The organism is Rhizobium sp. KDH_Rht_773_N, assembly GCF_052946295.1.
Window position 1 is genome coordinate 2,260,001 of sequence record NZ_CM129525.1, and the last position, 224,959, is coordinate 2,484,959.

The following is a 224,959-nucleotide window of genomic DNA, read 5'->3' on the forward strand; positions in this document are numbered from 1 at the left end:
GCAATGAGAACGATTAAGTGTCGTAAGGGCATTTGGTGGATGCCTTGGCATGCACAGGCGATGAAGGACGTGTTACGCTGCGATAAGCCGTGGGGAGCTGCGAATGAGCTTTGATCCATGGATCTCCGAATGGGGCAACCCACCTTAAATGCTTGGAAAATCCAAACTGACTGCAAGGTCGGCTTGGGTTTCCAAGCATTGAGATAAGGTATCTTACCTTCGAATAGATAGGGGTAAGAAGCGAACGCAGGGAACTGAAACATCTAAGTACCTGCAGGAAAGGACATCAACCGAGACTCCGCAAGTAGTGGCGAGCGAACGCGGACCAGGCCAGTGGCATTGGTGGTTAAAGCGGAACACTCTGGAAAGTGTGGCCGTAGCGGGTGACAGCCCCGTACGCGTAGATACCATTAATGTCCTAGAGTAGGGCGGGACACGAGAAATCCTGTCTGAACATGGGGAGACCACTCTCCAAGCCTAAGTACTCGTGCATGACCGATAGCGAACAAGTACCGTGAGGGAAAGGTGAAAAGCACCCCGACAAGGGGAGTGAAAGAGTACCTGAAACCGGATGCCTACAAACAGTCGGAGGGGGCAACCCTGACGGCGTACCTTTTGTATAATGGGTCAACGACTTAGTGTAACGAGCAAGCTTAAGCCGGTAGGTGTAGGCGAAGCGAAAGCGAGTCTGAATAGGGCGATATAGTTCGTTGCATTAGACCCGAAACCGAGTGATCTAGCCATGAGCAGGTTGAAGGTTGGGTAACACCAACTGGAGGACCGAACCCGCATCTGTTGCAATAGATTGGGATGACTTGTGGCTAGGGGTGAAAGGCCAATCAAACTCGGAAATAGCTGGTTCTCCGCGAAATCTATTTAGGTAGAGCGTCTGGCGAATACTCCCGGGGGTAGAGCACTGGATGGGCTATGGGGACTCACCGTCTTACTGATCCTAACCAAACTCCGAATACCGGGAAGTACTACCAGGCAGACACACGGCGGGTGCTAACGTCCGTCGTGAAAAGGGCAACAACCCTAACCTCCAGCTAAGGTCCCCAAGTCATGGCTAAGTGGGAAAGGATGTGAGGATCCCAAAACAACCAGGATGTTGGCTTAGAAGCAGCCATCATTTAAAGAAAGCGTAACAGCTCACTGGTCTAAATAAGGGTCTTTGCGCCGAAAATGTAACGGGGCTAAAGCCATGCACCGAAGCTGAGGATTCCTCGCAAGAGGAGTGGTAGCGGAGCGTTCCGTAAGCTGATGAAGGGATACCCGTGAGGGGTCCTGGAGGTATCGGAAGTGCGAATGTTGACATGAGTAACGATAAAGAGGGTGAGAGACCCTCTCGCCGAAAGACCAAGGGTTCCTGCTTAAAGTTAATCTGAGCAGGGTTAGCCGGCCCCTAAGACGAGGCGGACACGCGTAGTCGATGGGAACCACGTTAATATTCGTGGGCCTGGTGGAAGTGACGGATCGCACAAGTTGTTCTGGTTTATTGGATTATCAGGGCAGCGGAGCGGTTCCAGGAAATAGCTCCACCGTATAGACCGTACCCGAAACCGACACTGGTGGTCAGGTAGAGTATACCAAGGCGCTTGAGAGAACTGCGTTGAAGGAACTCGGCAAATTGCACGCGTAACTTCGGAAGAAGCGTGACCCCATTTTACGCAAGTAAGATGGGGTGGCACAGACCAGGGGGTAGCGACTGTTTATCAAAAACACAGGGCTCTGCGAAGTCGCAAGACGACGTATAGGGTCTGACGCCTGCCCGGTGCTGGAAGGTTAAGAGGAGAGGTGCAAGCTTTGAATCGAAGCCCCAGTAAACGGCGGCCGTAACTATAACGGTCCTAAGGTAGCGAAATTCCTTGTCGGGTAAGTTCCGACCTGCACGAATGGCGTAACGACTTCCCCGCTGTCTCCAACGCAGACTCAGTGAAATTGAATTCCCCGTGAAGATGCGGGGTTCCTGCGGTCAGACGGAAAGACCCCGTGCACCTTTACTATAGCTTTACACTGGCATTCGTGTCGGCATGTGTAGGATAGGTGGTAGGCTTTGAAGCAGGGACGCCAGTTTCTGTGGAGCCATCCTTGAAATACCACCCTTATCGTCATGGATGTCTAACCGCGGCCCGTCATCCGGGTCCGGGACAGTGTATGGTGGGTAGTTTGACTGGGGCGGTCGCCTCCGAAAGAGTAACGGAGGCGCGCGATGGTGGGCTCAGAGCGGTCGGAAATCGCTCGTCGAGTGCAATGGCATAAGCCCGCCTGACTGCGAGACTGACAAGTCGAGCAGAGACGAAAGTCGGTCATAGTGATCCGGTGGTCCCGCGTGGAAGGGCCATCGCTCAACGGATAAAAGGTACGCCGGGGATAACAGGCTGATGACCCCCAAGAGTCCATATCGACGGGGTTGTTTGGCACCTCGATGTCGGCTCATCGCATCCTGGGGCTGGAGCAGGTCCCAAGGGTTTGGCTGTTCGCCAATTAAAGCGGTACGTGAGCTGGGTTCAGAACGTCGTGAGACAGTTCGGTCCCTATCTGCCGTGGGTGTAGGAATATTGACAGGATCTGTCCCTAGTACGAGAGGACCGGGATGGACATATCTCTGGTGGACCTGTTGTCCTGCCAAGGGCATAGCAGGGTAGCTATATATGGACGGGATAACCGCTGAAGGCATCTAAGCGGGAAACCCACCTGGAAACGAGTGTTCCCTATCAGAGCCGTGGAAGACGACCACGTTGATAGGCCGGGTGTGGAAGTGCGGCAACGCATGAAGCTTACCGGTACTAATAGCTCGATTGGCTTGATCGTTCTCATTGACTATGCTCATCGAATGAAATTCGATGAGCCAGACCTTCTGTCCTGACGCTGTCGCGGCTCTGCCGCTTCGCTCCGGACGGGCCGCGCCACTAGGCGCGACGGCCGCTTGGCCTTGCGGAGCTCTGCTCCGACGCCCTCATGAAGGTAAAGACGTGTTCAAAAAAGATGTGAAAACATCACCAGCTTCTCACACAAGTTGCGCTTCGCTGACCTGGTGGTTATGGCGGGGTGGCTGCACCCGTTCCCTTTCCGAACACGGCCGTGAAACGCCCCAGCGCCTATGGTACTTCGTCTTAAGACGCGGGAGAGTCGGTCGCTGCCAGGTCTGCTAAACGCAACTCAACGCATGTGCCCGAAGCTGAACAAGCTTCGCAACCCTACATGCGGAAATAATGATAAAATCTTCTCTTCATAAACTCTACGGCCCAAAGCCGATCAAAGGGCCGCTCACATAGCGGCCTTTTGCTTTATAATGCCTCATGAACGCGAGACAAATTGCGTCGCAATTTGCTCGGATGAGATCCGCAAAGCGCACACGCTTTGCGTAGCCGCGACAAATCCCCTTGGGATTTGCGCAATCGGTATTTTGCCAGTCGGCAAAAACCTGGTAACGCGGGGTGGAGCAGCCCGGTAGCTCGTCAGGCTCATAACCTGAAGGCCGCAGGTTCAAATCCTGCCCCCGCAACCACGCTACAGCACGCCTCGCTGCTAGAAACTGCGATCAATCGCTAAATCCCCATCAAGAAAGATAATCCAAATTCGCCGGGTGCAAAACAGGTGTCGGCGGAAGATTTTGAGAGCGTTCCGGCCTGACGATGTTAAATTGCTGCGAGCCCAAAGTCCGGATGAATCCTTGAAATCATCAGGATGCCGTGACGAAAGGCATTGCTCGATGCTGAGAAGATCGAGATTGATCGCCGCTGCGATATCGTGGAGGAGGGCCCCCTCCATTCGCTGCTCTACAAATCTTTCGAACTTGCCTTCCTCGAATCCGGAACTGTTGTTCCCGGTCAATTGGAAGTTGAAGCCCCGCTGATTGGAACTTGCGAATTCGCAATCTGGAAAGGGGAACGTCCTCCTTCCCCCACAGGCGACTGCGGCGCGGCTTCCTTCAAGCCGGGCCGGGTTGTCCCACCACTTCATAGCGTGCCCGGCTCAGGCTGACCAGGCTGGCGATTGCCGTGCAGCCGGCGGAGATGACCACCGCAAATTCGAGCGCGGCGGAGAGCGGCAGCGTGGCGAAGATGATTGACATCGTGATTCCACCCAAAGTCTGGCCGAGAAGCCGTGCGGTGCCCTGCATCGCACCTGCCGCGCCGTTTCTCGCTTTCGGTGCGGAGAGAAGTAGAATTCGGTTGTTCGGTGTCTGGAACAGTCCGAATCCGAGGCCGGCGATCACCGTGCCGACCAGAAATGCGATGCCTCTCGGATCGGGCGGGCTGAGAGCGGCAACAAGGAGGCCGGCACTCAGCAGCATCCCGCCTGTGGCGCAAAGCCATGCGGTCTTGACGCGGTTTGCCAAACGTCCCGAAACCGGTGCGATGATCGCGGTCGCAATGGGCCAGGGCATCATGTAGAGCCCGGCCAGAACCGGTGTCATGTGCAATGTGTGCTGAAGATAGAAGGGTAACGCGATGTAGCTCAGCATCTGGCCTGAAAAGCAGGATACCGAGGCCATGACCGCCACGCGGAATGCCGGTGCCGCCAGGAGATCCGTTGGAATGATCGGGGCGTCGCTGTGGCGTTCCAGGCGCAGCAGGATGAAAAGGCAAGCGACCGAGGCGGCGACGAGGATCGCGCCGCTGACCGGCGCGGTGGCTATCTGGTCCGTGCCGCAGAAGAACAGGATGAACATCAGCGTGTTGGCCAGCAAGGCCTTCGCGTTCAACTTTCGCTTTTTGCCCTCGACTTGTCCCAGTATGCCGCCGCCGATGAGAACGACGGCGCCGAGCGGTATATTGACCGCGAACAGCGAGGGCCAGGTCGTGACGGAAAGGATGGCGCCGGCAATGCCGGGGCCTGTCGCGGAAGAAATGGCGATGACCATGGCGTTGACGCCGATGATCGGACCGAGCATGTGCTGCGGCAAGGCCGAGCGCAGGTTCAGCATGGCGAGCGCCATGATCGCGCCCGCGCCGAGGCCCTGCACGAAACGGGCCAGGATCAGGACGTGAAGATTGCCCGCGAAGGCGCAGGCCGCGGAAGCCGCGGTGAACAGCGCGACGCCGATCAGGAAGACCCGCCGCGCGCCGTAGATTTCACCCAGCGCGCCACAGGGAAGAAGGGCGACCAGCACGGCCAGCTGATAGGCAGAGACGACCCATACGGTGCTGTCCGCCTGCGCGTGCAGCGAGAGCGCGATCGACGGCAGGGCGACGTTGGCAATGGCTCCGTCCAGGACGACGAGAACGGCTGCTGAAAGTATGAATGCGATGGCCAGGTACCGTCGAGGCGATGCCAGGCCGTCTTTTGAAATCGGTGCGGTGGAGGTGAGGGACATTGAGGAACTCCCAAATCATTTGCCGTATGTCCGACTAGTTAGTCCCTGCCGAATGCCCGCGCCAGACGCAAGAGAATCAACTGACTGTTGCGTGTGACGCCATGCTTGAGTAAAGGAGAATGATGTCCGATCTCGACCTCAACCTCCTGGTGGCGCTGGATGCGTTGCTGCAGGAAAAAAGCGTGTCTGCTGCCGCGCGCCGGCTTGGCCTCAGCACGTCCGCCATGAGCCGGACGCTATCGCGGTTGAGGGCGAGGCTAGGCGATCCGATCCTTGTGCCGGCCGGGCGCGGCATGGTCGCGACGCCGCATGCCCTGGCGATTGCCGCCGACGTGCATTCGTTGAGGGAAGCCGTGCAAACCGTGCTCAGCCCACCGTCGGCCGGCGATATCCGGGACGTGCGGCGCCATTTCACCATCCGTGCCAATGAGGCATTCGTGCTTATCTTCGCCGCGGACCTGAGCGCCGCCGTGGCGAACGCGGCACCGGGGATAAGGCTTCGGTTTGCGCCGAGATCGGACAAGGACGTTCAATCCCTGAGAGACGCGGCAGTGGATCTGGACATTGGCGTCCTGCCGTCGGAGAGCGGGGAACTGCGTTGCCAGACCCTTTTCGAAGACCGATACGTCGGTCTCGCAAGGACAGGTCACCCGATTTTCGATGCCAAACAGATCACGGTCGAAAACTATGCAGCCTGGGGGCACGTGGTCTTTTCACCGCAGGCGGATTTTGCCGGTCCGGTTGACAGGGCGCTCTCGGAACTCGGCGTTTACCGCGATGTCAGACTGATCGTGCCAAGCTTTCCAGGGGTGATCGCGGTTACGGCGGCATCCGATTTGATCGGCGCGATTCCGAAGTCGTATCGCAAATCCGCCGCGACAAGCCAGATCAGGACATTCGACCTGCCGGTCGCCGTGCCGGGTTTCGACATCGTACAGGCGTGGCACCCGCGGATGGATGCGGATCCTGTTCATCGTTGGCTGAGGGCGCTGATCTTTGAGACGTTCAAGTCCATGAACTGAGTGCGTGGCGGGCCAAAGCAAATACTTCGCCCGTGTTCCGCGGGAGTGAATCAGCGATCTCGTTCAAGGCAGCAAGGAGTTTTTCAACGCAACCGGCGCATAAGGCCATTGGGCGGTAACGACAACCGCCGTGTCCAGCGTTTGTTTCTCTTCAAGACCTTCAGATGCCACGCTTGTCTCGGCGGAACAATCGAGTTCCGCTTGCAGCCTACAGGCAGTGAAATTTTCCGAACCGTTTGGGTCCGCATCGCTTCCCGGAAGACATTTACTCCAAACGAAGCTCGCGGGACGGACCTGTTGCGCAATCTCTCGATGCGCTAATCTTGGCCGATGAAACTCAGCCAGACCATACGGTTCTGCACCTCTGCCGACGGCACCCGGATCGCCGTTGCGTCGTGCGGGAAGGGACAGGTGATCCTGCGGGCGGCTCACTGGCTCAGCCATGTCGATCATGATGTCGAAAGCCCGATCTGGCGGCCTTGGCTGCAGATGCTTTCGGCAGGCAACCGGTTTGTCCGCTACGATCCGCGCGGCTGCGGCCTTTCGGACCGGCATGTCGCGGATCTTTCCATTGACGCGTGGCACGCGGACCTGAATGCCGTGGCGGCCTCGATCGAGGAACCGCGTTTCGTTCTCCTCGGTCTTTCGCAGGGCGGCGCCCTCGCTATTGCATACGCGCTGAAGCATCCCGAACGGGTATCGCATCTGGTGCTCCTGAATGCCTATGGCCAGGGTGCGCGGACACGCGCGCAGACCGAGGCCGAGCGCCTGGAGGCCGAGACGCTCGTCAACCTCATCCGCATCGGCTGGGGCCGCGACAACCCGGCGTTCTGCCGGTTCTTCACCAACCTCTTCATTCCGGACGGAACACCGGAACAGCATCGCTGGTGGGGCGATCTGGAGCGCGTGACGGCAGCACCCGACGTTGCCGCGCAACTGCTCTGGCAGATGCAGGGGCTCGATGTGCTGGAACTTGCGACGAAACTCCAGATCCCGACGCTGGTTGCGCACAGCCGCGGCGATATGCGCGTACCGTTCGACCAAGGCTGCAAGCTCGCGGCTGCGATCCCCGGAGCACGCTTCATCCCGCTCGAGAGCAAGAACCATGTGCTCTTGCCGGACGAACCGGCCTGGGCCGTCTTCCATGCCGAACTCGCAACCTTTCTTGGACGGGATCGACCCGTACGATCGCGCTCAGTTCGCGATGCCGGCCTGACACCGGCCGAGGCTGAACTTCTCGACCTCGTGGCGGAGGGGCTCGACAATCGCGCGATCGCCGAACGCCTTGGCAAGAGCGTGAAGACCGTGCGCAACCAACTGTCGATGATTTTCAGCAAGCTCGGCGTTCACAACCGTTCGCAAGCGATCGTCATGGCGCTTTCCGGGTAGCGAGCTGCGTCGACGCCGCCTTCGGGACAATTGCCCCTTCTGCTGGACCTGATTCCCTACCTGCGCGGGACAACCGCCTCATGCCCACCGGCGCGACGGGTTTCATCCTGGAACCGATGGGGGCAGGAAGCCACCCGCGAATCAGGAGGAATTCGACATGACCCAACTCAACGAAACGGTGCTTAATGAACTCGTGGGCCGCATTCTCGGCGATCTCGGCGGTGCGGTCAGCGTGCCGCTGGTGCGGATCGGAGACGCGCTTGACCTTTACAAGACCCTCAGGGAGATCGGGCCGGCGAGTGCCGACGAGCTTGCCGAGGCCGCGGGATGCGCGAAGCGCTATGTGCGCGAGTGGCTGGCGGCGCAGGCGGCTTCGGGCTACGTGCATTACGAGGATGGCCGGTTCTCGCTCACGCCCGAGCAGGCCTGCGTGTTTGCCGAACCCGATAGCCCGGTCAACCTAGTCGGCGCGTTCGATACGGCGGCCGCGATGGTCGAAAACCAGCCGAAGGTGCAGTCCGCCTTCAAGACCGGTCGGGGCGTGGCCTGGGGGGATCAGGCCGGCTGCATGTTCTGCGCCGTGGCGCGACTGTTCCGGCCCGGCTACGTGAATGCCCTCGTGCAGGACTGGCTGCCTGCGCTCGATGGGGTCGTCGACAGGTTAAAGGCGGGTGCGGCCGTGGCCGACGTGGGGTGCGGACATGGACTGTCGACGATCCTGATGGCGCAGGCGTTCCCGAATTCCCGGTTCACCGGCTACGACTTCCATGCGGATTCGATCGCCGCCACGACCGCCCACGCCCGGGCACACAGCCTGACGAACGTGCATTTCGAAGTGGGCCGGGCGCAGGACTTCGACGGACGCGACTTCGATCTGATCACCTGCTTCGACTGCCTGCACGACATGGGCGATCCCAAGGCCGCGGCGGCGCACATCAGAAAGGCGTTGAAAAAAGGCGGCACGTGGATGGTGGTCGAGCCGATGGCCGGGGACACGCTCGAGGAAAACATCAACCCGGTCGGGCGGCTCTACTACTCCGCCTCGACAATGATCTGCGTTCCGACCTCCCTGGCGCAGGAGACGGGGCTCGCGCTTGGCGCTCAGGCAGGAGAGAAGCGATTGACGGAGGTGATCCGGTCAGGCGGGTTCACACGCGTCCGGCGAGCGGCTCAGACCCCGCTTAACATGGTGCTGGAAGCAACCTGACGACAGGTGAAGGCGCACCCTGTCCAGCAATGGGAGGGCGCTCCTTCATCTGATGATCGCTGTTGGGATAAAGGGTGTCGCTGGGCCGAGATCAAAGCACGTTGACGTTTTCGGCTTTTGACTTTCCGGTCTTGCGGTCCTGGCCGAGTTCGTAGCTTACCTTTTGTCCTTCTCGCAAAGAACCGCCTCGCTGCAGAGCAGAGACATGCACGAAGACATCCGCCCCTCCGTTCTCGGGAGTAATGAATCCAAAGCCTTTGTCCTCGTTGAAAAACTTTACAGTTCCGGTCGGCATAAAAGCTCCTGATCGCTTGCGCGGCGCCGGTGCCGCGCTGGGAGCCTATAGCGCATTGGGTGAGCTATCAATGGCTTGCACAATGCGCTGAGGCAGGGCGCCTCCAGGAAACCATCGGCGTTAAGACCCCCCTGTTGGCGATTCCTGCCCGAGCCGCCCGATCTCCTCGTCTTGGCGGGTCTTGTCGAGACGATCGAAATACGCGCCGATCGGGCCGATCCGCTGATTGCGTGTGAACAGGAGATGAGAAGCTTGAGACGCGCGGGTTGCCCAAGCAGCGAGGTCGCGGCACATACCGCATCTCTTCCCGATGCCACGCCCGCGGATAAGAAATGTCGCCTACCGGCAAATGTCAGGAAAAATCTTCGCCAGAGAGCAGCGCCAGCAATTGACGTGGATGGCGAACGCCGTGCTGAAACAGGCTGATCAACTCAGCGGCCAACCACTCCGCGCGCACAGTGTTCTTGCCGATATCTCGGCTTTGGCAGATTTGGTCAAAAACCTGCTGAAGCATCTGTAGCTCGGCTTTGTCGACGGCTTTCGCCGAAGGGAGGCGGTTTTCAAGCATCCGAATTCGGTACCCGATGGCTAGTGATGTCCGGACACGATTATGTCAGGATCGCCACCAGCGCTGCACTCCGCCGATGTTGCGGTCGCTGATGCGTTGCCAGAGGAACGGATGTCCTCGATCTCCGCGAGCATGCCGTTCTTTTTGAGGAACCGTTCGAAATTGTCGCGGACGGCATCCGGTGGGAACCGACCGGCCACGGCATCCCGGCATGCCTCCAGGATTGCCTCACAGGTGATATCCCGCTTTTCCTCCGGCCAGTCCTCCAGGAAATCGAAGATGTCATCCAGGCATTCAATTTCTTGAATAAAGCACTTTCTTTTCACGAAAAGAGGGCGGTCAAACAGATTACTCGCCATTGCGGCCTCCTACGCGATCCGATTTGACGGCCATGATCTAGGAGGACGATGTTGCATCTTCAAGACGGTGATAATTCCACACGGCAACAAAAAAGGCCGGGGCGAAACCGCACCGACCTTCCTCATCATCGCTAACCCACCAGTGCCAGTACATCCGTGGTCAAAAGTCTGAAGCGACGGCGGTAATTCCCTTGGGGGGTGGAGTCGCTGATCAAATCAGGGGGGTATAACATGCAACCGTTGTGAAGAACGCAAAGGACTCGCGATGTCCTGCATGGTAGATTTCCGAAGATCGATGAACGCAAAGACCGCTTCGGCCGTTGCCATCCTTCAGGAGGATCGCATGGCGGATATGACAGCGCGGTACGCCGTTCGCGAGGAAATAGATCGTAGCTGGACCGTCTATGACGTCTTCACGGGCCTGCCCGCCAAACCATCGACATGGTTTCTTGTGGACCTGTCCGAAAAACAGGCTGAAATGTACTGCACCATTGTTAATGCAAAAGATGCGGCTCGCCGCAGCGAGCATGACTGATTGGCCCCCTCGTTCATCGGGGCGAGGTTTTCGATAGTCATGAGATGCCGAGGGGTCTGCTTTTCGTCGGCAGGCCGGCTTACCGCCAAATGCCGCATTCCTGATTGGAAAGCCGATGGCGCAGATGCCATCGGCGACGCGGTTCACTTCGACTTCATGCGAAGTTCGCCACAGGCGGCGAAAAAGTAAGCTCGGGATTTATCCGGATCCTGCTTATGCGTGAGAGCCGCACGGCAGGATTCGACAGCCAATCGGTAAAGCCCACCCGACCGGTGCTCGAATTTTTCTTGAAGGAATTTAAGAGCCTCGGCGGGACCGTAGATGGCTTTGTCCTCCAGTCCGTCACGCTCTACGAAGACAGGAAGCTGCCACTCCATCGAGAAGCTGACCTTGATCACGGAACCCACAACTCATCCTTTTCGGTTGCGTCACGATAATTTCGCGGCCCTATCACCGGGAAGTTGATTGGGCATCCGCACTTGGCAGGGCCTGCACCTGCGGACGAACTGTGACCCATGGATTAGCCATTCCGATGAAGGTCGAGATTCTCGCGGCACCGGTCCAGAGTAGCCTGGAGCATATCAACTCCAAGCTTGAGGCCTTCGGCTTCGGCTTCGATCGAGATACCTTCGGAAATGGTATTTTTTGCTCCCAGGAGAAGTTCGTTCTCAAGCTCATCGAACCAGGAAGGGCTTTCGTCCGCCTGGGCAGCACCGAGCTTTTCGATAACCGTCTGCAATGCAGGCTCGAGCATTGCCACTACGGCACCCAGGTTCAGAACGGTGAACTCTCCTGAGAGAGGAGCAACCACTCGATCTGCCATTCTTTTCTCCTTTTGAATGAGGAAATATGTCGTGCGCGAGGAGGGGACACTAGCTCAGCCAACTGGCCGAGGATGTAGGTGCGGGGAGCCCGCAATCGGTACACGGGTGTAGATCAGTCAATGAAATCGAAAGATCGTGGTTCCAAACCAGCAGGCACGACTTCGCTCACCATGGCAGCTATCCGGCCAGTCGGAGAACTGGGCTCGACGGAATGCCCGAGAAGCTTTGACGCTGCATGAAACGGATCGTCTGCCTCTACTTCGAGAATGGTCCCAGCAGGGATGCCGGGGCGATCGGTATCATCGAGATATGTCTGGACCAGATATGTCGCCACAGTCGTGCCTCGAGTAAAGTTACCCATCGCCAGGGTTTTGGGCGGCAATCCTTGCCAGCACAGCCGCGGCCAAAGACGGAAGTGGCCCCGGTTTAGGCCATCTGCAGGTTTTCCGCGGTTACCTTGCCGGAACGCTTGTCCTCGACAAGGTCGTAGCTGACTTTCTGGCCTTCGACGAGATTGGTCATGCCAGATCGCTCGACAGCGGAAATGTGAACGAACACATCTCTGGAGCCGTCAGAGGGCTGAATGAAGCCGAAGCCTCTCGCGGTATTGAAGAATTTTACGATGCCATTGTTCATGACGATTGTCCTTTCAATATTGTCTGCCAGCCGCCGGCGGCATGCCGGCTTCGAAAGGATCGATTTTGAAAGGAAAGATCAGCTCGTGCGCGATGCGCAAAAACGAAGCTCGACAAGCAATCTCGATACTTTGATTGGTAGGTTTGAACTGTGTCCCTAGGAAGGCGGGCCGATCGCTTGGCGTTACCTTCGTCAGAGGGACGATGAAGTGTAGCTATCCTGGGTCTCTGCGTCCCGATCACCAGCGCCCAATACTGCGATAAGGGCGTCACGTTCCGGGCCGAACGGCTTCATGTTCAGAAACGCCCGCGCGGCCGTCCGTGTTTCATGACCTCCGGACGGCTCATTTCCCCGGTGAAGAACGAACGCCTCATGGGTCTCGTTATCTCGGCCGAGGAACCACCTGTCCCCATTGGAGCTCGCAGCAAATTCGTGAAGCTTGCTCATTGGCATATCCTCTCTGTCATGACGATATGGCGTCGGCTTTAGAAATTGCGAATTTTTATTCGATTACTGGCGGGACGCCTTTTGACGCTGGAGCCTGCGCTTGGAGTTCCAGGCCCGCGCTTATCCGTTGCTTTTGCCCGGACATGAGCGCATGCTGCAAACTTCAGCAGCCATTTTGAGGGCGCTGCTGCTTCAGGGCTTCCATACCCTGGCCCCAATGAAAGGAGGACGTCATGTCTTCCATCCTCCACCCAAAAAGCACTGCTCGTAATCTGGTCCGGATTAGCGGATCGGGATACCGGGAGAATATCGAACTTGGAAAAGCCGATGAACGCACGCGGCGGGCGGACGCTGCCATCAGCCGCTTTCAAGCTGGTGTCACCGGAGCGGGTATCACGCTGTCCTGTCTAGCCGGGCGTTCTGGATTGGGCGAGCGCAGGGACACAGCACCGCCTCTGCAAAATTGATGCATCTTGTTACCGGAAAGCAAACCCTACAAACCATCGCACGGGAGAGGCAGGAATGGCCAAGGGCCAAATGCGCAGCAATCGGGAAGCTCGAAAACCGAAGAAGGACAAGAGTGCGATCCCGGTGACTACAGCCCTGGGGGCACAGGTCAAGCTTGCCGGTAACGGCGTTGGCCTGAGGAAGAAACAGAAATGAATTTGCCGAGGAGGCGCCGGTACAGCGCCTCCGCTGTTTTCAATCCATCATGCAGACATCACCGCGGAGCTGGTACGGACGATTACAGTCCCAGCCGTTGCCCGTCGAGTTGAGATGCGCGTTTTCGGGAAGCTTGATCTGTAGGCATTCATCGGTCTTCATTTCGAAGCCTCGGTCGCATTTCCATTTCTGCCCGTAGGGCGCGTCGACGAAGATAGCGTTCTCCGGAACCTGCACGGCGATACACGCCTGATCCTTCTTCTCAAAGCCTCTATCGCACCTCCACTCGTCTCCGCTGGTTGTCAGATAGGCATGAGCAGGGACTTCGAGCTTGAGGCATGCCTGTTGCGTTGCGCGATAACCTCTTTCGCATTCCCAACCGGATCCTTGGGTGTTATCCGACAGGAACGCGTTCTCCGGGACTTTAATAAGGTCGCAGCCCACATTGCTTTGGCGGTATCCACGCGGGCATCTCCAGCGGTCGCCGGAATACGGGTCGAGATATGCGTTGGCCGGAATTTGGACGGTGAGGCATTGATCGCCCTTTTCAAGAAAGCCGTAATGGCAATCCCAGCCCTTGCCATAGGAAGAGTGCGTCAGAAACGCGTTGTCCGGAAGTTTCACCTCGAAGCAGGCGTCATCCTGCCTTCGAAAGCCACGATTGCATTCCCAGCCGGAGCCGTAACGGCTTGCCTGGGCATTTTCGGGCACCGGCCTTGCGGTCTGGCCGAACGCCCCCGATGCAAAATGCAGGAGAACGGTTATCGTCAGGGCCAGCGCCCTGTAAGATGATTGACGCATGAGTTTGCCTCCAATAGGCCTGCGGCTGTGATCTCGAGGTCCGAAGGCCGAGACACAACGCTGATAGGCAGGAAAGAGCGAAAGAACGAAAGAACGATACAGTTGCGAAACTACCAGAGCCTTGGCTTTTTCTCGGGAGCTTTCACGGGGATAGTGGGCGCCGGTGATATCTCGGGACCGACAAGTGATGGGCCATGAAGCCGCCGTCTCTTGCGAACCATGGGAAAGGCTTTCTGGCCCTTCCGATTTCCTGGATTTTGCTTGCTTTCGCAGTTCGCCTTCAGGAGCATTTTCTGGAAATAAAGCAGGAAGCTGGCATGTGAGGATCGGGACGACATCGCGTCCTCCTCTTGTCGGGGCTAGGGCGCGCATATGTCCCTCAGGCGGCAGCGCCCTGACCAGTTGCAGCCGACATAATACCCTGGACTTCATTTCTGCCTTTGGCAAGCAAGGCTTTGACTATTCATGCAGCGCCTTGAAAGAGGCGCATTACAACGTTATATAAACTGCACGTTTTCAGCCTTTCGGCTACCTGATCCTCCCGGCTGCGCCGGTTGCTTGGCAAACCCTGATTTTGCGAACGTTGCGAACTCCGCCGTACTGGCTGGAGCGGTTCGTGCCGGATGTTTTCGTCCGGCAGCCACACTGAGGATGCCATCATGATCAACATCACCCGCCATGCCGCCGAAGGCCTGTTCAAACGTTCAGGCCCCGAAAACGGATCCGATGCCGCGAAGCTGCGAGATTTTCGCAGCAGGCAAGCTCTCCGGAAGCGGGAGATGAAACTTGCTGAGATGCAGCAGCGTCTCGAAAGACGGGTGGCGGGCACGGTCGCCCCGGCTTCGTTCTTCCGCTGATACGCAGGATGGGACGGTGAAGATCGACTGTCCTCGACAATCCCTCCAATCACAAGGAACAGGTTTATGGCGTTTTTCGACTACAGTGCCGGCGCGGGGCTTTACCCATGCAAGACGATCAAGAGGAAAAGCCGCCTCCGCTACAAAAGGTTCGATTCCGCCGCCGAAGCTCTTCGCTTCGCGATCGAGGACATGCCGGTCGCTCTCCTTCGAGGGTCCGTTCTCGAAGTCGAGGAAGCGCGTTTCGATGGCGTGCAGATGCGCAAACTCTACGAAGCCGAGGCATATCCGCTGATGCGCCGGAAGTCGTGAGGCGGCGGTGCCGACGCGATCTGCCTGGCCGCTATGTTTGCATGATCCTTCGAGCGCAGCGGTAGGACCATAGGCGACAATTTTCCATATCTTCTACCCATGCAAGGACTGAACATTGAATACGATCACGCTTACACCCGCCCAGATCAGGGGCCTGAAGCTCGCCAAGGAAGGCGACCTGTTTCCGCGGGAGGCAAATAAATGGACACATCGCGATGCCTCCGTCACCTACGCAAAGAACGACCGGTTTCGGGAACGGCCGCAAAAGGTCAGGTTTCTGACGTCGGCGACGTTGGACACGTTGCTGGGGTTCGAGCTGCTGCGCAGTCTCGATTCCGACGGGGGGACGCAAGAGGCCGCCCACGGTATCACCATGGCCGGCAAGATGTGGCTTCTGAAAAACAAGTAACCTATCGAGAGCGCCGGTCCGGCGTTCCGAGTTTTTAAAGCGGAGGAGCGTCATGACCCTTCTATTTCCGAACAGGAGCCGCAGCTTCGACGACGTGCGCCAGGTGGTGCGGTTTCTCGGCTATGACGGCATGTTTGAGGTTCGATTCTTCGTGGAGGTGGCGGCGCTTGCAAAGACGCCGGCCGGCATGTCGGAGACGGATTATCTCAGGGCCTTCGATGCGGCTCGCCCCGATATTCAGGAAGCCGCGACGAGACTTTATCACCCAAGCGCGGAACGACCTATACGCTTACGGCTGCGGATCTGAGCTAGCCTGTGACCTCCGAAGCCGCGCTCGAGGAGGCACTTGCCAGCGATCGGCAGGAGCAGGAATAGCTCGATCGGGATGGGAGGTCTCCGGTCCGTAAGTATTGGTTTACGGCTATCTCAGGCGAAAGTCCGCCTGCGCGCATGCGGCGATGAAGTCATCGCGCATTTCCTCAGACGTGATCAAGCCTTTCAACGCATCGTAGCAACGATGACGTGCTCTCCAGTAAGGAAATCCTGTCTGGATAGCCCGATTATCGCTCAGATATTGAAGAGCATCTTGAGGGCCGCTTATCTTTCGGGTCGGCTCATCTCCAACGGCGACATAAACCGGCACTTTCCAGCGTATCCTGAATTCAATCCGTATGATGTCCGAATCCACGGTCACTCCATAGTTATCGCCAGTATGGCGCCGTCGGCTCTGGGACGGATTGTGGAACTGCTCATCTTTGAATGCCGCGTCGTTAGGGGCGTCCCTAATTCAGGCACGCCTCCTTGACCGCTCTATCGAAAGAGGCGCGGGCTTCCTGGGGCGTCTGGCGCCCGTCCAGGGCCGCCAATATCGCCATATGTGCCAGCGCAAATTTCGCCCCTTTCACATGCGGCCAGTGATTCATCATGAAGCGATGCGCCTCCAAAGGACCGATGATCGAAGCATTCCCGATCTTGACCGGCGGCATCCATCGTACGGTCGACAGCATGTTCTGACCCTCGGCCGGCTGAATTGAACCACCCTCGTTCTCTGAAGATGCGAGCGCGGCAGGCTCAGCACGCTTACGAGACAGCGAAGGAGAATCCTCCGGTGAGATCGTGGCGGATCGAATGCGATCGATAAGAGTGATTTCTCGCAGGTGATTTGCGCCTGCGACAGCTTTCAGGTCAGTCGTGGCATAACGGGCACGCTTCAGGACGCCACGTAAAATATGGCTGTCGTTGGAAGGGCGACTGGCATCATGGGCTCTCACCATAGCCATCCCTCCGCCAACATGGACATGACGAGGGCAAAGCTCAGGCCTGCCATTATCTTGGGGGCGACGATATCGTAGAAATTGTACAGAAAATGCCGGGGCATGGAAGACATGTCGTCCTCCTCGATTGGGGCTAGGGCACTTTGGCCGCCCTTACGGCAACGCCCGTATCAGTTGCTGCCGATAGTGGATGATGAAGGGTAATTAAGTCTTAACAAAGACCCACCTGGCCGTTTCTCTGGCGAATATTGAGCCAATGTTAGATTTCCACGGATTATCGTCGCGATGGTACTCGGGAAATAGGTTTCAACGGATCAAGCGGTCCACCGACAAAGAAAACCCGCCATTTCTGGCGGGTCCATGTTCCGACCGGAAGGCAGAGCCGGTCAGCTCTTGCCGCCATTTCTGCGGCTCTTGTCCAGCTTGCCTTTCGCCGATGATGTCTTGGCATCGTAGCCCTGGCCGAAATTCGTGCCGCCGAGATGCCCGCCACCGCTGGTATTGGCGATCTGGCGTTCCGCCCTCTTCAACTGCTGCTGTGCGTCGGTCTTTTTCATGAAAATCGCTTTCGTGAGAGAAAAATAAAAGGCCGGGTGAGAACCCGACCTTCTCCGAAGCTTCTACGATCTGTGCCAGTACATCCGTGGTCAAGGACCGGAAGCCTGATGGATTAGGCAGCCTGAAGGTTTTCGGCCGCGCTTTTGCCCGAACGCTTGTCCGCCACGAGGTCGTATGTGACCTTCTGACCTTCGCTAAGGTAGGTCATGCCCGCGCGCTCGACGGCGGAGATGTGAACGAATACGTCCTTGGAGCCGTCGGACGGCTGAATGAAGCCGAAGCCTTTTGCCGTGTTGAAGAATTTGACGATACCACTGTTCATGCCGATTTCCTTTCAATCGTAAGCGTTCGCAACCGGCCGATTGCCGGATGCGGTCATCATCGAGTTTGAGAGGGAACAGCTCGGGCACCCGTGGTGCGAAAACATAGCTCAACAAGCAAAGTCGATGGGATACCTATAGGCTTCAACTGTGGTGAGAACAAGGTGTATGGGCAATTAATTAAGGTTGTATCCGGAGATTGATGTCGCAACCTGACAGCACGGCCGCCTTGGCGGCACCCCGGAACGAGACCAGCTTGTTGCTCCGTTCGTCCCAGAGCACGAGCCTGACGCATTGCAGGCTCTGCCAAAGAGTTATGCGGCCGATATCCCCGAGCTCGGGATGGTCACGCAGTACCTCCGGTAGCCTGTAATAGGGAATCCTGCTCGACAGGTGATGGACGTGGTGAACGCCGATGTTGCCGGTGATCCACCGGAGCACCGGCGGCAGGTCGTAATGGGAGGCGCCATGAAGTGCGGCCTCGGGAAACTGCCATTCCCCGGTCTTCGACCAATGCGTCCCCTCGAACTGGTGCTGAACGTAGAACAACCATACCCCGGCCGCCCCCGCGATGAGCACGACCGGCAGATGAATCAAAAGGAATGGAACGAGGCCGACGGTCCAGATCATCAGGGCGGTCAAAATTGTGATCGCCAGGTTCGTAGCCATGGTGGATATCCATGGCATGGCCCCGAAGCCCATCATGCCAAAAGGCAGGCGCTGCTTGAGGAGAAAAAGCCATGCGGGTCCGATGCCGAACATCACGAGCGGGTGCCGGTAGAGCCGATAGGCAAGCCGTCTCGCCCAGGAAAGGGAATAATATTCGGCGATGGTCAGTGTGGTGATGTCGCCGACGCCCCGCTCGTCGAGGTTTCCTGCAGTGGCATGGTGACCGGCATGCGCCCGCCGCCAGTAATCATAGGGCGTCAGGGTCAGCACGCCGATGATACGCCCGGTCCAGTTGTCGAAACGCCGGCGGCCGAAGAACGAGCCATGCCCGCAGTCATGCTGGATCATGAAGAGGCGCAGCAGAAAGGCGGCGGCCGGCAAGACGAGGATCAGCCCCAGCCAAAAACCCTGGATAACGGAGATATAGGCTCCGGCCCAGAAGGCTGCGAAAGGCAAAATCGTCACGAGAAGCTCAAAAACGCTCCGCCCGGAATGCGGCTGCCGATATTTCGAGAGGATCTTCAGCCAGGCCCCGGCATCGTCTCCGGTAGGTTCGATAGTCGAATAGGCGTGGGCGGTCATCGAGTTCCACTCGTTTTAGGCCCTCGACGTGAGCGCCACCGAAGCGGGTTGTCCTGCCGCTCCCAGGCACGTATTTCGGCCGTCAGCCCTGACGGGCCTTTCGGGCCGCGTAGCGGCGGTCGCGTTCGGCCTTGCGCGCGGCTTCGTCGGCCACGACGCGGGAAATGCGATCGTTGATCTCCAGTTGCCGCGCTTCCGCAGCAGCTCTCTCATCCGCTTCCGCAGCCGCCGTCAGCGCAGCCGCTTCGATCAGGATGCGCTCGTTTTCCGCGGCCTTCAGGGCGTCGCGTTCGGCACGGCGAGCCTCCCTCGCTGCTGCGATGGTCTCGCGTGCGGCACGCCGTTCCTGCATAGCGGGGTCGCCCAGTTTCGGCGCGGACGCAAATTTCGCCAAAAGCTCGCGTTTGGCATCTGCCGAGGTTTTGCGGCGTTCCGCAAAGCTGTTGTCACCTGGGTGTCTCAATCGTGTCTTCCTCGTCAACAGGCCGTCAAAGGCCGGTATACAGGCCCGCCGGAGTTCGCGCGGATATCCGCGCCGGCCATGCCGTTAACGGAAAAGGCCAGACAATCGCCTGGCCTTTGCAAACTTTTGCCGTCATGCCGGTACATCCGCGGTCACGACGAGCCAAAGCTTTAGGCGGCCTGCAACTGGCCGGCGGACATCTTGCCCGACTTGTGGTCGCGTTCCAGCTCGAAACCGAGCTTCTGGCCCTCGACGATGGAGCGCATGCCCGCACGTTCGACGGCAGAGATGTGAACGAAGACGTCGGCGCTGCCGTCGTCAGGCTGGATGAAGCCGAAGCCCTTGGTTGCGTTGAACCATTTAACTGTGCCAGTGGTCATAACGAACCCTTTCATAGCAACATTGATCTGTCCACCGGGCGACGCACGGCGGATGTTTCGACTTTTGAGAGGGAAAATTCGTCAAGAGGCGCGAGGCGCAGCCAAAACAAAATATCGGCAAACAAAGTATCGATAGTTTTCAGATACACCATGCCAGCATGACAGTCAACTTGTTGTTTCGGGATTGGCCATTTTGCTACTGTAGGTATACATAGGCGGAGCGCATCTATCTGGCAGCCCTGGTAATTAGCATCAGGCGTGTTCACGGCTGACAGGGGTATGCACTATCTCCACGGAAGCATTGAAAGTTGGAGCGATCGTGTTTTGTCCTGTCTTGAGGCATTGCGAGCATGGCAATGGCACGCGACAGCCGGATTCTGAACGGAACATCGAAGGATGCTATCTCTTCGGGTTGCGATATCCGCTCATCCAGATGTAGATGCGCTCCGGTGTCTCGTCGCCGAGATACGGGCAAGCGCGCATGTTTCTTCCGAGCGCGGCCGCATCCTGCCCCTCCTCGAATATCGTCTTTCGCTGGTCTGTGGTCAGGATCATGGACTAGAACCAACGACGGATGCGGGTGTTCCCAGCTTTTCCCGAAAGCAAAGAAGGGAGGCCGGACCTATTGCGACGTTACCCCGGCCTCGTCTCCGTCCGTGCCGCTGTGTCAGCTTGCGGACCCTTCGCCTTGCGGCATGGATACAGATAGCGCAGGTGGGGACAATGGTTAGTAGTCGTCCCAATACCGAAGGATGCTGACCAAGGCCTGGATCAGAAGCGTGCCTTGGATTCATGGAACCGCTCAAATCCGGCGACACTTGGCTTACAACATTGCGTGCGGCTTTTTTTGCTTCTTCGTCTTCCGGATCGTTGGACATCAACTTGCTCCGAGTGATGATCCCTTCAACTTCTTTTCGGATCTTTTGCCGGAAACTGGCCTCTCTATCGTCACTGAGGTAATTCGTGTGAATTTCGATTGAATTGAGCGTGGAACTGCAGATGCGGGCCGACGACCGTGAAAGAGCCACATTACCTCCGTATGGAAGATGTGTTGAGCGTTTCTTTGACAGCAATGGTAGAGAGCCGCCGGATTCTTTCCTCACTGAAATTCACTGAACGCTGCCACCCCCCACCGCTCGACGCGTGGGTCGGCGTGATTTCCTGCCCGCATATAGCTACCATTGCAGGTCCGTGCTGCAGCGTCCCGCCTCTCTAGCGTGGACCACACAGCCTGCCGCCGACTGACCTGATCCGCGGGAAATAGCGAGCAAATCGAGAGGTGACGGCGCCTCCCCCTTTTGAACCTTACAGGAGCAGGCCGCGATGGCCTCGAAATCTTTCCATGAACAACAAGCGCCTCCACCCAAGCTATTCCGATAGGGTAGTCGAGAAGCTGCCTGCACGCCCGGCCCCCCGCAATGACAGGGATTTTTACGAACATTACCTCGCACTCGCTCTAGAGAAAGCGTCAGCCGGTGATCGGATCGAGGCTGAAAACTATTATCAGCACGCCGAACACTATTTTCGAAGCGCGGCAGTCCATGGTCCCGCTAAGTCGGCCGATACATAAGCCCAGTATGTGAGGGAGAAACGAACGCGCGAGGCAGACAATGGAACCTCTACTATTTTGTCCTGTTTTTCATAGCGATGATGCGGTTGATTCTTGGCGCGTGGGTATTCCGCATCATGTGGAGGAAAGCTCAAGATCACCGCACCTTCCGGCGCGGGTAAAAAGTAAGAGAGGCGTGCGAGCAAAAGAGGTCCCGCATCGGCATCGGGGTGCCGGACAATCCGATACAAATGGAGAAAGCCAATGAGCCACACCAGCACCCGTACGGTCACGTTTCAGAAACCTTTCCTGCTTCCGGGAATGGAGGCTCCACATGCTGCCGGTAGTTTCGAGCTTCAGACTGAGGAGGAGCCAATCGACGTGATGTGGGAGGCCTATCACCGAAGGCTCACGATCATGCTCACGTCGGCGGGACGTGTAGAGGCGTGGCCGGTCAGCGAGATCGATCTGAAAAACGCACTTGCGGCGGACCAGGGGCCAGACACCCACGGTGGTCAGCTGTGAGTCGCATGTTGCAGCGGGAAATCTCGTAGTGATTGACCCCATATGACAAAGCTTACGGTTCGACATCGCACGACCTACAGCTATCGCCGGGAAGTGGAGCTTGCGCCGCATCGCCTGATGCTTCGGCCTCGAGAGGGTAGGGATTTACGTCTGCTAATCCACGAGATATCGACGGCGCCGAGCTCGGAGGTAAGCTGGTCGACGGATGTCTTCGGCAATGCCGTCGCCGCAGCTGCCTTTCGAACACCCGCCGACATGTTGGTCATCGACAGCTTCGCCGAGGTAGATTTGACCGCACCGGCGTGGCCGATCTTCAATATTGCCGCCTCCGGCGCAACTTATCCGTTTCGTTATTCCGAAGACGAGTGGACGGATCTCGGCGCCCTCGCAGTCAGACAATATCCGGACCCGTTCGACAGGCTTGAAATATGGGCGCGGGGTTTTGTTGCGGGCAGTTCGACCGATACACTTTCGCTTCTCCTGGACTTGAATGCCGGCATCTCGCTGTGGATCTCCTATCAGAGCCGCGATGACGAAGGCACGCAGTCGCCGGGGGAGACGCTCGACCGGGGGTGGGGCTCGTGCCGGGATCTTGCGGTTCTTTTCGCTGAAGCTTCGCGATGCCTGGGTTTTGGCGCCCGCATCGTTTCCGGCTATCTATTCAATCCCGTCGGGGGCCTTGAAGGCTCGCCGGATAGGGGCTCGACGCATGCCTGGGCAGAGGTCTTCGTCCCGGGCGCTGGCTGGATTCCCTTCGACCCCACCAACCGAAAAATGGGCGGCGAGAACCTTATTCCTGTCGCGATCAGCCGGGATATCAGCCAGGTAGTGCCGGTGGCAGGAAGTTTTGTCGGTCCGTCGGATGCCTTCGCATCCATGCAGGTGGACGTCGAAGTGCTTTCCGGCAACGTCTCAGACATGAGCCAAGCGAAGAATGGCAACCACCAGACCATCGCGGGCGAATGATTCTTCAATCCCAACACGAGGAGAATGCCTATGGCACAAGAACCCACTGAATTTGCGGTAAGCGCCAACGGCGACCGATGGTTCCTCGAGCGTGCCTGGTCAGCGGGCGAGGATATCGTTATCCACCGCGCCAACCCTGCCTCCGGCGGTACGGAAACCAGGATGGCTGTCTCAAGCTTTCTTCACGTCACCGGTGATCGTCCCGAGGGTAGGGCTCTTCGCGAAGCTCTGCATGAAATGAATTCTCTTGATGAGCAGTCGGAAAGCGAAACCCCCGTCGAAGCTAAGTCTCGAAACCGCTCCCCCTGGTCGAAGCCGGGCGATGGTACCGTGTGAGCAGAGCGTCGCGCTGCATCGGCTCAGGCTCCGTAACCATCAGGGATGTCGCAATGCAGCCTGAAATATGCTGACGGGATCGCCTGAACCGGCTTCTTCGTTCGCGGCACAGACAGTCCGGCGCAGCTATCTCGGTCGCATCTCAGATTCGGCGCAAGCGGCGAGGAAATCTTCGCGCATGTCCTCCGCCGTGATCTCGTTCCGGAGGGCTGCGTGACAGCGCCTTCTCGCTCGGCTGTAGCAAGGGCCATATTGATGGGTGATGTTCTCAGTCAAATAGCGCAGAGCGTCGCGAGGGCCGCGAACTTCCACCTTCGGACGGCCCGCCAGCTCTATGACCACTGGCAGATGCCAAAATGTGGAAAAGGCGATCGGAATCACCGGGGTCGTCATCATCTGAATCTGCCGGCGTTTCTGAGCAAGTCGATCTCTTTGGCGATCGGTCCCAGCAGTTTCCTCAGGCGATTTTCTTCCATCTTATCAAGGCGAAATCGCTGCGCAAACTCGCTGACGTACCAGATCTTTTCTTTTCCAGGTCGGCCGATTTTGCCTGGAGGAATGGGATATTGCATAACGAGATCCTTTTGGCACGAAATGCATTCACCGGAAATGTTCCAGATCAAGGGTGATTGTGCTGTTACGGGTTGCTGCATAGGCCGCCTTTGCGACCTTCAGAATTCGGGGCCGGAGCGCATCGAAGGAAGCGAGATAATCGTCTTCGCTCGCGGTTCGCTGCGACAACGCGCCAGCGAGCACTTCCGCGGGCACATAAAAGTGAACCTCGAACATGCCATCATGCCCGAGGAAGCGGACCCGCCTATGTGCTTCATCATAACTGCGTGCCGAGTTCGGAAAGGAGAGTGGCACTAACGACCTCCCTCATTCTGCCATCGATCGATGGCTGCGCTTTTCGGTGAACTTTCAGGTCGTGGATCGGAAGCAAGCCCAATATCTCGATGTTCCAGGGCGAAGAGCAAGGTTTCCCTCGTTCGGTTTCCATTCCGGAATTCCGAATTCAAGAAGACTAAGGCTTCACGTTTGGCGTCTGAGCTGGCTTCGACCGCAACACCTCTGAAGCCCGCAGTTCTCAAGACATCCCTGAGCATCGCTACGTTGACGGGGTCGATGTATTCCGGCGACGGGTTGGAAGACATGTCGTCCTCCTTTGTTGGGGCGGGGGGAACACCCTCGATGGCAGCGCCCGTGAAACGAGCTGCCATTACTAATACATCTCGTGCATCGATCGCCCGATTACAAGTCGAATAGAAAAAAATCCGCAGGATGTGACCCGTTGAGTACAGTGAAACTTGTCAGGGGAATTAATTTTAAACCTGCCTAAATGTGCTAATTAAAAGAATGCGCCTTGCAGTTTTCTGGCACAGACACATATCTATTAAATGAATGGTGAGCTTCATTCGTGTAATTAAGCGTTGTCGTATCCATATTTATGATTCTTTTTCTTAAAGAATCTGGCGGCGTTTGCCTGATCGAAGCCCAGAACCTGGCCCGATTACGTGAACCTTCGGGCGATCCGATGCCCAAAGGAAGGCTACTCCGATCTCAGATCGTTCCGATCTTAGCGGTAGATCAAGGAGGCCTCATCATGACATTCGAGCACACGAGCATGCGGGTCGTCCGCAAACCGTGGGGCGGCCACGACCTGACACCTTGGGACCTCAGCGGCAACCACGAAGCTGTAGTCGGCGAACTCAGGTTTGATCGAAGCGAGGCCCAAGCGCCCGATCCCGCCTTGCTTCTCAAACTGCTCTTTACGAAGCAGATGCTGTCGATCCAGGTTCACCCGGACGATGCCTTCGCGCAATCGACAGGCATGGCCAACGGGAAGACGGAGGCATGGTACGTGCTGTCGGCGGAATCCGGTGCCAAAGTTGCTGTGGGGTTGACGCGGACGGTGACTCAGGCGGAGTTGCGGACTGCGATCGCCGACGGTTCGATTTCTGATCTTGTGCAATGGCGAGACGCTGCGGCCGGCGATGTATTTTTCGTTCCGGCCGGAACCATCCACGCCATCGGCGCCGGTCTCGTCATCGCCGAAATCCAGCAGAGAAGCGACGCTACATTTCGTCTTTTTGACCCCGGGCGTGCGCGCGAGCTGCATGTGGACCAAGCCGTCGCAGTGGCCGATCTGGGGCCGGCGGAAACGGAGGCAGCCCCCATACGTCTTACGCATGCAAGGACGCAACTTGTATCTTGTGCCTTCTTCACCCTTGAGCGGATCGACCTTTCTCCAAATGCGAACTGGGAGCTGCTGGCCAACCGTGAGACCTGGGCTCTGGTCATCGCCGGTGATGCAAATGTCGGACCGATGCATGCCGGTGTCGGCGATGCGTTTTTTGCCGACGCAGATCGAGTTGCCATAAAAGTCGGGACAAATGGCCTGACGGCTTTGCTCGCTTACGCCGGCAGTGCGCCCGAGCCGGGCCTGCTCCGCGATCTCGATGCTTGGGACAGAGATCGTCCGGCCCCCCAGGATATTGTCGAGGCACTCATTCATCATGAAAAGCCGGCAAACTTGCCGTACCGCTCGACGGAGGGGCAATCATGACCAGGTTCAAGAATATCGCGTTCATCGGCAACTCGCTCCCCCGACGCTGCGGCATAGCGACGTTTACCACCGATCTGCAGCATGCCGTTTCAAATTCACCCGCAAGGATGGGGACGGCGATCGTGGCAATGACCGACCATGGCCGCGCCTATGATTATCCCCCCAGCGTCTGGCTTGAGATCCCAGATGAAAGGCTCGACGATTATATCCGCGCAGCGGAAGCCCTGAATGCCGGTCGGTTCGACGTCGTCTGCCTCCAGCACGAGTTTGGAATTTTTGGAGGCGAAGCGGGAAGCCATATCCTCACACTTCTCTCGCGGCTCGATATGCCGGTCGTGACGACGCTTCACACGGTTCTTGCCGAGCCCAACCCGGCGCAACGCAAAGTCCTGGCACGAATTGTCGAGAGTTCAGCGAAGATCGTCGTCATGGCAGAGAAGGGGCGTGCGCTCCTGCGTGAGGTATACAGGGTTCCGGCTGAGAAGATCGAGGTGATCCCCCATGGGATTCCGGATATTGCCTTCAGTGAGCCGGCTGTCGCAAAGGCAAAGCTCGGGTTCGAGGGCCGGTCCGTCATCCTGACCTTCGGCCTGCTCTCACCCAACAAGGGCGTCGAAGTCATGATCGATGCGATGCCCCGGATATTGGAAAGCCGGCCCGACGCCGTCTATGTCGTGCTTGGTGCGACCCATCCCAATCTCGTCCTTCGTGAGGGTGAAGCATATCGCGAAAGCCTGATCGCGCACGTGCGGGATCTCGGGATCGAAAAACATGTAGTGTTCCTCGATCAATTCGTCGACCAGGCAACGCTCCTGGACTTCATTTCCATGTGCGACGTCTACACCACGCCCTATTTGAATGAGGCGCAGATGACGTCGGGCACGCTGGCCTATAGTTTTGGCCTCGGAAAAGCGGTCGTTTCGACCCCTTATTGGCACGCTCGCGAACTTTTGGCCGGCGGACGCGGCATTCTCGTACCTTTCGGTGATGCGAAAGCCATCGGTAACGAGATCGCCGGATTGCTGACCGACGATGCAAGGCGGGACGCCATGCGTATGCGCGCTTACGCCAGCAGTCGGTCGATGACGTGGCAAAGGACGGCGGAGCGTTATCTCGCTGTCTTCGAGGAAGCGGCGCAACGCAGGCCTCTCCCCAATGCGCTGTTGCCGGGAAGTCGGAACGCACCCACGCGTAAACCTGCCGGCCCGCCGGAGCCGCAGTTCACCTATTTTCTCTCCATGTGCGACGACACCGGACTGTTCCAGCATGCCGTCCACTCGGTGCCGGATCGCTCACATGGTTATTGCGTCGATGACAATGCGCGCGCCCTGATCCTGGCGAGCGCTCTCAACGCAGCAGGCGAAACGCCCCTGCCGGAGCCATTGACAACGCGCTTCGCCTCCTTCGTGCAGCACGCCTGGAATCCCGACGAGAAACACTTTCGCAACTTCATGGGCTTCGACCGGCGTTGGCTCGAAGACAAGGGCTCCGAGGATAGCCATGGCCGGACGCTTTGGGCGCTTGGAGAATGCGCCCGAAGCGATAGCGATCCGTCCCGGCGGACCTGGGCTGCCACCTTGTTTTCCGAAGCCGTGCCAACCACCGAAGGCTTTCGCTCGCCGCGCGCCTGGGCCTTCACGTTGCTCGGACTGGACGGATATTGCGAGGCTTCTGAGGAGGACGTCTTTGCCCAACGCATGCGGCGGCTTTTCGCGGATCGTTTGATGGATCTCCTTGTTCGTGTGGAGACGGAGGATTGGATCTGGTTCGAGGAGGGTCTTTCTTATGACAATGCACGTCTGCCTCAGGCGCTCATCCTCGCCGGGCTTGCCACTGAAACTCCTGCCTATACCGCCGCGGGGCTGAAAACTCTACGTTGGCTCATGACCTTACAAACCGCTCCCCGCGGTCATTTCAGAGCCATCGGCACGGACAGTTTCAGCGATAGACGAATGCCGCCGCAAGGATTCGACCAACAGCCTCTGGAGGCGGCAGCAACCATCTCCGCCTGTCTTGCTGCGTGGCGTGCCGATCATAGTGCCGAATGGAGGGCCGACGCAGCAAGCGCATTTGCCTGGTTCCTGGGCGCCAACGATCTGTCGTTGCCGCTCGTCGATCTCGATACGGGAAGCTGCCGGGACGGGCTGCACCGCGCGCGTGTCAATGAGAACAGAGGCGGTGAATCCGTTGTGTCCTATCTTTTGGGCCTCATCGAGCTTCGCCAACTTTCACGCTTAAGCGACAAGCCGGCAGCGCTCACTCCGCTTCGCGCCCTGGGTGCCTGAAGCTTCTTTAAATCCCGCGGGATAAACCGAGGTTACTTTGTCACAAGCCACTTTTCTGAACCGCCAAGCCCTTTTCCTGCGGCCTGACTCCACGCGCGTCGTGGTACGGCCGTTCAAGCCTGCGGTTGAACCGCGGGATTTCAATCCGACGGACAAGACCCGGGCGAATCATATTGTCGACCGGGTCCTGGCGCTGGATTCAGAGACGGCGGAAAGCCTGCTCGCGGAGGTGCTGGAAAATTTTGAGGGGCGCCACCGAAACCTGCTCGCGACGTTTGAAAATCGGGCACGCGAGATGGAGGAGGCATTCGCGGCTCATGTCGAGTTTTCGAAGGTGCAACGTCAACTCATAGGCGCTTATTTCCTCCACGAATATTCCTTTGAGGCGTCGGCACTCTTCAACCCCAGTATCGTCATGCATCCGGATCAATCAGGCGCGCCGCAGGGAAGCCGGCGTTTTATCCTCAGCCTGCGCGCGGTGGGGGAGGGACATGTATCCTCCTTAACGTTCCGCACCGGGTTGATTGCCGCGGATGGAAGCGTGGAGATCGAGCCGACCGCGCGGTTGGCGTCCACTCCAACCTTGCACACACGGATATCGGACCCGCTTGGGGAGCCTATCGAAATAAGCTTCAGCTCGCAGCAGCACATCAGCGAGCGGGTGATTTTTCCCATCACACCAGCGCAATCGAACGGTATCGAGGATGCCCGCTTCGTGGAATTCCAGGACAATGGACAGAGCACTTTCTACGCGACCTACACCGCCTATAGTGGCAAGGCGATCCGCTCCGAATTGCTCGAAACCAGCGATTTCATATCTTTTCGCATGACCCCGCTGAAGGGTACCGCGTCGAGAAACAAGGGAATGGCGCTCTTTCCGCACAAAATCGATGACCGCTACGCCATGATCGGGCGACAGGACAACGAGAACCTCTATCTCATTTATTCCGATGATCTTTACACCTGGGACGGAGGAGAATTGATCCTGCGGCCTAAATTTCCATGGGAGTTCGTTCAGATGGGAAATTGTGGATCGCCGATCGAGCTCGACCAGGGATGGCTGTTGCTGACCCACGGGGTCGGCCCGGTCCGCCGATATGCGATCGGTGCGGCTCTTCTCGATAAAAAAGATCCATCCAAGGTTCTCGCTCGCTCGAAGGAGCCGCTGGTCCGACCGGAGCCCTCCGAGCGGGAAGGATACGTGCCGAACGTCGTCTATACCTGCGGCGCGATGCGCCACAACGACCAGATCGTCCTGCCCTATGCGGTCTGCGACACGTTTTCGAATTTCTCGACGATCAAGATTTCGGACCTTCTCAAGACGCTCGATAGCTGAGGTTTGGAAGTTGGCCCGCCGGGGCGCCACGAGTGGGTTCGACAGTCGATGTCGAGCGGGGGGATGGAAGGATCTCAATGCGCCGTCACATCACATAGTCGGACAAATTGAACGGAAATCTCCTGGTCTCGGCTTTTGCCTGACGTTTTGACTGATGACGGCTCAGCTGAATTTCATGCGTATTCACCATAGGCGGCGAAAAGCACGCGTGATTTTTCCGGATCATCGCGATGGCGGAGTGCCTTGTTACAGGCCTCGACCGCCATCCAATAGAGATCACCCGATCGACATTCAAAGTTCTCATGAAGGTATCGAAGAGCCTCGGCCGGGCCATATATGGCTATCTTCGAAACCATCATGATTCACGAAGACAGGAAGTTGCCATTCAATCGAGAAGCCAATTTTGATGACTGAACCCACGGCCCGTCCCATAGATAGCCGCGAAACTCTGCGACTACCTGTACCACGTGGACATTTGATCCCGCCTCGAGCTTGGAGGTGCAATTAAGTAAGCTCGTTTATTGGTGGAGCCCTTCCACTGCCAACTGAACCGCGGATCTGGCTTGGTTCGCCGGTAATCTTCCTTCATGTACCGCACGGCAAGTGTGCCAAGCATGGCGCCAACTGCCCCTATGTTGATTTGGCTCGTGCAGTAGCCAGTTCATTGCCTCTTCAGCCGAGGTAAGGGTAATCCGAAGGCCAGCCTTCTCCAGGATGAGCGGCTTTTTCCAGCGTGTTGCTAGCATAATCCATCTCCTTGGCGGATGGTTGTCGACGCGGCCTATTTTTCTTCCAATCACTAAACATCAAGGCGTAATGACGGGGAAGTGGAAATAAGACCGGGGTAATTGAGTAGCTCTTGTATTGGTCAATTCTGCGGCCATGCGTTCCCATAATGGTGAGAGGATCGTGCGATCTGGCCCGATCCTCTCGTGCCGCCAGCTCCCTGGCAAGCCAGCAACATGAAGTGCCGCCCGCGCAGCGTGTGCATCACTGCCTTATTCTGGGTTTGGTAGCGATCTCGACCACTCGCAAGAGCCATCTCTTCGGAAGCTCAACGACCTGCATATGGCCCAGCCTCACAAAATCCGCTCCGCGAACATTCAAGAATTCTTAGTTCACGATGCGGACTACAGAACGAGATTGCGCGTCGATGATCAGGCGATGTTGATTGACCACAACATATTGATAACGCGTGTTGCCGGGCACGGGCTTAAGGATAATTTCACTGGGAACGACCTGCCCAACGCTGATTTCTCCCTGAATCATCACCGGATTTGAGGGCAGAGCTTGGCGGCTTACAAAATCAATAACTTCTTCCGGCGGGCGTTCGGTGGCGGAATGGTTGCTAGTAGAATGGGTTTGTTGGGCCAGGGACGTGCTGGCGAGCAGTAGGATTGCGGCCGACACTGGCGCAAACTTGGTCATAATTCTTTTCTCTCGTTTCTGATCATCATAACGACATACCCCGGCCTCAGAGGCATTTTCTTTCTGGACCGGCGCCGCATTATGAAGATGCTCACACTAACCATGTAGATATTACCAAATATCAGTCACACTATTCGCTAGCTTACAACCATGTTTTAATAGAGGCGCAATGGATTCTAAATTTTAATTTTATTCTCAGGTGAAAGGGCGTACAGTTTTATTTATTGAATAACCCAGATTGTGATGCTTCCTCGCTTCCGCGAATACTTCCACCGAGATAAGGGGAGGGGCTTCGGGCCTCATCATCATAAAAATTCCTAAAACCCTCTAGGCAAAGGGAGAGGCATGAAATTTCGCGTCCAAATCCACTACAACTTCAAAGGTCGCTGTCTTAGCGAGCCGATGGAGGTCCATGCCGACAGCCACGAAGACGCCGCCAGGCAGGTTACGATCGGCCCTGTGCGCAAGTTCGGTAGCAGAGAGGATGTTGCCGCCAAAGTCTGGTCTCAAGGAGATCCGCTTACCCAGACCTTCTACCATTTCCCTGGTGGCCAACTCATGGACTTGAAGTAGAAACCCGCAGAGGATTGTTTCAGAATCGTCATGACGTGCATCAAGCTGAGTAAGCCAGTTTAAACGCCGAAACATATGCGCCAACAGCCAAAGCGTAGGCAAGCTTCATAACTGGCCGGGTTACGTCATTTGAATCGCAGCGGCCGGCATCTCGGAAAGCGCTGAAGACCGATTTTGTGGCGGATGGTGGAAGCGTCCCGAATGACGGGACGCAATGAAGGGCAGCGTCAGGCGGAGAGGGCGGTGCTGCAGCCTGCGGCGATACGACTGTCCGGTGACGTCTGCCCCGGCATTGTCGCCCAGCCGCCGGCTTCGATAAACTGGCGCTTCTTGTAGCTATCGGAAAGTGCCTTGAACTCGATGAGTTTTGAAGCTGCATCCGGTGCAGTGTTGAAACGCTCGACGCATACGGCGGACGCGAGCTCTCCCCGCGCAATCTCGCCCGCGGCCTCAGCCGCTGTGCGGGAGGTGCCGCCAGTCACCCAGCCGCCCCAAGTGAAGCCGACGATCATCGTTGCGGCTGCGGTCATGATGCAGGCCCAAACAAGGAGCGTCTTAGACGGCTGGTAGTTATCGAAACGCTGGAAGATCGATGCCTTGCTACTGCTTTGCATAGCCATTGGAATTCTCCTGTCGATTGTTGTTGGGTTCCGCCGCCCGGGAACTTCCGGCCGTACGGCTCAGGCACTGTCCTCAGTATCCCGTGCTGCCGTTGCCGGCCGCCAAGATGGAATCTTTTGCTGGGATGTCGGCAATCATCGCCTCGGCGGTGATCAGAAGCGCTGCGATCGAGCCGGCGTCCTGCAAAGCAGTCCGGACCACCTTGGCGGGGTCGACGATGCCGGCCTTGATCATATCGACGTAGGTTTCTGTCTGTGCGTCGAAGCCCTGGTTGTGATCCTCGCCGTCAGTGAGTTTTCCGATGACGATCGAACCCTCTACACCGGCATTGTCGGCGATCTGCCGGATTGGGGCTTCGAGCGCTCTGAGCACGATCGAAATCCCCGCCGTCACATCGGCGTTCTCGCCGGCCAGCCCGGTCAGGACCGCCTTCGCCCGTAGCAGGGCCACGCCGCCGCCCGGGACAATACCTTCTTCCACGGCCGCACGAGTGGCGTTCAGGGCATCGTCGATACGATCCTTCTTTTCCTTGACCTCGATCTCGGTCGAGCCGCCGACGCGGATCACTGCAACGCCGCCCGCGAGCTTCGCCAGCCGTTCCTGCAGCTTTTCCTTGTCGTAGTCGGAGGTTGTCTCTTCGATCTGAGCCTTGATCTGGCCGATGCGCGCGGCGATGTCGTGTTTTTCACCCGCGCCGTCGATGATCGTCGTGGTTTCTTTGTCTATCAGCACACGCTTGGCGCGACCGAGCATATCGATCGTGACATTCTCCAGCCTGATGCCGAGATCCTCGGAGATCGTCTGACCGGCCGTCAGAGCGGCGATGTCTTCCAGCATGGCCTTGCGGCGGTCGCCGAAGCCGGGAGCCTTGACTGCGGCGACCTTCAGGCCACCCCGCAGCTTGTTGACGACCAATGTGGCCAGAGCCTCGCCTTCGACGTCCTCGGAGACGATCAGCAGCGGATAGCCGCTCTGCACCACGGCCTCGAGGATCGGCAGCATCGCCTGCAGGTTGCCGAGCTTCTTCTCATGGATGAGGATATAGGGGTCCTCCAGTTCCACGCGCATCTTCTCGGCATTGGTCACGAAATAGGGCGAAAGATAACCGCGGTCGAATTGCATGCCCTCGACAACATCGAGTTCGGTCTCGGCCGTCCTGGCCTCTTCGACCGTGATGACACCTTCGTTGCCGACCTTGTCCATAGCCTTGGCGATCATCTCGCCTACGGTCGCGTCGCCATTGGCGGCGATCGTGCCGACCTGTGCGATCTCGCTCGATGAACTGACCTTCGTGGCGCGTGCCTTGATTTCCGTGAGCGCGGCCGCAACGCCGAGGTCGATGCCGCGCTTCAAGTCCATCGGGTTCATCCCGGCCGCAACCAGCTTGGCGCCTTCGCGGAAGATGGAGGCTGCAAGCACTGTCGCGGTCGTGGTGCCGTCTCCGGCAAGGTCGTTGGTCTTGGAGGCGACTTCGCGCACCATCTGCGCGCCCATGTTCTCGAACTTGTCGGTAAGCTCGATCTCCTTGGCGACCGAGACGCCGTCCTTGGTGATGCGCGGCGCGCCATAGGACTTGTCGATGACGACATTGCGGCCCTTTGGGCCGAGCGTCACCTTGACGGCATTGTTGAGCAACTCGACGCCGCGAAGCAGGCGGTCGCGGGCGTCGGTAGAGAAGATGATTTCCTTGGCAGACATGATGTCGGGTCCAGTTCGGTCTTGAGATTACGGGATCGGGATTCGACCTGTCAGGCCGCCTTTTCGGCGGCCGCTCCGGTCTTCTCGACGATGCCCATGATGTCGGCCTCCTTCATGATCAGAAGGTCTTCGCCGTCGATCCTGACCTCTGTCCCCGACCATTTGCCGAACAGAATGAAATCGCCGGCCTTGACGTCGAGCGCGATGGGCTTGCCACTTTCGTCACGCAGGCTAGGCCCGACGGCGATCACTTCGCCTTCCTGCGGTTTTTCCTTGGCGGTATCGGGAATGATGATCCCGCCCTTGGATGTGAAATCGCCTTCCGCGCGTCTGATGACGACGCGGTCGTGGAGGGGACGGAATGTCATGGGAAATCTTTCTGCGGCCGGCGCATAGGGCGGCTGCACCCATTACATAACACCTCTGGCAATCGATTGATAGGATTGCCAGGAAATATTGTGCGAAGAATGATTTTGGTAAAATGGAAAATATTTATGCCGAGTTCTCATGATAATATAATTGTGAATTATAATCTTGAAGAACGTGGAATTTTATTTCACGATGCTTCATCAGACCTACGTGAATACCAATGGTACTTTATGCCGCCAGCTGCGGTATTTTGTGCTCAATCAATCGCAGGAATCGGGTGTTGCGAGCCCCCGCAACCAATCTCCCCCCTGACCTTGCCCCGTTGAAATAATCCATTTTGAAGTAAGCTCTGGCCCATTGAGAGGACCAGGGAATGAAGCGCAACCGTTTCACAGACGAACAGATCATCGGGATTCTGAAGGAGCACGAGGCTGGCACGCCGGTCTCGGAGCTTTGCCGCAAGCACGGTGTCAGCGATGCCAGCATCTATAAGTGGAAAGCCAAATACGGCGGCATGGACGTGTCCGAGGCCAAGCGGCTGAAGACGCTGGAAGACGAGAACACGAAGCTGAAGCGGCTTTTGGCGGATGCGATGCTCGACAATGTTGCTTTGAAAGACCTTTTGGGAAAGAAGTGGTGACGCCCGCAGCAAAGCGGAAAGCTGTCGCGCATATGATGGGTTACCACGAGATGAGCGAACGGCGGGCGTGTAAAGCCATCGGCTTTTGCCGGATGACGATCCGTTACGAAACCAGGCGCAGCGATGACTATGACCTTCGCGAGCGGATGAAGGCGCTGGCGCATGAACGCCGCCGCTTTGGATATCGACGCCTTCATGTGCTGCTCAGGCGCGAGGGTCACCTTGTGAACCACAAGCGGCTCTTCCGGCTCTATCGGGAGGAGAAGCTGACGGTGCGCAAGCGCGGTGGCCGCAAGCGAGCGATCGGCACACGCGCACCGATGCTGATCCCGCTTGCCCTCAATGATCGTTGGTCGCTGGACTTCGTCTCGGATCAACTCACTGACGGACGCAGGTTCCGAGTGCTTACGGTCGTGGACGATTGCACCAGGGAGTGCCTGGCACTCATCGCCGATACCTCACTTTCCGGTCTGCGGGTTGCCCGTGAGCTTGGCCGGATCATCGAGGCGCGTGGCAAGCCAAAGATGATCGTCAGCGACAATGGCAGCGAGTTCACCAGCGACGCGATCCTGCAATGGACGGACCGGACCAAGGTGGAATGGTACTACATCGCGCCCGGCAAGCCGATCCAGAACGCCTTCATCGAAAGCTTCAATGGGCGGCTGCGAGATGAGCTCTTGAATGAGACCCTCTTCTCGTCACTGACGTACGCTCGATCAGCGCTTTCAAACTGGCGCAGCGATTACAACGATCATCGACCGCATTCCGGCCTCGGCTGGCTGACACCTGCCGAGTTCGCTCAGACCATCAACCCGCGACGTGATGCGGTGCTGCGCAGCCGCAATGGCTCCGCACCGCAACCCGCCGCTACCGCCCCGAACACAGCAACCCAGAACCGCCGGAGCGAACTCAAAACCGGATAAAACTTGGGGGCAAGGTCACCCCCAACCCACTCAAAACCCCGCCACAGCGCCTTTTGGCCTTCTCAGACCCGGAACCCCCAGCCCGCGCCACAAAACGACAGTTCTGCCACAAATCAACCCGCCTTCAGTTCCCGGGTTCCTTTTGGCCGTGAACCACACACCCGTTCCCACGCAATCACCAAGCCGTCAGCGACCGCCGGCCGTCACAATCGCAAAGCTCGCAAAGTGAAGCAGTGCCATGCTCCCCAGTACAAGGATCGCAAGGCCATAGCCTCCCGTCACGTCGTGCAGGTAGCCAGCCAGGACAGGGCCTGCCGCCATGCCGGCGCCGGAGGCAAATCGGCAGAGGCCAAGCAGGCCGGCGAGCGAGGACAGGCTCACGATCAATCGCGCGCCATTGGCAAGAAGCACCTGTTGCCCGCCGAAGCCGATCCCGAGCATCAGCGGGTAGATCAGGAGCATGGTGTTGCTGTCGGCCGCGACGACGAGGATGAGAGTGGCGAAAGTGACAGCGGCGGCTATGGCTGCCAACAGCATCACCCGGTTCGGACCCCAGAGGTCGCAGAACCAGCCGGAGAGCAGGCGCCAGAGGAAGACGACGAGGCCGGCGACGGCGGCCAGCCACACGGCGGATTCCTCGCCGATATCCCGTTCGTCGAAAAGGGCAATCTGCTGTGTCAGCAGGCCATGGTAGACGGCCGAGCCGCAGAAATAGCTGATGATCAGAGCAGCGAGAACATAGAAGGGCAGGGCCGGCAAACCCGAACGGCCGGCCTGCGGCTTCGGGGCGGCCTTTACGCGGTCGAGGACGAACAGGTGCAGCGGCACGCTGACAAGGACGATGACGACACCGAGAGCAAGATAGGCGCCGCGCCAGCCGAAGGCCTGGATGATCCAGTGGATGACGGGTATGCCGAGGAAGGCGGCGAGGCCCGAGCCGGCATCGGCGAAAGACATTGCGGTTGCGGGGCGTTGCCTGAAACGGCCGGCCAATACGGCGAAGATGGCGTAGGAACTGGTGCAATGCGTGCCGAGCCCGGCAAGCACGCCGAAGATCAGCCAGAACTGCGCCAGGCTGCCGACGGTCGCAGTCAGCGCGTAGGCGATACCGAGAAGAAGGGCGGCACCCGCCAGGAGGATGCGGCTGTCGTGCCGGCCGAGCAGGCGGCCGAAGAAGGGAGCGGTAACGGCGTTGACCAGGGCGAAGACGCCGTAAGCTCCCGAGATTGCGCCTCGCGACCAGTGGAATTCAGCCTCCAGCGCCACGAGAAAAAGGCCGAAGGAATTCCAGACCAATCCCGAAACGATCATGAGCAGGAATGCGGCGGCGAGGCGTATTCGCTTCGCCAGCCGCACCTGCGTCCTGCGCGCGGAGACCTCCATCCGGCGCGTTGTCCAGGCCGCATCCATCCGTTCAGTTGACCCGGTAGCGGGAGACCATGTCCCAGTTCAGTTCAACGCCGAAGCCGGGGCCTTGAGGAACCTGGATGATGCCGTTCTTCGGGTTTGGCCGGTTGGCAATGAGGCCGGCCCAGATCGGATCGCGCACCGGTTCGAAGCATTCGACGCAGACGCCGTTCGGGATCGCGGCGATCATGTGCATGGCGATCTGCGATTCCTCGTGGTGGCCGACCCGTAGGTCGTAAAGCGCACACATGGCGGCGGCGCGGCGCCATTCGGTGATGCCGCCAGCCTCGGAGGCGTCGAAATTGACGATATCGACAGCATCGGCGGCGATCAGCCGGCGAACGCCGGCCGCGCTCACCTCGCTCTGGCCGGCATCGACCGGAATGGAGGTGGCGCGGCGAACCTGCGCCATCATGCGGGCATCGTCATACCAGTGGCAGGGCTCCTCGAACCAGGCGATGTTGTATTTCTCGATAAGGCGGGCGAACTTGACGGCCTCGTCGACCGGCCAGCCTCTGTTGGCGTCGACGGCAATCCAGAAATCGTCGCCTGCACCTTTTCGCGCGGCTTCGACACGCTTTGCGTCTTCCTCGGCGGAGAGGCCGCCGACCTTGACCTTGCAGCCGGCTAGGCCGGCCTCGCGCAGGCGCTCCATCTCCTTGCCGAGATCGGAAAGCGTCTTGCCTTCCTCGTAATAGCCGCCGATGCAGATGATCGGGATTTCCTGGCGATAGCCGCCAAGCAGCCGGCAGACATTGACGCCGGTCGCCTTGCCGATCAGATCCCAGATGGCGCTGTCCATACAGGCGATCGCTTCCATAACCAGTTTGCGGTCGCGGTTCCACTCGGCAGCCTTGAACATCTTCTTCCACAGCCGTTCGACGGCGAAGATCTCCTCGCCGATCAGCATGGGCACGAGTTCTTTCTCGATGATTTCGACGACGTCGCGCATATGGTCGCGATTGTCGCCGTTGTAGATCTCGCTGATGAGGCCGCTATCGGTCTCCATGCGGGTGATGATGGTGCAACGTTTGGTGACGTTGTATTTGCTGCCGCCGAAATTGCGGGCGAGCGGGATCTCGACGGCGATGACCGTCACGTTCTTGATCTTCATAATGTCCTCCGGGTGTCTGAAGAGGTTATTCGCCCTTGGTGCCGCCTTCCGAGAGGCCGACCACCAGTTTGCGCTGGACGAGAAGGTAGAAAAGGATGACCGGTATGGTGACGAGCACAGCGCCCGCGAGCAGCATGCCCCAGGAATAGATGTTGTCCTGACCGATCCAGGTGGCGAGCCCCAACGGCAGGGTCTTGTTCGTTTCCGAGGAAACGAAGACCAGCGCGAAGAGAAACTCGTTCCAGGCGTGGTTGAAGCTGAAGACGCCGACCGAGACGATGCCCGGCAGGGCAAGCGGCACTGTCACGCGCATCATGGCGCCAAGCCGCGTGCAGCCGTCGATCATGGCGCTTTCTTCCAGGCTCACGGGAATAGCGTTGAAGTAGGAGCGCATGAACCACAGAGCGAGCGGCAGGGTGAAGGCCGTGTTGGCGATGATCAGCGAGATCAGTGTATCGGCCATGCCAAGCTTGACCACATAGATGTAAAGCGGCAGCACGATTAGTACTTCCGGCAGCATGTAGCAGACGAGCGTCGCGTTCGAAAAAGCCGCAATGCCGAAGAAGCGGAAACGGCTGAGGCTATAGGCGCCCAATCCGCCGACGATGAGCGACAGGAAGGTTGAGCCGAAGGCGACGATGAGGCTGTTGGCGAAATAGGTCAGGAAATTCGTCTGGATGAAGAGGTCCCGATAATTCTGCAGCGTCCATTGGTTCGGCAGGAAGGTCGGCGGGGTCGCGTAGAGTTCGCTGCCCGGCTTGAAGGAGCAGATCAGCATCCAGAAAAGCGGGAAGCCGACGACGCTGACGGCGGCAAAGACCAGCAGGTAGAGCATGATCTTCGACGCCAGATAGTGGACGTCGGCGATCTCGCGATTGCGCGGCAGGGACGACGGGATAGTCGGCGCGATGGCGGTCATTGGCGTGCCTCCGCTCTCTTGATGAAGACGAAATAGACGGCAAGCAGGACGCAGAGGATGGCGAGCGTGACGATCGCGATTGCTGCTGCGCGGCCGAATTCGAAATCCGAAAAAGCCTTGAGATAGACGAGGATGGGCAGGGTCGTAGTGGCATCCAGCGGACCGCCGCCCGTCATCAGGTAGATGATCTCGAACTTGTTGAAGGACCAGATGGTGCGCAACAACGCGGTCAGCAGGAAGACCGGCATGACATAGGGCAGGGTGATGCGCCAGAACTGCTGGAAATCCGAGGCGCCATCGATCTTGGCCGCCTCGTATTGTTCCTGCGGGATGGATTGCAGGATGCCGAGAAGGGCAATGACGGCAAAGGGGAAGAACTTCCAGACGCCGACCATGATGACGGAGACCATTGCCAGCCCCTGGCTGTTCAGCCAGAGCAGCGGCTGGCTGATGAGGCCGATATCGATCAGGCCGGCATTGATGATGCCGACGATGTCATGCAGCATGTAGCGCCAGGTCAGAACCGCCACGACCGTCGGCACCAGATAGGGCGCGAGAATGACGGCGCGGGCGGCACCGCGAAACCTGAAGCTCTTGTTGAGCAGCAGCGCCAGGCCAAGGCCGAGCAGCATTTCCAGCGCCACGCTGCCGAACACCCAGACAAACGTGTTCCAGAGCGCCGTGTAAAAGGCGGGTTCGGCAAAGACCCAGACGAAGTTTTCCAGGCCGATGAAAGGGCCGCTGGTATCGCCCATGCCGACATCCTGCGCCGCCGTCACGAACACGGTGATGGTCGGCACCCCGGCGAGCAGCAGGAGAAGGAAGGCGCTCGGAGCGAGCGTTGCATAGGCCAGCAGCCGGTCGCCGGCGAGAGCTGTGTTGCGCTCAGCCATTGGCCGTCCTCCTCGTTCCCATCGGCTCGGCCACGATCGCCTTGCCGCTTGCCGTATCGAAGCGGCGCAGCTCGCTGTTGGCGACGGCGAAAGGCACTTCGGTGTTGAGGATCGGGCTGTAGTGAACGCTGGACGGGATGCGGGCGATGACGGCGGTCTCGGGAAGATTGCCCGAGACCATGCCGTAAAGCAGCCGGTCGCCGCCGAGATATTCCACCCGGTGGATGTTGAAGGCAATGTTCGTGACCGGGATGTTTTCGGCAAAGCTTGCCTTCGGCAGGAAGTTTTCCGGGCGGAAGCCGAGCGTCACCTCGCCGGTGACGACGAGGTTCATCGGCGGAGAGCCCATGAAGGTGGCGACGAACGTGTCGGCAGGATTGAGGTAGATTTCCTCCGGCGTGCCGATCTGGCGCACGGAGCCCGCCTGCATGACGACGATACGGTCGCCGAGGCCCATAGCCTCCACCTGGTCATGCGTCACGTAGATGGACGTGACGCCGACGCGATCCTGGAACTGGCGCAATTCCTCTCGCGCCGAGTGGCGCAGCTTGGCGTCGAGGTTCGAGAGCGGCTCGTCGAGCAGGAAGACGTCGGGATCGCGTACCAGCGAGCGGGCCAAGGCGGTGCGCTGGCGCTCGCCTCCGGACATTTGCCGCGGCTTGCGCTTCAGCATGCGGGTGAGGCCGACGAGCTCGGCTGCCCATCTGACCTTCTCGTCGGTCGCCTTCTTGTCGGCGCCGCGCACGCGCAGCGGGAAGGCGATGTTTTCATAGACCGTCAGATGCGGGTAGAGGGCGTAGTTCTGGAAGACCATGGCAATGTTGCGGTCCTTCGGCTGCAGCCGCGTCGCCTTGCGATCGCCGATGAAGATGTCTCCATAGGTCGGCAGTTCCAGGCCGGCGATCATCCGCAGAAGCGTGCTTTTGCCACAGCCGGAGGGGCCGAGAAGTATCAGGAATTCGCCGTCGTTCACGGTCAGGCTGACATCGGAAACAGCCGTGTGATCTGTGAAGATCTTGCTGACTTGATTGATTTCAACTCGTGCCATGACTTTCTCTCGCGGTGGGGGAAGGGCTCTGCAAACCGGTGTCGCCAATGATCCGGCGAGCCTGTTCCATAAGGGTTTTATCGGCAGCGGCGATGCGGGATCTGATCGCCGCAATGCCTGCCAGGTCGCCTTCGAGGGTCGTATTCCTTCTGGCGATCATCTCGGTCATGCGCACCGGAGCGGGACCGCCCGTGACTATGCGGCTCTTCAGGTTCTCGGAAGGATTGAGCGCCCGTCTCACGACGTCCTCGGCAATACCGAGCGGGTGGCCAAAAAGGGCCTGCGACGCTTCGTCGAGATCGGCCGAGGTGATGTCCATCGCGGTATGATGCGCCTCGATGGTCTGGCGGACAACACGGCCGACGATATTGTGAGCCATGCGGAAGGACATTCCGGCTTCGCGAACGATGATATCGGCAAGCTCGGTCGCCGTGCCGAAACCGATTTCGGCAAGATGCAGCATCATCTCCGGCTTGACGGTGAGCGTGCGGATTGCGCCTTCGAAGACGACCACCGCGCGCGTGGCGCGTTCGAGCATGTCCATGGCCGGCGCATTGCCGGCGGAAACGCCGTCGTTGACGTCGGCCAGGGCCGTGTTTTTCGAGGCGGCGAGAACCATGTTCAGGTTGCCGACCGCCATGGCGGCGACGGCCTTGACGTGCTCCATCGCCTGCGGGTTCTTCTTCTGCGGCATGATGCTGGAGACGCTGGAATAGGCATCATCGAGTTCCAGCATGCCGAATTCCATCGTATTCCAGCTCTGGATATCGGTGGCGAGACGGGAGACGCCGGTCATCAGCACCGCAAGCGCGGCCGAGGCTTCCTGCAGGTCGTCACGGATGGAGACGCCGTCATAGCCGACTTCCACCAGTCGGGCGAAACCAAGCAGACGGGCCGTCATCTCGCGGTCGATCGGGAAGCCGGTGGTGGACAGGGCGCCGGAGCCGAGCGGACTACGGTCGCAGCAGCCAAGAGCATGGATCAGCCGGCCATAGTCGCGTTCCACCAGATCGGCGGCGGCGAGCAGGTAATAACCGAAGGAGATCGGCTGAGCATGCTGGGTATGGGTATAGCCCGGCATGACCGTCTCGACATGTTTTTCCGCGAGATCAAGCAGGGTGCGGCGTAGCCTGCCGACGACATCGAGCAGATTGAGCAATTGAGAGCGCAGGACCAGTCGCCAGGATGTGGTGTGCAGGTCGTTGCGGCTGCGGCCGGTGTGAAGGCGGCCGCCCGTCTCGGGGCCGAGCTTTTCGACGATATAGCGCTCGATATAGGAGTAGAGGTCTTCCTGCTGGTAGTCGATGGTAAGCGCCTTGACGCCGCTTTGCTGGAGTTCGGCCAGCACGACCAGGATGCGGGCAATATCTTCCCGGCTGACGATGCCGCATTCGGCAAGCATGACGGCATGGGCGAGATGGATGCGCATTTCCGGCTCGAACTGGAACCGGATCCCGGCTGCAACGGCGGGGCCGAAGTAGGAATCCACCATTGCCTGCGCTGGAGGCGACTTGACGCGTTCGCGTAGCGATACGACCGGTGCCGCCGGTTGTTCCTCTGACATATGACTCTCCTGAAAAAAGGAGTCCGCGTGTCCGGCACGCGGACTTTCTACGCTGGGCTATTTCTTCTTCTTCAGATCGTCGACGATGGCCTGCATACGCTCCTGGCCCCAGGCGGCAGCCTTTGCCGGGTCCTCACCCTGAAGGACGACACGCTGGACGACCTGGGCCGGGATGTCGCGGGCGACGATCGAGCCGATGTAAGGATTGACCACGCCGGAGCGGATGACCTTGCCGTCCTTGAACTGGGCGCCGGCCTCGGATTCGAAATCGAGCGAGTTCGACGTGTCGAAGGCGATGCGGGAAATATCCTCGCGGCCGCTCAGGCTTGCGGCCGCGCCCGCCTTGATGACCTCTTCCTGCACGTCCTTGAGCGGCGGGATGAGGTGCGGGTGAACGGTGAGCGAGAAATCCCTGAGCCGGTCGCCGGTGACGATGAACTTCAGGAACTTGCGGGCCGCATCGACATTCTTGGCGCCAACCGCTTCGGAAGACAGAGCGAAGCTGTTGGAGTTGACGAATTTCACCGGAACGCCGCTCGGGCCTAACGGAATATCACCGGCGCTGGTGTTCTTGAAGAGATCGGGCGTGTTCAGGGCCGCATTGGCGATGAGGCGCGGCGCATAGATATCGATGCCGATCTTGCCCGTCAGATAGACGTTGATCATGTCACCATAGGAATAGGAACCGACGCCCTGCGGCGAGAATTTGGCGATCTGCTGCAGGAAGGTCAGCGCCTTGACGGTGCCCGGATTGTTGAAGGTGACGTTCAGATCTTTGTCGAAATAGGTGCCGCCGGCACCCCAGATCATCTGCGACAGAAAGATGCCGGTCATGCGGTTCTTGCCGGCGGGGAACATGAAGCCGAAATTGCCGTCGCCGGTCAGCGCCTTGGCGTCGGCAAGCAGGTCGTCCCAGGTCTTGGGGGTGGAAATGCCCTTCGCCTTCAGAAGGTCGTCGCGCTGCCAGAGCACGCCGTAATTGCCGAGCGTGTAGGGAATGTCGAAGATCTTGCCTTCGACCGGTACGAGGGAGCCGGGCACGTAGTCGTCACGGCCGATTTCGCTGACCATGTCGTCAAGCGGTACGAGATACCCCTTGCGGGCAAATTCGAAGCGCTCTTCCGGAAGGATCTTGAAGATTTCCGGCATGGTCTTGGTGTTGATGGAGGCCAGGACTTTCTGCAGCCGCCCGTCGGTGCTGACGGCTTCCATCTCGATCTTGATATCGGGGTTCTGAGCCTCGAATTCCTTGATCGCCTTGTTGAAGAATTCGATGCTCGGCGGATCGGTTTCATTATGAAGAAAGCGGACGACCTGCGTTTCCGCCCATGCAGCGCTTGATATCAACAGCGCTGTCAACCCGCTTCCGACAGACAAATACATGCGTGTTCTGGCAAACATTGCCACTATCCTCCCGTGAAATACTTCCGAATGCACAACCTGCTCTTTGCGCAGGCCTCCTCCGTGCATGAACAGAAGGTTAAACTGCTGCTTTGCCATTCGTCCACTACATGTTACCTATATCGGATATTCATTTTCCGTATGGGAGGACGGGCGATGGAGCTTGCCGATCTCAGGATATTCGTGCGCGCGGCGGAACTCGGCAGCTTCAGCAAGGCGGCCGTCACGACAGGGGTGGCGCAGCCGACCGTCAGCCGGGTGATCAGCGATCTGGAGGCGGAATGGGACGGGCCGCTATTTTATCGGACAGGCCGCGGCGTTACGCTATCCGAGCTTGGCGAGGAGGCGCTGACAAAGGCCCGCTTCCTGCTGCGCGAGGCGGACCAGGCTGCCGAAGATCTCAAGGCTTTCAGCCGCTTGCCGAGCGGAATCGTCTCCATCGGGCTGCCGACATCGATCGTGGAGCCGGCCATTCCCCGCCTCGTCAACGAATTGCGCGCCGAGCTTCCGGGCATCCGCCTGCAGGTCTACGAGGGCTTCAGCGACCAGATCGAGCGCTGGTTGGCGGAAGGCACGATCGACATCGGCGCCTACAGCAAATATCGCGAGGGGCCGTGGAGCCGGAACGCACTGCTGCTGGAATCCCAGCTTGTGCTTGCCGGCCCGCGGGAGGGGTGGAACCTGCCGCCGGAAATCGATTTCGCGCGGCTTTCAGAATTCGATCTCGTTCTGCCGGCCCGCACCAACGGCTTGCGCATCATGGTGGATTCCGTCGCACGGCGGATGAAAGTGCCGCTGAACATCATCGCCGACGTCGATTCCACCATTGGCCAGAAGGCGATGGCCGCCCATTGCGGCTGCTACATGGTGAAGGCGCCGCATACGATTGCCGACGAGACGCGGCACGGGATGTTTGCAAGCAGCGTCATCCGCAATCCCTTCATCACCCGGCACGTCACGCTCGTCACCGGCCATCAGCGGCCGCTCAGCCGCGCCAGCCGTGAAGTGGTTTTCCGGCTGACCGAAATTCTGCGCAGGCTTTCGGTCCCGACATAGCACGGGCGTGGCGGCGAGAGCGCCGCGTGGCCATTGCTTTCCGAATGCCACCGGTTGCGGCAAGCAGAACGAGCCGGCGCGAAGCGCAGACGGTTCCGGCTGCGTTGCTGATGCGCAGAAGAACATAGTACTTATGGGTTATTGCTACAGTAACGGCAACTAACACTTCTTCGAATATTCAGGTCTACTATCGAATATTCGAACGTGGTAAAGTAATCTTGCGTGGAACTTTAACGTCTGCACGTTCTGGTTTTTCGACCTCTTGAGACCTGCCGTCTCATTCAGCCGGAACAATTGTTTTCATGCCGTAGATCGATGAACTTTCGAGGGAGGGGACAATGCGAAAATATGCATCTTCTCGATCGGCAACACGCAAGGGGCGCTGGTTTTCGTTCGGCCTGTCGCAGCTGGGCGTCTTCTGCGCGGCTGGTCTTTTCTGCGGATTGGCTTTCGCACAGGCGCCGACCGAAGAGCAGAAGAGCGCGGTCAGATCGGCCTGCCGGTCCGATTTCATGGCGCAATGCTCCGGCGTGCAGCCGGGAGGCATGGAGGCGCTGAATTGCCTGCAGCAACACGACGCCACCCTCTCCCCTGCCTGCCGCAAGGCCGTATCGGCGATTACCGCCAAGCCGAAATCGACATCCGTGGAGCCGTCTCAGACAGCGCCCGCCACGACAGGGACGGCGACGCCGGCCCCGTCGGCCGGCACTCAGGCGGCGGCCCAGCCGACCGAGGCGCAGCGCGATGCCGTCAAGTCGGCCTGCCGCTCCGACTTCATGGCGCAATGTTCCGGCGTGACCCCGGGAGGCGCTGCAGCGCTTTCCTGCCTGCAACAGCATAGCGCCCGCCTGTCGGCGCCTTGCCAGCAGGCCGTCGCAGCCATCGGCACGGCGGGCGCGCCCGCGGCCGGCGCGGGTGCTGCGGCAGCCGCCGCGCCGCCGGCAACCCGGCCGGCTGCCATGCCCGACTTTTCTCCGCGCGAGGAGGTGATGATCGTGCGGGAAAGCTGCGGGCCTGACTTCCGCGCTTTCTGCCGGATGGTGCCAATCGGCGGCGGACGGGTGATCGCATGCCTGCGGGACAATCTGCAGCGCGTTTCGCCGGCCTGCCATAAAGTTCTGACCTCAGGCCTGTAGCGCGCTTCCAATTCTTATCCGGTTTTGCCGGGAATGCCTGAGCCGTCAGGCATTCTCCTGATGGTTCTGCAGAGCCGCGCCGTAGACGACCCCGACTGTCCGCATGCGATGAATTCAATGACGACACAAATGAAAGGCAGTTGCCATGTCATCGACTTCTCATTTATCGCGATTGAAACGAATACTGCGCTATTGCGCCGTTGCCGCCGGCCTTGTGCTGCCGACGCATGCATGGGCGGATGACGCAAAAGAGCTTCTCAAGGCCATGTCCGATTTTCTGGTGGCGCAGAAGACGATATCCTTCAGCTACCAATCCTCGCTCGAGGCGGTGACGCCGGACTTCGAGAAGCTGCAATTCGTCAGTTCGGGCACGGCCAATATCACCCGGCCCGACAAGCTGCGCGTCACCAGAACCGGAGGCTTTGCGGATATCGACGTCAGCTTCGACGGTTCGACGCTGACCGTACATGGCAAGAACCTCGATGCCTATGCGAAGATCGCCGGCAAGGGCTCGCTCGACGAGCTGATCGACAGGCTCGCCGACGCCGGCGTGGAAGCGCCGGGCGCCGATCTTCTGTCCGATCATGTCTACGATATCCTGATGACCGACGTGACCGAGGCAAAGCACATTTCCAGCGCCTTTGTGGATGGCGTGGAATGCGCCTACCTGGCTTTCCGCACACCGGAACTCGACTGGCAGATCTGGATTCAGACGGGTCCGCAGCCGATACCGCGACGCTATGTGATCACCAGCAAACACGTCGTCCAGGCACCGCAATACACACTCGAGATCCGCGACTTCAAAAGTGGCGCGGAGGTTGCCGCCACATCCTACGACATCGAGATCCCGGCCAATGCCAAGACCGTGGACCTGAGCGAACTGCAATCGATCGATGAGCTTCCGGCACCGACCGTTACAGGAGGTATGCAATGACCCGCAGCAAGCTCTTTTTCGCCCTCTGCCTTGCCGGTGCGATGGCCTTTGCCGATTTTCGCCTGGAGGCGAACGGCCCGCTGCCGGTGTCGATCGGCTTTGCCACACCGGCGGGCGCCGTGATCGGCCGGCCGTTGACGCCACTCTCCTATGCCGGTGTCGCCCGGCGCACGACGCGCCGGGTCGTCCGGCGAACGGCGACGACGATTGCCGTTCTGCCTCCCGGCTGCATCTACGGCCCCTATTACGGCGGCTATTATTACCGCTGCGGCGGCCTCTACTACGCCAAGAGCGGCGGCGTCTACGTGCAGGTGATCGTAGAGTAGGCCCTGTCGGAGGCTCGGGCATTTCCGCTTCACCCGGATTGCGGAAATGCCGCCGGGACGGCCCTATTGCACGTTCATCTCCGCCTCTGCGACAGCCGGGGCCTTGCTGCGGCGCTTTCTGAATTCTTCAAGGCGCTGCAGCACCACGTAGAAGGACGGGACGAACAGCACGGCAAGGCAGGTCGAAGCGATCATGCCGCTGAAGACCGATATGCCGATCGATTTGCGGGCGGAGGCGCCGGCGCCGGTTGCCAGAACGAGCGGCAGGACACCCAGAATGAAGGCGAAGGATGTCATGAGGATCGGACGGAAACGCAGGCGGGCAGCCTCGACCGCTGCAGCCAGGATCTCCATGCCTTCCTCGCGTTTTTCACGCGCATATTCGACGATCAGGATGGCGTTTTTCGATGCCAGCGCGATCAGCAGGATCAAACCGATCTGGGTATAGAGATTGTTGGCGACACCCGCCGCCATCAGCGCGCCGACCGTGCCGAGCAGGGCAAGCGGAACGGCCAGCAGCACGGCAAGCGGCAGGATCCAGCTTTCATATTGACCCGCAAGCACGAAGTAGACGAGCAGCATGCCGAGCGCGAATATATAGTAGATCTGTCCGCCGACCGCCTTTTCCTGATAGGAGAGCGCCGTCCATTCATAGCCGGTCCCGATCGGCAAGGTCTGGTCGGCGATCTGTTCCATGACGTCGAGCGCCTGGCCGGAGCTGAAGCCGGCGGCAGGTCCGCCAACGATGGTTGCGGACGGGTAGAGATTATAGAGGCTGATCAGCGAGGGGCCTTGCATCGGCCTGATATCGACGACGGTTCCGAGCGGCACCATCGTGCCGTCGCCCGCCTTGACCTCCAGATTGCGGATGTCGTCGGGGCTGACGCGGAATTGCGGGGATGCCTGGGCATAGACCTGGAACGTACGGCCAAACTTGTTGAACTGTGTCACGTAGCTCGATCCGACATAGCCCGACAGCGCGGAGAAAACCTGGCCGACGGTGACACCCAGCGTCTCGGCCTTGATGCGGTCGACCACGACCTCTAGTTGCGGCACGTTCGAACGGAACGACGTGCTCAGCCTTTGCAGCGATGATTGGGCTTCGCCGTTCTTGACGATCGTGTCGGTCAGGGACTGCAACAGCGCATAGTCGGAAACGCCGTTCTTGAGTTCCACCTGCATCGTAAAGCCGCTGGCATTGCCGACGCCCTGGATAGGGGGCGGCACGATGACCAGGGTTTTTGCGACCAGTATGCTTTCCAGCGCGCCGTTCAGATGCTGGTAGATGGACAGGAGATCCTGACCCTTTTCCTTCAGCCTTTCGTCCCAGTCCTTCAGCACGACATAGGCAACACCGGCATTCTGCAGGCTGGCATTGTTATCAAGAACGGATATGCCGCTGATCGTCAGGACCTGATCGACGCCGGGTGTGGCCTGGGCGATCTTGCCGACGTCCGCCATCACGGCATCGGTGCGCTCCTTGGATGCGCCGTCGGGCAATTGTGCGCCGATCAGCACGTAGCCCTGATCCTCGATCGGCAGGAAGGCGGTCGGTACGCGCGTGAGGCCCCAGACGGCGACGCCCATCAATGCCAGCGCCAATGCGACCATGATGGTGGCGTGGCGCGTCATCGCGCCGATCAGCCGGACATATCCGCGTTCGCCCCAGTCGTAGATCCTGTTGAAACCGCGGTAGACGAAATTGCGTTTTTCGGGCGGCACCGGCGTGCGCAGCCAGAGCGCGCATTGCGTCGGTTTCAGCGTCACGGCGTTGATGGCGCTGATCAGCGCCGTGGCGGCGATGACGAGAGCGAATTGCCGGTAGAGCTGGCCCGTCAGCCCCGGCAGGAAGGCCGCCGGAATGAAGACGGCCATCAGCACCAGCGTAATGCCGATGACCGGGCCGAGCAGTTCGTCCATCGCCTTTTCGGCGGCCTGGCGGCCGGACATGCCCGCCTCGATGTGCCTTGCGACCCCTTCGACGATGACGATGGCGTCATCGACGACGATGCCGATGGCAAGCACGATCGCAAACAGGGTGGACAGATTGACCGTAAAGCCCATGGCGGCCATTGCCGCAAAGGCGCCGATAATGGTGACGGGCACCGTCGTCGCCGGCACGAGCATGGCCCGCCAGTCCTGCAGGAACAGCAGGATGACGATGAGAACGAGAATGCCCGCCTCTATCAGCGTAACATAGACCTCGTTGATGGAGGCCTTGACGAATTTCGTCGTGTCGAAGGGCAGATGATATTCGAGGCCGGGCGGGAAGGCCTTGGCGAGTTCCGCCATCTTCGCATCGACCGCCTGGGCCACCGCAATGGCATTTGCCTCCGGCAGCTGCGAAATACCGATGCCGGCAGCCGGGCGGCCATTCTGCATGAAGGTCTGGCTATAGGTCTGCGCACCCAGTTCGACCCGGCCGATATCGCGTATCCGCGTCACCCGGCCGCCATCGGCGCCATCGACCTTGACGATGATGTTCTCGTAGTCGACGGCGTCGTTCAGCCGGCCGTTGATGTTGAGCGTATATTGGAAGGTCTGGCCCGCCGGAACCGGCGGAATGCCGATCTGGCCGGCCGTCACTTCCTGGCTCTGCTGCTGCACGACATTGACGACATCCTGCGGCGTCAGCCCGCGGGCCTGAAGCAGGTTCGGATCCATCCAGATGCGCATCGCATACTGGCCGGCGCCGAAGACGGTGATGTTGCCGACGCCCGGCAGACGGGCCAGTTCGTTCTGCAGGTTGATGACCGCATAGTTGGAGAGGAACAGGCTGTCATAGCGGCTGTCGGGAGACGTCAGGCTGACGAAGCCGAGGATCGCGGTCGATTTCTTCTGGGTGGAAACGCCCTGGACCTGCACCGATTGCGGAAGCGACGACATGGCGATGGCGACACGGTTCTGCACCAGCACCTGCGCCTGATCGGGATCGGTTCCGATGGCAAAGGTCACGGTCAGCGAATAGGTGCCGTCGCTTGCGCTCGTCGACTGCATGTAAAGCATGTCCTGCACGCCGTTGACCTGCTGCTCGATCGGCAAGGCCACCGTATCGACAAGCGTTTTGGCGCTGGCACCGGGGAAGCGGGTCGTCACCTGCACGGTCGGCGGAACGACATTGGGATATTGGGCGACCGGCAGTTGGAAGAGAGCCACCGCGCCGATGAGGACGAAGACCAACGCCAGAACGTTGGCGAGTACCGGCCGTTCGATGAAGAAGCGCGAGATCATGCTGTTGTCCCTGGACCTTCAGATGAAGCGTGGTGGCGGATCTTATTGTGTCGTCGTTGCGGCCTTTGCATCGGCGCCGGCTTCTGCCGGCTGCGTCTTCATATCGATTTTCTCCGGCGCGACCTTGCCGCCGGGTATGGCTTGCTGGATGCCCTGAACGATAACCCAGTCGGCCGGGTCGAGGCCGGATTCGATGACGCGCAGAGCGCCCTCGCGCTGACCCGTCTTGACCTGTTTCTGCTCGACCGTGTCGTCCTTTCCGAGAACGAGCACATAGCTGCCGAGCTGGTTCGTGGCGATCGCATCGTCGCGGACGAGCAGTGCCTTCTCGTTCTGGCCGATCGGTACGCGAACGCGCACGAAGAGGCCGGGCAGTAGGGCCTTGTCCTTGTTGTCGAAGAGAGCCCGAACCTGAAGCGTGCCGGTGGACGCATCGAGTTGCGGCGAGACGTAATCCAGATGCCCCTTGTGCGGATAGCCTTCCTCGGATTGCAGGCCAAGCTCGGCGGGGATGCTCGGCAGGTCGGTCTGCCTGAACGTGCGTCCCTGTTTCCTGAGCATGTCCTTGATCATCAGCACCTGGGTTTCGCTGACGTTGAAATAGGCATAGATCGGGTCCGTCTGGACGATGCTCGCAAGTTTGGTCGGGCCTGAGACGCCGACGAGCGTGCCGATATCGACGAGATGGTTGGTCACAATGCCGTCGAAGGGGGCGAGCACTTCCGTATAGCCGAGGTTGATCGTCGCGAGTTCCAGATTGGCCTGAGCGTTGAGGATGGAGGCGTTGGCCTCGTCGAGTGTCGCCTTGGCGCTGTCGACGGCCGTCTGTGTCGTAACCTGCTGCTTCATAAGGTTGAGCTGGCGGTCGTATTCCTGTTTGGCGCCGACCTGGGATGCCTGTTGCGAAGCGAGCGTCGCCTTCGCCTGATCCAGCTGCGCCTGATAGGTGTCCCGCTCGATGCCGAAGAGCTTGGTTCCCTTCGTCACCGCCATGCCGTCCTGGTAATCGATCGACTGGAGATAGCCCTGGACGCGTGCTTCTATATCGACTGCGTTCAGCGCTGCCGTATTGCCGGTCAGATCGAAATAGAGGGTGACCGGCTCCTGGACCGGCTGCGCGACACGGACGGCGGGCGGCGGCGGCGGGACGTAGGTGTTGCTGCTTCCATCGCAGGCGGCGAGCGCTGCCATGCCGACGATCATTACGGAAATCTGCAGGCCCCGATGCAATCCCTCACGCATTCTTGCTGCCCCGACGATCTATGTGCCCCGGTCTTCATGCGTGCCTTGACGGCAGCCCCCAGAAGCCGCCGGATATTTCAGGCATGCGGTACTATGTCGCGGGATTACCCGAAATTGCAATAGGTTACGATATGTAATTTAGGTACGCCTAAATGATTGGCGGTCGCCTGGCCCGGGCGGGGGCTCAATCGGGGCATCTTCCTGCTTACTGCTGGGTAATGAGCAGCACGTAAGCCAGGAACAGGACCAGGTGAACCGCGCCCTGCATGAGGTTGGTGCGGCCGCTGGAAAAGGTGATGATGCTGACGGCGAGCGTCAGCACGAACATGACAAGATCCGGACCCTGAAGCCCCAGGGTGACGGGGTGCCCGTAGAGGTGGCTGATCGCCAGCATGGCCGGCACGGTCAGGCCGATCGTCGACAGGACCGAGCCGAGGAAGATGTTGATGGCGCGCTGCAGGTGGTTGGCGACGGAGGCGCGTACGGCGCTGATCGCTTCGGGTGTCGCAACCAGCACCGCCATGATCACGCCCCCGAATGCTGCCGGAGCGTGCAGGGTTTCGATCACGTAGTCGATTGGCCGGGCAAGTTCTTCGACCAGGAAGACGACGGGTCCCATATAGGCAAGCAGCAGCAGCGCGTGATGCCATACCGGCCGGTGGTGCCGCATGGTGCCGGCATGCTGTTCGTGATGATTGCCGTCATCGGCGAAGTAACGTTGATGGCGGCCGGACTGCAGCAGGAGAAATATGCCGTAGAGGCCGATCGAGACGATGCCGAGAAACATCTGCCGCGGGGCCGAGGGGTGCGGCCCATCCGGACCGGCGAGAAATGTCGGCATGACGAGGCTGAGCGTTGCCAGGGGCACGATGACACCGAGATAGGCATTGGCGCCGTGCAGATTATGCTGCTGGTCTTGCCGCCGCCATGCGCCCGAGAGCAGCGAAAGTCCCACCATGCCGTTCAAGATGATCATGACGACGGCAAAGAGCGTGTCGCGGGCGAGCGTCGGATTGTTTGCCCCATGCAGCATGACAGCCGAGATCGCCATCACTTCGATCGAGGTGATGGCGAGGGTCAGGATGAGGGTTCCGTAGGGCTCGTGCAGCTGCTCGGCCAGATGATCGGCATGGCGAACGACCGACAGGGCGGAGCCCAGCACAACGGAAAAAAGCCAGAGAAAAATGACGGCAAACCAGAAAGGGCCGGAAATTTTCGCGAAGATCTGCTCGGAGAAGGCAAGGAAAGCCAGGCTGGTCGCGACGCTGACGCCAAGGAACCATTCCTCGCGGATGGCACCTGCCATGTTCGTCGTGCGCAATGCCGAACCGTCAGTCATTGGGAACACCGCCGGCCGCACAATACCGCCGCATCACGACCACGATCGCTTGCATTTTGCCCTCCGCTGTCCCCATCGCCCCGGCAAACCGGGCGGTGCGGTCTGGCGGCGGCAGGCGTGATTGTCGCATGCAGAGGGGCAATCCGCCTACCCAAAAATCATCGCCGCGGGTTCAGGGCGAATTCAATGGTACTTCCGCTTCTCCCGCCCCAGAATTTCCGGGGCGTTAAGGCCGGCAATGGGCCTTGAGAGATCGGCGGGAATATCGCCCGCAAGCTGGAGATCCAGATAGCGGGCGCAGCAGACGCGCAGGAACGAGGTGAAATTGCCGAGATCGTGGCCGGCATCGATCGACTCGTGGTGCAGCCTGGTGATCAGCTGGACCACGTTCATGCCGTCGCGGGCGGCGATTTCCTCCAGTTTCGACCAGAAGAAATTCTCCAGCCGCACGCTGGTGACCATGCCGTCGATGCGCAGCGACCGGGTCGTGCTTTCCCAGAGCCTGGCATCGGCCTTGATGAACAGCTCACACATCACGTTCCTCCCGCCAGTCCGCTCAGGCGGCGTTGGTCTCCAGGGTCGTTGCCGCGTCGAGTACCGTCATGAACTGGCGCAGCCACGAGGGATGGGCCGGCCAGGCCGGCGCGGTGACGAGATTGCCGTCGGAGACCGCGTCGCTGATCGCGATATCGGCATAGGTGCCGCCGGCAAGCTCGACTTCCGGGCGGCAGGCAGGATAGGCCGAGCAGGTACGGCCCTTGAGAACGCCGGCGGCTGCCAGAAGCTGCGCGCCATGGCAGATCGCGGCGACCGGCTTGTTGGCATCGAAGAAATGCCTGACGGCCTTGATGACATCGGGGTTGAGGCGAAGATATTCCGGGGCACGTCCGCCGGGAATGACGAGCGCATCGTAATCTTCCGCGCGCACGCTTTCGAAGGTGGCGTTCAGCGCGAAATTATGGCCGCGCTTTTCCGAATAGGTCTGGTCGCCTTCGAAATCGTGGATGGCGGTGGCGACCGTCTGGCCGGCAGTCTTGCCAGGGCAGACGGCGTGGACCGTGTAGCCGCAGGCAAGCAGCGTCTGGAACGGCACCATGGTTTCGTAGTCTTCCGTGAAATCGCCTGTGATCATGAGGATCTTGGATGCTGGCATTTCTTCCTCCCGTAAAAACCAACAGATGGACTTTAACAAAGGATCGCGGGCCGCGGGTACTAAGGGAATACTACAGGCGCTTCTCGATCAGGTCGTTTCCCGCGTCCTGACATCGGGAATGGCGCAGGCCTCGCCGCCGCCGAACATGCGAGAGCGGGTGAGGAACCGTTTTTCACGGCCGTTATCGAGTGAAAACATGCCGCCGCGGCCGGGTACGACATCGATGATGAGCTGGGTATGCTTCCAGGCTTCGAACTGGCTGGCGCTGATATAGACGGGCACGCCGCCGATCTCGCCGAGCTTCACGTCCTGATCGCCGACGATGAAATCGTCGGTCGGATAACACATGGGTGAGGAACCGTCGCAGCAGCCGCCGGACTGATGGAAGAGGATTTTGGGATAATCGCGCTGGATTTCCCTGATGAGGTCGAGCGCTGCATCGGTTGCGAGCACGCGCGGCTCGCCATTGACCATCTGTTCCATGATTGCCTCCTCCAAGACAATGCCTCCTCCCCGTGAAGGGAGGAGGCTCGATAGTAGCACGATCGCCGGCTTCTCAGAAGAAGCCGAGCTTCTTCGGGCTGTAGCTCACCAGCATGTTCTTGGTCTGCTGGTAGTGGTCGAGCATCATCTTGTGCGTTTCGCGGCCGATGCCGGACTGCTTGTAGCCGCCGAAGGCCGCATGGGCCGGATAGGCATGGTAGCAATTGGTCCAGACGCGGCCGGCCTGGATTTCCCGGCCGAAGCGATAGGCGCGGTTGCCGTCGCGGGTCCAGACACCGGCGCCGAGGCCGTAGAGCGTGTCGTTGGCGATTTCGAGCGCTTCCTTCTCATCCTTGAAGGTGGTGACGGAGACGACCGGGCCGAAGATTTCCTCCTGGAACACACGCATCTTGTTGTGGCCCTTGAAGATGGTCGGCTTGATGTAATAACCGTCAGACAGTTCGCCGCCGAGATCGTTGCGCGAGCCGCCGGTCAGCACCTGTGCGCCCTCCTGCTTGCCGATATCGAGATAGGCGAGGATCTTTTCCATCTGCTCGGTGGAGGCCTGTGCGCCGATCATCGTTGCCGGATCGAGAGGGTTGCCCTGCTTGATGGCTTCGACGCGTTTGACGGCCCGCTCCATGAAACGGTCGTAGATCGATTCCTGGACGAGAGCGCGGCTCGGGCAGGTGCAGACTTCGCCCTGGTTCAGTGCGAACATGGCGAACCCTTCGAGCGCCTTGTCGAAGAAATCGTCGTCTTCGGCCGCCACATCGGCAAAGAAGATGTTGGGCGACTTGCCGCCGAGTTCCAGCGTGACCGGAATGAGGTTCTGGCTGGCATATTGCATGATGAGGCGACCCGTCGTCGTCTCGCCGGTAAACGCAATCTTGGCGATGCGCGGGCTGGAGGCGAGCGGCTTGCCGGCTTCGAGACCGAAACCGTTGACGATGTTGAGCACGCCGGGCGGCAGGAGATCGCCGACGAGTTCTGCCCAGAGAAGCAGCGAGGCGGGGGTCTGTTCGGCCGGCTTGATGACGACGCAGTTGCCGGCGGCAAGGGCCGGTGCCAGTTTCCAGGCAGCCATCAGGATCGGGAAGTTCCAGGGTATGATCTGGCCGACGACGCCGAGCGGTTCATGGAAGTGGTAGGCGACGGTGTCGTGATCGATTTCGCCGATCGTGCCTTCCTGGGCACGGATGCAGGAGGCGAAATAGCGGAAGTGGTCGATGGCGAGCGGAATGTCGGCCGCCATGGTTTCACGGATCGGCTTGCCGTTGTCCCAGGTTTCGGCCTGGGCCAGAAGCTCCAGCTTGTCTTCCATGCGCTGGGCGATCTTCATGAGGATGTTGGAGCGCTCGGTGGTGGAGGTGCGGCCCCATTTATCCTTGGCGGCATGGGCGGCATCGAGCGCGGCGTTGATGTCCTTTTCATCGGAGCGCGGGATCTCGCAGAGCTTGCCGCCGGTGACGGGCGTGACGTTGTCGAAATATTTGCCGCCGATCGGCTCACGCCACTCGCCGCCGATATAGTTGCCGTATTTCAGCTTGAACGGCGACTCGACGATTTTTTGATGAAGCATGTCATCCTCCCTTGATGAACAGGTTCCGGAACGAACCAGTGGGGGGAATCTGTGTCGCTTTTATCAGAGGGAACAGGGCGTCCGGCCAATACCGCAGTGCACAGTGTCGCAGAGTTGCGACAGGTTCGGGCAGCGCCACGAAATTGTGATCGTACCGCTTGCCCGACCCTCAATGCAGGTCGAGCTTTTTCATCTTCCTGTGCAGCGTGGCGCGGCTGATGCCGAGGGATGCGGCCGCCTGCGAGACATTGCCGTGGGTGCGCGACAGCGCCCTTAAAAGGGCTGCCTTCTCCGCTTCGGCCATCTCTTCTTCTCCCGAGACGCGGCCTTCGTGCAGTGCATCGGAGGCCGGAAGGCCGGCGGCGATATGCCTGTCGTCCAGCTTGAGGGCAAGGCGGGCGGCGCGGGTGGCGCCGAGGACGAGATCATGGCGGTCGACGGCCAGCAATGCGTTGGCGGAATTGGCGCCCGCCGGCACCATGACGAAACGGGCACCGGGAAAAGCGGAGCGGAACAGGTTGAGCTCGATGCGCATCGCCGCGTCGCGCACGGCCTGCGAGAGAATGGTGAGCGTCATCTCGTTGACGTCGTCGCGGCAGGTGGAGATGTCGAGGGCGGCGGCGAGCTGGCCGCGGTGATCGCGGATCGGCGCCGTGGTGCAGCTCAGCTTGATGTTGGAGCAATAAAAATGCTGGTCGCGGAAGACGGCGACGGCGCGCTCATCGGCAAGCGCCGTGCCGATGCCGTTGGTGCCGATGCTGGCCTCGGTCCAGACAGAACCCGTCCAGAGGCCGAGGTCGTGGAATTCCTTGTCGTTGCCGGCCGCCCCCCGACGCTCCAGCGCAATGCCGTTGCGATCGGTCAAAAGCAGGCAGCAGCCAGCCTTGCCGACAGTCGCAAAGAGACGGTCGAGTTCGTCGCGGGCCTCGGCGATCAATTGTTCGGATTGCTCTCGCGCAAGGCGGAACTCCTGTTCCGTGAGGCGCAGCGGCGCGCGTTTGTCCTCCGGCGCAAGCCGATACATGGTCATGCATCGGCGCCAGGAAGCCACAATCGGCGAGCTGGCCGCAGCCGAATTTTGCTGCGCGCACGTGTAGACATGCTCCGCATGCGCGGATTGTTCGTGCATGAAGGCTCCTCCCACGGAACTTGCGCATATTCTGATGTAAATGCGGCGGCTTTGCAATCGAGCCGGCCTGACGGCAGATTGTATGGATGGAATTTGCCTGACGGCGGATGTCGCAATTCTGAGACAGTTATGCCCGGCGGCTCGTCCCTCGTGATCGCGACAATATGAACGGCTGTCCGCTTGTCCGTGCGGTTTTGCGCAATAGCGTCGTATCTAAGGAGATATAACGACCAGCAGGCGCCGAGTGCCGGCATTTCTGACTTCACATTTCGGTGTTTGGGCTGATGGCGGTGAAACAGATCGGATCGCGGCTGCGTAATTCCCTCAGTAGGCAACAGCGAAAGAAAAAATCGCCATGCCGGGAATAAATGCCAGCCGGCGTTGTCTACCAGGGAAGATGAACCTGTCGCAGCTGCTGACCAGGAGAGCAAAGCGATGATGAACAGACGATTGCTGCTGACCACTGCCGGACTTGGCGCCTTTGCCCTGCGCCTTGGTTTCGGCAGTTCCGCGATGGCGGAGGAGACCTTTGCCGTCACCCATACCGACGAAGAGTGGCGCAAGCTGCTGACTGCGGATCAATATTCGGTGCTGCGGCAGGAGGGGACGGAATATCCCTTCACCAGCCCGCTGCTGCACGAAGAGCGCAAGGGCAATTTCGCCTGCGCGGGCTGCGACCAGGACGTCTTTTCTTCGGCCACGAAGTTCGATAGCGGCACGGGCTGGCCGAGCTTCTGGGCGCCGCTTGACGACAAGGTCGTCGGCACGACGCGCGACACGTCCTTCGGCATGGTGCGCGATGCCGTCCATTGCGGGCGCTGCGGCGGGCATCTCGGCCATGTCTTCAACGACGGGCCGAAGCCGACCGGGCTGCGCTACTGCATGAACGGCGTTGCCATGACATTCCACCCGGCTTCTGCCTGATCGACGGACGATTACGATGCTTCTCTTTGTCCTTGCCTATCTCGGCGGGGTGCTGACGATCGTCAGCCCCTGCATCCTGCCGGTGTTGCCCTTCGTCTTTGCGCGCGCCGGCCAGCCCTTCCTGCGCAGCACGTTGCCGATGCTGCTCGGCATGGCGGCGACATTTGCCGCGGTCGCCACGCTGGCAGCCGTCGGCGGCGGCTGGGCCGTGCAGGCCAACGAATATGGCCGCTACGCCGCCATCGTGCTGCTCGCCGTCTTCGGCATCGTCCTGCTGTTTCCGGCACTATCGGATTATCTGACGCGGCCGCTCGTTTCGCTTGGCGCGCGCCTGTCGCAATCGGCCGATCAAAGCACGCGCGGCGGCGGCTCGGCCATAGCCGCCTCGCTGCTGCTCGGGGTTGCGACCGGCCTGCTCTGGGCGCCCTGCGCCGGGCCGGTGCTCGGCCTGATCCTGACGGGGGCGGCGCTGCAGGGGGCCAATGTCGGCACGACGCTGCTGCTGCTTGCCTATGCGCTCGGTGCCGCGACCTCGCTGGCCTTGGCGCTTCTCATCGGCGGCAAGGTCTATCAGGCGATGAAACGGTCGCTCGGTCTCGGCGAATGGCTGCGGCGCGGTGTCGGCGTTGCGGTGCTCGTCGCCGTGGTGGCGATCGCGCTCGGCCTGGATACCGGCTTCCTGACGCAGGCCTCGCTCGCCAGCACCAATGTTCTGGAACAAGGGCTGGTCGATCAGTTCCGTCAGCAGAAGACGGCCGACAATGCCGGCGCCATGAAGTCGGTCGTCATGCCCGCGGGCGGTGGCGGCTCGATGGCGATGACGGCCAACAACCAGACGATGATGTCCGGCAATCCGGCCGCAATGAGCGGCAACAGCATGATGATGGCGATGAAGCCGAAGGGTGTGGCCGAGCAGCTGCCGGTCGAAGGCCAGATGCCGCCGCTCGACGGGGCCGTGCAATGGCTGAATTCCGCGCCGCTGACGGCCGAGCAGCTGAAGGGCAAGGTCGTGCTTGTCGATTTCTGGACCTATTCCTGCATCAACTGCCTGCGCGCCATTCCCTATGTCAAAGCCTGGGCGGAGAAATACAAGGATCAGGGCCTCGTCGTCATCGGCGTGCATTCGCCGGAATTCGCCTTCGAGAAGAACGTCGCCAACGTGAAGAAGGCGATTTCCGATCTCGGCATTACCTATCCCGTCGCGGTCGACAACGACTATGCGATCTGGCGGGCCTTCGATAACGAATACTGGCCGGCGCATTATTTCATCGATGCGAAGGGGCAGATCCGCCACCACCATTTCGGCGAGGGCGATTACGACCAGTCCGAACGGGTGATCCAGCAATTGCTTGCCGAAGCCGGCAAGACCAACGTCTCCAGCGATATCGTCGACGTGAAGGCCGCGGGTGCAGAAGCCGCTTCGGATGCGGCCAACGTGCAATCGCCGGAAACCTATATCGGTTATCAGCGTTCGGAAAACTTTGTCGACGACAAGGGCACGATCAACGATGCGGCGCATGACTACGTCGCGGCAACACCCAAGCTGAACGAATGGGGCCTGACCGGCAACTGGACCGTCGGCCCGGAACAGGCATCGCTGAATGCCGCCGATGGCAGCATCTACTATCGCTTCCATGCCCGCGACCTGCATCTGGTCCTCGGACCCGGCGCGGACGGCAAGCCGGTGCGCTTCACGGTGACGGTTGACGGCAAGGCGCCGGGCGACGGTCACGGGGTGGATACCGACGCCGATGGCAACGGCACGGTGACGGGGCAGCGGCTCTACCAGCTGGTGCGCGAAGCGGGGCCGGTCGGCGACCACACGTTCGAGATCCGCTTCCTCGATCCCGGCGTGCAGGCTTTCGCCTTCACCTTCGGCTGAGCCAGTCCACGATGCCTCTGGCCGCAGCGCGGCCCGTGGCGAAACAGGCGGTCAGCAGATAGCCGCCTGTCGGCGCCTCCCAGTCCAGCATCTCTCCGGCGGCAAAAATGCCGGGGAGATGTTTCAGCATATAGGTCTCGTCGATTGCGCTGAAGGCGATGCCGCCGGCAGAGGATATGGCCTCGGCGATGGGGCGTGGGCGCAGCAGCGGGATCGGCAGGGACTTGATGGCGGCGGCGAGTCTGTGCGGATCGTGGCGCTCCGACTCCAGCGTCAACTCCCTGAGAAGTGCGGCCTTGACGCCATCGATCCCGGCGCCTTTGCGCAGGCGGTTCGAAAAGCTCGTCTTGGCATCGTGCCGGGCGAGATCGCGGGACAGACGTTCAAGGCTGCGACCGGGAGCAAGATCGACCGTCAGCATTGCCTCGCCATGCCGCAGCAGGTCATCGCGCAAAGTGGCCGAGTGCGCATAGATCAGGCTGCCTTCGATGCCGTGTCTGCTGATGACGAACTCGCCGGGAAAGGTCCCGGCGCGCGAGGTTACCGTCACCGATTTCAGCGGCTCCCCGGCGAAACGAATGCGGAAGAGCTCACTCCAGGCGACATCGAAGCCGCAATTGGCGGGCTGAAACGGTGCGACTTCTATGCCGCGTTCAGACAGCAGCGGCACCCAGCCGGTATCCGAGCCAAGCCGCGGGTAGCTCGCGCCGCCGAGTGCGAGCAGTGTCGCATCGCAGGCTATGGTCTTGCGGCCTTCGGGCGTTTCGAAAAGGTCGCCGCCCTGCGCAAAACCAACCCAGCGATGGCGGGTGCAGAATTTGACGCCGCGGGATTCCAGCCGGGCGAGCCAGGCGCGCAGTAGCGGCGAGGCCTTCATCACCTTGGGAAAGACGCGGCCGGAGGAGCCGACGAAGGTTTCGGTGCCGAGATCGGCCGCCCAGGCGCGGATATCGGCCGGCGTGAAGGCGTCGAGGGCGGCGCGCAGCCGGGGATTGGCCTTTCCGAAGCGGGTGGCGAAACGCTCGTAATCTTCGGAATGGGTGATGTTAAGGCCGGATTTGCCGGCAAGCAGGAATTTGCGGGCAAAGGTCGGCATCGCGTCGTAGACGGAAACGGCGTGGCCGTTTGCCGACAGCACTTCGGCCGCCGAAAGGCCGGCGGGGCCGCCGCCGATGATCGCGATCGTCTTCTGTTTCATCGCGCCTTCTTGGCGCGGGCGGTCAGCGAGCGCAAGTCATCAATGGTGCGGATGGGCGCATTTGCCGTGGTCGGCAAGCACCTCGATGACCCGGCACTGATCGACGCGGCCATGGCCGCAGCCTTCGACCATCAGCTCCAGTTCCGCTTTCAGGGCGTTCAGGCTGCGGATACGCTGCTCGACTTCGATGAGACGCGCCTTGGCGATGGCGTCGGCGGAGGCGCAGGACTGGTGCGGATCGTCCTGGAGCTGCAGCAGCGTGCGGATCGCCTCGATCTCGAAGCCCAGTTCGCGGGCATGGCGGATGAAGGCGAGGCGGTTGAGGTCCGATGGTTCGTAGGAGCGCTGGTTGCCTTCGCTGCGGCTCGGCGCAGATAATAGGCCGATGCCTTCATAATAGCGGATCGTCGGCACTTTGACGCCGCTTTGGCGGGCGGCTTCACCGATGGTGATCTTTTTCATGATTTTCCTCTTGCACCTCTAGTCGCTAGAGGATGTAGGAAGGATGCTGCCTACAAGCAAGGATTTACATCATGAGCGAAGCAGCACAGGCACGGTACCGGGTTGGCGGCATGGATTGCGCCGCCTGCGCAACGAAAATCGATACGGCCGTCCGGCGTGTGCCCGGCGTCGAAGACGTCTCCGTATCGGTAACGGCGGGCACGATGACGGTGCGCCACGACGGCAGCAGCGATCTCAAGGCGATCGAGAAGAAAGTGACCGGCCTTGGCTATTCGGTTGCGCCGCTTGCGGGCAAGGCTCCTGCGCGCGCAAGCAGGACTGATGATGACCATGCGCATCACGATCATGACCATGATCACGAGCATAGCCATGATCACCATGGGCATGAGCATGATGATCACGGGCATCACGACCATGATCATGAAGGCCACGGTCACGATCATGCCGGTCACGGTCATTCGGGCCACGGGCATTCGCATGGCGCCGGGGAAGTCGAAGGCCTGCATGGCCGTGACGGGCCGACGACCGGCCCCTGGTGGCAGAGCAGGAAAGGCCGGCTGACGATCCTGTCCGGCCTTGCCCTGATTGTCGCCTATATCGTGGGCCATCTGGTGCCCCCGATCGCCTCCTATGCGTTCGTCGTCGCTATGCTGGTCGGGCTGGTGCCGATCGCGCGCCGTGCGGTGATGGCGGCGCTTTCCGGTACGCCCTTTTCCATCGAAATGCTGATGACGATTGCCGCCGTCGGCGCGGTCATCATCAATGCCGGCGAGGAGGCGGCCACGGTCGTGTTCCTGTTCCTTGTCGGTGAACTGCTCGAAGGCGTCGCCGCCGGCAAGGCGCGTGCCAGCATCCAGTCGCTGACGACGCTGGTGCCGAAGAACGCGCTGCTGGAGTCGGGCGGCGAGGTGAAGGAAGTGCCGGCCGAGACGCTGGCGGTCGGTTCCGTCATTCTCGTTCGGCCGGGAGATCGGATTTCCGCTGATGGCACTATTCTCTCCGGCGAAAGCGCGATCGACGAGGCGCCGGTGACGGGCGAAAGCACGCCGGTGCGCAAAGGCGCAGGTGAGACGGTGTTTGCCGCGACGGTGAATGGTGATGCCGCATTGCGTGTGCGCGTCACGGCCGCTGCCGAAGACAATACGATTGCCCGCGTCGTCAAACTGGTGGAGGAAGCCCAGGAATCGAAGGCACCGACGGAGCGCTTCATCGATCGGTTCTCTCGCTATTACACGCCAGGTGTCGTCGTCGTGGCGGCGCTGGTCGCCGTCCTGCCGCCGCTGCTGACGGGCGGGGCATGGGGCGAGTGGGTCTACAAGGGTCTGGCGATCCTGTTGATCGGCTGCCCCTGCGCGCTGGTCATTTCCACGCCGGCGGCAATTGCTGCCTCGCTTTCGGCGGGAGCGCGCCGCGGTCTGCTGATGAAGGGCGGAGCGGTCCTGGAATCGCTCGGCAAGGTGACGGTCGTCGCCTTCGACAAGACGGGCACGCTGACCGAAGGCAAGCCGCAGGTCACCGATATCATTGCCTATGGACGTTCGGAGGCGGAGGTGCTTTCGCGCGCTGCCGTTCTCGAGCAGGGCTCCAGCCATCCGCTTGCGCTGGCGATCCTCAACCGTGCCAAGGCCGATCGCGTGCCCGTGCCGCCCGCTTTCGAGGTGGAAGCGTTGCCCGGCAAGGGCGTGACCGGCAAGGTGGGCGGCGAGACGCTCGATCTCCTGTCGCCGCCGGCCGCACGCGAGCGGGGGGCGTTGAACGCCGAACAGGATGAGCAGGTCGCGGTGCTGAACGGCGCGGGCAAGAGCGTTTCGGTACTGCTCGTCAGCGGCGCTGCGGCCGGCCTGATTGCCATGCGCGACGAGCCGCGCGAGGATGCAAAGAGCGGGCTTGCGACGCTGAAGGCGGCGGGCGTGCGCGCCATCATGCTGACGGGCGACAACAAGCGCACGGCAGCGGCCGTTGCCGGCGATCTCGGCATCGACTGGCAGGGTGAGCTGCTGCCGCAGGACAAGCAGCGCATCGTCGGCGAACTGAAGCGCGAAGGGCTGCTCGTCGCCAAGGTCGGCGACGGCATCAACGATGCGCCGGCACTTGCATCCGCCGATGTTGGCATCGCCATGGGCGGCGGCACCGACGTGGCGCTGGAAACGGCAGATGCTGCCGTGCTGCACGGGCGTGTCGGCGACGTGGCGCGCATGATCGACCTTTCGAAGCGGACGATGCGCAATATTTTCCAGAACATCAGCATCGCGCTCGGGCTGAAAGTCGTGTTCCTCGTTACCACCATCATCGGTCTGACCGGCCTGTGGCCGGCGATCCTCGCCGATACGGGCGCGACCGTGCTGGTGACAATGAATGCGCTTCGCCTTCTTCAGATAAAGACATAAAGATTTCTTTATGTCATCTTGACGTTCGGATGCGGCGGGTGCATGCTTGCCGCATCGTGGTTCTCGGGATCAGGCGATCCCGAGCTAAGAGGGAATTCGGTGCGGCTATCGCCAAGACCGGAGCTGCCCCCGCAACTGTAAGCGGATAGACACCGTCCTACGACGTCACTGGGAAGACGCCTGGGAAGACTGGACGATGTCGACGACCCGCAAGCCAGGAGACCTGCCGCGATAGATAACGTCCACGGGCGGGGTGTCCCGGTGTGCCGCTTTGCGCGAGACGGCACGCCTGTGGCCGCACCTCGTCGATGCGTTGCGCCTGAGCCTTGCCCATAACCTTCGGGGTAAGGAAATGACCATCAAGACTGCCAATCTCGGCTTTCCGAGGATCGGAAAACATCGCGAACTGAAATTCGCGCTGGAAAGCTATTGGGCCGGCAAATCCGACGCCGGCGCGCTTCTCGACGTGGCCAAGCGGCTGCGGGCCGAAAACTGGGGCCTGCAGAAAGAGAAGGGGATCGATATCATCCCTTCCAACGATTTCTCGCTTTACGACCATGTGCTCGACACGGCCGTCATGGTCGGTGCCGTTCCTGCTGCCTATGGCTGGAAGGGCGGTCTGGTTTCGCTCGACATCTATTTCGCCCTGGCGCGCGGGGCGACCGGCGACGAGGCGCATGCCGATTGCGGCCATCAGCACCATCGGGGGCATGGCGTGCCGGCGCTGGAAATGACGAAATGGTTCGATACGAACTATCATTATATGGTGCCGGAACTCGGTCCCGATCAGTCCTTCTCACTGACAGCCAACAGGCCGCTCGATGCCTTCATCGAGGCGAAGACGCTCGGCATCCATACACGTCCTGTCATTCTCGGTCCGGTCACGTTCCTGAAACTCGCCAAGGGAAGCGCGGAAGATTTTGCGCCGATCAGCCTGCTGGAACGCCTGCTGCCGGTCTATGCAAGGGTGCTTGCGGAACTCAGCGCCGCCGGGGCCGACTGGGTACAGATCGACGAACCGTGCCTCGTGCTGGATCTCTCGGGAGAAGAGCAGGCGGCTCTCATACATGCCTACGGGGCGCTGCACGAACTGGTGCCGAACCTGAAGATCATGCTCACCACCTATTTCGGCGCAATCGGCGACAATCTGTCGATGGCGCTTGCGTTGCCGGTCGCGGGGCTGCATGTCGATCTCGTTCGCGCTCCGCAGCAGATCGACGCGCTTCTCAAGGCGCCTGACGGCCTGGTGTTGTCGCTCGGCGTCATCGACGGGCGCAACATCTGGAGGGCGGACCTCGCTGCGATCCTGGAGAAGATTGAACCGCTGGTCCGGCATTTCGGTGCCGACCGGCTGCAGATCGCGCCCTCCTGCTCGCTGCTGCATGTGCCGATCGATCTGGAACTGGAGACCGGGCTTGATGGTGAGCTGAGATCGTGGCTCGCCTTCGCGACCCAGAAACTGGACGAAATTGCAGCGCTCGGCAATGCCGGCAATGCTTCCGGGGCGATTGCGGCCGCCTCGCAGGCCGTCGCCTCGCGGGCTCGATCCGCGCGCGTGCATGACCAGAAAGTCAGGCAGCGCGTCGGCGCGATCGATGCGGCGATGAAGACACGCGGCAGTGCCTTTGCCGAGCGGACAGGCCTGCAGGAGCGTAAACTTCGGCTGCCGCTCTTTCCAACGACGACGATCGGCTCCTTCCCGCAGACGTCGGACGTGCGAAAATCCCGCTCGGCCTTCACCAGGGGCACGATCAGCGAGACAGAGTACGATGCCTTCCTGAAAAAGGAGACCGAAGCGGCGATCCGCTGGCAGGAAGAGATCGGCCTCGACGTGCTCGTCCACGGCGAATTCGAGCGTAACGACATGGTGCAGTATTTCGGCGAGCAGCTTTCCGGCTTTGCCTTCACGCAGCATGCCTGGGTGCAGAGTTACGGCTCGCGCTATGTCCGCCCGCCCATCATCTTCGGCGACGTCTCCCGCCCCGCACCGATGACGGTGGAATGGTGGCGTTATGCGCAATCGCTGACGCAAAAGCCGGTCAAGGGCATGCTGACCGGGCCGGTGACGATCCTCAACTGGTCCTTCGTGCGCGACGATCTCTCGCGTGCCGATGTCAGCCGGCAGATCGCGCTCGCGATCCGTGACGAGGTGCTCGATCTCGAACGGGCCGGCGCGGCGATGATCCAGATCGACGAGGCCGCCCTTCGCGAAGGTCTGCCGCTGCGCAAGGCCGATTGGAAGACCTATCTCGACTGGGCTGTCGAAAGTTTTCGCCTGTGCTCATCCGGCGTATCGGACGAAACGCAGATCCACACGCATATGTGCTATTCGGAGTTCAACCAGATCATCGATGCGATTGCGGCGATGGATGCCGACGTGATCTCGATCGAGACCTCACGGTCGAAGATGGAACTGCTGGAGGCCTTCCGCAGCTACAAATATCCGAACGAGATCGGCCCCGGCGTCTACGACATCCATTCGCCCCGCGTTCCCGAAGTCGAGGAGATGACCGAACTCCTGACGCTGGCGCGCCAGCGTCTGACGGATGGGCAGCTCTGGATCAATCCGGATTGCGGATTGAAGACGCGCAAGTGGGAAGAGGTTCGCCCGGCGCTCGTCAACATGGTCGCTGCCGCAAGGCTGCTGCGTGGGGCGGCAGCATCGACCCACTCCTGAGCGTCCAAGTGATTCCCGGAAGCCGGCGATCTGCCGGCTTCCACCCGCAAGCCCTCCTCCGCAGCCTGCTTTCTTTAAGCATCCGTTAACCACGTTTTTCACAGGAATGCAGCGATTTCAAACATGCCGTAACGCGATGCACAAACCATCCGTTGACGCAAACCGGGATTCGCGTACTATATCTAGTGTTCAAGGTTCTTTCGATTCGCGAGAGTCGAGGGCTAAGACGGGAATACGGTGCGTTTCGCCATGACGGCGCGACAAGGCCGTAGCTGCCCCCGCAACTGTAAGCGGCGAGCAACTGTCCGATTTCAGGTCACTGAGGCATGAAGCTTTGGGAAGGCTGGGGGCAGGGTGCTTCGACCCGCGAGCCAGGAGACCTGCCTTGAACGAGATGTCCACGGGCGGGGTGTCCGGAAGGTCGCGTAGATGTCAGGCGGAGAAATCCGCATCCGTTGCGCTGCCCCCGAACGTCCGCATGAACACTTCGGGGTTGAAGTCATGTCGAGAGCATCAAAACCGCCGCCTGCGCAGATCCTGCGGGGAAGAGTGTTCGGCGTGTAATACGCCCATTTGCCAGATCCATATCAAGCGTTGCCTCGGACGCCGCAAGGCGCCCGATCCCGGTATTGCGTCCGGAATCCATTGACATCACGAGGAACATGATGAGCGTTACCGTTTACAGCAAGCCTGCCTGCGTACAGTGCACCGCTACCTACCGCGCCCTCGACCGTCTGGGCGTCGACTATCAGATCATCGATATTTCCGAGGATGCCGACGCGCTCGATCGCGTGCGCGGCATGGGCTACATGCAGGTCCCGGTCGTCGTTGCCGGCGACAGCCACTGGGCGGGTTTCCGTCCCGACATGATCAGCGCGCTCTCCTGAGCGGAGAGGAGCGATGGGCCTGATCGTCTATTTTTCCAGCCGGTCCGAGAATACCCATCGTTTCGTCGAGAAGCTGGGACTGCGCGCGGCGCGCATTCCCCTCGGCGCTGAAGACATCCACGTTCACGAACCCTATGTGCTGATCTCGCCCACCTATTGCGGCGACGGCGGCCCGGGAATCGTGAAGGGAGCCGTGCCCAAGCAGGTGATCCGCTTCCTCAACGACGCGGAAAACCGCTCCAACATCCGCGGCGTGATTGCTGCGGGCAACAGCAATTTCGGCGAGACCTACGGGCTTGCCGGCGACGTGATCTCGCAGAAGTGCCGGGTGCCGTATCTCTACCGGTTCGAGCTTCTGGGAACTGCCGAGGATGTCGCCAATGTCAAAAACGGGATGGGACGATTTTGGACACGGGAACAAGCCTGACGCGAGATGCGGGCGCAAAGCCGCTGAAGGCGGCCGAAGCGCTGGACTACCACGCGCTGAACGCGATGCTGAACCTCTATGACGATGAGGGAAAGATCCAGCTCGACAAGGACCGCATGGCGGCCAAGCAGTATTTCCTGCAGCATGTGAACCAGAACACGGTGTTCTTCCACAATCTTCGGGAGAAGCTCGATTATCTCGTAACTGAAGGCTATTACGAGCAGGACGTGCTCGACCAGTATTCTTTCAATTTTGTGCGTGACCTGTTCGACCAGGCCTATGCCAAGAAGTTCCGTTTTCCGACCTTCCTCGGCGCCTTCAAATATTACACCAGCTATACGCTGAAGACTTTCGACGGCAAGCGCTACCTGGAGCGTTATGAAGACCGTATCTGCATGGTGGCGCTGACGCTGGCCGGGGGCAACGAGCAGCTCGCCCGCGATCTGGTCGAAGAGATCATCACCGGCCGTTTCCAGCCGGCAACGCCGACCTTCCTCAATGCCGGCAAGAAACAGCGCGGCGAGCTCGTCTCGTGCTTCCTGCTGCGCGTCGAAGACAATATGGAATCGATCGGCCGCTCCATCAATTCCGCACTGCAGCTTTCCAAGCGCGGCGGCGGCGTGGCGCTGTCCTTGACGAACATCCGTGAAGCCGGTGCGCCGATCAAGCAGATCGAGAACCAGTCCTCCGGCATCATTCCCGTCATGAAGCTGCTGGAAGACAGTTTCTCCTATGCCAACCAGCTCGGTGCGCGGCAGGGGGCGGGCGCCGTCTATCTCAACGCGCATCACCCCGATATCATGCGCTTCCTCGATACCAAGCGCGAAAATGCCGACGAGAAGATCCGCATCAAGACGCTGTCGCTCGGCGTCGTCGTGCCCGACATCACCTTCGAGCTCGCCAGGAACAACGAGGATATGTACCTCTTCTCGCCCTATGACGTGGAGCGGGTCTATGGCGTGCCCTTCACCGAAATCTCGGTGACGGAGAAGTATCGCGAGATGGTGGCGGATGCCCGTATCACCAAGAAGAAGATCAAGGCGCGCGAATTCTTCCAGGTGATCGCCGAGATCCAGTTCGAGAGCGGCTATCCCTACATCATGTTCGAAGACACGGTGAACCGGGCAAACCCGATCGACGGCCGCATCACCATGAGCAATCTCTGCTCGGAAATCCTGCAGGTGAGCGAGGCGAGCACCTTCAACGACGACCTGTCCTACAAGCATCTCGGCAAGGATATTTCCTGCAATCTCGGCTCGCTCAACATCGCCATGGCGATGGATTCATCCGATTTCGGCAAGACGATCGAAACCTCGATCCGGGCGCTGACGGCCGTTTCCGACATGAGCCATATTTCCTCGGTTCCGTCGATCGAAAAGGGCAATGACGACAGCCACGCCATCGGCCTGGGACAGATGAACCTGCACGGATATCTCGCCCGCGAGCGCATCCACTACGGTTCGGAAGAGGGCGTCGATTTCACCAATATCTATTTCTATACGGTGACCTATCACGCGCTGCGCGCCTCCAACCGCCTGGCGGTCGAGCGTGGTTCAAGCTTCAAGGGTTTCGAGAAGTCGAAATATGCCTCGGGCGACTATTTCGACAAATATACCGAGCAGGAATGGAAGCCGGCGACCGAGAAGGTGCAGGCGCTGTTTGACGGCGCCGGCATTCATATTCCGACGCGGGAAGACTGGCTGGAGCTGAAGAAGGCCGTCATGGCCTCCGGGCTCTATAATCAGAACCTGCAGGCCGTGCCGCCGACGGGCTCGATCTCCTACATCAACCACTCGACCTCCTCGATCCACCCGATCGTGTCGAAGATCGAGATCCGCAAGGAAGGCAAGATCGGCCGCGTCTATTATCCCGCGCCGTTCATGACCAACGACAATCTCGACTATTACGAGGACGCCTACGAGATCGGACCGGAGAAGATCATCGATACCTACGCGGCGGCCACCCGGCATGTCGACCAGGGCCTGTCGCTGACGTTGTTCTTCCGCGATACGGCAACGACGCGCGACATCAACCGCGCCCAGATCTATGCCTGGAAGAAGGGCATCAAGACGATCTACTACGTCCGCCTTCGCCAGATGGCGCTGTCCGGTACCGAGGTGCAGGGCTGCGTGTCTTGCACGCTGTGATTTGATTTCCGGCTCTGGGCCGAGAGTTTCGAGCCCGTGGCCCCCTCATTCGCCTGCCGGCACCTTCTCCCCGATGGGGAGAAGAAACAAGCGGCTTGCACGGCGTCCCCCTCCCCCAGCGGGGAGAGGGCAGGGTGAGGGGGCCACGAACTCCAACAGATTTTGTCGAGGAAAGACAGACTAATGAACATGGCCTTCAAACCCGCCTCCCGCGTGCGCGCCATCAACTGGAACCGTATCGAGGACGACAAGGATCTCGAAGTCTGGAACCGCCTCACCGGCAATTTCTGGCTGCCGGAAAAAGTGCCGCTGTCGAACGACATTCCCTCCTGGGCAACGCTGACGGCGGCCGAGCAGCAGCTGACGATCCGCGTCTTCACCGGGTTGACGCTGCTCGACACGATCCAGAACGGCGTCGGCGCGGTCAAGCTGATGGCCGATGCGGCAACCCCGCATGAGGAGGCGGTGCTCTCCAACATTTCCTTCATGGAGGCGGTGCATGCGCGCTCCTATTCCTCGATCTTCTCGACGCTCTGCCTGACGCCAGATGTCGACGATGCCTATCGCTGGTCGGAGGAGAACGAGTTCCTGCAACGCAAGGCGGCGCTGATCATGGAGCATTATGCGTCCGGCGATGCGCTCAGGAAGAAGGTTGCGAGCGTCTTCCTCGAAAGCTTCCTTTTCTATTCCGGCTTCTATCTGCCGATGTACTGGTCGAGCCGCGCCAAGCTCACCAATACGGCGGACATGATCCGGCTCATTATCCGCGACGAGGCGGTGCACGGCTATTATATCGGCTACAAGTTCCAGCGCGGCCTGGAAAAACTCTCCGAAGAGCGCCGGCAGGAGATCAAGGATTTTGCCTTCGACCTGCTGCTCGAACTCTACGACAACGAGGCGAAATATACAGAAGCGCTCTATGACGGCGTCGGGCTGAGTGAGGACGTCAAGAAGTTCCTGCACTACAATGCCAACAAGGCGCTGATGAACCTTGGCTACGAGGCGCTGTTTCCGGCCGAGGCCTGCAAGGTCAATCCGGCGATCCTGTCGGCGCTGTCGCCCAATGCGGACGAGAACCACGACTTCTTCTCGGGCTCAGGCTCGTCCTATGTCATCGGCAAGGCTGTCGCCACCGAAGACGAAGACTGGGATTTCTAGGGATTAACCGCACGTAGCCCCTTATCATCCGGCCCGCTATCGCCCACATTCAGCGCGAGCAGAGATTCTGTTTTCGGTCTGATGTGGCGTAGCGGGAGTTTTCGATGAAGTCTTCTTTCAAAAGGGCGGATGCGTCCGGCGAAGCTGCCGAGGGCGTCTGGCCGATCCGCCGGCGCCGGATTCTCGACTGGCTGGTCAACGAGACACGCGGCGAGCGCTTCATCGACAATATCCTGGTGGAAATGTGCGAGAGGCTCCTGGCGGCCGGTGTGCCGGTGACGCGCTCGAGCCTGCATTTTCGCACCAATCACCCGCAATGGATCGGTGCCCGCATCCTGTGGACGAAAGGGATGAAGGAGGCAAAGATCAACACCTTTGCCTATGGCGTGGAAAAGACGCCGCAGTTCCTGAACAGCCCGGTCAACGAGATCCACAACGGCGCGGGCGAGGTGCGGATGAACCTCGAAGGCGACGGGGAGCAATATACCTATCCGCTCTATCAGGAGCTGCGGGACGGCGGGTTTACCGAATATATCGCCTGGCCTGTCGAGCATACGTTCGACAAGCGCCACATCGTCACCTTCTCCACCAACAAGCCCGGCGGCTTTGACGACGATCACATCGATTTCCTGCGCGACCTGCTGCCGGCCCTGACGCTCGTCAGCGAAATCAGGCTGAAGAACATCATGGCACGCACGATGTTGCAGACCTATGTGGGGCCGCACGCGAGCGAACAGATTCTTTCCGGCGTTACGACGCGCGGCAGCGGCATGACGGTGGGGGCGGCGATCATGATCTGCGACCTGCGCGACTTTACGAGCATTTCCGATCTCTGGCCGCGCGACGATGTCATTCAACTGCTCAACGATTATTTCGATGCCATATCCGATCCGATCGAGCGCAACGGCGGCGAGATCCTCAAATTCATGGGCGATGGACTGCTGGCTATCTTTCCGCTGACAAAGCCGACCGCCTGCAACGATCTTCTGAGCGCGATCCGCGGCGGCCAGGCGGCGATGGCGCGGCTGAACAAGAGGCTGCGGCGCGCGGGCCGCGATCCGCTGCGTTACGGCGTCGGCGTGCATGTCGGCGATGTCATGTACGGCAATATCGGATCACGCCGGCGGCTGGACTTCACCGTTATCGGCCCGGCGGTCAACATCGCCTCGCGGCTCGAAAGCCTGACGAAGGAGGTCAAGCGGCCCGTACTGCTGTCGCGCGCTTTCGTCGAGATGGCGAGCTGCGACGAAGAGATGGACGATCTCGGCACCTTCCCGTTGCGCGGGCTCGGCGAGCCGGTCGACGTCTTCGCCTTCCGGGACAACTGACGGCACGCTCAGGCGAGCGGAAAGTTGATCTGCGGCGGCAGCAGCAGGCTGTCGTTTTCGGCTGCCGGATTGCCGATGCGCTGAAGAAGCATCCGGCCGAGATGTTCGCCGGCCTCGACCAGATCCTCGTAGATCGTGTCGATCTTCGGCTGAAGGTGCGTCAGGAGATGGGACGTCTCCTTGGCGACGATATCGTAATCTTCGGCCAGGACGCGGCCGGCATCGCCCATCGCGCTGACGAGCGCCAGCGCGGAAACCTCGCCCGGACAGACAAAACCGTCGGGAACGTCAGGGGCGGCGGCGCGCGCGCGGAAGAAATCCCTCAGTTCGTTGGCCGGCGAATCGAGCGTGACGGCCTCCGATATTTCGTAGGCGACGCCCGCCTCGCGCACGGCGGTCATGAAGCCGTGAAGGATGTGCTGGCTGAAGGTCAGGCGTTTCGGGGGCATGACGACCGTGACCTTCTTCCTGCCCTTGGCGATCAGGCGCCGGGTGGCTTCATAGGCGAAGGCGTAATTGTCGTAATCGACATAAGGGTGCGGCGTCGAAAATTCGGTGCGCCCGTGGGAAACGAAAGGGAAGCCCACCTCCTGCAGCATCCGCACGCGCGCATCGAAGGGCTCCGTGCGCGTGAAGATCAGGCCGTCGGCGAAATTGTTGCGGACGATATATTCCGCCGCTTCGAGATCGGTCGTCGATAGGAAATTCGGGGCAACGACGAGGTGGTAGGACGTCTCTTTCAGCACCTTGGCGATGCCGTACATGATGGCGGTGCCGAAACCGACGACTTCCTGGTGCGGATCGAGAAGGATGCTGATGACATTGGTGCGGCCCGTCTTGAGGCGCTGGGCGGCGCGGTCGGGCAGGTAGCCGATCTCGCGGGCAATGCGGTGGACGCGCTCGCGCGTCTCGACCGATATCTGCGGCGCATCGCTCAAGGCGCGCGAAACCGTCGTCACCGCAAGACCGGTCAAGGTCGCGATCGTGCGCAAAGTCGGCTTGCCGCGTCTTTGCGCGGCGTCCGGATTTTCACCACGTTGCAGTTGGGACGATTCGGTCACTGAGGACATTCCGTGCTGGATCGCGGCTACAATAACACGATGAAACCGGCGTGCAATCAATCAATGCAAACGATTTAAATTTTTACGATTTCTTAGCTCTTCCAAAAAAATCAAATAAAATCAACAGTTATTTGACTAATCATATTTTTCTCGGGAGTCGAGGAAGGACTTGACGCGGCTGCGTTTATAACGTTTTAAATTGTCAACCGCGCTGGGAGGCGCGGTCTGGTGCCTGACCGCCCTTGCGGCGGACAGCATCGGGGCGGCTGAGGCGGATCTCGCTGCCCATTCACGAACGGGAGGATATTCATGCGCAAGTTTTTGAGCTCGGCAGCCCTTGCTGTCGTGATGATGGCGGGCTTCGGCAGCGCTCATGCGGCCGACGTCAAGGAAGTCCAGATGCTGCACTGGTGGACGTCGGGCGGCGAAGCCGCGGCGCTCAACGTGCTGAAGGGCGACCTTGCCAAGGAAGGCTATGCCTGGAAGGACGTTCCGGTCGCCGGCGGCGGCGGCGATGCGGCCATGACCGCGCTGAAGGCGATGGTTGCGGCCGGTACCTATCCGACCGCTTCGCAGATGCTCGGCTACACCGTGCTCGACTATGCCCAGGCCGGCGTCATGGGCGACCTGACCGAGACGGCGAAGAAGGAAGGCTGGGACAAATCTGTTCCGGCCGCGCTGCAGAAGTTCTCCGTCTATGACGGCAAGTGGGTCGCAGCACCGGTCAACGTCCACTCCGTCAACTGGCTTTGGATCAACAAGTCCGTCATGGACAAGATCGGCGGTACGCAGCCGAAGACCTTCGACGACCTGATCGCGCTGCTCGACAAGGCGAAGGCAGCCGGCGTCATCCCGCTCGCCCTCGGCGGTCAGAACTGGCAGGAAGCCACGATGTTCGATTCCATCGTGCTGTCGACCGGCGGTCCGGAGTTCTACAAGAAGGCCTTCAACGATCTCGACGAGGAGTCGCTGAAGTCCGACACGATGAAGAAGTCGTTCGATAACCTCGCCAAGATCATTCAGTATGTCGATCCAAACTTCTCGGGCCGCGACTGGAACCTGGCGACCGCCATGGTCATCAAGGGCGATGCGCTCGTGCAGGTCATGGGTGACTGGGCGAAGGGCGAATTCGTCGCCGCCAAGAAGACCCCGAACACCGACTTCCTGTGCTACCGCTTCCCCGGCACCGACGGCAGCGTGATCTACAATTCCGACATGTTCGGCATGTTCAACGTTCCCGACGACCGCAAGGCCGCGCAGGTCGCGCTCGCCACGGCAACGCTGTCGAAGAGCTTCCAGTCCGCCTTCAACGTCGTCAAGGGTTCGGTTCCTGCCCGTACCGACGTTCCGGATACGGATTTCGACGCCTGCGGCAAGAAGGGCATTGCCGACTTGAAGGCTGCCAACGAGGGCGGCACGCTGTTCGGTTCGCTGGCACAGGGTTATGGTGCCCCGCCGGCAATCGCCAACGCCTATAAGGACGTCGTTTCGAAATTCGTCCATGGTCAGATCAAGACCTCGGACGAAGCCGTAACCCAGCTCGTCCAAGCCATCGACGACGCCCGCTAACATTCCCACCGATCACGGCTTTCCCGCCTTTCCTGCGGGAAAGCCACAGCCCCTGCCATGCGGGGAGGAGATGATCCCATGAGCACAGTTGCGACCACGGATCCGGTCCTGACGTCGAAATCTTCCACCCGCACGTCCATTCGAGGCCGGCTGCAGGATGCGCTGCCGAAGATCGTGCTGGCGCCGAGTTTCCTCATCACCGTCATCTTCGTCTACGGTTTCATCGTCTGGACGGCCTATCTCTCCTTCACCAATTCCAAGACCTTTCCGTCCTATGCGCTGACCGGCTCGCGCGCCTATCAGCGGCTCTGGCGCTGGACGTTCGAGAGCGATCCGCCGTCCTCCTGGTACACGTCGATCACCAATATGGGGATCTTCGGCTTCCTCTATATTTTCATCTGCCTGGGGCTCGGCCTGCTGCTCGCCATCCTTCTCGACCAGAAAATCCGCGGCGAAGGTATCCTGCGGCCGATCTTCCTCTATCCGATGGCGCTCTCCTTCATCGTAACAGGCGTTGCCTGGAAATGGTTCCTCGATCCGGGGCTCGGGCTGGAGCAGACGCTGCACCATTTCGGCTGGACGAGCTTCCATTTCGACTGGATCAAGAACAAGGATTTCGTCATCTACACCGTCGTCATCGCCGGTGTCTGGCAGGCCTCGGGCTTCGTCATGGCGATGTTCCTCGCCGGCCTGCGCGGTATCGACGGCGAAATCATGAAGGCGGCGCAGATCGATGGCGCCTCGCCCTTCCAGATGTACCGGCGCATCGTCATTCCGATGCTGCGGCCGATCTTCCTGTCGGCCTTCATCGTGCTCGCCCATATGGCGATCAAATCCTACGACCTCGTGGTCGCGCTGACATCGGGTGGCCCCGGCGGTTCCGCCTGGCTGCCGTCCAACTTCATGTACGAATATACGTTCAAGCGGAATGAAATGGCTGTCGGTTCCGCGAGCGCCATCATCATGCTGATGACCATCTCGGCGATCATCGTTCCCTATCTCTATTCCGAACTGAGGGAGAAGGCGCGATGAGCAGCATTACCTCCTCCGAGATCGCGCATAGCGGCAATAGCGGCCGCTGGATCGGCCGGGTCATCATTTACGGCCTGCTGCTGATCTTTGCGGTTCTCTATCTGATGCCGCTCTTCGTGATGCTGACGACCTCGTTCAAGACCATGGACGAGATCCAGGGCGGCAACATGCTGGCGCTGCCGCAGTCGCCGACGCTCGACCCCTGGTTCAAGGCCTGGGGCGAAGCCTGTGTCGGCCTCACCTGCACCGGCATCAAGGGCTATTTCTGGAACTCGATCAAGATGGTCGTACCGGCAGTGGCGATCTCGACTATCCTGGGTGCACTAAACGGCTACGTGCTGACCAAATGGCGTTTTCCGGGCCATACGCTGGTCTTCGGGCTGATGCTCTTTGCCTGCTTCATCCCGTTCCAGTCGGTGCTCCTGCCGATGGCGACCATTCTGGGCGCGCTCGGCCGTTTCGGCATGACGCTGCAGAATGCCACGGGCTTCAGCTTTGGCTTCGGCAATCCGACCGTGAACCTCGTCTTCGTGCACGTCGTTTACGGCCTCGGCTTCACGACGCTATTCTTCCGCAATTTCTACGAGGCTTTCCCGACGGAGCTCGTGAAGGCGGCGCAGGTGGATGGCGCGAGCTTCTTCCAGATCTTCCGCCGCATCATGCTGCCGAACTCGCTGCCGATCATCGTGGTGACGGTCATCTACCAGTTCACCAATATCTGGAACGACTTCCTTTTCGCTTCGGCCTATGCCGGCACGGGCGATTCCATGCCGATGACGGTGGCGCTGAACAACGTCGTCAATACCTCGACCGGCGTGGTCGAATACAATGTCAACATGGCTGCGGCGATGATCGCGGCCGTACCTACGCTCATCGTCTATATCCTCGCCGGCCGCTACTTCGTGCGCGGTCTGATGGCGGGCGCCGTCAAAGGGTGATCCATGGCTTTCCTTGAAATTTCCGGTCTCAAGAAGCGCTTCGGCGCCGTCGATATTCTCAAGGGGATCGACCTGGAACTCGAAAAGGGCGGCTTCCTGGTGCTGGTCGGCCCGTCGGGCTGCGGCAAGTCCACGCTGCTCAACACCATTGCCGGGCTCGAGGCGATCACCGAAGGTGAAATCCGCATCGACGGGCGGGCGATCAACGATCTGCATCCGTCCAAGCGCGATATTGCCATGGTGTTCCAGAGCTATGCGCTCTATCCGAACATGACGGTCGCCGGCAACATCGCCTTCGGCATGGAAATCCGTGGCGTGCCGAAGGAAGAGCGTGAAAAGGCGATCAAGCAGGTCTCCGACATGCTGCAGATCGGTCATCTGCTCGATCGCAAACCGTCGCAGCTGTCGGGCGGTCAGCGTCAGCGCGTGGCGATGGGCCGCGCGCTGGTGCGCAATCCGCAGGTCTTCCTGTTCGACGAACCGCTGTCCAACCTCGACGCGAAGCTGCGCGTGGACATGCGCACGGAAATCAAGCGCCTGCATCAGCGCATGGGCACGACGATCGTCTATGTCACGCACGATCAGATCGAGGCGATGACGCTGGCAACGAAGATCGCCGTTCTGAAAGACGGGGTGCTGCAGCAGTTCGGCACGCCGGCCGAGATCTATAACAGCCCGGCCAATGTCTTCGTGGCCGATTTCATGGGGTCCCCGGCCATGAACCTGCTCAACGCCACCGTCGAAAACGGCGCGGGCGGGTTGCAGGTGTCGCTGGAGCGGCCGAATGGCGAGCCGCTGAAGCTGCCGGTCAATGCCGGCAATAACAGTCTGACCGGCTATGCCGGCAAGCAGGTGATCTTCGGCATTCGCCCGGAAGCCCTGACCGATATCGACGGCGCCGACCGCAAGGCCAAGTCGGTCGTGCACGGCGATTGCGCCATCGAGGTCGTGGAGCCGGCCGGTTCGGATACGTTTGCCGTCACCAAGCTCGGCGGTAAGTCGGTGGTGGCGCGTCTTGGCGCCGATGCCGGCATCCTGCCCGGCCAGAACACCCGCCTTGCCTTCAATCTCGACAAGGCGGTGTTCTTCGATCCGGCCAGCCAGTTGAGGATCGCTTAGCCAGCGAAACTGGCGCCCGTCAGACGGACGCCACGGAGATCGTGACCGGTGCGAAGCGGCCAGATGTCGCTTCGACCGTGATTTCGCCCGTCAAGCCCGTTGCCTCCAGCCAGAAGCCGGCGGTTCCGCCCTGCAGGGGCACGGCCGTCGGGCCAACGATCCTGGCCGGACCGTGGACGGTCAGCGTCACCACATCATTGAGGAAGGGCAGGCGCTGGCCGTACTGGTCGAGCGCGCGCAGGACGACGCGGGTCGTGTCGCGTTCGCGGGCCTTCAGCGTCGTGCGGTCGGGCGCGACGTCCAGCCTGGTCGGCAGCGGATCGGCGGCGAGCGTCAGTTTCGCTACGGGCTTGCCGTTGATGAAGCCGGTGAATTCGCCGTCGATCCATTCCAGACCCCAGCGGCCGAGTTCGTCCTGGGTGAAATGGCGGTGGTCGAGCACGACGGGCGGGTGCGGCAGATGCGGATAGTTTTCCCGGTCCGGGCCGATACGCTTGGTGAGCGTCCCGTAAGTCAGCTCCACCTCGTCGCAATTGGTCAGGATGATCAGCGGCAAGACGCCGCCGATGCTGCGTTCGCCGCGTGCCCAGAACGTGACCGGCTTCATGATGATCTCATCGGAAGGGTCGCACTGGCTGGCATAGACGTAGGCCGCAAATTTCGGCTCGCGGAACATGTCCATGACGCCGTGGTAGCAGATACGGTCGCCGGAGCCGAAATCCTTGTGGGTGTTGTAGTCGAACATGCACCAGCCGATGGCGCCTGAAATGTCCGGGTCGCCATAGGCAGCATTCAACACTTCCAGATGGCGGCGCACATGTTCGGCCTGGCGCTGCTCGGCATCATACATCTTGGTCGGATGCATGTGGCCGTTGAATTCGGTGATGATGTAGGGGACCTTGTAGGACAGGCCGGTATTTTCCTGCTGGCCGCGAAGTGCGGTGCGCGGGCGGTTGGCGCCCGGCAGCTCCTCGTTGCCGAGGATGAAGTCGTTCATCGTATAAACGTCTTCCAGCAGTTCGCTTTCGGTCAGGTAACGAACGCCACCGGTCTGGCGGGTTGAATCGAGTTCGTGCGCCAGGCGGTTCGTGGCGGTGTAGAAGTCGTGGCTGTCGAGCGATTCGTTGATACGCACGCCCCAGATGACGATCGAAGGGTGGTTCCAGTCGCGCTCGATCATGCGGCGCACGTTCTCGATCGATTCCTTCTGCCAGTCGAGATCGCCGATATGCTGCCAGCCGGGGATTTCCTCGAAAACCAGGAGGCCGATGCGGTCGCACTGGTCGAGGAACCATTTCGACTGCGGATAATGCGAAGTGCGCACGATATTGCACTTCAGCACCGTCTTCATGATGTCGGCGTCACGCTCCTGGGCGGAGCGGCCGGCGGCATAACCGACATAGGGATAGGCCTGATGGCGGTTGAGGCCGCGCAGCTTTACGGAACGGCCGTTCAGAAGGAAGCCTTCCGGCGTGAATTTGGCAGTGCGGAAGCCGAAATGGCCGGTGGTCCTGTCGGCGCCATGTTCGGTCTTCAGTTCGACGGAGACTTCATAGAGCGCCGGGTTCGACAGGTCCCAGAGTTCGATCTCGGTCAGGCCGCCGAAGGACAGGGTTGTATTTGTGCCGATCGTTTCGCCGGCCGCGCTTGCAAGGATATTGCCATGCGCGTCCCTCAGCGATCCGGTGACGGTCGCCGTATAGGCAAGGCCCTGCGGATTGGCGATATCGACCCGCACCGTTGCCGATTTGGCATCGGACAGGACGTCGTGCGTCTCGATCTTGATGTTGCGGATAAAGATCTTGTCCGTGACCTTCAGCCAGACGTCGCGATAGATGCCGGCATAGGTGAGATAGTCGATGCGGCCGCCGAAGGGCGGGATGGCGGGGTTCTCGCTGCCGTCGATCCTGACGGTGATGAGATTGTCGCCTTTGACCAGCTTGCCGGTGAGCCGGGCCTCGAAAGGCGTGTAGCCGTCCTTGTGGGCGACGATCTCTTCGCCGTTCAGGTAAACGATGCTGTCGGCCATGGCGCCGTCGAAGAGGATGGAGACTTCACGGCCTTCGAATTCCGGCAGCCAGCGCAGCACCTTCTGATAGGTGAAGGCGCGTTGGTAGCGCTTCTCGTCGAAATAGTTGAAGGGCAGCTCGACGGCCGTATGCGGCAGGTGGACCATGCTCGCGCCGTCAAAGGCTTCCGTCAGGTGCTGGCCGAAGCCCTCGTGGAAACTCCAGGATTCGTTCAGGGAAACGACGGAACGCATTTCATTCTCCCCGGCAGGCGAAAGGGGAGAGGCGGCGCCTGGCGGCGGCGCGGGAAAGGGTGGTCATCGGTAGTCCTCCTCGAACCGAATAGCTGGAACCGCCCCTCAGGCGGTCGAACCCCAGCGGGGTGTGCAGGCAAGCGTGATGCTGTGCGGGCCTTCGTCGCCGGCCTCATGGCGTTCGATCACTTCGACGACGGCGTCCATGAAGGCTACGTGGTCGAGGCTCAGCGTCGTCAGGTCGTTGCAATCCCAGGCGGCCATGGCAATGCCGTCCTGGCCGACAATGGCGATATCCTCAGGCGTATTCTTCCCGAGCACGCGGCGGGCAGCATCGCGCGCGCCGATCGCCATCACGTCGTTGCCGCAGATGATGGCATCGACCTTGGAGCGGTGCAGCAGCAGGACGGCCTCCTTGAAGCCGGAATCATAGGAATAGTCGCCAAAGGCTTCCGCTTCGAAAGAGAGGCCGTGGCGGGCGAGCGCATCGGCAAACCATTTGCGCCGCAGCTTGTCGATCCAGCTCGACTTCGTGCCCGAGAGATAGGCGAAGCGCTTCTTGCCGTCGCCGACGATCTTGTCGATGATCTCGCCGGCGCCGAGCGCGCCATCGATGCGGATATTGGAGACGTCCTCGTTCTCCAGCGGCTCGAAGGAGACGATGATCGGCCGCGTCGTATGGAAAATATCGACCGCGTCCTGCATCGAGACCATGTCGGAGAAGATGACGACGTGATCGACCTGATAGGTGGAGGCGAGCCGCATCAGCTGCAGGCGGTCGGAATGATCGGCGCAGCAGAGCAGGATCGGCAGAAGCTGGCGGGCCTGCAGGCGGTGGACGAGGAGCTGCTGTTCCTCGGCCTCGCAGGGGTTGCCGATGGCGTTGACGACGAGGGCGACGAGGCGCGAGCGCTGGTTGTTCAGCGAGCGCGCAATCGCATTCGGCTGGTAGCCATATTCGCGGGCGACGGCGAGGATGCGGTCACGCGTGGCGCTGCCGATCCTGGAATCCGGCGAAAAGGCGCGCGAAATCGTCGCCGAGGAGACGCCGGCGAGTTTTGCCAGTTCCTTCGAGGTGATCCGCCGTCTGTTCGTTCCGCTCATTCTCGTGCGCCTATCCGGCAATCCTGACGGGCGTGCCGTCGGCTGCCGCCGATTCCTTGATTGCATCCCAGAGCCTAGCGAATCTGAGACCCATTTCAACGGAGCCGGAGTTTTCCATCGTTCCGGCGCGGATGGCGAGGAAATTCTTCATCGGATTGCCGAGAATCTCGGCCTCTTCGCGCGGCTCGCTGATGCGCCCGACGCTGATTTCACGCCAGCCGCCCCAGGCGTCGATGCGCACGATCGCCTTGGAATAGAAAAAGGTGATGTAGGAGGCGCAGCCGGGAGGGCCTTCGCCGGCGGCCGTCAGCGTCGCGAGCGCGCCGTTCTTCAGGCGGGCGGAGACGGCGGTGGCGATATCGACCTTCTTGCCGTGGTTGTTCATGTAGGCGGAAACGCTGTCGAAATCGGAGTTGGCGAGCAGGCAGACCGTGTTCATCATGTGCGCGCCGGTATCGAACATGAAGCCGCCACCGGAGATTTCCGGCTGCTGCTTCCAATGGCCGTCATAGTTGGAAGACCAGCTTTCCCAGATCATGCCTGAAATGGCGATAAGCTCGCCGAATTCGCCCGACAGCGCACGCTTGCGGGTGTCGAGCACCAGCGGCGAGAGGCCGCCTTGGAAGGCGGTGACGATGGTGACGCCGCTCTTCTTCTGTGCGGCGATCAGCGTCTGCGCCTCGGCGACCGTCGTGACCATCGGCTTTTCGAGGAAGAGATCGAGGCCGGCTTCGGCCACGGCCGTCGCCTGCTCGGCATGGAAAGCATGCGGGGTCGAAACGTAGACGATATCGAGTTCGTCGCGGCATTTTTCGAGCATGACGCGATAGTCCTCGAAGCTTTTCGGCTCGGGCGCGCCGGCTGCGGTGCAGACGTCGATGAGGCGCTTTCGGGAGGTTTCCGTCGTGTCGGCGAGTGCTGCGAATTCAATTTCCGGCATCGTCGCCCAGCTCTGGGCGTATTCGGCCGCTTTCAAGCCGGCGCCGATGACGCCGAGGCGCAATTTCTGAGACATCGAAATCCTCCCTGATGGTGTTGTGCAAACGATTACACAAACGCATTGTCTGGTGCAAGTTATAAATAACCGTTCAAAATCAATGTAATAAACTGCCGTTATCTTCGGCTTGAAAAATCATCTTGTCAGCATTCAGAATGCGTGTACATTTTCTTCACCGGTGCTGGAGGGCGCCGTGGCTCTAAAAAAGGGAGGACTTCCGTTGAAGAAGACGGTTATCGGTGGCCTGTGCGCCATCCTGCTCAGCGCGGTTTCGACGCTGGCTCATGCGGAAACAATTCGTATCGCCAATCACGGCCAGGCCGGCATCGACGCGATGAAGTCGACCGTCGAGCGGATCGAGAAAAAATATGGCGTGACGGTCGAGGTCGTCGAATATCCGGCGCCGGACAAGGATTATCTCACCAAGCTTCTGACCGAACTCGGCGCCGGCAATGCACCCGACCTCTTCTCCATTCCGACGACGGCGGCCGTCGCCGACATGGTGGAAGCTGGCTACCTCGCGCCCGTCACTGCCGAATTCAAGGCCTGGGACGGCTACGCCAACCTCTATGACGTCGCCAAGCAGCTTGCCGTCAGCCCGGATGGCGAAACCTATGTGATGCCCTTCATGCTCGGCATCCAGGAAATCTACTATCGCAAGGACGTTCTCGAAAAAGCCGGCATTTCCACCGAGCAGCCGAAGACCTGGCAGGAGCTGCTCGATCGCGCTGCCGAGATCAAGCAGAAGACCGGCTCCTACGGGTTGCTCTTCCCGGCCGGCGTTTCCTGGGGCAGCGGCGCCTTCGACGAGGGCTTCCAGCACCTGATCGTCGGTTCCAAGACGCCGCAGCTCGTCGATGCCGACGGCAAGCTCGATCTCAACGGCGAAGGCGTGAAGGATGTCTTCAACGTCTACAAGACGCTGATCGACAAGGACCTGATGCCGGTGCAGCCGCTGCTCGGACCGGAGCCCTGGGTCGTGCCGAAGTACGAAATGTTCCCGGCCGGTAAGCTTGCCGCCACCACCTGCGGCTCCTGGTGCTACATTTTCGACTGGGGCCGTGAGAGCAAGAACCCGATCCCCGACGTGACCAAGGTCGTCGGGACCTGGACGGTTCCGGGCCAGAGCGGCGGCCAGTACGTGCTTGCCAACCTCGCCGCTCCGTGGGCCGTCAATTCCAAGTCCGCCAATGTGGAACTTGCCAAGAAGGCGCTGATGGAAATCGGCTCGGTCGAAACGCAGGTTTCCTATGCTGCTCGCATCGGCAATATTCCGGCCAGCAAGGATGCCGCCAAGGATCCGGAATTCCAGAAGCTGACGGAACTCGTTCCGATCCATGCCGCTGCTGAAAACGGCGTGTTCCTGAAGCAGGCTTCCGGCTTCGGCACGGTTGCCGAAGGCGTGGCGCGCGCCACCGAAGCCCTGCTGCGCAAGGAAACCGATGCAGCCGGCGCCCAGAAGATCCTTGTCGACTACGTCAAGGAAACGCTCGGCGACGACATGGTCAAGTGAGCCGCTGACCTCTTTTTTCCGCCCAGGACGGGGACGCGGCATGATCGCCGCGTCTTCCGCTTTCATTCGATAAGCCGGATTCATTCGATAAGGTTGTGAGCTTCAATGGCCCGAAACTCTCATGAAAAGCGAACCGAGCGCCAACTCCTGCTTGTTCTGCTGCCGTCGTTGATCCTGCTTCTGGCCTTTGTGATCTATCCCGCCCTCTATTCCGTCTACCTGAGCTTCACCAACGAGGCCTTGACGGGGGCTGCGGCGCTGCGGCCGCGTTTCGTCGGCATCCGCAACTATGTGCGCCTCTTCAACGATGCGAAGTTCTGGAACTCGCTGTTCGTCACCTTCGTCTTCGTCATGGGGTCTGCCGTCATCGGCCAGTTCGTGCTCGGGCTGATTTCGGCGATGGCGCTGCGCCGGCCGATCCGTTTCCGGCAGTTCTTCTCCTCGATCATCCTGCTGCCGAATGCCGCTCCCGAAGTCGTTGCCGGCTTCATGTGGATCTCGATGCTGGCCGGCGGCGAACATGCGACGCTGTCGCGCATCGTCGCCCTCTTCGGCATTGATCCCGTCGACTGGCTGAATTCCTTCCCGCTGTCGATGATTATCATCGTCAATACCTGGCGCGGTATCGCGACCGCGATGATCCTGCTGACGGCGGGCCTGAGCACGATTCCCTCCGAGATCTACGAGGCGGCGCGCATGGATGGCGCCACACCCTCGCAGATGTTTCGCCGCATCACCCTGCCGCTGATGATGCCGACGATCCTGCTCTACATGCTGATCTCGGCCGTCTCCACCATCGCCGTCTTCGGCCTCGTCTATGCGCTGACGCGCGGCGGGCCGGGCGGGGCGACGGAGGTCGTCAGCATCTATATCTACAACCAGTCGTTTACGGCCTTCCAGCTCGGTTACGGTGCTGCGGTCGCGGTCGTCGCGCTCATCATCTCGCTGATCCTCGGCATCGGCTATGTGCGGGCCATGAAAGTGGAGATCTGATATGGCTGTTATTTCCCCGAGCGAAGGCGCCAACAAGACCCGCTCCGATCTTCTCGCCTATGCGACGCTGTCGATCATCTCGATCTTCTGCGCCGTTCCCTTCTTCTGGGTGCTGCTCGCCTCGTTCGACGGCAACGCGCAGCTCTTCCTGCGCTGGCCGGAGCAATGGACGCTCGCAAATTACGTGCGCGTCTTCACCAAGGAGGACGGGGCGAAATGGCTGTTCAACTCGCTCTTCGTGGTCGGCGGCGCTACCCTTCTCGTCATGGTGCTGGCGGGGCTCGGCGGCTATGCGCTGTCACGCACGCGTGCCTGGTGGAAGCTGCCCTTCCTCTATGCGATCCTGCTGATCCGCGTGCTGCCGCCGACGGCGCTTGTCGTGCCGCTCTACAAGTTCCTGCTGACGCTCAATAATGCAGAAGGCGCGATCCTCAGGCCGATCTTCGGCAGTTATGCCCGCGACATCATGCGTTGGACCGGGTTCATCGACGGTTATCTCGGCCTGATGCTGGTGCTTGCCACCATGCAGCTGCCGCTGGCGCTGTGGATCATGAAGACCTTCTTCGACGGCCTGCCGCGCGACTATGAGGAGGCGGCCGTCATGGACGGGGCGACGATGACGCAGCGCATCCGCCGCGTGCTGATCCCGCTCGCCATGCCGGGGCTGGCGGCCGCCGGCCTCTTCGCCTTCATGTCGGCCTGGGGCGATTTCCTGCTGCCGCTGATCTTCCTGTCGTCGCCGGAGCTGCAGACGCTGCCGCTCGGTCTCTTCCGCGCCTTCCTGCGCATCAACGAGATCGATTACGGCCTGCTGACGGCGCTCGCCTTCATTTACCTGCTGCCTGCCGTCGTCGCCTTCGGCTTTGCGCGGCGCTTCCTCGTCCAGACCTTTGCGGGCGGTGTGAAGGGCTGAGATCAAGAAAGAGAAACGAATGATCAATCTCAGAAATGTTCGCAAATTCTATGGCGCGCTGGAAGTCATCAAGGGCGTCGACATCACGGTGGAAGACGGTGAATTCGCCGTGTTCGTCGGCCCGTCCGGCTGCGGCAAGTCTACGCTGCTGCGCATGATTGCCGGCCTCGAAGGCATAGACGAGGGCGATCTGGTGCTGAACGGAGAGCGCATCAACGACGTGCCGCCGGACAAGCGCGGCATCGCCATGGTGTTCCAGTCCTACGCGCTCTACCCGCATATGACGGTCGCGGAGAATATCGGCTTCTCGCTCAGCCTCAAGAAGGTGCCGGAAGCCGAGATCAAGAAGCAGGTCGAAGGCGTCGCCGAGATCCTGCAGCTGACCGATTATCTCAATCGCAAGCCGGCCGCCCTTTCCGGCGGCCAGCGCCAGCGCGTGGCGATCGGCCGCGCGATCATCAAGAAGCCGTCGCTGATCCTGTTCGACGAGCCGCTGTCGAACCTCGATTCGGCGCTGCGCGTGCAGATGCGCGCCGAGCTGCAGCGCCTGCATCGCGAGCTGAAGGCGACGGTCGTCTATGTCACGCATGACCAGGTCGAGGCGATGACGATGGCTGACCGCATCGTCGTGCTGAACAAGGGTGTCGTCGCCCAGCAGGGCGCGCCGATGGAACTCTATCACCAGCCGGAAAACGAGTTTGTCGCGACCTTCATCGGCTCGCCGAAGATGAACGTGCTGCCGATGACGGCAACGCGCCGGGATGCCGGCAAGGTGCATCTGGAAAGCCCGCTCGGTCTTGCGATCGATCTTTCGGATGCCAATGGCGCCGTGCCGCAGGGCGAGGCGAAGCTCGGCATCCGGCCGGAACATCTGAAGCTTGCGCCGCAGGGCGAGGGCGATTTTTCGGCCGAGGTCGTCATCGTCGAGCGGCTCGGCGTCGAGACCTATCTTACGGTCGGTTCGCAGCAGCAGCCGATCGTCGTGCGCGCTGAAGGCGACATGACCATCCGCCCCGGCGACCGCGTGTCGCTGACGGCCGAGCGCGCCGCCTGCCATCTGTTCGATTCCGCCGGCCGGGTAATCCGTTCGGCTCAAGTTTGAAACATCGAGGAATGACATGACAATCAAGGTCACGATCTGGAACGAAGGACGCCACGAGCAGGTCCACAAGGAAGTGCAGGATATCTATCCCGACCGTATCGACGGCGCGATTGCTGCCGGTATCGCCCATCCCGATTTCGAGATCCGCCGCGGCACGCTCGACGATCCGGATGAAGGCCTGCCGGATTCCGTGCTCAACGATACCGACGTGCTGCTCTGGTGGGGGCACATGGCGCATGAGGAGGTCAGCGACGGGCTGATCGACCGCGTGCAGCAGCGGGTGCTGAAGGGCATGGGCCTGCTCGTCCTGCATTCCGGCCATCATTCCAAGCTTTTCCGCCGGCTGATGGGCACCAATGCCAACCTCTCCTGGCGCGAGACGCCAGAGGGTGATCTGGAGCGCGTCTGGGTGGTCAATCCCTCGCACCCGATCGCCGAGGGCCTGCCGCCCTATTTCGAGGTCAATGCCTCGGAAATGTATGGCGAGCCCTTCGACATTCCGCAGCCCGACGAGTTGGTCTTCATCTCCTGGTATTCCGGCGGCGAAGTGTTCCGCAGCGGCTGCACCTTCCAGCGCGGGCGCGGGCGCATCTTCTTCTTCAGCCCCGGCCACGAGACCTATCCGATCTACCACGACAAGATGGTGCACAAGGTCATTTCCAACGGCATCCGCTGGGCGCAGCAGAAGCATACCGACGGCCGCATTCTCGAAAACTGGCACCGCAAGGAGCCGCTGCACGGCCGGCCGGACAAAGCCAAAGTTTAAGCAGTTCCTCCCGTGGGGGCTGGGGCCATGATGGCCCTGGCCTCCGCGGGCGGTAAAGGATGGGGGAGAGAATGCAGACCGTATCGATGAAGGCTGACGGCGATGCTTTTCTCAGCAAGGCATTCTGGGTTTCCATCCACCGCGACCTGCCGCAGCGGCTGGATACGCTGGCGCGGCTTGCCGCCGAGCGACCCGATATCTTCGCTTTCGAAAGCAGCCAGAAGATCGCCGAGCGCTGCAATGTCTCGCAGACCAGCGTCATCCGTTTCGCGCATCATCTCGGCTTTGACGGTTTTGCCGAGATGAAGCAGGTTTTCCAGCAGGGGCTCAGGGCTGCGGCAAAGACATAGCCCGCGGGATTTACGGGTACTGCGCGCCGTTCGTCGTCGTATAGATCGAATAGAGCGATTGCGTCGCGGTGATGAAGAGGCGGTTCTTCTTCGGGCCGCCGAAAGTGACGTTGGAGACGGTCTGCGGCACCTTGATCTTGCCGATCAGCGTCCCGTCAGGGGCAAAGCAATGCACGCCGTCGGCAGCACTCGTCCAGAGATTTCCGGAGACGTCGAAACGGAAACCATCCGGCACGCCGCTGTCGATCGAGCAGAAGTAGCGGCTGTTTGTAAGCCTGCGGCCATCCACGACGTCGAAGACGCGGATATGGCGTGGAACCTCGTGATTGGAGGAACCGGAATCGGCGATGAAGAGCTGCCGTTCATCGGGTGAAAAGGCGAGGCCATTCGGCTGGATGAAATCGGTCACGATGGCTTCGATCTCGCCGGTCGCGGCGTCGATGCGGTAGACGTTGCGGGTTTCCTGCTCTTCCGCAGACTTGTGGCCCTCATAATCCGACATGATGCCGTAGCTCGGATCGGTGAACCAGATCGAGCCGTCGGACTTGACCACGACGTCGTTGGGAGAATTCAGCCGCTTGCCGTTGTAGCTGTCGGCCAGCACGGTGATGCGGCCATCCGGCTCCGTGCGGGTCACGCGGCGGCCGCCATGTTCGCAGGAAACGAGGCGGCCCTGCCGGTCGCGGGTATTGCCGTTGACGTAGTTGGAAGGCGCGCGGAAGATGGAGACGGTTCCATCGGGAACCCAGCGCATCATGCGTTCGTTCGGAATGTCGCTCCAGATCAGGCAGTTCAGGTCGGAAAACCAGACGGGGCCTTCGGCCCAGCGGCAGCCCGTGTAAAGCTCCTCCAGCACTGCGCTGCCGGCGATCAGCGCCCCGAACCGCTCGTCCCTGATGTCGTAAAGCTCGTGTCCGGCCATGCCCGATTCCTCCCAGATCGATATTGCCTCTTCGTAGCCGCAAACGGCAAAACGTGCCAGAGCCCGGCTGTAAAAAGCGCGGGCTCCGGGGGTGCTTCAGAGGGCCGCGACGGGATGCGGGGAGCCGTCATAGGCGCCCCAGACCGACTGGTCGAAACAGATGACGGAGCCGGTCATCAGGCCGGATTCGGCAGACGAGAGGTAGGCGCAGGCGCGGGCCACTTCTTCGGGATCGACCAGCCGGCCGAAGGGCTGGCTTGCGGCCGCTTTGGCGAGCCAGTCGTCCGACGCCTTGTGAAACTCCTTCTGGATGCGGTCTTCGCCTTCGGAGGCCATCCAGCCGATGTTGAGCCCGTTGACGCGGATGCGGTTGCGCAGGAGCGCGTAGGCGGTGTTCTTGGTCAGCGTTTCCAGGGCACCCTTGGAGGCGCAATAGGCTGCTATGAAGGGCTGGCCGGCCTTGGCGGACATGGAGCCGATATTGACGATCGTGCCCTCGATCTTCTCGCGGCGCATGACCTTGACCGTTTCCTGCATGAGGAAGAAGGGCGCGCGCACGTTGACGGCGAACATGGCGTCGAAGAGTTCGGGGCTGGTATCGAGGATCGTGCCGCGGTCGGTGATGGCGGCGGCATTGACCAGCGCATCGACGCGGCCGAAGGTCCGGTCGCAGACATGGACGACGTTCTGCGCATCCTCGACCCTGCCGAGATCGGCCCTGACATAGACGACCTTGGCGCCGGTCCTTGAGGAAATCTCCTCGGCCTTTGCCTTGCCCTTGGCTTCGTTACGGCCACAGATGACGATCCCCTTTGCGCCGCGCTGCGCAAAGAGGCTGGCGATAGCGGCGCCAAGGCCCTGCGTGCCGCCGGTGACGATGGCGATCTTGCCGTCGAGGCGGGCGTAATCCGTGCTCATATGTCTTTTCCTCCTGATGACATGGCAATGGCCCCTTACCGGCAGTAAGGGGCTCCGGGATGATGGTATTGTGATGGCCGTATCAGCTCAGCTTCCTGGCTGCCTGTTCGGCGAGCGCTCTCGTGAACGCTTCGTCGCTCCAGTTTTCCGCCAGCGCCTCGTGCATCAGCTGCGCCTGGGTTTTCGGCGCCAGGCCGCCAAGCGGCGGATCGCGGTCGAGATTGGTCGGGAAGGAATAACCTTCCGCGCAGGAAGCGACGGCATTGGCGATCTCGCCGGCCGAAAGCTTGCCCTTCAGCGCCTTCAGCGCAGGGAAGAGTGTTGCGCTCATGCGCTCGCGGTTGACGGTTTCCATCGCGCGGCCGAAGGCCGAGGAGACCTGCAGCAGGTTCGCCACGCGCTTGATATCCTTCGAGCGGTTGGTGCCGGCGGCGTGGAAGAGGGCGGGGTTGAAGAAAACGACATCGCCCTTTTCGAGCGGCAGCTGGACGTGGTTCTGTTCGAAATAATCCTTGAATTCCTGACGCTTGAGGGCGAGGTAGCCCGGCTCGTAGGTCTGGCTGTGCGGCAGGAACAGCGTCGGTCCGCTTTCGAGCGGCATGTCGCAATGGGCAACCGCGCCCTGCAGGGTCAGCACCGGCGAGAGGCGGTGGACATGGGCCGGGAACTGCTCGATCACCTTGGAGGACTGAAAGCCGAGGTGATAATCGCGGTGGGCCGATTGCGCGGCGCCGCCGGGGTTCACGCGGTTGACCTGCGCCGTCATCTGGTAATGCGGGCCGAGCCATGCCTCGCTTGCCAGCGCCACGATGGCGTTGCCGTAATAGCGGGCGAAATTCTCAGGGTCGGCGAGGCAGTGCTTTTCCAGCGAGTTCCAGATGCGGTCGTTGGCGCCGGGCTTGGCGAAATGGTCGCCGCCGCCGGTCGAGCTGCGGTGCTGTTCCTCGATGATTTCGTCGAAGATTGCGCTCGCCCGGTCGATGATGCTGGTATCCTCATAGGCATGCTTGAAGACGGCGACGCCGGGGCCGATGCCGAAGGCTTCGCAGATTTCGGCAAGAACGGCGCGCCGGCCCGCCGGCGTCGAGGCTGCCTGCAGCACCGTGCGGCTGTCGTAGATCAGCACATTCCTCTCGACGGCGGAGGCCGTCGGATAGTCGGCAAGCGCGGTGGTTTTTTCGGCGAGCGCGCGGAAATCGCTGAGGTCGCAGGCGTCTTCGGTAAGCCAGACGCGGTCGGCGCGCAGTTGTTGCTGGTTGTCTGATTTCATCGGGTGCTCCTCCATTCCGATGAAGGGGACTATACGCTGCCCGCGATCTTGATATAGATCAAGAATCCATCAAAAATCCATCAGAACGGTCAGCATGGCCCATCCCTTTCTCGTCAAGGATATCGCTTTCCAGGCCGGCCTCAGCACCGCGACCGTCGACCGGGTGCTGAACGGCAGGCCCGGTGTGCGCCGGCAGACGGAGATGAGGGTCAAGGCGGCTATCGCCGAGCTTGAAAAGCAGGCGGGTGCGGCTGTGACCGGCCGCAAGCTTGCAATCGATGTCGTCATGGAGACCCCGGAGCGCTTCAGCAGTGCCGTAAGGGCCGCATTCGAGGCGGAGGTCGCAACCTTTCTGCCGACGGTCTTTCGCTGCCGTTTCCACTTTGCGGAGGTGATGCGGGCGGCGGAACTGGTGCAGCTTCTCGACCGCATTCGCCTGCGCGGCACGCATGGCGTCGTGCTGAAAGCGCCTGACGTGCCAGAGGTTGTGGCGGCCGTGGCGAGGCTCGATGCCGCCGGTATTCCGGTCGTCACCCTCGTGACCGACCTGCCGGCTTCGGCACGCTGCGCCTATGCCGGCGCCGACAACCGGGCGGCGGGCGAGACGGCGGCCTATCTCATCGGCCGGCTGCTCGGCCCGGCCGGCGGCAAGGCGCTGGTGACGCTGTCGAGCGGCCGGTTCCGGGGCGAGGAGGAACGGGAGATCGGCTTTCGCCGGGTGATCCGCGCGCATTATCCTTCAATCGGCATTGTCGAAGTCAGCGAGGGGCACGGCACCGATGCCGCAACGGGCACGCTGGTTGCGGTGGCCCTTGCCGGCGATCCGGCCGTCAACGCCGTCTATTCGGTCGGCGGGGGCAACCGTGCGGTGCTTGCGGCTTTCGAAGCCGCGCGCCGGCCGGTCTCGGTTTTCGTGGCGCATGATCTCGATGCCGACAACCGTGCCCTGCTTGCCGAACGGCGGATCGATTTCGTGCTGCATCACGATCTGAGAACCGATGCACGCTCCGCATTCCGGGCCATCATGGCGCGGACAATGCCGGCAAGCAGGACCGCGCCGGCTGCGTTTTCGGCCGTGGAGATCGTCACGCCCTACAATATGCCGGCCCTGCAATGATGTGTTCGGCTTGATTGTCTTTCCATCCGCGGCAGATTCACGCTACAGCTTGCGGGTGATGAGGAGCGCGCATGGACTATAGCGACGTCAGTTCAATTGCAGCCTGGGTAACGGAACAGGGCCTCAACGGCGTCTCCGAGGCCGAGTTGCTGATCGGCTTCTGCCAGGCCTGCCGCAAGGCGGGCATGCGGCTCGATCGTGCCATGGCGCTGATGGATACGCTTCACCCCGTCCACGAAGGCCGGGCTTTCCGCTGGGACAATACGGAGGACTTCGAGGGCGAATTCGAATATGGCCCTTCGAGCGAAGGGCAGGGGCTGGATACCTGGCGGCGCTCGGCTTTCTATTTTCTCTGGACAACCGGCGCCAGAGAGGTGCGTCGCAGGATCGGCTTCGGCGATCCGACCGATTTCATCATGCTGGAGCAGATCCACGCGCTCGGCCATACCGATTACGTCGCCATGGCGCACCGTTTCGCGCCGGCCGGGACGATCGGCGAGATGGACTGCTTCTTCTCGCATTTTTCCACCAAACATCCGGAAGGCTTTTCGGAGCAGGACCTCGTCATCCTGCGCAAGCTGGTGCCGGTGCTGGGGCTTGCGATCAAATGCGTGGCGCTCGCCCGCATCGCCCGAACGATCGCCGAGGTCTATCTCGGCGAAGATGCGGCGCATCAGGTGATGGACGGCAAGATTACGCGCGGCAAGACCGAGCGGATTTCGGCGGCGCTCTGGTTTTCCGATCTCCTGAACTACACGAAGATTTCGGACAATTCCGCGCCGGAAGAGATCATCCCGCTGCTCAACGAATATAGCGAGGTGGTAATCACCGCGATCCATGAGGCCGGCGGCAACGTGCTGAAGCTGATCGGCGACGGCGTGCTCGCCATCTTCAAGGGCGACGATCCGGCGAAAAGCTGTGCCGCGGCGCTGCGGGCCGAGCGCCTTCTGCGCCAGAAGCTTGCGGTGCTGAACGCAGCGCGCGAGGTGGACCGGCGGCCGACGACGGATGTCTATATCGGCCTGCATATCGGCGATGTCTTCTACGGCAATATCGGCAGCCAGGACCGGCTGGATTTCACGGTCATCGGCCCGGCGGTCAACGAAGTCAGCCGTATCGCCTCCATCTGCCGCTCGGTCGATCTCAACGTGCTGATGTCGTCGGATTTCGAGGCCGCGATCCCCGAGGCGGAGCGCGACCTTCTCGCCTGTATCGGCCGTTACGCGCTGCGCGGCGTCAAGCGCCCGCAGCTGCTCTATACGCTGGAAAGCGCGCGGCTGAACGGCTGAGCGACAGGATTCGTCAGTGCTCGGGCTTGCATAGGTTGCAGAGCCTGCATAGGCATTTTCGCACCCTCTCTAGAAAATGTCAGATTCATATATCTGTCAGATAAAAATCTGACACTTTCCGCGTTAGACGTAGAGAAGCCTATGTAGCCGCTGCAACCTATGCACATAGCCGGCACTTCAGTCGGCCGGAGGCGTACCAGACGGCTTGAACTGACCGCGTTTAACGCAACAATCCCTGCCTGCCGCCGGTTCCCCGTGCCCGGGCGATGAAGCTATCTCAGCAGGCTATGGCGCAGCGACCATTTTTCCGGTCCGTGAACGGCGGCAAAAAGCAGGCCGGCCAGAAAGGTAAAGTGATCGACGAAGAAGCCGAATTCGGCCTGGTTCTGCTGCCAGTGGGACGGGCCGTGAAAGGCGAAGGCCAGGAAGATCACGTAGATGCCCGCGAGCAGGCCGGCCTCGCTGAAGAAGGCGCCGGTAATGAAGGCAAGCGCCAGCGCGATCTCGAAGAAAGCGGCGATCCAGGCAAGGAAGGTCGCGGCCGGAAAACCGGCCGACGCGATATAGGCGGCCGTCGCGCCGATATCGGCGAATTTGAAGCCGGCCGCCATGAAGAAGATGAAGCTGAAGATGATGCGGGCGATGAGAATTGCGACTGCTCTGGCCATGTGAAATCTCCCCGTTGAGCTTCCACCATGACGGATGAGCGGCCTGCTAACCGACAGCGGCATCAAAAAAGGGCCGCTTTCGCGACCCTTCTTGCCTACCACTCGGCGAAGCTGCCGTCTTCGTGGCGCCAGATCGGGTTGCGCCAGCGGTGGCCTTCCTTGGCGCGCTCGATGACATAGGCTTCGTCCACCTCGACGCCGAGGCCGGGGCCTTGCGGAATGGAGACGAAGCCGTCGGCGTAGCGGAAGACTTCCTTGTTGGCGATGTAGTCGAGAATGTCGTTGCCCTTGTTGTAGTGGATGCCGAGGCTCTGTTCCTGGATGAAGGCATTGTAGGAGACGGCGTCGACCTGCAGGCAGGCGGCAAGCGCGATGGGACCGAGCGGGCAATGGGGCGCGAGCGCCACGTCATAGGCTTCGGCCATGGCGGCGATCTTGCGGCATTCGGTGATGCCGCCGGCGTGGCTGAGGTCCGGCTGGATGATATCGACATAGCCGTCCGACAGGACGGTCTTGAAATCCCAGCGGGAAAAGAGGCGTTCGCCGAGCGCGATCGGCGTCGAGCAATGGTTGGCGATTTCCTTCAGCGTCTCGCGGTGTTCGGAAAGAACCGGCTCCTCGATGAACATCAGCTTGTAGGGCTCGAGTTCCTTGGCGAGAACCTTGGCCATCGGTTTGTGGACACGGCCGTGGAAATCGACGCCGATGCCGATATGCGGGCCGATCGCCTCGCGGATCGTGGCGATGGTCTCGACCGCCTTGTCGATCTTCTCGTTGCTGTCGACGATCTGCATTTCCTCGCAGCCGTTGAGCTTGATCGCTTTGAAGCCGCGGGCGACGACCTCCTTGGCGTTGCGGGCGACGTCGGAGGGGCGGTCGCCGCCGATCCAGGAATAGACCTTGATGCGGTCGCGCACTTGGCCACCGAGCAGCGAATGGATCGGTTGGCCGAGCGCCTTGCCCTTGATGTCCCACAGCGCCTGGTCGATGCCCGAGATTGCCGACATGTGGATGGCGCCGCCGCGATAGAAGCCGCCGCGATACATGACGGTCCAGTGGTCTTCGATGAGGAACGGGTCCTTGCCGACGAGGTAGTCGGCCAGTTCGTGCACAGCTGCCTCGACGGTCAGCGCGCGGCCTTCGACGACCGGCTCGCCCCAGCCGACGATTCCCTCGTCGGTTTCGATCTTCAGAAACAGCCAGCGCGGCGGGACGATATAGGTGGTCAGTTTGGTGATCTTCATGGCAGTCGTGCTTTCGTTTCGCTTCGTGTTCCCATCGGCGCTCAAGCCGCCGATATTGTTCTGAGTTCGGTCATTTCGTCCGGCCGGCGGCGGTGAGGTCGCGTTTGGCGAGATCGAGAATCTGGTTGACGCAATCGCGCGCCCCCGCCGCATCCCGCAGGCGCAGCGCCTCCACCACCTTGCCATGCAGGGCGATCGCTTCCCGGTGGTCCGGCATGGCGAGGTTGGAGGCGTGGAGCGCGAATTTCAGCGCCGCATGGATGGCGCCGGAAAGGCGGCGGAAGACCTGATTATGGCTCGCGCGCAGCAGGACCGTATGGAAAAGCAGGTCCGCCTCGGTGAAGGCTTCCGCGTCGTCGCTTGCCGATCGCATGCGCTGCCAGGCATCTTCCAGATCGGCGATCTCCTGGGCGCTCGCCCGGCTTGCGGCATATTCGGCCGCCGCCGGCTCGATGGTGCGGCGGGCCTCAAGGATGCTCGCCAGCAGGTCGAAATCGCCGAGATGCGGCCCCATCCATTCCAGCACGTCCTGATCGAGGATGTTCCATTCGTCCTTGTCGCAGACGGTGGTGCCGATGCGCGGCCTGCCGCGCACGAGCCCCTTGGATTCCAGGACCTTCAGGGATTCGCGGATGACGGTGCGGCTGACGCCGTGGAGGTCGCAGAGATCGTTTTCGCGCGGCAGCAGCGTGCCGGCGGCATAGCGGTTGGCGCAGATATCTTCGGCAATCGCCGCCGTGACGTTTCGGCGGACGCGCGGCCGGCGCTCCGGTGGCGGGCTTTTTTCGTCGCGTCTTGCTGCGGGCTGCATCGAAGGCTCCTCGTGAACGATCCTAGATCAATCATCATACATAAACAATGCTCTTGTATGATGATTTATCTTCAATCTGGTGTCGTCTTCCGCCGATAGAGGACTATATTGCCGGTCGGAAGGGCAGAATGTCCTTCGCGGCGGAGCGTTGCTGCGCTTCGAACATCAATCGAAACAGGAGGACGGCATGCAGATCAATCGCACAGGTTCGGCTCAGTGGTCAGGCGGTCTCAAGGACGGCAAGGGTCAAATTACGACCCAGAGCGGCGCGCTGAACAACTATCCCTACGGCTTTGCAAGCCGCTTCGAAGGCATTCCCGGCACCAACCCGGAAGAGCTTATCGGTGCTGCCCATGCCGGCTGCTTCACCATGGCGCTGTCGCTGATCCTCGGCGAAGCCGGCCTGAAAGCCGACCATATGGAAACATCGGCCAAGGTGACGCTTGAGAGCGTCGAGGGCGGTTTTGCCATCACCGCCATCCACCTGTCGCTGACCGGCAGCGTTCCCGGCGCCGATCAGGCCAAGTTCGAAGAACTCGCCAACATGGCCAAGGCCGGCTGCCCGGTTTCCAAGGCGCTTTCGGCCGTTCCGATCACGCTCGACGTCAAGCTCGCCTGATCCTTCACGCCTGTTTCCGTTCGATGCCGCAGCCTTCCGGGGCTGCGGCATTTTTGTTCGAATCGCAAAATCATTGACAAGTGAAGGATGATATTTTACGACTGACGAAAATCGAAATTCGTCAGTCGTAAAATATCAGGCCTGAAACCATGAACGACATCGCGGAAAACACGCTGGACGTCACGCGGCAGGACAATATCACCCGCATCCTCGATGCGGCCGAGCGGCTGTTTCGCCACTACGGCTATTCCAAGACGACGGTGGCCGACGTTGCGCGCGAGCTCGGCATGTCGCCTGCCAATATCTACCGCTTCTTCGCCTCCAAGGTGGAAATCCACCAGGCGATCTGCGGCCGCATGCTGGCGACCAGCTACCAGCTGGCCTCCAATATCTGCCATCAGAAGATCAGCGCTTCGGACCGGCTGCGCCAGTTCGTGCGCAGCCAGTACCAGCTGACGCTCGACACCATGCTCGACCAGCAGAAGGTGCATGAAATGGTGATCGTCGCGATCGAGCGCGACTGGCACGTTATCGAAAAACACATCGACGACATCCACGCGTTGCTTGCCGATGTCATCCGCGAAGGCATCGCCGCCGGTGAATTCGCCGAACAGGATGCCGATGTCGCCTCCCGCTGCTTTGGGGCGGCGACCATCAATCTCTGCCATCCGCAGATGGTGGCCCAATGTCTTGCCAAGACAAACCGGGCGACCGTCGAAGAGCTGATCGAATTTGCGATCAGGGCACTGAAAAAATAAGCGCGGCACACACCGCCCGAGAAAACCCGAAACAATCAGGAGTGCGAAAGATGTTTTCGCTCAAGGCCTTCAGCAACCGCATGCCGTCCGTCGTGAGCCTCGCGCTCCTCAGCGCGGTGGGGCTCGGCGTCGCCGGCTGCACGGAAGAAAAGGCAGAGGTCAAGCCAGTCATCCGTCCGGTCAAGGTGGTCGAGGTCGCCAAGGCCGGCGATACCCGCACGCTCGACTATTCCGGCTCGGTGCGCGCGCGAACGGAAATGAATCTCGGTTTTCGCGTCAACGGCAAGATCACCGAGCGTCTCGTCGATATCGGCGAGCGGGTGAAGCCGGGCGACGTTCTCGCCCGGATGGACTCGACTGATTACGAACTTGCCGTGAAGACCGCCGAAGCCAATCTTGCTTCCGCCGAAAAGGCCGTTGAAACAGCCGATATCGCCAACCGCCGCGCCGAACAGCTCTTCGACAAGAATGTCGCGCCGAAATCGCAGGTCGAGCAGGCGTCTCTCAGCCACGATCAGGCGATCTCGGCCCGCGATGCCGCAGTCTCCGCGCTCGATCAGGCCAGGAACCAGGTCAGCTATACCGAACTGAAGGCCGACCAGAACGGGATCGTCACCACCATCAACGCCGATGTCGGACAGGTCGTGGGCTCCGGCACGCCCGTCGTCACCGTCGCTGTCGATGGCGAAAAGGAAGTGCAGATCGCCGTGCCGGAAAACGATATCGCCCAGTTCAAGCCGGGCAAGACCGTCAAGGCGAGCTTCTGGGCCGATGACCAGCTGGTGCTCGACGGTACGGTTCGCGAGGTTTCCGGCAGCGCTGACCAGCAGTCCCGCACCTTTGCGGTGCGCGTCAGCCTGCCGAACGATCCGCGCGTGCTGCTCGGCATGACGGCAACGATCGAAGCCGCTGTCAGCAACAGCGATACCTATGTCTCCATTCCGCTGAGCGCGCTGGCGCAGAAGGACGGCAAGCAGGTCGTCTGGACCGTCGACCGCGACACCGAGACGGTTCATTCCAAAGGCATCGAGGTCGCCGATTTCACGGGCGACGGCGTTCGTGTCGCCAAGGGTCTCGACAGCGGCGATCTTGTCGTGGCCGCCGGCACGCAATTCATGAGCGAAAACCTGAAGGTCAAGCTTCCCGACCAGCAATCGGCCTCGGCCGAAACGGACGCAGCCGTCCGCTGAAGGATCAGGAAGAGGGAACAGGATCATGGATACGACCACTACTGAAAAGCGCCCCTTCAACCTGTCGCGCTGGGCGATCGGCCATCCGAGCATCGCGCGCTTCCTTTTCGGGCTGATCCTCATCACCGGCGTGCTCGGCCTGACCCGCATGGGCCAGAAGGAAGACCCGGATTTCACCTTCCGCGTCATGGTGGTTCAGGCGCTCTGGCCTGGGGCATCGCTTCAGGACATGGAAGACCAGGTCACCAACAAGATCGAGCGCAAGCTGCAGGAAACCCCGCATCTCGACTGGGTGAAGTCCTATACGCGCGCCGGCAGCACGATCATCACCGTGCAGGTGAAGGGCGATACGGATTCGGCCGAAGTGGCCGACGCCTTCTACCAGGTGCGCAAGAAGGTCGGCGATATCAGCAGCGACCTGCCGCAGGGCCTGCTCGGCCCCTATTTCAACGACGAATTCGGCGACACGTTCATCACGCTGCATTCGATCAGCGGCGACGGCTATTCCTATCCGGAACTGAAGAAATTCGCGATCCAGGCGCGTGACATGCTGCTGACGACGCCGGGCGTCGAAAAGGCCGTCATCATCGGCGACCAGCCGGAAAAGATCTATATCGACGTCTCCTCCAAGGCGCTTGCCGAACGCGGGTTGACGATCCTCGACCTGCAAAACGCCATCAAGGGCCAGAATGCCGTCGATCCGGCCGGCAATGTCGATACCGGCCTGCGCTCGGTGCGCATCTCGGTCGAGGGCAACGTGCACAAGGTCGAGGATATCAGGGAATTGCGCCTGCGCTCGGGCAACCAGGTGACGCGCCTCGGCGATATCGCCACCGTCACCTCCGGTCTCGAAGACCCCTATCAGCGCAAGTACCGCTATAATGGCCACGAAAGCGTGCAGGTCGGCGTCGTCATGGCCAAGGGCTTCAAGGTCACCGATGTCGGCAAGGACGTGGACGCGACCTACAAGCGCTTCGAGGATTCGCTGCCCTACGGCGTCTCCGTCGACCAGATCTCCAACCAGCCCGATGTCGTGACCGATGCGGTCAGCGAGTTCATGCATGCGCTCGGCGAAGCCCTTGCCATCGTGCTCGTCGTCTCCTTCCTGTCGATCGGCTGGCGTTCGGGCCTCGTCATCGCCATTGCCATTCCGCTGGTGCTGGCTGCGACCTTCGCCATCATGTACGAGCTCGGCATCGACCTGCAGCGCATTTCGCTCGGCGCGCTCATCATCGCGCTCGGCCTGCTCGTCGACGATGCGATGATCGTCGTGGAAATGATGGAGCGAAAACTCGAGGAAGGGCTCGTCAAGATCGAGGCGGCGAGCTTTGCCTATTCCTCGACCGCCTTCCCGATGCTGACGGGCACGCTGATCACCACGGCCGGTTTCATTCCCGTCGGTTTCGCGGAATCGACCGCCGGCGAATATGTGCGCTCGCTCTTCTATGTCGTCGGTATCGCGCTGGTCACGTCATGGTTCGTGGCGGTCTATTTCACGCCCTGGCTCGGCTACATGATCCTCAAGCAGCGCCACCACGCCGGCGAACATCATGACGTGTTCGACACGCGCTTCTATCGCGGCCTGCGCCGTACGGTCGGCTGGGCGGTGCGTCATCGCGTCATCGTGCTGGCGCTGACGCTCGGCACTTTCGCCGCCAGCCTCTGGAGCTTCCAGTTCATTCCGCAGAACTTCTTCCCGCAGTCCTCGCGTCCGGAAATCCTCGTCGATCTCTGGCTGCCGGAGGGGACCAGCATCAAGGAAGTGGAAGTCCAGGCGAAGGCTCTGGAAGCCAAGATGATGGACGACAAGGACAAGAAGTTCATCGCCACCTATATCGGCGAGGGCGCGCCGCGCTTCTTCCTGCCGCTCGACCAGCAGCTGCGCAACCCGAACTATGCACAGCTCCTCATCATGGCAAACGACGAGCCGGCGCGCGAACGTCTCATTGCCAAGCTCCGGACCATCCTGGCGGAAGACTTCCCTTCCATCCGCGGCAAGGTCGACCGTCTCTTCCTCGGCCCGCCGACCGGCTGGCCGGTGCAGATGCGCGTGATGGGGCCGGACCGTGCGGAAGTGCGCAGGATTGCCGATCAGGTGAAGGAACGCTTCACGAGGGATCCGATGCTCGGCGCCATTCATGACGACTGGCTGGAGCCGGTGCCGGCCATGAAGCTGGTCATCGACCAGGACCGTGCCCGCGCGCTCGGCGTCACCTCGCAGCGCGTCCGCCAGATGCTGCAGACCGCCGTGTCCGGTGCGCCGCTCGACGACTTCCGCGACGGCGAGGAGACGGTCTCGATCGTCGCCCGCGAACCGGACGCCAACCGCTCGCTGCTCTCGGCCGTCAACTCGGTCTACGTGCCGACGGATTTCGGCGGCTTCGTGCCGGTCTCGCAGATTGCCAAGGTCGTGCCGGTCATGGAGCAGGGCGTCGAATGGCGGCGCGACCGCCTGCCGACGATCTCGGTCAGGGCAACGCTGCCTGACGGCGTCCAGTCGAACGACGTCGTGACCAAGCTCTACAACGACATGAAGGACCTGCGCGACAGCCTGCCGGCCGGCTACAACATCGAGATCCAGGGCGGCGCCGAGGATTCGACCGAAAGCCAGGCCTCGATCGCGGCCAAGGCGCCGATCATGCTCGTTGTCATCATGGTCCTGCTGATGGCGCAGCTGCAGCATTTCGGCAAGGCGATGCTGGTCTTCGCCACCGGCCCGCTCGGCATCATCGGTGCTGCCTCGGCGCTTTTGATCAGCGGAGCCCCGTTCGGCTTCGTGGCGATCCTCGGCGTCATCGCGCTGCTCGGCATCATCATCCGCAACTCGATCATCCTCGTCGACCAGATCGACCAGGATATCAAGGCGGGCATGCACCGGCAGGAGGCGATCGTGGGTGCGGCCGTGCGCCGCTTCCGGCCGATCATGCTGACGGCGCTGACGGCCGTGCTGGCGCTGATCCCGATCTCGCGCGGCGTCTTCTGGGGTCCGCTCGCCTACGCCATGATGGGCGGCATCCTGGTCGCTACGGTGCTGACCATCCTCGTCCTGCCGGCCGGTTATGCCCTGTTCTTCGGCCGCGAGCCGAAGTCCAAGGGCGCGGAACATGCCAATGCCAACCAGGAAGAGGCGGATGGCGATCTCGATCATCCGCCGGCATTGGCAGCCGAATGAGAAACGGGGCGCGGCCGAGGCCGCGCCCTTTCTTTTCAGTCCGTGATCTTGGCAGACAGGCAGCGCTGACCGGGAGTAAAGTCCGCCCTATATGCGTCGAGGGGAGGACATGACTGTGGCCGATTACCATCTGGAAGCGAGCTGGCGCCCGGTCGAGGGAAGTTTCGGGCGCCTCAGCTTCACCCTCTTCAATCTTTCCGCCAAACCGCTCTCCGGCTTTACGCTTGCCTATACGTCTCTCACCCGCGTGGCGGACGAGCATGTGGCGGAAGGGGCCGTGCTCAAGCGGCGCGTTGCGAATTTTCACGAATATTCTCCGCCCGAAGGGCTCGTCGTCAAACCGGGCGGCAGCTGGCGGTTCACCGTGGAGGGGCTGACGCATTGTCCCAAGCATGTCACGGACGGCATCAAGTCTGCCTATCTCACGCTCGCAGACGGCCGGCATGTGCCCGTCGGCTTCGGCGATCTGATGCTTGACGGGGCGCAGCGTCGCGAACCGCCGGAACTGCTGCCGAAGGGCGAGGTAAGCGAGCCGTTTTCGCTGCTGCCCTGGCCGTTGCACCTGTCGTTGCGGCCGGGCGACGTGCCGCCCGTCGCCCTTTATCCGGCAACGGGCTCGAGCGCCAAGAATATCAGGGCGGTGGCGAAAGTGCTCGCACTCTACCAGCGGCTCTTTCCGGCCGACAACGCGCCCTTCGCCCTGCAGCCGGTCGAGGGAGGCAGGCAGATCCGCTTCAAGGGGGAATCCTCGATCATGGAGGCCGCCTACGAGCTGCGTTTTACGGCGCAGGAGATCATTCTCGGTACCGACGATGCGGCCGGCCTGCTTTACGGCCTGATCAGTCTCGCACAGATGCTGCATGGCGCGCGCCACGATCCGGAAACCTTCCAGTTTCCCGTCTTCGGCACCATCGCCGACCAACCGCGCTACCAATGGCGCGGCTGTCATCTCGATGTCAGCCGGCAGTTCTATCCGGTCGCAGACGTCAAACGGCTGATCGATATCCTTGCCTGGAACAAGCTCAATATTTTCCACTGGCACCTGACCGACGACGAGGCCTGGCGGCTGGAGATCAAGGCCTATCCCGAGCTGACTGAGATCGGCGCGAAGCGCGGACCTGACGAAGTGCAGTTGCCGCAGCTCGGCGACGGCGCGGAACCTCGCTCAGGATTTTACAGCCAGGACGATGTCCGCGAGATCGTTTCCCATGCGGGCGTGCTGCGTGTCGAAGTCGTGCCGGAGGTCGATATACCGGGACACAGCACCGCAGCCCTTCTCTCCCTGCCTCAGCTCGTCGACGAACAGGAGGTGCCGGACGGCTATCGCTCCGTGCAGGGCTATGCCAACAATGCGCTCAACCCGGCGGTCGAATTCACCTACGAATTCCTCGGCAAAGTGTTCGACGAAATGCTCCGGCTCTTTCCGTCCGACTATGTTCATATCGGCGGGGATGAGGTGCCGCATGGCTCCTGGCTTGCCTCGCCGCTCTGCAAAGCGCTGATGGAGCGCGAAAAACTCGCCGGCACGGCCGAGCTGCAATCCTATTTTCTCCGGCGGATCAAGGCGATGCTGACCGAGCGCGGCAAGAAACTTGTCGGCTGGAACGAGGTCGCGCACGGTGGGGGCGTCGATCGCGACGGTACGCTGCTGATGGCCTGGGAGAGGCCGGAGATCGGCACTGAGCTTGCGGCCGACGGCTATGATATCGTCATGACGCCGGGGCAGGCCTATTATCTCGACATGGCCCAGGCCGAAGGCTGGGCAGAGCCGGGCGCCAGCTGGGCCGGGTTTACGCCGCCCGAAAAGACCTATGCCTATGAGGCCGAAGGCGACCTGCCGGAGGAGCTGCGGGAGCGGATGCGCGGAATCCAGGCCTGCATCTGGGGCGAAAACTTCGTCTCGCGGGCCTATTTCAACCGGCTGGTCTTCCCCAGGTTGCCGGCCGTCGCGGAAGCGGCCTGGACACCCTTGTCGAGGAAGGACTGGCTGCGATTTGCCGCGATCGTGCGGATGTGGCCGATGCTTTAAGCACCCGGTTCACGCAGCCTCGGCCTTCAGGCCCAGAAGTGCGGCGCCGATCAGGCCCGGCTCGATCCGGCATTCGCTGCGCACGACCAGGGGACGGTCGAATTTCCGCAGGATGCGGGCGCGCACTGCCTGATCGAGTTCGGCCAGAAGCGGTTCCACATTCGAGAGGCCGCCGCCGACCGGCACGATGGTCGCGCCGGTGATGTTGATGGCGAGGGCGAGAGGCGAGGCGACGAGATCGACATAGACGTCGATGGTGCGGGTGGCCCTTTCCTCGCCGCGCTGCCAGTCCGCGATGATCTCCTCGCTGGAGAAGTCGAGATCGTGCAGTGTCTTGTGCAGGCGTTCCAGGCCGCGGGCGCCGCCGACGGTATCGACGCAGCCCTTCTGGCCGCAGCCGCAGGCATAGGCGGGGATGGCGACCGGCGGCGTGCCGGCCTGCGACGCGATGATCGGGCCGTGCCCCCATTCGCCGGCAAAGCCGCCCGAAGCATTGACAAGGCGACCGTCCGAGACGACGCCGCCGCCGACGCCGGTGCCGAGAATGGCGCCGAAGACGATGCGATGGCCGCGGCCGGCACCGAGTTCGGCCTCCGCCATGGCGAAACAGTCGGCATCGTTGGCAATCAGCACGGGCAGGCCGAGTTCGGCCTCCAGGTCGGCGGCGAGATTGCGGTCGTGGATGCAGGGAATATTGGCGACGATGAGGCGCTGCGTGTCCGGATCGACGACGCCGGCAATCGACAAGGCGATGCGCGAGGGCCGTTCGCCGGTTTCGGCAATGAAGCTCTTCAGCGTTTCGACGAAGGCCGGAAAATCGTCCTTCGGGGTCGGGCGGCGGCCGAGCGGAGCGATGTCGGTCTCCGAACGTGCAATTCCGCCCTTGATGGCGGAGCCTCCGATATCGAACGAAATAATCATCTGATGTCTGCCAATTGTCTGTGTCTGGCGTCTGCTCGCACTCTTGGCGGGGAATTACAAGGATTATTCGATAAATGAACTAAGCCTGCACTTTATGAGGTGATAATTTCATCCGCCAAGGTCATGCTATTGGCATATTGCATGGGCAAGCTCTTCGACATCCACCTTCCGACGCCGGATTCATGACAATCGAAAATACCGAGACTCGCAGAACCACCGCTCGCAGGCCGCGCCCGAAGGGCCGGCGCCTGTCCTCCATTCTGCGGCAGATGGCGGCAGACCGAAGCCGCGAACGCGTGTCGATCGGCGACCTGTTCCAGACCATGGGCGACCGGGCGATCGGCGCGCTGATGCTGATCTTCGCGCTGCCGAACGCTTTTCCGACACCGCCCGGCACGTCCTCGCTGCTTGGCGCGCCGCTGATCTTCCTCGCCGCGCAGCTGACCTTCGGCCTGAAGCCGTGGCTGCCGAAGGCGATCGCGGCGCGCTCCATGCGGCGGGAGGATTTCGAGACGATCGTCGGGCGCATCCATCCCTGGCTCGCCTGGGCAGAGCGCATGCTGCAGCCGCGACTGGGCATTTTCGTCGAGCCGCCGGCGGAATACCTGGCGGGTTTGTGCTGTCTTGTGCTGGCGGTCGTTCTCGTGCTGCCGGTGCCGCTCGGCAATATCCTGCCGGCGATTGCGATTTCGCTCTTTGCCTTCGCGATCCTCGGACGGGACGGGCTGTTTTCGCTTCTCGGTTTCTCCATGACCGCCGTCTCGCTCACGGTGGCGGCCGGGGTGATTTACGGTCTCGTCAAGGCGGGCATTTACATCGTCATGCAGTGGTTTGGATAGGAAAGCGACTGCTCACTTTTTCAACGCCCTCGACATTTGCCCGATTTTTGTTTTGATCTGGCGCCAGATGGACTCAAGAAATCAAGCGGCGGCGATAGATGGTAAAAAGATCGGAGACTTCCGGACGGCTGGACGATGCGGCGCGCGCCGGCTGGCTCTATTATGTCGCCGGCCGCACGCAGGATGAAATCGCCTCCGCCATGGGCATTTCGCGCCAGTCGGCGCAGCGGCTCGTCTCGCTTGCCGTGGCCGAGAGGCTGATCAAGGTCAGGCTCGACCATCCGATCGCGGCCTGCCTGGAACTCGGCAACCAGCTGCGCAGGAAATTCGGCCTCAGGCATGTGGAGATCGTTCCGAGCGATCCGGGCTCGTCCTCGACGACGGTCGGAATTGCGGAAGCCGCGGCTTCCGAAATCGAGCGCTGGCTGAAACGCGCCGATCCGATCGTGCTTGCCGTCGGCACCGGGCGAACGCTGAAAGCGGCCGTCGATCAGCTGCCGGCGATCGAATGTCCGAACCACCGCATCGTCTCGCTGACGGGCAATATCGCGCCCGACGGTTCGGCCGCCTATTACAACGTCATCTTCAGCATGGCGGACGCCGTGAAGGCGCGGCACTATCCGATGCCGCTGCCGGTTCTCGTCACCTCGTCGGAGGAGCGGGAACTCCTGCACGGACAGCAGCTGGTGCGCTCGACGCTGGCAATCAGCGCACAGGCGGACGTAACCTTTGTCGGGATCGGCGAACTCGGCATCGACGGCCCGCTCTGCGTTGATGGTTTCCTCGAAAAAGACGAGATGATGGAACTGATGCGCGCAGGGGCGGCCGGCGAGATCTGCGGCTGGATATTCGATGCCGAGGGAAAGCTGCTCGACAACCCGATCAACGAACGTGTCGCATCTGCTCCGATCCCGCCGCGCGATTCGTCCACCGTCATCGGCATCGCCAAGGGCAAGCGCAAGTTCAGGGCGATCAAGGCCGCCATTACCGGCCATCAAGTGAACGGTTTGATCACCGACGAAGAGACCGCTGAGTTTTTGCTCAGTAACTGAGCAAAAATATTTCCCTTTATAATCAATGTTATAGAGTGCCTTTTCGGCATCGCAGCAACGATTGCCGATTGACAAAATTTCGCCATTGATGAGTAATTGCCCATGAGCAAAGCGAATGCTCACTACTCATCTTCTGGGAGGAAGATATGACATTGAGAACTCTCCTGCTGGGCGCCTGCTCGGCAATGGCGTTTGCCGGCATGGCTTCGGCCGAGACGCTGACAATCGCGACCGTCAACAACGGCGACATGATCCGGATGCAGAAGCTGACGGATGACTTCAAGGCGAAGAATCCCGGCATCGACCTTGAATGGGTAACGCTCGAAGAAAACGTTCTGCGCCAGAAGGTCACGACCGATATCGCGACCAAGGGCGGCCAGTACGACGTTCTGACGATCGGCACCTACGAAGTTCCGATCTGGGCAAAGCAGGGCTGGCTGCTGCCGCTCGACAATCTCGGCGCCAGCTATGACGTGGACGATCTGCTGCCGGCCATCCGCAGCGGCATCAGCCAGGACGGCAAGCTCTATGCGGCTCCGTTCTACGGCGAAAGCTCCATGGTCATGTACCGCAAGGACCTGTTCGACGCTGCCGGCCTGAAGATGCCCGACGCGCCGACCTGGGACTTCATCGCGGATGCCGCGAAGAAGATCACCAACAAGGACAAGGAAATCTACGGCATCTGCCTGCGCGGCAAGGCCGGCTGGGGTGAAAACATGGCCTTCCTGACGGCTATGTCGAACTCCTTCGGCGCCCGCTGGTTCGACGAACAGTGGAAGCCGCAGTTCGATCAGCCCGAGTGGAAGGACACGCTGAACTTCTACGTCAACCTGATGAAGGAAGCCGGCCCCCCCGGCGCTTCCTCCAACGGCTTCAACGAAAACCTGGCGCTCTTCCAGACCGGCAAGTGCGGCATGTGGATCGACGCAACGGTTGCCGCGTCCTTTGTCAGCAACCCGAAGGAATCCACCGTGGCCGACAAGGTCGGCTTCGCGCTGGCTCCGGACAAGGGTCTCGGCAAGCGCGGCAACTGGCTCTGGGCCTGGAACCTCGCCATCCCGGCAGGCTCGCAGAAGTCTGAAGCCGCCGAGAAGTTCATCGCCTGGGCAACGAGCAAGGACTACACCAACCTCGTCGCCGAGAAGGAAGGCTGGCTGAACGCACCTCCCGGCACGCGCAGCTCGCTCTATGCGAATGCCGACTATCAGAAGGCTGCTCCGTTCGCGAAGATGACGCTCGACAGCATCAACTCCGCCGACCCGACCAAGCCGACCGTCAAGCCGGTTCCCTATGTGGGTGTCCAGTTCGTGGCGATCCCGGAATTCCAAGGCATCGGCACGGCCGTCGGCCAGCAGTTCTCCGCAGCCCTTGCCGGCCAGATCTCGGTCGACCAGGCCCTGCAGAGCGCACAGCAGCTGACCACCCGCGAAATGACCAAGGCGGGCTACATCAAGTAAAACCTCCTGAGAATGGACGGAATGCTTGACATTCCGCACCTCTGGGCCGCCGATTGCCCGAACTGCATCGGCGGCCTCTTTTTTCAAAACGTCCTGCAGCCGTTCCCGCTTCAGATCAGACCGGTGATTTGCCATGGCAACGTTACACACCCGCTCCGCAGCCCGCTTGATGATGGCACCCTCCGTGGTGCTGCTCTTTGCGTGGATGATCGTCCCGCTGGCGATGACGATTTACTTCTCCCTGCTGAACTACAATCTGCTCAGCCCGGGCATGGAGAATTTCGTCGGTCTCCTGAATTACGAATATTTCCTCACCGACCCGGCCTTCTTCGCCGCGCTCGTCAATACGCTGGTGCTGGTCGCCGGCGTGCTGCTTATCACCGTCGTCGGCGGCATTCTCTTCGCGCTCCTGCTCGATCAGCCGATCTACGGCCAGGGCATCGTGCGCATTCTGGTCATTGCGCCCTTTTTCGTCATGCCGACGGTGGCGGCCCTTGTCTGGAAGAACATGTTCATGAACCCGGTCAACGGCCTCTTCGCCTATATGGCAAAGGCCGTCGGCCTGCAGCCGATCGACTGGCTGGCGACCGTGCCGCTGTTTTCGGTCATCCTCATCGTCGCCTGGCAGTGGCTGCCGTTTGCCACGCTCATCCTGCTCACTGCGCTGCAGTCGCTTGACGAAGAGCAGAAGGAAGCCGCCGAAATGGACGGCGCCGGCGCGATCTCGAAATTCATCTATATCATCCTGCCGCACATGGCCCGCGCCATCACCGTGGTGATCCTCATCCAGACGATCTTCCTGCTGTCGGTCTTTGCCGAAATCCTCGTCACCACCAATGGTGGGCCGGGCACGCAGAGCACGAACCTCACCTACCTCGTCTATGCGCAGGCTCTGCTGCAGTTCGATATCGGCGGCGCATCGGCGGGCGGTATCGTCGCGGTCGTGCTTGCCAATATCGTTGCGATCTTCCTCGTGCGCCTCGTCGGCAAGAATCTGGAGGCTTGAGATGGCTAGAAAGGTCACTACCCAACGCAAGGTCGTGATGACCGCGATCGCCTGGGCGCTCGGCATCCTGATCTTCTTCCCGATCCTGTGGACGTTCCTGACGAGCTTCAAGTCGGAAGCCGATGCCATCGCCTCGCCGCCGCAGTTCCTGTTCTTCCACTGGACGACGGAAAACTATTCCGAAGTGCAGAGCCGGTCCGACTATCTCAGCCACTTCATGAATTCGGTGGTGATCTCCTTCGGCTCGACGCTGATCGGCCTCATCATCGCCATTCCCGCCGCCTGGGCCATGGCCTTTGCGCCGACCAAGCGGACCAAGGACGTCCTGATGTGGATGCTGTCGACGAAGATGATGCCGCCGGTCGGCGCGCTCATCCCGATCTACCTGATGTTCCGCAATTCCGGCCTGCTCGATACGCGCACCGGCCTCGTCATCGTGCTGACGCTGATCAACCTGCCGATCATCGTGTGGATGCTCTACACCTATTTCAAGGAAATTCCCGGCGAGATCCTGGAGGCCGCCCGCATGGACGGCGCCTCGCTCGTCAAGGAAATCATCTACGTGCTGACGCCGATGGCGGTGCCCGGGATTGCCTCGACGCTGCTCTTGAACATCATCCTCGCCTGGAACGAAGCTTTCTGGACGCTGAACCTGACGGCCTCCAAGGCGGCGCCGCTGACGGCCTTCATTGCCTCCTATTCGAGCCCGGAAGGCCTGTTCTACGCCAAGCTTTCGGCCGCTTCGACCATGGCGATCGCGCCGATCCTCATCCTCGGCTGGTTCAGCCAGAAACAACTTGTCCGCGGCCTGACCTTCGGCGCGGTGAAATAAGATCACAGGGAGAGAAACATGGGCAGCATTACCCTTCAGCAGGTTTCGAAGGTCTTCGGCGAAGCCAAGGTCATCCCTTCGATCGATCTCGATATCAAGGACGGCGAGTTCGTCGTCTTCGTCGGCCCGTCCGGCTGCGGCAAGTCCACGCTCTTGCGCCTGATCGCCGGCCTTGAGGATGTCTCCGGCGGCAAGATCGTCATCGACGGCAAGGATGCCACCGAAAAGGCGCCGTCCGAGCGCGGTCTGGCGATGGTGTTCCAATCCTACGCGCTCTATCCGCATATGAGCGTGCGCAACAACATCGCCTTCCCGCTGAAGATGGCGGGCATGGACAAGGCGGAGATCGACCGGAAGGTCAATGATGCGGCGCGCGTGCTGAACCTCGGCGACTATCTCGACCGCAAGCCGCGCCAACTTTCGGGCGGGCAGCGCCAGCGTGTCGCGATCGGCCGCGCGATCGTGCGCCAGCCCTCGGCCTTCCTGTTCGACGAACCCTTGTCGAACCTCGATGCGGCGCTGCGCGTCAACATGCGCATCGAGATCAGCGAGCTGCACCAGCAGCTGAAGACGACGATGATCTACGTCACCCACGACCAGGTGGAAGCCATGACCATGGCGGACAAGATCGTCGTGCTGAACAGGGGCAATATCGAGCAGGTCGGCTCGCCGCTGGAACTCTACCGCAGCCCGCGCAACCTCTTCGTCGCAGGCTTCATCGGTTCGCCGCGCATGAACTTCATCAAGGGGCAGAATGCCGCGCAGCTCAATGCGCACACGATCGGCATCCGTCCGGAACATGTGCTGCTGTCGACCGAGAGCGGCGACTGGAAGGGCAGGGTCACGGTCGCCGAGCATCTCGGCTCGGATACGTTCCTGCACGTCGATGTCGAGGGCATCGGCATGGTGACGGCGCGCAGCAACGGCGACTTCGCATCCAAGGCAGGCGACATCGTCTACCTGACGCCGGACAAGACGCGCATCCATAAATTCAACGAGGGCGGCCTGGCGATCTAAGGCGGCCGCCGGCTGGGGGCAGACATGCGGACCGGGCGATCTCGTCCGGCCCGCGCTACCGGAAGGGCCGAAAGCCCTTTCGCAAGACCTTCAAGAGGACTGAAACATGACGTGCAAACTATCGCTGGCAACGCTCGCCGAGGCGGCAAAGACCGCGGCCATTCCGGCTTACGACCGGGCGTCGCTGAAAGCCGGCATCGTGCACTTCGGCGTCGGCAATTTCCATCGCGCCCATCAGGCGATCTATCTCGACGATCTGTTCAACGCCGGCAGTGACCATGACTGGGCCATCATCGGCGCCGGCGTGCTGCCGTCCGACGCTGCGATGCGCGACAAGCTTGCCGCGCAGGATTTCCTGACGACCGTCGTCGAGCAGGACAACAACAGGACGGCGGCTCGCGTCACGGCGCCGATGATCGATATCCTGCCGGTCGGCAATGCTGATGTCATCATCGCCAAGCTTGCCGATCCCGACATCCGCATCGTCTCGATGACGATCACCGAAGGCGGCTACTTCATCGACGCTTCGGGCAAGTTCAACCCGGCGCATCCGGCGATTGCCGCCGACGGCCAGAATCCGGCTGGACCGAAGACGGTCTTCGGCCTGATCGTTGCCGGCCTCAAGGCGCGCAAGGAGAAGGGCATCGCGCCCTTCACCGTCATGTCCTGCGACAACATTCCCCACAATGGTGTGGTGACCGCGAATGCCGTCGTCGGCACGGCGAAGCTTTCCGATCCTGCCTTTGCCGACTGGATCAAGGCAAATGTCTCCTTCCCGAACGGCATGGTGGACCGCATCACGCCGGCGACCAGCCAGCGCGAGATCGATTTTCTCAAAGAGAATTTCGATATCGAGGACAATTGGCCGGTCTATTGCGAAGAGTTCAAGCAGTGGGTGCTCGAAGACAAATTCCCGATGGGGCGCCCGGCGCTCGAAAAGGTCGGCGTCACCTTCGTGCCCGATGTCACGCCCTATGAGCACATGAAGATCCGCATCCTCAATGGCGGCCATGCGGCGATCGCCTATCCGGCGGCGCTGATGGATATTCATTTCGTGCATGAGGCGATGGAAAACGATCTGATCCGCGCCTTCCTCGCCAAGCTCGAGAACGAGGAAATCATTCCGATCGTGCCGCCGGTGCCGAACACGTCGCTCGCCGACTATTTCAAGCTGATCGAGCGGCGCTTCCTCAATCCAAAGATCGCCGACACGATCCCGCGGCTGGCACAGGACGGTTCCAACCGTCAGCCGAAATTCATCCTGCCCTCGACGCTCGACAATCTCAGCCAGGGCAAGGATGTCGTCGGTCTCGCGCTCGTCTCCGCGCTCTGGTGCCGCTACTTCTTCGGCAAGAGCGACAGCGGCAAGGATATCGTCTTCAACGATGCCAGCGCCGACCGTCTGCACGCGGCAGCGGTGAAGGCCAAGGACGATCCGGCGGCGTTTCTGGTCTTCGACGATATTTTCGGCGAAGTGGCGAAATCCGAGCTTTTCCGCAAGCGTTTCGCCCATGCGCTGAAAACCCTGTGGGAAAAGGGCACCAGGGAAACCTTGCAGCTCTATCTCGACGGCAAGCTCGCAGTGTAAGAAATTCCGATGGCGGCGTTTCAGCCGCCATTCCGGCCTTGCGGACAAAGCGGGACGGTCTCGTCCGAACTGAACTCAGGTTGGGTCTTCCATGGCTGATGCTGAACCACGGCTGGTCATTTTCGATTGTGACGGCGTACTTGTCGACAGCGAGCCGATTTCGATCAGCGTTCTCGTCAGGGCGATGGCCGATCTCGGCGTGACGATCACCGAAGACGAGGCCTATGAGCGCTTCCTCGGCAAAAGCCTCGCAACGCTGATCGACATTTTGGAGACGGAGTTCAACGTGCATGCCAACGAGGAATTCCTCGAAGGCATCCGCACCAATCTCTATGCCCGTTTCCGCACCGAGCTGAAGGCGATGCCAGGCATCGGCGCGACGATCGACGCGCTCGGCGTTCCCTGTTGCGTCGCTTCGTCCAGCCAGGTCGAACGGATCAGGCTGTCGCTTTCCGTCACCGGACTTCTGCCGAAGCTGCCGAACATCTTCAGCGCCAGCATGGTCAAGCGCGGCAAACCGGCGCCCGATCTCTTTCTCTACGCGGCCGACCAGATGCATGTGGAACCGCGCGATTGCATCGTGATCGAGGACAGTCCGGCGGGTATTGCAGCGGCAAAAGCGGCGGGCATGACGGTCTTCGCCTTCACTGGCGGTTCGCACGCCAATTTCGCCGGATATCGCGAAGAACTCGACCGGCTTTCGCCGGAAGTCGTGTTTGACGCCATGCCGGAATTGATACACCTTGTCCGCAAACAAAAGCTGGACGGGACTCAGCATTGATGCGTGATCATGTGGTTGCGGTGGATGTCGGCACGAGCAGCGCACGCGCCGGCGTCTTCGATACGCATGGGCGCCTGCTTGCCAAGGCCGAACATCCGATCGTCATGAACCGGCCGCGCGAAAACCATGCCGAGCATGATTCCGAAGATATCTGGGCGGCCGTCTGCATTGCGGTGCGCGCGGCGATGGGCCAGTCCGGCATCGCTGCGGCGGCAGTGGGGGCGATCGGTTTCGACGCGACCTGTTCTCTCGTCGTGCGCGACACCGAAGGCCGGCAGATCAGCGTTTCCACTGGCGGCGAGACGCGGTTCGATACGATCGTCTGGCTCGATCATCGGGCGCTGAGGGAGGCCGATTTCTGCACGGCGACGAAACATGAGGTGCTGGAACATTCCGGCAATGTCATGTCGCCGGAAATGGAAATGCCGAAGCTGATGTGGCTGAAGAAGAACCTGCCGGCGACCTGGGAGAAGGCCGGTTATTTCTTCGACCTTGCCGACTTCCTGACCTGGAAGGCAAGCGGCTCGCTTGCCCGATCCCGCTGCACGCTGACGGCCAAATGGAACTATCTCGCGCATAAGGAGAGGGGCTGGCGGCAGGATTTCCTGCAGCAGGTCGGTCTTGAGGATCTGTTGGTGCGCGGCAGCCTGCCGGAGGAGACGGCGGCCGTCGGGGAAAGCATCGACAGGCTGACGCCGCAGGCGGCCGAAGCGCTGGGCCTGACCGCCGATTGCCACGTCTCGGCCGGGATGATCGATGCCTATGCCGGCGCGCTCGGCACGCTCAGCGGTTATGCCGGCGATCCGGCAGGGCTTGAGCAGCAGCTTGCGCTGATTGCGGGGACATCGAGCTGCATCGTCGCCTTTTCCCGTGAGCGAAAGCCGAGCCAGGGAATGTGGGGGCCATACTACGAGGCGGTTTTCCCGCAATCGTGGCTTGTCGAGGCCGGCCAATCGGCGGCCGGCGGGCTGCTCGACCATATCGTGCGCATGCACGCGGCCGGTGGCGAACCGAGCGCGGCGCAGCATCAGCGGATCGTCGCCCGTATCGCCGAACTCAGGGCGCAACAGGGGGAAGCGCTCGGTGCGCGGATCTTCGTTCTTCCGGATTTCCACGGCAACCGGTCGCCGCTGGCCGATCCGCATGCCGTCGGCGTCGTGAGCGGGCTGACGCTCGATACGTCCTTCGACGGGCTGTGCGCGCTCTACTGGCGCACTGCGGTCGGCATCGCGCTCGGCATTCGTCACATCCTCGAAAAGATGCGAGATCATGGCTATGTGCCGGATACGCTGCATGTGGCCGGCGGCCACGTGAAGAACCCCATTCTCATGGAGCTTTATTCGGATGTGACGGGTTGCAAGGTCATCGTGCCCGACATGAACGAGGCGGTCCTGCTCGGCACCGCGATCGCCGCATCGGTTGCCTGCGGTTTGCACAAGAATCTGGCGGCGGCGGGCGCAGCGATGTATCCCGGCGGCTCCGAGCGGCTTCCCGACAGGAGCAGGCAGGCGCTTTACGACCGCGACTATCGCCGCTTCCTTGCCATGTATCGCCATCGGGCCGAGCTGGAAGCGGTGGAATAGTTCAGCGGTTTGCGGTCTCGCCGAGGATCGTCGCAAATTCCACCATGCGCCGCCGGCGCTGGCTCGCCTCCTCGCCGGCGCCCAGAATGACCGCCTCGGACAGACAATCGAGCAAGGCGATCAGCGGCGGCAGATTATCGACGTCGGGCGCGCGGGCCGGCGGCAAAGGCAGGACGACGTTAGACTGTTCGGGCAGCCAGTCCGCATGCTGGGCGGAAATCAGGATCACCTTGTACCCGTAGCGGCGGGCAGTGCGCGCAAGCAGCCGCGACCTGGCGAAGCGCCGGCAATCGATGATGACGAGTACGGCGTCCTCGACGAGTGAGCGGGCGAATAGCTCAGCAAAACGGCTGCCGGCGCCGTCGATCGCGCGCACGCCGTCCCGGGCGAGCGTCAGTCGCTGACAGAAATGGTTGGAGAGGCCGGCAAGCCTGGCATGGGTGGCGACGAAGACCTCCTTGGAGGCGCCGATCATCGAGACGGCCTCGCCCCAATGCGGCTGCGCGGTCAGATGATAGATGTGGTGCAGCGCCTGTATCTGCTCGGCCACGAGAACGGCAAGCGGCTTGCCCTCCGACGCGTCCGTCTGCAGCTCCGTCATTGCGCTCTGGAACTGGACAGGCGAGGTCGTTGCCGTCTCCCGGATTTCCACCTTCACGCTGTCCAGGCCCTGGTAGCCGAGCGCCCGCAGGAAACGGCCGACCGTCATCGGCGAAAGATCAAGCCGGTCGGCAACCGATGCGGCGGTTTCGAACGGCAGATCGTTCAGATGTTCGGTGAAATATTTCGCGATGCGTCGTTCGGCCGGCGTGCCGGACTTCGCGTATTGCCTAAGCTTCTCTACAAAGTCTTCCACGTCGCAGCCTCCCCCATTTCCTCAGAGGCCTTCCGTGGATTCCTGTGGAGCCGAATCCCTGTTTTTTAATATTGTCCGGAAGCTCTTCTTAGGCCCATACGTATTTCCAACATCACGAACTATATATTAGCATGTAATTTTCGACAAGTTTTCTATTCAAGCATGTAATTTTCAACCGACTTGCCGGAGGACGGCGGGCTACCTACATCACGCCGCGTAACGGAGACGCCATAGAATGATCCTTGACGCCGCTCGACTTTCGCTTGCCAATCTGTTCGCGCCGGAGACCCGCTCGGCCTTCTGGAAAGTTCTGGGGCTGACGCTGCTGGTGCTGATCGGCTTATGGTTCGCGCTGCGCGGCCTGTTCATCAGTTTCGTGTTTCCCTGGGTGGCCGGGTTCTTTCCCGAAATGCCCGACTGGGCCGGCTGGCTCAGTTTCGTTTTTCTTATTGCTGCCGGTATCGGCCTTGCGCTGGCGCTGGCGCTGCTGCTTTCCCCGGTCACGGCGCTGATTGCCGGCCTCTTTCTCGACGATGTCGCCGAGGTGATCGAAAAGCGGGACTATCCGCAGGACGCCGCCGGCAAGGCCATGCCGCTCGGCCCCGCCATGGCGAGCTCGATCAAGTTCCTCGGCGTCGTGATCGTCGGCAATATTGTCGCGCTCCTTCTGCTCTTCATTCCCGGCGTCAATCTCGTGGCCTTCTTCCTGGTGAACGGCTATCTGCTCGGGCGGGAATTCTTCGAGTTCGCGGCCATGCGCTTCCGTTCGCCGCCGCAGGCGCGGCTGTTTCGAGCCAAGCATGGTCCGACCGTCTTTTTTGGCGGGTTGGTAATCGCGCTTTTCCTGGCGATCCCGATCGTCAACCTGCTCACGCCGCTCTTTGCCGCAGGCATGATGGTGCATCTGCACAAGCTGATCTCGGCACGCGATCCCGAATTCCGAGCCTAGCTTTTCACGCAATTCCCGTAGAGACGACGAGCAGGCGCTCGCCGCCTTACTCGACGGCCTCGCCGATCACCTGGGGCGGTAATTCGACCGGTGGTGCCGGAATATCGCTGCTCTTTTCCGGCGACTTGCAGATATCGGCAATCACGCAGCGTTCGCATTCCGGGCGGCGGGCCTTGCAGGTGTAGCGGCCATGCAGGATGAGCCAGTGATGCGCGTGATAGAGGTAGTGCTTCGGCACGACTTTCATCAGCCGCTCTTCCACCTCGTCGGGCGTCTTGCCGGGTGCGAGCCTGATGCGATTGGCGATACGGAAGATGTGGGTGTCGACCGCCATCGTGGCCTGGCCGAAGGCCATTGACAGGACGACATTGGCCGTCTTGCGGCCGACGCCCGGCAGGCGCACCAGTTCCTCGCGCGTCTGCGGCACCTTGCCGGCGAAGTCGTCCACCAGCATCTGCGAGAGCGCGATGACGTTCTTCGCCTTGTTGCGGTAGAGACCAATGGTCTTGATGTAGTCGCGCAATCGCTCTTCGCCGAGATCGAGCATTTTCTGCGGCGTATCGGCGACCTTGAAGAGCGCCCGTGTCGCCTTGTTGACGCCGGCATCGGTCGCCTGCGCTGAAAGCGCCACCGCCACGACGAGGGTGAAGGGATTGGTGTGTTCCAGCTCACCCCGCGGCTCGGGCCGCTGGACCGAGAAACGGCGGAAGATCTCTTCGCGTTCGGCAAGCGAATAGGCTGATTTGACCGCCGCCGGCTTGCGGCGGGCGATCACATTCGAGTTTTGCGACGATTGGACAACGGATTTGAGTTTCGGATTCGCCATGGAAAATCTATACTCACCGGCCATGACGGAAAGCAACGCCGACAGCCACAACGATCAGCCTGTTTTCGCAGCCGAGCTCTTTCCCTATCGCTCGCTCGGCCGGAGAGGCTTCAAGGTGATGCTCGCCGTTTCCGGCGCCGTGTGCTTCTTCTACGGCATGTTTTTCATCGTCACCGGCGCCTGGCCGATCGGTTTCTTTTTCGGCCTGGATTTCCTGCTGCTTTACGGCGCCTTCTGGCTGAACTACCGGTCCGGCAGGGTGCGGGAAGAAGTGACCGTTTCGCGCACGGATGTCTCCGTGCGCAAATTCTCTCCATCCGGCCGTATGATCGAGCACCATTTCAACCCGTTCTGGACGCGTTTTCTCGTGCGCAGGCATCAGGAAATCGGCATTCTCTCCATGCATATTTTCGGGCAGGGCAAGCGCACGGATGTCGGTTCCTTCCTCAATCCCGACGACCGCGAGAGTTTCGCCAAGGCCTTCAAGGGCGCGCTGGCAACGGTCAAGCAGCGGATCTGACAATGACGCAAGAAACGGGTGGTTTGGCCGGCCGCCCTTGATTATCTCCTTGGCAAAGGAGAAAAACGATGAACATGATCGCCAAGCTCGACACAGATATCACCCCTCAGGGTTCGGACTACGATATCGTCCGGCAGGTCATCGAACTCATCAGCGAGGAATATCGCGACCAGCCGTCGCTGGAGGCGATTGCCACAAGGCTGCACCAGTCGCCCACCCAGCTGCAGAAGACCTTTACCCGTTGGGCCGGCCTGTCCCCCAAGGCGTTCCTGCAGGCGGTGACGCTCGACCACGCCAAGCGGCTGCTGCGCCAGGAAGAGATGCCGTTGCTCGAAACCTCCATCGAGGTCGGCCTTTCCGGCCCGAGCCGCCTGCACGACCTGTTCGTGACGCATGAAGCCATGTCACCCGGCGAATGGAAGGCAAAGGGGGGCGGGCTCACGATCCGCTACGGGTTCCATGTCTGCCCCTTCGGAACGGCCCTCGTCATGGTAACGGACCGCGGCCTTGCCGGCCTCGCCTTCAGCGATTCCGGCGATGAAAAGGCCTGCCTGGAGGATATGACCTGCCGTTGGCCGAATGCCGAATACGTGGAGAACCATCAGGCGACGGCGCCCTATGCCGAGCGTATCTTCCAGCCGGGCCGCTGGACGTCCGACCAGCCGCTGCGGGTTGTGCTGATCGGGACGGATTTTCAGGTCAGCGTCTGGCAAAGCCTGCTGAAGATTCCGTTCGGCAAGGCCGTGACCTATAGCGACATCGCCAAAGATATCGGCCGGCCGACTGCCATGCGCGCCGTCGGTGCGGCCGTCGGGGCCAACCCGATTTCTTTCGTCGTGCCCTGCCATCGTGCGCTTGGGAAAGACGGCGCACTGACCGGCTACCATTGGGGCCTGACCCGCAAGCGTGCAATGCTCGGCTGGGAATCGGCACATGCCTGACCGTTGGGAGCAGCTGAAGCCGTTCAGGCGGCTTCGGCGAGTTCCAGCAAGGCCCTTGCCGCGCTCTCGTCCGTTATCAGCGTATTGCAGCCGATGCGCCTGATCGTTGCGCGGATCGCGACGGCGCGATGGGCGCCGCCGGAGGACAGAACGATGTGCCGCGCCTTCTTCAGCGTATCGAGATCCACCGACATCACCCGCTGATTGATCGAGTGGTCGACGGAATTGCCGTCCTTGTCCAGAAAATTGAACATGGTGTCGCAGACGCAGCCGGCGTCGATCAGCTGCTGCAGCTCGGCCTTCGAAATCCATCCTTCGGACAGCGAGGTCGAATGCGGGCCGATATCGCCGCAGCTGACGATTGCCAGATCAAGATTTTCGGCCAGCCGGTAGATCGTATCCAGTCCGCATTTTTCGATGAGGTTGCGCTTGGTTTCGGTCGAGTCGACAAGCAGCGGGGCCAGGAACATGTAACATTCCGCTCCGAGCTGGTTTGCAAGCCGCCAAGTATAGTCGATCGGGTTTGTCTGGTGGACGGCGACGATGCCGCCGAGCAGGGAGACGATCTTGCAATTGTCGCGCCGCGGCGGCCGGAAGCTTGCGAGCGAGGCCGTCATGGTGCGGCCCCAGCCGACGCCGATCGTATAATCGTCGGGAATGGCCTCCGACAGGAACTGGCCGAGCGCCAGGCCGACATTTTTTGCCAGTGAATTCGCGTCGCAACTGGCAGGTTCCGGCACGACGATCGCCTCGTCGAGCCCGTAGGCGCGCTCCAGCTTGACCGAAAGCTCGACGCAGTCGCCGATCGAGTCGTTGATCCAGATCTGCACTTCACTGCGTTTCATCGCCTCGTCGAGCAGGCGGATGACGGTCGTGCGGCTGATGCCGAGCTGTTCGGCGACATCCTTCTGGGTCAGGCCTTCGTTGTAATAGAGCCATGCGGCCCGCAGCCGGAGCGAGGAGGCTTCGGAATAGGCCGTATGCGTGCCGCGTTTCAGCTTGACCACATCTCCTCCCGCGCCGATTTCGCCCTGAAGCGTATCGCGATCCTTCGGATTCGCGCGCCACGCTTCAGGCTCTTGTTTTCGCATGTCGTACCGCAAAACCGCTGCACACTTTTGCGCGACATGCCCTATATCTTTGCTGTCGATAGCATAAGCTTGTGGCATCGGCTTTGTTCCCGCGATAATGCCGGGTGTGACACTTATGTCAATTGAAATGCACAAATGTCCTTGACTTTTCGTTGCCGGAGCGGCGATAGTCATGGTCGACAACGTCGTTCTTGTCCGTCCGAGGAGGACAATGTGCGGGCATGGGGAAAGTCACGACCGGCCGATCAGCCGCAGGCGGCAGCGCTTGGAGTGCGCTCGTCGTTCTCCGGCACCTGGAGCAGAGCCCTTGGGAACAGTGCCAATGTCTCTTACGTTTATGAACCAGCCGTGACGGAAGCGCGTCTTTTCGCCTGCAGCATGAAGCCATTCGATCCTTCGATTACCTCTTTGCCGGGCGGAACTCGCGCCGGTCCGCAGCCCAAGTTCAAAAAGGATTTTGACTATGACATCCAAGCTTGACCAACTCCGCGAGATCACAACCGTCGTCGCCGACACCGGCGATATCCAGGCTGTCGCTCGTCTGAAGCCGGTCGATTGCACGACCAACCCTTCCATCGTTCTCAAGGCACTCGGCACGGAGATGTTTGCTGATGACATGAAGGAAGCAATCGCCTGGGGCAAGAAGCTCGGCGGTGATGCCGATGTCGCGGCCGCAGCCGTTGCCGACCGCCTTGCCATTTCCGTCGGTGCGGCGCTCGTAAAGCTCGTTCCCGGCCGCGTTTCGACCGAAGTCGATGCCGACCTGTCCTTCGATACCGAAGCCTCGCTGAAGAAGGCGCGCAGCATCATCGCCGCCTACAAGGAGCGCGGCATCGAGAAGGATCGCATCCTCATCAAGCTCGCTTCCACCTGGGAAGGCATTCGCGCTGCCGAAATCCTGCAGAAGGAAGGCATCGACTGCAACCTGACGCTGCTCTTCTCCAAAGCCCAGGCGATTGCCTGCTCCGATGCCGGCGTGTTCCTGATTTCGCCTTTCGTCGGCCGTATTCTCGACTGGTACAAGAAGTCGACCGGCAAGGATTTCACCGCCGAGGAAGATCCGGGCGTGCTCTCCGTTCGTGACATCTACAATTACTACAAGGCCAACGACATCAAGACGGTCGTCATGGGCGCCTCCTTCCGCAACACCGGCGAAATCGAAGCGCTGGCCGGTTGCGACCGTCTGACGATCGCTCCGAATCTGCTTGACGAGCTGTCGAACGACCAGGGCAAGCTCGAGCGCAAGCTGTCGCCCGAAACCGTCAAGCCGGTTGCGAAGATCGCGGTCGACGAAAAGACCTTCCGCTGGATGATGAACGAAGACGCCATGGCGACCGAAAAGCTTGCCGAAGGCATTCGCGCATTTGCAAAGGATCTCGGTACGCTGCGCAGCCAGGTTCGCAAGGAACTGCAGCTCGCTGCTGCCTGAGGCAGGGCAGGCCGCACATTCACGAAGGGCGCGGGTGCCGCTGGCATCCGCGCCTTTTTCATGTTGATATCAAGAGCATAAGGCGGAGGAAAAGCGGTGGCTGACGAAGACGATGGAAATTCGCTGGTCTCGTTCGCCTATAAGCATGCGAGCTTTATCCTTTCGGCGCTCGGCGGTCTTGTCGTCTTTCTGCTTCTGACCTCGCGGGAGGTCAGCGCCAGCAATATCCTGTTCGGCTGGAATGCCTCGGCGATCATCTTCATCGGGCTCAGCTGGCGAAAAATGCTGCGGGCCACCGTGGAAAGCATCCGGAAGCGATCCGCCGATCTCGATTTTTCCGACACTTTCCTGCTTTTCCTGTCGATTGCCGCAGCCCTTGCCAGCATTGCCGGCATCGGCATCGAACTTCATTCGATCAAGGATGCGCCGGCCAATATCGCGCTCTGGCGCGCGGCTGCGGCGATCCTGACTATCCTGATCTCCTGGGTTTTCCTGCACACGCTTTTCACCATCCACTACGCCCATTATTTCTATGGCAGCGCGGACAAGTGCGAAGGGCTGAAATTCCCCGATGGAATCGAGGAGCCGGCCTATTGGGATTTCCTCTATTTCTCCTTCACAATCGGCGTGGCGGCGCAGACGGCCGATGTCGCGGTCACTTCGACGACGATGCGCAAGTTTACCCTGCTGCATGCGCTGCTCTCGTTCCTGTTCAACACGACCATTCTGGCACTTGCGATCAACGTCGGGGCGAGCCTGCTTTAAAGCCTGGCCGCGGAGCGGAAGAGGCTCTCGAAATCGGCAAGGTCGCCCGCGGCGACATCCGAAATTGCCCAGAAGGTCAATCCGCCCTCCGACCATTGCACCATGTTGTCGCCGTCGTGTTCCGTCGTGGTCTGGCCCGCCGAAGCCGCGGGCCAGACGAACAGGTTGATGACATGGCCGTGGCGTCTGCAGACGAGGGCGGCGACGGTGCGGCCGCCGATATAATCGACGCGTCCGCCGACCAGCGGGAGGCCATCCTTGGCGAGATCGCTCACCGGCGGCGAACATCGGTGCGGGCCAAGATCGACGCGAAGGACTATGCTGGCGCGCTTGCCGAACTTCGCGATCTTGCGGAAGATAATCAGCAGGCAGACGTCTATAATCTGATGGGCTTCACGCTGCGCAAGACCGGCGACTACCGGACGTCGCTGACCTATTACACCAAGGCGCTGGAACTGCAGCCGGATCACAACGCGGCGCGTGAATATCTCGGCGAACTCTACATCGACACCGGCGACATGGCGAAAGCCGAAGAGCAGGTGTCCGTGCTGAAGCAGCTTTGCCCCGCTGGCTGTGAGGAACTGCAAGACCTTCAGGAAGCGATTGCCATAAAAGGCGGCAGATAACGGACGCGTCGACGGCAGGGGCAGGCGGGTTTGCCGCCTGCTTCAAAAAGGTGGAGGATATGATGGAAAATGCAGCAAGCCGGCCCTCTTTGGCCGATCTCGTTCTTCTTGCGGGCAGGCTTCTCCTGTCCCTGATCTTTCTGCATGAAGGTTTTACGCTCGTCGCAGACATTGCCGCGACGCTTGCGATCTTCGAAAAGCTCGGCCTGCCTGCGCTGGTGACATTCTGCGTGATTGCCCTGCAGATCGGCGCCGGCCTTGCCATTGCCGTCGGTTTCCTCAGCCGGATCGGTGCGGTGGCCCTGGGGCTGTTCTGCCTGGCAACCGCCTTTCTGTTTCACACCGATCTTTCAAACCAGAACGAGCTGCTGCATTTCGAGAAGGATCTCGCGATCGCCGGTGGCATGTTCATCCTGGCGGTCGCCGGCGCAGGGTCGATATCTCTCGGCGGTCTCGTGAAACGGCAGGTCAAGGGACTGCATCCCTGGCTGATGGCCGTGCTGTAGCGCTGCCGTTCAGAAGGGCTCGGCTGCTAGAAGATCGCCTGCCCGGCCATCAGGGCCAGGATAAGGAAGATCAGGAAGACGACGAGGAATATGCCGAAGAGTACGCGGGCAATTGTTGCGGTTGCCGCGGAAATGCCGGAGAAGCCGAAAAAGCCGGCGACGATCGAAATGACCAGAAAAATCAGGGCCCATTTCAGCATGGATATCTTCCTTCCGTGATTGCTGGAAGAAGACGCGCCAAGGCCGATTTGGTTCCAAATCGTTTAAAATGGAACGGCGTTCCTCAAAAGCGTACTGCTTTGGCCCGCAAGGGCTTTTCAAAGGCGTTTCGATCTGTTTCAAGGGATCGTCATCGATTTGCCCCATCGACGAAAGCCCTTCTCCATGCACGCTTTTCTGGACCCCCAGGTCATTTCCGCCTATCTCGAAGTCATCATGATCAACATCATCCTGTCAGGGGATAATGTGATCGTCATCGGCATGGCCGCCGCCGGCCTTTCCACCGATCTGCGTGGGAAGGCAATCGTCACCGGCATTGCCGCTGCCGCAGTCATCCGCATCGTTTTCGCCGTCATTGCCGCTCAACTGCTCGTCATCAAAGGCATCAATCTCGTCGGAGGCCTGCTGCTTCTGTGGATCTGCTGGACGATGTTCAAAGAGTTGTGCGAGGCGGAGGAAGAAGAGGCCGGCGACGAAACCAGCCAGCACGCCCACAAGCCGAAGCTTTTCCGGCAGGCGATCGGCCAGATCATCTTTGCGGATCTTTCCATGTCGCTCGACAATGTCCTGGCCGTTGCCGGCGCGGCGAAGTCGAACATGAATGCCTTGATCTTCGGCCTCATCCTGTCCGTCATCCTCATGGGTGTCGCATCAAATTTCGTGGCAAGGCTGCTCAACCGGTTCAAATGGATCGGCTGGATCGGCCTTGCCATCATCGTCTACGTGGCGCTCGAAATGGTATGGGAAGGCGGCTGGGAGCTGCTGGCGCTCTATAATCAGGCCTAGATTTTCAGGCTGGACAGCAGCGAGATAAGCTGGGACTGGCGCTGCGTGCCGGTCTTGGCGAGAACCTTCTTCACGTAGCCGCGCGTCGTCTCGTAGGTGAGGCCGGATATTTCGGCGATCTGGCGGGGCGACGAGCCTTCCATCAGCAGGCGCGCGACCGCCGTTTCCTGGGGCGTGAGCGAAAAGAGCCGGCGCAGCAGGTCGCCGCTCGGGGCTGCGCGTTCGGAGAGGTCCGTGACGATGGCGACGGCGGCGGAATGCGAGAAAAGCTCGGCCGGCGCTCCGTTCAGTCGCTGGGCGCGGATGATCAGCGGCGCCTTTCCGGGGCGTGAAAACAGAACCGGTGTTGAGACGACCGCATCGGCAAACGGCTCCTTTGAGAGGACCGCCTGCAGATGGCGGCGCAGCAAGCCCGTCTCTTCCTGGCTGTGAGCCGTGAGCTCCCGGTCGACAATCCGGATGTTGCCGTCGAGCAGCTTTTCCGCCCGCTGGTTCAGCCGGGTAATGTGCCCGGCCCGGTCGAAGAAGACGACCGCGGTGCCGGCAAGCTCGAAAGCCTCGCTCATGCTGTCGATCCTGGCGACGTGCAGCGCGCGGACGATCTCTGCGGCGACGGTCAGTTTCGACTGCATCTTAATGAGCAGCTGCTCGTCGTCGCGATCGAAAGGCTGGTCCTGGATGCGGCGCTGCAGGTTGAGGCTCAGCATCGTGTCGCCGGCGGTGAAACCGACCATGGCAGAGTAGCGGAAACCGAAGCGGGCCAGGAATTCCGTATAGAAGACGTGATGATTGAATTCCTCATCGCCGGCAATGTCGTGTTCGATGATGACACCCTTGGCCATCGCAACGGCCAGGCCGCGTTCGCGAAAGTCGCGCTTGTACCATTCCTCGGCAAAATAGACCTGAAAGGCTTCCAGCAGATTGGGCGTGGTCATGAAGCCGGCAGGGAATTTCCCGCGCACCGGCATGATATGCGTGCCGGTGGCACCGGTGGCGCGGCTGATATGCTCCAGCGTGCGCTCCCAGCTCCCCGGCACCAGCGCAGATTCCAGCAACCCGTCCAGCGCCGTTTCGAGCTCGGAGATATCAATGCCGGTCGCCATGAATAAGTAAGGCCTGACTGCTGTCTTTTATTCGATAAGGAATCACACGTATCGCGAGCTGCCATGGAGAGTGAAATGGCAATTCAACGTTTAGAAATATTATTTGCAGTTGTATTATGACAAGCTGACAAAAGTCACTGATGGCGACAGCGACTTTTGTGGCAGATCAGGCGGTCAGCGTTCAACTATCCGTGATTGATCATCACGTGACGGACAGCGGTATAGTCTTCCAGGGCGTAGACAGACATGTCCTTGCCGTAGCCCGATTGCTTGAGGCCGCCATGCGGCATCTCGTTCACCAGCATGAAATGCGTGTTGATCCAGGTGCAACCGTATTGCAGGCGGGCGGCCGTCTTCATGCCGCGGCCGATATCCTTGGTCCAGACGGAAGAGGCAAGGCCATAATCGCTGTCGTTTGCCCAGGTCACGGCATCGGCGACGTCGGTGAAGCGGGTGACGGAGACGACCGGGCCGAAGACTTCCCGCCGGACGATCTCATCATCCTGCGTGGCGCCGGCCACGACCGTCGGCGCGTAGAAGAAGCCCTTGTCGCCCGAGACCTTGCCGCCGGTGGTGATCTGCATGTGCTTGTGTTCGGAGGCGCGGGTGACGAAGCTTTCGACGCGGTCGCGCTGGCGCCTGGAAATCAGCGGGCCGATTTCGTTCTCCGTGTCGTCGGCCCGGTTGAAGCGGATGCTGGAGACGGCGGAGGTCAGGTCGGCGACGAAATTGTCGTAGACCTTCGCATCGGCATAGATGCGGCAGGCGGCGGTGCAGTCCTGGCCGGCATTGTAATAGCCGAAGGTGCGGATGCCGGCGACCACGGCCTCGATGTCGGCATCGTCGAAGACGATGACGGGGGCCTTGCCGCCGAGTTCCAGATGGGTGCGCTTGACGGTCCTGGCGGCTGCCTGCAGCACCTTCTTGCCGGTCGCGACATCGCCCGTTATCGACACCATGCTGATTTTCGGATGGTTGATCAATGCGTTGCCGACGCTTTCGCCGCGGCCGAGGATGACATTGACGACGCCCTCGGGAAGGATTTCCGACAGCAGTCTCGCCATCTTCAGGGCCGTCAGCGGCGTCTGTTCGGAGGGCTTGAAGACGACGGTATTGCCGCCGGCGATGGCCGGCGCCAGCTTCCAGGCCATCATCATCAGCGGGTAGTTCCACGGCGCGATCGAGCCGACGATGCCGATCGGGTCACGACGGATCATCGAGGTGTGGCCGGGCAGGTATTCTCCGGCGGCCGGTCCGTGCAGGTTGCGCACGGCGCCGGCAAAGAAGCGGTAGCAGTCGACGATGGCGGGGATTTCGTCGTTCAGCACCGCATTGATCGGCTTGCCGCAGTTCAGCGCCTCAAGCGTCGCAAAGCCCTGTGCGTCCCTTTCGATCGCATCGGCGATTTTCAGGAGATAGGCCGAGCGCTCGGACGGGGTCGTCTGCGACCAGGCGGAGAAGGCCTTTTCGGCGGCGCTGACGGCGGCATCGATCTGGCCGAGCGAGGCTTCGGCAAGGTTCAGCACCGTCTCGCCCGTCTTCGGGTTCAGGATGTGCTCTTCCGTTTCCGTGCCGGTCTCGAAGCGGGAACCGATCAGCATTTGCGTATCCATGGGCGTTCTCCCTTGTGGTTGGTCGAGTGGATGCGAGGGGCTCCGCGTCCGCTCCGGGTTATTTGCCGGCACCGGCGATCTGATCGCCGTCGCGCGTGAGGTAATAGGCTGCCAGGATCGGCAGGAAGGTGACGAGAACGACGGCCATGGCGACCACATTTGTGACCGGGCGCTGGCGCGGGCGGATCAGCTCTTCGAGCATCCAGATGGGCAGGGTGGATTGCTGGCCGCCGGTGAATGTGGTGACGATGACTTCGTCGAAGGACAGGGCGAAGGCGAGCATGCCGCCGGCAAGAAGAGCCGTGCCGATATTCGGCAGGATGACATGGCGGAAGGTCTGGAAACCGTCGGCGCCGAGATCCATCGAGGCTTCGATCAGCGAGCCCGAGGTGCGGCGGAAGCGGGCGACGGCGTTGTTGTAGACGACAACGACACAGAAGGTGGCATGGCCGAGCACGATCGTCCAGACCGAGAAGGGGATGTCGAACAGGCTGAAGGCGGAACGCAGGGCAATGCCGGTGATGACGCCCGGAAGCGCGATCGGCAGGATGACGAGCAGCGAGATCGCCTCGCGTCCGAAGAATTTCGTCTGGCTGACGGCGGCCGCGCAAAGCGTGCCGAGGATGAGCGCGATCACCGTTGCTATACAGGCGACCTGCAGAGAGAGACCAAGGGCTGCCCAGACATCCGGGCGGTTCCAGGCAATGGCGAACCATTGCAGCGTCAGGCCCGGCGGCGGCCACTGGTAACTCTTCTCCTCCGTCGTGAAGGCATAGACGAAAATCAGCAGGATCGGCAGATGCAGGAAGAGCAGGCCGCCGGCGGCTGCGATCTTCAGGAAGAACGGCGATTTCTGTCCGCGATCAGAGCGCATCGAAGGCTCCCATGCGTTTGGCAAGCCAGAGATAGATCGCCATGATGACGATCGGCACGACCGAGAAGGCGGCTGCGAGCGGCACGTTGCCGGCCGTTCCCTGCTGCGTATAGACGGCCTGCCCGATGAACAGGCGCGACGAGCCGATGATCTGCGGGATGATATAGTCGCCCAATGTCAGCGAGAAGGTGAAGATCGATCCGGCGACGATTCCGGGCAGGGCGAGCGGGAAAAGCACGGTTCGGAAGGTCTGGCTCGGCGTGGCGCCGAGATCGGCGGAAGCCTCGATCAGGTTGCCGGGCACGCGCTCGAGGGCTGCCTGCGTCGGCAGGATCATGTAGGGCAGCCAGATATAGACGAAGACGATGAAGGTGCCGAGATAGCTGACGGAGAGCGAATTGCCGCCGACGACCGGCAGGGCGAGCACGCCGTCTAGCAGCCAGGAGAGGCGGAGCTTTGCGAAGAACCAGGTGAGGATGCCTTCCTTGGCGAGGATCAGCTTCCAGGCATAGATCTTGACGAGATAGCTCGACCAGAGCGGCAGCATGACGCCGAGATAAAAGAGCGCCTTCCATTTTCCCTGCGCGTAACGGGCGGCGTAATAGGCGATCGGAAAGGCGACGATGGCCGAGGCGACGGTGACGAGCGCCGCCATCAGGACCGTCCTGACGATGATGTCGAAATTGCTCGGGTTCAGGAGCTGGGCATAGGTATCGAGAGTGAATTCGTAATTCACCAGGCCCGAGAAATCGTCGATCGAAAAAAAGCTCTGCAGCAGAAGCGCGATCAGCGAACCGATATAGATGATGCCGAGCCAGAGCAACGGCGGCGTCAGCATCAGGAAGAGCAGCAGCTTCGGATGTCGCCAGAAACTGTCGGAGAGACGGCCGGAGAAGCCGCCGCGCCGGGGCAGGATCGAGCTTTCCGGTTTGGTCATTGCCAGTGCTGTCATGCCGCGTCATCCATGTAATGGACGTCGCCAGGCTGCCAGGCAAGCCGGACGGGCGTTCCGATGTCGGGGATGTCGCTGCCGGCCGGCAGCATGACATGCAGGCGCGACCCTCTGATGTCGACGGTCAGGCGGGTCGCGGCGCCCAGGAAGCTGGCATTTTCGGCCCTGGCTTCGATGCCGTCGGCTGTCAGACGGATTGCCTCCGGCCGCAAGCTCGCCCAGCGCTTCTGGCCGCCGAGGGCTGCCATGATATCGGGGGAGATGACGTTGGACGAACCGACGAAATCGGCGACGAAACGCGTCTTCGGGCAGCGGTAGATATCCTGCGGCGTGCCGTGCTGGACGATGCCGCCATTGTTGAAGACCGCCACGCGGTCGGCCATCGAGAGCGCTTCGCCCTGATCGTGGGTGACGAAGATGAAGGTGATGCCGAGGGCGCGCTGCAGGCTCTTCAGCTCTTCCTGCATCTGCTCGCGCAGCTTCAGGTCCAGCGCGCCGAGCGGTTCGTCGAGCAGGAGCACGCGGGGCTTGTTGACCAGCGCCCGGGCGAGCGCCACGCGCTGCCGCTGGCCGCCGGAGAGCTGGCCAGGGCGGCGGCTGCCATAGCCCGGCAACTTCACCAGCTCCAGCGCTTTCTCGGCCTCCTTGATCCGCTCCGCCTTGCCGACGCCCTTGACCATCAGCCCGTAGGCGACGTTCTTGACAATATCGAGATGCGGGAAAAGCGCGTAATCCTGAAAGACGGTGTTGACGTTGCGGCGATAGGGCGGAATGCCTTCGGCCGTTTCGCCGAAAATCTCGATATGTCCGGAGGTTGGCTGTTCGAAGCCGGCGATCAGCCGCAGGCAGGTGGTTTTGCCGGAGCCGGAGGGGCCGAGCATGGCAAAAAACTCGCCGGGCGCGATCTCGAGATCGACGCCGTCGACCGCGCGCACGGCGCCGAAGTGGCGAGAGACCTTCTGGAAACGGACGGCTGATGTCATGGAAGCTCCGGTTCTATTCTGTCTGAGAGCGGTCCTCGGCTTGGTTCAAAGAGCCCGCCCCAAACCCCTCCCCACAAGGGGGAGGGGCTTAATCTGCCGCGCCCACGCTCAACCCCTTCGGCGTTTCGACAGAAATGCGGCGTTGCCGCTCCCGCCCCTCCCCTTATCGGGAGGGGTTTGGGGAAAGGAATCCGACCGCGTCGGCGAGCGTGGCCCGGCGTCAGCGGCCGCCGATCACGCCGATATAATCCGATACCCAGCGATGATAGGGCACGCATTCGCTCTCGCTTGCGCATTTGGCGACCGGCGTCTTCCAGAACTTGATCTTGTCGAAGTGGTCGTAGCCGTTGGTGTTGCAGCCGGCGTCGGTCAGGAGTTCGTTGCCCTTGCAGGCGGCCGGAACCGAGGGGACGGCACCGAACCAGGCGGCGGCATCGCCTTGCACCTTCGCCTTCAGCGAATGTTCCATCCACATGTAGGCGCAGTTCGGATGTTCGCTATCGACATGCAGCATGGTCGTGTCGGCCCATCCGGTCACGCCCTCCTCGGGGAAGGTCGAGGCGATCTTCTGCTTGTCGGCCTGCAGCAGGTTGACCTGGAACGGCCACGAGCCGGAGGCCACGACACCTTCGTTCTTAAAGTCGTCGATCTGGATCATCGCATCGTGCCAGTAGCGCGAGACGATCTTGCGCTGGCCGCGCAGCAGGTCGAGGGTGGCCTTGTACTGCTCCTCGTTGAGCTCGTAGGGATCCTTGATGCCGAGATCGGGCTTGTGCGCCATCAGGTACATGGCGGCATCGGCAATGTAGATCGGGCCGTCATAGGCCTGCACGCGGCCCTTGTTGGACTTGCCGTCCGGCAGGTTCTGTTCCTCGAAGACGATGTTCCAGCTGGTCGGTGCCTTGTCCTTGAACGTGTCGGTATTATACATCAGCACGTTCGGCCCCCAGAGATAGGGTACGCCGTAATGGACGCCGTTCACCGTGTGCCAGGGCGCGTTCTGCAGGCGCTCGTCAACGGTCTTGAAGCTCGGGATAAGGTCGGTATTGATCGGCTGGACGCGCTTGCCGGCGACCAGACGCAGCGAAGCGTCGCCGGAAGCGGTGACGAGGTCGAAACCGCCTTCGTTCATCAGCGCCACCATCTCGTCCGAAGTGGCGGCCGTCTTGACCGAAACCTTGCAGCCGGTTTCCTTCTCGAAGTCCGTCACCCAGTCGTAATTCTTATCGATCTCGCCGCGCTCGATATAGCCGGCCCAGGCGACGATGCTGACGGCTCCTTCGCCCTTGCCCAATTCCTTCAGCGGTTCGGCAGCGACAACTTGTGTTGCAAAGCTCAGGCTCGCGAGCGCAGCAGTGCACGATTTCAGAAGATGCTTCATCGTCTGTCTCCCGGTTCGGTGCCGCTTTTGCGGCGTTTTGTTCCCGGAAGAAAGGGTGACGCGGAATTCCCGGTTTCGCAAATTCATTTATCAGAACGGCGATATCGGAAATTCCGATAGTCAACGGGACCGCCCCGAGCGCATGTTCTCGGCGATGGCGACGAAATCGCGTGCCGCCTGCGGCAGGCTGGAACCCTTTCGCCAGACCATGCCGACCTGGACGACGGGCAGGGAGCCGGAGACGTCGCGGCTTTCGATGCGGTCGCCTTCCAGCGACCAGGGGCGGTAGACGAGATCGGGCAGCAGCGCGATGCCGGCGCCGGTCGCCACCAGGCTGCGCACAGCCTCCACCGACCGGGTCCTGAATGCGACATGTGGACGGGCGCCGAGCGCGGTCAGCAGTTTGCCGGTATTCTCCTCGATTTCGTCCACCGTCAGCATGATCAGCGGCTCGCGGGCGATATCGGCAATGGAAATAATGTCGGCCGAGACCAGCGGGTGGCCCATCGGCAGCCAGAGGCGATAGGGCGAGGTTTCCAGTATTTCGGCCTGCAGGGCCATGCGATCACGCAGATTTGAAATGACCATGACGGCGACATCCAGCTCGCCGCCAACGAGCAGATGTTCGAGATAGCCGCCATTGTCCTCGATGGCGCTGACTTCGACGCCGGGGCAGGCGCGGCGGTAGCGGGCCAGGAGATCGGAGAGAACGTAACCTGCGACAAGCGAGGTGACGCCGATATTCAGCGTGCCGGAGGGAACGTTCTGCTGATCGGAAAAACTGGTGCGCGCGTCGGAGACGGTCGCCAGGATTTTCGTGGCATGACGCAGGAACTGGTGGCCGTTATGGGTAATCGAGAGCCCTCGCGGGTGACGTTCGAAGAGAACAACGCCGAGGTCGTTTTCGAGTTCTTTCAGCGCCTCGGTGATCGAGGATTGGGAAATCGACAGATTCTGTGCGGCACGCGTGACCGAGCCCTGTTCGGCAACGGCGACGAAATATTGGATCTGGCGAAGCGTGAAGGCCATGGCATTTTAGAGCATGTGCCCGAGCGGTCTGGCAAGCGCACAAGCGGCCGGACCTTTTTTGGTATTTTGCCAATTCGGGACAAAGTCGGACGGCCCATTTAAAGATTCGGAAACGTCATTTCCCTTAGTTTCACAGTCACTTGTATTGCGTTGGAGTTTTCAGATGGCGGAGCAGTTGGCGTGAAGGCCTTACTGCGCATATTCCGGCCTTCCCGGAAATTGGCTTTGATCATCGGTGGCAGCGCCCTGTTGGCGGGCGTTTCCGGCGGTGCTGCGGTTTATGTCGGCAAGGACAGGCTGCTGGGTGACGAGGAATCCGCCGATGGCGTTGCCTGCACCGACGTCAATCTGGTGACGATCAAGAAGCAGGATCATGTCTGGGTCCGCAAATACATCAAGACCGAACCTGTCGACGGCATGACGCGCATCAAGACGGCGCTGCGCGTCGCCCAGGCGGTCTATGAGGCGCAGAAGCCCGACCTCGTGCAGGTCGTCGTCCTCGACGAGAACGGTCCGACCCTGCGCTCGGATATTCGCGGTCGGGCGATCGGCGCCGACGTCGTCTATATCGCCCATCCCGACAAGATGGTCGAGGGACTGAACGACAAGCCCTATACGGCCCGTTACTACGACGGCAAGGCGAGCGAGCGCGGCCTCTTTTACGGCGAGCGCATCGAATTGCCGGACGACCAGATCGCGGCACTGAACGCGAGCCTCAAGGATCCGGCCGATTGCATCGACCCGGTTGCCGTTGCCTCCACCAAGGGTGAGGCAAAGCCGGCTGGCGGACATGGCGCCGCGCCGAAGGAGCCCGAGGAACCGTCCGCCGAAGAGCAGGCGGCCAAGGATGCGGCAGCGTCCGCGGAGGCCGCCCCTGCAGAAGAACCACCGGCCAAAAGCGGCCACTGAAGCCAGAAATCTCCAGCCCGCCGGCGATCGCCTGATCTCGGGGGGCGTTTACGACAAAACAAAACGGAGCGTCCTTTCGGGCGCTCCGTTTTTAGGTTCAGGCGATGCGTTTCTCAGTCAGCCTTGTTGCGGCGGGCCGGGAAGAGGATGACGTCGCGGATCGACGGCGCGTTGGTGAGCAGCATGATGAGACGGTCGACGCCGATGCCGAGGCCGCCGGCCGGCGGCATGCCCTGGTCGATCGCATCGAGGAATTCCTCGTCGAGCTGCTTTTCCTTCTCGCCGCGGGCATGCGCCTGCTCGAGCTGCTCGACCATGCGGCGGCGCTGCTCTTCCGGGTCGTTGAGTTCGGAGAAGGCGTTGCCGAGTTCCCAGGCGTTGCAATAGGTCTCGAAACGCTCGACGAGGCGCGGCTCGCCCGGCACTTCCTTGGCGAAGGGCGAAATGTCCTTCGGGAAATGCGTGACGTGCGAGGGCTGGATCAGCGTCTGCTCGACCCTCTCTTCGAAGATGAAGGCGAGGCATTCGCCCCAGGTCCAATCCTTTTCCACTTCGAAGCCGGCAGCCTTGGCGGCGGCGCGGGCTTCCTCGTCGGTCTTGATCGCCAGGAAGTCGATGCCGGTGACTTCCTTGACGGCGTCAGGCATGGGCACGCGCTTGAACGGCCCCTTGAAGGACATGGTCTTGTCGCCGAAGGGGAATTCCGTCGTGCCGTGGATGGAGAGCGCCAGGGTCTCGAACAGCCGCTCGACGAGGTCCATGATGTCCTCGTAATCGGCATAGGCCCAGTAGCACTCCATCATGGTGAATTCCGGATTGTGCCGGGTGGAGACGCCTTCGTTGCGGAAGTTGCGGTTGATCTCGAAGACCTTGTCGGTCAGGCCCGAGACCAGCGTGCGCTTCAGGAACAGTTCCGGCGCGATGCGCAGGTACATGTCGAGCTTCAGCGTGTTGTGATGCGTCTTGAACGGCTCGGCGGTCGCACCGCCGTAGACCGAATGCAGCATCGGCGTTTCGACTTCCATGAAGCCGTCATTTTCCATGAAGCGGCGGATGCCGGAGAGGATCTTCGAGCGCTGCTGGAAGCGCAGCTTGGATTCCTCGTTGGTCATGATGTCGAGATGGCGCTTGCGGTAGCGCAGCTCGATGTCGGAGAGGCCGTGCCACTTTTCGGGCATCGGCAGCAGCGACTTGGTCAGCATCTCGATCTTCTGGGCATTGATCGTCAGCTCACCGCGCTTGGTGCGGCGCACGATGCCGGTCACGCCGATGATGTCGCCGATATCGATCATCGGCAGCAGGGCGCGGGCTTCCTCGCTCGTCACGTCCTTGTGCGAGAAGATCTGGATCTTGCCGGAGGCGTCATGGATATCCATGAACATGCCGGAATTGCGCGAGGAATAGACGCGGCCGGCGACGGTCACGACATCCTGCGTCTCGACATCGGGCTCCAGGCTCTCGTATTTCGCGGCAAGTTCCGCATTGTTCATCGTGCGGTGGAAATGCGCCGGATAGACCTCGCCGATCTGTTCGCGCAGCAGCTTCAGCTTCTGGGCGCGCACTTCCGTTGCGTCGGAAGAAAGGGTGCTTTCTGTCTTGTTGTCAGCCATTGCCGGAATCCTCTGACTGTTCTTACTTTGCGCCGACGAGGGCGGCGACCGCCTGCGAGGCGAGCTTCAGGCGCTGGCGAACGACCGAGCGGCCGAGAATCGCCATGGAATCAAAGAGCGGCAGCGAGCGCGACGAGCCAGAAACGGCAACGAAGAGCGGTGCGACGACGACCTTCAGCTTCTTGCCCATGCGGTCGGCGATGGCGCGCAGCTCGGCTTCGATCGTCTCGACATTCCACTCCAGGATCTTTTCGAGATCCGGCTGGACGGTGTTGAGGATCTCCAGAATCTCTTCCGGCGGCGACTTGATCTTGGCGAAATCGGACGGCTGCAGGCCGAGATCGGACTTCAGCAGGAAGCCGGCGAGATCGGGCAGTTCGCCCAGCTTGGAAATGCGCGTCTGCGACAGGCGCAGGCCAGCCATCAGGCGGTCGTTCTCCATGGCCCAGTTGAACACACGAGAGCGGAATTCCTCTTCCGACAGCTTTTCGCGGATCCAGCGGCCGTTCAGCCAGTCGAGCTTCTGGATGTCGAAGATCGCGCCGGCCTTGGACAGGTTTTCCGGATCGAACTTTTCGGAGAGTTCGTCCATCGTCAGGAGTTCTTCGCCTTCGGCGATCTGGATGAAAAACAGGCCGAGGAAGTTCATCAGCGCTTCGGGGATATAGCCGAGCGCGGAATAGTAAGAGATCGAGGTCGGGTTCTTGCGCTTCGACAGCTTGGACTTGTCGGCATTGCGCATCAGCGACAGATGCATGAACACCGGCTGGTCCCAGCCGAAATAGCGATAGAGCAGGATGTGCTTCGGCACGGAGGCCAGCCATTCCTCGCCGCGCGCGACATGGGTGATCTTCATCAGATGGTCGTCGATGACGTTTGCCATATGATAGGTCGGCATGCCGTCGCCCTTGATGAGCACCTGCATATCGACAGAATCCCACGGGATCGACACGTCGCCATAAACGCCGTCGGTGAAATCGCAGGAGCCTTCCGTCGGGATCTTCATGCGGATCACAGAGCTTTCGCCGGCGCCCATCTTGGCCGTGACTTCTTCAGCCGTGAGGTTCAGGCAGAGACCGTCATATTTCGGCTGCTTGCCGGCGGCGCGCTGGGTCTCGCGCATCTGCTCCAGCCGCTCGGGCGTGCAGAAACAGCGGAAGGCATGGCCCTTGTCCAGGAGTTCCTGGGCATAGGGCTGATACATGTCCTTGCGGTCGGACTGGCGATAGGGGCCGTAGGGGCCGCCGATATCGGGGCCTTCCTTCCATTCCAGCCCGCACCATTTCAGCGCATCCAGCACCTTGGTTTCGAATTCGGGGGTCGAACGCGTCGCATCGGTGTCCTCGATGCGCAGGATGAACTCGCCGCCGTGCTTCTTGGCAAAGAGATAGTTGAAAAGAGCGATGTAAGCGGTGCCGACATGCGGCTCGCCGGTCGGCGAGGGAGCGATGCGGACGCGGACGCCGGAAGCTGTCATTTTTATGTGCCCGTCAATGAGTGCCGAGCGGCTTTTCGATGAAAGCGACGTCCGGCCTGGAGAATGCAGATATCTTGCAGAAATCGGCTGGAGCAAGGCATATGCCCGCGTAATCGGCCAATTATCCGTGTGGCTGCGCTTAGGCCATATTCAAAAGGGCGCGTCAAGAAAAACCGCTTCCGGCGGGCCTCTTGCGGGTTCTCGGATCGTCCGCTGTCAGGATGACGGGCAGGCCCGCAGAAGAACCTCCGCCCTGGCGAGCAGGGCGGGGGCAACAATCGGCTTCTTATGGGTCGGCGGCCTTAGTGGCTGCCCTCACGCTTTCGACGGCGGGCGTTCCTGGCGAACATGTTCAGCACTTCGACCAAGGCCGAGAAGGCCATCGCGGCGTAGACATAGCCCTTCGGCACGTGGAAGCCCATGCCGTCGGCGATCAGCGTCGTGCCGATCATCAGCAGGAAGGCGAGCGCCAGCATGACGATTGTCGGGTTGCGCTCGATGAAATTGGCGAGCGGCGTTGCGGCCACAAGCATGACCGTGACGGCGGCGATGACGGCGATCACCATGATCGGGAGATGCGGCGTCATGCCGACAGCGGTGATGATGCTGTCGACCGAGAAGACGAGATCGAGCAGCAGGATCTGGCCGATCGCGGAGGCGAAGCTCGTGCCTGTCGCGCCTGCGATGAAATTCTCCTGGTGATCCTCCGGATCGACATTGTGGTGGATTTCCTTGGTGGCCTTCCAGACGAGGAAGAGACCACCGGCGATCAGGATCAGGTCCTTCCAGGAGAAGCCGTGGCCGAAAAGCTCGAAAAGAGGTTCGGTCAGCTGGACGATCCAGGCGACCGTGCCGAGCAGGGCAAGACGCATGATGAGGGCAAGGGCGATACCGGTCCTGCGGGCTCTTTCCCGATGCTCCGGCGGCAGCTTGTTGGTGAGGATGGAGATGAAGATCAGGTTGTCGATCCCGAGGACCACTTCCATCACCACGAGCGTAACAAGCGCCACCCAGGCAGCCGGGTCCTGAATGAGCGTCATGATATCCTGCATCGGCGTATTTCCCCCTTGCGTCGCTTAAGGACGCGGACAATGTATCGTTGCGGTCCTGCCGGGCAAGCGCCGCAAGGGGGTATACGAAAACGATCAGGCTTTTATTCCTTGATCGGCAGCCAGATTTCCGTCACCCCCATTCCGGTATAGGGATCGAAGCGGTCGTCGTAGCGCTCGAACATGTCGGGCATGCTGCCATGTTCAAGGCCGGACGTCGGCCACCAGTTGCCGAAGATCAGGTCCATCGTGGCCGCTATTCCGGAAACGTGACCGTGGTGGGAGAAGACGGCGTAGCGCTGGGCAGGCAGCTTCAATGTCGCAAAACCTGCCGGGAGATCGTCGGCGTCGGCCACTTCGGCGGCCGCCATATAGCGGAATTTCTCGGCCTCGCCGTCGATATGGGTGCAGATCCCGTAGGCGACGTTGCCTTTCTGGTTGGCGATATGGCCGAAATGCTGGTTGAACCTCTGCCAGAGAGAGGGGATCGCGGCGTTGCCGCCATAGGCATAGGTTTCCTGCAGGCCGGCGAACAGCATCGGCGGCAAGGTTTCGAAACGCGGCGGTTCGAGATCGGTGAGGTTTGCGGTTTTCATCCTGATCGGCTCCATCAAAGCAAGGTTGCGAATGTGCCCCTGTCGCCGCACCGCCTCCGGCGTCATGCCGAACTGGTCGCGGAAGGCACGGGTGAAAGCCTCGTGCGAGCCGTAGCCCGCGCCGAGGGCAACCTCGAGAATGCTGGACGAGCCTGAGACGAGGGACGGTGCGGCATTGCTGAGGCGCCTTGCCCGGATATAGGTGCTGATCGAATGGCCAGTCACCAGACCGAAGACGCGCGAAAGATGGTAGCGCGACAATCCGGCAGCTTCGGCGATGTCGTCGAGGCTTATGTCGGTTTCGAAATGGCTCTCGATGAACCATATCGCCCGTCCGATGGCGCTCATTTCTTCTCCCCTGGTTGCCGCCCTATTCGTAGAGCAAACGCGGCGGCCGGATTTGATCGCTATTGCGCAAATCCGGCGGAAAACCGATCGGGGTTCAGATGCGGATCAGGCGAGTTCGTTCTTGCGGACGCCGTAGGCGGCCATGAAGACATGGATCGCGCCGCGGATGACGCGCTCCATCTCGCTGCGCGGCGGCGGGCCGTCCATATTGCCGAAGAGACGCAGCTTGAAGAAGCTGCCGCTTGCAAGATCGAGGAACTGACCGGCGGCGAGATCGATATCGTCGATCTTCAGGGTGCCGGCCTCGACGTGCCGCTCCAGAAAGTCGTGCATGATGGTGCGCAGGTTCTGCGGCCCCTTGAAGAAGCGCTGACAGAGAAGCGGCATGCGTTCGCGCACGCCGAGCACGGTGCGCATGGCGTCGATGACCTTGTCTTCCGTCATGTGCGTGATGAAGGTCATCCCGAATTCGTACAGGCCGGCCTCGACGTCATCATGTTCTGCGAGCACCGAACGTACGGCTGCGACGAAGGCAGCGCGTTCGGTCTCGATCATGGCGTGGAAAAGCTCTTCCTTATTGGCGAAGTAGACATAAAGCGTTCCCTTGGAAACGCCGGCCTCGCGGGTCACGTCGTTCATGCTGGCTGCATCGAAGCCCATCTTCATGAAGACGCGCCGGGCACCGTCCAGGATCTGCTGGCGCTTGGCCGGATCCTCGCCCGCAGCAAAGCGGCCTCCCGGATTGGGTGGGCTGAATACGACGGTGTCCTCGGGCTTCAGTGTCATGTCTCCTTAACCGTCTTTGCGAATTCGGGCTTTCTTTTAAAGAAATCGAACCGATTGGTTCTATCCATCTTGATATGAAGTCAAAAACCATTTATGTCAACTGAACCGAACCGTTCAGTTCGATTATTTTACTCCAGATCGGTAGCCCTGTTTATGTCGACCAACCAGAAAAGCAACGTCGCGCGCATCGTCAGCGAAAATGCCGGCGCCGAGGAGGTGAAAGCGGAAGCAGCTGCTCCCGCCGAAGCTCCGAAGGCAGAGGCACCGAAGACGGCGCCTGCACAGTCCGCGCCTGCTGTCGCGCCGGCTGCCGCCGCTCCGAAGAAGCGCCGCAGCCTCGTGCTGCCCGTCGTCGTGCTGGCGCTTCTGGCCGGTGCCGGCTGGTACGGATACGACTGGTGGACCAACGGCCGGTTCCTCGTCTCGACCGACGACGCCTATATCGAGGGCGATATCGCGACGATCTCGCCGAAGGTCACCGGCTATGTCGCGAAGGTGAACGTTGTCGCCAACCAGGAAGTCAAGGCGGGCGAGGTTCTCGCGATCCTTGATAACGGCGACTACCAGAACGCCCTCGACCAGGCGAACGCCCAGATCGCGACCGAGCAACTGTCGCTCAGCCGCATCGACGCGCAGATCGAAGGCGCCAAGGCGAGCCTCGTGCAGGCGCAGGCGCAGAAGACTGCGCTTGAAGCCACGGTGCGCGGCGCCGAGATCAAGCAGAAGCGCCAGAGCGACCTGCAGGCGAAGTCGGTCGGCACCACCGCAGACCTCGACGACGCCAATACGGCTCTCGATCAGGCGAAGGCAAACCTTGCCGGCGGCGACGCCAATATCGTCGCAGCCCAGGCCAATATCGCCATCCTCGAGGCACAGCGCAAGGAAGCGGAAGGTTCCGTCCGCACGCTGGAAATCCAGCGCGACAAGGCCGCCCGCGACCTTTCCTTCACGGTCCTGAAGGCTCCCTATGACGGCGTTGTCGGCAACCGGTCGGTTCAGGAAGGCGATCTGGTTTCGCCCGGCCAGCGGCTGATGGCGCTCGTGCCGACCCGCCAGCTCTATATCGACGCCAATTTCAAGGAAACGCAGATCCAGCATCTCGTTCCCGGTTCGAAGGTAAACATCCAGGTGGATGCCTATAGCGATTATCCGATCGTCGGCACCGTCGAATCGATCTCGCCGGCCTCGGGTTCGGTCTTCTCGATGCTGCCGCCGGAAAATGCCACCGGCAACTTCACCAAGATCATCCAGCGCGTGCCGGTTCGCATCGCCCTGCCGCAGGATGCGCTTGACAGCGGCCGCCTGCGCGCCGGTCTCAGCGTCGTCGTCGACGTCGATACCCGCACGGCGCCGGTAAAGTAAGCGCTCGAGGGCGGAGGTAGTTCCATGGCGGGGAGTGCGACAGCAACGGCAGGTTCGATCCCGGCAGCGCCCGCGCATGCCGCCGATCGCATGGACCCGAGAAAGCTCATTGCCTTCTTCGCGATGGTGCTCGGCATGTTCATGTCGATCCTCGACATCCAGATCGTTTCTGCCTCGCTTGCGGAAATCCAGGCCGGCCTTTCCGCCGGCACGGACGAAATCGGCTGGGTGCAGACGGCCTATCTGATCGCCGAAGTCATCATGATCCCGCTGTCGGGCACGCTCGCGCGCATCATTTCGACGCGTTACCTCTTTGCGATTTCGGCCGCCGGCTTCACCATGTCGAGCGCACTGGCCGCGACGGCGACGAATATCGACCAGATGATCGTCTATCGCGCCATTCAAGGCTTTATCGGCGGCGGCATGATCCCCTCCGTCTTTGCCGCCGCCTTCACGATCTTCCCGCCGTCGAAGCGCGCGATCGTCTCGCCGATCATCGGCCTTATCGCGACGCTGGCGCCGACCATCGGCCCGACGGTCGGCGGTTATCTCAGCCACGCCTTCTCCTGGCACTGGCTGTTCCTGGTCAATATCGTGCCCGGTATCATCGTCACGCTCGTCACCTGGAACTTCATCGATTTCGACAAGCCGGAACTGTCGCTCTTCAGGAAGTTCGACTGGTACGGGCTGCTTGCCATGGGTGTCTTCCTCGGTGCGCTGGAATATGTGCTGGAAGAGGGCAATTCGAACGACTGGTTCAACGACAGCTATATTGTCGCGGGCGCCGTCGCATCGACCGTCGCTTGTGTCATCTTCTTCTACAGGGCCTTCACCGTGGAGTTCCCGGTCGTCGACCTGACGGCATTCTCGAACCGGAATTTTTCCTTCGGATCGGTCTTTTCCTTCGTCATGGGCATCGGCCTCTACGGGCTCACCTATATCTATCCCGTCTATCTCGGCCGCATCCGCGGCTACGATTCGCAGATGATCGGCGAGACGATGTTCGTATCGGGCCTTGCGATGTTCTTCACCGCGCCGATCGCCGGCCGGCTGTCGACCAAGCTCGACCTGCGCCTCATGATGGCGATCGGTTTCGTGAGCTTTGCGTCCGGCACCTACATCATGACGCATCTGACGCAGGACTGGGACTTCTACGAGCTTTTCATCCCGCAGATCCTGCGCGGCTTCGGCCTGATGATGTGCATGGTGCCGATCAACAATATCGCGCTTGGCACCCTGCCGCCGGCGCGTATTCGCGGCGCATCCGGCCTCTTCAACCTGACGCGCAACCTCGGCGGCGCTGTCGGCCTTGCGATCATCAATACGGTGCTGACCAGCCGCCAGGACGTGCATTACGAGCGCCTGCGCGAGAATGTGCACTGGGGCAATACCACCGCGATCGATCAGATGAACAACATGACCGCGAACTTCAACAGCTGGGGCCTGGACGGTGCCAATGTCGCCGTCAAGCAGATGGTTGGCCTGGCTACCAAGCAGGCGATGATCCTTTCCTTCGGTGACATCTTCCTGATGCTCACCGTCCTGTTCCTGGCGATGGTCCTTGGCGTCGTCATGATCAAGAAACCCGCGCCGCAAGGCGGCGGTGGCGGTGGCGGCCACTGACCTCCGGCCGTCATTCGCAAGAAAGGCCCTCTTCGGGGGGCCTTTTTGCTTTTCTGCACGGGCCGGTTTCCGATCCTTGAACGAGGGGTCGTTCAGCTTCCGCATTTTTTGATTTACGTACATCAAAATTGGCGCTAATGGTCTCGTCCAGGAGGAGTGATGAGGCCAACCGTTCATGATATCGCCGCTGCGGCGGGCGTCAGTCTTGCGACTGTGGACCGGGTCCTGAACCAGCGGCCGGGCGTGCGGCATGTGACGCGGGAGAAGGTCGAAACCGCGATCCGCGATCTCGGCTACGTGCGCGACGTGGCCGCCGCCAACCTCGCCAAGGGGCGCGTTTACCCGCTGACCTTCATCCTGCCCGCCAGCGACAATTCCTTCATGCACGGCCTCAACGCGGAAATCCGCGCGGCAATTGCGCGCTCGGCAGCCGAGCGCACCGATATCCGCATCGTCGAAGTGCCGGCTTTCGATCCGCAGGCGCTGGTGCGCGAGCTGGAAACGGTCGCCGCCGAAAAGCCTTCAGGTGTCGCGCTCGTGGCCACCGACGCACCCGATGTGCGCGCGGCTGTGGACCGGCTGGTCCATGACGGCATTCCGGTCGTCACGCTCGTTTCCGATCTGACGGGATCGCTGCGCCATCATTATGCCGGCGTCGACAATATCGCGGCAGGGCGAACTGCTGCGCGCCTGCTCGGCCGCTTCCTCGGCAGTGCCGCGGGCGAGATCGTCGTGCTGGCCGGTTCCATGCTCGTGCGCGACCATCGCGAACGCCTGGAAGGCTTTGCCTCCGTCATGGCGCAGGAGTTTCCGGCGCTGCATCTGCTGCCGGTGCTCGAGGGGCGCGACGACCCTGAAGTCGCCCATATGCTGATTGCGGATGCGCTTCGGAAAAACGGCGGCATCATCGGTATCTACAGCCTTGGCGCCGGCAATCGCGGTCTGATCCGGGCACTGAAGGAGAAGGCAGCCGACAGGACGCTGACGGTGGTCGCCCATGAATTGACGGCGCACACGCGGGCAGCGCTCATCGACGGCACGATCGACGCAATCCTCAATCAGGATGCTGGCCACGAGGTGCGCAGCGCGATCCGTGTTCTCAAGGCAAAAGCAGACGGGCTTGCGGTGATCGACGCGCAGGAGCGCATCCGCCTCGACATATTCCTGAAAGACAACCTGCCGTAACGGCAAAGGGAGAAACATCACATGTATCTGGGTCTCGATCTCGGCACCTCGGGCGTCAAGGCGATGCTGATCGACGGCGATCAGAAGATCGTCGGTTCCGCCAACGGTTCGCTCGACGTTTCGCGTCCGCATTCCGGCTGGTCCGAACAGGAGCCGGCTCATTGGGTGCGCGCCACGGAGGAGGCTGTCGCCGGCCTCAAGGCCAAACATCCGAAGGAGCTTGCCGCGGTCCGGGGTATCGGCCTTTCCGGGCAGATGCACGGCGCAACATTGCTCGACGCTTCCGACAAGGTGCTGCGCCCCTGCATCCTCTGGAACGATACGCGTTCCCATGTCGAGGCTGCGGCACTCGACGCCGATCCGCGCTTCCGCAAGCTAACCGGCAATATCGTTTTCCCCGGCTTTACCGCGCCGAAGCTTGCCTGGGTTGCCAAGAACGAGCCCGCGATCTTCGCCAAGGTCGCCAAGGTTCTGCTGCCGAAGGACTATCTGCGCCTCTGGCTGACCGGCGAGCACATTTCGGAAATGTCGGATTCGGCCGGCACGTCCTGGCTCGATACCGGCAAGCGCGCCTGGTCGTCCGAGCTGCTGGCCGCCACCAATCTCGACGAAAAGCAGATGCCGACACTGATCGAAGGTACGGAGCAGGGCGGCAAGCTGCGCGCCGAACTCGCCTCCGCCTGGGGCATTTCCGGCGAGGCCGTCGTTGCCGGCGGCGCCGGCGACAATGCGGCTTCGGCCTGCGGCATGGGTACGGTCAGCGATGGCGCCGCCTTCGTTTCGCTCGGCACGTCGGGTGTGCTCTTTGCCGCCAACGCCGCCTATCTGCCGAAGCCGGAAAGCGCCGTCCATGCCTTCTGCCATGCACTGCCGAATACCTGGCACCAGATGGGCGTCATCCTGTCGGCCACCGACGCGCTGAACTGGCATTCGTCCGTCACCGGCAAGTCGGCCGCCGATCTGACCGGCGAGCTCGGGGAAAGCCTGAAGGCCCCGACCGGCGTCACCTTCCTGCCCTATCTCTCGGGCGAGCGCACGCCGCATAATGATGCCGTCATCCGCGGCGCCTTCATCGGCCTCGAACATGAAAGCAGCCGTGTGGTGCTCACGCAGGCGGTGCTGGAAGGTGTGTCCTTCGCGATCCGCGACAATCTCGAAGCGCTGCGCTCGGCCGGCACGGATATTTCCCGCGTGACCGCGATCGGCGGCGGTTCGCGTTCGCGCTACTGGCTGGCTTCGATTGCGACCGCGCTCGGCGTTCCGGTCGACCTGCCGGCCGACGGCGATTTCGGTGCGGCCTTCGGTGCCGCCCGCCTCGGCCTGATCGCGGCAACGGGTGCGGATCCGGTTGCCGTCTGCACGCCGCCGGTCACGGCCGGCACGATCGAACCGGTCGCTGCGCTGAGCGGCGCCTATGAAGATGCCTACAAGCGCTACCGCGCGACCTATCCGGCGATCAAGTCGCTGGCGCATTGATCCATTCATAAGAGCTGAACCCAAGGAGAACCCAAATGAGCACCGGATTTTTCGGCGACATCCAGAAAGTGAAGTACGAAGGCCCAGACAGCACCAACCCGCTGGCCTTCCGCTACTACCAGCCGGACGAAATCGTTCTCGGCAAGCGCATGGAAGACCATCTGCGCTTTGCCGTCGCCTACTGGCACACGTTCACCTGGCCGGGCGGCGACCCCTTCGGCGGCCAGACCTTCCTGCGTCCGTGGTTCGAAGACACGATGAAGGCTGCAAAGCTCAAGGCTGACGTGGCCTTCGAATTCTTCTCGCTGCTCGGCGCGCCCTATTACTGCTTCCATGACGCCGATGTGCGCCCGGAAGGCAAGAATTTTGCCGAGAACACCAGGAACCTGAACGAGATCGTCGATTATTTCGCCGAGAAGCAGGCTGCCACCGGCACCAAGCTGCTCTGGGGTACGGCGAACCTCTTCTCGAACCGCCGCTACATGTCGGGTGCTGCGACCAACCCCGATCCGGATGTCTTTGCCTTCGCCGCCGCGACGGTCAAGACCTGCATCGACGCCACGCAGAAGCTCGGCGGCGAAAACTACGTTCTGTGGGGCGGCCGCGAAGGCTATGAAACCCTGCTCAACACCGATCTCGGCCGCGAGCTCGATCAGCTCGGCCGCTTCCTCAACCTCGTCGTCGAGTACAAGCACAAGATCGGCTTCAAGGGCACGATCCTCATCGAGCCGAAGCCGCAGGAGCCGACCAAGCACCAGTACGACTACGACGTCGCGACCGTCTACGGCTTCCTCAAGAAGCACGGCCTCGAAAACGAAGTGAAGCTCAACATCGAGCAGGGCCATGCGATCCTCGCCGGCCATTCCTTCGAGCACGAGCTGGCGCTTGCAAACGCGCTCGGCATTTTCGGCTCGATCGACATGAACCGCAACGACTACCAGTCCGGTTGGGATACGGACCAGTTCCCGAACAACGTTCCGGAAATGGCGCTTGCCTATTACCACGTCCTGGCGGGCGGCGGCTTCAAGACCGGCGGCACCAACTTCGACGCCAAGCTGCGCCGCCAGTCGCTCGATCCGGCAGACCTGCTCATCGGTCACATCGGCGGCATGGATTGCTGCGCCCGCGGCCTGAAGGCTGCCGCCAAGATGATCGAGGACAAGGCTCTCTCCAAGCCGCTCGCAGACCGCTATGCCGGCTGGGATTCGGCCGAAGGCCAGAAACTCTTCCGCGGCGAATACTCGCTGGAGGAAATCACGCAGTGGGTCGAGAGCAAGGACGTCAACCCGCAGCCGAAGTCCGGCAAGCAGGAGCTGCTCGAAAACATCGTCAACCGCTACGTCTGATACGGGTTTGATTTTCGATGAGGGCCGGGGAACGACAGTTCCCCGGCTTTTTTATGCGCGGATCGACATTGTTTGGTGCTCCCACCGTCCTAAATTCCAGCCGACGACCTACGGACGGGGATCGTTTCCATGACGGATACCGAGCTTTCAGATCTTTATCGCGGCTATATTGCTTGCCTGAACAGCCAGGACTGGCCGAATCTCAGCAATTTCGTGCATGAGGATGTCAGTTATAACGACAAGCGTATCGGGCTCTCCGGCTATCGTCAGATGCTCGAAGGCGATTTCCGGGCTATCCCGGACCTGTCCTTCGATATCGGCATGCTGGTCTGCGAGCCGCCGCGCATCGCGAGCCGCCTGCTTTTCGACTGCACGCCGAAAGGGATGCTGTTCGGTCTGCCGGTCAACGGCAGAAGGGTGCGCTTTGCCGAGAATGTCGTCTATGCGTTCATGGACGGCCGGATATTCGAGGTCTGGTCGGTCATCGACAAGGCGGCCATCGAGGCTCAGCTTTAGAACCCAGCCCGGTTATCGCTTCTGCCAGTTGCGTGGCGGCGCCGAGACCGAGTTGCGCACGACGAGATCCGGCCTGAGCAGGATTTCCGTTTCGGCGGGCCGGCCGTCGGAGAGGAGTTCCAGGAGCAGCGCCATGGCCTGTTTGCCGATCGCCGTGCGCGGCTGGCGGATCGTCGTCAGCGACGGGCTCATGAAGACGGCTTGCGGCACGTCATCGAAGCCGGTGACGGAGAAATCCTGCGGGATGTTGTAGCCGCGCGCATTGAGGCCGATCATGACGCCGATCGCCGTCTGGTCGTTGACGCACATGAAGGCGGTGGGCAGCGTATCGCGCATGAAGAGCTGCTCCACCGCATGGCGGCCGCTCTCGATCGTGCCGTCGCCTTCCAGCACGATACGCATGTCCTTCGGAACCTCGGCGGCGTCGAGACCGGCGTCATAGCCTTGCCGGCGACGGCTATAGGCAAGGCGCGTGCGGGAATCGCCGATAAAGGCGATCTTGCGATGGCCTTCCGCCAGAAGCAGGTCGACAGCCTTCCTCGCACCCTCGATATCGTCGACGCCGACATAGGGGATGCCGCCGTTGAAGACAGGTTCGAACACGCCGACGCTCGGCGGCAGCTGCGCCGTCACCATCTGATGGCCGAAGGGCAGGATGCCGGTAAAGAGGATGAGGCCAGCCGCCTGGTTGGAGCTGAAGAATTTCAGATATTCGAGGCCGCGCTGCGCATCGTTCTGCGTATGGCCGATCAGCACGCCATAGCCATGGGCGCGGGCCTCGTTTTCCAGTCCGATCAGGATGTTGGAAAAATTCGGGTCGCCGATATCGGGTGCCACGACCAGAATCATGTTGGAACGGCCAAGCCGCAGGCTGCGCGCCATGGCGTTGGTCGTATAACCGGTGATGGCGATCGCCTGGTTGACCTTCAGCCGCGTGGAATTGGCCACCTTTTCGGGCGTGTGGATTGCCCGGGAAACCGTCGCGATGGAAACCTCGGCGATCCGGGCGACGTCTTCGATCGTTGCGGGCGTGGAATTCGACACGGGGGCTCTGCCTTGGGCTGTCTTCGCCGCACACTACACAGACTCGCCGGGAGGTCAAAGGCAGCCGCCAACAAGTCTGTGTAAATCAATCATGTAAACCTTTACATGCCCGATGTAAAGGTTTACATATGCTTGGCATAAGCGGATGGGAGCCGCAGGAGGAAGTTATGACCGAGACCGCAGAGGCTGCGCCAGTGGTGTTGTCCGCCAGGCGCATATGCAAGTCTTTCAGCGGCGTGCAGGTTCTTTTCAGCGTCAATTTCGATCTTCGCGCCGGTGAAATCCACGCGCTGATGGGTGAAAACGGCGCCGGCAAGTCGACCCTCGTCAAGATCCTTTCCGGTTTCGAGCAGCCCACATCGGGCGAGATTCTGCTTGACGGCAAGCCCGTGGTTCTGCCGCCGAACGGCGCGGCCGAGGCGCTCGGGATCGTCATCATCCATCAGGAGTTCAATCTTGCAGAACATCTGACGGTGACAGAGAGCCTGTTCCTCGGTCGCGAGGTGACGCATTTCGGCGTGCTCGACCGCAAGTACATGCGGGCGGAAACCCGTCGCGTGCTGGATATGCTCGGTTCCCATGTCGATGAGAATGCGATGATCAGCTCGCTCTCGATCGCCGAGAAGCAGATGGTCGAGATTGCCAAGGCGATCAGCCGCGATGCGCGCGTCGTCTTCATGGACGAGCCGACGGCGGTGCTGTCGCGCGAGGAAACCAACATCCTCTTCAAGCAGGTGCGCAAGCTGCGCGACCAGGGGACGAGCTTCGTCTTCGTTTCCCACAAGCTCGACGAGGTCATGGAGCTGACCGACAAGGTCACTGTCCTGCGCGACGGTCAGTGGGTGAAGACGGCGCCGACCTCCATGCTGGACGGAGAGTCCATCGCGCAGCTGATGGTCGGCCGTGAGCTTTCGAGCCTCTATCCCGCCAAGGTGGAGCCCGATGTCGACGAGGAGATCGTTCTTCGCGTCAGCGGGGTATCGACCGGCTACGTGCAGGATGCGAGCTTCGATGTGCGCAAGGGCGAGGTCATCGGCTTTTCCGGCCTCATCGGATCGGGGCGTACGGAATTGATGGAGGCGATCGCCGGGCTGCGCTCGCGGCTTTCGGGTGAGGTCGTCATCCACGGGGAAAGCGTACATTCGGGCGATGCGCGTGCGGCCAATCGCGCCGGCCTTGCCTATATGACCAAGGATCGCAAGTCGAAGGGACTGCTGCTCGGTTCAGGCATGATCGCCAACCTGACGCTCCAGTCTCTGGAACGGCATGTCAGCCATGGCTATCTGAGCCCGAGCAGCGAGGCGGCGGCCCTTGCCAAGGCCAGGCGGCGTTTCGATATCCGCGTGCGCGATGGCAATATCGTTGCCGGGCGCATGTCCGGCGGCAACCAGCAGAAGCTGCTTCTCGCCAAGGTGATGGAAACCGAGCCGCAGATCATCATCATCGACGAACCGACACGCGGCATCGATGTCGGCACCAAGCAGCAGATCTATCATTTCATCTCCGCGCTCGCCCGCGACGGGCGGTCGATCATCGTCGTGTCTTCGGAAATGCCCGAGGTGATCGGGCTCTGCACGCGGGTCGCCGTCATGCGCGAAGGACGGATCGTCGGCATCCTCGAAGGGGATGAAATTTCGGAACAGGAAATCATGCGTTACGCCGCAGGGCTGAAGCGTCAGGCGGCTGCCTGACGCCGGCAAGGCGCGCCAAGGGCTGGGTGCGCAACAGACAGGATGCCCAGCAATAATGGGACGGGAGGTTCGTTTTGGACATGAGTGTTAACGAGGAGACCAGGGAAATCCGGCGCAGATCCTGGCGTGACGTCGATCTGCGCGCGGTTGCGCCCTTTGCCGCGCTGGTCTTGCTCCTCATCGTGGGCGCGATGGTCAATCCGAATTTCATCGGCATCACCAACCTGACCAATGTCGCGACGCGTTGCGCCTTCATCGCCATCATCGCTGTCGGCGCAACCTTCGTGATTTCGGCCGGCGACCTCGACCTCTCCGTCGGCTCGATGGTCGCTTTCGTCGCCAGCCTTATGATCCTGCTCATCAATTCCGGCGTCATCGCCGATCCGGTGCTGATGCTGACGGCTGCCGTCGTCTTCGCCGTGGTCGCCGGCGCGCTCTGCGGTCTCGCAAACGGCCTTATCACGACGGTCGGCAAGATCGAGCCTTTCATTGCAACGCTCGGTACGATGGGCATCTATCGCGGCCTGACGACTTGGTTGTCGCAGGGCGGTGCGATCACGCTGCGTTCGGCCGATATCCAGACGCTTTATCGCCCGGCCTATTTCGGCAATATCCTCGGCATCCCCGTGCCGATCGTCGTTATCCTTGTCGTCACCGCTGTTGCGGCCTTCATTCTCTACCGCACGCGCTACGGCCGTCATGTCGTGGCGGTCGGCTCCAACAGCGACGTTGCCCGCTATTCCGGCATTGCGGTCAATCGCGTGCGCACGATCGCCTTCGTCATCCAGGGTCTCTGCGTGGCGATCGCCGTGCTTCTTTACGTTCCGCGCCTCGGCTCGACCTCGGCAACGACCGGCATCCTGTGGGAGCTGCAGGCGATCACGGCTGTGGTCGTCGGCGGTACGGCGCTGAAGGGCGGTGCGGGCCGCGTCTGGGGCACGATCTGCGGCGCCTTCATTCTCGAGCTCGTCGGCAACATCATGCTGCTTTCGAACTTCATCAGCGAATACCTCATCGGCGCGATCCAGGGTGCGATCATCATCATCGCCATGCTGGTGCAGCGGTCGCTGGTGCGCAAATCGTAAGGCGGAGCTGCTTTTGGGATTGGCCGGGTATCCAGGGCACCCGGCCCGGATTGAACAAGTCCCTGATATTTTTGGGAGGAAATAGCATGCGCAAGCTCATGTTGGGTCTGGCGGTTGCGGGGGTGGCTTTTGCCGGCGCAGCCTACGCCCAGGACAAGAACTACACAATCGGCGTGTCCATTCCGGCCGCCGACCACGGCTGGACGTCGGGCGTCGTGTTCCATGCCGAGCGCGTTGCCAAGAAGCTGATGGCCGAACATCCGGGCCTGAACGTGATCGTCAAGACCTCGCCGGATGCGGCGACGCAGGCAAATGCCGTGCAGGACCTCGATACGCAGGGCATTGACGCTCTGGTGATCCTGCCGTCGGATCCGGATCCGCTCGTCAACGCCATCAAGGAAGTCAAGGACAAGGGCAAGTTCGTGGCGCTTGTCGACCGCGCGCCGTCGAACAACGACAATTCCGTGCGTGACCTCTACGTCGCCGGCAACAACCCGGCGCTCGGCGAAGTCGCCGGCAAGTACATTGCCGAAAAGACGCCGGAGGCTCAGGTCGTCGTCATCCGCGGCCTGCCGATCCCGATCGACCAGCAGCGCCAGGACGGTTTCGACAAGGGCATTGCCGGCTCGAAGGTCAAGGTTCTCGATCGCCAGTACGGCAACTGGAACCGCGACGATGCCTTCAAGGTCATGCAGGACTACCTGACCAAGTACCCGAAGATCGACGTCGTATGGTGCCAGGACGACGACATGGCTGTAGGCGTTCTCCAGGCCATCGAGCAGGCCAAGCGCACCGACATCCAGTATGTCGTTGCCGGCGCCGGTTCCAAGGACATGATCAAGAAGGTCATGGACGGCGACAAGCTGATCCCGGTCGATGTTCTCTATCCGCCGGCAATGGTCGGCACGGCCATGGAACTGACGGCTGCCTCGCTCTACGATCAGGTTCCGGTTCACGGCAACTACATCCTCGACGCGACGCTCGTCACCAAGGAGAACGCCAAGAACTTCTACTTCCCGGATTCTCCGTTCTGATATCTGCTTTCATCGATGCGCCCATTCGACAGGATGGGCGCATTTTTCATGCCTTCAGACAAGTTGCAGCCAAAATGCGCTACGTACCTCTTGCCGATCCGCGGCGAGCGTGATTAGGTCCAGACCGCGTTGATTTTCGGCTCACCCGCTCAAATCCATCGCATTGGCGGGGAGGCGCCTTTTCTTTACCGGACGGCGCACTAAGATTTCTCGAAAACGTTTACGATCGATATTCAGGGAGGAAACTGACATGAAGACGATCAAGGGACCCGGCCTGTTCCTCGGGCAGTTCGCGGGCGATACCGCGCCTTTCAATTCCTGGGACGCGATCACCAAGTGGGCGGCCGATATCGGCTACAAAGGCGTGCAGGTTCCGACCTGGGCAAGCCAGCTCATCGATCTCAAGAAGGCAGCGACGTCCAAGGATTACTGCGACGAGTTCGCAGGCAAGGCGCGCGAAAACGGTGTCGAGATCACCGAGCTTTCCACCCACCTGCAGGGGCAGCTCGTTGCCGTTCATCCTGCCTATGACGAAGCCTTCGACGGTTTTGCCGCACCGGAAGTGCGCGGCAACCCGAAGGCACGTCAGGAATGGGCCGTGCAGCAGGTCAAGTATGCGCTGACGGCTTCCAAGAACCTCGGCCTCAAGGCCCATGCGACCTTCTCCGGCGCGCTCGCCTGGCCCTTCATCTATCCCTGGCCGCAGCGTCCGGCCGGTCTCGTCGAGACCGCTTTCGACGAGCTGGCCCGCCGCTGGAAGCCGATCCTCGATCATGCCGATGAAAACGGCATCGATGTCTGCTACGAAATCCATCCGGGCGAAGACCTGCACGATGGCATCACCTACGAGATGTTCCTGGAACGCGTCGGCAACCATCCGCGCGCCAACATGCTCTATGACCCGTCGCACTACGTGCTGCAGTGCCTCGACTATCTCGACAATATCGACATCTACAAAGACCGGATCAAGATGTTCCACGTCAAGGATGCCGAGTTCAACCCGACCGGACGCCAGGGCGTCTATGGCGGCTATCAGGGCTGGGTCGAGCGTGCCGGCCGCTTCCGTTCGCTGGGCGACGGCCAGGTCGATTTCGGCGCCGTCTTCTCCAAGATGACCGCCAACAATTTTGACGGCTGGGCCGTGGTCGAATGGGAATGCGCGCTGAAGCATCCGGAAGACGGTGCCCGTGAAGGCGCCGAATTCGTTGCGGCGCACATCATCCGCGTCACCGAAAAGGCCTTCGACGATTTTGCTGCCGGCGGCACCGATCAGGCCGCCAACCGGCGCATGCTGGGTCTGGCATAAGCCGGTTTCGAGAATCGAGGAGTATACTATGGCAATCGAAGCATCATCCGAACAGACCCGCGAGCCGCGCATCCGGCTCGGCATGGTGGGCGGCGGGGCAGGGGCCTTCATCGGCGCCGTCCACCGCATCGCGGCGCGTATCGACGACCAGTATGACCTGATCGCCGGCGCGCTGTCGTCCACGCCGGAAAAGGCCGTTCAGTCCGGTCGCGATCTCGGCCTTGATCCGTCGCGCACCTATTCCAGCTACCGGGAAATGGCGATCCGCGAAGCCAAGCTGAAGAACGGTATCGAAGCCGTTTCCATCGTCACGCCGAACCATGTGCATTATGACGCGGCCAAGGAATTCCTGCGCCGCGGCATCCATGTCATCTGCGACAAGCCGCTGACCTCCAACCTCGCCGACGCCAAGAAGCTGAAGAAGGTTGCCGACGAGAGCGGCGCGCTGTTCATCCTGACGCACAACTACACCGGCTATCCGATGGTTCGTCAGGCGCGCGAAATGGTCGCCAACGGCGAACTCGGCGATATCCGCATCGTCCAGGCCGAATATCCGCAGGACTGGCTGACGGAAGCGATCGAACAGTCCGGCCAGAAGCAGGCGGCATGGCGCACCGACCCGGCCCAGTCGGGTGTCGGCGGTTCGACCGGCGATATCGGCACGCATGCCTATAACCTGGCTTCGTTCATCACCGGCCTCGAACTCGACAGCCTTGCTGCCGATCTCGACAGTTTCGTGCCGGGCCGTCGTCTTGACGACAACGCCCATGTGATGCTGCGCTTCAAGGCCAAGGGTTCGGAAAAGCCGGCCAAGGGCATGCTCTGGTGCAGCCAGGTAGCGCCCGGCCACGAGAACGGCCTCAAGGTGCGCATCTATGGCACCAAGGGCGGTATCGAATGGGTCCAGGCCGATCCGAACTATCTCTGGTACACGCCGTTCGGCGAGCCGAAGCGGCTGATTACCCGCAACGGCGCCGGCTCCGGCGCGGCCGCGGCCCGCGTTTCGCGCATCCCGTCCGGTCATCCGGAAGGCTATCTGGAAGCTTTTGCGACGATCTATACGGAAGCCGCACACGCCATCAACGCCCACAAGAAGGGCAAGGCGGTTGACAAGGCCGTGGTCTACCCGACCGTCGACGACGGTGTGAAGGGCGTGGCTTTCGTCGAGGCTTGCGTCGCCTCGTCCAAGCGCAACGGCGCCTGGGTCAAGGTCTGAGTTTCCGCGCCGAGAGGCATCCATTGCCTGAAACGCCGGGGTGGTCGATATCGCCCCGGCGTTTTCATTTGCGGCGATCAGGCTGCGGCCGGTGTGCGGCCGCGCTTCAGCAGGTTATCGAGGCTGAACGGGCCTGCGCCGGCGGCAAAGATATAGAGGAAGACGAAACAGAACAAGATTGCGGCAACGCCGCCATTCTGCGCCGGGTAGAGGCTCTTCGACGCATGGCCGATGAAATAGGCGAAGGCCATCAGGCCCGAAAGCACGAAAGCTGCGAGGCGGGTCTGGAAACCGATGAGAACCAGGAAGCCGAGCGTGAGCTCAAGAAGGCCGGCGACCCAGGGCAGCGAGCCGACGGGCGGTACGCTGGCTGCTGCCGGGAAATGCAGGATCTTCTGCGTTCCGTAGCTGAAAAGCACGAGGGACGAGACGATGCGCAGCAGGCTCAGGAAATGCGGCTGCAGCAAATGGATCGAAGAGAGCATTCGGTTCCTTTCATATTGTGATGCTCTTTCCGGTGTAAGGATCGACGTTGTGACCGCAAATCACGACTGCTGACATTGGCGTTACGAGATCGGGCAGGCAGCCGCATGTGGCAGGCTTGCCGCTTTCCAAGGTTTCTTCCTGCAACGTTGCAGTTTTTGGGTTGGCCGGCCTGTACTTTGAGCGCGGGCTTGGCTAAACCCCGCGCAAACGGTCAGTCCACATGCTGAGAGATGGGATTTACAGATGATCGATCCGAAAACGCTTGCCGAGCGCTTCCCCGGCGATTTCACCTTCGGCGTCGCCACCGCCGCCTTCCAGATCGAAGGCGCCAGCAAGGCCGATGGCCGCAAGCCGTCCATCTGGGACGCCTTCTGCAACATGCCTGGCCGCGTCTACAATCGCGACAACGGTGACGTGGCGTGCGACCACTATAACCGGCTGGAGCAGGATCTCGACCTCATCAAGGAGATGGGCGTTGATGCCTATCGCTTCTCGATCGCCTGGCCGCGCATCATTCCCGACGGCACGGGTCCCGTGAACGAAGCCGGCCTCGACTTCTACGACCGGCTCGTCGACGGCTGCAAGGCGCGCGGCATCAAGACCTTCGCGACGCTCTATCACTGGGACCTGCCGCTGCTGCTCGCCGGCGACGGCGGCTGGACGGCGCGCTCGACGGCTTACGCCTATCAGCGTTATGCCAAGACGGTGATGAACCGCCTCGGCGATCGTCTCGACAGCGTCGCCACCTTCAACGAGCCCTGGTGCATCGTGTGGCTCAGCCACCTCTACGGCATCCATGCGCCGGGCGAGCGCAACATGCAGGCTGCCCTTCACGCCATGCACTACATGAACCTGGCGCACGGTCTCGGCGTCGAGGCGATCCGTTCGGAAGCGCCCAATGTGCCTGTCGGTCTGGTGCTCAACGCCTCGTCGATCATTCCGGGCTCCGATAGCGCCGCCGATCTTGCCGCCGGCGAGCGGGCGCACCAGTTCCATAACGGCGCCTTCTTCGACCCGGTCTTCAAGGGCGAGTACCCGAAGGAATTCGTCGAGGCGCTTGGCGATCGCATGCCAGTCATCGAGGAGGGCGATCTCAAGATCATCAGCCAGAAGCTCGACTGGTGGGGCCTCAACTACTACAAGCCGGAACGTGTCGCCGACGATGCAAGCCGCAAGGGCGATTTCCCCTGGACGGTGGAAGCGCCTCCGGCCAGCGACGTGAAGACCGATATCGGCTGGGAAGTCTATTCGCCGGGCCTCAAGCTGCTCGTCGAAGATCTCTATCGCCGTTACGACCTGCCGGAATGCTACATCACCGAGAACGGCGCCTGCGACAATACCGGCGTCGTCAACGGCGAGGTCGATGACGTCATGCGCCTCGACTATGTCAGCGACCATCTCAACGTCGTTGCCGACCTCATCAAGGACGGTTATCCGATGCGCGGCTATTTTGCCTGGAGCCTGATGGACAATTTCGAATGGGCGGAAGGCTATCGCATGCGCTTCGGCCTCGTGCATGTCGATTACGAAACGCAGGTGCGCACCGTCAAGAAGAGCGGGAAGTGGTATCGCGAGCTCGCCAGCCAGTTTCCGAAGGGCAATCACAAGGCCGCCTGAGCCACCGTATTCGGCAGGGCATTCGTGCCCTGCCGTTTCAGATCGAATTCAGCTTCCGGGCCGCAGCGAGACGTTTTCCCCGTGTCATTTTCCGCCCGTCGCGGAAATTGAGGACAAGCAGCGAAAGCTGGGCGCAGCCGGCCAGCACTTCCAGCGCCTGCAAGGCATAAAAAAGACTGTCGAAAAGACCGGCCGCCGCCCGCAGGTATAGCAGAATTGCCAGCGGCAGCAGGATCAGCAGCCCGTTTGCGGCGATGAGCTTCATGCGTCGACGCTTGCGTTCGATAGAAGGCGAATGACGATCGCGGGCAAGCGAAAAGCCGCTGCCGCCGGTGATTGCCAGTGCCGGGATCAGCAGACAGAGGCCGGTCAGGATCGTTTTCTTGACGGTGACAATAGCGGCCTCCTCCAGAAGAAGTTCCGAGATCAGCGTTGCGGCCAGAAAACCGGCAATCAGGATCATGGCAAGAGTGCCTGCGCCGGCGTGAACGATCGTTTTCATAGCAGTTCCTCGTCTTGTGCGGCGTCCTGCGCCAGCCGTTCGTCGAACCTGTTCAGAAGATCGAGCGCTGCCCGCAGTTCTTGTGCGTCCAGTCCATCTGCAAGTGTGTTGGCCCAGCCGGTGTGAAGCGCGGTTATCCGCCGGTAGCTCTCGGCGCCTTGCGCTGTCAGCACGTAGAAAGGCGATCGCTGATGGCGCGGGTTGGCCCGCTTTTCGATGAAGCCGTCCTCCTCGAGCTTGTTCACCTGTTTTTGGGCGCCCTGACGGGTCATGCCCATCATCTCGGCAATTCCGGGTACGGTGACAGGACCGGAAGATAGCGAAATCGCTCCGAGCACCTGCCATCGGGCGCTGGTGAGGTTCAGCGGTGCGCCCAGCCGGTCGCCGCCATCCAGCAGCCGTCCGTTGATGCGGAAGACCATCAGCATGATGTCCGTCAGCAAATCGGCTTCGATCGTGCGCTTCAAGATTCCCGATCTCCGTTTCCATTATGGAAACTAGTTACCATTATGGAAAATAGTTGTCAATCTTGAGGGGCGTGAGATCGTCAAGTAATCTGAGCCGGATTCTTGATAGTTGTCATGATTTTAAGCGTTTTTTGACCCTTGGCTGCGAAGATTTCCTGAACGGGGAGTTGTATGAATTGCCGGCAGTCTTGAGGTCTAAAAGCAACGGGTCGGGATTGGGCCGCCATACCACAGTTACTGGCGTGCTTTTTTCCTTCGCAGTCATTGTTGCTGTCGTCACCATCATGGTTTTGACGGCGCTGGAGCGCGTGTCTGAAAATGCCAACGTGCTCGACGACGAGCGCTCGCGCGAGACCACTGTCGGCGCACTCAAGACCTTCGAGGATCAGCTTGCCGCCACGCTCGACGACTATGCCGCCTGGGACGACGCGGCCGCCAATGTCTACCGGGCAGACGGCATGGCATGGACGATCAGCAATTACGGAGAAATGTCCGTCAACAGCCCTCTCTTCGATACGGCAATCGTCGTCGATGACGAGAAGAAGACCGTCATGGCCTATCAGGATGGTCTGCCCATGCAGAAGCCGGTGGGCGATTTCTTTGCGCCTGCTCTCTGGCAGCTTTTGGACAGGGCTCGTGCGCCCGACGCCGGCGACAAGCCGCAGGCGACGGGTTTCATCAGGACCGAAAGGGGCATTGCCGCCGTCGGCATCGCGCTCGTGCGCGAGAAGTCCGGTGCGCTGGACGTGCCTGCCGGTCAGCATCGCTACCTAATTTTCGCCAGGCATCTCGATGATGCGAAAATTTCCGCTCTCGGCGCCACCTACGTGCTGAACGGGTTGCGGCTCGTGCCTGCGGATTTCGCCTCGGCCTATTCGGTCGAAATCGCAGATCCCACTCGCACGGTTCTTGGCAAGCTTGTCTGGGTGTCGCGCTCGCCGGGAGATATCGGTTATGCGCAGGTGCGGCCCATGGTCATCCAGGCGCTTGGTCTGGTCGGCCTGTTCTTTGCCGTCCTGCTCATTATCGGCTGGCTTGCCGGGCGGCGTCTCAAGGCGGAGGAAAACAGCGCGCGTGAGGAAACGCTCCGCGATCGCCTCAGCGGCCTCTCCAACCGCGATGGCCTGGGCCTTGCCGTCGACAGCTTCGTGGCGCAGGCACGGCAGACGAAGCGGAACGTCCTGCTGCTCTATCTCGATCTCGATGGATTCAAGGAAGTCAACGACAGCTACGGCCACGGCACCGGCGACCAGCTGATCCGCGCGGTCGCGGCGGGACTGGACGTGCTGATCCCGGACGGTGCCGTGCTTGCGCGCATCGGCGGGGATGAATTCGCAATCGCTTTCCTTTCGGAGGCGGAGAATGCGGCCGCGCTGCAGCTTGCCGAGCAGATCCTCGATTTCCTTGCCGAGCCGCTTGAGGTCGGCCGTCGTATCGTCGTGGTCGGCGCCAGCATCGGCATTGCCATGTCGCCGCTGGGCTCGATCGATCGCGAAGAACTGGTCCGCCGCGCCGATCTCGCCATGTACAAGGCGAAGGAAGCCGGTCGCGCCCGCATGACGCTCTACGATCCGGCCATGGATACCGATCGCGCGCAGCGCAATGCGCTGGAGCTCGATCTGCGCATGGCGATCGAAAGCGGCGACCTCACGCTTGCCTATCAGCCGCTTGTCGATGCCGCGACGCATGAGATGACCGGCGTCGAAGCGCTGGTGCGCTGGAACAGGCCCGGCCACGGCCCGGTTTCGCCGGAGATTTTCATCCCCATCGCCGAGACCAGCGGGCTCATTGAATCGCTCGGCCTTTTCGTGCTGCGCAAGGCCTGTGAGACGGCAAAACAGTGGCCGGAGCTGAAGATCTCGGTCAACGTCTCACCGGGCCAGTTCCGCAATCCGGCTTTCACCGATTACGTGCGCTACGTGCTGAAGCAGACGGAGATCGAGGCGAGCCACGTCACGCTGGAAATCACCGAAGGTTATATGATCCAGAACCCGCAGCGCACGCGCCAGTCGATCGAGCGCCTGAAGTCGCTTGGCGTGAAGGTGGCGCTCGACGACTTCGGCTCCGGTTTCTCGTCGATCGGCTATCTGCGCCAGTTCGGCTTCGACCGCATCAAGATCGACCGCTCGCTGGTGACGGATATCACCACCGACGACCGGCAGCGGGAAATGCTGCAGGCGACGGTCGCGCTCGCACGTGCGCTCGATATCCCGGTCACGGCAGAGGGTATCGAAACCGAGGAGCAGGCCGTCGCATTGCGGCTCTTCGGCAGCGACTGCCTGCAAGGGTACTTCTTCGGAAAGCCGATGTCGGCCGAGCAGATCAACGACCTGTTGCAGGAGCGGCGCGAAGCCCGGGTCCTGCGCCGGATCGCAGGCTGAACCGGCGCTTAATCCCTTTGTCGTCACGCAAGTCCGGACGTGGTGCCGCGCACCTTTGCCGAAGCCGCGTCAGGTGCCGATATGTTTCTGGCCACGCTTCCTGGCAAGCGCGATCTGGTGCTGGCGCTGACGGTAGCGCAGGCGGTCCTCTTCGCTGCGGGTATGATAACAATTGCTGCAGGAAACGCCCTCCTCGTAATAGGGCGAAGTGACCTCTTGCGCCGTGATCGGATTGCGGCAGGCATGGCAGAGTTTGTGCTCGCCTTCCTTCAGCCCATGTTCGACCGAAACGCGCTCGTCGAAGACGAAGCAGGCGCCGTCCCAGATGCTTTCTTCCTGCGGCACTTCCTCCAGATATTTCAGGATGCCGCCCTTGAGGTGGTAGACCTCATCGAAACCCTGTTCCTTCATGAAGGCCGTCGCCTTCTCGCAACGGATGCCGCCGGTGCAATACATGGCGATCCTCGGCTTGTTGTGCAGGCCGGGATTGTTGCGCACCCAGTCCGGAAACTCGCGGAAGGTCTTGGTCTTCGGATCAACGGCGCCGCGGAAGGTGCCGATCGCCGTCTCGTAGTCGTTGCGCGTGTCGATCACGATCGTATCGGGATCGGAGATCAGGGCATTCCAGTCGCCGGGGTCGACATAGGTGCCAACCACCTTGTTGGGGTCGATATTCTCGACGCCCATGGTGACGATTTCCTTCTTCAGCTTCACCTTCATGCGCAGGAAGGGCATCTTGGAAGCACGGCTTTCCTTATGCTCGAGCGCGGCGAACTCCGGCTGGGCGCGCAGGAAAGCGAGCACGGTGCGGATGCCGGCGTCCGGACCGGCAATCGTGCCGTTGATGCCTTCATGGGCAAGCAGAAGCGTGCCCTTGACGCCATTTTCCTCGCAGAGCGCCTGCAAGGGCTGCTGCAGGCTTTCGTATCGCGGCAGCGAGACGAAATGGTAAAGTGCTGCCACGAGGAAGGGGCTTGTCTGGATCGCGTTTTCGGTCATGCGCGTGGAAATACAGAAGGTGTCGTCCTTGCGCAATAACATTACGCAAGGGCGCTCGCGTTTGACGCCTCAAGGGGCCGGCGGGAAATCGGTCGAGAAGGCGGTTTCCTTCTGCCCCTCGATGCAGGCAAGGCGCTCGCCGAGCGCTTTCATGATGGCCGTATAGGAGTCGCTGCCAAGCACGATGCGTTTCGGTGCAGGAGACTGGTCGGCGCTGGAGATGATGATTTCCACCATCCTGGCGGGATCGCCAATCGGCAGCCGCGAGCGATCCTGCAGTATCGTGTGCACCAAACCGGCGGGCGTGCCCTGATAGGCGTCGATCTTCGTTCCGACCTGTGCGTTGCCGAAGCGGAATTCCGTACGGGCGCCGCCGGGCTCGACAATGGTTACGCCGATGTTGAAAGGGGCAAGCTCCTGCACCATTGCTTCGAAGAAGCCCTCCGCTCCCCATTTGCTCGCATGATAGAGCGAGCCGCCAGCCATCGCCGCAAGGCCGCCATAGGTGGATATCTGAACGATGCGCCCGCCGCCCTGGGCACGCAGATGCGGAACGGCCGCCCGCACGAGGTGGATCGGCCCGGCCAGATTGGTTGCGATCTGATGGTCGATCTGTGTGTCCGACAGTTCCTCGGCCGCCCCGAACAGGCCGTAGCCGGCATTGCTGACCACAATGTCGATGCGCCCCAACTCGGCAAAGGCGCTGTTCACCACGGCGCGGATGCCCGCGACATCGATCATGTCCAATTGCGCTATCCAGAGCCGGTCGCCGTAGAGCGCCTTGAGGTCATCGGCTGCAGTGGCCTTGCGGATAGTGCCCGCAACACGCTCGCCGCGCGACAGCAGGCGCTCGGCCATGAGACGACCGAAGCCGCTGGAGATGCCGGTAATAAACCAGATACGTTCCATCATTGAGAGCCTTTCTAACTAACCAGTTAGACAGTTAACTAGATCTATCTAACCGGTTAGTCAAGTGATAGGGCTGGAGCAGCTGGAAAGGAATCGGATTGCATGCGCAACGCGGAACTGAGCAAGGAGAAGATACTGGCGGCAGCCCTTCGGGAGTTCTCCGATTTCGGCATTGCCGGCGCGCGCGTGGACCGCATCGCCAAAGCTGCGGGATGCAACAAGAATCTCATCTATATCTATTTCGAGAGCAAGGAAGCGCTGTTCGAGACTATCCTGCGCAAGCACCTTACGCGGATCTATGAGGAACTGCATTTCACGCCGGAAGACCTGCCCGATTATGCCGCGCGCATCGTCGATTTTGCCATGGCAAATCCCGATCTCATGCGCCTGCTTGCCTGGTTCGGGCTCGAGCGGAAGGTCGGCAGCCCGGCTGAACGCAGCACTTCGGCCAGGAAGAAGGTCGCGGCCCTTGCCGAAGCGCAGGCGCAAGGCATAGTGGATGCTCGTTTTCCACCTGCTTTCCTGCTGACAATCATCATGTCGATTTCGACGGCCTGGACGGCCGTCAATCCTTTCGGACCATCCTTCGATCAGGAGGGGGCAGAAGACCTGAGCGCCTTGCGCCGAAGAGTATCCGAAGTCGTGCGGCTCCTGGTCAGGCCTCCTGCCAGGTGATGGGGACTACTGTCGGCGTGCCTGCCATTGCGCATGGGAGCGCATGCCGAAAGCGGCGTCGGGCTTCTCGTCAAGCACGCTCAGGAATTCGATGGAATGACCGTCGGGATCGTTGAAATAGAGCGAGAGCGCCGGCACCCAGCCGATGACGATCGGTTCGGTGATCGGCTCGCCGTGGAAGCCGTGCAGTTTCAGCCCCTTGTCGATCAGCAGCGCCGGCGCCCGCATCATTTCGTCCCGCGACAGGCGAAAGGCCATGTGCAGGCGCATCTTCAGGGGGCCGGTGCCGGTTTCCCAGAGGCCGAGCATGCCGTTCTCCCTGCCGTTCACCCAGAAGAAGGCGATGCGGCGGTCGGGAAATTCTGCGGCGAGTTCCAGGCCCAGAATATCGCGGTAGAAGGGAACGGAAACCTTCAGATCGGCGACGGTGAGATGGGTTTCGTAGATCCCTTGGATCCGCGGGGTTGCGGCATTGTCGGCAGACATGTCTTCCTCGGCGGGTTGATTGACCGGCCAAGGCTAGGATCTCAACCAAAGTTGAGGTCAACAGATAAAATTCATCAGTTGCGGATCGAGACCCAGAGCAGTTCGAGACGCTGCGCTTCGTCATCCGGATCGTCGCCATAGAGCGTTTCGGCGCTGCGCAGCGCCTCGCTCCGATCCTGCTGCTGGCGGAAGATGATGGCATCCAGCAGATGGGCGAGATCGTCGTTGCGGGTGAAGAGTTGCGGCTCTGCCTCCACGAGACCCGAGAGCACGGAGAGATCGTTTATATGGCCGAGCCGTTCGACGATATCCTTGGCGAAATCGCGCTTGGCCTTCATGGCGCTTGGCCAGAGGTCGCGCAGAAGCGAGTGATAGAGGCGATAATCGTAAGTGCGCTTGCGCAGCTCATGAAAATCTTCGGCCGCGGCCTCCTCGTGGCAGGCATCGAGCGCCTCTCTGGCGCGCGATGCCGTCCGGCGCCAGCTCTTTGCCAGCATGCGGGCATTCTTGCGGTGGCTGTTGTCGAAGACGACGTCGTCGAGCGCCGCAATCGCCTCCCGCAGGCGGCCGGCAGCGTCGTGCAGCCTTTGTTCCAGGTCGCTTTCGGCCTCCGCCATCCAGTCGCGCCGAGCTTCGAGAATGGCGACGATACGGCCGAGCGCCTCGGCCTCTTCCGGGTTTCGGGCGTTTTCCTGCAGGTAACACGCAGTGCCGACGATTGCTGCGGCATCGCGGATCGTGGAGAGCGACCGTGCCGTTTCCCGCAGCCGTGCATTTTCGCGCTTCTGGAATTCCGGCACTTCCCGAGACACCAGACGATAGAGCGAGCGCAGCCGCTTGATATTCTTGCGGAAGGCATGGATCGCCTCATGGGCGCCTTCCGGCCGCTTATCGAGAACGGTGATGGCGCGCGTCAGTTGCTCCTCGGCGGCGCTTCGGAACTCGTCGGTAAAGTCGGCCTCAGGCCGTATGCGATAGCCCATGCCTGTCGTGCTCAAATTCTGTAGCCAGCGCCTGATTGGAATAGCGGAAATCGCCGGTGACCTCGCGGCCAAGCCAGGCGGGCAGGGGAGGATTGTCGGTTTCGGCCTGCATTTCGACTTCGGCGATGACGAGGCCACGATGGGCGCCGGCAAAGACATCGACTTCCCAGACGAAACCTTCATAGGGGACGCGGTAACGCGTCTTTTCGATGACGATACCGATGGCGTTTTCCAGCAGTTCCTCGGCGTCGGCGACGGGGATCTCATACTCGAATTCGTCGCGGGTGAGCGTGCCGCGGCCGATCTTCATCGTCAGCCGCGCGGTCTTCCCATCAAGGATACGAATACGCACCGAGCGGTCATCCATGGAGGCGACGTAGCCCTGTTTCAGGACCGATTTGGACTCTGCGGCAGAGCGCCATGCTTCGCCACGTACGAGGAACTTCCGTTCGATCTCTTTCGCCATACGAATGAACCTTTTGTGACGATCACGGCACGGTAGCCCAATTTATAGGGATTTAATACCCGTCTTGTCGCATGGGCCGGTTTTATCTCGACAAGCCCCCGTGGGGGCGTTATTCGAAAGCCGATTTCAATCGTTTAAGGGAACCGTGGCCATGGGCGAGAAGACAGAAAAACTCCTTTCCATCCTGAAACTCCAGCCTGTCGTTCCGGTCCTGATCGTCGATGATGCCAAGTCGGCTGTATCGCTTGCCCGCGCGCTCGTTGCGGGCGGCCTGAAGGCGATCGAGATCACCATGCGCACGCCGGCTGCCCTCGACGCTGTGCGTGCAGTCGCCGCTGAAGTGGAAGGCGCGGAAGTCGGCGCCGGCACCATCCTCAACGCCGCCCATTGGGAAGCCGCCGTAAAGGCTGGCTCCAAGTTCATCGTCAGCCCCGGCACGACCCAGGAGCTGCTGGACGCCGCAGCCGATTCTCCGGTGCCGCTGCTGCCGGGGGCTGCGACCGCAAGCGAAGTCATGGCGCTGCGCGAAGAAGGCTACCAGGTTCTCAAGTTCTTTCCGGCCGAGCAGGCCGGCGGTGCGGCCTATCTCAAGGCGCTGTCCTCGCCGCTTGCCGGTACGTTCTTCTGCCCGACCGGCGGCATCTCGCTCAAGAATGCCAATGACTATCTCTCGCTGCCGAACGTCGTCTGCGTCGGCGGCTCGTGGGTCGCGCCGAAGGAACTGGTTGCGGCAGGTGACTGGGCCGGCATCACCAAGCTTGCTTCCGAAGCTTTTGCGCTGAAGGGCTGAGCGGGCCGCGCAATCGGGTCTTAAAACCTAAAGTCTTGCACGAGGGTGGCTTGCCGCCCTCGTTTGTATTTCGGCAGTCGCAAACCTATGTTCTCCTCCAGCCTCTGCAACAGGGAGAAGACGAGGACATGTTCGACGCGAAGAAGCTACTCGACCAGTTTCTGGGATCGCAGGTGCCGGGCGTGGGCGGCAGCGTGCGTGATCGGGCCGGCGATGCGATCCAGATGGCGAAGGACAATCCGCTGAAGACCGGCGCGCTTGCCGCCGTTCTTCTCGGCACCAAGACCGGTCGCAGCATCGCAGGCAATGCCATTACGATCGGCGGGCTCGCGGCCATTGCAGGTCTCGGCTATCAGGCCTGGAAGAATTATCAGGCCGGGCAGGCGCCGGCGGCACCGTCCGACGCGCCGACGGCCAACAATCCCGTGCTTCTGCCGCCGCCTGCCGAATCCGGCTTCGGAACGGCTTCGCCGGCAACCAGCAACGAATTCGTGCTTGTCCTTATCCGCGCCATGATCGCCGCCGCCAAGGCCGACGGCCATATCGACGACGCGGAACGGAAGCTCATCATGGACAAAGTCAAGGCCGCCGATGTCAGCGGCGAAGCCGCAAGCTTCATCGAGCGCGAGCTTTCGGAGCCGACGGATATCGATGCGCTTGTCGCAGCCGCCGTGACCGAGGAGCAGAAGGTCGAACTCTATACGGCCTCGCGCCTGACGATCGAGCCCGATTCACGGGCCGAACGCGGTTATCTCGATCTGCTTGCAGGCCGGCTCGGTCTTCCCGATCAGCTTGTCGATCATATCGAAGCGACGGTTTCTTCCGCCAAGACGACGCTGTCGCAATAGGATCGGCGGACAGCCCCCAGGGCCGGTTGCCTTTGCAGGGCGGCTGGCCTATCCACTCCCGGACAAGAGGAGTGACTATCCATGAGCCCGGAAAGCCGTTCGCAGGCAATCGCCGCCGCCATCATCCTTATTTGTGCCGGGCTGGTGATCTATTTCCTGCCGACCATCGTGCTGTGGATCGGCAGTTTTTCGCCGACACTGGCGGTCATCGTCGGCGTCTGCCTGCTGATGTGTTTCTTCGGCATCTTCTGGCTGCGGGCGCGCTATCAGCGCAGGAGGCCTTGACGCTATCCCTGCAGGGAGGCACCGAGCAGCAGGATGCCCATCAGGATCACGAGAAGTGCCCCCGCTATCTCGATTGCGTTGCCGATCCAGACCGAAGCCGGCGAACCGCGGCCGGAGAGGCGCACCGCCGTGCCCTTGGCGGTAACGGCAAGCGTGGCGAGGATCGCAACGGTGATGGCAGTGCCGAGCGACATGGCGACGACAGAGAGCACGCCGCCGAGATAAAGCCCGTTCAGCAGTGAGAAGGTCATGACCAGCAGGGCGCCGGAACAGGGGCGCAAGCCCACGGCGATGACTGCCGACCAGGCTTCGCGCATGCTGAACCTGTCGCCGCCGACGAGTGACGGATCGGGCAGGTGGGAATTGCCGCAGGTTTCGCAGACCATGCCGGGCACATAGGTGTGGCCAGGATCCACGGCCTGCGCCTTGCCGCTGAAGCGGAAATCCGCGCTCCGGCGTTCGGCCGCATTGTCCTTCCAGTCCAGCATCATGCCGACCGGGCCGGCCGACGTTGCCATCAGCTGACGGCGCGGCAGGCTGCGGGCCATTGAGCGCAGCTTGCGAAAGAGCAGCCAGCCGCCAAAGAGGATGACCATCACGAAACTTGCGATTTCCATGGCCTGTGTCGCCATGGTCAGCGTGATGCCGGTGCCGCGCAGCACCAGCCACGCACCGCCGACGAGAACGACCGCCATGACGCCCTGCACGAAGGCCGAGATGAAGGAGATCACGACTCCGCGTCGAAGCTCGACCTCGTTGGCGATCATGTAGGACGAGATGACGGCCTTGCCGTGGCCGGGACCGGCAGCGTGGAAGACACCGTAGGCGAAAGAGAGGCCGATCAGCGAAGAAAGCTGCCACGGGTCCTGGCGCATCTCCTTCAGGGCGCCGGTCAGCGCACGGTAGAACGCCTGCTGCTCATAGTTCACGTAGAGGAAGAGAGGCGCCAGCGGCCCGCCCGTCGGCTGGAAGCTCGGCTCCGCCGTGCCGATGCCGAGCGGCGATTGCGCATGGGCGGCGACGGCCATGGCAGCGAGCGCAAGCAGGGCGAGCGACAGGCGTCTTGTCAGCATGTGACCTCCAGCCGCGTGGCAAAGAGCTTCGACATATTGGTGCCGGTCGGATCGTTGAAGAAGGCGTCGGTCAGCGACTGCTTGTTTTCCGAAATCACCTCGTCCGCATCCGGGCGCACGACCGCGTGCTTGCAGGCCTTGAAGCCGTCGCCGACCATGGCAAGCTCGTTGTCGGTCGGGAAGTCGATCGAGGTATAGAGCGTCGGATCATAGACGCCGAAGGTCAGTTTGCCCTTCAGCGGCATCTTTTCCACCGGCTTGACGGCAAAGAACATCAGCAGCTGGCCTTCCTTGTAGTCGACATGAATGATGTCGGGCTTCTGGACGGTGATGTTCTTCCCGTTGATCGTCAGGTTCATGTAGTAATCGTAATCGGCAAGCGAATCGCGGACCGTCTTGCCCACTTCGGCGAGCTCGTTCGGCTCCAGCTTCAGATCGGTGTTCTTGTCGAAATCCATGACGACGGAGGAGGAGAAGACCTCGTCGAAGCGCCAGACATTGCGCAGCTCCTCGATGCTGCCATCCGGTGCGGCAACGACCTCCAGCCGCGCTTCCACGAATATATGGGGATGGGCGAAGGCGGTGGCGGGGGCCAGCGAAAGAAGCCCGGTCGTCAGAAATATCGATCGTTTCATGCTTGCCGGCTACCCTGTTCGGTTCGGTGATGTCTCGCCAGAAAATGGGACGGAATTGGGACCGGCCCTGCGACGCTTGGGCGCGTTTGGCCGGTCGCTTCAGGGGTGTTTCTTGAACCAGTTGGAGAGATAATCCACGAAAATCCTGACCTTTGCCGGCAGGTAGCGCCGGTGCGGGTAGACCGCATAGATGCCGCGATCGGTCGGGATGTAATCGTTGAACAGCGTGACCAGCCGGCCGTCCTCGATCGGTTTGCGGGCAATGAAATCGGGGATCAGTGCAATGCCGATCCCCGACAGTGCGGCGCGCAGCGTCGCGTGCGGGCTGTTGACCTCGATCGGGCCGGAGACGGCGACGGCAAAGGAGGTGCTGTCGGGATTGTAGAAGCGGATGCTCGCCTGGCTGCGCGAATTGGTATCGACGATGAAGGGGACATTGGAAATATCCGTCGGATGTTCGAGATCCGGATAGCGCTCGAGGAATTCCGGTGTCGCGCAGATATGCACGCGGAAATCCGAAATCTTGCGGGCGATCATACCGGAATCTTCGAGCTTCGTGACGCGCACGGCCACGTCGAAACCTTCCTCGATCAGATCGACGAAGCGGTCGTCGGCGGCGATCTCGAGCTGCAGGTTCGGGTTTTCCTTGGCGAAGTCGATCAGCGACTGGCCGACATCGGCATCGACGAAGGTGCGGGGCACCGAAACCTTGAGGCGACCCTTCAGCTGGGCGTTGTTCTCGCGCACGAGATCGGCGAGGTTGTCGATCTCCTTCAGGATGTCGGAGGCGGTGCGATAATAGGTGTGTCCGGCCTCGGTCATGGAGAACTGACGGGTGGTGCGATTGAGCAGCAACGCGCCGAGTTCGTCCTCCAGTTCGCGCACATATTTCGACAGCAGCGCCTTGGAGCGGCCGGTGCGCCGCGCCGCAGCGGAAAAGCCTTCTGCTTCAACGACATCGATGAAGGCGCGTATGCGGGTCAAGGTGTCCATGACGATCCCCAAATCTGTTGAACGAGGTTGAACAAATTGTTCCCCATCGTTCAATTATTTTTTTGAGTTGGAGCATAAAATTTCTCTTGATTGTGAAGGCGAATATACTTATTTCACGGGCTGCCCAAAGTCGCACGTGCCTGTGGGTGTCCGCCGACCCTCGATTAGGTGAGGTCATCGGTAAGGTACCTGGAACTAACCGCTCCAGTCGCTATTCCGGCCAACCGGGAAATGCGAGGACATCTTGAAGCAACGACGGTGCGGGCCTTTCTGGTGTCTGCCGGCTTTCCATCAGCCGGGGTTACTGAAGAGGCACACCTTCATTGCCGGAAGTGCGGCGGGACTCTCCCACCAATCCAAGGCAGACAAAGCCGAGCCCATGCCATTCTGTGGCGTTGGTTCATTATCTGCGCATCAGGCGCTTGCAAGGTACCGGGGTCTCCACCGGCTGGTTCCTTTGCGGGCGGTTGCTTGCCCTTTGTCCTCCGGGCCGCCCGGAGCCTGGAACTGAGAAGAGGGTTATTGACATGACCACCCAGCGTATTCGCGACTTTCTCGCCGCCCGCCGTCCCGACGGCCCCTGCCTCGTCGTGGATCTCGATGTCGTGCGCGATAACTTCCACGCTTTCCGTCACGCGATGCCGGACAGCGCGATCTATTATGCCGTCAAGGCCAACCCGGCCCCGGAAGTCCTGAAGCTGCTCGCCAGCCTCGGCTCCAATTTCGACTGCGCTTCGGTTGCAGAAATCGAAATGGCGCTTGAGGCCGGTGCGACCGCAGCCCGCATTTCCTACGGCAACACGATCAAGAAGGAACGCGATATCGCCCGTGCCCATGCGCTCGGCGTCAGCCTCTTCGCAGTCGACAGCCACGAAGAAGTCGAGAAGATTTCCCGTGCAGCTCCGGGCGCCCGCGTTTTCTGCCGCGTTCTGACCGATGGCGAAGGCGCCGAATGGCCGCTGTCGCGCAAGTTCGGCTGCGTTCCGCAGATGGCCGTCGACGTTCTCGTCTACGCTCACCAGCTCGGCCTGCAGTCCTACGGCGTCTCGTTCCATGTCGGCTCGCAGATGACCAAGGTCGATGCCTGGGATTCGGCTCTTGCCGATGCCAAGCGCGTCTTCGTCCAGCTTGCCAAGCAGGGTATCCACCTGCAGATGGTCAATATGGGCGGCGGCTTCCCGACCAAGTACCTGCGCGACGTTCCGTCGGCGGAAGCTTACGGCAAGTCGATCTACCAGGCGCTGCGCACGCATTTCGGCAACCAGATCCCGCAGACGATCATCGAACCGGGCCGCGGCATGGTCGGCAACGCAGGCGTCATCAAGGCTGAAGTCGTGCTGATCTCCAAGAAGTCGGACAATGACGACGCTCGCTGGGTCTTCCTCGACATCGGCAAGTTCGGCGGTCTCGCCGAGACGATGGACGAGGCCATCCGCTACCCGATCCGCACAGAGCGCGACGGCGACGAGATGGAGCCCTGCGTGATCGCCGGCCCGACCTGCGATTCGGCCGACGTGCTTTATGAAAAGAACCTCTATCCGCTGCCGATTTCCCTGACGATCGGCGACGAGGTTCTGATCGAAGGCACCGGCGCCTACACGACGACCTACTCGGCGGTCGCCTTCAACGGCTTCGAGCCGCTGAAGGCCTACGTCATCTAAGGCCCTGTTTCTGCCAGCCCCGTAACCAGCCGGGGCGGCAAATTCACAATTCTCCGAAGTCACCGTCTGAAACGGTTTTGAGTGCGGGAGGCCAAAATGGCCGCTGTTCTTGATTCTGTCCGCGCATTTTTTGCGCCTGTCACCTTCACTATCGACGCGGAAAATCCGTCCGACGTCGTCGCCCGCGAGACCTTGCTCGACCGTGTCATGGGGCCGGACCGCCGCAAGAAATCGTCGGAAATGATCCGCCGCAACCGCATTCCGGCCGAGGGCCTGGCACTGGTGGCGCGTGACCGCGACGGTCGGGTGATCGGCACGGTTCGTCTGTGGAATGTCGAGGCCGGCATCAACCAGGAAGGTACGGCACTCGACGCGCTGCTGCTCGGCCCGCTCGCCGTCGACAACAAGCATGGCGGCAAGGGTATCGGCTCGGCGCTGATGCGTGCGGCTCTTCTCGAAGCAAAGAACCGTGGTCACGGCGCAGTCCTGCTCGTCGGCGATGCGGAATATTACGAGCGCTTCGGCTTTTCCGCCGAGAAGGCTCGTCACCTCGTCATGCCCGGCCCCTTCGAACGCTCGCGCTTTCTGGCGCTCGAGCTCGTCGAGGGGTGGCTTGGCGGCGCGGCCGGCATGATCGTCCCGTCGGGACGCATGCTGGCCGGCGCGCCGGTCCGGAAGGCGGCCTGACCGGCATCGCCCCTCCCATTTCCGGGAGGGGCTTTTCCGTTTCAGGCCTATCGGCGACGGTTCACGGAGCCTTTGCCTCGACGCGGCCATTCTCGATCAGCCAGCGGACGGCTTCCTGCACGGCCTGCAGCGAGCTGTAGCGCGGCGTGAAACCGAGCAGCCGGCGGGCCTTTTCCATCGAGCAGTTGGGGCTGCGGGCGATATGTTCCCAGGTGGCTTTCGCCTCCTCGGGTTTCTGTCTTTCCGCCCAGCTTTCGTAGGGCAGGAATTCCAGTTTCGCCTCCTGGCCGAACCACGCGGCCATAGCCTCGGCGTAACCTCGCAGCGTGATCGCCTTTTCCGACACCGCATGGAAGGCCTCACCAACGGCAGCCTCGGGCTTTGCGATGGCCGCCATGAAGAGTTCGGCAATGTCATCGGCGTGGACGTGATGGACGGTTTCCATGCCAAAATTCGGCAGGGCCAGCGTCTCGCCGCGTGCCAGCGTCGTGAAGACCGCGGGATTGAAGTGGCCGGCCGGGTTCAGCGGGTTCCAACCGGGACCGACGATATGGCCCGGATGGATCAGCGTTGCGGGGAAGTTTCTCTCCCGCGCCATCCTCAAAAGATAGGCTTCGATCGCCGCTTTCTTCACGCCGTAGTCGCCGAATGGCTTCTTCGGTGCCTCTTCGGGTGTCGGAACGACGGTGGAGAAGCCATGTGTCCAGATCGTGCCGGTATGGAGAAAATGGCGGACACGACCGTCAAGCGCGGCTGCGAGCTGTTCGGCGCTTTCAGGCGTGAAGCAGATCATGTCGATGACGATTTCGCCTTCAAGCGCGCGGATCGCCTCCCCGAAACGGTCTTCGGCCTCTAGCGCCGAGCGGTCCATATGTCTGATGTCGACCCGCCTCCATGCGTCATGCGCCTTGTAAGGTGCGGCTGCGCCGCGGCTGATCGCCACGACCTGATGGCCGGCCTCGACGAGGCGGGGCACAAGATAGGTGCCGACATGTCCTGTTGCTCCGATGACGATTACGCGGGCCATGCAATCTCCTCCAGATGCGCATTCGGGCTTGTGCTGTGCACTATGTCGTGCCGCTTCACTGAACGGCAAGTGGCCAATGCGCGGATCATAAAGTTTCACGTCCGCGTGAATCGCCGGCCTTCGCTACTGATTTACCAGGCAGTCGCACTAGCTCATCGCTCCATGATCAAACGCCTTGTTCTCAGTCTTCTGCTGCTCGTTCCCTTTGACGCTGTCGCCCAGCAGCAGAATGACGCCGTTTCGGCCCTGCTTGACAATCTCGCAAACCGGGACGAGCTGAAGCCGCTGAAAACCGTCATTGTCGCCCGTGACGGACGCATCGTGGCGGAGCACGGCTACCGTGGCCACACGCCATTGGAATCGACCAACATCAAATCCGCTTCGAAATCGATCATTTCGGCGCTGGTCGGTATCGCCATCGGCAAGGGGCTGCTGGAAGGGCCGGATCAGAAGATCGCGCCGATCCTGAAGGCCGATCTGCCGGCGTCTGCGGATCCTCGCCTCAACGAGATCACGATCGGCAACCTTCTTTCCATGCAGGCGGGGCTGGATCGCCTGTCAGGGCCGAACTACGGCCGCTGGGTTTCCTCACGCAACTGGGTCCGCTTTGCACTCTCGCAGCCGTTCGTCGATCAGCCGGGCGGAGCAATGCTCTATTCCACCGCTTCGACGCATATTCTCTCCGCCATTCTCACCAAAGTCGGCGGCAGATCGACGCTGGCGCTGGCGCGGGAATGGCTTGGGCCGGTCGAGGGCTTCCATATCGGCGCGTGGGAGCGGGATCCGCAGGGGATCTATCTCGGTGGCAACCAGATGGCGATGAGCGCCCGATCCTTGCTCGCCTTCGGCGAACTCTACCGCAATGGCGGGCGTACAACCGATGGCCGACAGGTGGTCCCTGCCGACTGGGTCGGCCTGTCCTGGCAGCGCCGTACCAATTCGCGCTTCTCCGGCGACGACTATGGCTACGGCTGGTTCACGCGGCAGATCGGTGGGGAGGAGGTGCATTTCGCCTGGGGCTATGGGGGCCAGATGCTCTATATCGTGCCGTCACTCGATCTCACCGTCGTCATGACCTCGCAGGAGAGCGGCCCGTCCGCGCGCAACGGCTACAGGGATGCGCTGCATGACCTGCTGGGTGAGATCATCAGCACTGTGCGCGCTGCCTGACGCAGAAAAAGCGTGGATCGTTAGATTTTTAACAAAGCATCCAATCAAACCGCAAATCGCCTCCTGTAGGGTACGCGGCGTGGGACTTCGGGACGAGTTCGATGCTGCTGGATCTGCGGACTATTTATTTCATCGTTGCGGTGAGCTGTATCGTTCTGAGCGCTCTCCAATTTGCCGCCTATGCGACAGGCCGCTTCGAACGCTGGCCGCTCTGGTGGGGTGCCAGCAACCTGCTCGTCGGTATCGGCTCCTTTCTCGTCGCACTGCGCAACTTCGTTCCCTACTATATCTCCATCGACGCGGGTAACGTGCTGACCATTGTCGGTTACATGCTGATGTTCTTTGCCGTCCGCGCCTTTGCGGGGCATCCGATCGACCGGCGCCATTCCTGGATCGTGATCGTCTGCGGCAGCCTGCCGGTGGCGCTTTTCATCAGCGACCCGGCTGCGGTATCCGAGCGCCTTCTTTATGTCTCGGTGATCTGCTGCCTTTGTGACCTTACCATCGTCAGGGAAGCCGCAGGCATTGCCCGGCGCGAGAAGCTCTATTCGGCGGCACTTCTTTGCGGGCTTTACGTCGCCACTGCGGCCATTTTTGCCGTCCGCAGCTTTCTGGCCGCAACCGGCAATATCGGCGGGCCGGATCCCTTCGGCGCCAGCGTGGTCCATAGCTGGATGGCGGTATCGGCGGTGGCCTTCATCATGCTGCGCAGCATGGCGATGGTGCTGATGGCGGCGGAGCGCAGCCGCAACCAGCTCATCGAGCTTGCCCATCACGATCCGCTCACCGGGGTGCTCAACCGCAGCGGCCTTGCCCAGCATGTGCCGCAGCTCGCCGGCCATCCGCTATCGCTTCTCATCATCGATGTCGACAATTTCAAGCAGTTGAACGACCGGCACGGCCATGCCGCAGGCGATGAGGTTCTGCGGCTTTTTTCCACGGTGGCGAAGGGCATCCTGCGTCCCGGCGACCTGCTTGCCCGACAGGGCGGGGACGAATTCCTGGCGGTGCTTGGGACTGTGGATCGGGAAGAGGCCGTGGCGATCGCAAACCGTGTTCGGCTTTCCTTCGCGGCGGCGGTCATGCAGATGCCGGATCTGGCGATCTTTCCGACCTTGAGCATCGGCGTTTCCGTACGTACGCCCGAGATCGGGGATTTCGAACGACTTGTGCAGAAGGCGGATGAGGCACTCTACCGCTCGAAACGGGAAGGCCGCAACCGTGTCGAGGTGTCTGGGGAAAGCCAGCAGGCCGCCTGACGGCGCTTCGCCGTCCTCAGATGTTCTGATCCATCGTTTCGGCGGGAATTTCATCGTTGCGGTGAATACGCACCACCGTTGCCGGGACGCCGGCCACCGTGCAATGGGCCGGCACCGGTTTGAGCACGACACTGCCGGCGGCGATCTTGCTGAACGCGCCGATCTCGATATTGCCGAGGATCTTCGCGCCGGCACCGATCATCACGCCGTGGCGGATTTTCGGGTGGCGGTCTCCCGTCTCCTTGCCGGTTCCGCCGAGCGTGACATTCTGCAGGATCGAGACCTCGTCCTCGATGACGGCCGTCTCGCCGATGACGATGCCCGAGCCGTGGTCCAGCATGATCGACGAGCCGATCCTTGCCGCCGGATGGATATCGGGACCGAAGACCAGCGAGGCGAGGTTGGAAAGCCAGCTGGCAATCTCGAAACGGCCGGCGGTCCAGAGAGCATGGGCAATGCGGTGTGTCTGCAGGGCATGAAACCCCTTGAGGTTCAGCAGCGCGTGCAGATAGGTGCTGCAGGCCGGATCGCGCTCGCGCACGGCCAGCAGATCGGCTTCGATGGCGGTGCCTATATCGGCATGCTCGAGCAACATCCCGTGAAACAGCCGGAAGAGTTCCTCGGTATCGACCTTCGCCACGGCGAGGCGCGCGGAGATCACATGCGCGATGATATCTGCGTCGCTATCGGCGCGGATAATCTGCGTTTCGAGCAAAGTGCGCAATGTCGGCTCACGCGCGGCGAGATCCGTCGCCTCGGCGCGAATTGCCGACCACACCGACGTGAAGGCGCCCAGCTCCTTGGCGGCGGCACTATTCGAAGCGTGCATATTCGGATCCCTGTTCTTGCAATCTGCGCGCGGCCGATTTTCAGCGACGGTATGGAACGGCACTATACACCGGTTCCGCGAGGCGACGCCAATGGTAGAGCATGTCAGGCTCTCCTTCCTCGTTGTCGCTGCCGTCCGTTTCCGCGATGGGCGAGAAGCCACGCGCTTCATAGAAGGCGCGTGCACGGCGATTTTGCTGGAATGTCCACAGGCGAACGTCGTTCATCTCGTCTGTCGCAGAGGAAAGAAGCCTCGTGCCGATCCCCATCCCCTGCACATCGGGCAGAATATAGAGCTGCTCGATCCAGCCATTTCCGTAGGCGATGACGCCGACGAGTCCGGCGTCGACGAAAGCGCCGAGAGCCGTGTATTCCGCCAGCAGATGGCTTCGCCAGTAGGCTTCGTCTTCCTCGGGCGTGTGCACATCGCGAAGATGCGGCAGGGCGTGCCATAGTGCGATCCGCCGCACCATGGCCGCCTGATACGCATGTCCGGCCGTCAGAGGCGCGATCTCGATGGCCATGGGATCAGGCCGCCGCGATATCCACCACGCCGCAATCGCCGGTTTCGGAGGCGAAGGCGAGCAGCTTGCCGTTCCTGCTCCAGCTCATGCTCGTGATCGCACCCTTGCCGGGGCGTCGCAGCAGGGCTTCCTTGCTGTCTGCGAGACGGACGGCGAGGATCATGCCGTCGATGAAGCCGATGGCGAGGATATCCTCGGCCGGATGGAATTTCACCGCGGTTGCCATGATGTTTGCGCGGGTTCCGAGTTCCAGCGGCGCCTTGCCCATCGGACCGTCCTTGCCCTGGAAGGGCCAGACGATGGCGGCCGGTGCACCCGAGGAGGCAAGCCATTTGCCCTTGGCCGACCAGGAGAGCGACTTTACCTTGGCCGGATAGCCGGTCATGCGCATGTGGCGGGCCTCCGCGCCCGACTTGCCGTCGAGCTTCCAGCCGTGCAGCGCGTTTTCCTGCATCGAGGTAACGAGAAAATTGCCGTCGGGCGAGAAGGTCACGCCGGTATGGGCGCCCTTCCATTCGAGATCGATCGGCTTGGCGTTCGTGCCGACCCAATGAAGCGAAACGCCGTTATAACGCGCTGCGGCAATGCGCAGGCCCTTCGGCGCGAAGGCGATGCCTTCGACCGTGCGCTCTTCGGGAAATTCCTTGGTCGTGCCGTCGGCCAGACGCACGAGCGTGCTCTTGCCGTAGGAATAGGCGACCGCCCCCTGCGGGCCGGCGGCGACCTGCGAAATCCATTTGCGCGGCGCCGACGCGATCTCGCTGACATTGCCGTCTGCGCCGATGCGTAGCACCTTGCCGTCTTCGCCGCCGGAAATCAGGCTTTCGCTATAGGGATCGCGGATCGCCGTCAGCATGCCCTGGTGGGCTTCGATGACCTTGTCGTTGCCTTCGAGCCGGTGAAAGGTGCCGTCGGCACTCGCGAAGAAGGGGACATCACCTAAAAATTCGACGGCCAGAACGTGGCCGTCGAGATCAAGCGGTGCAACTGTCGGCATCAGGCAGTCGCCTCGCACGCCTTGAAGGATTCTTCGAGCTTGGTGCGGTCGAGGTCGCGGCCGATGAAGACGAGACGGCTCTCGTGCTTTTCGCCATCCTTCCACGGACGCTGGTGATCGCCTTCGATGATCATGTGCACGCCCTGGACGACATAGCGCTCGGCGTCATCCTTGAAAGCGATGATGCCCTTGAGCCGCAGGATGTTCGGACCCTGCGTCTGGGTGATCTTCTGAATCCAGGGGAAGAAGCGCTCCGGGTTCATCTCGCCGCCGCGCAGCGAAACGGACTGTACCGTGATGTCGTGGATGGCCGACATGTCACCGTGATGGTGGTGATGATGGTCGTGGTCATGATCATGGTGGTCGTGATGATGGTGATCATGATCGCAATCCGGGCCGCAGACGTGATCGTCATGGCCGTGCTCGAGGAAGTGCGGATCGTTTTCCAGCGCGCGCTCGAGGTTGAAGGCGCCCTGGTCCAGAACGCGGGCGAGATCGACGCCCGAACGGCTGGTCTTGTAGACGCGGGCGGCCGGGTTGATGGCACCGACGATATCCTCGATCTGGGCCAGCTCTTCCGGTGTCACGAGATCGGTCTTGTTGATGATGACGACATCGGCGAAGGCGATCTGATCTTCGGCCTCGCGGCTGTCCTTCAGGCGCAGCGGCAGGTGCTTGGCGTCGACGAGAGCAACGACGGCGTCGAGCTCGGTCTTGGAACGGACGTCGTCATCCATGAAGAAGGTCTGGGCGACGGGAACCGGATCGGCAAGGCCGGTGGTTTCGACGATGATGCCATCGAAACGGCCGGGGCGGCGCATCAGGCCTTCGACGACACGGATCAGGTCGCCGCGGACCGTGCAGCACACACAGCCATTGTTCATTTCGTAGATTTCTTCGTCGGATTCGACGATCAGGTCGTTGTCGATGCCGATCTCGCCGAACTCGTTGACGATAACCGCATATTTCTTGCCGTGATTTTCGGAAAGGATACGGTTGAGCAGCGTCGTCTTGCCCGCGCCGAGATAACCGGTGAGCACGGTAACGGGGATGGGCTTCTGCTGTGTCTGGATCGCGTCGGTCATGAGAACCTCTAGGAATAGGGCTTTGACCCCGAGGCAAAGTTCGGGGCCGGAATTGGTCGGTTTCATATAGGCGCTTGGGAGCGGCAGTTCAAAGGGTTTTGTATGTTATAAGATCACATTGCCTAATCATCGAAACCGGCGTTATCGCAGCCGGTCCGCGTCGAAGGCGTCGACATCCTGCAGCAGTTCCACCAAGCCGCCGACAGCATGGGCAATCAGTGCTTCGCCCTTTGCCGCGGTTGCCTTCGCGGCGTTGCCGGCAACGCCCTGCGGATTGAGGTCCGACATCTTCCAGCCGAAGGCGTGCGGGCCATAGGCGCGCAGGTGTCTGAAGCGCTCGGCAAACTCCGTCTGGCGGGAGGTGAAGTCGGCCGCGCTCGCCATGTCCACGCGCTCCGGATGGAGAGCCAGCATGACGGATGTCTCGATATCGCCGCCGTGGATATCGACCGCCTTTTCTTCGGGAGAGATCACACCGTCGGGAACGCCGAAGCGGGTCCAGCTGGTGGCGATGGCGAGCATGTTGAAACGCACGCGCGCTTCCGTGGCGACGATCGTCATCAGCGGTGAGTTGCCGCCATGGGCGTTCAGCATCACGAACTTGCGGATGCCCAGTTTCGTCAGTCCTTCGGCGATAGTGAGCCAGCGCTTTATGGCTGTATCAAAAGGAAGCGTCTTCGTTCCTTCAACATCCATGTGCTCTAAGGAGTAGCCGACCGATTCGACAGGGAGTACGGTGACGGGCAAACCGGCCGGCAGGGCGGTTTTCAGCCTGTTGACGATACCTTCGGCGATCAACGTGTCGGTTTCGAAGGGCAGATGCGGACCGTGCTGTTCATGGGCGCCGAGTGGCAGGACAGCTATCCAGCGGCGACGTGCCTCCGGCGCGAGCGCCGGGTCATTGTCCTCGAAACGGAACGACGGAACCAACATCGGGCCTTGCCTCTTGTTTATGACGAGATGATGGGCAATGTCATATCGCAGCCTGGGCAGTGCTTAAAGATCAAAGGGATGGCAATGGGCAAGAAGCATAAGGACGGCAAGAAGCACAAGAAAAGGAAGGACCAGACCGAGTATACGCTCGCCGATCTTTCGCCGGCCCTGACGCAGGCTGCCCGCTCCATGCGCACGGTCCTGTCACGCAACCTGCTGGAAAGCGGTCTCTATGCCGGCCAGGACGGTGTGATCCTTTCGCTTGCCGAAAGCGACGGCATGACGGCCGGCGGGCTTGCCCAGAAGCTCGGCGTCAAGGCACCCACCATGACGCGCACGATCGGCCGCATGGAGGCGCAGGGGTTCCTCGAGCGCAAGCCCGATGCCGAGGATGCCCGGCTCACCAAGGTCTACCTCACCGAACTCGGCCGCGGCAGCGTGCAGGCGATCGAGCTTGCCGCGTCCTCCTGCGACAGGCTCGCGACGCTTGATTTCTCCGAAAAGGAAATCCGCAATCTCGTGCGTCTGCTGAAGGCGATCGACGCCAATCTGCAGGCGGAAGCCATGCATGTCGACGAAGATGAGGAAGATTGAAAATTTCCTCAAAAGGCGAATTGCCTGTATCGCTTAAATCTTTTAATTAAATTTTTTAAGGCTGCCGCTGCACTGCGGCAGTCCTTGACCAGCTTCACGCGTTGCCTGGAGGAGGAGACGTGGCGCAGAAGATCAAGCTTTCGACGATTGCCGAAACGCTCGGCATATCAACGGCGACCGTTTCCCTGGCCTTACGCGACAGTCCCCTTGTAGCCGGCAATACGCGGGAGAAGATCAAGGAACAGGCACGCGCACTGGGCTACATCTACAACCGCCGCGCCGCCAGCCTGCGCACCTCGCGCTCCGGCATTATCGGCGTCGTGGTCCACGACATCATGAACCCGTTCTACGGCGAGATCCTGAAGGCGATCGAAAGCGAGCTCGACCGCAGCCGCCACACCTTCATCCTTTCCAACCATTACGATTCCGTCGAGAAGCAGCGCACCTTCATCGAGACCCTGCTGCAGCTCGGCGGCGACGGGGTGATCATGTCGCCGGCAATCGGCACGCCGCCGGAAGATATCCAGCTTGCGGAAGAGAACGGCATGCCGGCCATTCTCGTTGCCCGTTCGATGGACAGCCAGGACGTGCCGACCTATCGCGGCGACGACAGCTACGGCATCTCGCTTGCCACCAACCACCTGATCGGCCTCGGTCATCGCACCATCGCCATGATCGGCGGCACGGATCAGACCTCGACCGGACGTGACCGCTATCAGGGTTATGTCAACGCGCTGCGCAAGGCCGGCATCGAGGTCGATTCGAACCTGCGCATTCCCGGTCCCCGCTCGAAACAGGGTGGTTTCGAGGCGGCCGTGCATTTCCTGTCGCTGCCGCAGAAGCCGACTGCGGCCGTCTGCTGGAACGATCTGGTTGCCATCGGCCTGATGAACGGCATTGCCCGTGCCGGCCTCGTACCCGGCAGCGATATCTCGGTCACCGGCTATGACGATCTGGAGGAGGCCTCGATCGCCACGCCGGCGCTGACCACCGTCTGGAACGGCCAGACGGAGGTTGGACGTCTTGCCGCCCGCGCCCTACTTGATCGGCTTGCCGGCAGCCATGAACCCGATGGTATCCATCTCATCAAGCCGGAAATGCGTATCCGCCAGTCCACCAGCCCCTATCGGCCGCGTACCTGACCGCCGAAGCCAAGAGGAAAAGCCATGTCCCGTATTGCCGTTCTCGTTCCCGGGAAGATGCATGATCGCGTCCTTGCCCAGCTAAAGGATCGCTTCGAGGTCATCAGTGTCGAACGCAAGGAAACGCTCGATCTCGATACCGAGACGGCGAAACGCATTCGCGGCGTGGCGGTCAGCGGGGCTTTCCCGGCCGCCTGGTTCGAGCAGCTGCCCAATATCGAAATCGTCGCGAGCTTCGGTGTGGGATATGACGGTATCGATGCCAGGCTTGCAGGTTCGAAAGGCATCATCGTCACCAATACGCCCGATGTGCTGAACGATGAAGTGGCCGACACGGCGATCGTGCTTCTGCTCAACACCGTTCGCGAGCTGCCGAAAGCGGAGAACTGGCTGCGGGCCGGCAACTGGAAGCCGGGTGCCGCCTATCCGCTGACGCGCTTTTCGCTGAAGGGCCGGCATGTCGGCCTCTACGGTCTCGGCCGGATCGGCCTGGAGATTGCCAGGCGGCTGGAGCCCTTCAAGGTGAAGATCAGCTATCACACCCGCTCGCGCCACGCCGATGCTCCCTATGATTATCACCCGACCTTGAAGGGGCTCGCGGAGGCTGTCGATACGCTGATTGCGATCGTGCCGAAGACGCCGCAGACGCATAAGACCGTCGATGCAGAGGTTCTGTCTGCGCTCGGCCCCGACGGCATCGTCATCAATATCGGCCGCGGCTGGACGGTGGATGAGGATGCTCTGACCGCCGCGCTGACTGCCGGTACGATCGGTGCGGCCGGGCTCGATGTCTTCTATGACGAGCCGCATGTGCCGGCCGGCCTGCTGGCCGCGCCGAACACGGTGCTGGTGCCGCATGTCGGCTCCGCCTCCATCCCCACACGCAACGCCATGGCGGATCTGGTGGCACGGAATCTCATCGCCTGGTTCGAGCAGGGCGAGCCTGTCACGCCGGTAGCGGAGACACCGGTCAGGAAGTAGAACGAGGCTCCCTCCGCGAAGGCGGAGGAAGCGCTTCGCTTATTCCTATTTTGCCTTTGGTCTTTTTCCCGTTTCCCACTTGGTCGGTCGGGAAGGATTGGCTATGCTTGACCCGGTCGCACCATTCCCGGCGACCGTGATTGTCATCGGCGGCGTCTCGCCGTCTCAAGCTTATACATCGCGATTTGATCGGGGAGCGTCTGCTCCGCCCGGCGCCTTTGTGCGCCGGCAGCCGGCACTTTCTGGAAGGAGGCAGAAATGGATTATCGCAAGCTCGGTCCCAGCGGGGCCGTCGTCACCGCCTATTGCCTGGGTACCATGACGTTCGGGAAGGAGTCCGATGAGGCGGCTTCCTTCAGGATACTCGACGACTACTTCGCCTGGGGCGGCAATTTCATCGATACCGCTGACGTTTACAGCGCCGGTGCATCGGAGGAGATCATCGGCCGCTGGCTGAAGGCCCGCCCGACCGAGGCAAAGCAGGCCGTGATCGCCACCAAAGGCCGCTTCCCGATGGGGGATGGACCGAACGATATCGGCCTTTCCCGCCGTCACCTCAATCAGGCGCTCAACGATTCGCTGCGTCGCCTGGGTGTCGAACATATCGACCTCTACCAGATGCATGCATGGGATGCCCTGACGCCGATCGAGGAAACGTTGCGCTTCCTCGACGATGCCGTGCGTGCCGGCAAGATCGGCTATTACGGCTTCTCCAACTATGTCGCCTGGCACATTGCCAAGGCTTCCGAGATCGCCAAGGCGCAGGGCTATACGCGGCCGGTGACGCTGCAGCCGCAATATAACCTCCTCATGCGCGACATCGAGCTTGAGATCGTCGATGCCTGCCAGGATGCCGGCATGGGCCTGCTGCCCTGGTCGCCGCTGGGCGGCGGCTGGCTGACCGGCAAATACAAGCGCGACGAGATGCCGACGGGGGCAACGCGCCTCGGCGAAAATCCCAATCGCGGCGGCGAAGCCTATGCGGCCCGCAATTCGCAGGAGCGGACCTGGGATATTATCAACGCAGTGGAGGAAATCGCCAAGGCGCGCGGCGTCAGCATGGCGCAGGTGGCGCTGTCCTGGGTGGCGGCGCGTCCGGCCGTGACCTCGGTTATCCTTGGCGCGCGCACGTCTGAGCAGCTCGCGGACAATCTCGGGGCAGCAGAATTCGTTCTCACGGTAGAAGAAACAGCAAAGCTCAATGAGGTCAGCGCGCCAACGCCGGGGCAATATCCCTATGGCGTCAACGGTACGAACCAGCGTCACCGCAAGATCGAAGGCGGCCGCTGAGCCGGCCTGCCAGAATGGAAGGGCCGCCGGGGCGATCCGGCGGCCGTTCTGTTTCAGGCAATTGCCTGCGCCGGCCGCGCCGGCAGCTTGCTGGCGGCGTAATCCCTGACCGCATCGCCGAAAGCGGTGAAGAGCCTGTTCGAGGGCTTGTCGGTTTCTGCCCAATATTCCGGATGCCACTGCACGCCGACGGCAAAGGCCTTGGCATCTATGACGGAAACGGCTTCGATCGTGCCGTCCTCTGCGGTGGCTTCCACCTGCAGGCGCGGGGCGGTCCTGGCGATCGCCTGGCGATGCAGGGAGTTCACACGGATCTCGCCGGCGCCGACGATACCGGCAATGCAGGAGCCTTCCTTGATGAAGACGCTCTGGCGGATTGCATACATGCCGTCGCGGTCGCTGACATCGGGTTTGCGGTGATCCCAGATGCCCGGCTGTTCCTGGATTTCGCTGGCAAGCGAGCCGCCGAGCGCAACGTTCAGTTCCTGAATGCCGCGGCAGATGGCGAGAAGCGGGATGGCGCGGTCGATGGCGCGGCGGATCAGCGGCAGGCTGGTGGCGTCGCGGGCGGGATCGAAGGGGCCGTCGGCGTCGGTGGCTTCGATGCCGTAGAGCGAGGGGTGCACATTGCTGGCCGAGCCCGACACCAGCACGCCGTCGACGCGATCAAGGATCGCATCCGTCTCGTATCCTTCTTCGAAGGCGGGGATCATGAAGGCCATGACGCCGGCGGCATTCAGCGCCGCGCGCAGATATTGGTGCTGTACGGCATGCCAGGTTGCGCCGTCGAGGCTGCGGATATCGGCAGGAATGGCAACGATCGGTTTCGTCATTTTCACCCCGGAGAAAACACTATCGCACGTTTCTGCGGCCAGAATGGCCGGCAAGTCAACGCTTGGATGCAGGTGGTGGCCAAATTGCGGCGCAACAAGCGGCGCTAACAGGCGCCGCACCGGCTAAGCCGCTGATTCCGATGGATGTGCGGGTTGCGCCACAGAAGGGTCGTGATCCCAAAGACTAATAGACTAAAGCTTGAAACGCGTCTTGCGCCATGCTTAGCTTTGCCGTTACTGCGGGTAGGGGTGAGGATCGACCGCGCAGTGCCATCTATACGGGAGGTTTTTGATGGATCGTCGTTCATTTATGAAAAAGGCGGGAACAGCCGGCGCCGGTGCCGTTGCCGCGACTGCTCTGGCAGCGCCTGCAATTGCGCAGGAAAATCCGAAGATTGCCTGGCGCATGACCTCGTCGTTTCCGAAGAGCCTGGACACGATCTACGGCGGCGCCGAAGATATCGCCAAGCACGTTTCCGATGCCACCGACGGCAATTTCACGATCCAGCCTTTCGCAGCCGGCGAGATCGTACCCGGCCTGCAGGCCGTCGATGCGGTGGCGGCGGGCACTGTCGAGGCAGCCCACACCACTTCCTATTATTTCGTCGGCAAGGACCCGACCTACGCCATCGGAACGGCCATTCCGTTCGGCCTGAACAGCCGGTTGACCAATGCCTGGTTCTACGAGGGCAACGGCAATAGCCTGATGAACGAATTCTATGCCACGCAGGGGATGTATGCCCTGCCGGCAGGCAATACCGGCGCCCAGATGGGCGGCTGGTTCCGCAAGGAAATCAATACGCTCGACGATCTCAAGGGCGTCAAGATGCGTATTGCCGGCCTTGCCGGCCGCGTCATGGAGAAGGTTGGCGTCATCCCGCAGCAGATCGCCGGCGGCGATATCTATCCGGCGCTCGAAAAGGGAACGATCGATGCGGCAGAATTCGTCGGCCCCTACGACGATTTGAAGCTCGGCTTCCACAAGGTAGCAAAATACTACTATTACCCGGGCTGGTGGGAAGGCGGCCCGACGGTGCATGCGTTCTTCAATCTCGACAAATGGAGCAGCCTGCCGAAGCACTATCAGGGAGCGCTGACCGACGCCTGCGCTTATGCCAACACCAACATGCTGGCAAAATACGACACGAAGAACCCGACTGCACTGAAGCAGCTTGTCGCCGAGGGCGCGACCCTGCGCCCGTTCAGCCAGGAGATCATGGAAGCCTGCTTTCAGGCCGCGATGGGCATCTACAGCGAAATCTCGGGTACGAACCAGTATTTCAAGAAGATCTACGACGACCAGACGGCCTTCAAGAAGGATGCCTATCTCTGGATGCAGCTCTCGGAATATACGTTCGATACGTTCATGATGATCCAGCAGCGCGCGGGCAAGATCTAGGCATCCTGCCGCTTCTTTACCGAAACCGATCTCGAGAGCCCCGGGTGACAAATCCGGGGCATTTCTTTTCGCACGCGCGTTTCCGTTTTCCCCAAATACGGGGACGGCCTATTGCGCGGGTGGCGGCGGAGGAGTGCTCGGCAGCGCCGGCAAGGTCAGGCCCGGAATCTGCGGCGTGCCGTTGCCGCCGCCCGGTTGCCCCAACGACGGCAAGCCGAGCTGGCCGCCGAAACCCGGTACTTCGATCTTGATGGAATTGGGGTCCACCTTCGGTCCGTGGTCCAGCCAGTAAGTGACCGATTGCGGCCAGAAGATCACGATCGCCACGAGAATGAGCTGCATGCCAACCCAGGGCAGGGCGCCAAGATAGATGTCCCTGGTGCGGACATCGCGGTTGGCGATGGAGCGCAGGTAGAAGAGCGCGAAGCCGAAGGGCGGGTGCATGAAACTCGTCTGCATGTTCACGCAGATCAGCACGCCGAACCAGATCAGGTCGATGCCGAGATTGGAGGCGACCGGCGCCAGCATCGGGATGACGATGAAGGCGATCTCGAAGAAGTCGAGGAAGAAGGCGAGGATGAAGATGAAGATGTTGACGAAGATCAGGAAACCGACGGGACCGCCGGGGATGCCCGAGAGCATATGCTCGATCCAGCGCGAACCGTCCATGCCCTGGAAGACCAGGCTGAAGCAGGTCGAGCCGATCAGGATCATCACGACCATGGTGGTGATGTGCATGGTCGAGCTCATGGCTTCGCGGATCAGCGGCCATGTGAGGCGGCGGTGGAGGGCTGCGAGCACCATGGCGCCGACGACGCCAAGGGCGCCTGCTTCCGTCGGCGTGGCGAGCCCCATGAAGATGGTGCCGAGCACCAGAAAGATCAGCACGATCGAGGGGATCATGCCCCAGAGCACCTTCATCAGCAGCGCCCAGTCGAAATCGCCGCGCACTTCCTTCGGCAGCGGCGGCATCGCCTTCGGGTTGACGATGGAGAGAACCAGAATATAGCCGACGAAGATCGCCACCTGCAGGATCGAGGGGCCGATTGCGCCGAGATACATGTCGCCCACCGAACGGCCGAGCTGGTCGGCCAGAACCACCAGCACCAGCGAGGGCGGAATGACCTGGGTGATCGTGCCCGAGGCGGCGATAACGCCGGTTGCAAGCCGGGGGCTGTAGCCGTAGCGCAGCATGACCGGCAGCGAGATGACGCCCATGGTGATGACGGAGGCTGCGACCGTACCGGTGATGGCGCCCAGCACGGCGCCGACCAGGATGACGGCATAGGCAAGGCCGCCGGGAATGGAGCCGAAGAGCTTGCCGGTGCCTTCGAGCAGATCTTCGGCGAGCCCGCAACGTTCCAATATGGCGCCCATGAAGGTGAAGAAGGGGATGGCGAGCAGGAGATCGTTGGAGACGATGCCGAAGAAGCGCAAGGGCAGCGCCTGCAGAAAGACCTCTCCGAAATGGCCGGTCACGATGCCGATGATGCCGAAGAAGAGGCCGACGGCGGCGAGCGAGAAGGCGACGGGGAAGCCGTAGAGCATGAAAATGACCATGCCCAGGAACATCGCCGGCGGGATGATACCGTAGTCAAACAAATCCGTTCCTCCGGGGCCGGGTTACTGCAGCGGCTTTTCGTATTTCGTATCGATCTTGATCGCGCCGGTCAGTGCGGCGATCCTCTTGATCAATTCCGAAACGCCCTGAAGGGTCAGAAGCGCGAAGCCGGCAAAGAGCATCAGCTTCACGGGCCAGCGGATGAGGCCGCCGGCATTGCCGGAAATTTCACCCTGCTGATAGGCGAGCAGGAAATAGGGCCAGCAGAGAATGGAGAGGAAGATGCAGGCGGGAATAAGGAAGACGATGAGGCCGACAATGTCGATCCAGATCTTCGCCGTGTCGGAGACGGAGCCGTATATCAGATCGACGCGCACATGCTCGTTCTTGCGCAGCGCATGCGAGGCGCCGAGCATGACGACAAAGGCGAAGAGATACCACTGGATTTCCAGCCAGCCGTTCGAACTGTAGTTGAAGGCGTAACGCACCATCGCATTGCCGGCGCTGATCAGGCAGCAGGCCAGCACCATATATTCAGCCAGTTTGCCGATGAACTCGCTGATCAAGTCGATCAGCCGACTGGCGGCCAAGAATACCGACATTCGCCTCCCCTTATTGTCTTGCCGCTTTCGGCAGTTCTCCCTTTGGAACCGGTGTAAACCAGGGTTTTTGAAATTGGAAGGATAAATGCCCCGCCTTGGATTATAGTCTTATGCAGCCAAGTGCCTGTGATCGCAGAGAATATTTCGGCAACTCAGGCGTGGATGTTTTTTTCAATAATTTCGCGACAAAGCTGCAATATCCCGTGTCGGATGTGCTGTTCATCCTATGGTTTTAGAAAAATTGACCAAATGTTTGAACTGTTTGAAATCAATTTTTAAAAGGTTCGGATTACATTTCCCGCGCACAGGGAAAGTATGGATGAAGCCACATAACCCGAACAGGGTCCCTAAGGATGTGTATCTGTCGTTTGTGAGTTCCCTGTCCGGGAACCGGATGACGCTTCTTGTTGGCGTGATCGTGCATGTTGCGACGTGCCTTGCCGTGGCTGCCAAGACGCAATATTCCATCTACATCCTGCTGTCGGCCGCCTTCCTTCTGGTTTTCGGCGTTCGCATGGTCATCTTCCGCCAGTTCGATCGTGTCGACAAGCAGAACCTGTCGCATGCCGGAATCGAGCGTTGGGAGCGGATTCTCGTCGCCAGCGGAGCTTGCACCACCGCGCTCCTCGGCATCGCCAGTGGCTACGCCATCTTCGTCGTGCATGATTCCTTTGCGGAGCTTGCCTGCATTTCCGTCACCATGGCGACCATGGTTTCCGTCGTCGGCCGCAACTACGGCTCGCGCTTCGCGGTCGATCTCCAGACGCTCTTCTGTTGCCTGCCAATGATCGTCTGCAGCCTCCTGGCCTTGGATTTCTATCGCGGCGTGCTTTCGATCTTCCTCATTCCGTTCTGGCTGACGACGCGGGCCATGGCGAACGGCGTGCGCGAATTCCTCTATGAGAACGTGATAGCGCGCCGCGAGATTGCCTCGATCGCCGACCGCTTCGATACGGCGCTGAACAACATGCCGCACGGCCTTGTCATGGTCGACGCGGAAAACCGGATCCAGGTCATCAACCGCAAGGCTTGCGAACTCCTGAAGATTGGCGCGCCGGACAGGCTGAAGGATCGCGATCTCGGTGCCGTCCTGCGCTATGGCGCGCGTTACAGCTTCATGGACGCCTCGCAGCCGGAACTGATCCTGCGACAACTGACGCAGGTCGCCGAAGGCAGTCTGTCGCGTACCCTCATTCACTTTCCTGAAGGACTGTCGCTGGAATTCTCTGCGAGCCGGCGCGCGGATGGCGGCGCGGTATTGATCTTCGAAGATGTTTCGAGCCGTGTGAAGGCCGAACAAAAGATCCTGCATATGGTGCGCTTCGACGCGCTGACAGGTCTGCCGAACCGAGAATATTTCGGCAATCTCGTGCAGGATTATCTCGCCAGACATTCGAAGAAGCGGGGTCCGCTCGGCTTCATGATCCTCGATATCGACGAGTTCAAGCATGTCAACGACATGCGAGGCCACGTGACCGGCGACCACCTGCTCTGCGCCATCGCCGTGCGGGTCAAGGAGATGGCCGGTAATGCCATCGTTGGCCGGCTGATGGGCGATCAGTTCATTCTCTTCTTCCCGCATGCGCGCGACAAGCAGGTGCTGGATGCCGACATCCGCAAGCTGCACGCGGCGGTCCAGGGCCAATATGAAGTCGACGAGGTCACGTTCCTCGTCTCGCTCAGCGCCGGTTACGCCGTCCTTGAAAGCGATGCCTTCGCCATGGATGAATGGAGCGTCAAGGCCGACCTTGCGCTGTTCGACAGCAAATCGCGGCTCAAGGGCGGGATCACCGGTTTCGAGCGCGAGATGGACGGCCGCTATATCGAGCAGCAGAAGCTAAAGGCCGATCTGCGCGATGCTGTGGACGCAAAAGCGCTGCACCTCGTCTTTCAGCCGATGTTCAAGGCCGACGGCACGCGTATCGAATGCGCCGAGGCGCTTGCGCGCTGGGTGCATCCGGAAAAAGGCGCCATTCCGCCCGATGTGTTCATCCGTCTTGCCGAAGAGATGGGCATCATCTCGCAGATCACCCGTTTCGTGCTCTTCAAGGCCTGCCAAGAGTGCATGACCTGGCCGGAGCACATCGCCGTTTCGGTCAATCTGTCGGCGCGTGATCTGCGCGATGCCGATATTCTCTCGGTTGTTTCCGAAGCGCTGGCGCAATCCGGGCTTGAAGCTTCGCGCCTGCACCTGGAAATTACCGAAAGCAGCTTGATCGACGAGCCGGCCGTCGTCCGCGCAATCCTGGCCGAGCTGCGCAGCCGCGACATCACCATTGCCATTGACGATTTCGGCACCGGCTTCTCCAGCCTCAGCTATCTCGACACGCTGCCGCTCGATATCGTCAAGATCGACCGATCCTTCGTGCGCAACGTCGTGGAGGATACGCGCCGCCTGAAGCTTCTGCGCGGCACGGTGCATCTTGCCCGCGAGCTCGGACTCAAGATCGTCGTCGAGGGGGTGGAAACCCACGAGCAGCTGGCGCTTCTCAACAAACATCGCAGCACCGACCTGGTGCAGGGTTACGTCTTCTCTCCGCCCGTTCCCTCCAAGGAAATCGGCATCCTTTCCCAGGCCCTTACGCGCCGCACCTCGCCGCGCCGCCGCAGCAAGGTCGCCTGACAAGGCTCTGCCCGATGATGTGGCGGCGACGGTGGTCGTTAACCTTAATAATTCAAATACGCCCAAAACTTTCGTCAAATCTTGCACTTTAACGAATGAGGCATGATTAATGACCCGTTAACAACGGGGTGCATCATGGCGTCTGTCCCTTTGAATGCGAGCGACTTTTCGAAGAAGGTCCTCGAAATTCTTGATAATGTCGAATATCGCCGCGTCGAAAGCAGCGAAGACATGGAAGAGGTGGAACGGTTGCGCTACAAGGCCTACAAGGCCCACGACGCACTGTCGCTTGCCCCGGGCGGCCTGTTGGACGATGTCGATTTCGACAGCCATGCCTATATCTTCGGTCTCTACTATTACGGCGAACTGGTCAGTACGATCCGTATTCACCATGTAACGCCCGACCATCGCGTCAGCCGGTCGGGAGAGGCCTTTCCGGAGGCGATGGATGAGCTTCTGGATGCCGGGCTGACCTTGATCGACCCGGCGCGTTTCGCGGCCGATCCGGAGATCACCGCCAACATGCCATGGATCCCCTATCTGACGCTCAGACCCGCCATCGTTGCGGCTGCGTATTTCCGCGCCAACCGCGTTATTCAGTCCGTCCGGCCTCCGCATGCCGCTTTCTACAAGCGGGTCTTCTATGCCGATACCATCGTGCCCGGCCGACTGGCGGAAAGTTACGGGGTCGACGTGACGCTGATGGCGACGAATGTGATCGAGGTCGGACGCAAGCTGTTGACGCGCTACCCCTTCTTCATCTCCAGCGCGAGCGAGCAGCGCATGATGTTTTCGCGCAATCCGAACGACACGCTGCCGCCCCTCACCATCATTCCGACGGCGCGTTTCGTGCCGCCAGGCGAACTTGGCACCGATCTGCCGCTGTGATTTCCCCTTCTTCGCGATCGAGAGGCGATGCCCGTAGGCGCAGATGAGGGGTGGGCGGCGGCCGAATACCGCCTCTGTCGCGTGACCTCATTTCATCCGGCCGTTGCGGTCGTCTTTTCGTCCGGATGGGGTTGCTGCGGGGCGCGCCTGCGGCATTCTCATGCATTGCGCTTTCGCCTGTCATTGTGTAATCCCTGCGGGTAGGGGATTTGCCTCGCCGAGGCGGGGGAATCAGGTAGCGCTAAGGCATTTCAGGGAGACGATATTCATGGCCGAACATCATACCGGACCGGTCGAGACCGGCGCGCCGATGGACTACAGCGAACATGAAAAGACCTACAACATGTTCATTACCGGCACGAAATACGGAACGATGGTTCTTGTCGCCCTGATGCTTGCCATGACTGCCGGTTTCTTCGGCGGCGCCGGTTTCCTCGGCGGCATCCTCGTCTTCCTCATCATCCTCGTCGCCGGCATCTTCCTGCTCCGCTAGAACGGCTCGCGGGAAGACAAGGTCTTCCGAACTTTGTGATGTAGATGCTTGGCCCGCGCAGGCAAGCAGCCTGCGACGGTCCAGCTGACCCGGAGGAGGGGGCAGTTGGCCAATATCGTTTTCGTAGCAAAGGAAATCACTGGCGATGAGACACGCGTTGCCGCGTCCGTCGAAACGGTGAAAAAGATAAGGTCGCTAGGCTTCGATGTCGTCGTCGAAGCGGGCGCCGGAACGCTGTCGCGCATTCCGGACAGTGAATTCGAAGCCGCAGGTGCCACAATCGGCACGTTTGCAGATGCGGCGTCCGCCGATGTGATCCTCAAGGTCCGCCGGCCGAGCGAAGGAGAAATTTCCGGCTACAAGACCGGTGCTGTCGTCATCGCCATCATGGATCCCTATGGCAATGACGAAGCGGTCGCCGCGATGGCCCGCGCCGGCCTTTCCACCTTCGCCATGGAACTGATGCCGCGCATTACCCGCGCACAGTCGATGGACGTGCTTTCGTCGCAGGCAAATCTCGCAGGCTATCAGGCGGTTATCGAGGCGGCAGTCGTCTATGACCGCGCCATGCCGATGATGATGACGGCGGCCGGCACCGTTCCTGCCGCCAAGGTTTTCGTCATGGGGGCGGGCGTTGCCGGCTTGCAGGCGATCGCGACGGCGCGTCGTCTCGGTGCTGCCGTTTCGGCAACGGATGTTCGCCCCGCGGCAAAGGAACAGGTTGCATCGCTCGGCGCGAAATTCATCGCCGTCGAGGACGACGAGTTCAAGGCGGCGGAAACGGCCGGCGGTTATGCCAAGGAAATGTCCGCCGACTATCAGGCGAAGCAGGCGGCACTCGTGGCCGAACATATTGCCAAGCAGGATATCGTCATCACCACGGCCCTCATTCCCGGCCGTCCGGCGCCGCGGCTTGTCTCACGCGCCATGCTGGCCGCGATGAGGCCGGGTGCGGTCGCTGTCGATCTCGCGGTCGAGCGCGGCGGCAATATCGAAGGCGTCGTGGCCGGTGAGATCGCCGATGTCGAAGGCGTGAAGGTGATCGGCTTTGCGAACATGGCGGGCCGCGTGGCGGCCAGCGCTTCTGCGCTCTACGCCAAGAACCTCGTCACCTTCCTGGAGACGATGGTGAACAAGGAAACGAAATCGGTCGTGCTCAACCTCGAGGACGAGCTCGTCAAGGCGACGATGCTGACCTATGCGGGCGACGTCGTTCATCCGGCATTCGGCGGCGCCAAGAAGGGGGATAACTGATGGCCAGTGAAGCAATGGACAAGGCGCTGGAGCAGCTCGACCAGGCCGTCACCGCAGTCATCACTGCGGCAGCCCAGGCACCGGAAGCGGCAAGTGCCGCAACCGGCGGGGCGATCGACCCTTTTGTCTTCCAGTTCGCGATCTTCGTGCTGTCGATCTTCGTCGGCTATTATGTCGTCTGGTCGGTGACGCCGGCGCTGCATACGCCGCTGATGGCTGTCACCAACGCGATCTCTTCTGTCATCGTCGTCGGCGCGCTGCTTGCGGTCGGCATTTCGACCAGCGGGCTTGCGACCGGTTTCGGTTTCGTGGCCCTCGTGCTGGTCTCGGTGAATATCTTCGGCGGCTTCCTCGTCACGCAGCGCATGCTGGCGATGTACCGCAAGAAGGACAAGTGAGGCCGCACGCATGACCAATATCGCAGCCTTCCTCTATCTCATCTCCGGCGTCCTCTTCATCCTGGCGCTGCGCGGCCTCTCGCATCCCGCCACCAGCCGCAAGGGCAATCTTTACGGCATGATCGGCATGGGCATCGCGATCCTCACGACGCTGGTGCTGGCGACGCCGAACTTCGGCGGCTTCGTGCTCATCATCTTCGGCCTTGCCATCGGCGGCAGTGCCGGCGCCTATATTGCCCGCACCATCGCCATGACCTCGATGCCGCAGCTCGTCGCCGGCTTTCATTCGCTGGTCGGCCTTGCCGCGGTACTGGTCGCCGCATCGGCGCTCTACACGCCGGGTTCGTTCGGCATTGGCGAGATCGGCCAGATCCATACCGAAGCGCGCATCGAAATGGCGATCGGCGTGGCGATCGGCGCGCTGACCTTCACCGGTTCAATCATTGCCTTCCTGAAGCTCGACGGGCGCATGTCCGGCAAGCCGATCCTGCTGCCCTTCCGGCATCTGATCAATATCGCCCTGCTGGTGCTGATCGTGCTCTTCGTCATTGGGCTCGCTGCGACCGAGAGCCATTTCGATTTCTGGGCGATCGTTGCACTGTCGCTGGCACTCGGCGTGCTGCTGATCGTGCCGATCGGCGGCGCCGACATGCCCGTCGTCGTGTCGATGCTGAACTCCTATTCGGGCTGGGCTGCTGCCGGCATCGGCTTCACGCTCGGCAATCTGGCGCTCATCATCACCGGCGCGCTGGTCGGCTCGTCCGGCGCTATCCTGTCCTACATCATGTGCAAGGGCATGAACCGTTCCTTCATCTCCGTCATCCTCGGCGGTTTTGGCGGCGAGACGGGTGGCGGCGCGGCGGATAGCTCGGACAAGACGGTCAAGCTCGGTTCGGCCGAGGATGCGGCCTATCTGATGGCGAATGCCTCGAAAGTCATCATCGTGCCCGGTTACGGCATGGCGGTGGCGCAGGCACAACATGCGCTGCGCGAACTCGCCGACAATCTCAAGAAGAACGGCGTGGAAGTGAAATACGCGATCCATCCGGTCGCCGGACGCATGCCGGGCCATATGAACGTGCTGCTTGCAGAGGCCAACGTGCCCTATGACGAAGTCTTCGAACTTGAGGACATCAACTCGGAATTCGCCCAGGCCGACGTCGCCTATGTCATCGGCGCCAACGACGTCACCAACCCGGCGGCGCGCGACGACAAGACCTCGCCGATCTACGGCATGCCGATCCTTGACGTCGACAAGGCCAAGACCTGCCTCTTCGTCAAGCGCTCGCTCGGCTCGGGCTATGCCGGCATCGACAACACGCTTTTCTACAAGGACGGCACGATGATGCTGCTTGGCGACGCCAAGAAGGTGACGGAAGAGATCAACAAGGCAATCGCCCACTGATGAAAAACCCGCTTCGGCGGGTTTTTCATTTATCACTGCGCTGCGGCCGAACCGGCCCAGGCTGCAGCCGAAACGACCGCCGCGGCAATCACGGTTTTCCCGAACATGGTCCTTCTCCTTTCGAACGACCTGCTCGAAATAGCGGTTGCCGTGATTGTTCCGGCTGGGCTACTCGCGCTCCATCATCCCGCGCTGGGCGGTGAGGATCCAGACGAGACCCTCCGGGCGGAAATCGACATCGACCGTGCCGCGGAAAGCCGAAGCGGCATGCGCCTTGATGACGGTGGTGCCGAAACCGGTGCGTGCGGGCGGTTTGACCGGTGGGCCGCCGCTTTCAGTCCAGGTGAAACGCAGCATGTCGTCTTCTATCGGCTGCCATTCGAAGCGCACACGACCCTGTGGCACGGAGAGCGCGCCGTATTTTACCGAATTGGTGGCGAGCTCGTGCAGCGCCAGGCCGAGATTCTGCACGGCGTCGGGCTTGAGGACAAAGTCGGCGCCATCGATTTCCACCTGCTCGCGGGCCTGCGGGAAAGCCTGGAGATGTATATCGATGACACGATGCAGCGAGACCCCGGACCATTGTTCGCCCGTCAGCAGCTCGATCGAACGTACAAGCCCTTCAAGGCGATGGGCGACCGCCAGCCGGAATGTCTCGACGCTGTCGGATTGCTTGGAAAGTTGGCGCATCATGGCGAGAACGAGCGTCAGCAGGTTCTTGGTGCGATGAACCAGCTCATGCATGACGAAGCGCAGCCGGTCTTCGCTCTGGCTGCGATCGAAAGAGGCGTTGGAAAGCGCAATCGCCACCTGATTGGCCTCGATGACGCTGGTTTCGACCGGCGAGACGATATGGCCGTCGCCGAGCCGGTTCGCCATGTCGGCGATCTCGCGGATCGTGGAGCGGACCTGGCGGCCGACGGCATAGGTGGCGAGTACGGCAACCAGCAGCAGCACGAGGCCGCCGATCAGCAGGAAGCGCCAGGTGCTGAGGATCGGCGCCTGTGCGGTGGCGATCGGTCCCCATACGACAGTCTTCCAGGACCAGCCGGAAATCTGCGCATAACCCAGCAGGGCATGCGGGAGAATATCGCTGTCTTCGAAGACGCCGCTTGAGGCGACGAGCGAAGGCAGGATGCGCGGGTCGAAAGGTTCGCCCGGCTGCAGATTGGCAGGGCCGCGGCTTGCTACGACATGGCCGCCCTGATCGATCACCGCCGCCGACCAGCCGGAGGCAAGGCCCTCCGTGGTGACGAGTTTGGCGAGGTCGTTCGCATTCTGGGTAATGATCAATGCGGCGACAGGATCTTCGTCTCGCGGCAGGGTGACGTTATAGACCCACATGCCGCTCGTTACGCCCTTGAAGACATCGGAGGCTTCGATACGGCCGGACTTCATCGCCGCTTCGAGAGCCGCGATGTTCGTCGTCTTGCCAAGCGGCGTGCCGAAGGGGCGACGGGTGTTCAGAAACTGCTGTCCGGTCCTGTCGACGGCGATGACATAAAGCGTATCGCCGCGCAGCGCTGTTTCGGTGCGATTGTAGAAAGATTCGTAGTCGCCGCTTTCCAGCTCCGGCGAGGAGGACAGCAGGCGCAGCGTCGTCGCCATATCCTGCAGCTGACGGTCGATCGTGCGTGAGAGGGCGAGTGCATCCTGCGCGGTTTCGCGCTTGAGCGTAGATCGCTGGTTGTCTTCCAGCTGCATCAGCAGAAGGGCGACGAAAGCGAAGATCGGCAGCGCGATCGCCACGGCCATGGCGACGAGATAGGTTCCGATCGAAGCTTTCGGAAAAAGGCGTGCGGCGAACCTCATCGATGTCGCCTCCGGACTGCCGGGCCTTGATGCTGGGGAAGCTCGGTTTCGCAGGGTCTAACGAAAGCAAGAATCCGCATCAATCGCCAACGCCCTCACATTCGTATCGCCCAATAGCCCGCTATCAAAGCAGGGTCATGTTAGGGGCCGGGGCATTGCGTTGCAACCTACTAAAATAGTCAGGTGCAAAATCGTCGATTTTTATGGGTTATCCTGCGTCGGCGAAGCGCTGCAGCCGGAAGGGGCCGAGGCTTTCGTCACCCTGGCCTGACACAAGTTCGTCGGCAGCAAGCAGGCCCGCAAGCGGAGCAAGCGTAACGCCGGAGTGCATCACCGCGGCATAGAGACCGGGCAGGCCGGCATTTCCGATGATGGGAAAACCGTCAGCCGGTGTCGGGCGATAGCCGACGGTGAAGAAATCGAGTTTCAGATCGGCATTGTCGATGAGGGTCGCCTTTACACGGGCGAAGAGGTCCGCCGCACTTGCCCGATGATCTTGGCCGGGATCGCCGCCGGCGAAATCCGAGCCGGCGATGATCCGGCCTTCCGCCGTCTGGCGCATGTGCAGATGCGGCGTCATGACGAGGCCGTTCAAGCGTTTCGAGACGGGGCGGGAATGCACGATCAGGCCGGCCGGGGTGGAGAGCGGCAATGTGACTCCCGCCGAGGCCGCGATCGGAACCGAACCTGCGCCTGCGGCCAGCACGACATGATCGGCTTCAAGCACGCCTTCCGACGTCACGGCGCCGACGATTCGTCCGGCGCTCTGCAGCAGTCCGTTGACCGTGGCATGAACGAACGTGGCGCCGCGCGCTTCGGCATCCGCAAGCAGCAAACGTGCGGCGGCGACAGGCTCGACCGCGCCTTCTTCTGCCACATGGAGGGCGAAATCGGGATATTCGCCAAGGCCGGGTTCGAGCAGCGCGCTTTCTTCCCGGTTCAGCCGGCTGATGCCGTAGCCCCACCGGCCGTACTCATCGGCATAGGTTTCAAGATCGGCTGCCGGCATATCCCAGGAGAGGCTGCCGCACCAGGCGAGCGGCAGGCCGGGCAGTTCGCGGGCCAGCCGTTTCCACTCGGCCATCGCCCGGCGGCGGAAATGGAAATAGAATTCGGGATTGCCCCAGCTGGCGTTGATCCAGGCGAAGGAGCAAGGCGTCGCCACGCCGCCGCGTTCTTCGCCAATGACGGTGACTGCTGCGCCCTTGCGAGCGAGATGCCACGCAATCGAGGCGCCGATGATGCCGGCGCCGACGATGATCACATGCTGTTTCGCTGCCATCGTCGCCGCCTCTTGCCAATCATCCGTCAGCCGGTGGTGCCGCCGACACGGGCAAGTCCATCCCGGGCGGGCTGGTACTTCGGATCGAGGCCGACAGCATGGCGATAGGAGCGGATCGCCTTGTCCTTCTCGCCGCGGCGCTCGTAGACGAGAGCCTGGTTTGCCCAGGATTCGGCGAGGTTGCCGTTGAGTTCGATCGCGTGGTTGAAGTCGGCGAACGCGTTGTCGTCGTCATTCAGGGCGATATAGGAAATACCGCGGCCGTTATAGGGTTCGGGCGAATTCGGCGAGAGCGAGATCGCCTTGGAGAAATCGTCGATCGCCTTATCCTGCTGATTGCGCTTCTGATAGATCAGGCCGCGATTGTGATAGGCGCGACCATCCGTCGTGCCGAGCTGGATCGCGCGTGAGAAATCGTTGAAGGCCTGATCGTCCTGGCCGGCCATGCGGTAGACGTTGCCGCGGCCGATATAGGCGACATCATAACTCGGATTGATCTGCAGGGCGGCATTGTAATCGGCGATCGCCTGCGGCTGCTGGCCCATGTTGCGATAGACCAGCGCACGGTTTGCATAGGCCTGGAAGAAACGCGGGTTGAGCTGCAGCGCGGTGTTGAAGTCGTCGAGCGCCTTGCGGAATTCGCCGGCGCGGCCGTAAGCCGAGCCGCGGACATTGTAGCCCTCGGGATCGCGCGGATTGGCGTTGATGACCGCCGTCAGCGATGCGATGTTTTCCTGGGAGCCTTGCGCCTTGTCGATGCGGATCACGGCATCGGATGTATTGGTCGTTTCGCAGCCGGCAAGGCCAAGCGCAGCGGCAAGCGCCAGCGAGGCAAGTATGACGGATTTCTGCGAACGCAAGGAGCGGGACGGATAGAAGTTCATGACAGCCATTCGGGCTCGCTTTCCCCATGCATCATATCCGGCGAGGCGGATATGCAATCTTCAGCGGCAAACTAAAAAGGCGGCGGCGAAACCTATCGCCCCCGCCACACATGCATCTGAAAACGTCGAAAAAACGACGGCACCGCCTTAGCGTGCAACCAGACCTTCACGCTGAGCGCGCTTGCGGGCCAGCTTGCGAACACGACGAACAGCCTCAGCCTTTTCGCGAGCACGCTTCTGCGACGGCTTTTCGTAGTAGTCGCGCATCTTCATTTCGCGGAAAATGCCTTCGCGCTGCATCTTCTTCTTGAGAGCGCGGAGAGCCTGGTCGACATTGTTATCGCGGACAAGTACCTGCACGAGAATCACGTTCCTTTGGTTTGGTTGATGCCGAAAGGCGGCGCAGCGCCTCGGGCAAAAAAATAACGTTCGCGCGGCCGCAGCCTTGCGATTGGTGATGCGGGATACCAGATCGACGGAATGAAGTCCATACGGGATATGCGATCGGGCTGAAAAATCCCGTGAATGCCCTTGCGACGCTAGGAATGCGCCGTCTCGGTCCTGGTTTCGTCCAGGGCGGCGATTGCTTCCTTCAGCGCGGCGATGACGCGGGAGCGGTCGGCCGGCTCAAGCCGCGCCATGTCCAGATGCAGGTCGAGGCCCGCCAGGTGTTCGCTCAAAACGCGGCTCTTGTGATCGGCGCCCAGCATCAGCCCGTCCACGGCGTAGGGTACGATCTCCCGCTGGATGCCCTTCATCGTGATCGGCGGCAGGGGGTGCGCATCGACGATATCCTTCACCAGCGCGTAGGTTTCGTAGCTGATGACGATCTCGCCGCCCTGGGCGATCGATTGCAGGCGCGCGGCCAGGTTCGCTTCCGCGCCGATGATCGTATAGTCCATGCGGTCGCTGCTGCCGAAATTGCCGACATTGCAATAGCCGCTGTTGATGCCCATGCGCACCACGAAGGGCTCTTCGGTGCCGTTCCGGCGCCATCTCTCTTTCAGTTCGCCGAGTCGGCGCTGCATGTCTACGGCCATGCGCAGGCAGGCCTTGGCATCTTCTTCCGCTCCCTTGGTTTCCGGATCGCCGAAGAAGACGAGCATGGCATCGCCGATGAACTTGTCCACCGTGCCGCCGTGTTTGAGCGCGATCGTGGACATTTCGGTCAGATATTCGTTCAGCATTTCCGTCAGCGCTTCCGGCTGCAGGCGCTCGGTCGTGGCGGTGAAATCCTTGATGTCGGAGAAGAAGATCGTCAGGCGCTTTCGCTCGGTATGGACGACCACGTCCTTCTGTCCGCTGAAGATGCTCTTGTAGATCTGCGGCGAGAGATAGCGCGAAATCTTCAGGGAAACGCTGGCGAGGAACTCGTTTGCAGCCTCGAGATCGCGGTTTGCGCTGTGGATGATGCGCGTCTGCTGGCGCTGCAGAACGACGAAGCTGATGCCGATGATGGCGACGAAGAGGAAGTAGCAGAGCAGATATTTGAACGCGAGGACGTTGCTCGCATAGGGCTGGCGGATGATGACTTCCTGGATGCCGCGCACGTCGCCTACCTTCCAGTCCTTTTTCGGGCTTTCAGGGTGCGTATTGTGACAGGCGACGCAGGCCTGGCCCATGATCACGGGCGTGATGAGCCGCAGCGTATCGGTAAACCCGACACGGGTGAGATCGGTCAGAGTCTGGCTCGAATTGGCGCGCAGGGATGCGAGCGAGGCCGTCTCGAAACCGTCGAGATCGTGGGGTGCGCGATTCCTGAAAGGCAGGTCGGAGAGGAAGCGATAGGTGATGTTGGCCTGCTGTTCCTTGATGACGTCGCCGAGTTCCAGCGAAAGCGTGGCGGGCAGCGGTATGGCGCCTGGAATATTGGCATAATTGTGCGAGACGACCGTGCTGCTGACGTCGCCCGCCTGATGGGCGGCGAGCACCCGGCCGACGACATTCGCCGAATAGTAGGAGCGTATGCTGGTTACGAGCGAACTCATGTCCCGCGCCTGCCGGCGCAGGGCGCTCTCGGACAGGTCGCTGATGTCGAGCCAGACGGCGAGCGGCAGCCCGGCCAGCATCGCCAGCACGACGGCGATCAGCCAATAGCCGCTTCTGCGGGCAGCCGAGGCCGCATTTTGCGCAGTTGTTGCCGTGGTTGCTCCTTGCGGATCTGCCATGGCTCATCCCCTCGAGATCGATCGAATTGTTAACGTCCCCAAAGAGACAGAACCATTTCGCCGCACGCGCGGCAAGACCGGTGCTCAACGGTCGAGCCGAAAGCCAGGACCAAATCTGGACGTAATTCCAGCCGTGTTGCAGCTGCATCGCAGCGACGATGCCCGGCCGGCGCCGATCGCAGGATTCTGCAGCGCCTCCTTTTTGTTTTTCAGCTTGTGAACATGAGCGAATGGTCTTTGGCTTCAAACAGGCGTAGCCTGCCCGCAACGGGATGGCTCCCGGAGCCGGCTCGAGGGGAGGCGGGACCGCATGACGCGATTGCAGCAGATCGGTGTGCTGATCGGCCTGACCATTGTGGCCGCGCTTACTATGTTCCGGGCAGGCGATCCGCCCGTGCTGAGGCAGGTCCGCGACGTTACCTTCGACGAGTATCAGCGCATCGTGCCGCGCCGCTTCGAGGCGATGCCGGTCCGCGTGGTCGATATCGACGAGGCTTCCCTGCGGGAGTTCGGGCAGTGGCCGTGGCCGCGCGACAGGCTGGCCATGCTGGTCGATCGTCTCTCCGGGATGGGCGCGGCGGCCATCGCCTTTGACGTCATCTTCGCCGAGCCCGACCGGATGTCCCCACGCAACGTCCTTCGGGAGGTGGAAGGGATCGATCCGTCGCTGGCGGCGCAATTGCCCGACAACGACGCGATCTTTGCACAATCGATCGAAGGAAAGCCCGTGGTTCTCGGCTTCGGCCTTTCCAATGCGGGCAACTACAAGCCGCCGGTAAAGGCGGGCTTCGCCTTTACCGGCGAAAGCCCGCTCAGCGCACCTCCGCATCTTGACGCTTCGACCCCGCTTCGGCCGGGGCTGGAGGCGAATGCCGCAGGGCTTGGCCATGTCAGTCTCAATCCCGGCAGTCCCTCATCCGTCGTGCGCGCGGTGCCGCTGTTCCTCAGCGACGGCGAGCAGTTTTATCCCAATCTTGCGATCGAGGCGTTGCGTGTCGCGCAGGGTGCCTCGACCTATCTACTGGCTGGGGCGCCCGACCGGGCGGGGATCATCACCTCCGCGAAGATCGGCGATTTCATCGTTCCGCTGACTGCTGCCGGGGAGATCTGGCTCTATGTGACGCCGAACCGGGCAGAGCGTTATGTCTCGGCCGGAAAGCTGCTTGCCGCCGGCGGAGTGGCTCCCGATGTCGCCGCGCAGATCGAAGGCAGCATCGTCTTCATTGGCACTTCGGCAGTCGGGCTGCAGGATATTCGCACCACCGCGCTCGGGGAAAACGTGCCGGGTGTTTCGCTGCAGGCGCAGACTGTCGAGCAGATCCTTTCCGGCCGCTACCTGTCGCGGCCGGACTGGGCCGACGGGCTGGAGATCGTCTCTATTGCCGTGCTCGGCCTCCTGCTCGTCATCATCACCACCTTCGTCAGCCCGGCCGTGGCGCTGGTCTGCGGCCTTGCGATCACCGCGATGGCGCTTGCCGCCTCGTGGTTCTGCTTTCTCTATGCCGGCCTGCTCTTCGATCCGCTGGCGCCGATCGTCAGCGGTTCCATCACGCATTTTGCGGCAACATCTTTCCGCATCCTTGTCATAGACCGGGAGCGGCGGGAGGTGCGGCGCGCTTTCGGCCACTATCTTTCCCCCTCGCTGCTGCACCGGATCGAGCACACGCCCGACGCGCTGAAGCTCGGCGGAGACGAGCGCGAACTGACCATGATGTTTGTCGACGTGCGCAATTTCACCGAGATCAGCGAAAGACTGACGCCGATTGCCGTCGTCCAGTTCTTGAATACGCTGCTCGATGCGCTCAGCCGCCATGTCGTGGGGAACGAGGGAACGCTCGACAAGTTCATCGGTGATTCCATCATGGCTTTCTGGAATGCCCCGGTCGATGTTTCGGACCATGCGGCCAAGGCGCTCCGGGCGGCGCTTGCCATGCGTGAGACGCTCGCCGAACTCAACGCTCGAGATGCTTTCGGTTTCGGCAGCGGCCGGCAGGTGCGGATCGGCATCGGCATCCATACCGGCCTTGCCTGTGTCGGCAATATGGGCGCGAAGACACGCTTCAACTATTCGGCGGTCGGCGATGCCGTGAATGTCGCGGCGCGCATCGAATCCTGCTGCAAGGACGTCGGGTTCGATATCCTCATCTCCGACAGCACGGCGCGGGCGCAGAACGGGGCGGCGCTTCTGGAGGCTGGCGCTGTTCCGCTCAAGGGAAAGAGCAGCCGGACGCAGATCTTCGCCGTGGTCGGCGACGAGAAGGTCGCGGCCTCGCCGGAATTCGGCGCCCTGCATCTCGTCCATGAGGAGGTGATGGGCGCCTTGCGCGAGCGTTCGAGAAACAGCCGCAAGCTGATCGGCGCAGCCAGGCTTGCCGGGCTACAGGTGCTGCCCGGTCTCACGGAATTCTACGAGAGCATTTCGGGGAGGAACGATCATTTCCGGGAGGAGATCGGCCTGCCGGAAAAGCGTGCCGTCGAATAGTCGCTCAGCGACTGCGGTCCCGGCTTCCGTTTCCGCGCCATCCGCGATTTCGGCCCTGATCCCGATCATGGTCGCGATCCCCGCCTCCTGCGACGCCCGGCTTGCCAGGTGCGTCGTGCCGGTGGTCCGGTTTTCCGTAGCCGTCATGGTGGTGGTTTCGGTCGTGCTTATCCTTCCAGCCATGATTGTCATGTTTGTCGTGCCAGCCGCCTTTCGGCTTGTCATGGTGCGGCTTGTCATGGTGCGGCTTTTCCGGTCGCTGCTTTGGCGGATCATCCTGTTTCTGGGGCTGCTGCCGGGGCTGTGGGGCGGGCTCCGGTGCCTGTGGTTCCCGGCGCAGACGGTCCTTGCGCTCCGGCTCAACAGAGGCCATCCGGCAGCCGCCGAGCAGGCCGAGGCCGCCCGTCAAACTCTGATTGCCGGAGAGGAAGGGAAGGGCGCGCTGATTGCCCAATGTCTGCAGCACACTGGTGTTGACAGGTCGTGCATCCGTCATGTTGCCGTTCGGCCGTGCAATGACGCAATCGCAACGCTGCTGTAATTGCCGGCAGCCGCCCGGACCGCAGAAACTCGCCGCGCCGTTCAGCAGTACGACGGCCGTCGTGCCGTCAGGGCCGACATAAAAATCGAAAGCCGTGCCGCGCACGCCAATCGTGCCGGCTGGGGTCTGGATCTGATAGGCGGAGGATTTCGAATTGCCGCTCACCCAGCGGAACGTGCCTTTGGCGGCCTTGATGGAGAGGCGTCTGACGGAGTCGGAATCGTCGAAGACATATTTGTCGATCACGACCGACGAACCCCAGCCGACGGCAAGCTTGGTGCCGTCACGGAAGATGAACTGGCCGAGCCCCGATTGGGAGGTGCGGATGCGCTCGTCCCGGTGGACCTCGTCATTGACGACGATCGGCCCGCCCTGTCCCGTTACTTCGGTCCTGATGAGGGTGGCCTGGCCGACGGGTTCAGCGGCGAGCGCAGGCCACGCGCCTGACAGCGCGAAGCAGATGCCCGCGATCCATAAACTGCGCCAACCCGACATTTTTCACCCCACATGAGGGGATACTAACATTTACTGCAGGCCCGTTCTGCCTGCCCTGTTGGGTGAGAAAAGGGTTATGCCGCACCTGCGAAGGCCGATAGCGCAATGGACGCGTCATGCTGCCCGTCGTGTCAAAACAAAAGCTCTTTCACGTCGCAAAAGAACCGTTGTGCCGCAATTCGATTTGCGATTTGTATGGCCACGACGAAAATGCCTTTGCCTGAAGGAGATGATGGCGGATGCGGAAATATTCGGTTTTTGCCGTAGCGCGGGAGGCTCTGCGCGGGCACAGGGGCTGGGAAAAGCAGTGGACCTCGCCGGAGCCGCGACCCGAATATGACGTCGTCATCATCGGCGGGGGCGGTCACGGGCTCGGCGCGGCCTATTACCTCGCCAAGGAGCACGGCATCACCAATGTGGCGGTGTTGGAAAAGGGCTGGCTCGGCGGCGGCAATACCGGCCGCAACACCACCATCATCCGCTCCAACTATCTCTATGAAGAGAGCATGCACATTTACGAGCACTCGATGAAGCTCTGGGAAGGGCTGTCGCAGGAGCTCAACTACAATGTCATGTATTCGCCGCGCGGCGTGATGATGCTGTCGCATAATGTTCACGACATGCAGAGCTTCAAGCGGCATATCCATGCCAACCGGCTCTACGGCATCGACAATGAATGGCTGACGCCGGAACAGGCCAAGGCCTATTGCCCGCCGCTCGATATTTCGGCGACGGCGCGTTACCCGATCAATGGGGCCGCCCTGCAGCGCCGGGGCGGTACGGCGCGCCACGATGCGGTTGCCTGGGGGTATGCGCGTGCGGCGTCCGATCGCGGCGTCCACATTATCCAGAATTGCGAAGTGACCGGTATCCGCCGCGGTCCCGACGGTCGCGTGACCGGCGTGGAGACGAACAGGGGTTTCATCGGCGCGAAGAAGATCGGCGTGTCGGCTGCCGGCCACACGACGACGGTCATGAAGATGGCGGACGTGCGAGTGCCGCTGCAATCAAGCCCGCTGCAGGCGCTGGTTTCCGAGCCGCTGAAGCCGATCTTTCCCTGCGTCGTCATGTCGAACACGGTGCATGCCTATATTTCGCAATCCGACAAGGGTGAACTCGTCATCGGCGCCGGCACGGACCAGTATAATTCCTATTCCCAGACCGGCGGCTTGCAGATCATCACGCATACGCTCGATGCGATCTGCGAGCTCTTCCCGATGTTCCGCCGCGTGAAGATGATGCGCCAATGGGGGGGTATCGTCGACAATACGCCCGACCGTTCGGCCATCCAGTCGAAGACGCCGGTTCCGGGGCTTTACGTCAATTGCGGCTGGGGCACCGGCGGCTTCAAGGCCACACCCGGCTCGGCCAATCTCTTTGCCCATCTGATCGCCCGCGACGAACCGCACAAGTTCAATGCCGGGCTGACGCTGGAGCGCTTCCGCACCGGCCGCCTGATCGACGAGGCAGCTGCCGCTGCCGTTGCGCACTGACACGAGGACATCATGCTGCTGATCTATTGCCCTTACTGTCAGGAAGAGCGTTCGGAGCTCGAATTCCGCGGCGCGGGCGACGCCCACATCGCCCGGCCGGCCAATATCGCTTCGATTTCGGACGAGGAATTCGAGGAATATTTCTTCCTGCGCGATAATCCGAAAGGCCTGATCTTCGAGCGCTGGCGGCACATGCACGGCTGCGGACGCTTCTTCAACGCGGCGCGCGATACCGTGAGCGACAAGTTCATCGTGACCTACAAGGCCGGCGAGCCAAAGCCAAACATCGGGCCGGCGGCGAAGCCGCATGCGCCGGTCGAGACCCTTGAAGCTGTCGTTTCTGAAAATGCAGAAGGAGAGGCGCAATGAGCGGCGCGAACCGTATCGCCGGCAAGGGCCGGTTGACGCCCGCAAGGACCGCGCGTTTCACCTTCGACGGCAAGAGCTATACCGCGCTTGAAGGCGATACCGTTGCCTCGGCGCTGATTGCACACGGTGTGCATCTTGTCGGCCGCTCGTTCAAATATCATCGACCGCGCGGCATTCTTTCGGCCGGCGCCGAAGAGCCGAATGCGCTGATCGATGTCGCGCGCGACAGCGCCCGCAAACAGCCTAATGTGCGGGCGACCGTGCAGGAAGTCTTCGACGGCATGATCGTGAAGTCGCAGAACCGATGGCCGTCGCTTTCCTTCGATGTCGGTGCGGTCAACGACCTCTTCTCGCCCTTCTTCGCAGCAGGCTTCTACTACAAGACCTTCATGTGGCCGCGGGCCGCGTGGAAGCGCATCTACGAGCCGATGATCCGCCGGGCGGCCGGCCTTGGCGTTGCGCCGACGGAAGACGATCCCGACCACTATGCCAACCGTTACGCCCATTGCGACGTGCTGGTCGTCGGCGCCGGCATCGCCGGGCTTTCGGCAGCGCTCGCCGCCGCCGAGGCCGGCGCAAAGGTCATCCTCTGCGACGAGCAGGCGGAGGCGGGTGGTGCGCTGCGCTTCGATACCGGTGTGAAAGTCGACGGGCTCGATGGTTATGCCTGGGTGCAGAAGACCCTGGCGCAGCTGAGGGCCATGGAGAATGTCGAGGTTCTGACACGCACGACGGCCTTTGGTTATTACAACCACAATTTCGTCGGCCTCGTCGAACGCGTCACCGACCATCTCGCCCGCCCCGGCCGCGATCTGCCGCGTGAGCGGTTGTGGCAGGTGCGCGCCAAACGCGTCGTGCTGGCGACCGGCGCCATCGAGCGGCATATGGTGTTTCCGAACAACGACCGGCCGGGCATCATGCTCGCCTCGGCCGGGCGGATGTATCTCAATCATTATGGTGTCGCGGTTGGCCGCAAGGTCGGCATCTACACCGCCCACGATTCCGCTTACGAGGCCGCCTTCGATCTGAAGCGGGCAGGTGTTTCGATTGCCGCGATCGTCGATACGAGGCAGACGCCGGGTCAAGCGGTGCTGGCCGAGGCCCGTGCGCTCGGCATCGATGTGCTGACCGGACAATCGGTGGTCAATACGTCGGGTGCGCTGCGCGTCTCGTCGATGACGGTGGCACGCAATGGTGGCGGTTCGCCCCGCAAGATCAGCATCGACGCGCTGCTCGTCTGCGCCGGCTGGACGCCCTCCGTGCATCTCTTCTCGCAGTCGCGGGGCAAGGTTGCCTTCGATGTCGGGACGCAGCGTTTCCTGCCGGGAACCTATGCGCAGGATTGCCTGTCCGTCGGTGCCTGCAACGGTACGGACGGCCTGCAGCAGACGGTCGAGGAGTCGCTCGCAGCCGGCGAGCTGATGGCGCGGGCCGTCGGCAGGCAGGCCGGCAGCAAGATCGCCGTTGCCGTCGAGCAGGCTTTCGACTGGACCGGCGGCATGATCGGCGCTGCCGAGGGCGCCGGGCCGGAGACGAATGCCAAGGCTTTCATCGACTTCCAGCACGATGTCTGCGCCAAGGATATCCGCCTTGCGGTGCGCGAAGGCATGCATTCGATCGAGCATATCAAGCGCTTCACGACGAACGGCATGGCTTCCGACCAGGGCAAGCTTTCCAACATGCACGGCCTGGCGATTGCCGCCGAAACGCTCGGCAAGGATATTCCGCAGGTGGGCCTTACCACTTTCCGCGCGCCCTATACGCCAGTCACTTACGGCGCGCTGATTTCGCATTCGCGCGGTGCCCTGTTCGACCCCGCGCGCAAGACACCGCTGCATGCCTGGGAAGAGGCCAGAGGCGCCGTCTTCGAAGACGTCGGCAACTGGAAACGTGCCTGGTTCTACCCCCGCGCCGGCGAAACGATGCATCAGGCCGTTGCCCGCGAATGCCGCACGGCGCGAGAGGTGGCGGGCATTTTCGATGCCTCGACGCTCGGCAAGATCGAGGTCGTCGGGCCTGACGCGGCCGAGTTCATGAACCTCATGTATACGAATGCCTGGGATACGCTGAAACCGGGCAAATGCCGCTATGGCATCATGCTGCGGGAGGACGGTTTTATCTACGATGACGGCGTCGTCGGCCGTCTCGCCGACGATCGCTTCCATGTAACGACCACGACCGGCGGGGCGCCGCGCGTGCTCAACCATATGGAAGATTACCTGCAGACGGAATTCCCGCATCTGAAGGTATGGCTGACCTCCGTGACCGAACAATGGGCCGTGATCGCGGTCCAGGGACCGAAGGCGCGCGAAATCGTGGCGCCCCTGGTCGAGGGGCTCGATATTTCCAACGAGGCCTTCCCGCATATGAGTGTCGCCGAGTGCACGGTGGCAGGCATCCCGGCGCGTCTCTTCCGCGTCTCCTTCACCGGCGAGACGGGCTTCGAAATCAACGTGCCGGCCGATTACGGCCAGTCGGTGCTGGAGGCGGTCTGGGCCAATGCGGAGCCGCTTGGCGCCTGCGTCTACGGCACCGAGACCATGCATGTTCTGCGTGCCGAAAAGGGCTATATCATCGTCGGCCAGGATACGGACGGCACGGTGACGCCCGACGATGCCGGGCTTTCCTGGGCCGTCTCGAAGAAGAAGGCGGATTTCGTCGGCATTCGCGGTCTGAAGCGGCCCGATCTCGTCAAGGAAGGCCGCAAGCAGCTTGTCGGTCTTGCGACCAAGGATGCGAAGCTGGTGCTGGAAGAGGGCGCGCAGATCGTCGCCAACCCGAACCAGCCCAAGCCGATGACGATGCTCGGCCATGTGACCTCGGCTTACTGGTCTGAAAATTGCGGCCGCTCGATTGCCTTTGCACTGGTCGAAGGCGGGCGGAACCTGGTGGGCGAGACGCTTTATGTGCCGATGCCGGACCGGACAATTCCGGTCGAGGTGACGGATCTGGTGTTCTTTGACAAGGAAGGAGGCCGTATCCATGGCTGAGGTCGCAATTCGCAAACCCGCTCTCTCCGGTCTCCTTGCCGGTTCGGCGACGGTGCGCCTGACGGTGGCGCCGGTCGCAAGCCGTCTCTCGCTGCGCGCGCCGGCTGAATCCGTCCCGGCGCTCTCGTCCCTGCTGGGGCTCGCCTTGCCGACGAAGCCGAAGACTTCCGGCCGCGCCGGGGAGCGTTCGGCACTCTGGCTCGGACCGGACGAATGGCTCGTTATTGACGAGGCCGGCTCGGATCTTCCGGCGCTTCTTTCCGGTGCCGGCGTTCTTCATTCGGCTGTCGATGTGTCCCACCGCAATGTCGGCATCATCGTTTCCGGACCGGGCGCGGAGGCGACGCTGTCTGCAGGATGCCCGCAGGACCTCTCGCTGGAGATTTTCCCGGTAGGCGCCTGTTCGCGGACGATCTTCGGCAAGGCCGAGATCGTGCTCTTCCGCACCGAGGACGATACGTTCCGGGTGGAATGCTGGCGGTCGTTCTCGGACTATGTCTTCGGGCTGCTTGCAGAAGGCGCCGAGGACGCGAGCCATTAAGGCCCGTAGAAAACCTTAGGCGTCTTCCGGCCGGTCCTTTGGGTCGAACTGGATGATAGTGATCCAGCGGGCGGTCAGTGCCGGCTTCTTCTCGTTTTCGATTTCGATCGAGACATCGTAGGTCGTCATCAGCATGCCGGCGCCGCGGAAGCGGGCGTCGGAGAGCACGAAATGGCCGCGGATGCGGGTGCCGCTCCTGACTGGCGACATGAAGCGGACCTTGTCGAAGCCGTAATTGATGCCCATCGTCTGCTCACGAACCTTGGGCAGGCAATTGTAGTTCATCGTCGACAGCAGCGAGAGCGTCAGGAAACCGTGGGCAATGGTTCCCCCGAAGGGGCTTTCGGTCGCCGCGCGGACGGGATCGACGTGAATGAACTGGTGGTCGCCGGTTGCCTCGGCAAAGGCATCGATCATCTTCTGATCGACAAGGACCCAGTCAGACAACCCTGTTTCCGTGCCGACCAGCCCCCGGACCTCCGAGAGCGAAATTTCCATGACCATGCATTCCTCGTAAAAAGCCGTAGCCGCAAAGCCTTATCGCGCATTCGTGACGATTGCGATAACGATTCGTATGGGCGGGTTTGGCGGATCAATTTTCCACGAAAAACGTGACCGAACGTGGCTCGACGGTGGCGCGAGCGCCGGCTTTTCGAGCGCCATCCGGCAGAAGCTGGAGCCAGTCTGCTGCGCCGGCTGCGGGAAACGTAAAGAGTTGATGCTGTTCGGAGCGGTTGAACAGGATGGCGAGGCGGGTTTTCTTGCGGCTGGAGCGGTCGTCGGTCGCAAGGATCATGCCGAGGGTGGACAGCGAAGGCGTTTCCCATTCGCCTGTCGTCATCGGCGCGCCGGATAGTGAAATCCATTCCACATCTCCGTCACCGGAGAAGAAGGCCAGTTCGGAGAAGACCGAGAAGCGGCGGCGAAGGGCGGCGACGAAGGCGGTGTGGGCGATCAGTTCCTCGTCCAGCCGCTTCCAGTCGACCCAGGTGATCTCGTTGTCCTGGCAATAGGCATTGTTGTTGCCGTGCTGCGTGCGCCCGCCTTCGTCCCCGGCCGTCAGCATGACGCTGCCGCGGCTGGCAAAGAGGGTGGAGAGGAGCGCTTTGACATCGCCCTTGCGGCGCTCCCGGATGACAGGATAGGCGGTTTCGCCTTCGACGCCGTTGTTCCAGGAATGGTTTTCGTTGTGACCGTCGCGATTGTTCTCGCCGTTCGCCTCGTTGTGCTTGCCGCTATAGGAGACGAGATCCAGGAGCGTAAAACCGTCATGGGCTGCGAGGAAATTGACGCTGCGGGTCTCTTTTCCGCCGTTGGCCGAAAAGATGTTCGAAGAGCCGGCCAGCACGGTCGCGAGCGAACCTGTCTTCCAGTCGTCGCCACGCCAATAGCACCTGATGTCGTCGCGGGCACGGTCGTTCCATTCCAGGAACGGTGCCGGGAAATTGCCGAGCTGATAGCCGCCGGGGCCGATATCCCAGGGCTCGGCGATCATGATGCGATCGGCGAGCAGGTCGTCGGCGAGGATCGCGGCCAGAGTGCCGTTCCGGTCGAAGCCGTTTTCAGTGCGACCGAGAACCGGCGCCAGATCGAAGCGGAAGCCGTCGATGCCGGCATTGCGGACGAAATGGCGCAGGCTGTCGATGACGAGCCGCTGGACGCAGGGCCGGTCACAGGCAACCGTATTGCCGGTGCCGGTATCGTTGACGAGCACGGATGGCCGATCCGGCATATGGCGATAGTAGCTGAGATTGTCGATGCCGCGCAGCGACAGTGTGGCGCCGTAACGATCGCTTTCGCCGGTATGGTTGAAGACGAGATCGAGGATGACGGCGATGCCTTCCTCATGCAGCTTCGCCACGGTATCGCTAAGCTCCGCGATGCCGCCGGGCACGATACGCGGATCGAGCGCCATGAACGCGACGGGATTGTAGCCCCAGCCATTGCTCAGCCCAAGCGGCGGCAGATGCCGCTCATCGATCCAGGCCGTGATCGGCATCAACTCGACGGCATCGACGCCGATGCGTTTCAGGTGGGCGACGACGGAGGGATGGGCAAGAGCGGCGACCGTGCCGCGCTGAGCTTCCGGCACGTCCGGATGCAGGATGGTGAACGGCTTGACGGCCACCTCGTAAATAAAGCCGCCAGGCTTGAAGAGCGGCTTTCGGATTTTGACAGGCGCGTCCTTGGTGACGACCGACTTCGGCATCAGGTGCTGCGTATCCTCGCCGAAGATGCCGAGGCGCGGGTCATAGCGGAACGGCCGGTCGACCTCCTTGGCGTAGGGATCGACCAGCAGTTTCGAAGGATCGAACCAGAGGCCGTTGTCCGGGGCATAGATACCGTCCGCACGGTAGCCGTAGCGTGCGCCCTCCTTCAGTCCATCGACGAAAAGGCGGAAGACATGGTCGTTGTCGCGGGCCATGGGAAGCCTTGCATATTCCTTGCCGTCATCATCGAAAAGGCAGAGATCGACCTGTGCTGCGTGATGCGACCAGACAGCGAATTCGACGCCCGTTTCAAAGACGATGGCGCCGCCCTGTGCGGAACTGTTGCCCCCCATATGCCCCCCGGGATCAGGTGATCACGGTCGGCTCGTTGCGTCCCGTGCGCTCACGAATGTTGGCGATGCTTTCAGCGGCCGCGATGAGGTCTGCGAGCGCTTCCTGCGTCTCGATATTATGGCGAGTCGAATCCGGCTCATAGCGCTCGATATAGACGCGCAGGGTTGCGCCAGACGTGCCGGTGCCGGACAGGCGGAAGACGACGCGCGAACCGCCCTGGAAGAGGACGCGGATGCCCTGATGTTCGCTGACCGATTTGTCGACCGGATCGTGATAGGCAAAGTCGTCCGCCTTCTCGACGGTCAGGTCGCCGAATGTCTTGCCGGGAAGGGTGGAAAGCTGGCTGCGCAGATTGTCCACGAGGCCGTTCGCGGCGTCGCTGTCGACGCCTTCATAGTCATGGCGCGAATAGTAGTTGCGGCCGTATGTCTGCCAGTGCTGGGTGACGATTTCCTGGACGCTCTCGCCGCGCACGGCCAGGATGTTCAACCACAGCAGTACGGCCCAGAGGCCGTCCTTTTCACGCACGTGGTTGGAACCGGTGCCGGCACTTTCTTCGCCGCAGATCGTCGCCATGCCGGCGTCAAGCAGATTGCCGAAGAATTTCCAGCCGGTCGGCGTCTCGTAGATGCCGATGCCGCGCTTTTCAGCCACACGGTCGGCCGCGCCCGAGGTCGGCATGGAGCGGGCAATGCCGGCGAGGCCGCCGGAATAGCCGGGCGCCAGGTTGGCGTTGGCGGCAAGGATTGCGAGGCTGTCGGAGGGGGTGACGAAAATGCCGCGGCCGATGATGAGGTTGCGGTCGCCGTCGCCGTCGGAAGCGGCGCCGAAATCCGGTGCGTCGTCACCCATCATCTCGTCATAGAGTTCCTTGGCGTGAACGAGGTTGGGGTCGGGATGATGGCCGCCGAAATCCGGAAGCGGCATGAAATTGCGCACCGAGCCGGAGGGAGCGCCGAGGCGGTTTTCGAAGATTTCCTTGGCATAGGGGCCGGTCACGGCGCTCATGGCGTCGAAGGCGATGCGGAAGCCGAGGCTGATGAGATTGCGGATCGCGCCGAAATCGAAGAGCTCTTCCATCAGCGCGGCATAATCCTCGACCGGATCGATGACCGAGAGGATCATGCCGCCCGGCAGTTCTTCCTTGCCGATGCGGTCGATGTTGACGTCGGCGAAGTCGGCGATCTTGTAGCTTTCGATCACCTTGGAGCGGGCATAGATCGCGTCGGTGATCTTTTCCGGCGCCGGACCGCCATTGTTGACGTTGTATTTGATGCCAAAGTCTTCGGTCGGGCCGCCGGGATTGTGGCTGGCCGAGAGGATGATGCCGCCGAAGGCCTTGTATTTGCGGATGATGTTGGAGGCAGCCGGCGTCGAAAGAATGCCGCCCTTGCCGACCATGACCTTGCCGAAGCCGTTGGCGGCCGCCATCTTGATCGCCTTCTGGATGACCTCGCGATTGTAGTAGCGTCCGTCGCCGCCGATGACCAGGCACTTGCCCTGATAGCCTTCCAGCGAATCGAAGATCGACTGGATGAAATTCTCCGCGTAGTTCGGCTGCTGGAAGACGGGAACCTTCTTGCGCAGGCCCGACGTGCCGGGTTTCTGGTCCTGATAGGGCGTGGTGGGAACAGACTTTATCATTTTAGCTCATGCCTTTCGAGACGAGGCTTGAATACAGGGCAACATAACGTTCGGCGCTCTTCTCCCAAGAGACATCCGACTTCATGCCCTGCTTTTGCAATTGGGTCCAGACTTTTTGATCCGCGTAGAGGTGCATGGCGCGGCGCAGTGCCTGTAGCATGCTTTCTTCGTTTACGGGTGCGAATTGTATGCCTGTCGCCACCTTTGCCGCAAGTGCAGCATGATTGGCGTCGATCACGGTATCGTTGAGACCGCCGGTGCGCGCGACGATCGGCACGCAGCCGTAACGCAGGCCATAGAGCTGGGTTAAGCCGCAGGGTTCGAAGCGCGAGGGGATGATGATCGCGTCGCAGCCGGCCTGCATGAGGTGCGACATCGGCTCGTTATAGCCGATGGAAACGCCGATGCGGCCGGGGTTGCGGTTGGCGGCAGCCAGCAGCGCGCCTTCAAGGGCCGCCTCGCCGGAACCGAGCACGACGAGCTTGCCGCCGAGGGCTGCGATCCTGTCCGCGGTGCTTGCGACAAGATCCATGCCTTTCTGCCAGGTCAGCCGGCTGATGACGCAGAAGATCGGCGCGTCGTCATGGTCGAGATGGAAGAATTCCTCGATCGACCTGCGGTTCTCCGCGCGGTTCTTCAACGTCGTCGGGCCGTAATGCGTGTGGACGACCGGATCGGTCGCCGGGTTCCAGATATCGGCATCGATTCCGTTGACGATGCCGTGCAGGACGTCGCGGCGGCTGGCGATGACGCCCTCCAGGCCCATGCCGAATTCCGCAGTGAGGATCTCGTCGGCATAAGAGGGGCTGACGGTGGTGATGGCCGTGGCCGTCTGCAGGCCGCCCTTCAGGAAGCCGACGGTGCCGTAATATTCGATGCTTTCGGTGGCAAAGGCATGGGGCGGCAGACGCAGGCCGGGGAAGATATCGGCGTCGAACTGGCCCTGAAAGGCGATGTTGTGGATCGTCAGGATGCTCGGCAGTTCGGGCGTCGGATAGTAGCGCATATAGACCGGCACCATGGCGGCCTGCCAGTCATGGGCATGCACGAGATCCGGCCGCCAGCCGGGCAGAAGGCCGGCGGCAATCTCCGAACCCGCCAGGGACAGGGCAGCAAAACGGCGCCAGTTGTCGGGATGATCCTTGCCGGTCGTATCGAGATAGGGGCCGCCCGGGCGGTCGTAATAGGCGGGCGCGTCGAGCACGAGAATATCGAGCCCCTGATGTTCGACCTCCAGCACCCTTGCCGGCTGGCCGAGCAGATCCGGAAATTCCAGCCGGACGACCGGGTTTTGCAGCACCCTCATGACGCTGGGATAGCCGGGCATGAGGGTCTTGGTTTCGACGCCGAAGGATTTGAGGGCTATTGGCAGGGCGCCTGCCACATCGGCAAGGCCCCCTGTCTTGATCAAAGGGAAGACTTCGGACGAAACCGAAAGAACTTTCATAAGTCAGATATCCAGCTTGTCGATCATCGGTTGCGTGATCAGGCAAATGCCGCTTTCCGTCCGCCTGAAGCGCCGTGCGTCCAGGTCGGGATCCTCGCCGACGACAAGACCTTCCGGGATGACGACACCATGGTCGATCACTACGTCCTTGAGCTGCGCGCGCCGACCGATCTTGACGTTCGGCAGAATGACCGCCCCTTCCAGCTTGGAATAGGAGTTGGCCCGGACACCGGTAAAGAGAAGGCTGCGGTTGAGGCTCGCGCCTGAAATGATGCAATCACCGGCAACGACGGAGGAGGTTGCCGATCCGCGGCGGTCTTCGTCGTCATGGACGAATTTCGCCGGCGGGGTGATTTCGGCATAGGTCCAGATCGGCCAGGACTTGTCGTAGATGTCGAGGGCAGGCACGATCGCCGTCAGGTCGATATTGGCCTGCCAATAGGCGTCGATCGTGCCGACGTCGCGCCAATAGGGTTCGTGCTCGAAATCGGAACGGACGCAGGATTTGGCGAAGCGATGGGCGACCGCCTTACCGTTCTTGACGATGTAGGGGATGATATCCTTGCCGAAGTCACGGCTCGAAGTCGGGTCGGCCGCATCGCGGCGCAGGAGATCGAGCAGGAATTTCGTGCGGAAGACATAGATGCCCATGGAGGCGAGCGCGAAATCGGGCTTGTCCGGAATGCCCGGCGGGTCGGCCGGCTTTTCGATGAAGGCGAAGATCTCGTCCTTTTCGTTGACGTGCATGACGCCGAAGCCGGTTGCCTCCATGCGCGGCACTTCCAGGCAGCCGATCGTCACGTCCGCGCCGGAATCGACATGCTGCTGGAGCATGTATTCGTAATCCATCTTGTAGACATGGTCGCCGGCGAGGATGACCATGTATTCGACGCCGTAATCCTCGATGATATCGATGTTCTGATAGACGGCATCGGCGGTGCCTTCATACCATTGCGTTTCGGATACGCGCTGGGAGGCTGGCAGGATGTCGAAACTTTCGTTTCGCTCTGGCCGGAAGAAGTTCCAGCCGCGCTGCATGTGGCGGATCAGCGAATGCGCCTTGTACTGGGTGGCGACGCCGATGCGGCGGATGCCGGAATTGAGCGCGTTGGACAATGCGAAGTCGATGATGCGCGCCTTGCCGCCGAAATAGACGGCCGGTTTGGCGCGTCGGTCAGTCAGTTCCTTGAGGCGGCTTCCCCGGCCGCCGGCGAGAACATAGGCCATTGCATCGCGGGCAAGTGGCTGAATGCGTTTTTCTACCATTTTCTCCTCCCACCAGTCACTAATTCTCGGGTTCAAGCATGATTGTCGCCAGCGGCGGCAGGGTTATCGAGCAGCTTATCTCGCCGCCGGCATCGACGGCCTGCACGCGCCCGCCATTGCCTTTGCCGCTGCCGCCATAGATGTCGGCATCCGTATTGAGGATTTCCCGCCAGCGTCCCGCCGAAGGCAGCCGAATCGAATAGTTTTCGCGGTAGACCGGCGTAAAGTTGCTGATGACGACGACCGGTTTCTGGCCGGGGGCCTTGCGCAGCCAAGCGAAGACCGAGTTCTCGTAATCGTCGGCGATCAGCCATTCGAAGCCGTCGCCTTCGCAGTCGCGGGCATGGAGTGCGGCCTTGCTGCGGTACGTGAAGTTGAGGTCACGCACGAGGCGGCGCATGCCCTCGTGCATGCGATATTGCAGCAGGTTCCAGTCGAGCGATTTGCTTTCGCTCCATTCCGCCCATTGGGCAAATTCCTGCCCCATGAAGAGCAGTTTCTTGCCCGGATACCCCCACATGAAGGCGTAATAGGCGCGCAGATTGGCGAATTTCTGCCAGTCGTCGCCGGGCATCTTGGCGATCAGCGAGCCCTTGCCGTGCACCACTTCGTCGTGGGACAGCGGCAGAACGAAATTCTCCGAATAGGCATAGAGCAGACCGAAGGTCAGTTCGTTGTGGTGATGCTTGCGGTGGACCGGATCGCGGCTCATGTAGCTCAGCGTGTCATGCATGAAGCCCATGTTCCACTTGAAGCCGAAGCCGAGGCCGCCTTCGTGAACCGGCTGCGAAACCTTCGGCCAGGAGGTCGATTCCTCGGCGATGGTCATGACGCCGGGATGTTCGCCGTAGATGCGGGTGTTGAGGTTCTGCAGGAAGCGCACGGCCTCGAGATTTTCGTTGCCGCCGTATTCGTTCGGGATCCATTCGCCGTGTTTGCGCGAATAGTCGAGATAAAGCATCGAAGCGACCGCATCGACGCGCAGCCCATCGAGATGGAATTTCTCGGCCCAGTAGAGCGCGTTGTTGACGAGGTAGGAGACGACCTCGGTACGGCCGAAATTGTAGATCGCCGTGTTCCAGTCGGGATGAAAGCCTTTGCGCGGGTCTTCGTGCTCGTAAAGCGCGGTGCCGTCGAACCAGCCGAGGCCGTGCTCGTCGGTCGGGAAATGCGCCGGCACCCAGTCGAGGATGACGCCGATGCCGACCTTGTGGCAGCCGTTGACGAAACGGGCAAAACCTTCCGGCTCGCCGAAGCGCGCGGTCGGAGCGTAAAGGCCCGTCGTCTGATAGCCCCAGGAGGGATCGTAGGGGTGTTCGGTGATCGGCAGGAATTCAATATGGGTGAAACCCATGTCCACGCAATAGGGGATGAGACGCGAGGCAAGCTCGTCCCAGGAGAGCATGGAACCGTCCTGGCGGCGCTGCCAGGAGCCGGCATGAACCTCGTAAATGCTGATCGGCTGGCGGCGCTTGTCCGCTTCGCGCCAGTGCTTCAGATGCTGCTCGTCCTGCCATTCCTGCGAAAGTTCGGCGGCGGTGACGGAGGCGGTTTTCGGGCGAAGTTCGCTCCGGCGGGCAAAGGGGTCCGCTTTCAATGGCAGAAGCACACCGTCATGGCCGCGGATCTCGAATTTGTAGGGAACGCCGAGCGGCACGTCAGGCGCGAAGATTTCCCATATGCCGCTGTCGGAACGGAAGCGCATGACATGGCGGCGCCCATCCCAATTGTTGAAATCGCCGACGACGGAGACGCGCTGCGCGTTCGGCGCCCAGACGGCAAAGTGGATGCCGGTTGTCCCTTCATGTTTGATGCGATGGGCGCCCATCTTGTCGAAAAGGCGCAGATGCGACCCCTGGCGGGCGTAATAATCGTCCATCGGGCCAAGCACCGGGCCGAAACTGTAGGCGTCGGTTACTGCCCATTCGGCATCGGCGCGCCGGGCGCGATAGCGCACCGGCTGCAATTTGGTGATGGAAAGCTGGCCGCCGAAAATACCGTCGGGATGAATCTGCTGGAGATCGCCGATCAGCGTTCCGTCCAGCGTCATTGCCGTGACGGCTTCCGCGCCCGGAAGGAAGCATCTGGTGATGAAAACCCCGCCGGCCTGGTGAACGCCCAGGACGGCAAAGGGATTGGCATGCGAGCCATTGAGGATTGCCGCGATCTCGTCTGCCGAAATTTCCCAGGGAAGTTTCACTTCAGGGGCGGCTTTCGGCGGCTTCATCAAGCTCTCCAGATCTCGTCGGCATATTGCCGGATCGTGCGGTCGGAAGAGAACCAGCCCATCCGTGCCGTATTGTTGATCGTCTTTTCGTACCAGGAGGACTGGTTGGCCCAGTTCTGGTCCACCTCGCGCTGGGCGGCAGCGTAGGCATCGAAATCTCCGGCAACCATGAACCAGTCATGCGAGTAGATGCCGTCGATGAGGCCGGTATAGCGGTTGCGATCATCAGGAGAGAAGACGCCCGAGCTGATGGCGGAAAGCGCCTGCGACAACTCGCGCGAACCTTCGATGATGGCGCGCGGATTGTGGCCCTCGCTGCGGATCTTGGCGACCTCATCGGCCTGCAGGCCAAAGATGACGATGTTATCTTCGCCGACATTGTCGCGCATTTCGACATTGGCGCCGTCGAGCGTGCCGATCGTCAGCGCGCCGTTGAGGCCGAATTTCATATTGCCGGTTCCCGACGCTTCCATGCCGGCCGTCGAAATCTGCTCGGAAAGGTCGGCGGCCGGAACCATGACTTCCGCGAGCGAGACATTGTAGTTCGGCACGAAGACGACCTTCAGCAGGCCACGCACCGAAGGGTCGTTGTTGATGGTGCGGGCGACATCGTTGATCAGCTTGATGATGAGCTTGGCGTTGTAATAGCTCGGCGCCGCCTTACCGGCGAAGAGCTTTACGCGCGGCACCCAATCCAGTTCGGGATGCGAGCGGATCTGATCGTAAAGCGCCACGGCCTCGACGATGTTGAGGAGCTGGCGCTTGTATTCGTGGATGCGTTTGATCTGAATGTCGAACATCGCCGACGGATCGAGCTTCACGCCCATGCGGCTGGCGACCAGATTGGAAAGCGCCACCTTGTTGGCACGCTTCACGGCGGCGAATTTCTGCTGGAAGCTCGGGTCGGTCGCAAACTTGTCGAGCGCGCGCAGCTTCTCGGCGTCATCGAGGAATTCGTCGCCGATCGCTTCACGCACCAGACCGGTGAGGCCGGGGTTGCACTGCTGCAGCCAGCGGCGCGGCGTGATGCCGTTTGTCTTGTTGTTGATGCGATCGGGGTAGAGCTTGTGCAGGTCGGCGAAGACCGTGACCTTCATCAGGTCGGTGTGCAGGGCCGAGACGCCGTTGATCGAATGCGAGCCGACGAAAGCGAGGTTGCCCATGCGCACGCGGCGGTCGCCGTTTTCATCGATCAGCGAGATCGAGCGGATTTCTGTGTCGGAGAAGTTGCGGGTCTTGCGCGCCTCGATCAGGATTTTGGCGTTGATCGCGTAGATGATCTGCATATGGCGCGGCAGCAGGCGCTCGAACAGCGGAACCGGCCAGCTTTCCAGCGCTTCGGGCAGAAGCGTGTGGTTGGTGTAGGAGAAGGTGCGGCGGGTGATATCCCATGCCGTATCGAAATCCAGGCCATGCACGTCGCAGAGCAGGCGGGTCAGTTCGGCGACGGAAACGGCCGGGTGGGTGTCGTTGAGCTGGATCGCCACCTTGTCCGGCAGCGAGGTAAAGTCGTCGTACTGCTGAAGGTGACGGCGCAGGATGTCCTGCAGCGAAGCGGAGGAGAAGAAATATTCCTGGCGCAGGCGCAGTTCCTGGCCGGCAGGTGTCGCGTCCGCCGGGTAGAGGACGCGGGTCAGGCTTTCGGCCTTGTTGCTCTCGCGCAGGGCGCCGATGTGGTCGCCGGCGTTGAAGGCATCGAGCAGGATCGGGTCGATCGGCTGCGCCGACCACAGGCGGAGCGTATTGACGCGCTTGCCGCGCCAGCCGACGACAGGCGTGTCGAAGGCGGCGGCGATGACGCGCTCGGCCGGCTTCCAGACGTAGCGCGGCTGTTCCTCATGGCTGTTGATGACCTCGATCGAGCCGCCGAAGCCGATTTCATAGGCGCTTTCGCGGCGTTCGAATTCCCAGGGATTGCCGTGCGCAAGCCAGTTTTCCGGCAGTTCGACCTGCCAGCCGTCGGCCATCTGCTGACGGAAGAGGCCGTGAACGTAGCGGATGCCGTAGCCATAGGCGGGCACGTCGACGGTCGCCATCGATTCCATGAAACAGGCGGCAAGACGGCCGAGGCCACCGTTGCCGAGCGCGGCATCGGGCTCCAGGCCGGCAATGACGTTGATATCGACGCCGAGCGAAGCCAGCGCATCGCGAACCTCTTCCATCAGGTTAAGGTTGGAGACGGCATCGCGCATCAGGCGGCCAATCAGGAATTCGAGAGACATATAATAGACGCGCTTGGCGCCGGTCTCGTAAACCTTGCGGGTGGATTCCATCCACTTGTCGATGATGCGGTCACGCACCACGAGGATGGTTGCCGTCAGCCAGTCATGCGGCTTGGCGACCTTGGCATCCTTGCCGATACGGTAGGTCAGACGCTCGATGATTTCCTCAGCGAGGATTTCTGGTCGGGAACTGCGCGGAGCTGGTGAGGGGATGATCGGCTTCGAAACAGTATTCATGGTCAGGTCTCGCCAATTTTGATTTGGTTACAGTATCTTACGCCTGATTCAATCGATTTGTCGCTTACGCCGACAGGGCAGTTTATGCACCGTTATCACGCACTTGCAACAAGGGAATTGGGCAAACGAAAAATTTGCGGAACCTTCATATTCGACCGGCCCAAGGGACTTGATTTCAATCGCTTTTCCCGATCTGATGGGCCGAATAGGGTTTAAACGAAAGCCGCCCCGGTTTGTTCCGGAGCGGCTTTTTGCCGGGATGAAGCACAAGGCTGCAAAAGTCAGTTCGTGAGGAGGGTCTTGCTCGCGGTCGCTTGCTGGCCAATCGCTTGGAAGGCCCCCAAAAGATCATTCAAACTCTCCGCCTTGTAGTAGTATCCGGTCCCGCTTGAGCAATCCTGCAGAAGTTTCTGCCCGCGATCTGGCGCCATGAATGCGATCGAATAGATCTTTATTCCGTTATCTTTGGCCGCGGTGCAAGTCGTTCGCGTGTTGGTATCAGAGGTGGTAGCGTTGTTGTTCCCGTCAGTCATGAACACGATGTATTTGGTTAGCTTCGAATTGCCCGCGGCTTTTTGAATGCCGGTTTCAGATGTGCTATTCGTGCCTGATAAACCATCATAAGCTTTTTGCATGGGAGCAGCGGATTCCGTGCCGTTGCCCGCGGAGAGCTTGTTTATGACATTTGTTCGCGTGCGGGACGTGCCCCAGTCGAATGTGCTGCTAATCCGGACTTTGTCTGACCAGCCAATCGCGTTCGTGCGGACATATTTTGCTGGCTTGGAAGGGTCTGCCTTGTCCAACTGATCAAGAAGAAGATTCGCAGCATCCTTTAGCGCGTCGATCTTTTTGATATAGCACGGGCTTATCTGAACGACATTGCCCTTCTTGTCTGTCTTGGCTTTACCGCTGTCATCGTATTGGACGCAACTCGTCTGAGTTTTGTCTTCCGTGCCAGTGTTTGCCAGCATCGAACCAGACTGATCGAGAACAAGCGTCATCGAAAGGGCGCTTTTTTCCTGCGTGATACCACTCGCGGTCTTGCTTTCTGCGGCAACATTCATCGTCTTGTAGCCGAGGACTCCCATCAGGGGACTAGTTGCCAGCGGATAATTGCAATTGACCGCGATCTTGTAGCTTTTGCCTTCAGATGTTGTAGTCGTGTCGATCTCGACGCTAATCGTCTTTTCAATGTCCGCCAAAATATCTGAATCGACGTAGTTGGCCATTTGCCCGATGACAAAATCCTTGGCGAGCTTTTCGCCGTCGGCGCTCGTTGCAGCTTTTCCATTGGCGAGTGCGGTCGCAACGGCGAGGGCCGCCGAGTCCGTTGCCTCCTGTAGTTGGCGCTGAGACATCACATTGTTAGAGTAGTCGATTGCCACACCCGCAGCGCCGATAAGCACGGGCAGCAGAATGGCCGTCATGATACCGAAATTGCCGCTGCGGTCGCGCCGCAGCCGATCAAAATGCGAATGCAGGGTGTTCATCATGCCCACCGATCCAAAAGGAGCCCTAACTAGGCGCCATTCATGGATCGGATGACTTTAATGGCCGTTAAAGCCAGCCCCTAAAATTGTAAGCAAATGGCTGTTTTTTCCTATTTCGGGATTATTTCAGCGGGATGACGTCCACCGCCTGCACGGAGCGCTGGCTGCCATAGCTCTTGAGCACACCGATGACGGGAGCGACGTCGGAATAGTCACGGCCATAGGCCACGACGATATGGTCGGTTCCGGCGGGGATGTTGTTGGTCGGATCGAGCTCGATCCAGCCGGCGGTCTCGCCGCACCAGACGCGCACCCAGGCATGCATGGCGTCGGCTCCCTCCAGCCGCTCCTTGCCGGGCGGCGGGATGGTGCGCAGGAAGCCGGAGACGTAACCGGCAGGAATGCCGAGGCTGCGGAGCGCCAGGATCATGATATGGGTGAAATCCTGGCAGACGCCGCGCTTCAGCTTGAAGGATTCCACCGGCGTCGTGTCGACGGTCGTCGCTTCCGGATCGTAGGTAAAATCCCTGTTGATGCGGGCACAAAGCGCATAGGCGATCTGCATGACCGTCAGCGAGGGCTGGAGACTGGTCTTTGCATATTCGCTGATCGCCTTGGTTTCCGTCAGGCGCGGACTGTCGCCCAGGAAATGGTGCGGCGATTGCGGATCGAGCGACCAGATTCCGGCGATTTCCTCCGGCAGGTCGGCCAGGAGCGGCGAGAAATCCGCCGATATGACCTGGCTTTCGACCTGCACGCGGGCCTGCATGCGGATATCGAGCGTTTCATGCGGCGAGCGCAACAGAAAGGAGGTCGCCGGATGGTCGAAGAAATCGATGAAGTGCGACTGTTCGTCCGGTTGCGGCGAAATGCTGATCGAACCTGCGATCAGGCGCTGGCGGTTCGCCAGCGACAGCGGCATGAGGCGCATGATGTGGCGCGCGCCGGACGCGGGCGTATCGTAGGCATAGCCCATATGCAAAGTGAGATCGTAGAGCACCGCCGTCATCCGAGGTAGGTCTGCGCCAGAAGATCGGACAGGTGTTCCAGTTCGCGCTCCAGCCGGTGATAGACATCGCCGTTCATCGCCTCGGGCGTCATGACGGCGAGACCGGAATGCAGGCGCATCGCCTCGCGGTAGAAGGGTGACATCTGGCCGTTGATGAGGGCGTTGGGGAGCTGCTCGACCTCGCGGTGGATCTCGTTCATCTGGAAGAGGATCGAACGCGGGTTGAGCGGATCGAGCGCCAGCAGATCGGTCACGGTCAGCCGTGCCGTGTTCACATTGTAGCGACGGCGGTGGGTCATGACGCTGTCGCCGATTTCGAGCAGCATGTCGAGCGCGCCGTCAGGTGCTTCCGGGCCGGACATGTGGCCGAGCAGCCGGGTCATATGCAGGCCGCGTTCGATATAGCGGCCGAGCGAGAGAAAGCGCCAGCCGGTGAAGCGATACATGTTTTCATGCACGAGACCGGCAAAACCTGCGAGCTTGCGCAGCAGGATGGTCATAGCATGGCTGGCGTCGT

At 61.1% G+C, this 224,959-nt stretch carries 210 protein-coding genes, 1 tRNA gene, 2 rRNA genes, 3 pseudogenes and 2 riboswitches (1 of these 218 only partly in view); of the genes and pseudogenes, 106 read left to right on the forward strand and 110 right to left on the reverse strand.

Features of this window, described 5'->3' with window-relative positions; translation table 11 throughout:
• The first annotated feature begins 11 nt into the window (after positions 1–11).
• The 3 genes from ACU8HS_RS11305 (at position 12) to ACU8HS_RS11315 (ending at position 3,508) form a co-directional block, all read left to right on the forward strand.
• Positions 12–2,811: ribosomal RNA gene (locus ACU8HS_RS11305) — 23S ribosomal RNA — on the forward strand.
• A gap of 219 nt (positions 2,812–3,030) precedes the next feature.
• Positions 3,031–3,145 (forward strand): 5S ribosomal RNA (gene rrf / locus ACU8HS_RS11310).
• 286 nt (positions 3,146–3,431) lie between these two features.
• Positions 3,432–3,508: transfer RNA gene (locus ACU8HS_RS11315), tRNA-Met, on the forward strand.
• A gap of 20 nt (positions 3,509–3,528) precedes the next feature.
• Here ACU8HS_RS11315 and ACU8HS_RS11320 read toward each other — a convergent pair.
• Both ACU8HS_RS11320 and ACU8HS_RS11325 read right to left on the reverse strand, forming a co-directional pair.
• A complete protein-coding gene (locus ACU8HS_RS11320; RefSeq protein ID WP_117196174.1) occupies positions 3,529–3,963 on the reverse strand; it encodes a hypothetical protein in 435 nt (144 codons plus the stop codon).
• On the reverse strand, positions 3,932–5,320 hold the full coding sequence (locus ACU8HS_RS11325) for an MFS transporter (RefSeq protein WP_447014438.1): 1,389 nt from the start codon (positions 5,318–5,320) through the stop codon (positions 3,932–3,934). The genes ACU8HS_RS11320 and ACU8HS_RS11325 overlap by 32 nt, the downstream gene beginning before the upstream one ends.
• A gap of 122 nt (positions 5,321–5,442) precedes the next feature.
• Here ACU8HS_RS11325 and ACU8HS_RS11330 point away from each other — a divergent pair, with 122 nt between their 5' ends.
• The 3 genes from ACU8HS_RS11330 to ACU8HS_RS11340 all read left to right on the forward strand — a co-directional run bounded on the left by ACU8HS_RS11330 (position 5,443) and on the right by ACU8HS_RS11340 (position 8,938).
• Complete coding sequence (locus ACU8HS_RS11330; protein WP_447015899.1) at positions 5,443–6,342, forward strand: LysR family transcriptional regulator; 900 nt, start codon at positions 5,443–5,445, stop codon at positions 6,340–6,342.
• Between the two features lie 330 nt (positions 6,343–6,672).
• Positions 6,673–7,731, forward strand: a complete 1,059-nt coding sequence (locus ACU8HS_RS11335) for an alpha/beta fold hydrolase (RefSeq protein WP_117196171.1) — start codon at positions 6,673–6,675, stop codon at positions 7,729–7,731.
• Between the two features lie 157 nt (positions 7,732–7,888).
• Positions 7,889–8,938 (forward strand): methyltransferase domain-containing protein, encoded by a 1,050-nt coding sequence (locus ACU8HS_RS11340; protein WP_447014439.1) that lies wholly within the window; start codon positions 7,889–7,891, stop codon positions 8,936–8,938.
• A 91-nt stretch (positions 8,939–9,029) separates the two neighbouring features.
• On the opposite strand, the gene ACU8HS_RS11345 is transcribed toward ACU8HS_RS11340, so the two are convergent.
• The 3 genes from ACU8HS_RS11345 to ACU8HS_RS11355 all read right to left on the reverse strand — a co-directional run bounded on the left by ACU8HS_RS11345 (position 9,030) and on the right by ACU8HS_RS11355 (position 10,160).
• A complete protein-coding gene (locus tag ACU8HS_RS11345) occupies positions 9,030–9,233 on the reverse strand; it encodes a cold-shock protein (RefSeq protein WP_117196169.1) in 204 nt (67 codons plus the stop codon).
• A gap of 352 nt (positions 9,234–9,585) precedes the next feature.
• Entirely contained in the window at positions 9,586–9,801 is a 216-nt protein-coding gene (locus tag ACU8HS_RS11350; RefSeq protein WP_117196168.1) for a hypothetical protein, read from the reverse strand.
• 20 nt (positions 9,802–9,821) lie between these two features.
• A complete protein-coding gene (locus tag ACU8HS_RS11355) occupies positions 9,822–10,160 on the reverse strand; it encodes a DUF982 domain-containing protein (protein ID WP_117196167.1) in 339 nt (112 codons plus the stop codon).
• A 343-nt stretch (positions 10,161–10,503) separates the two neighbouring features.
• On the opposite strand from ACU8HS_RS11355, the gene ACU8HS_RS11360 reads away from it, so the two are divergent.
• Positions 10,504–10,695, forward strand: coding sequence for a hypothetical protein (locus ACU8HS_RS11360; protein ID WP_162703068.1), 192 nt, complete (start codon positions 10,504–10,506; stop codon positions 10,693–10,695).
• A 143-nt stretch (positions 10,696–10,838) separates the two neighbouring features.
• On the opposite strand, the gene ACU8HS_RS11365 is transcribed toward ACU8HS_RS11360, so the two are convergent.
• The 3 genes from ACU8HS_RS11365 to ACU8HS_RS11375 form a co-directional block, all read right to left on the reverse strand.
• Positions 10,839–11,102 carry a DUF982 domain-containing protein gene (locus tag ACU8HS_RS11365; RefSeq protein ID WP_113451344.1) on the reverse strand — a complete coding sequence of 88 codons (264 nt, stop codon included), beginning with the start codon at positions 11,100–11,102 and terminating at the stop codon, positions 10,839–10,841.
• 113 nt (positions 11,103–11,215) lie between these two features.
• The gene (locus ACU8HS_RS11370) at positions 11,216–11,518 is read right to left on the reverse strand and encodes a hypothetical protein (protein ID WP_162895136.1); all 303 of its coding nucleotides are present in this window, start codon (positions 11,516–11,518) and stop codon (positions 11,216–11,218) included.
• Between the two features lie 427 nt (positions 11,519–11,945).
• Positions 11,946–12,155, reverse strand: a complete 210-nt coding sequence (locus tag ACU8HS_RS11375) for a cold-shock protein (RefSeq protein ID WP_117196165.1) — start codon at positions 12,153–12,155, stop codon at positions 11,946–11,948.
• Between the two features lie 680 nt (positions 12,156–12,835).
• Here ACU8HS_RS11375 and ACU8HS_RS11380 point away from each other — a divergent pair.
• Together ACU8HS_RS11380 and ACU8HS_RS11385 are read left to right on the forward strand one after the other, a co-directional pair.
• Positions 12,836–13,069 carry a hypothetical protein gene (locus tag ACU8HS_RS11380; protein ID WP_162895135.1) on the forward strand — a complete coding sequence of 78 codons (234 nt, stop codon included), beginning with the start codon at positions 12,836–12,838 and terminating at the stop codon, positions 13,067–13,069.
• A gap of 55 nt (positions 13,070–13,124) precedes the next feature.
• Positions 13,125–13,265: a hypothetical protein gene (locus ACU8HS_RS11385; RefSeq protein ID WP_162895134.1), complete on the forward strand. Its 141-nt coding sequence runs from the start codon at positions 13,125–13,127 to the stop codon at positions 13,263–13,265.
• Positions 13,266–13,304: 39 nt separating this feature from the next.
• Here ACU8HS_RS11385 and ACU8HS_RS11390 read toward each other — a convergent pair whose 3' ends face one another.
• A complete protein-coding gene (locus ACU8HS_RS11390) occupies positions 13,305–14,066 on the reverse strand; it encodes a hypothetical protein (protein ID WP_117196163.1) in 762 nt (253 codons plus the stop codon).
• Between the two features lie 659 nt (positions 14,067–14,725).
• Here ACU8HS_RS11390 and ACU8HS_RS11395 point away from each other — a divergent pair.
• The 4 genes and pseudogenes from ACU8HS_RS11395 to ACU8HS_RS11410 all read left to right on the forward strand — a co-directional run bounded on the left by ACU8HS_RS11395 (position 14,726) and on the right by ACU8HS_RS11410 (position 15,956).
• A complete protein-coding gene (locus ACU8HS_RS11395; protein WP_112759655.1) occupies positions 14,726–14,923 on the forward strand; it encodes a hypothetical protein in 198 nt (65 codons plus the stop codon).
• Positions 14,924–14,989: 66 nt separating this feature from the next.
• Positions 14,990–15,235, forward strand: coding sequence for a hypothetical protein (locus ACU8HS_RS11400; protein ID WP_117196162.1), 246 nt, complete (start codon positions 14,990–14,992; stop codon positions 15,233–15,235).
• A gap of 115 nt (positions 15,236–15,350) precedes the next feature.
• Entirely contained in the window at positions 15,351–15,644 is a 294-nt protein-coding gene (locus tag ACU8HS_RS11405) for a hypothetical protein (protein ID WP_112759652.1), read from the forward strand.
• Positions 15,645–15,696: 52 nt separating this feature from the next.
• A pseudogene (locus tag ACU8HS_RS11410) lies at positions 15,697–15,956 on the forward strand (DUF1488 domain-containing protein).
• 109 nt (positions 15,957–16,065) lie between these two features.
• On the opposite strand, the gene ACU8HS_RS11415 reads toward ACU8HS_RS11410, so the two are convergent.
• From ACU8HS_RS11415 to ACU8HS_RS11450, 8 genes are all read right to left on the reverse strand, one after another.
• Complete coding sequence (locus ACU8HS_RS11415) at positions 16,066–16,332, reverse strand: DUF982 domain-containing protein (protein WP_162703070.1); 267 nt, start codon at positions 16,330–16,332, stop codon at positions 16,066–16,068.
• Between the two features lie 94 nt (positions 16,333–16,426).
• Positions 16,427–16,918, reverse strand: a complete 492-nt coding sequence (locus tag ACU8HS_RS11420; RefSeq protein WP_205421288.1) for a DUF982 domain-containing protein — start codon at positions 16,916–16,918, stop codon at positions 16,427–16,429.
• A gap of 386 nt (positions 16,919–17,304) precedes the next feature.
• Positions 17,305–17,475: a hypothetical protein gene (locus ACU8HS_RS11425; RefSeq protein ID WP_162895133.1), complete on the reverse strand. Its 171-nt coding sequence runs from the start codon at positions 17,473–17,475 to the stop codon at positions 17,305–17,307.
• A 113-nt stretch (positions 17,476–17,588) separates the two neighbouring features.
• Positions 17,589–17,798: a cold-shock protein gene (locus ACU8HS_RS11430; RefSeq protein ID WP_112759261.1), complete on the reverse strand. Its 210-nt coding sequence runs from the start codon at positions 17,796–17,798 to the stop codon at positions 17,589–17,591.
• A gap of 178 nt (positions 17,799–17,976) precedes the next feature.
• On the reverse strand, positions 17,977–19,047 hold the full coding sequence (locus ACU8HS_RS11435; RefSeq protein ID WP_117196160.1) for a fatty acid desaturase: 1,071 nt from the start codon (positions 19,045–19,047) through the stop codon (positions 17,977–17,979).
• An 82-nt stretch (positions 19,048–19,129) separates the two neighbouring features.
• On the reverse strand, positions 19,130–19,510 hold the full coding sequence (locus ACU8HS_RS11440; protein ID WP_117196159.1) for a DUF6481 family protein: 381 nt from the start codon (positions 19,508–19,510) through the stop codon (positions 19,130–19,132).
• 170 nt (positions 19,511–19,680) lie between these two features.
• Positions 19,681–19,890, reverse strand: a complete 210-nt coding sequence (locus tag ACU8HS_RS11445) for a cold-shock protein (protein ID WP_112759266.1) — start codon at positions 19,888–19,890, stop codon at positions 19,681–19,683.
• A 399-nt stretch (positions 19,891–20,289) separates the two neighbouring features.
• Positions 20,290–20,445, reverse strand: coding sequence for an Rmf/CrpP family protein (locus ACU8HS_RS11450; protein WP_162703028.1), 156 nt, complete (start codon positions 20,443–20,445; stop codon positions 20,290–20,292).
• 787 nt (positions 20,446–21,232) lie between these two features.
• Here ACU8HS_RS11450 and ACU8HS_RS11455 point away from each other — a divergent pair.
• The 4 genes from ACU8HS_RS11455 (at position 21,233) to ACU8HS_RS11470 (ending at position 23,266) form a co-directional block, all read left to right on the forward strand.
• Positions 21,233–21,460 (forward strand): DUF4167 domain-containing protein, encoded by a 228-nt coding sequence (locus tag ACU8HS_RS11455; protein ID WP_117196158.1) that lies wholly within the window; start codon positions 21,233–21,235, stop codon positions 21,458–21,460.
• Positions 21,461–21,703: 243 nt separating this feature from the next.
• Positions 21,704–21,964, forward strand: coding sequence for a hypothetical protein (locus ACU8HS_RS11460; RefSeq protein ID WP_112759257.1), 261 nt, complete (start codon positions 21,704–21,706; stop codon positions 21,962–21,964).
• A 42-nt stretch (positions 21,965–22,006) separates the two neighbouring features.
• Complete coding sequence (locus ACU8HS_RS11465; protein ID WP_117196157.1) at positions 22,007–22,930, forward strand: transglutaminase family protein; 924 nt, start codon at positions 22,007–22,009, stop codon at positions 22,928–22,930.
• 30 nt (positions 22,931–22,960) lie between these two features.
• Positions 22,961–23,266: a hypothetical protein gene (locus ACU8HS_RS11470; RefSeq protein WP_447014440.1), complete on the forward strand. Its 306-nt coding sequence runs from the start codon at positions 22,961–22,963 to the stop codon at positions 23,264–23,266.
• A gap of 126 nt (positions 23,267–23,392) precedes the next feature.
• Here the strand turns inward: ACU8HS_RS11470 and ACU8HS_RS11475 are convergent, their stop codons facing one another.
• Genes ACU8HS_RS11475 through ACU8HS_RS11490 form a run of 4 tightly spaced genes read right to left on the reverse strand, consistent with a single transcriptional unit; the run spans position 23,393 to position 24,420 of the window.
• On the reverse strand, positions 23,393–23,662 hold the full coding sequence (locus ACU8HS_RS11475) for a DUF982 domain-containing protein (RefSeq protein WP_117196439.1): 270 nt from the start codon (positions 23,660–23,662) through the stop codon (positions 23,393–23,395).
• Positions 23,659–23,838, reverse strand: a complete 180-nt coding sequence (locus ACU8HS_RS11480) for a hypothetical protein (protein ID WP_112759253.1) — start codon at positions 23,836–23,838, stop codon at positions 23,659–23,661. The genes ACU8HS_RS11475 and ACU8HS_RS11480 overlap by 4 nt, the downstream gene beginning before the upstream one ends.
• Before the next feature lie 28 nt (positions 23,839–23,866).
• Complete coding sequence (locus tag ACU8HS_RS11485; protein ID WP_112759252.1) at positions 23,867–24,133, reverse strand: DUF1488 family protein; 267 nt, start codon at positions 24,131–24,133, stop codon at positions 23,867–23,869.
• The gene (locus tag ACU8HS_RS11490) at positions 24,133–24,420 is read right to left on the reverse strand and encodes a hypothetical protein (RefSeq protein WP_162895180.1); all 288 of its coding nucleotides are present in this window, start codon (positions 24,418–24,420) and stop codon (positions 24,133–24,135) included. The genes ACU8HS_RS11485 and ACU8HS_RS11490 overlap by 1 nt, the downstream gene beginning before the upstream one ends.
• A gap of 293 nt (positions 24,421–24,713) precedes the next feature.
• Here ACU8HS_RS11490 and ACU8HS_RS11495 point away from each other — a divergent pair, with 293 nt between their 5' ends.
• Genes ACU8HS_RS11495 through ACU8HS_RS11505 form a run of 3 tightly spaced genes read left to right on the forward strand, consistent with a single transcriptional unit; the run spans position 24,714 to position 29,453 of the window.
• Positions 24,714–25,832 carry a class I mannose-6-phosphate isomerase gene (locus ACU8HS_RS11495; RefSeq protein ID WP_447014441.1) on the forward strand — a complete coding sequence of 373 codons (1,119 nt, stop codon included), beginning with the start codon at positions 24,714–24,716 and terminating at the stop codon, positions 25,830–25,832.
• A complete protein-coding gene (locus ACU8HS_RS11500) occupies positions 25,829–28,117 on the forward strand; it encodes a glycosyltransferase family 4 protein (protein WP_447014442.1) in 2,289 nt (762 codons plus the stop codon). Before ACU8HS_RS11495 ends, ACU8HS_RS11500 begins: the two co-directional genes overlap by 4 nt.
• Positions 28,118–28,154: 37 nt before the next feature.
• Positions 28,155–29,453 (forward strand): glycoside hydrolase family 130 protein, encoded by a 1,299-nt coding sequence (locus ACU8HS_RS11505; protein ID WP_112759249.1) that lies wholly within the window; start codon positions 28,155–28,157, stop codon positions 29,451–29,453.
• Positions 29,454–29,626: 173 nt separating this feature from the next.
• Here ACU8HS_RS11505 and ACU8HS_RS11510 read toward each other — a convergent pair whose 3' ends face one another.
• From ACU8HS_RS11510 to ACU8HS_RS11535, 6 genes are all read right to left on the reverse strand, one after another.
• Positions 29,627–29,812 (reverse strand): DUF982 domain-containing protein, encoded by a 186-nt coding sequence (locus tag ACU8HS_RS11510; RefSeq protein ID WP_447014443.1) that lies wholly within the window; start codon positions 29,810–29,812, stop codon positions 29,627–29,629.
• Between the two features lie 159 nt (positions 29,813–29,971).
• The gene (locus tag ACU8HS_RS11515; RefSeq protein ID WP_112759247.1) at positions 29,972–30,199 is read right to left on the reverse strand and encodes a DUF982 domain-containing protein; all 228 of its coding nucleotides are present in this window, start codon (positions 30,197–30,199) and stop codon (positions 29,972–29,974) included.
• 367 nt (positions 30,200–30,566) lie between these two features.
• Positions 30,567–30,881: a DUF1236 domain-containing protein gene (locus ACU8HS_RS11520; RefSeq protein ID WP_112759246.1), complete on the reverse strand. Its 315-nt coding sequence runs from the start codon at positions 30,879–30,881 to the stop codon at positions 30,567–30,569.
• 800 nt (positions 30,882–31,681) lie between these two features.
• Positions 31,682–32,074, reverse strand: a complete 393-nt coding sequence (locus tag ACU8HS_RS11525) for a hypothetical protein (protein WP_117196434.1) — start codon at positions 32,072–32,074, stop codon at positions 31,682–31,684.
• Between the two features lie 73 nt (positions 32,075–32,147).
• A complete protein-coding gene (gene groL, locus ACU8HS_RS11530) occupies positions 32,148–33,773 on the reverse strand; it encodes a chaperonin GroEL (protein ID WP_447014444.1) in 1,626 nt (541 codons plus the stop codon).
• Positions 33,774–33,823: 50 nt separating this feature from the next.
• The gene (locus ACU8HS_RS11535) at positions 33,824–34,141 is read right to left on the reverse strand and encodes a co-chaperone GroES (protein ID WP_447014445.1); all 318 of its coding nucleotides are present in this window, start codon (positions 34,139–34,141) and stop codon (positions 33,824–33,826) included.
• Between the two features lie 374 nt (positions 34,142–34,515).
• Here ACU8HS_RS11535 and ACU8HS_RS11540 point away from each other — a divergent pair.
• Positions 34,516–35,705, forward strand: a protein-coding gene (locus ACU8HS_RS11540; RefSeq protein WP_447014446.1) for an IS3 family transposase whose coding sequence is annotated in 2 segments (ribosomal slippage) — positions 34,516–34,765 and positions 34,765–35,705 — 1,191 coding nt in all. Because the reading frame shifts where the segments join, the coding sequence is not laid out codon by codon here.
• A 186-nt stretch (positions 35,706–35,891) separates the two neighbouring features.
• Here the strand turns inward: ACU8HS_RS11540 and ACU8HS_RS11545 are convergent.
• From ACU8HS_RS11545 to ACU8HS_RS11575, 7 genes are read right to left on the reverse strand one after another with little or no spacing between them, the layout of a single operon-like run.
• Entirely contained in the window at positions 35,892–37,088 is a 1,197-nt protein-coding gene (locus ACU8HS_RS11545; RefSeq protein WP_162758002.1) for an MFS transporter, read from the reverse strand.
• 31 nt (positions 37,089–37,119) lie between these two features.
• Positions 37,120–38,226, reverse strand: coding sequence for a mandelate racemase/muconate lactonizing enzyme family protein (locus tag ACU8HS_RS11550; RefSeq protein ID WP_447014447.1), 1,107 nt, complete (start codon positions 38,224–38,226; stop codon positions 37,120–37,122).
• Between the two features lie 25 nt (positions 38,227–38,251).
• Positions 38,252–39,145: a carbohydrate ABC transporter permease gene (locus ACU8HS_RS11555; RefSeq protein ID WP_112703832.1), complete on the reverse strand. Its 894-nt coding sequence runs from the start codon at positions 39,143–39,145 to the stop codon at positions 38,252–38,254.
• The gene (locus ACU8HS_RS11560) at positions 39,142–40,038 is read right to left on the reverse strand and encodes a carbohydrate ABC transporter permease (RefSeq protein ID WP_447014448.1); all 897 of its coding nucleotides are present in this window, start codon (positions 40,036–40,038) and stop codon (positions 39,142–39,144) included. The genes ACU8HS_RS11555 and ACU8HS_RS11560 overlap by 4 nt, the downstream gene beginning before the upstream one ends.
• A complete protein-coding gene (locus ACU8HS_RS11565) occupies positions 40,031–41,086 on the reverse strand; it encodes an ABC transporter ATP-binding protein (RefSeq protein ID WP_447014449.1) in 1,056 nt (351 codons plus the stop codon). The genes ACU8HS_RS11560 and ACU8HS_RS11565 overlap by 8 nt, the downstream gene beginning before the upstream one ends.
• On the reverse strand, positions 41,073–42,650 hold the full coding sequence (argH, locus tag ACU8HS_RS11570; RefSeq protein ID WP_447014450.1) for an argininosuccinate lyase: 1,578 nt from the start codon (positions 42,648–42,650) through the stop codon (positions 41,073–41,075). The genes ACU8HS_RS11565 and argH overlap by 14 nt, the downstream gene beginning before the upstream one ends.
• A gap of 57 nt (positions 42,651–42,707) precedes the next feature.
• Complete coding sequence (locus ACU8HS_RS11575) at positions 42,708–44,051, reverse strand: ABC transporter substrate-binding protein (RefSeq protein WP_447014451.1); 1,344 nt, start codon at positions 44,049–44,051, stop codon at positions 42,708–42,710.
• Between the two features lie 156 nt (positions 44,052–44,207).
• Here ACU8HS_RS11575 and ACU8HS_RS11580 point away from each other — a divergent pair, with 156 nt between their 5' ends.
• Complete coding sequence (locus ACU8HS_RS11580; protein ID WP_162706868.1) at positions 44,208–45,107, forward strand: LysR family transcriptional regulator; 900 nt, start codon at positions 44,208–44,210, stop codon at positions 45,105–45,107.
• A gap of 277 nt (positions 45,108–45,384) precedes the next feature.
• On the opposite strand, the gene ACU8HS_RS11585 is transcribed toward ACU8HS_RS11580, so the two are convergent.
• On the reverse strand, positions 45,385–45,621 hold the full coding sequence (locus tag ACU8HS_RS11585) for a hypothetical protein (RefSeq protein ID WP_447015939.1): 237 nt from the start codon (positions 45,619–45,621) through the stop codon (positions 45,385–45,387).
• Between ACU8HS_RS11585 and ACU8HS_RS11590 the strand changes: the two genes are divergently transcribed.
• The 3 genes from ACU8HS_RS11590 (at position 45,506) to ACU8HS_RS11600 (ending at position 47,503) form a co-directional block, all read left to right on the forward strand.
• Positions 45,506–46,243, forward strand: coding sequence for a hypothetical protein (locus ACU8HS_RS11590; RefSeq protein WP_447015900.1), 738 nt, complete (start codon positions 45,506–45,508; stop codon positions 46,241–46,243). The two genes, ACU8HS_RS11585 and ACU8HS_RS11590, sit on opposite strands and share 116 nt — an antisense overlap.
• A gap of 145 nt (positions 46,244–46,388) precedes the next feature.
• Entirely contained in the window at positions 46,389–47,177 is a 789-nt protein-coding gene (locus tag ACU8HS_RS11595; RefSeq protein ID WP_447014452.1) for a DUF2092 domain-containing protein, read from the forward strand.
• Entirely contained in the window at positions 47,174–47,503 is a 330-nt protein-coding gene (locus ACU8HS_RS11600) for a hypothetical protein (RefSeq protein WP_112563439.1), read from the forward strand. The genes ACU8HS_RS11595 and ACU8HS_RS11600 overlap by 4 nt, the downstream gene beginning before the upstream one ends.
• A 63-nt stretch (positions 47,504–47,566) precedes the next feature.
• On the opposite strand, the gene ACU8HS_RS11605 is transcribed toward ACU8HS_RS11600, so the two are convergent.
• The 8 genes from ACU8HS_RS11605 to ACU8HS_RS11640 form a co-directional block, all read right to left on the reverse strand.
• Positions 47,567–50,734 (reverse strand): efflux RND transporter permease subunit, encoded by a 3,168-nt coding sequence (locus ACU8HS_RS11605; RefSeq protein ID WP_447014453.1) that lies wholly within the window; start codon positions 50,732–50,734, stop codon positions 47,567–47,569.
• Between the two features lie 42 nt (positions 50,735–50,776).
• Positions 50,777–51,976: an efflux RND transporter periplasmic adaptor subunit gene (locus tag ACU8HS_RS11610; RefSeq protein WP_112754863.1), complete on the reverse strand. Its 1,200-nt coding sequence runs from the start codon at positions 51,974–51,976 to the stop codon at positions 50,777–50,779.
• Between the two features lie 205 nt (positions 51,977–52,181).
• Positions 52,182–53,315, reverse strand: a complete 1,134-nt coding sequence (locus ACU8HS_RS11615; RefSeq protein ID WP_112563445.1) for a calcium:proton antiporter — start codon at positions 53,313–53,315, stop codon at positions 52,182–52,184.
• Positions 53,316–53,498: 183 nt separating this feature from the next.
• Positions 53,499–53,849 carry a ribbon-helix-helix domain-containing protein gene (locus ACU8HS_RS11620; RefSeq protein WP_112544467.1) on the reverse strand — a complete coding sequence of 117 codons (351 nt, stop codon included), beginning with the start codon at positions 53,847–53,849 and terminating at the stop codon, positions 53,499–53,501.
• A 22-nt stretch (positions 53,850–53,871) separates the two neighbouring features.
• Positions 53,872–54,468, reverse strand: a complete 597-nt coding sequence (locus ACU8HS_RS11625) for a DJ-1/PfpI family protein (RefSeq protein ID WP_112563447.1) — start codon at positions 54,466–54,468, stop codon at positions 53,872–53,874.
• Positions 54,469–54,555: 87 nt separating this feature from the next.
• On the reverse strand, positions 54,556–54,951 hold the full coding sequence (locus ACU8HS_RS11630) for a DUF779 domain-containing protein (protein WP_112563449.1): 396 nt from the start codon (positions 54,949–54,951) through the stop codon (positions 54,556–54,558).
• Positions 54,952–55,024: 73 nt separating this feature from the next.
• Entirely contained in the window at positions 55,025–56,533 is a 1,509-nt protein-coding gene (adh, locus tag ACU8HS_RS11635; RefSeq protein ID WP_112563451.1) for an aldehyde dehydrogenase, read from the reverse strand.
• 169 nt (positions 56,534–56,702) lie between these two features.
• Positions 56,703–57,662 (reverse strand): helix-turn-helix domain-containing protein, encoded by a 960-nt coding sequence (locus ACU8HS_RS11640; RefSeq protein ID WP_112563453.1) that lies wholly within the window; start codon positions 57,660–57,662, stop codon positions 56,703–56,705.
• Between the two features lie 435 nt (positions 57,663–58,097).
• On the opposite strand from ACU8HS_RS11640, the gene msrB reads away from it, so the two are divergent.
• Both msrB and ACU8HS_RS11650 read left to right on the forward strand, forming a co-directional pair.
• Positions 58,098–58,586 carry a peptide-methionine (R)-S-oxide reductase MsrB gene (gene msrB, locus ACU8HS_RS11645; RefSeq protein ID WP_112703823.1) on the forward strand — a complete coding sequence of 163 codons (489 nt, stop codon included), beginning with the start codon at positions 58,098–58,100 and terminating at the stop codon, positions 58,584–58,586.
• A 16-nt stretch (positions 58,587–58,602) separates the two neighbouring features.
• The gene (locus tag ACU8HS_RS11650; RefSeq protein ID WP_447014454.1) at positions 58,603–60,468 is read left to right on the forward strand and encodes a cytochrome c biogenesis protein DipZ; all 1,866 of its coding nucleotides are present in this window, start codon (positions 58,603–58,605) and stop codon (positions 60,466–60,468) included.
• On the opposite strand, the gene ACU8HS_RS11655 is transcribed toward ACU8HS_RS11650, so the two are convergent.
• Together ACU8HS_RS11655 and ACU8HS_RS11660 are read right to left on the reverse strand one after the other, a co-directional pair.
• Positions 60,455–61,666: a TIGR03862 family flavoprotein gene (locus ACU8HS_RS11655; RefSeq protein WP_113412839.1), complete on the reverse strand. Its 1,212-nt coding sequence runs from the start codon at positions 61,664–61,666 to the stop codon at positions 60,455–60,457. The two genes, ACU8HS_RS11650 and ACU8HS_RS11655, sit on opposite strands and share 14 nt — an antisense overlap.
• A 39-nt stretch (positions 61,667–61,705) precedes the next feature.
• The gene (locus tag ACU8HS_RS11660; protein WP_112563461.1) at positions 61,706–62,128 is read right to left on the reverse strand and encodes a MerR family transcriptional regulator; all 423 of its coding nucleotides are present in this window, start codon (positions 62,126–62,128) and stop codon (positions 61,706–61,708) included.
• A gap of 71 nt (positions 62,129–62,199) precedes the next feature.
• Here ACU8HS_RS11660 and ACU8HS_RS11665 point away from each other — a divergent pair, with 71 nt between their 5' ends.
• From ACU8HS_RS11665 to ACU8HS_RS11695, 7 genes are all read left to right on the forward strand, one after another.
• Positions 62,200–64,515 carry a heavy metal translocating P-type ATPase gene (locus ACU8HS_RS11665; protein WP_113412840.1) on the forward strand — a complete coding sequence of 772 codons (2,316 nt, stop codon included), beginning with the start codon at positions 62,200–62,202 and terminating at the stop codon, positions 64,513–64,515.
• A 40-nt stretch (positions 64,516–64,555) separates the two neighbouring features.
• Positions 64,556–64,760, forward strand: a riboswitch (cobalamin riboswitch).
• A gap of 107 nt (positions 64,761–64,867) precedes the next feature.
• Positions 64,868–67,192, forward strand: a complete 2,325-nt coding sequence (metE, locus tag ACU8HS_RS11670; RefSeq protein ID WP_447014455.1) for a 5-methyltetrahydropteroyltriglutamate--homocysteine S-methyltransferase — start codon at positions 64,868–64,870, stop codon at positions 67,190–67,192.
• A 175-nt stretch (positions 67,193–67,367) separates the two neighbouring features.
• Positions 67,368–67,594, forward strand: a riboswitch (cobalamin riboswitch).
• Between the two features lie 263 nt (positions 67,595–67,857).
• Positions 67,858–68,079 carry a glutaredoxin-like protein NrdH gene (nrdH, locus tag ACU8HS_RS11675; RefSeq protein WP_037103253.1) on the forward strand — a complete coding sequence of 74 codons (222 nt, stop codon included), beginning with the start codon at positions 67,858–67,860 and terminating at the stop codon, positions 68,077–68,079.
• Between the two features lie 13 nt (positions 68,080–68,092).
• On the forward strand, positions 68,093–68,506 hold the full coding sequence (gene nrdI / locus ACU8HS_RS11680) for a class Ib ribonucleoside-diphosphate reductase assembly flavoprotein NrdI (RefSeq protein WP_113412841.1): 414 nt from the start codon (positions 68,093–68,095) through the stop codon (positions 68,504–68,506).
• Positions 68,485–70,653 (forward strand): class 1b ribonucleoside-diphosphate reductase subunit alpha, encoded by a 2,169-nt coding sequence (gene nrdE, locus ACU8HS_RS11685; protein WP_113412842.1) that lies wholly within the window; start codon positions 68,485–68,487, stop codon positions 70,651–70,653. Before nrdI ends, nrdE begins: the two co-directional genes overlap by 22 nt.
• Before the next feature lie 183 nt (positions 70,654–70,836).
• Entirely contained in the window at positions 70,837–71,811 is a 975-nt protein-coding gene (gene nrdF / locus ACU8HS_RS11690) for a class 1b ribonucleoside-diphosphate reductase subunit beta (protein ID WP_112756276.1), read from the forward strand.
• 104 nt (positions 71,812–71,915) lie between these two features.
• Positions 71,916–73,139 carry an adenylate/guanylate cyclase domain-containing protein gene (locus ACU8HS_RS11695; RefSeq protein ID WP_112703814.1) on the forward strand — a complete coding sequence of 408 codons (1,224 nt, stop codon included), beginning with the start codon at positions 71,916–71,918 and terminating at the stop codon, positions 73,137–73,139.
• A gap of 8 nt (positions 73,140–73,147) precedes the next feature.
• Here the strand turns inward: ACU8HS_RS11695 and ACU8HS_RS11700 are convergent, their stop codons facing one another.
• Positions 73,148–74,200, reverse strand: a complete 1,053-nt coding sequence (locus ACU8HS_RS11700) for a LacI family transcriptional regulator (protein WP_112563473.1) — start codon at positions 74,198–74,200, stop codon at positions 73,148–73,150.
• Positions 74,201–74,509: 309 nt separating this feature from the next.
• On the opposite strand from ACU8HS_RS11700, the gene ACU8HS_RS11705 reads away from it, so the two are divergent.
• The 4 genes from ACU8HS_RS11705 (at position 74,510) to ACU8HS_RS11720 (ending at position 78,858) form a co-directional block, all read left to right on the forward strand.
• The gene (locus ACU8HS_RS11705; RefSeq protein ID WP_112563475.1) at positions 74,510–75,769 is read left to right on the forward strand and encodes an ABC transporter substrate-binding protein; all 1,260 of its coding nucleotides are present in this window, start codon (positions 74,510–74,512) and stop codon (positions 75,767–75,769) included.
• A 78-nt stretch (positions 75,770–75,847) separates the two neighbouring features.
• Entirely contained in the window at positions 75,848–76,801 is a 954-nt protein-coding gene (locus ACU8HS_RS11710) for a carbohydrate ABC transporter permease (RefSeq protein WP_112563477.1), read from the forward strand.
• Positions 76,798–77,739, forward strand: a complete 942-nt coding sequence (locus ACU8HS_RS11715) for a carbohydrate ABC transporter permease (protein WP_112754847.1) — start codon at positions 76,798–76,800, stop codon at positions 77,737–77,739. Before ACU8HS_RS11710 ends, ACU8HS_RS11715 begins: the two co-directional genes overlap by 4 nt.
• A 3-nt stretch (positions 77,740–77,742) precedes the next feature.
• The gene (locus tag ACU8HS_RS11720) at positions 77,743–78,858 is read left to right on the forward strand and encodes an ABC transporter ATP-binding protein (RefSeq protein ID WP_112563480.1); all 1,116 of its coding nucleotides are present in this window, start codon (positions 77,743–77,745) and stop codon (positions 78,856–78,858) included.
• Between the two features lie 19 nt (positions 78,859–78,877).
• Here ACU8HS_RS11720 and ACU8HS_RS11725 read toward each other — a convergent pair whose 3' ends face one another.
• From ACU8HS_RS11725 to ACU8HS_RS11735, 3 genes are all read right to left on the reverse strand, one after another.
• A complete protein-coding gene (locus tag ACU8HS_RS11725; protein WP_447014456.1) occupies positions 78,878–81,121 on the reverse strand; it encodes a glycoside hydrolase family 2 protein in 2,244 nt (747 codons plus the stop codon).
• Positions 81,122–81,226: 105 nt separating this feature from the next.
• Positions 81,227–82,225 (reverse strand): LacI family DNA-binding transcriptional regulator, encoded by a 999-nt coding sequence (locus ACU8HS_RS11730; protein WP_112563484.1) that lies wholly within the window; start codon positions 82,223–82,225, stop codon positions 81,227–81,229.
• Between the two features lie 10 nt (positions 82,226–82,235).
• The gene (locus tag ACU8HS_RS11735; RefSeq protein WP_113412844.1) at positions 82,236–83,240 is read right to left on the reverse strand and encodes a Gfo/Idh/MocA family protein; all 1,005 of its coding nucleotides are present in this window, start codon (positions 83,238–83,240) and stop codon (positions 82,236–82,238) included.
• Positions 83,241–83,442: 202 nt separating this feature from the next.
• On the opposite strand from ACU8HS_RS11735, the gene ACU8HS_RS11740 reads away from it, so the two are divergent.
• The 6 genes from ACU8HS_RS11740 to ACU8HS_RS11765 all read left to right on the forward strand — a co-directional run bounded on the left by ACU8HS_RS11740 (position 83,443) and on the right by ACU8HS_RS11765 (position 88,859).
• Entirely contained in the window at positions 83,443–84,735 is a 1,293-nt protein-coding gene (locus ACU8HS_RS11740; protein ID WP_112563488.1) for an extracellular solute-binding protein, read from the forward strand.
• A 105-nt stretch (positions 84,736–84,840) separates the two neighbouring features.
• The gene (locus ACU8HS_RS11745) at positions 84,841–85,728 is read left to right on the forward strand and encodes a carbohydrate ABC transporter permease (RefSeq protein ID WP_112703808.1); all 888 of its coding nucleotides are present in this window, start codon (positions 84,841–84,843) and stop codon (positions 85,726–85,728) included.
• 1 nt (position 85,729) lies between these two features.
• A complete protein-coding gene (locus ACU8HS_RS11750; RefSeq protein WP_112563492.1) occupies positions 85,730–86,641 on the forward strand; it encodes a carbohydrate ABC transporter permease in 912 nt (303 codons plus the stop codon).
• Positions 86,642–86,660: 19 nt separating this feature from the next.
• Positions 86,661–87,743, forward strand: coding sequence for a sn-glycerol-3-phosphate ABC transporter ATP-binding protein UgpC (locus ACU8HS_RS11755; protein WP_112756290.1), 1,083 nt, complete (start codon positions 86,661–86,663; stop codon positions 87,741–87,743).
• Between the two features lie 16 nt (positions 87,744–87,759).
• A complete protein-coding gene (locus ACU8HS_RS11760) occupies positions 87,760–88,509 on the forward strand; it encodes a ThuA domain-containing protein (protein WP_112754836.1) in 750 nt (249 codons plus the stop codon).
• Between the two features lie 71 nt (positions 88,510–88,580).
• Positions 88,581–88,859, forward strand: coding sequence for a MurR/RpiR family transcriptional regulator (locus tag ACU8HS_RS11765; protein ID WP_162718956.1), 279 nt, complete (start codon positions 88,581–88,583; stop codon positions 88,857–88,859).
• A 10-nt stretch (positions 88,860–88,869) separates the two neighbouring features.
• On the opposite strand, the gene ACU8HS_RS11770 is transcribed toward ACU8HS_RS11765, so the two are convergent.
• From ACU8HS_RS11770 to ACU8HS_RS11780, 3 genes are all read right to left on the reverse strand, one after another.
• Positions 88,870–89,781, reverse strand: a complete 912-nt coding sequence (locus ACU8HS_RS11770; protein ID WP_112754832.1) for an SMP-30/gluconolactonase/LRE family protein — start codon at positions 89,779–89,781, stop codon at positions 88,870–88,872.
• A 96-nt stretch (positions 89,782–89,877) separates the two neighbouring features.
• Positions 89,878–90,699, reverse strand: a complete 822-nt coding sequence (locus ACU8HS_RS11775) for an SDR family oxidoreductase (protein WP_113412845.1) — start codon at positions 90,697–90,699, stop codon at positions 89,878–89,880.
• A gap of 82 nt (positions 90,700–90,781) precedes the next feature.
• Complete coding sequence (locus ACU8HS_RS11780; RefSeq protein ID WP_113412846.1) at positions 90,782–91,969, reverse strand: phytanoyl-CoA dioxygenase family protein; 1,188 nt, start codon at positions 91,967–91,969, stop codon at positions 90,782–90,784.
• Positions 91,970–92,063: 94 nt separating this feature from the next.
• Between ACU8HS_RS11780 and ACU8HS_RS11785 the strand changes: the two genes are divergently transcribed.
• Both ACU8HS_RS11785 and ACU8HS_RS11790 read left to right on the forward strand, forming a co-directional pair.
• Positions 92,064–93,086: a LacI family DNA-binding transcriptional regulator gene (locus ACU8HS_RS11785; RefSeq protein WP_113412847.1), complete on the forward strand. Its 1,023-nt coding sequence runs from the start codon at positions 92,064–92,066 to the stop codon at positions 93,084–93,086.
• A gap of 71 nt (positions 93,087–93,157) precedes the next feature.
• Positions 93,158–94,375: an adenylate/guanylate cyclase domain-containing protein gene (locus ACU8HS_RS11790; RefSeq protein WP_112703800.1), complete on the forward strand. Its 1,218-nt coding sequence runs from the start codon at positions 93,158–93,160 to the stop codon at positions 94,373–94,375.
• A gap of 272 nt (positions 94,376–94,647) precedes the next feature.
• Here the strand turns inward: ACU8HS_RS11790 and ACU8HS_RS11795 are convergent, their stop codons facing one another.
• The 3 genes from ACU8HS_RS11795 to ACU8HS_RS11805 form a co-directional block, all read right to left on the reverse strand.
• Positions 94,648–95,043, reverse strand: coding sequence for a DoxX family protein (locus ACU8HS_RS11795; RefSeq protein ID WP_112703799.1), 396 nt, complete (start codon positions 95,041–95,043; stop codon positions 94,648–94,650).
• Between the two features lie 95 nt (positions 95,044–95,138).
• Positions 95,139–96,287 (reverse strand): galactonate dehydratase, encoded by a 1,149-nt coding sequence (gene dgoD, locus ACU8HS_RS11800; RefSeq protein WP_112563512.1) that lies wholly within the window; start codon positions 96,285–96,287, stop codon positions 95,139–95,141.
• Between the two features lie 70 nt (positions 96,288–96,357).
• Positions 96,358–97,098 (reverse strand): FadR/GntR family transcriptional regulator, encoded by a 741-nt coding sequence (locus tag ACU8HS_RS11805; protein ID WP_112703798.1) that lies wholly within the window; start codon positions 97,096–97,098, stop codon positions 96,358–96,360.
• A 187-nt stretch (positions 97,099–97,285) separates the two neighbouring features.
• On the opposite strand from ACU8HS_RS11805, the gene ACU8HS_RS11810 reads away from it, so the two are divergent.
• The 5 genes from ACU8HS_RS11810 to ACU8HS_RS11830 all read left to right on the forward strand — a co-directional run bounded on the left by ACU8HS_RS11810 (position 97,286) and on the right by ACU8HS_RS11830 (position 104,866).
• Positions 97,286–97,717 carry an OsmC family protein gene (locus ACU8HS_RS11810; RefSeq protein WP_112564094.1) on the forward strand — a complete coding sequence of 144 codons (432 nt, stop codon included), beginning with the start codon at positions 97,286–97,288 and terminating at the stop codon, positions 97,715–97,717.
• 149 nt (positions 97,718–97,866) lie between these two features.
• Positions 97,867–98,475 (forward strand): TetR family transcriptional regulator, encoded by a 609-nt coding sequence (locus tag ACU8HS_RS11815; RefSeq protein WP_112563517.1) that lies wholly within the window; start codon positions 97,867–97,869, stop codon positions 98,473–98,475.
• Positions 98,476–98,525: 50 nt separating this feature from the next.
• Positions 98,526–99,665: an efflux RND transporter periplasmic adaptor subunit gene (locus tag ACU8HS_RS11820; RefSeq protein WP_112756306.1), complete on the forward strand. Its 1,140-nt coding sequence runs from the start codon at positions 98,526–98,528 to the stop codon at positions 99,663–99,665.
• Positions 99,666–99,690: 25 nt separating this feature from the next.
• Positions 99,691–102,837 (forward strand): efflux RND transporter permease subunit, encoded by a 3,147-nt coding sequence (locus ACU8HS_RS11825; RefSeq protein ID WP_113412848.1) that lies wholly within the window; start codon positions 99,691–99,693, stop codon positions 102,835–102,837.
• Positions 102,838–102,952: 115 nt separating this feature from the next.
• Positions 102,953–104,866 carry a beta-N-acetylhexosaminidase gene (locus ACU8HS_RS11830; protein WP_113412998.1) on the forward strand — a complete coding sequence of 638 codons (1,914 nt, stop codon included), beginning with the start codon at positions 102,953–102,955 and terminating at the stop codon, positions 104,864–104,866.
• A 9-nt stretch (positions 104,867–104,875) separates the two neighbouring features.
• On the opposite strand, the gene ACU8HS_RS11835 is transcribed toward ACU8HS_RS11830, so the two are convergent.
• Positions 104,876–105,787: an ROK family protein gene (locus ACU8HS_RS11835; protein WP_113412849.1), complete on the reverse strand. Its 912-nt coding sequence runs from the start codon at positions 105,785–105,787 to the stop codon at positions 104,876–104,878.
• Positions 105,788–106,047: 260 nt separating this feature from the next.
• On the opposite strand from ACU8HS_RS11835, the gene ACU8HS_RS11840 reads away from it, so the two are divergent.
• The 9 genes from ACU8HS_RS11840 to ACU8HS_RS11880 all read left to right on the forward strand — a co-directional run bounded on the left by ACU8HS_RS11840 (position 106,048) and on the right by ACU8HS_RS11880 (position 115,942).
• Positions 106,048–106,626, forward strand: a complete 579-nt coding sequence (locus tag ACU8HS_RS11840; protein WP_447015901.1) for an exopolysaccharide biosynthesis protein — start codon at positions 106,048–106,050, stop codon at positions 106,624–106,626.
• 98 nt (positions 106,627–106,724) lie between these two features.
• The gene (locus ACU8HS_RS11845; RefSeq protein ID WP_112703792.1) at positions 106,725–107,678 is read left to right on the forward strand and encodes a sugar-binding transcriptional regulator; all 954 of its coding nucleotides are present in this window, start codon (positions 106,725–106,727) and stop codon (positions 107,676–107,678) included.
• Between the two features lie 146 nt (positions 107,679–107,824).
• Positions 107,825–109,135 carry an ABC transporter substrate-binding protein gene (locus tag ACU8HS_RS11850; RefSeq protein WP_112563528.1) on the forward strand — a complete coding sequence of 437 codons (1,311 nt, stop codon included), beginning with the start codon at positions 107,825–107,827 and terminating at the stop codon, positions 109,133–109,135.
• A 133-nt stretch (positions 109,136–109,268) separates the two neighbouring features.
• Positions 109,269–110,141 (forward strand): carbohydrate ABC transporter permease, encoded by an 873-nt coding sequence (locus tag ACU8HS_RS11855; protein WP_112563530.1) that lies wholly within the window; start codon positions 109,269–109,271, stop codon positions 110,139–110,141.
• 1 nt (position 110,142) lies between these two features.
• Entirely contained in the window at positions 110,143–110,973 is an 831-nt protein-coding gene (locus ACU8HS_RS11860; protein WP_112563532.1) for a carbohydrate ABC transporter permease, read from the forward strand.
• An 18-nt stretch (positions 110,974–110,991) separates the two neighbouring features.
• Positions 110,992–111,990 (forward strand): ABC transporter ATP-binding protein, encoded by a 999-nt coding sequence (locus ACU8HS_RS11865; protein WP_112754813.1) that lies wholly within the window; start codon positions 110,992–110,994, stop codon positions 111,988–111,990.
• 106 nt (positions 111,991–112,096) lie between these two features.
• A complete protein-coding gene (locus ACU8HS_RS11870) occupies positions 112,097–113,578 on the forward strand; it encodes a mannitol dehydrogenase family protein (protein ID WP_112563536.1) in 1,482 nt (493 codons plus the stop codon).
• Between the two features lie 91 nt (positions 113,579–113,669).
• Positions 113,670–114,359, forward strand: coding sequence for an HAD family hydrolase (locus ACU8HS_RS11875; protein ID WP_112563538.1), 690 nt, complete (start codon positions 113,670–113,672; stop codon positions 114,357–114,359).
• Positions 114,359–115,942, forward strand: a complete 1,584-nt coding sequence (locus ACU8HS_RS11880) for an FGGY-family carbohydrate kinase (RefSeq protein WP_113412851.1) — start codon at positions 114,359–114,361, stop codon at positions 115,940–115,942. Before ACU8HS_RS11875 ends, ACU8HS_RS11880 begins: the two co-directional genes overlap by 1 nt.
• 1 nt (position 115,943) lies before the next feature.
• Here ACU8HS_RS11880 and ACU8HS_RS11885 read toward each other — a convergent pair whose 3' ends face one another.
• Positions 115,944–116,798, reverse strand: a complete 855-nt coding sequence (locus ACU8HS_RS11885) for a MurR/RpiR family transcriptional regulator (RefSeq protein ID WP_112563542.1) — start codon at positions 116,796–116,798, stop codon at positions 115,944–115,946.
• Positions 116,799–117,033: 235 nt separating this feature from the next.
• Between ACU8HS_RS11885 and ACU8HS_RS11890 the strand changes: the two genes are divergently transcribed.
• Positions 117,034–117,747 (forward strand): sulfate transporter family protein, encoded by a 714-nt coding sequence (locus tag ACU8HS_RS11890; RefSeq protein ID WP_113412852.1) that lies wholly within the window; start codon positions 117,034–117,036, stop codon positions 117,745–117,747.
• A gap of 46 nt (positions 117,748–117,793) precedes the next feature.
• Here the strand turns inward: ACU8HS_RS11890 and nth are convergent, their stop codons facing one another.
• Complete coding sequence (nth, locus tag ACU8HS_RS11895; RefSeq protein ID WP_113412853.1) at positions 117,794–118,573, reverse strand: endonuclease III; 780 nt, start codon at positions 118,571–118,573, stop codon at positions 117,794–117,796.
• Between the two features lie 22 nt (positions 118,574–118,595).
• On the opposite strand from nth, the gene ACU8HS_RS11900 reads away from it, so the two are divergent.
• Both ACU8HS_RS11900 and ACU8HS_RS11905 read left to right on the forward strand, forming a co-directional pair.
• Positions 118,596–119,093, forward strand: coding sequence for a DUF2244 domain-containing protein (locus ACU8HS_RS11900; protein ID WP_113412854.1), 498 nt, complete (start codon positions 118,596–118,598; stop codon positions 119,091–119,093).
• A 68-nt stretch (positions 119,094–119,161) separates the two neighbouring features.
• Positions 119,162–120,034 carry a methylated-DNA--[protein]-cysteine S-methyltransferase gene (locus tag ACU8HS_RS11905; RefSeq protein ID WP_447014457.1) on the forward strand — a complete coding sequence of 291 codons (873 nt, stop codon included), beginning with the start codon at positions 119,162–119,164 and terminating at the stop codon, positions 120,032–120,034.
• Between the two features lie 23 nt (positions 120,035–120,057).
• Here ACU8HS_RS11905 and ACU8HS_RS11910 read toward each other — a convergent pair whose 3' ends face one another.
• Positions 120,058–121,041 (reverse strand): sugar-binding transcriptional regulator, encoded by a 984-nt coding sequence (locus ACU8HS_RS11910; RefSeq protein WP_112703867.1) that lies wholly within the window; start codon positions 121,039–121,041, stop codon positions 120,058–120,060.
• Between the two features lie 547 nt (positions 121,042–121,588).
• Here ACU8HS_RS11910 and tal point away from each other — a divergent pair.
• Positions 121,589–122,554 (forward strand): transaldolase, encoded by a 966-nt coding sequence (gene tal, locus ACU8HS_RS11915; protein ID WP_113412856.1) that lies wholly within the window; start codon positions 121,589–121,591, stop codon positions 122,552–122,554.
• Positions 122,555–122,650: 96 nt separating this feature from the next.
• A complete protein-coding gene (locus ACU8HS_RS11920) occupies positions 122,651–123,319 on the forward strand; it encodes a DUF1345 domain-containing protein (RefSeq protein WP_113412857.1) in 669 nt (222 codons plus the stop codon).
• On the opposite strand, the pseudogene ACU8HS_RS11925 reads toward ACU8HS_RS11920, so the two are convergent.
• Positions 123,316–123,603, reverse strand: a pseudogene (locus ACU8HS_RS11925) (anti-sigma factor family protein); the annotation flags it as partial. The gene ACU8HS_RS11920 and the pseudogene ACU8HS_RS11925 overlap by 4 nt on opposite strands.
• Between ACU8HS_RS11925 and ACU8HS_RS11930 the strand changes: the two are divergent.
• Positions 123,604–123,945 (forward strand): annotated as a pseudogene (locus tag ACU8HS_RS11930) (tetratricopeptide repeat protein); the annotation flags it as partial.
• 59 nt (positions 123,946–124,004) lie between these two features.
• Positions 124,005–124,451: a DoxX family protein gene (locus tag ACU8HS_RS11935; protein ID WP_447014458.1), complete on the forward strand. Its 447-nt coding sequence runs from the start codon at positions 124,005–124,007 to the stop codon at positions 124,449–124,451.
• Positions 124,452–124,477: 26 nt separating this feature from the next.
• Here the strand turns inward: ACU8HS_RS11935 and ACU8HS_RS11940 are convergent, their stop codons facing one another.
• Positions 124,478–124,651: a DUF1328 domain-containing protein gene (locus tag ACU8HS_RS11940; protein WP_007817547.1), complete on the reverse strand. Its 174-nt coding sequence runs from the start codon at positions 124,649–124,651 to the stop codon at positions 124,478–124,480.
• A gap of 184 nt (positions 124,652–124,835) precedes the next feature.
• Here ACU8HS_RS11940 and ACU8HS_RS11945 point away from each other — a divergent pair, with 184 nt between their 5' ends.
• Positions 124,836–125,456: a TerC family protein gene (locus ACU8HS_RS11945; RefSeq protein ID WP_113412859.1), complete on the forward strand. Its 621-nt coding sequence runs from the start codon at positions 124,836–124,838 to the stop codon at positions 125,454–125,456.
• Here the strand turns inward: ACU8HS_RS11945 and ACU8HS_RS11950 are convergent.
• The 7 genes from ACU8HS_RS11950 to ACU8HS_RS11980 all read right to left on the reverse strand — a co-directional run bounded on the left by ACU8HS_RS11950 (position 125,453) and on the right by ACU8HS_RS11980 (position 133,391).
• Positions 125,453–126,559: a helix-turn-helix transcriptional regulator gene (locus ACU8HS_RS11950; RefSeq protein WP_447014459.1), complete on the reverse strand. Its 1,107-nt coding sequence runs from the start codon at positions 126,557–126,559 to the stop codon at positions 125,453–125,455. The two genes, ACU8HS_RS11945 and ACU8HS_RS11950, sit on opposite strands and share 4 nt — an antisense overlap.
• A gap of 185 nt (positions 126,560–126,744) precedes the next feature.
• A complete protein-coding gene (locus ACU8HS_RS11955) occupies positions 126,745–128,172 on the reverse strand; it encodes a gamma-aminobutyraldehyde dehydrogenase (protein ID WP_113412861.1) in 1,428 nt (475 codons plus the stop codon).
• 58 nt (positions 128,173–128,230) lie between these two features.
• Positions 128,231–129,046 (reverse strand): ABC transporter permease, encoded by an 816-nt coding sequence (locus tag ACU8HS_RS11960; protein WP_112703781.1) that lies wholly within the window; start codon positions 129,044–129,046, stop codon positions 128,231–128,233.
• Positions 129,036–129,998 (reverse strand): ABC transporter permease, encoded by a 963-nt coding sequence (locus ACU8HS_RS11965; protein WP_112703780.1) that lies wholly within the window; start codon positions 129,996–129,998, stop codon positions 129,036–129,038. Before ACU8HS_RS11965 ends, ACU8HS_RS11960 begins: the two co-directional genes overlap by 11 nt.
• Positions 129,995–130,981 (reverse strand): ABC transporter ATP-binding protein, encoded by a 987-nt coding sequence (locus tag ACU8HS_RS11970; RefSeq protein ID WP_447014460.1) that lies wholly within the window; start codon positions 130,979–130,981, stop codon positions 129,995–129,997. Before ACU8HS_RS11970 ends, ACU8HS_RS11965 begins: the two co-directional genes overlap by 4 nt.
• A gap of 220 nt (positions 130,982–131,201) precedes the next feature.
• The gene (locus ACU8HS_RS11975) at positions 131,202–132,362 is read right to left on the reverse strand and encodes an ABC transporter substrate-binding protein (RefSeq protein WP_447014461.1); all 1,161 of its coding nucleotides are present in this window, start codon (positions 132,360–132,362) and stop codon (positions 131,202–131,204) included.
• 120 nt (positions 132,363–132,482) lie between these two features.
• On the reverse strand, positions 132,483–133,391 hold the full coding sequence (locus ACU8HS_RS11980; protein WP_112563573.1) for a LysR family transcriptional regulator: 909 nt from the start codon (positions 133,389–133,391) through the stop codon (positions 132,483–132,485).
• A 180-nt stretch (positions 133,392–133,571) separates the two neighbouring features.
• Between ACU8HS_RS11980 and ACU8HS_RS11985 the strand changes: the two genes are divergently transcribed.
• Positions 133,572–134,300, forward strand: coding sequence for a hypothetical protein (locus ACU8HS_RS11985; protein WP_112563575.1), 729 nt, complete (start codon positions 133,572–133,574; stop codon positions 134,298–134,300).
• Positions 134,301–134,413: 113 nt separating this feature from the next.
• Here the strand turns inward: ACU8HS_RS11985 and lysS are convergent, their stop codons facing one another.
• The 5 genes from lysS to ACU8HS_RS12010 all read right to left on the reverse strand — a co-directional run bounded on the left by lysS (position 134,414) and on the right by ACU8HS_RS12010 (position 140,166).
• Complete coding sequence (gene lysS, locus ACU8HS_RS11990) at positions 134,414–135,910, reverse strand: lysine--tRNA ligase (protein ID WP_447014462.1); 1,497 nt, start codon at positions 135,908–135,910, stop codon at positions 134,414–134,416.
• Between the two features lie 22 nt (positions 135,911–135,932).
• Positions 135,933–137,387, reverse strand: a complete 1,455-nt coding sequence (gltX, locus tag ACU8HS_RS11995) for a glutamate--tRNA ligase (RefSeq protein WP_447014463.1) — start codon at positions 137,385–137,387, stop codon at positions 135,933–135,935.
• Positions 137,388–137,689: 302 nt separating this feature from the next.
• Positions 137,690–138,439 carry a TerC family protein gene (locus ACU8HS_RS12000; RefSeq protein WP_112703776.1) on the reverse strand — a complete coding sequence of 250 codons (750 nt, stop codon included), beginning with the start codon at positions 138,437–138,439 and terminating at the stop codon, positions 137,690–137,692.
• A gap of 101 nt (positions 138,440–138,540) precedes the next feature.
• Positions 138,541–139,380 carry a GyrI-like domain-containing protein gene (locus ACU8HS_RS12005; protein WP_112754791.1) on the reverse strand — a complete coding sequence of 280 codons (840 nt, stop codon included), beginning with the start codon at positions 139,378–139,380 and terminating at the stop codon, positions 138,541–138,543.
• A 105-nt stretch (positions 139,381–139,485) separates the two neighbouring features.
• Positions 139,486–140,166, reverse strand: a complete 681-nt coding sequence (locus ACU8HS_RS12010; RefSeq protein ID WP_113412866.1) for a TetR/AcrR family transcriptional regulator — start codon at positions 140,164–140,166, stop codon at positions 139,486–139,488.
• 153 nt (positions 140,167–140,319) lie between these two features.
• Here ACU8HS_RS12010 and ACU8HS_RS12015 point away from each other — a divergent pair, with 153 nt between their 5' ends.
• From ACU8HS_RS12015 to ACU8HS_RS12040, 6 genes are all read left to right on the forward strand, one after another.
• On the forward strand, positions 140,320–141,528 hold the full coding sequence (locus ACU8HS_RS12015) for an HlyD family secretion protein (protein WP_112703774.1): 1,209 nt from the start codon (positions 140,320–140,322) through the stop codon (positions 141,526–141,528).
• Positions 141,529–141,552: 24 nt separating this feature from the next.
• Positions 141,553–143,151, forward strand: a complete 1,599-nt coding sequence (locus ACU8HS_RS12020) for a DHA2 family efflux MFS transporter permease subunit (RefSeq protein ID WP_112757291.1) — start codon at positions 141,553–141,555, stop codon at positions 143,149–143,151.
• Positions 143,152–143,310: 159 nt separating this feature from the next.
• Entirely contained in the window at positions 143,311–144,336 is a 1,026-nt protein-coding gene (locus tag ACU8HS_RS12025) for a LacI family DNA-binding transcriptional regulator (protein ID WP_112703772.1), read from the forward strand.
• A gap of 21 nt (positions 144,337–144,357) precedes the next feature.
• Entirely contained in the window at positions 144,358–145,812 is a 1,455-nt protein-coding gene (gene xylB, locus ACU8HS_RS12030) for a xylulokinase (protein ID WP_112563593.1), read from the forward strand.
• Positions 145,813–145,847: 35 nt separating this feature from the next.
• Positions 145,848–147,158, forward strand: a complete 1,311-nt coding sequence (gene xylA / locus ACU8HS_RS12035; protein ID WP_112703771.1) for a xylose isomerase — start codon at positions 145,848–145,850, stop codon at positions 147,156–147,158.
• 129 nt (positions 147,159–147,287) lie between these two features.
• Positions 147,288–147,674 (forward strand): ester cyclase, encoded by a 387-nt coding sequence (locus tag ACU8HS_RS12040; RefSeq protein WP_112703770.1) that lies wholly within the window; start codon positions 147,288–147,290, stop codon positions 147,672–147,674.
• Between the two features lie 12 nt (positions 147,675–147,686).
• On the opposite strand, the gene ACU8HS_RS12045 is transcribed toward ACU8HS_RS12040, so the two are convergent.
• The gene (locus tag ACU8HS_RS12045; RefSeq protein ID WP_112563599.1) at positions 147,687–148,718 is read right to left on the reverse strand and encodes a LacI family DNA-binding transcriptional regulator; all 1,032 of its coding nucleotides are present in this window, start codon (positions 148,716–148,718) and stop codon (positions 147,687–147,689) included.
• 167 nt (positions 148,719–148,885) lie between these two features.
• On the opposite strand from ACU8HS_RS12045, the gene ACU8HS_RS12050 reads away from it, so the two are divergent.
• The 5 genes from ACU8HS_RS12050 to ACU8HS_RS12070 all read left to right on the forward strand — a co-directional run bounded on the left by ACU8HS_RS12050 (position 148,886) and on the right by ACU8HS_RS12070 (position 155,050).
• Positions 148,886–150,409, forward strand: a complete 1,524-nt coding sequence (locus ACU8HS_RS12050; protein WP_377310811.1) for a sugar ABC transporter ATP-binding protein — start codon at positions 148,886–148,888, stop codon at positions 150,407–150,409.
• An 80-nt stretch (positions 150,410–150,489) separates the two neighbouring features.
• Positions 150,490–151,494, forward strand: a complete 1,005-nt coding sequence (locus ACU8HS_RS12055; RefSeq protein ID WP_113412871.1) for an ABC transporter permease — start codon at positions 150,490–150,492, stop codon at positions 151,492–151,494.
• A gap of 86 nt (positions 151,495–151,580) precedes the next feature.
• Positions 151,581–152,528 (forward strand): substrate-binding domain-containing protein, encoded by a 948-nt coding sequence (locus ACU8HS_RS12060; protein WP_112563605.1) that lies wholly within the window; start codon positions 151,581–151,583, stop codon positions 152,526–152,528.
• Between the two features lie 250 nt (positions 152,529–152,778).
• Positions 152,779–153,834, forward strand: coding sequence for a sugar phosphate isomerase/epimerase family protein (locus tag ACU8HS_RS12065; RefSeq protein WP_112703768.1), 1,056 nt, complete (start codon positions 152,779–152,781; stop codon positions 153,832–153,834).
• Positions 153,835–153,862: 28 nt separating this feature from the next.
• On the forward strand, positions 153,863–155,050 hold the full coding sequence (locus ACU8HS_RS12070) for a Gfo/Idh/MocA family protein (RefSeq protein ID WP_112563609.1): 1,188 nt from the start codon (positions 153,863–153,865) through the stop codon (positions 155,048–155,050).
• Positions 155,051–155,127: 77 nt separating this feature from the next.
• Here ACU8HS_RS12070 and ACU8HS_RS12075 read toward each other — a convergent pair whose 3' ends face one another.
• Positions 155,128–155,535: a DoxX family protein gene (locus tag ACU8HS_RS12075; protein WP_112563611.1), complete on the reverse strand. Its 408-nt coding sequence runs from the start codon at positions 155,533–155,535 to the stop codon at positions 155,128–155,130.
• A 244-nt stretch (positions 155,536–155,779) separates the two neighbouring features.
• On the opposite strand from ACU8HS_RS12075, the gene ACU8HS_RS12080 reads away from it, so the two are divergent.
• Positions 155,780–157,153, forward strand: coding sequence for a GH1 family beta-glucosidase (locus ACU8HS_RS12080; RefSeq protein WP_112563613.1), 1,374 nt, complete (start codon positions 155,780–155,782; stop codon positions 157,151–157,153).
• Positions 157,154–157,190: 37 nt separating this feature from the next.
• On the opposite strand, the gene ACU8HS_RS12085 is transcribed toward ACU8HS_RS12080, so the two are convergent.
• Both ACU8HS_RS12085 and ACU8HS_RS12090 read right to left on the reverse strand, forming a co-directional pair.
• On the reverse strand, positions 157,191–157,655 hold the full coding sequence (locus ACU8HS_RS12085; protein WP_112755813.1) for a hypothetical protein: 465 nt from the start codon (positions 157,653–157,655) through the stop codon (positions 157,191–157,193).
• Positions 157,652–158,122 (reverse strand): MarR family winged helix-turn-helix transcriptional regulator, encoded by a 471-nt coding sequence (locus tag ACU8HS_RS12090; protein ID WP_112754778.1) that lies wholly within the window; start codon positions 158,120–158,122, stop codon positions 157,652–157,654. The genes ACU8HS_RS12085 and ACU8HS_RS12090 overlap by 4 nt, the downstream gene beginning before the upstream one ends.
• A gap of 176 nt (positions 158,123–158,298) precedes the next feature.
• Here ACU8HS_RS12090 and ACU8HS_RS12095 point away from each other — a divergent pair, with 176 nt between their 5' ends.
• On the forward strand, positions 158,299–160,503 hold the full coding sequence (locus tag ACU8HS_RS12095) for a putative bifunctional diguanylate cyclase/phosphodiesterase (RefSeq protein ID WP_447014464.1): 2,205 nt from the start codon (positions 158,299–158,301) through the stop codon (positions 160,501–160,503).
• A 69-nt stretch (positions 160,504–160,572) separates the two neighbouring features.
• Here ACU8HS_RS12095 and trhO read toward each other — a convergent pair whose 3' ends face one another.
• A complete protein-coding gene (gene trhO, locus ACU8HS_RS12100; RefSeq protein ID WP_447015902.1) occupies positions 160,573–161,502 on the reverse strand; it encodes an oxygen-dependent tRNA uridine(34) hydroxylase TrhO in 930 nt (309 codons plus the stop codon).
• Positions 161,503–161,571: 69 nt separating this feature from the next.
• Positions 161,572–162,414, reverse strand: coding sequence for an SDR family oxidoreductase (locus tag ACU8HS_RS12105; protein WP_447014465.1), 843 nt, complete (start codon positions 162,412–162,414; stop codon positions 161,572–161,574).
• 99 nt (positions 162,415–162,513) lie between these two features.
• Here ACU8HS_RS12105 and ACU8HS_RS12110 point away from each other — a divergent pair, with 99 nt between their 5' ends.
• Entirely contained in the window at positions 162,514–163,086 is a 573-nt protein-coding gene (locus tag ACU8HS_RS12110) for a TetR family transcriptional regulator (RefSeq protein WP_447014466.1), read from the forward strand.
• A 6-nt stretch (positions 163,087–163,092) separates the two neighbouring features.
• Here the strand turns inward: ACU8HS_RS12110 and ACU8HS_RS12115 are convergent, their stop codons facing one another.
• The 3 genes from ACU8HS_RS12115 to ACU8HS_RS12125 form a co-directional block, all read right to left on the reverse strand.
• On the reverse strand, positions 163,093–163,572 hold the full coding sequence (locus tag ACU8HS_RS12115) for a VOC family protein (RefSeq protein ID WP_447014467.1): 480 nt from the start codon (positions 163,570–163,572) through the stop codon (positions 163,093–163,095).
• 74 nt (positions 163,573–163,646) lie between these two features.
• Positions 163,647–164,555, reverse strand: a complete 909-nt coding sequence (locus ACU8HS_RS12120) for a CHAD domain-containing protein (protein WP_112754772.1) — start codon at positions 164,553–164,555, stop codon at positions 163,647–163,649.
• Complete coding sequence (locus ACU8HS_RS12125; protein WP_112563625.1) at positions 164,533–165,021, reverse strand: CYTH domain-containing protein; 489 nt, start codon at positions 165,019–165,021, stop codon at positions 164,533–164,535. Before ACU8HS_RS12125 ends, ACU8HS_RS12120 begins: the two co-directional genes overlap by 23 nt.
• Positions 165,022–165,172: 151 nt before the next feature.
• On the opposite strand from ACU8HS_RS12125, the gene ACU8HS_RS12130 reads away from it, so the two are divergent.
• From ACU8HS_RS12130 to ACU8HS_RS12140, 3 genes are all read left to right on the forward strand, one after another.
• Positions 165,173–165,811: a 2-dehydro-3-deoxy-phosphogluconate aldolase gene (locus ACU8HS_RS12130; protein ID WP_112563627.1), complete on the forward strand. Its 639-nt coding sequence runs from the start codon at positions 165,173–165,175 to the stop codon at positions 165,809–165,811.
• A 128-nt stretch (positions 165,812–165,939) separates the two neighbouring features.
• Entirely contained in the window at positions 165,940–166,659 is a 720-nt protein-coding gene (locus tag ACU8HS_RS12135) for a tellurite resistance TerB family protein (RefSeq protein ID WP_447014468.1), read from the forward strand.
• Between the two features lie 81 nt (positions 166,660–166,740).
• Complete coding sequence (locus tag ACU8HS_RS12140; RefSeq protein WP_112703763.1) at positions 166,741–166,944, forward strand: hypothetical protein; 204 nt, start codon at positions 166,741–166,743, stop codon at positions 166,942–166,944.
• A 2-nt stretch (positions 166,945–166,946) separates the two neighbouring features.
• On the opposite strand, the gene ACU8HS_RS12145 is transcribed toward ACU8HS_RS12140, so the two are convergent.
• The 3 genes from ACU8HS_RS12145 to ACU8HS_RS12155 form a co-directional block, all read right to left on the reverse strand.
• Positions 166,947–168,017: a nickel/cobalt transporter gene (locus ACU8HS_RS12145; protein ID WP_447014469.1), complete on the reverse strand. Its 1,071-nt coding sequence runs from the start codon at positions 168,015–168,017 to the stop codon at positions 166,947–166,949.
• Positions 168,011–168,652, reverse strand: coding sequence for a DUF1007 family protein (locus ACU8HS_RS12150; RefSeq protein ID WP_112563634.1), 642 nt, complete (start codon positions 168,650–168,652; stop codon positions 168,011–168,013). Before ACU8HS_RS12150 ends, ACU8HS_RS12145 begins: the two co-directional genes overlap by 7 nt.
• Positions 168,653–168,751: 99 nt before the next feature.
• Positions 168,752–169,645 (reverse strand): LysR family transcriptional regulator, encoded by an 894-nt coding sequence (locus ACU8HS_RS12155; RefSeq protein WP_112564106.1) that lies wholly within the window; start codon positions 169,643–169,645, stop codon positions 168,752–168,754.
• Between the two features lie 527 nt (positions 169,646–170,172).
• Here ACU8HS_RS12155 and odc2 point away from each other — a divergent pair.
• Both odc2 and ACU8HS_RS12165 read left to right on the forward strand, forming a co-directional pair.
• Positions 170,173–171,306 carry an ornithine/lysine decarboxylase gene (gene odc2, locus ACU8HS_RS12160; protein WP_112703761.1) on the forward strand — a complete coding sequence of 378 codons (1,134 nt, stop codon included), beginning with the start codon at positions 170,173–170,175 and terminating at the stop codon, positions 171,304–171,306.
• A 96-nt stretch (positions 171,307–171,402) separates the two neighbouring features.
• Entirely contained in the window at positions 171,403–171,993 is a 591-nt protein-coding gene (locus ACU8HS_RS12165) for a GNAT family N-acetyltransferase (protein WP_112563638.1), read from the forward strand.
• A 61-nt stretch (positions 171,994–172,054) separates the two neighbouring features.
• Here ACU8HS_RS12165 and ACU8HS_RS12170 read toward each other — a convergent pair whose 3' ends face one another.
• A complete protein-coding gene (locus tag ACU8HS_RS12170; protein ID WP_447014470.1) occupies positions 172,055–173,020 on the reverse strand; it encodes an NAD-dependent epimerase/dehydratase family protein in 966 nt (321 codons plus the stop codon).
• A 162-nt stretch (positions 173,021–173,182) separates the two neighbouring features.
• Here ACU8HS_RS12170 and ACU8HS_RS12175 point away from each other — a divergent pair, with 162 nt between their 5' ends.
• Entirely contained in the window at positions 173,183–174,190 is a 1,008-nt protein-coding gene (locus tag ACU8HS_RS12175) for a serine hydrolase domain-containing protein (RefSeq protein WP_447014471.1), read from the forward strand.
• 101 nt (positions 174,191–174,291) lie between these two features.
• Positions 174,292–175,449, forward strand: a complete 1,158-nt coding sequence (locus tag ACU8HS_RS12180) for a GGDEF domain-containing protein (RefSeq protein WP_447014472.1) — start codon at positions 174,292–174,294, stop codon at positions 175,447–175,449.
• 16 nt (positions 175,450–175,465) lie between these two features.
• Here the strand turns inward: ACU8HS_RS12180 and cysE are convergent, their stop codons facing one another.
• The 5 genes from cysE to ACU8HS_RS12205 form a co-directional block, all read right to left on the reverse strand.
• Positions 175,466–176,278: a serine O-acetyltransferase gene (cysE, locus tag ACU8HS_RS12185; RefSeq protein WP_447014473.1), complete on the reverse strand. Its 813-nt coding sequence runs from the start codon at positions 176,276–176,278 to the stop codon at positions 175,466–175,468.
• A gap of 40 nt (positions 176,279–176,318) precedes the next feature.
• Entirely contained in the window at positions 176,319–176,801 is a 483-nt protein-coding gene (locus tag ACU8HS_RS12190) for a GNAT family N-acetyltransferase (RefSeq protein WP_112563649.1), read from the reverse strand.
• A gap of 4 nt (positions 176,802–176,805) precedes the next feature.
• Positions 176,806–177,798, reverse strand: coding sequence for a WD40 repeat domain-containing protein (locus ACU8HS_RS12195; protein ID WP_447014474.1), 993 nt, complete (start codon positions 177,796–177,798; stop codon positions 176,806–176,808).
• Positions 177,798–178,883, reverse strand: coding sequence for a CobW family GTP-binding protein (locus ACU8HS_RS12200; RefSeq protein ID WP_112563653.1), 1,086 nt, complete (start codon positions 178,881–178,883; stop codon positions 177,798–177,800). The genes ACU8HS_RS12195 and ACU8HS_RS12200 overlap by 1 nt, the downstream gene beginning before the upstream one ends.
• Positions 178,884–179,024: 141 nt before the next feature.
• Positions 179,025–179,816, reverse strand: a complete 792-nt coding sequence (locus ACU8HS_RS12205; protein WP_447014475.1) for a creatininase family protein — start codon at positions 179,814–179,816, stop codon at positions 179,025–179,027.
• Between the two features lie 84 nt (positions 179,817–179,900).
• Between ACU8HS_RS12205 and ACU8HS_RS12210 the strand changes: the two genes are divergently transcribed.
• The 4 genes from ACU8HS_RS12210 (at position 179,901) to ACU8HS_RS12225 (ending at position 183,823) form a co-directional block, all read left to right on the forward strand.
• A complete protein-coding gene (locus ACU8HS_RS12210; protein ID WP_112563657.1) occupies positions 179,901–180,410 on the forward strand; it encodes a MarR family winged helix-turn-helix transcriptional regulator in 510 nt (169 codons plus the stop codon).
• A gap of 119 nt (positions 180,411–180,529) precedes the next feature.
• Positions 180,530–181,552, forward strand: coding sequence for a LacI family DNA-binding transcriptional regulator (locus ACU8HS_RS12215; RefSeq protein ID WP_447014476.1), 1,023 nt, complete (start codon positions 180,530–180,532; stop codon positions 181,550–181,552).
• A 24-nt stretch (positions 181,553–181,576) separates the two neighbouring features.
• Positions 181,577–182,533: a 2-hydroxyacid dehydrogenase gene (locus ACU8HS_RS12220; protein WP_447014477.1), complete on the forward strand. Its 957-nt coding sequence runs from the start codon at positions 181,577–181,579 to the stop codon at positions 182,531–182,533.
• Positions 182,534–182,791: 258 nt separating this feature from the next.
• Positions 182,792–183,823, forward strand: a complete 1,032-nt coding sequence (locus ACU8HS_RS12225; RefSeq protein ID WP_447014478.1) for an aldo/keto reductase — start codon at positions 182,792–182,794, stop codon at positions 183,821–183,823.
• A 53-nt stretch (positions 183,824–183,876) separates the two neighbouring features.
• Here ACU8HS_RS12225 and ACU8HS_RS12230 read toward each other — a convergent pair whose 3' ends face one another.
• Positions 183,877–184,656 (reverse strand): gamma-glutamyl-gamma-aminobutyrate hydrolase family protein, encoded by a 780-nt coding sequence (locus ACU8HS_RS12230; RefSeq protein WP_447014479.1) that lies wholly within the window; start codon positions 184,654–184,656, stop codon positions 183,877–183,879.
• Between the two features lie 292 nt (positions 184,657–184,948).
• On the opposite strand from ACU8HS_RS12230, the gene ACU8HS_RS12235 reads away from it, so the two are divergent.
• Positions 184,949–186,055, forward strand: a complete 1,107-nt coding sequence (locus ACU8HS_RS12235) for a TRAP transporter substrate-binding protein (protein WP_447014480.1) — start codon at positions 184,949–184,951, stop codon at positions 186,053–186,055.
• Positions 186,056–186,163: 108 nt separating this feature from the next.
• Here the strand turns inward: ACU8HS_RS12235 and ACU8HS_RS12240 are convergent, their stop codons facing one another.
• Both ACU8HS_RS12240 and ACU8HS_RS12245 read right to left on the reverse strand, forming a co-directional pair.
• Positions 186,164–187,657 (reverse strand): TRAP transporter large permease, encoded by a 1,494-nt coding sequence (locus tag ACU8HS_RS12240; RefSeq protein WP_112563669.1) that lies wholly within the window; start codon positions 187,655–187,657, stop codon positions 186,164–186,166.
• Between the two features lie 21 nt (positions 187,658–187,678).
• Positions 187,679–188,218, reverse strand: a complete 540-nt coding sequence (locus ACU8HS_RS12245) for a TRAP transporter small permease subunit (RefSeq protein WP_112755837.1) — start codon at positions 188,216–188,218, stop codon at positions 187,679–187,681.
• 319 nt (positions 188,219–188,537) lie between these two features.
• On the opposite strand from ACU8HS_RS12245, the gene ACU8HS_RS12250 reads away from it, so the two are divergent.
• The 6 genes from ACU8HS_RS12250 to ACU8HS_RS12275 all read left to right on the forward strand — a co-directional run bounded on the left by ACU8HS_RS12250 (position 188,538) and on the right by ACU8HS_RS12275 (position 195,279).
• On the forward strand, positions 188,538–190,841 hold the full coding sequence (locus ACU8HS_RS12250) for an EAL domain-containing protein (protein ID WP_112703750.1): 2,304 nt from the start codon (positions 188,538–188,540) through the stop codon (positions 190,839–190,841).
• Between the two features lie 135 nt (positions 190,842–190,976).
• Positions 190,977–191,729 carry an N-acyl amino acid synthase FeeM domain-containing protein gene (locus ACU8HS_RS12255; RefSeq protein WP_447014481.1) on the forward strand — a complete coding sequence of 251 codons (753 nt, stop codon included), beginning with the start codon at positions 190,977–190,979 and terminating at the stop codon, positions 191,727–191,729.
• A 268-nt stretch (positions 191,730–191,997) separates the two neighbouring features.
• The gene (locus ACU8HS_RS12260) at positions 191,998–192,222 is read left to right on the forward strand and encodes an aa3-type cytochrome c oxidase subunit IV (protein WP_112563679.1); all 225 of its coding nucleotides are present in this window, start codon (positions 191,998–192,000) and stop codon (positions 192,220–192,222) included.
• A 105-nt stretch (positions 192,223–192,327) separates the two neighbouring features.
• Entirely contained in the window at positions 192,328–193,476 is a 1,149-nt protein-coding gene (locus ACU8HS_RS12265) for a Re/Si-specific NAD(P)(+) transhydrogenase subunit alpha (protein ID WP_447014482.1), read from the forward strand.
• The gene (locus tag ACU8HS_RS12270; RefSeq protein WP_007817406.1) at positions 193,476–193,874 is read left to right on the forward strand and encodes a proton-translocating transhydrogenase family protein; all 399 of its coding nucleotides are present in this window, start codon (positions 193,476–193,478) and stop codon (positions 193,872–193,874) included. The genes ACU8HS_RS12265 and ACU8HS_RS12270 overlap by 1 nt, the downstream gene beginning before the upstream one ends.
• A 10-nt stretch (positions 193,875–193,884) precedes the next feature.
• Positions 193,885–195,279: an NAD(P)(+) transhydrogenase (Re/Si-specific) subunit beta gene (locus ACU8HS_RS12275; protein WP_113412891.1), complete on the forward strand. Its 1,395-nt coding sequence runs from the start codon at positions 193,885–193,887 to the stop codon at positions 195,277–195,279.
• 168 nt (positions 195,280–195,447) lie between these two features.
• On the opposite strand, the gene ACU8HS_RS12280 is transcribed toward ACU8HS_RS12275, so the two are convergent.
• From ACU8HS_RS12280 to ACU8HS_RS12300, 5 genes are all read right to left on the reverse strand, one after another.
• Positions 195,448–197,091 carry a sensor histidine kinase gene (locus tag ACU8HS_RS12280; protein WP_447014483.1) on the reverse strand — a complete coding sequence of 548 codons (1,644 nt, stop codon included), beginning with the start codon at positions 197,089–197,091 and terminating at the stop codon, positions 195,448–195,450.
• A gap of 208 nt (positions 197,092–197,299) precedes the next feature.
• A complete protein-coding gene (locus ACU8HS_RS12285; RefSeq protein WP_447014484.1) occupies positions 197,300–198,373 on the reverse strand; it encodes an NAD(P)/FAD-dependent oxidoreductase in 1,074 nt (357 codons plus the stop codon).
• A 26-nt stretch (positions 198,374–198,399) separates the two neighbouring features.
• A complete protein-coding gene (locus tag ACU8HS_RS12290) occupies positions 198,400–199,266 on the reverse strand; it encodes a tetratricopeptide repeat protein (RefSeq protein ID WP_112703745.1) in 867 nt (288 codons plus the stop codon).
• A 138-nt stretch (positions 199,267–199,404) separates the two neighbouring features.
• Entirely contained in the window at positions 199,405–199,617 is a 213-nt protein-coding gene (gene rpsU, locus ACU8HS_RS12295) for a 30S ribosomal protein S21 (protein ID WP_003585885.1), read from the reverse strand.
• Positions 199,618–199,796: 179 nt separating this feature from the next.
• A complete protein-coding gene (locus ACU8HS_RS12300; RefSeq protein WP_112703744.1) occupies positions 199,797–201,425 on the reverse strand; it encodes an adenylate/guanylate cyclase domain-containing protein in 1,629 nt (542 codons plus the stop codon).
• Between the two features lie 310 nt (positions 201,426–201,735).
• Between ACU8HS_RS12300 and ACU8HS_RS12305 the strand changes: the two genes are divergently transcribed.
• A complete protein-coding gene (locus tag ACU8HS_RS12305; RefSeq protein WP_113412895.1) occupies positions 201,736–203,907 on the forward strand; it encodes an adenylate/guanylate cyclase domain-containing protein in 2,172 nt (723 codons plus the stop codon).
• Between the two features lie 4 nt (positions 203,908–203,911).
• On the opposite strand, the gene ACU8HS_RS12310 is transcribed toward ACU8HS_RS12305, so the two are convergent.
• Positions 203,912–204,943 (reverse strand): FecR family protein, encoded by a 1,032-nt coding sequence (locus tag ACU8HS_RS12310; RefSeq protein WP_447014485.1) that lies wholly within the window; start codon positions 204,941–204,943, stop codon positions 203,912–203,914.
• A 239-nt stretch (positions 204,944–205,182) separates the two neighbouring features.
• Between ACU8HS_RS12310 and ACU8HS_RS12315 the strand changes: the two genes are divergently transcribed.
• Genes ACU8HS_RS12315 through ACU8HS_RS12330 form a run of 4 tightly spaced genes read left to right on the forward strand, consistent with a single transcriptional unit; the run spans position 205,183 to position 210,336 of the window.
• Positions 205,183–206,436: a sarcosine oxidase subunit beta family protein gene (locus tag ACU8HS_RS12315; RefSeq protein WP_112563695.1), complete on the forward strand. Its 1,254-nt coding sequence runs from the start codon at positions 205,183–205,185 to the stop codon at positions 206,434–206,436.
• 12 nt (positions 206,437–206,448) lie between these two features.
• Positions 206,449–206,805 (forward strand): sarcosine oxidase subunit delta, encoded by a 357-nt coding sequence (locus ACU8HS_RS12320; protein WP_112754735.1) that lies wholly within the window; start codon positions 206,449–206,451, stop codon positions 206,803–206,805.
• Positions 206,802–209,795, forward strand: coding sequence for a sarcosine oxidase subunit alpha (locus ACU8HS_RS12325; RefSeq protein ID WP_113412897.1), 2,994 nt, complete (start codon positions 206,802–206,804; stop codon positions 209,793–209,795). The genes ACU8HS_RS12320 and ACU8HS_RS12325 overlap by 4 nt, the downstream gene beginning before the upstream one ends.
• Positions 209,788–210,336 (forward strand): sarcosine oxidase subunit gamma, encoded by a 549-nt coding sequence (locus ACU8HS_RS12330; protein WP_112563701.1) that lies wholly within the window; start codon positions 209,788–209,790, stop codon positions 210,334–210,336. The genes ACU8HS_RS12325 and ACU8HS_RS12330 overlap by 8 nt, the downstream gene beginning before the upstream one ends.
• Before the next feature lie 15 nt (positions 210,337–210,351).
• Here the strand turns inward: ACU8HS_RS12330 and ACU8HS_RS12335 are convergent, their stop codons facing one another.
• The 10 genes from ACU8HS_RS12335 to ACU8HS_RS12380 all read right to left on the reverse strand — a co-directional run.
• Positions 210,352–210,840, reverse strand: a complete 489-nt coding sequence (locus tag ACU8HS_RS12335) for a MaoC family dehydratase (RefSeq protein WP_113412898.1) — start codon at positions 210,838–210,840, stop codon at positions 210,352–210,354.
• An 88-nt stretch (positions 210,841–210,928) separates the two neighbouring features.
• Positions 210,929–212,899: a glycogen debranching protein GlgX gene (gene glgX, locus ACU8HS_RS12340; protein WP_113412899.1), complete on the reverse strand. Its 1,971-nt coding sequence runs from the start codon at positions 212,897–212,899 to the stop codon at positions 210,929–210,931.
• A gap of 13 nt (positions 212,900–212,912) precedes the next feature.
• Positions 212,913–214,544, reverse strand: coding sequence for an alpha-D-glucose phosphate-specific phosphoglucomutase (locus ACU8HS_RS12345; RefSeq protein ID WP_112563707.1), 1,632 nt, complete (start codon positions 214,542–214,544; stop codon positions 212,913–212,915).
• Between the two features lies 1 nt (position 214,545).
• Entirely contained in the window at positions 214,546–215,991 is a 1,446-nt protein-coding gene (glgA, locus tag ACU8HS_RS12350; protein ID WP_113412900.1) for a glycogen synthase GlgA, read from the reverse strand.
• A 3-nt stretch (positions 215,992–215,994) separates the two neighbouring features.
• Positions 215,995–217,257, reverse strand: a complete 1,263-nt coding sequence (gene glgC / locus ACU8HS_RS12355) for a glucose-1-phosphate adenylyltransferase (RefSeq protein WP_112563711.1) — start codon at positions 217,255–217,257, stop codon at positions 215,995–215,997.
• Between the two features lie 19 nt (positions 217,258–217,276).
• Positions 217,277–219,484, reverse strand: coding sequence for a 1,4-alpha-glucan branching protein GlgB (gene glgB, locus ACU8HS_RS12360; protein ID WP_112563713.1), 2,208 nt, complete (start codon positions 219,482–219,484; stop codon positions 217,277–217,279).
• Positions 219,484–221,943: a glycogen/starch/alpha-glucan phosphorylase gene (locus ACU8HS_RS12365; protein ID WP_113412901.1), complete on the reverse strand. Its 2,460-nt coding sequence runs from the start codon at positions 221,941–221,943 to the stop codon at positions 219,484–219,486. Before ACU8HS_RS12365 ends, glgB begins: the two co-directional genes overlap by 1 nt.
• 281 nt (positions 221,944–222,224) lie before the next feature.
• Positions 222,225–223,436 (reverse strand): TadE/TadG family type IV pilus assembly protein, encoded by a 1,212-nt coding sequence (locus ACU8HS_RS12370; RefSeq protein WP_112563717.1) that lies wholly within the window; start codon positions 223,434–223,436, stop codon positions 222,225–222,227.
• Positions 223,437–223,554: 118 nt separating this feature from the next.
• Positions 223,555–224,442 carry a transglutaminase-like domain-containing protein gene (locus ACU8HS_RS12375; protein WP_112703734.1) on the reverse strand — a complete coding sequence of 296 codons (888 nt, stop codon included), beginning with the start codon at positions 224,440–224,442 and terminating at the stop codon, positions 223,555–223,557.
• Positions 224,439–224,959 carry the final stretch of a circularly permuted type 2 ATP-grasp protein gene (locus ACU8HS_RS12380; protein WP_447014486.1) on the reverse strand. 1,897 nt of this gene lie beyond the right edge of the window, so only the last 521 of its 2,418 coding nucleotides appear in the window; the start codon falls outside the window, past its right edge — the gene reads right to left on this strand; the stop codon is at positions 224,439–224,441. The genes ACU8HS_RS12375 and ACU8HS_RS12380 overlap by 4 nt, the downstream gene beginning before the upstream one ends.

Excerpts from the sequence above, each read along its gene's own strand:
- ACU8HS_RS12260 (WP_112563679.1), top strand. The coding sequence starts at position 191,998 with ATGGCCGAACATCATACCGGACCGGTCGAGACCGGCGCGCCGATGGAC.
- ACU8HS_RS12205 (WP_447014475.1), bottom strand. The coding sequence starts at position 179,816 with ATGTTGGTTCCGTCGTTCCGTTTCGAGGACAATGACCCGGCGCTCGCG.
- ACU8HS_RS11390 (WP_117196163.1), bottom strand. The coding sequence starts at position 14,066 with ATGCGTCAATCATCTTACAGGGCGCTGGCCCTGACGATAACCGTTCTC.
- ACU8HS_RS12300 (WP_112703744.1), bottom strand. The coding sequence starts at position 201,425 with ATGGCAGATCCGCAAGGAGCAACCACGGCAACAACTGCGCAAAATGCG.
- ACU8HS_RS11665 (WP_113412840.1), top strand. The coding sequence starts at position 62,200 with ATGAGCGAAGCAGCACAGGCACGGTACCGGGTTGGCGGCATGGATTGC.
- ACU8HS_RS11520 (WP_112759246.1), bottom strand. The coding sequence starts at position 30,881 with ATGACCAAGTTTGCGCCAGTGTCGGCCGCAATCCTACTGCTCGCCAGC.
- ACU8HS_RS12365 (WP_113412901.1), bottom strand. The coding sequence starts at position 221,943 with ATGAATACTGTTTCGAAGCCGATCATCCCCTCACCAGCTCCGCGCAGT.
- ACU8HS_RS11865 (WP_112754813.1), top strand. The coding sequence starts at position 110,992 with ATGGGCAGCATTACCCTTCAGCAGGTTTCGAAGGTCTTCGGCGAAGCC.
- ACU8HS_RS12325 (WP_113412897.1), top strand. The coding sequence starts at position 206,802 with ATGAGCGGCGCGAACCGTATCGCCGGCAAGGGCCGGTTGACGCCCGCA.
- ACU8HS_RS12250 (WP_112703750.1), top strand. The coding sequence starts at position 188,538 with ATGAAGCCACATAACCCGAACAGGGTCCCTAAGGATGTGTATCTGTCG.
- ACU8HS_RS11480 (WP_112759253.1), bottom strand. The coding sequence starts at position 23,838 with ATGCAATATCCCATTCCTCCAGGCAAAATCGGCCGACCTGGAAAAGAA.
- ACU8HS_RS11790 (WP_112703800.1), top strand. The coding sequence starts at position 93,158 with ATGGACTATAGCGACGTCAGTTCAATTGCAGCCTGGGTAACGGAACAG.
- ACU8HS_RS12175 (WP_447014471.1), top strand. The coding sequence starts at position 173,183 with ATGATCAAACGCCTTGTTCTCAGTCTTCTGCTGCTCGTTCCCTTTGAC.
- ACU8HS_RS11655 (WP_113412839.1), bottom strand. The coding sequence starts at position 61,666 with ATGAAACAGAAGACGATCGCGATCATCGGCGGCGGCCCCGCCGGCCTT.
- ACU8HS_RS11965 (WP_112703780.1), bottom strand. The coding sequence starts at position 129,998 with ATGACAGCACTGGCAATGACCAAACCGGAAAGCTCGATCCTGCCCCGG.
- ACU8HS_RS11450 (WP_162703028.1), bottom strand. The coding sequence starts at position 20,445 with ATGATCCTGACCACAGACCAGCGAAAGACGATATTCGAGGAGGGGCAG.
- ACU8HS_RS11335 (WP_117196171.1), top strand. The coding sequence starts at position 6,673 with ATGAAACTCAGCCAGACCATACGGTTCTGCACCTCTGCCGACGGCACC.
- ACU8HS_RS11435 (WP_117196160.1), bottom strand. The coding sequence starts at position 19,047 with ATGACCGCCCACGCCTATTCGACTATCGAACCTACCGGAGACGATGCC.
- ACU8HS_RS12010 (WP_113412866.1), bottom strand. The coding sequence starts at position 140,166 with ATGACACTGAAGCCCGAGGACACCGTCGTATTCAGCCCACCCAATCCG.
- trhO (WP_447015902.1), bottom strand. The coding sequence starts at position 161,502 with ATGACCGAAAACGCGATCCAGACAAGCCCCTTCCTCGTGGCAGCACTT.
- ACU8HS_RS11750 (WP_112563492.1), top strand. The coding sequence starts at position 85,730 with ATGGCTGTTATTTCCCCGAGCGAAGGCGCCAACAAGACCCGCTCCGAT.
- ACU8HS_RS11330 (WP_447015899.1), top strand. The coding sequence starts at position 5,443 with ATGTCCGATCTCGACCTCAACCTCCTGGTGGCGCTGGATGCGTTGCTG.
- ACU8HS_RS12085 (WP_112755813.1), bottom strand. The coding sequence starts at position 157,655 with ATGAAAACGATCGTTCACGCCGGCGCAGGCACTCTTGCCATGATCCTG.
- ACU8HS_RS12370 (WP_112563717.1), bottom strand. The coding sequence starts at position 223,436 with ATGATGAACACCCTGCATTCGCATTTTGATCGGCTGCGGCGCGACCGC.
- ACU8HS_RS11850 (WP_112563528.1), top strand. The coding sequence starts at position 107,825 with ATGACATTGAGAACTCTCCTGCTGGGCGCCTGCTCGGCAATGGCGTTT.
- ACU8HS_RS11650 (WP_447014454.1), top strand. The coding sequence starts at position 58,603 with ATGCTTCTCTTTGTCCTTGCCTATCTCGGCGGGGTGCTGACGATCGTC.
- ACU8HS_RS11905 (WP_447014457.1), top strand. The coding sequence starts at position 119,162 with ATGAACATGATCGCCAAGCTCGACACAGATATCACCCCTCAGGGTTCG.
- ACU8HS_RS11950 (WP_447014459.1), bottom strand. The coding sequence starts at position 126,559 with ATGGCGACCGGCATTGATATCTCCGAGCTCGAAACGGCGCTGGACGGG.
- ACU8HS_RS12105 (WP_447014465.1), bottom strand. The coding sequence starts at position 162,414 with ATGATGGAACGTATCTGGTTTATTACCGGCATCTCCAGCGGCTTCGGT.
- ACU8HS_RS11385 (WP_162895134.1), top strand. The coding sequence starts at position 13,125 with ATGGCCAAGGGCCAAATGCGCAGCAATCGGGAAGCTCGAAAACCGAAG.
- ACU8HS_RS11360 (WP_162703068.1), top strand. The coding sequence starts at position 10,504 with ATGGCGGATATGACAGCGCGGTACGCCGTTCGCGAGGAAATAGATCGT.
- ACU8HS_RS11890 (WP_113412852.1), top strand. The coding sequence starts at position 117,034 with ATGATCCTTGACGCCGCTCGACTTTCGCTTGCCAATCTGTTCGCGCCG.
- ACU8HS_RS12150 (WP_112563634.1), bottom strand. The coding sequence starts at position 168,652 with ATGAAACGATCGATATTTCTGACGACCGGGCTTCTTTCGCTGGCCCCC.
- ACU8HS_RS11555 (WP_112703832.1), bottom strand. The coding sequence starts at position 39,145 with ATGACCGCCATCGCGCCGACTATCCCGTCGTCCCTGCCGCGCAATCGC.
- ACU8HS_RS12055 (WP_113412871.1), top strand. The coding sequence starts at position 150,490 with ATGAGTGTTAACGAGGAGACCAGGGAAATCCGGCGCAGATCCTGGCGT.
- ACU8HS_RS11625 (WP_112563447.1), bottom strand. The coding sequence starts at position 54,468 with ATGCCAGCATCCAAGATCCTCATGATCACAGGCGATTTCACGGAAGAC.
- ACU8HS_RS12190 (WP_112563649.1), bottom strand. The coding sequence starts at position 176,801 with ATGGCCATCGAGATCGCGCCTCTGACGGCCGGACATGCGTATCAGGCG.
- ACU8HS_RS11490 (WP_162895180.1), bottom strand. The coding sequence starts at position 24,420 with ATGTCTTCCAACCCGTCGCCGGAATACATCGACCCCGTCAACGTAGCG.
- ACU8HS_RS11355 (WP_117196167.1), bottom strand. The coding sequence starts at position 10,160 with ATGGCGAGTAATCTGTTTGACCGCCCTCTTTTCGTGAAAAGAAAGTGC.
- ACU8HS_RS11420 (WP_205421288.1), bottom strand. The coding sequence starts at position 16,918 with ATGGTGAGAGCCCATGATGCCAGTCGCCCTTCCAACGACAGCCATATT.
- ACU8HS_RS11805 (WP_112703798.1), bottom strand. The coding sequence starts at position 97,098 with ATGCAGCCCGCAGCAAGACGCGACGAAAAAAGCCCGCCACCGGAGCGC.
- ACU8HS_RS11445 (WP_112759266.1), bottom strand. The coding sequence starts at position 19,890 with ATGACCACTGGCACAGTTAAATGGTTCAACGCAACCAAGGGCTTCGGC.
- ACU8HS_RS12310 (WP_447014485.1), bottom strand. The coding sequence starts at position 204,943 with ATGTCGGGTTGGCGCAGTTTATGGATCGCGGGCATCTGCTTCGCGCTG.
- ACU8HS_RS12070 (WP_112563609.1), top strand. The coding sequence starts at position 153,863 with ATGGCAATCGAAGCATCATCCGAACAGACCCGCGAGCCGCGCATCCGG.
- ACU8HS_RS11430 (WP_112759261.1), bottom strand. The coding sequence starts at position 17,798 with ATGAACAGTGGTATCGTCAAATTCTTCAACACGGCAAAAGGCTTCGGC.
- ACU8HS_RS11550 (WP_447014447.1), bottom strand. The coding sequence starts at position 38,226 with ATGAAGATCAAGAACGTGACGGTCATCGCCGTCGAGATCCCGCTCGCC.
- ACU8HS_RS11725 (WP_447014456.1), bottom strand. The coding sequence starts at position 81,121 with ATGCGTTCCGTCGTTTCCCTGAACGAATCCTGGAGTTTCCACGAGGGC.
- ACU8HS_RS11460 (WP_112759257.1), top strand. The coding sequence starts at position 21,704 with ATGAGCCACACCAGCACCCGTACGGTCACGTTTCAGAAACCTTTCCTG.
- metE (WP_447014455.1), top strand. The coding sequence starts at position 64,868 with ATGACCATCAAGACTGCCAATCTCGGCTTTCCGAGGATCGGAAAACAT.
- ACU8HS_RS11395 (WP_112759655.1), top strand. The coding sequence starts at position 14,726 with ATGATCAACATCACCCGCCATGCCGCCGAAGGCCTGTTCAAACGTTCA.
- ACU8HS_RS11795 (WP_112703799.1), bottom strand. The coding sequence starts at position 95,043 with ATGGCCAGAGCAGTCGCAATTCTCATCGCCCGCATCATCTTCAGCTTC.
- ACU8HS_RS12255 (WP_447014481.1), top strand. The coding sequence starts at position 190,977 with ATGGCGTCTGTCCCTTTGAATGCGAGCGACTTTTCGAAGAAGGTCCTC.
- msrB (WP_112703823.1), top strand. The coding sequence starts at position 58,098 with ATGATGAACAGACGATTGCTGCTGACCACTGCCGGACTTGGCGCCTTT.
- ACU8HS_RS11870 (WP_112563536.1), top strand. The coding sequence starts at position 112,097 with ATGACGTGCAAACTATCGCTGGCAACGCTCGCCGAGGCGGCAAAGACC.
- ACU8HS_RS11730 (WP_112563484.1), bottom strand. The coding sequence starts at position 82,225 with ATGAGCGGAACGAACAGACGGCGGATCACCTCGAAGGAACTGGCAAAA.
- ACU8HS_RS12210 (WP_112563657.1), top strand. The coding sequence starts at position 179,901 with ATGGGCAAGAAGCATAAGGACGGCAAGAAGCACAAGAAAAGGAAGGAC.
- ACU8HS_RS11495 (WP_447014441.1), top strand. The coding sequence starts at position 24,714 with ATGATTCTTTTTCTTAAAGAATCTGGCGGCGTTTGCCTGATCGAAGCC.
- cysE (WP_447014473.1), bottom strand. The coding sequence starts at position 176,278 with ATGCACGCTTCGAATAGTGCCGCCGCCAAGGAGCTGGGCGCCTTCACG.
- ACU8HS_RS11565 (WP_447014449.1), bottom strand. The coding sequence starts at position 41,086 with ATGGCACGAGTTGAAATCAATCAAGTCAGCAAGATCTTCACAGATCAC.
- ACU8HS_RS11770 (WP_112754832.1), bottom strand. The coding sequence starts at position 89,781 with ATGGCCGGACACGAGCTTTACGACATCAGGGACGAGCGGTTCGGGGCG.
- ACU8HS_RS11535 (WP_447014445.1), bottom strand. The coding sequence starts at position 34,141 with ATGACATTCCGTCCCCTCCACGACCGCGTCGTCATCAGACGCGCGGAA.
- ACU8HS_RS11580 (WP_162706868.1), top strand. The coding sequence starts at position 44,208 with ATGGAGCTTGCCGATCTCAGGATATTCGTGCGCGCGGCGGAACTCGGC.
- ACU8HS_RS12335 (WP_113412898.1), bottom strand. The coding sequence starts at position 210,840 with ATGGTCATGGAAATTTCGCTCTCGGAGGTCCGGGGGCTGGTCGGCACG.
- ACU8HS_RS11745 (WP_112703808.1), top strand. The coding sequence starts at position 84,841 with ATGGCCCGAAACTCTCATGAAAAGCGAACCGAGCGCCAACTCCTGCTT.
- tal (WP_113412856.1), top strand. The coding sequence starts at position 121,589 with ATGACATCCAAGCTTGACCAACTCCGCGAGATCACAACCGTCGTCGCC.
- ACU8HS_RS12000 (WP_112703776.1), bottom strand. The coding sequence starts at position 138,439 with ATGCAGGATATCATGACGCTCATTCAGGACCCGGCTGCCTGGGTGGCG.
- ACU8HS_RS11345 (WP_117196169.1), bottom strand. The coding sequence starts at position 9,233 with ATGCCGACCGGAACTGTAAAGTTTTTCAACGAGGACAAAGGCTTTGGA.
- ACU8HS_RS11705 (WP_112563475.1), top strand. The coding sequence starts at position 74,510 with ATGCGCAAGTTTTTGAGCTCGGCAGCCCTTGCTGTCGTGATGATGGCG.
- groL (WP_447014444.1), bottom strand. The coding sequence starts at position 33,773 with ATGTCTGCCAAGGAAATCATCTTCTCTACCGACGCCCGCGACCGCCTG.
- ACU8HS_RS11820 (WP_112756306.1), top strand. The coding sequence starts at position 98,526 with ATGTTTTCGCTCAAGGCCTTCAGCAACCGCATGCCGTCCGTCGTGAGC.
- xylA (WP_112703771.1), top strand. The coding sequence starts at position 145,848 with ATGAGCACCGGATTTTTCGGCGACATCCAGAAAGTGAAGTACGAAGGC.
- ACU8HS_RS12375 (WP_112703734.1), bottom strand. The coding sequence starts at position 224,442 with ATGACGGCGGTGCTCTACGATCTCACTTTGCATATGGGCTATGCCTAC.
- ACU8HS_RS12005 (WP_112754791.1), bottom strand. The coding sequence starts at position 139,380 with ATGAGCGCCATCGGACGGGCGATATGGTTCATCGAGAGCCATTTCGAA.
- ACU8HS_RS11320 (WP_117196174.1), bottom strand. The coding sequence starts at position 3,963 with ATGAAGTGGTGGGACAACCCGGCCCGGCTTGAAGGAAGCCGCGCCGCA.
- ACU8HS_RS11545 (WP_162758002.1), bottom strand. The coding sequence starts at position 37,088 with ATGGAGGTCTCCGCGCGCAGGACGCAGGTGCGGCTGGCGAAGCGAATA.
- ACU8HS_RS11755 (WP_112756290.1), top strand. The coding sequence starts at position 86,661 with ATGATCAATCTCAGAAATGTTCGCAAATTCTATGGCGCGCTGGAAGTC.
- ACU8HS_RS11455 (WP_117196158.1), top strand. The coding sequence starts at position 21,233 with ATGAACAACAAGCGCCTCCACCCAAGCTATTCCGATAGGGTAGTCGAG.
- ACU8HS_RS12305 (WP_113412895.1), top strand. The coding sequence starts at position 201,736 with ATGACGCGATTGCAGCAGATCGGTGTGCTGATCGGCCTGACCATTGTG.
- ACU8HS_RS11510 (WP_447014443.1), bottom strand. The coding sequence starts at position 29,812 with ATGATGGTTTCGAAGATAGCCATATATGGCCCGGCCGAGGCTCTTCGA.
- ACU8HS_RS11610 (WP_112754863.1), bottom strand. The coding sequence starts at position 51,976 with ATGCGTGAGGGATTGCATCGGGGCCTGCAGATTTCCGTAATGATCGTC.
- ACU8HS_RS12275 (WP_113412891.1), top strand. The coding sequence starts at position 193,885 with ATGACCAATATCGCAGCCTTCCTCTATCTCATCTCCGGCGTCCTCTTC.
- ACU8HS_RS11815 (WP_112563517.1), top strand. The coding sequence starts at position 97,867 with ATGAACGACATCGCGGAAAACACGCTGGACGTCACGCGGCAGGACAAT.
- ACU8HS_RS11640 (WP_112563453.1), bottom strand. The coding sequence starts at position 57,662 with ATGCACGAACAATCCGCGCATGCGGAGCATGTCTACACGTGCGCGCAG.
- ACU8HS_RS12050 (WP_377310811.1), top strand. The coding sequence starts at position 148,886 with ATGACCGAGACCGCAGAGGCTGCGCCAGTGGTGTTGTCCGCCAGGCGC.
- ACU8HS_RS11595 (WP_447014452.1), top strand. The coding sequence starts at position 46,389 with ATGTCATCGACTTCTCATTTATCGCGATTGAAACGAATACTGCGCTAT.
- ACU8HS_RS11350 (WP_117196168.1), bottom strand. The coding sequence starts at position 9,801 with ATGCTTGAAAACCGCCTCCCTTCGGCGAAAGCCGTCGACAAAGCCGAG.
- ACU8HS_RS11785 (WP_113412847.1), top strand. The coding sequence starts at position 92,064 with ATGGCCCATCCCTTTCTCGTCAAGGATATCGCTTTCCAGGCCGGCCTC.
- ACU8HS_RS12075 (WP_112563611.1), bottom strand. The coding sequence starts at position 155,535 with ATGCTCTCTTCGATCCATTTGCTGCAGCCGCATTTCCTGAGCCTGCTG.
- ACU8HS_RS12200 (WP_112563653.1), bottom strand. The coding sequence starts at position 178,883 with ATGACCGACGCGATCCAGACACAGCAGAAGCCCATCCCCGTTACCGTG.
- ACU8HS_RS12130 (WP_112563627.1), top strand. The coding sequence starts at position 165,173 with ATGGGCGAGAAGACAGAAAAACTCCTTTCCATCCTGAAACTCCAGCCT.
- ACU8HS_RS11980 (WP_112563573.1), bottom strand. The coding sequence starts at position 133,391 with ATGGCCTTCACGCTTCGCCAGATCCAATATTTCGTCGCCGTTGCCGAA.
- ACU8HS_RS12135 (WP_447014468.1), top strand. The coding sequence starts at position 165,940 with ATGTTCGACGCGAAGAAGCTACTCGACCAGTTTCTGGGATCGCAGGTG.
- glgX (WP_113412899.1), bottom strand. The coding sequence starts at position 212,899 with ATGGGGGGCAACAGTTCCGCACAGGGCGGCGCCATCGTCTTTGAAACG.
- ACU8HS_RS12270 (WP_007817406.1), top strand. The coding sequence starts at position 193,476 with ATGGCCAGTGAAGCAATGGACAAGGCGCTGGAGCAGCTCGACCAGGCC.
- ACU8HS_RS12125 (WP_112563625.1), bottom strand. The coding sequence starts at position 165,021 with ATGGCGAAAGAGATCGAACGGAAGTTCCTCGTACGTGGCGAAGCATGG.
- ACU8HS_RS11970 (WP_447014460.1), bottom strand. The coding sequence starts at position 130,981 with ATGACATCAGCCGTCCGTTTCCAGAAGGTCTCTCGCCACTTCGGCGCC.
- ACU8HS_RS12020 (WP_112757291.1), top strand. The coding sequence starts at position 141,553 with ATGGCGGGGAGTGCGACAGCAACGGCAGGTTCGATCCCGGCAGCGCCC.
- ACU8HS_RS11425 (WP_162895133.1), bottom strand. The coding sequence starts at position 17,475 with ATGAAAAAGACCGACGCACAGCAGCAGTTGAAGAGGGCGGAACGCCAG.
- ACU8HS_RS12015 (WP_112703774.1), top strand. The coding sequence starts at position 140,320 with ATGTCGACCAACCAGAAAAGCAACGTCGCGCGCATCGTCAGCGAAAAT.
- odc2 (WP_112703761.1), top strand. The coding sequence starts at position 170,173 with ATGACCACCCAGCGTATTCGCGACTTTCTCGCCGCCCGCCGTCCCGAC.
- ACU8HS_RS11780 (WP_113412846.1), bottom strand. The coding sequence starts at position 91,969 with ATGAAATCAGACAACCAGCAACAACTGCGCGCCGACCGCGTCTGGCTT.
- ACU8HS_RS11620 (WP_112544467.1), bottom strand. The coding sequence starts at position 53,849 with ATGTGTGAGCTGTTCATCAAGGCCGATGCCAGGCTCTGGGAAAGCACG.
- gltX (WP_447014463.1), bottom strand. The coding sequence starts at position 137,387 with ATGACAGCTTCCGGCGTCCGCGTCCGCATCGCTCCCTCGCCGACCGGC.
- ACU8HS_RS12180 (WP_447014472.1), top strand. The coding sequence starts at position 174,292 with ATGCTGCTGGATCTGCGGACTATTTATTTCATCGTTGCGGTGAGCTGT.
- ACU8HS_RS11735 (WP_113412844.1), bottom strand. The coding sequence starts at position 83,240 with ATGTCTCAGAAATTGCGCCTCGGCGTCATCGGCGCCGGCTTGAAAGCG.
- argH (WP_447014450.1), bottom strand. The coding sequence starts at position 42,650 with ATGTCAGAGGAACAACCGGCGGCACCGGTCGTATCGCTACGCGAACGC.
- ACU8HS_RS12290 (WP_112703745.1), bottom strand. The coding sequence starts at position 199,266 with ATGGCTGTCATGAACTTCTATCCGTCCCGCTCCTTGCGTTCGCAGAAA.
- ACU8HS_RS11945 (WP_113412859.1), top strand. The coding sequence starts at position 124,836 with ATGCACGCTTTTCTGGACCCCCAGGTCATTTCCGCCTATCTCGAAGTC.
- ACU8HS_RS11880 (WP_113412851.1), top strand. The coding sequence starts at position 114,359 with ATGCGTGATCATGTGGTTGCGGTGGATGTCGGCACGAGCAGCGCACGC.
- ACU8HS_RS11760 (WP_112754836.1), top strand. The coding sequence starts at position 87,760 with ATGACAATCAAGGTCACGATCTGGAACGAAGGACGCCACGAGCAGGTC.
- ACU8HS_RS11765 (WP_162718956.1), top strand. The coding sequence starts at position 88,581 with ATGCAGACCGTATCGATGAAGGCTGACGGCGATGCTTTTCTCAGCAAG.
- adh (WP_112563451.1), bottom strand. The coding sequence starts at position 56,533 with ATGCTTCATCAAAAAATCGTCGAGTCGCCGTTCAAGCTGAAATACGGC.
- ACU8HS_RS11940 (WP_007817547.1), bottom strand. The coding sequence starts at position 124,651 with ATGCTGAAATGGGCCCTGATTTTTCTGGTCATTTCGATCGTCGCCGGC.
- ACU8HS_RS12080 (WP_112563613.1), top strand. The coding sequence starts at position 155,780 with ATGATCGATCCGAAAACGCTTGCCGAGCGCTTCCCCGGCGATTTCACC.
- ACU8HS_RS11660 (WP_112563461.1), bottom strand. The coding sequence starts at position 62,128 with ATGAAAAAGATCACCATCGGTGAAGCCGCCCGCCAAAGCGGCGTCAAA.
- ACU8HS_RS11935 (WP_447014458.1), top strand. The coding sequence starts at position 124,005 with ATGATGGAAAATGCAGCAAGCCGGCCCTCTTTGGCCGATCTCGTTCTT.
- ACU8HS_RS12245 (WP_112755837.1), bottom strand. The coding sequence starts at position 188,218 with ATGTCGGTATTCTTGGCCGCCAGTCGGCTGATCGACTTGATCAGCGAG.
- dgoD (WP_112563512.1), bottom strand. The coding sequence starts at position 96,287 with ATGAAGATCACCAAACTGACCACCTATATCGTCCCGCCGCGCTGGCTG.
- glgC (WP_112563711.1), bottom strand. The coding sequence starts at position 217,257 with ATGGTAGAAAAACGCATTCAGCCACTTGCCCGCGATGCAATGGCCTAT.
- ACU8HS_RS11710 (WP_112563477.1), top strand. The coding sequence starts at position 75,848 with ATGAGCACAGTTGCGACCACGGATCCGGTCCTGACGTCGAAATCTTCC.
- glgB (WP_112563713.1), bottom strand. The coding sequence starts at position 219,484 with ATGAAGCCGCCGAAAGCCGCCCCTGAAGTGAAACTTCCCTGGGAAATT.
- ACU8HS_RS12120 (WP_112754772.1), bottom strand. The coding sequence starts at position 164,555 with ATGGGCTATCGCATACGGCCTGAGGCCGACTTTACCGACGAGTTCCGA.
- ACU8HS_RS11630 (WP_112563449.1), bottom strand. The coding sequence starts at position 54,951 with ATGGAACAGATGGTCAATGGCGAGCCGCGCGTGCTCGCAACCGATGCA.
- ACU8HS_RS12285 (WP_447014484.1), bottom strand. The coding sequence starts at position 198,373 with ATGGCAGCGAAACAGCATGTGATCATCGTCGGCGCCGGCATCATCGGC.
- lysS (WP_447014462.1), bottom strand. The coding sequence starts at position 135,910 with ATGGCTGACAACAAGACAGAAAGCACCCTTTCTTCCGACGCAACGGAA.
- ACU8HS_RS12165 (WP_112563638.1), top strand. The coding sequence starts at position 171,403 with ATGGCCGCTGTTCTTGATTCTGTCCGCGCATTTTTTGCGCCTGTCACC.
- ACU8HS_RS11605 (WP_447014453.1), bottom strand. The coding sequence starts at position 50,734 with ATGATCTCGCGCTTCTTCATCGAACGGCCGGTACTCGCCAACGTTCTG.
- ACU8HS_RS12330 (WP_112563701.1), top strand. The coding sequence starts at position 209,788 with ATGGCTGAGGTCGCAATTCGCAAACCCGCTCTCTCCGGTCTCCTTGCC.
- ACU8HS_RS11370 (WP_162895136.1), bottom strand. The coding sequence starts at position 11,518 with ATGGCAGATCGAGTGGTTGCTCCTCTCTCAGGAGAGTTCACCGTTCTG.
- ACU8HS_RS11975 (WP_447014461.1), bottom strand. The coding sequence starts at position 132,362 with ATGAAGCATCTTCTGAAATCGTGCACTGCTGCGCTCGCGAGCCTGAGC.
- ACU8HS_RS12280 (WP_447014483.1), bottom strand. The coding sequence starts at position 197,091 with ATGAGGTTCGCCGCACGCCTTTTTCCGAAAGCTTCGATCGGAACCTAT.
- ACU8HS_RS11855 (WP_112563530.1), top strand. The coding sequence starts at position 109,269 with ATGGCAACGTTACACACCCGCTCCGCAGCCCGCTTGATGATGGCACCC.
- ACU8HS_RS11380 (WP_162895135.1), top strand. The coding sequence starts at position 12,836 with ATGTCTTCCATCCTCCACCCAAAAAGCACTGCTCGTAATCTGGTCCGG.
- ACU8HS_RS12345 (WP_112563707.1), bottom strand. The coding sequence starts at position 214,544 with ATGATAAAGTCTGTTCCCACCACGCCCTATCAGGACCAGAAACCCGGC.
- ACU8HS_RS11875 (WP_112563538.1), top strand. The coding sequence starts at position 113,670 with ATGGCTGATGCTGAACCACGGCTGGTCATTTTCGATTGTGACGGCGTA.
- ACU8HS_RS11525 (WP_117196434.1), bottom strand. The coding sequence starts at position 32,074 with ATGGCTATGCAAAGCAGTAGCAAGGCATCGATCTTCCAGCGTTTCGAT.
- nrdI (WP_113412841.1), top strand. The coding sequence starts at position 68,093 with ATGGGCCTGATCGTCTATTTTTCCAGCCGGTCCGAGAATACCCATCGT.
- ACU8HS_RS12225 (WP_447014478.1), top strand. The coding sequence starts at position 182,792 with ATGGATTATCGCAAGCTCGGTCCCAGCGGGGCCGTCGTCACCGCCTAT.
- ACU8HS_RS11955 (WP_113412861.1), bottom strand. The coding sequence starts at position 128,172 with ATGGATACGCAAATGCTGATCGGTTCCCGCTTCGAGACCGGCACGGAA.
- ACU8HS_RS11475 (WP_117196439.1), bottom strand. The coding sequence starts at position 23,662 with ATGATGACGACCCCGGTGATTCCGATCGCCTTTTCCACATTTTGGCAT.
- ACU8HS_RS12220 (WP_447014477.1), top strand. The coding sequence starts at position 181,577 with ATGTCCCGTATTGCCGTTCTCGTTCCCGGGAAGATGCATGATCGCGTC.
- ACU8HS_RS12025 (WP_112703772.1), top strand. The coding sequence starts at position 143,311 with ATGAGGCCAACCGTTCATGATATCGCCGCTGCGGCGGGCGTCAGTCTT.
- ACU8HS_RS11600 (WP_112563439.1), top strand. The coding sequence starts at position 47,174 with ATGACCCGCAGCAAGCTCTTTTTCGCCCTCTGCCTTGCCGGTGCGATG.
- ACU8HS_RS11515 (WP_112759247.1), bottom strand. The coding sequence starts at position 30,199 with ATGCTAGCAACACGCTGGAAAAAGCCGCTCATCCTGGAGAAGGCTGGC.
- glgA (WP_113412900.1), bottom strand. The coding sequence starts at position 215,991 with ATGAAAGTTCTTTCGGTTTCGTCCGAAGTCTTCCCTTTGATCAAGACA.
- ACU8HS_RS12320 (WP_112754735.1), top strand. The coding sequence starts at position 206,449 with ATGCTGCTGATCTATTGCCCTTACTGTCAGGAAGAGCGTTCGGAGCTC.
- ACU8HS_RS12145 (WP_447014469.1), bottom strand. The coding sequence starts at position 168,017 with ATGCTGACAAGACGCCTGTCGCTCGCCCTGCTTGCGCTCGCTGCCATG.
- nrdH (WP_037103253.1), top strand. The coding sequence starts at position 67,858 with ATGAGCGTTACCGTTTACAGCAAGCCTGCCTGCGTACAGTGCACCGCT.
- ACU8HS_RS12060 (WP_112563605.1), top strand. The coding sequence starts at position 151,581 with ATGCGCAAGCTCATGTTGGGTCTGGCGGTTGCGGGGGTGGCTTTTGCC.
- ACU8HS_RS11560 (WP_447014448.1), bottom strand. The coding sequence starts at position 40,038 with ATGGCTGAGCGCAACACAGCTCTCGCCGGCGACCGGCTGCTGGCCTAT.
- ACU8HS_RS11575 (WP_447014451.1), bottom strand. The coding sequence starts at position 44,051 with ATGTTTGCCAGAACACGCATGTATTTGTCTGTCGGAAGCGGGTTGACA.
- ACU8HS_RS11775 (WP_113412845.1), bottom strand. The coding sequence starts at position 90,699 with ATGAGCACGGATTACGCCCGCCTCGACGGCAAGATCGCCATCGTCACC.
- ACU8HS_RS11715 (WP_112754847.1), top strand. The coding sequence starts at position 76,798 with ATGAGCAGCATTACCTCCTCCGAGATCGCGCATAGCGGCAATAGCGGC.
- xylB (WP_112563593.1), top strand. The coding sequence starts at position 144,358 with ATGTATCTGGGTCTCGATCTCGGCACCTCGGGCGTCAAGGCGATGCTG.
- ACU8HS_RS12115 (WP_447014467.1), bottom strand. The coding sequence starts at position 163,572 with ATGTCTGCCGACAATGCCGCAACCCCGCGGATCCAAGGGATCTACGAA.
- ACU8HS_RS12040 (WP_112703770.1), top strand. The coding sequence starts at position 147,288 with ATGACGGATACCGAGCTTTCAGATCTTTATCGCGGCTATATTGCTTGC.
- nrdF (WP_112756276.1), top strand. The coding sequence starts at position 70,837 with ATGAACATGGCCTTCAAACCCGCCTCCCGCGTGCGCGCCATCAACTGG.
- nth (WP_113412853.1), bottom strand. The coding sequence starts at position 118,573 with ATGGCGAATCCGAAACTCAAATCCGTTGTCCAATCGTCGCAAAACTCG.
- ACU8HS_RS12170 (WP_447014470.1), bottom strand. The coding sequence starts at position 173,020 with ATGGCCCGCGTAATCGTCATCGGAGCAACAGGACATGTCGGCACCTAT.
- ACU8HS_RS11860 (WP_112563532.1), top strand. The coding sequence starts at position 110,143 with ATGGCTAGAAAGGTCACTACCCAACGCAAGGTCGTGATGACCGCGATC.
- ACU8HS_RS12235 (WP_447014480.1), top strand. The coding sequence starts at position 184,949 with ATGGATCGTCGTTCATTTATGAAAAAGGCGGGAACAGCCGGCGCCGGT.
- ACU8HS_RS11465 (WP_117196157.1), top strand. The coding sequence starts at position 22,007 with ATGACAAAGCTTACGGTTCGACATCGCACGACCTACAGCTATCGCCGG.
- ACU8HS_RS11500 (WP_447014442.1), top strand. The coding sequence starts at position 25,829 with ATGACCAGGTTCAAGAATATCGCGTTCATCGGCAACTCGCTCCCCCGA.
- ACU8HS_RS12195 (WP_447014474.1), bottom strand. The coding sequence starts at position 177,798 with ATGCCGACAGTTGCACCGCTTGATCTCGACGGCCACGTTCTGGCCGTC.
- ACU8HS_RS11615 (WP_112563445.1), bottom strand. The coding sequence starts at position 53,315 with ATGACTGACGGTTCGGCATTGCGCACGACGAACATGGCAGGTGCCATC.
- ACU8HS_RS12140 (WP_112703763.1), top strand. The coding sequence starts at position 166,741 with ATGAGCCCGGAAAGCCGTTCGCAGGCAATCGCCGCCGCCATCATCCTT.
- ACU8HS_RS11835 (WP_113412849.1), bottom strand. The coding sequence starts at position 105,787 with ATGATTATTTCGTTCGATATCGGAGGCTCCGCCATCAAGGGCGGAATT.
- ACU8HS_RS12110 (WP_447014466.1), top strand. The coding sequence starts at position 162,514 with ATGCGCAACGCGGAACTGAGCAAGGAGAAGATACTGGCGGCAGCCCTT.
- ACU8HS_RS11960 (WP_112703781.1), bottom strand. The coding sequence starts at position 129,046 with ATGCGCTCTGATCGCGGACAGAAATCGCCGTTCTTCCTGAAGATCGCA.
- ACU8HS_RS11810 (WP_112564094.1), top strand. The coding sequence starts at position 97,286 with ATGCAGATCAATCGCACAGGTTCGGCTCAGTGGTCAGGCGGTCTCAAG.
- ACU8HS_RS12155 (WP_112564106.1), bottom strand. The coding sequence starts at position 169,645 with ATGGACACCTTGACCCGCATACGCGCCTTCATCGATGTCGTTGAAGCA.
- ACU8HS_RS11695 (WP_112703814.1), top strand. The coding sequence starts at position 71,916 with ATGAAGTCTTCTTTCAAAAGGGCGGATGCGTCCGGCGAAGCTGCCGAG.
- ACU8HS_RS12230 (WP_447014479.1), bottom strand. The coding sequence starts at position 184,656 with ATGACGAAACCGATCGTTGCCATTCCTGCCGATATCCGCAGCCTCGAC.
- ACU8HS_RS11470 (WP_447014440.1), top strand. The coding sequence starts at position 22,961 with ATGGCACAAGAACCCACTGAATTTGCGGTAAGCGCCAACGGCGACCGA.
- ACU8HS_RS11375 (WP_117196165.1), bottom strand. The coding sequence starts at position 12,155 with ATGAACAATGGCATCGTAAAATTCTTCAATACCGCGAGAGGCTTCGGC.
- ACU8HS_RS11325 (WP_447014438.1), bottom strand. The coding sequence starts at position 5,320 with ATGTCCCTCACCTCCACCGCACCGATTTCAAAAGACGGCCTGGCATCG.
- ACU8HS_RS11720 (WP_112563480.1), top strand. The coding sequence starts at position 77,743 with ATGGCTTTCCTTGAAATTTCCGGTCTCAAGAAGCGCTTCGGCGCCGTC.
- ACU8HS_RS12315 (WP_112563695.1), top strand. The coding sequence starts at position 205,183 with ATGCGGAAATATTCGGTTTTTGCCGTAGCGCGGGAGGCTCTGCGCGGG.
- ACU8HS_RS11400 (WP_117196162.1), top strand. The coding sequence starts at position 14,990 with ATGGCGTTTTTCGACTACAGTGCCGGCGCGGGGCTTTACCCATGCAAG.
- ACU8HS_RS11845 (WP_112703792.1), top strand. The coding sequence starts at position 106,725 with ATGGTAAAAAGATCGGAGACTTCCGGACGGCTGGACGATGCGGCGCGC.
- ACU8HS_RS11340 (WP_447014439.1), top strand. The coding sequence starts at position 7,889 with ATGACCCAACTCAACGAAACGGTGCTTAATGAACTCGTGGGCCGCATT.
- ACU8HS_RS11825 (WP_113412848.1), top strand. The coding sequence starts at position 99,691 with ATGGATACGACCACTACTGAAAAGCGCCCCTTCAACCTGTCGCGCTGG.
- ACU8HS_RS11900 (WP_113412854.1), top strand. The coding sequence starts at position 118,596 with ATGACGGAAAGCAACGCCGACAGCCACAACGATCAGCCTGTTTTCGCA.
- ACU8HS_RS11585 (WP_447015939.1), bottom strand. The coding sequence starts at position 45,621 with ATGAAATCGGACCGGCAGGCCGATCTGACCGCGCTCTTCTGCTCTTCG.
- ACU8HS_RS12065 (WP_112703768.1), top strand. The coding sequence starts at position 152,779 with ATGAAGACGATCAAGGGACCCGGCCTGTTCCTCGGGCAGTTCGCGGGC.